A 228656-nucleotide genomic window follows, 5' to 3' on the forward strand; every position below is an offset into this window, starting at 1 on the left:
AACTACTTTGCAGCCGCGGCCTTAATGCCTCGCTCACGCTCTGTGGCGTTTTTACAAAACGCCAAAAAGGACCGCAACATTGCCATCGAAGACTTCCGCGATGCCTTTGGTGTTACCCACGAGGCAGCCGCGTTGCGCTTTACCAACCTGGCGACAGAACATCTTGGTTTACGCACACACTTCCTCAGAGTCAACCAGGGTGAAGGTATTTTCCGTGGTTACGAAAACGACGGCCTGCGGATTCCCGCCGACGTGAACGGATCCATCGAGGGCCAGGTTGTGTGCAGGAAGTGGCCGGCACGGATGGCATTCCAGCGCACCAACCGCACGAACGAGTTTTATCAATACACCGATACTCCTGGCGGAACTTTCTGGGACTCCACCCAAACAGGTACTGGAGAAAAGGAAGAATTCTCCATCAGCGTCGGCGTTCCATTCGACGACGCAAAGTGGTTCCGAGGTCGCGACACCGAACGCCGTGAAGTATCGACCTGCCCCAATGAGAACTGCTGCCGTGTTCCTAGTGACGAACTCGCCCAGCGCTGGTCCGGGAAAGCATGGCCCAGTGCGCGCATGCATGCTCATGTGCTCTCTCCCCTACCTTCGGGAACCTTCCCCGGTGTGGAGGAGACAGAACTGTTTGCGTTCTTGGAAAAGCACGCCAACGCAGGAGGCTAACGCCTCATTCACAGCCCGATAGTCTGAAATCATGGCCCGGGTAAGTATGAAGACAATCTTCAGATCAGAACGCTATGCCGCCATCTCTCTCGCTGGCGCTGCTGCACTGGGCTTATTTCTAGCCAATTCTGTGGCAGGCCCCGGGCTCATTGAACTCAGTCACTCTTACGTTGGCTTCCCTGCCATTGGGCTTGAGCTGAGTATCGCTCACTGGATTACTGATGCTTTGTTGGCAGTGTTCTTTTTCATCATTGCTGTTGAACTTCGTCATGAATTGACCGTGGGCGAACTGAGCTCATTCAAAAAAGCTCTCGCTCCAGGAATTGCGGCTCTCGGCGGTGTGATTGTTCCAGCGCTCGTTTATTTATCCATCGCTGGAGCAGATTATGCCCGAGGCTGGCCTATCCCCACCGCGACAGATATTGCTTTTGCCCTAGGGCTCATTGCACTTGTGGGTCGAGGTCTCCCCGGTCGATTGCGAGTCTTTCTACTTGCCTTAGCCGTCATCGATGATCTCATCGCGATCTTGATCATTGCCGTGTTCTTTACGGCCAGCATTGACTTCATTGCGTTAGGCATGGCTGTCATTGCCGTGTACTTGTTCCGGTTCATTAGTTGCCAAGGGCGAATGAATTCACAGCTTCAAGCAACTTTGTTGGTCGTTGTTGCGTTGTTTGCGTGGTATTTCACCTACCTTTCCGGCGTGCATGCCACCATCGCTGGAGTTGCCCTAGGTCTGGTTCTTCAACCTCGCTTGGCTGGTCAAGCTGCTCACGCCTTGCAGCCAACAACAAACGCAGTGATCCTGCCCCTCTTCGCCTTCGTCTCCGCGTTGGTTGTTATTCCTGATCTTGCACCCAGTGAGCTCAGTCCTGCCTTTTGGGGCATCGCTGTTGGTTTGCCATTGGGGAAGATTATTGGAATTACTCTCGCCGGCAGCATCGTGGCCGCAATCATTCACCGCGGTGAAGCAACCGAAACCATCGTCAAAGGGTGGGACTTATTCACGATCTCTGCCGTGGCCGGTATTGGTTTCACCGTCTCGCTGCTGATGAATGAGTTGGCTTTTGAAGGAAACTCGCTTATTCGAGACGAGGGTGTGCTGGGTGTGCTCATCGGCTCAGCCATCGCCATCGTGATCGGTGGAAGCTTGGTTATCTGGCGCTCTCGTCACTACCGGAAGAAGAACTAGCATCTGACTTCGCTGGAACGGGGAAGATAGCTTCGAGCAGATTCCCTGTCCAGGCAATCAAATCAACATCCTCAGGTAGAGGAACAGTCATCACCCGAGCAGCGGGAACATATTTTGCTCCTGGATACATCCTCGCCAATCTCACCTGCAGCGAGTCCGGAAGATCAACCGGGGTAATGCGCAGGTTGGAACCCATCACGACAACCTCACTCAAGCTGGACTGGTGAGCTCGGCGACGAAGCCTGGAAATAGCTATCAGGTTGTGAACTTGAGCTGGTGGTTCACCGTAGCGATCGGAGAGTTCTTCGAAGACCTGATCAATCTGTTCTTCACGTGAGAGGGGACCACTGGCAACCGACAGCTTTTGATACGCCTCAAGACGCAAACGCTCTGAATTGACATAATCATCAGGAATGCGGGCATCAACCGGCAGTTCCAGGCGAAGCTCAGTCTGGCCTTCTGCGACGTCGCCGCGGAAGGCAGAGACCGCTTCGCCAATCATGCGCAGGTAGAGGTCAAAGCCCACCCCGGCAATATGACCTGACTGTTCTCCGCCGAGAAGGTTACCGGCACCGCGAATTTCGAGGTCTTTGAGCGCAATCTGAATACCAGAGCCCAGTTCGTTATTGGCTGCGAGCGCGTTTAACCGGTCGTGGGCTGTTTCACTCAGGGGCGTTGTTTCGTCATAGAACAGATAGGCATAGGCACGTTCTCGGCCACGGCCAACACGACCACGCAACTGATGCAATTGGCTCAGGCCATATTTATCTGCTCGATCAACAATGAGCGTGTTGGCATTGGCGATATCTAGACCGGTCTCAATGATGGTGGTGGAGACCAAGACATCGAATTTGCGTTCCCAGAAGTCGATAATGACTTGTTCGAGTTGGTGTTCGGAGAGTTGACCGTGTGCAACACCCACGCGCGCTTCAGGAACAAGTTCTGCGATCTGCGCGGCAACCCGGTTGATGCTCGAGACACGGTTGTGCACAAAGAAGACTTGGCCTTCGCGCAAGATTTCTCGGCGGATTGCAGCCGCTGCTTGCTTCTCGGAGTAAGGGCCCACGAAGGTGAGAATAGGGTGACGATCCTCAGGTGGCGTGGCTAACGTCGACATTTCACGAATACCGGTCACAGCCATTTCTAGTGTGCGTGGGATGGGGGTCGCACTCATGGCAAGAATGTCAACGTTGGTCTTGAGTTTCTTCAGTGCATCCTTGTGCTCCACACCAAAGCGTTGCTCTTCGTCAATGATGACGAGGCCAAGGTCTTTGAAGGTGACGCCCTGCGCTAAGAGGCGGTGGGTTCCGATGACCACGTCCACGGTGCCATCGGCCATGCCAGCCAAGGTTTCCTTGGCTTCTTTATCTGTTTGGAAACGACTGAGTGCACGTAAGTGAACCGGGAATCCGGCAAAGCGTTCTTGGAAGGTCTCGAAGTGTTGCTTCACCAGCAGCGTGGTGGGCACCAAGATGGCAACTTGCTTGCCATCTTGGACAGCCTTGAACGCTGCGCGAACCGCGATTTCTGTTTTTCCGAATCCCACATCACCTGAGATAAGACGGTCCATGGGGATGGGCCGCTCCATATCTGCTTTGACTTCGTCGATGGTCGTGAGCTGATCAACGGTCTCGACATAGGGAAAGGCTTCTTCGAGTTCGCGCTGCCAAGGCGTATCGGGGCTGAAGGCAAAACCTTTGCTGGCCATGCGAGCGCTGTAGAGCTTGACGAGTTCGACCGCGATGTCGCGGACAGCTTTGCGTGCTTTGTTCTTGGCTTGACCCCAGTCGCTGCCACCCATCTTGGATAGCGCGGGAGACTCTCCGCCAACATAGCGAGTGAGTTGATCAAGCTGATCAGTAGGGACATACAGTTTGTCGCCGGGATAGCCACGTTTGCTGGGTGCGTACTCAATAACTAAGTACTCACGCATGGTCTTCACGGCGTTGCGTCCACCGGAGGAAACTTCACGCTGAACAAGCTCAAGGAACTTACCAATACCGTGAGTTTCGTGAACGACAATGTCGCCAGCTTCGAGTTTGAGCGGGTCAACCACGTTCTTGCGTCTGCTGGCGAGTTTGCGTGGTGCTCGGGCGTCATAGCTGGCAGCGCGGCCATAAAACTCAGATTCCGAAATAACGGCAAGCTTGGCTTCCTCGAGCTCAAACCCTGCCTCCACAGATGCTTGAACCAGGTATGCCACCGCAGGTTCGAGCTCGCCAGGAAGCTGCTCAACCATGCGGGCAGCAAGATTCCGTTCAGCCAGAACTTGCCCAGCACGCTCAACTAGGCCGTGACCTTCGGCCGCCACAATGACGGTCCAGTTGTTCTTGAGTAATGACTCCACGTGCTCAGCAGCACCATCAATGTTCCCAGCAAAGCTGGGGACAGCTTTAGCGTTAATTCGTACGGTCAGAATCTCATCAAGGTCGAGCTCTTCAGGCAGCGGTTCTGACGCATCAGGACCGTGTTGGAAGGCACTAAATGTCCACCATGGACCACCCGTGTAGTGTTCACGCAGTTGCGTGATGGTGAGGAAATCGCCGGCCGAAAGATCAATAGGAGCTTGTGCGCCAGCACTTGCTGCATTCCATGCCGCATCGAGGAATTCACGGTTTGTCTCGGTGAGGTTGATGGCACGAGTCGCGATGCGTTCTGGTGAGAGCAACGCGATAGCGGAACCCTTGGGCAGATAGTTGGTCATTGGAACAAGGTTGTCCACCAGTGCTGGAGTGAGAGACTCCATTCCCTCCACCGCGATACCCTCGGCAATCTTGGAGAGCATGTGGGAAATACCGGGGAACTCGTGTTCCATCTCCCGGGCACGTTGACGCACGGGTTCTGTCAGGAGAAGTTCACGGCTAGGCGGAAGCGCGACGGTATCCAGATCACCGTCGAGGGATCTTTGGTCAGCGACCGAGAAGGCCCGAATGCTGTCAATCTCATCACCGAAGAAGTCCACACGAATGGGGTGGTCGGCCACCGGCGGAAAAACATCCAAGATGCCGCCGCGCACAGCAAACTCACCTCGCCGGGTGACCATATCGACACGGACATAAGCCAAGTCCACTAAGCGTGAGGCAATCTCGAGCAGATCATTTCCGCGAGAGCCCACCTTGACGATGATGGGGTCCACCTCGGCAAGATTGTCGGCAATCGGTTGCAGCACACCTCTCACGGAGGTAATCATGACCAACGGTGTCTTGCCATCCCAATCCCGCAATTGGCGAATGGCATCAAAACGTCGCCCCACAATTTCTGGGCTGGGACTCAAGCGCTCATGAGGCAGGGTTTCCCAGGCAGGGAATTCAGCCACCGTCGCGTGAGGAAGCAAACTTCCTAAAGCGGCAGAAAGCCGTTCAGATTCACGTTGAGTTGCGGTGACAGCCAAGACCACAGGCGGCTCACCTTGCTCAATGCGGGTCTCAATCAAAGAGGTCAGCAGAGGAGCATTGAGACCTTCTACGAGAGAAAAATCCGCATCTTTGTTGGCGTATTCCAGAGCCTCAGAGATATTTCGGGTACGCGAAAGGGCGCGCGAAAGCCCGTGAAATACCATGCAAGCTAGTTTACGCAGGTCACCAGATAGCTGAGATTCGTGCGAGTTGGTCCGCAGTGCATGAAGTCGTGTATGCCCCGGTTGAATAGCCAAGTTTTCCGATCGTTGCGCAATCCGCCATGTATTCCACGGCACGCTTTGCAGCGTCTACTTGTTGCTGAGGTGTCGAACCTGCGGGGGCAGTGAATTGTGGGGCTTGAGCCAAGCTTTCATCAAGAATTCTTGAGCCGTAGGTCCACCACTGACGCGCGTGTGCTGCTTCATGAACCAACACAGAAATCCCGATTGTGTTGGCATAAATTTCGCGTTTTGCTGGATCAAGTCGAATTTCAACCGGGGTTGAATTGGTACCACCGACCCAGGCTTCACCGCAGGCGTAATACTGAATGCATAAGTCTGGGACCCAGGAAATATATGAATTTGGGGCCAATGCCGCTACATATGCCTCAACACTAAACGCAGCGGAAACCACTGGTGGTGGCGTTGATGGGGGCGCCGGTGCACTTGGTGCAGTTCCTCCACCGGATTCACTCAGAGTGCTTTTCGCCGCAGCATTACGAGCCGCGGCTCGGGCTGCTGCTGCCTGAGCCGCAGCTGCAGCGGCCTGCTCTGCCGCTACGCGCTCTTGCTCTGCTTGCCACGCGGCCTGTGTTGCCTGAACGGCTTGAATACCTTGGCCCAGGGCAATGACGTTATTGGCGAGGGCTTCAACATCTTTTTTATTTATCGTGATCGAGTTTTCTGCACGGTCACGCTTGAGCGTTGGAAGTAATTCTTCCCAGACATCCCTTGTGGAAAGCGATTTCAGTTGCGTCTTCAGCTTGGCCACAGTCTTTTTATTTGCCACAAGTGTCGCTTGGGCAGTTGAGATGCTCTTTTCTAGGACCTGCCGTGCATTCTCATCAAGAACTTTCCCACTGGAGTCATTGAGGATGGTTGTTGCATTGGAGATGGCAAGTTCCAAATCGGCAGAGCGTTCAGTGAGAGCGGTGATCTGCTCTTTGCCGGCAGAGATAACCTGCTGGGTTTGTTGCTGCGCAGAAGCACGGGTTTCAACATAAACCTGTGAACCCCAACTGGCAGTGGATCCAATCAGCACGGCACTTACTGCCAACGCGGCAATCATTCGAGTGCGGGCAGAAAAGGACATATTCATCAGGATAAAAGCTTAAGCTTTGTATCCGCTGAAAGCTTTAAGCAGGTGAATTAAAGCGCTGCTGCGCAGCAAGAATTCCCTCGGTAGCAATCATGTCCACCGCATCACAGACGTGCGCTAAAACGTGTGGCAACACCTCACGCTCAGAGGAGTTAAAGTTCGACAGCACAAAGTCGGCGGCATCCTGGCGTCCTGGCGGACGCCCTATGCCGATGCGGACGCGGTCAAATTCGTTTGTGCCGATGGCGGCAATAATGTCGCGCAGGCCATTGTGGCCTCCGTGACCGCCATTGCTTTTGAGTCGCACCACATCAAAGTCAATGTCGAGTTCGTCATGTAAGACGATGAGATTCAAAGGCTCAATGCCATAAAACTTGAGCAGGTTAGCAACGGGGCCACCTGAGAGGTTCATAAAGGTGTTGGGCTTGGCCAGAATCAGCTTGGGGCCTCCGGGGCGCACCCAACCTTCTGCAACAAGCGCGTTGGCTTTGTGGGACTTGAATGTTGCCCCAATGTCGCTGGCTAACTGCGACAGTGCCATCTGGCCCACGTTGTGGCGATGGCCGGCGTAGTCGGGCCCGGGGTTACCGAGCCCGACTACAAGCCAGGTATTACTCACTGGAGTAATTACTCAGCAGCCTCAGCTGCTGCAGCTGCACCAGAGAGCTCAGCGTCAGCAAGTGCTTCAGCCTTCTCTGCGTCGTGCTGCTCAGCGTGGATTTCTGCCTTGTGCTCAGCGTGAGCTGCTTCGTCAGCAAGTTCAGCTGCGAGCTCAGCACCGGTTTCACCGGAGTCCTTGGCCTTCGCTGCGTGGACGTGAACAACGAGCTGCTCTGATTCGCCGGCAACCTTGACGTCTGCAGGAAGCTTGAGATCTGCGAAGGTCACGCGGAATCCGGGAACAGCTCCGTCGATGTCGACCTCGATGAACTCAGGAATGTGAGTTGCTTCAGCCTCAAGTGGCACTGCCTTAGCGTCAAGCTCCAGGGTTGAACCAGACTGCTGAGTTCCCACGATGTGGATTGGAACGTCAACAACAACCTTCTCACCCTTGGTGACGACAACGAGGTCGATGTGCTCGATGATCTGACGTACGGGATCCTTCTGAGCATCCTTCACCAGGGCGAGCTGGCTCTTGCCATCGATCTGGAGGTCGAGAACTGCGTTCTTCTTACGAAGAAGCAGAGATACCTGACGTGCGGGAAGAGCGACGTGCAGAACCTCTGAGCCGTGACCGTATACAACGGCAGGAATCTGGCCAGCTGCACGCAGACGGCGAGCAAAACCCTTACCGAACTGAGTGCGGACCTCTGCGGGAACCTTGTTATCAATTTCAGCCATGATGGCCTCCTTCTTGTGAGGCCGTGGCCTCGTCTCGTGTTTTCAACTCGAACGCATGTCAGCGTGAGGAAACGGCAAGAGCCACATTCCACCGCGTCGATAACGGATATCCAAGAGATATCCCTCGCCGAAGTACGTCTTTACTGTACCGGGAAAGCCGTAACAGCGCGAAATCGAGGAAGGAGGCTAGCTCAACTCGGGTACGATTGAACACAGAGACTTTTTCAGTGAGACGACTTTTTCTCTACCTTTTCCCACCTTTTTCATTTCTCAAGCTAGGAGACGCATTCGTGAGCGCGAAGGCAAACATCGGAGTCGTAGGACTCGCCGTCATGGGTTCAAACTTGGCACGTAACCTTGCCAGCCGCGAAGGCAACACCGTTGCTGTCTACAACCGCTCCTATGCACGCACCGAGCAGCTCATCACCGAGCACCCCGAAGCAGGGTTCATTGCCTCTGAGACGATCGACGACTTTGTAGCTTCCTTGGCAAAGCCCCGCACCGCGATCATCATGGTTCAGGCTGGTGCTGGTACTGATGCTGTGATCAGCCAGCTCGCTGAACGTTTCGAGCCCGGTGACATCATCGTTGACGGTGGTAACGCACTCTTCACTGACACTCTTCGTCGCGAGGCAGCTATCTCCCCCACCGGCATTCACTTCGTCGGTGCTGGTATCTCCGGTGGTGAAGAGGGCGCGCTCAAGGGCCCCAGCATCATGCCTGGTGGTTCTGCAGAGTCCTACAAGACCCTCGGCCCCATTCTTTCTTCCATCGCAGCTGTTGCCGAAGGTGAGCCTTGTGTTACTCACGTCGGCACCGACGGTGCTGGTCACTTTGTGAAGATGATTCACAACGGTATTGAGTATGCAGATATGCAGCTCATCGCTGAGGCATATGACCTGCTGCGCAACATTGGTGGATTCACTCCAGCAGAGATCGCAGACATCTTCACCGAATGGAACAAGGGCGAGCTCGAGTCCTACCTCATTGAGATCACCGCTGAGGTTCTCAAGCAGGTTGATGCCAAGACCGGAAAGCCACTGGTTGACGTCATCCTCGACGAGGCAGGTTCCAAGGGCACCGGCGTCTGGACTGTTCAGACCTCTCTGAATTTGGGCGTTCCTGTTTCCGGTATTGCCGAGGCAGTATTCGCTCGTTCGCTTTCTTCGCAGCGCGCTCAACGTGATGCTGCCAACAACCTGCCTGCAGACACTGTCCCTTACAACGTTGCCGACAAAGCCGCGTTTGTCGAGGACGTTCGCCGCGCACTCTACGCATCCAAGATTGTTGCCTACGCTCAGGGCTTCGATGCGATTCGCGCCGGTGCCAAGGAATACAACTGGAACATTGACCTAGGTGCTGTGTCCAAGATCTGGCGCGGTGGTTGCATCATTCGTGCACAGTTCCTCAACCGCATCGCTGAGGCGTACGGCAAGGACGCAAACCTGCTGTCCCTCCTGCTTGATGGCTACTTCACTGACGCTGTTGCTAAGTCACTGGGTGCATGGCGTCGCATTGTGGCTGGCGCATCACTGGCTGGTTACCCCATCCCTGCTTTCGCTTCCTCGTTGTCCTACTACGACGGTCTGCGTGCTGAGCGTCTGCCTGCTTCGGTGGTTCAGGGTCAACGTGACTTCTTCGGTGCACACACCTACAAGCGCGTTGACATGCCTGGCACCTTCCACACTCTGTGGTCTGGTGATCGCTCTGAGATCGAAGCTGAGCCCAGCACCCACTAACTCCTAACGGGGCTTCCCTCCCCCACACTGTCGAAGGAGACATCGATGAGTGATCGCATTGTGGTCATCGGTGAGGCACTCATTGACCTCATCCAGCAAGTAGATGGCAGCTACCAGGCGAAGCCTGGTGGTGCACCAGCAAACGTATCTATCGCCCTTGCCCGCTTGGGTGCTCATGTCAGCTTTGCTGGCCGCATGAGCACTGACAAGTTTGGTGAAAAGTTGCACGGCTGGCTGAGCCCAGAAAACATTGATCTCTCACTCGTCGAGCGCACCAGTGACCCCACCTCACTTGCCGTTGCTTCATTAGATGAGCAGGGCAAGGCGAGTTACAGCTTCTATCTCAAGGGAACTGCCGACTGGGGATGGACTCTGGGGGCGTTCGTTCACCTCGAAGTCGAACCACCTGCAGCTTTGGTGATTGGTTCTGTCGCTACAGCAATTGAACCTGGCGCTTCGGTGATCGAGAACTTGGCAGGACATCTCCACTCCACCCAAGGCTCAACGGTGGTCATTGACCTCAACATTCGTCCAGGTCTCGGTTTCGAACGAGAAAATGAAACAGTTCGCGTAGAGCGCCAAATCAAACTCGCACACATCGTCAAGGCTTCAGATGATGATCTTGCGTGGCTCTTCCCAGACCGCTCACCTGTTGACACTGCACGGCACTGGGCAGCTGCAGGACACCACGTCATCATGACTCGCGGAGCTGACGGGGCAACATTGTTCACTCCAACAGGTGACACCGTCAGCGTGAAGGCTCCTGTGATTGAGCTGGTAGATACCGTGGGGGCTGGCGACTCGTTCCTGGGAGCAACACTGTATGGTTTGCAGCGCCGCGGTGCACTCGGAGCTAATGCTGAAGAGCTCTTGGCCAAAGTCACCTTGGATGACTGGATTGACCTGCTCACCCTGGCTGCAAAAGTCGGTGCGATTACCTGTTCACGTGCTGGATGTAATCCTCCCTCCCTCGCCGAACTAGGCTTGTAAAACTATGTTTGCTCAAATTCTGATCACCCAAGGCATTCTGCTTGCTTGCGTCCTGGTGGGTTGGTTTGTGGGCAGAGCAATCCACCGTTTTGCAGACAATCGATTCACCGAAGGCTCACTCCAAGGCCATGAGCTCGGTCGCCTCACCGACACTCTTGCCTTTGTCGGCGGTGCCGTTGGTATTTTGCTGGGTTTACTCCTGAGCTTTGGCGTCACCGAATTTGATGACACGAAGAGCAATATTCAGGCCGTTGCTCGCAGCAGCGTGGGAGTGTTCACTTCCTCAGAAACGCTCGAAGAATCGCAACGCTTCGAAATACGTCGTGACACAGTCTGCACACTGCGCTCTATCTCAACTGATGACTGGCAAGCCATAGGTAATGGCACGACTGGAGGTTCACAGTCCACTGAAAAGTGGTTGCTGAAACTCAATGCGGATGTGAGCACAGTCACCCTTGATACCAATCAGCAACAGGGTAGTTACCCAGTACTTCTCAGTAGCGTCTCGGACATGACTGATGCTCGCGAAGAACTCGTCATGGGAAACACTGCCATGATTCCTGAAGTGGTCTGGATGGTGATTTTCTTCGCCAGTTTCATCATGTCCGCATTGCTGGCAATGCACCTTGCGGACCGAAAGTGGCTTGCCCGCATCTCTGCCGCCATGGCCTGGGGGATGCTTGCAGTGATTCTTCTGGCTCTTACCGTGCTGGACTCACCACTGGCCCCAATTTTTGGAACACCCACGATTGAGCCCACCGCGATTACGCAAGCACTTTCGACAATTGAGGAGTCCTACCCGGGCTCAGCACTCATGTCTGTATGTCCGGAGGCTCCCGCAAGCTAAATTTGTTGAGCTCTGTGAGAGTGCTTAGGCAGCCCCATCAAACATCGAGGTAACAGAACCTTCTTCGAAGACCTCGTGGATTGCGCTAGCAAGAAGTGGCGCAATAGGCAGGATTGTGAGCTTGTCGAAGCGCTTTTCTTCTGGAACGGGAAGGGTGTCGGTGACGACAACCTCTGAGATGAACTCAGACTGCAAGATCTCACACGCTGGGTCAGAAAACACTGCGTGGGTAGCAGCAACAACAACACCAATAGCACCGTTAGCAACCAGTGCCTCAGCAGCTTTGACGATGGTGCGACCGGTATCAATCATGTCATCAACCAGCAAACAGACGCGGCCTTCAACTTCACCAACGATTTCGTGCACAGTCACCTGGTTGTGAACTTTAGGGTCACGACGCTTGTGAATAATCGCCAGTGGAGCACCCAGCTTCTCCGACCAAATATCTGCCACGCGAACACGGCCCATATCTGGAGAGACCACGGTCAGGGTTGCGGGATCCAGCTGTGCGCGGAAGTGTTCGAGGAGAACGGGCATCGCAAAAAGGTGATCCACGGGGCCATCGAAGAATCCCTGGATCTGAGCAGCGTGAAGATCCACGCTCATGATGCGGTCAGCACCGGCGGTTTTGAACAGGTCAGCAATCAGACGAGCGGAGATGGGCTCGCGGCCGCGACCCTTCTTGTCCTGTCGAGCGTAGGGATAGAACGGCGCAACCACAGTGATGCGCTTGGCAGAGGCGCGCTTGAGCGCGTCCACCATAATCAAGGTCTCCATCACCCATTCGTTGATGGGGGCGGTGTGTGACTGGACTACGAAGACATCCGCGCCACGAACACTGTCGTCGTAGCGGGCATAGATTTCCCCGTTAGCAAAGGTGCGCAGATCCGTGCCCGAGACATGTGTTTTGAGCTGAGCAGCAACCTCAGTGGCGAGCTGGGGGTGTGCTCGCCCACTCACCACAACAAGCTTCTTCTTTGTCGGCACGGAGAGTTCGGACATTGAAGGCCTTTCGGGTGAGGTTTCTCTGGTGAGAGGGAACTTATTTGGCCTCGTCCGCAGCTTTCGCTGCGGCGGTGCCGGGACGGTTGGCTTGAACCCAGCCGTCCATATTGCGCTGTGGAGCAACATTAATGGCGAGAGCTCCGGCTGGGACATCCTTACGGATGACCGCACCAGCGCCACTGTATGCTCCATCGCCAATACTAATTGGCGCAACGAATGTGTTGTGAGAACCAGTTCTCACGTGGGAACCCACGGTGGTGTGACTCTTGGTCACGCCGTCATAGTTCGCGAAGATCGTGCCGGCACCGATGTTACTGCCTTCACCGATGGTGGCATCGCCAACATAAGACAGGTGGGGAACTTTGCTTCCCTTGCCAATGCGTGCGTTCTTGGTCTCCACGAAGGTGCCGATCTTGCCGTCAGCTTCGAGGTAGGTTCCTGGACGCAAATAAGAGAACGGGCCAACGGAGGCGCCGGCACCAATGACAGAAAGTGTGGCATCGGTGCGCTTCACCACAGCACCTTCACCCACTTCTGTATCCAGCAAGGTTGTGTCGGGACCTATCACTGCCCCGGTTTCCACAACAGTTGCACCAAGAAGCTGTGTTCCAGGCTTAATTTCAACATCGGGAGCGAGCTGAACCTGGATATCAATCCAGGTGGTGGCAGGGTCTGTAATGGTCACTCCGGCTAGCTGCCAACCGCGAACAATCAAGCCGTTGAGCAATCCCGCTGCGCGCGAGAGTTGAGCGCGGTCATTGATTCCCTCAACTTTCCACGAATCCAGAATCTCGACAGCAGCCACTGTTGCACCTGCTTCACGCAGCAGGCCGATGACATCGGTGATGTATTTCTCGCCCTGCGCGTTATCGAGGGTGAGGTTACTGAGCTGTGCACGAAGTTCTGGAGCAGAGAACACATAAATTCCCGCGTTGATTTCATTGATGGCTAGTTCTTCAGCCGAAGCATCCTTGTGCTCAACGAGTTTTTCAAGGTTGCCATCTGCCGAGCGAACTACGCGGCCATAACCGGTGGCATCTTCTAAGACGGTTGAGAGGATTGTGGCTGCGGCTTGCGCCTGACGGTGCTGGTTGATCAGCCCCTGCAACGTTTCGGCATCCAAGAGTGGAACATCACCGTTAACAACGAGAACATCACCAGCAAAACCGGAAGGCAATGCTGCTACAGCCAGTTCAACAGCTCGACCGGTTCCAGGAATTTCATCCTGGTCAACGATGATGCTCTGAGGCAGATCAACCTCAATGACCTCAACTAAGCGGTCACGTTCGTGACGCACTACGGAAACAACGTGAGCTGCATCAAGCTGGCGTGCGGTAGCAAGAACATGGCTGACGACGGACACTCCACCAAGCTTGTGTAACAGCTTGGGAGTTGAGCTCTTCATTCGAGTTCCTTGGCCTGCCGCGAGAACAACGATTGCTAGCTGTGCGTCGGCCAAAGTTTCTCCAATGTTGTTATGGGGAGCTCCGCCACCAGGACTCGAACCTAGACCAACAGATCCAAAGACTGTTGTGCTGCCATTACACTATGGCGGAATTGTGAAATCCAGCACTGGATGTCACTAGTACAGTCTGCCAGATTCCAGAAGGGATAATGGTTTCATGGCACCAGAGAATGATGAAGTCGATCGCATTGTGCGTTCGTGGAAGCGCGAACGCCCCGATCTCGACTTTTCTCCACTCGAAGTTCTCTCGCGTGTTGGGCGTTTAGCGAAGCTTTTGGACCGGGCCCGTAAGGATGCTTTCCACAAGTCCAAGCTGGAATCATGGGAGTTTGATGTTCTTGCAGCGCTGCGCCGTGAAGGCGCCCCCTATCAACTGAGCCCGAAGGCTCTGCTGAAACAAACCCTGGTTTCCAGTGGAACTATGACGAACCGTATCGACCGCTTGGTTGAAAACGGCTTGGTGATTCGTCGGGAGGACCCCAATGATGGTCGTGGAGTCCTGGTGGAGATGACCGCAGCTGGACTCACCCGAGTCGATGCAGCAATCACGCGTCTAGTTGATGCGGAGGCTCTGCTTTTGGCGTCTCTTTCCCGCTCAGAACAGCACCGCTTGGCCGAATCTCTGCGCCGACTCAGCATTGATGTGGTTGAGCAGGACTCAACTGATTAGTTAGTAGCCCAGAAGCTCACTGAGCTCAAGCCACCGCATTTCCAAATCTGCAATAGTGCCTTCGCACTTACTGATTTCTTCCGCCAGTGCACCCAAGCCAACGTAGTCATTGGGGTCATGCTCTGCCATCTTGGCGTGGATTGCTTTCACATCCTCTTGTTGCTTGGCAATCTTGCGCTCAATGGACGCAAACTCTTTCTCTGCGTTGCGCAGCTCCGCACCACTGAGAGAACTTTGTGGCTTGGCAGGAGCTGACCCCTGCGTGGTCGTTGCAGCTGGTGCAGCCAGCTGTTTGGCGCGGATAGCCAAGTACTGGTCAACGCCATTGGGCAAGTGGGTGAAGTGCCCCTCGAGAACCGCGTATTGATTATCGGTGATGCGCTCGAGCAGATAGCGGTCGTGAGAAATCACGAGCAGAGTTCCAGGCCACGTATCAAGCAGGTCCTCCATGGCCACAAGCATGTCAGTGTCGAGGTCATTGGTGGGCTCATCCAAAATCAACACATTGGGCTCGTCCAGCAAAATCAACAGCAGCTGCAACCTCCGCTTTTGACCACCGGAAAGATCTCTCACGGGGGTTGCCAGCTGGGCAGAGGTGAAACCCAGACGCTCCAAGAGTTGCCCTGGGGTCATCTCCTTGCCGCCGACGGAGTAGGTCGTTTTCTTTTCCGCAACCACCGCGCTCACCCGCATGTCTTGAACAGCTGTGAGTTCATCCAGTTGCTGGGTGAGGGTGGCAATTTTGACGGTCTTTCCCTGCTTCACGCGTCCAGACGTTGGCTGAACGTGACCGGAAACCAATCCCAAGAGCGTTGATTTGCCGGCACCGTTGACACCAAGGATTCCGGTTCGCTCCCCCGGCGCAATACGCCAAGTCACATCCCTCAAAACGTGCTGATTGCCAAAGCTCACGCTGACGTTCTCCAGATCAACCACGTCTTTACCCAGTCGTTGCATGGCCATGGAAGCCAGCGAGACCGTGTCGCGAACAGGTGGCTCATCTGCGATGAGGGCATTGGCAGCCTCGATGCGGAACTTAGGCTTGGCTGTGCGGGCAGGAGCACCGCGACGCAACCAAGCCAGTTCCTTCTTCATCAAGTTTTGGCGTTTTGCTTCGCTGACCGCGGCCATGCGATCGCGTTCGACCCGTTGCAATACATATGCTGCATAGCCGCCCTCGAAGGGCTCCAAAATGCGGTCGTGAACTTCCCACGTGGCCGTGGAGACTTCATCTAAGAACCAGCGGTCGTGAGTGACGACAACAAGACCACCTTGTCCTGCAGGCCAGCGTTTCTTGAGGTGACTAGCAAGCCACGCGATACCTTCCACATCCAAGTGGTTGGTGGGCTCATCGAGGAAAATGACATCCCAGTCGCCGGTGAGCAGCGCGGCCAGTGCAACGCGGCGACGCTGACCACCCGAGAGATCTCCCACTTTCGCATCCCAGGGAATACCGGCGACAAGCCCTGCCAGCACATCACGAACTTTGGCGTCTCCAGCCCACACGTGTTCTTCGATACCGCCCACGATTGCTTCTCCCACCGTGAGGGAAGGGTCAACCTCGTCGGCTTGATCGAGCATTCCGAGGGTGATGCCTCCGCGGCGGGTGACACGGCCCTGATCTGGCTCTAGTCGTCCTGCCAGAATTTTCATCAGGGTAGATTTTCCGTCACCATTGCGACCGACAATGCCGATACGATCGCCATCGTTAATGCCGACTGTGACGCCCTCGAAGATGACGCGGGTGGGGAATTCGAGGTGGATGTTTTCTCCACCGAGAAGGTGTGCCATTAGTCGTTCACGAGTCTGGCACCGTGAACGGGACCAGTTACTCGAACAACCTTGTGACCGGCAGCGCTCAAGGTGACCTGCAGGTCAATAGCTGACTCAACGTCTTGCGCGAGGAAAGCCAGTGTGGGGCCAGAGCCAGAAACAATACCCGCGAGGGCCCCATTGCTTTCACCCAGTTCGAGAATGTCAACGAGTGCTGGTTGGAGGTGCAGTGCAGGTGCTTGCAGATCATTACTGAGGGAGTCTGCCAACATGACGGGATCACCTGCGCGCAGCGCCTGCAGAACGTGGGTGTCCACTGTGGGAGATTGCGGTGCGGGCTTGATGTCTGCAACGTGACGTTCACGGTGCGCATCAAGCTCACCATAGACGGCAGGAGTGCTCAGCCCATATTCAGCCAAGACAAGAACCCACTCAAAATGTTCGTGACTGGTCAGTACGGGACTAAGCCGATCGCCGCGACCAGTACCAATGGCGGTGCCACCCATCAACGCAAAGGGAACATCTGCTCCCAGCTGCGCAGCAAGTTCTAGGAGTGCATCCTTACCCAGGTTGGTTCCCCACAGTGCGTCACAGGCGACGAGTGCTCCGGCAGCATCTGCTGAGCCTCCACCCATACCGCCGGCGATAGGAACATTCTTCTGGATTTCGAGGCGAACCCCGCCGCGATACTTCGCAGTGCGGGCGAGCAGCTGAGCAGCCTTGATGGCCAGGTTGGAAGCATCTAATGGGATGCCACTGAGATCAAAGTCGCCGGTGAAGCTGACCGAGAAATCATCAGCGTGATAGGCACGAATGTCTTCGTAAAGTGAAACAGCCTGGTAGGTGGTTGCCACATCGTGGTAGCCATCTTCCATCACTGCGCCAACGGCGAGTGAGACATTGATCTTGCCGGGGGCTCGGACGTGAGCCATCTCGCGGACGCCAGTGTCGGTCATAATTCCAACCTAACTGGCGCGGGCGATAGATACGAATTCAGCGATGCCCAACTGCTCCCCACGCAAGGTGGGTTCAATGCCAGCGCGCTCAAGAAGTTCTGTTGCCTGGGCGCTGGAACCACACAATTCCGACAAAGCTTGGCGAAGCATTTTGCGACGCTGGCCAAAGGCGGCATCAATAATGTCGAATGTGCGGCGGCGAAGTGCCTCGTCACCGGGCTCTTCTGAATCGCGTTCAAAACCGACCAATACAGAATCCACGTTGGGTACTGGCCAGAACACTTGTCTGCTCACGGTTCCTGCAATACGCCATGCGCCATACCAGGCAGCTTTAGCGCTAGGGCCGCCGTACACCTTCGAGCCTGGCTCAGCAGCTAGGCGGTGCCCAACCTCTGCCTGCACCATAACAACTCCAGAGCGAATACTCGGGAAGTGCTCCAGGAAGTGAAGTAGCACAGGAACGGAAACGTTGTAGGGAAGGTTCGCAACCAGGCGCGTGGGCTCATCGGGGAGCTCCATGATCTTCATGGCATCTTCGTGGATTACGGTGAGCTTGGCGTCCGGAGCCATCTGTGTAAAGGTCGCCGGCAGCTGCGCTGCAAGACGACCATCAATCTCGACAGCAACAAGGGAGGCTCCTGCTTCCACGATGCCCAGACTGAGTGATCCCAGGCCTGGACCAATCTCCACCACCGAGTCCCCTGCTTCAACGTGGGCTACTTTGACAATCTTGCGCACCGTGTTGGCGTCGATGACGAAGTTCTGTCCCAGCTTTTTGGTCGGGGTGACATCCAGTAATTCTGCAAGGTCACGTATTTCGGCAGGACCGAGTAGCTTCACGCTCATTCAACAAGCCCGTCTTGCCAGGAGCCGTAAACCGTTTCGGTATTGAAGGCAATCTGCGCACACAAATCACCTAAGTCCACCTCGAGCACCTCTGCCATGGCACGCACCGTGTGCGGGGTCAAATAGGGTGCGTTAGGCCGACCCCGAAACGGAGTGGGGGTCAGAAATGGTGCATCTGTTTCCACGAGCACAAGTTCACGCGGAATGACTTTGAGCGCCTGGCGAAGTTCTTCATTCTTTTTGAACGTGATTGTTCCTGAGAAGGAGAGATACCAACCGTTATCGGCAGCGATGGCGGCCATGGCAGCATCCCCCGAGAAACAGTGGAACACGGTCTTCTCCGGCGCACCAACACGCAGCAGAGTTTCAATAACCTCATCGTGGGCATCACGATCGTGGATCTGCATGGCGATGTTGTGCTTTTTTGCAATCCCAATATGCGCTTCGAACGAGCGATGCTGGGCGGCAAGGCCTTCTGGTCCTGTCCGGAAAAAGTCCAGCCCTGTTTCGCCCACCGCGCGCGTGCGTGGCCATGCAGCTAGCTCATCAATGACCGCAAGGGCCTCGTCGAGAGTGCCAGCTGCTTCATAGTTCGGAGCTTCGTTGGGATGGATAGCAACTGCTGCCAACATGCGTGGTTCTGCTGCGGCGACAGTCGCTGACCATTTCGACGTCTCGACATCCCCGCCGACCTGGATTACGCCGACAATGCCAACCTCTGCAGCACGTTCGAGGTGTTCGCGGTAATCGATCGGTTGATCACCATCAGAGATCTCAAGGTGAGTGTGATTGTCATAGACCGCCACCGGAAGTGGTTCTGGCAGTGGTGGGTAAGACAAATCACGCTTCTGTCCGTGCTCCGAGGTGGTACCCCGGTGGCGAATATATGCCGATTCGGTCATACGTTGTCCTGAGGATTACTCAGCAGCCGACTCAATGCGTGGGAAGAGTGCCTCCAGAGTGCCCACGGTGGTTCCCACAGGAATCTGATTCCAGCTTCCAGCCTCACGAATGGGCTGTGCAGTCAACGCACCAAGGCTGCCTTCAACTCCGAGGGCATCCCATAGTTTCTGAGTTGCCTGAGGCATAAAGGGAGAAAGGAGGACAGCAAGGGCCCGCAAACCTTCGGTCGCAGTATTGAGCACCGTAGCCAAGCGTTCGGCCTGAGCAGGATCCTTGGCAAGCGCCCATGGCTCTTGCTCGGTGATGTAGCCGTTGAGTGCGTCAACGATAGCCCAGATCGAAGTTACGGCCTCGTGAATGGCAAGACGTTCGATTGCAGCGTCTGCTTCAGCGACGGAGGCAGCAACAACATCCACGATGGCTTTATCTGAAGGTGTGAGCTCACCTGCTCCAGGAACAACACCTTCGAAGTAGCGCGAGACCATGGCCAGTGTGCGCGAGGCGAGGTTACCAAAACCATTGGCAAGTTCTGCCTGGTAACGGGCAGAGAGGTCTTCCCAGCTGAAGGAACCATCCTGGCCAAAGCTAATGGCACTCATGAAGTAGTAGCGGAAAGCATCTGAACCGAAGGTGTCGGTGATGTCGTTCGGCGCAATACCGGTGAGCTTGGACTTGGACATCTTTTCGCCACCAACAAGCAGCCATCCGTGGCCATAGACCTGGTGAGGAACTTCCACACCGGCAGCCATCAACATTGCTGGCCAAATCACGGCGTGGAAACGAAGGATGTCTTTGCCCACAATGTGGGTGGCAGGCCAGAGAGAAGCAAGCTTCTCTTCGTCATAGCCATAGCCGGCTGCCGTGATGTAGTTCAGCAGAGCATCGAACCACACATAAACAACATGGGATTCATCCCAGGGAAGCTTGATACCCCAGTCGAAGCTCGAGCGTGAAATGGAAAGGTCATTCAGACCCTGCTTCACAAACTGCACAACCTCGTTGCGAGCAGACTCTGGCTGCACAAAGTTGGGGTTTGCTTCATACATGTCCAGCAAAGGCTGAGTGAAGTCACTCATACGGAAGAAATAGTTCTTCTCGTGCAGGTTTTCAACCGGCTTGGAGTGAATAGCGCAGACCTTCTCACCCGCGAATTCACCGGTGCCCTCAACGAGGTCTGAATCCTGCTTGTATTCTTCACAACCTACGCAGTAGGAACCTTCGTATTCACCGGTGTAGATAAACCCAGCGTCATAGAGATGCTGCAGGAACTTCTTGACGTTGTCCTCGTGGCGAGCGTCGGTGGTACGAATGAAGTCGTCATTGGAAATGTCGATGGTGTCCAGCAAAGGCTTCCAAGCAGACTCCACCAAGCGGTCAACCCACTCTTGAGGAGTTGCGCCATTTGCGGTTGCAGTCCGCAGGATCTTTTCACCGTGTTCGTCAGTACCGGTGAGCATCCAGGTACGGTCTCCGGCCTGACGGTGCCAGCGTGCGAGCACGTCAGCAGCAACCTCGGTGTAGGCGTGACCAATGTGGGGCACGTCGTTCACGTAGAAGATAGGCGTGGTTACATAAAAGCTTTTGCCGGCAGACATAGCTTCTATTCTATTTTGCTCAGCTCAGCCCTTGAACCACGCACAAGCCCTAGGTGGTGGGGTATGCCAGCACTGGCCCTGCCAGTGCCACACCAACCTCATCGCCGCGAGAGCGTATCTCTTGAGGCGCAACACGAACATCGAGCCTGTCCACGCCTCTCTGCAAGGTCAAGAGGGCGTCATGGCCGCAATATTCAATGGCGGTGACTTTCCAGTCCCCCGAGTCGGTAATGCGTAATGACTCAGGTCGAATTAACACGTCAAGCGTTTCCTGCTCCGAAGGTTCACCACTCCAGGTGAACGGTGTTGTTCCCAAAATTGTCTCCACCTCGTCACCGCGTCGGGTGCCCACCAGGTGGTTTGCTTCACCAAGGAACTGTGCCACCCATTTGCTTGCAGGAGTGTTGTAAACCACTGAAGGTGATCCAACCTGCTCAATACGTCCCTGGTTTAGTAGAGCAACTGTGTCTGCGATAGACAGCGCCTCTGTTTGGTCGTGGGTGACCAACAGTGCCGTTGTCGAACTGGATTTGAGGATGGCTTTAACCTCCGCGCGGAGGTCAGATCGCAAGACAGGATCTAGCCCGGCAAAAGGCTCATCCATCAACACCAGCTGGGGTTGTGCAGCCAGTGCACGAGCTAACGCAACACGTTGGGCTTGACCGCCAGAGAGTTCGCTAGGCATTCTGTTGCGCAACGACGTGAGGTTGATCAGTTCTAACAGTTCGTCCACACGGCCTGATTGGGCCTGCTTTTTCACTCCTCGAGGAGTTTTAGCTAGAGAGAACGCAATGTTCTCTGCCACTGTCAGCATGGGGAACAGTGCCGCATCTTGGGGAACCCATCCGATGTTGCGCTTTTCTGGAACCAAGTGGATTCCATGCATGGTGAGAATGCTGCGGCCCAGACGAATTGTTCCGCTTTGTGCACGCTCGAGGCCCAGGATTGTTCGAAGCAGGGTTGTCTTGCCGCATCCGCTGGGGCCAGCTATCGCAACAAAATCTCCCTGCTGGGCTGCAAGGTTGATGTCAAAAAGGACTTGAGTGTGCCCGTAGGAGACGTTGAGGTCTGTGATTTCTAGAAAAGCGCTCATGACTTCACCTCCTGGGTAGTTTCCGAACGCACCAACAACAGTGTGGGGATGGCTGCAATGATCACGAGCATAAGAGCATAGGGCGCTGCTGCGCCATATGAGGCAACATCTGTCTTAGCCCACAACTCTGTTGCCAAGGTGTTCATTCCGGTAGGACGCAACATCAAGGTGGCAGGCAGCTCTTTCATGGCGGTGACTCCAATCAATAGCCACGCCACAAGGAAACTCGTGCGGGTCAACGGTAAATACACCGACACCAAACGCTGCCTCGTGGAATATCCCAGGGAAGATGACACATCTACCAGGGACGTTGGAATAGCGCGCACAGATTGGCGAATAGTTCCCACCGCTTTAGGCATGAACAGCAAACCGTATGCGCAAGCCAACAAGAACGCCGTCTGATACAGCACCGGAACCGTCGACAATGCAAAAAAGACCAGAGCAAGGCCGACAACGATTCCTGGTAGTCCCAGTGGGAGATATCCCAGTGATTCGATGGTGCTCACAATTCTCGAGCGGTATCTTCCCGCCAATATTCCTATCGGCAGAGCTAACAACAGACCAATGGTTGCCCCACCGAAGCTCAACACAACCGTGTTGACGGTGGCAGAAGCGAGATTATCCCAGCGGACTTCCTGCAGCGCGTTGACATCAAACATGCGCACCACCATCACCCCAACAGGAATGACAGCACCAACCACGGGAGCAATTAACAAAACAATCCCAAGCCAGATGTTCTTGCCAGTTAATGGGTGCAGGCGTGAGCGTGCGCGAGTAGAGGTTTTCGAGGTAAAGAGTCTTCCTCGAGCACGGCGTTCAAAAAACACTGTGACAAGTGCCAGTGCAACCAGAATCATGCTCAGCAACGCGGCTAGGTTACGGTCATAGCTAGCGCCATAGGCCTGCTGTATTGCCGTGGTGAGGACGGGAAAACGAAACAGTGCCACGCCACCAAAATCAGCGATGGTGTAAAGGAACACGAGCAATCCACCGGCCAGTGTTGCTCCGCGAATTTGATGCCAGGTTCCGGGCAGGAGTGCTTTCCACCCGGGTGCTCCCAAGGTTCTGGAGAGGTCATCAAAATCTGTTGTTCCCGCGCGCAGTGCAGCAGTGACCGGGAGGGTTACATAGGGAGTGGTAACTGCAACGAGCACGAGCCACGAACCCCAAAAACCCTGCGTGGTGGGAAACGCAGCAAGCAACCCGTAGGCCGCGAGGTAGCTCGGCACCGCTAGCGGGATGGTGGCCATCACCAGCCACCATCTGCGCGCAGGAAGGTAAACGCGGGCTAGGAAATACGCACTAACTAAACCCAGAACAATCGCTGTGGCTGTAACGGCAACACCAAGTGACAGGGTGTTCCACAGCAATAAAGCCATGCGTGGCCTGTTGAGCAGTTCAACAACACTTTCCCAGCCGCCGCCAAACGCACGTTGCGAAAGATAGATCAAGGGAATCAGTGTCGTTAACGACGCGAGTGCGCCCGCCACTGTTAACCACAGTGGCGGGCGGACGACGTTAACGAGGGTGCTCACCTATAACAGCCCGTACTTGGCCAACAACGCTTGGGTTTCAGCTAATGAAGCAAGGTCTGCCAAATCGAGTTGGGTATTTGCGAGCTCTTCAAGAGCAGGCAGGCCTTCTGGGGAAGCAACCCCCGGCACCAGCGGGTATTCAAATGTTGTTGTGGCGAAATACTTCTGTGCTGATTCGCTGACAAGGTACTTCACAAAAGCTAGGGCATCTGCATCCGTTGCAGAATTCTTGAGAATTCCAGCACCGGTGACGTTCACAATTCCACCAGGGTCGCCGGGAAGGAACTTAATCTGAACTCTCATATTGTCCTGGCCCAGCTCAGCAGCGCGCTCGAACCAGTAGTAGTGGTTGATGAGGGCAAGGTCCAGCTGGCCGGCGTTAACCAGATCCAGGGTTGCTCCGTTTTTCTCTGTCAGAACAGGTGAGTTCTTGGCCATATCGGCAACCCACTGCTCTGCGACTTTTTCACCTTCAAGAACACGAAGAGCGGTGACAAAAGATTGGAAGCTTGCGTTCCCCGGCGGGAATCCCACAAGACCTGACCATCTGGGGTCAGTGAGTTCCAGGACGGAATCTGGAATCTCGGATTCTGTGTATTTTTCACTGTCGTAGGCAATGACACGGGCACGCCCGGTCACTCCAACCCAGGTGTCATCTGTGGAGGTGAATTCTGTAGGGACTGCATCTGTGATGTCCGCAGGTAGGGTGGCCAGCAATCCTGCATCAGAGAGTGCACCCAGTGCTCCTGCATCTTGGGAAAGGAATACGTTCGCGGGAGTTCTCTCTCCCTCCTCCAAAAGCAATGCCGAGAGTTCGGGAGTGGAGCCATAGCGAACATCAACATCGATTCCGGTTTCTTCTGTGAATTGCTCGATCAGTGGAGCAATCAGTGCTTCATCTCGTCCGGCATATACAACCACGGTGCCATCTGCAGTGGCCGCTGGTTCGGTGGCACAGGCGGATAAGCCAACTACCAGGGCGAGTGCAGTGCCGGCAGCAAGAAGCGAGGATTTCAGGGAGGAGATGTTCATGAGGTCTTTCAGAGCTAAATCGCACGATGTTCGCGCACAGTATTAGGTAAGGCTTACCTAACTAATTCTAGGTTAGGGTAGCCTAACCTCATCAGCAAGTGATTTCTTTCACCTAGTAGAAAGTGCGGCTTGATATAGCTCTCGCTTAGACAAGCCCGTTTCTTCTGCAACCTGGGTAGTCGCCTCTTTCAAGCGCATTCCGTCAGCAACAAGAACCTGAACCTGAGCAAGACCATCCTCCAACGTGAGAGTTGCTGCGGTTGCCCCGCCCACTACGAGAACAATCTCGCCGCGGACGCCTGCGGCAGCCCAGTCGGCGAGATCTGCCAGGGTCCCCCGCTTGACCTCTTCATACATTTTGGTGAGTTCTCGACAGACCGCCGCCGGGCGGTCAGCACCTAACTCATCACGGGCGTCCGAAAGTGATTCAGCAATGCGGTTGGGAGATTCGAAGAAAACCATCGTGCGAGATTCGCGAACAAGTTCCCGAAAGGCAGACTTACGCTCACCCTGCTTCCGCGGAAGAAAACCTTCAAAGGTAAAACGGTCTGTGGGAAGCCCCGCCACGGCGAGCGCGGTAATCACTGCACTTGGCCCCGGAATAACAGTGATGTGAATCCCTGCCGCCGCCGCCGCTTCAACAAGGTGAAAGCCAGGATCACTGACGGTGGGCATTCCTGCATCGGAGAGCACAAGGACGTCGTTTTCACGGGCAATCTCAATGATCTCTGGGCTCTTGGAGGTTTCGTTGTGGTCATGCAGGGCAATGAGCTTGGGGCGGTTCTCAATTCCTAAAGCACCCAAAAGCTTGGACGTGGTGCGGGTATCTTCACTGGCGATAACGGTTGCCTCACTAAGGGCCTCAATGAGCCTGCTCGAGGCATCACCGAGGTTGCCAATAGGGGTTGCCGCCAGAATGATCACTGTCCCAGTCTGGCAGGGTTCCTTGTCGGTAGGCTAAACGGGTGAAAAGGGTGTGGGCATCTATCGGCCACTGGGCGGGACCTTTAGTAGTTCTGTTGGTGGCTGCCGGGTTGCGCCTATGGAATCTGGGCAATCCCCACTCTCTCGTTTTTGATGAAACCTTCTATGTGAAGGATGCGTGGACGCTGTGGAATAACGGTTATGAATCCACGTGGGGAGAGAACCCTGACCCGCAATTCAATGCGGGAGTCACGGATGGGTTTACCGATGACCCTTCCTATGTGGTCCACCCACCCCTGGGTAAATGGCTGATTGCCCTGGGAATGGCCGCATTTGGGCCTGCGAACGCTTTCGGCTGGCGTGTGGGTGTGGCGGTGGCCGGCATCCTCATTGTTCTTCTGGTGATGCTGATTGCACAGAAGCTTTTCCACTCAACTGTGCTGACCATGGTTGCCGGAGGCCTGATGGCCATCGATGGCCACGCCATCGTGTTATCTCGGGTGAGCCTGTTGGATAACTTTGCGGCGCTGTTCACCTTGGCAGGATTCTTATTCATCCTGCTCGATCGACGGCAGAATCTTCCACGCCTGATGGCGTGGATTTCCAGTCGAAAAGCCCAAGCAGAAAACGCAGAGGGTCCTTCGTGGGGGCCAACGCTGTGGAATAGGCCCTATCTGATCCTTGCTGGTCTGGCTTTTGGTTTGGCCTGTGGCGTGAAGTGGTCAGGTCTCTACTTCTTGGCCGCCTTTGCCGTGTATGTCGTTGTGATGGATGCGCTGGATCGGCGTCGGGCTGGGTTGCACTTTTGGCTCTCTGCTGCCGCGCTCAAACAAGCTCCTGCAACTTTTGTCTTGATGGTTCCCATCGCCGCAGTGACCTATCTTGCGACGTGGGCGGGTTGGATTCTCACCTCCGGCGGGTATTACCGCGACCTTGTCACCACCAATCCCGGCTTGCGCTGGAGCGGACCCTTGGCGTGGGCACCAGATTGGTTCCAGAGTTTGTGGGCGTATCACGTCTCCGCCTACCAATTCCATGTGGGCCTGGTCACCCCACACTCCTACCAAGCCAACCCGTTGACCTGGCTGTTGATGATTCGCCCCACCAGCATGTACTACCAGGGCGCAAGTCCGGGAGAGAACGGGTGTGACTTTGACTCCTGCTCGTCAGTGATTACTGCCATCGCCAACCCGCTCATTTGGTGGGGTGGTGCAGCTGCGGTGGGGTACCTGGTTTACCGTTTCGTCCGCTACCGCGAATGGAAGGTTGGCATCATCCTGATGGGAATGGTTGCCGGCTACGTGCCCTGGTTGATGTATCTCAACCGCACCGTTTTCCAGTTCTACGGCATCATCTTTGAGCCCTACATGATCTTGGCTATCACCTTTGTGGTGGGGCTGATTCTGCGCACAAAAGATGACTACAATCGTTCCACCGGAATAGCCATCTTGACCGTGTTGGGCATCGTGGCCGTCCTGCTGAGTATCTTCTTCTATCCGCTGTGGACGGGTATGCAGATTCCTTATTGGTATTGGCAGATCCACATGTGGCTTCCCAGCTGGATTTAAGTTGTCCCACCTACCGGACAGGATGCTTCAGTAAATATGGCACTCACCTGCCCAAGCACTCTAGGCTCAAGCTTGTGACAGCGTACGTCTCAGCCTTTGACCTGTTCTCGATAGGTATCGGTCCCTCCAGTTCTCATACTGTGGGCCCGATGCGTGCTGCCCTGGACTTCGTTACCCAGCTCAGAGCGCAAGGTCTGATTGAGAAGGTAGTCTCCGTCAACTGCAGCCTGTACGGCTCACTCGGCTCCACCGGTATAGGTCACGGCACCCCCGGTGCTGTTGTTGCCGGTTTGACTGGTCTGGCACCAGAAACCTGCATGCCCGATGAGGTTCGTAACGCGTGGGGCAACCTCGAGACCGACCCCACACTCGATCTGGGCGGAAGCCACACCATTGCCTTCACCGCAGGCGACATCAGCTTTGAGCCCCGCACTCGCCTTCCAGGCCACCCCAACGCAATGACCATTCGCGCCTTCGGAGCAGATGGCGTCCCGCTTCTCGAACAGACCTACTACTCCGTCGGTGGTGGCTTCATTCGCCGGGATGGCGAAGAAACCAGCTCCATCACCACACAATGGCCACTGCCCTATGGAACCTCAGCAGCGCTGTTGGCACTGTGTGATGTGCAGAACATGACCATTGACCAGGTCGCCATGCAGAACGAGCTTTCTCAACACACTGAGGACGAAGTCAATGCACGCCTGGATGCCATCTGGGACACCATGCATTCCTGCGTGCAATCCGGACTCACCTCGGCTGGAACTTTGCCCGGTGGGTTGAGCGTGAAGCGTCGCGCAGCTGAACTGCGCGAACACCTCGTCACTGCTGATGCTGCCAATAGCCGTGACACCACCATTGAGTGGCTGCACGCTTTTGCATTGGCCGTCAACGAAGAAAACGCAGCCGGTGGCCGCGTTGTTACTGCTCCAACCAATGGTGCTGCTGGAATTGTTCCTGCTGTTGCCAGCTACTACCTCCGTTTTGTTCCAGGTGCGAACCAGGAAGGAATCCGGCGCTATCTTCTCACCGCGACTGCTATTGGATCCCTGTTCAAATCCAATGCTTCTATCTCCGGTGCGGAAGCTGGCTGCCAAGGCGAAGTAGGCCCCGCCTGCGCCATGGCCGCAGGTGGCCTCTGCGCCGTCCTGGGTGGAACACCACGCCAGGTTGAAAACGCTGCTGAAATCGCGATGGAACACCACCTCGGTCTCACCTGCGACCCTGTGGGAGGTCTAGTTCAGATTCCGTGTATCGAGCGCAACGCCATTGCCAGCTCCACCGCAGTCAGTGCAGCACGTCTGGCTCTCCACGGTGATGGCAACCACCTGGTCTCGCTCGACACGGTGATTGAGACCATGCGTCAAACAGGTCTCGACATGTCCACAAAGTACAAAGAAACCAGCGAAGGCGGCCTCGCCGTCAACGTGATTGAGTGCTAACTAGAGCGATGTTGCAAGCTGGCGAATATCGCCAGCATGTGTGCCACAGCAGCCACCAATCAGGCGGGCTCCCTGACTGATCCAGGTCGATGCATAGGCAACAAGAGCGTCCGCGTCAGCGTTCTCCCACACTCCACTTTCTGAATTCCAGGTTCCGCCACCGTTTGCATAAATCACCACAGGCAGTTCAGTAACCGTGCGAATCTCAGCAATGGCTGCAGAAACCAAGGCAGGGTCAACGCAGTTGACGCCAATGGCCGCAATCGCCGGAGATGACGCTGCTATCTGCGCTGCCTCCGCAAGGCTGTGGCCTGCCCATAACCTTCCATCAGGTCCGATGGTGAAACTCATCCAACCCAAAGCGCCAGGGAACTCTTCAAGCGCATCCACGAGTGCCTGTGCTTCGAGGGCATCAGGAATGGTTTCAATGGCAAGCAAGTCTGGTTCTGCCTCCTGCAAGACCGCTAAGCGTTCTGCGTGGAATGCTCGAAGCACCTTACTGCTCAGACCATAGTTGCCTCGATATTCGCTGCCGTCGTGCAAGATGGCACCATAGGGCCCCACCGATGCCGCGACGAGCGCAGTGCTTCCGGCAACTGCAGAGCGGGCCACGTCAACGCTGGCGCGCAGGGCGCGGTCAGCATCTGCTGCGCTCAACCCTACTTCTTCAAATCCCGCACGGGAGATTTGATAGCTGGACGTAATCACAACCTGCGCCCCGGCATCCACATAGGCTCGGTGGGCAGCCTGAATGACCTCTGGGTTATCGAGAAGTGCTTGTGCTGTCCAGAGTGAACCTTCCAGCCTGCAGCCTTGGTGCTCGAGCTCTGTGCTCATTCCCCCGTCGATCACGACGGGGGAAGAGACAAACTTCACAAACTCATCGTGTGTCAGCATGAGCCGAGCCTAGACAGTTTTCTAACTGAGAGCAGTGGAAGTTACCTAGTTGGTCAAACCAAGGTATTCCTCAACAGGAACAGATGCCTTCTTGTTCTTGAGGAGGAGATACATCGTGATACCAGCAAGGGCCACAACAACCGCGATGATGGAGATAGTGGAGACAAATGCCGTGGTGTAAATGCCGGCCAGATCAGACGTGCTTACAGCAGCAAGATCAGAGTTTGTTGTCTGACCTGTTGCCATGTAGGACGTAATGGCATCCCAGTTGGAAACACCAGCAACAGCACCCTTCGTTGCCGAGCTCACACCAGAAAGCGTGAACAGCGAAACCATAACGGTGCTACCGGTCAAACCAAGTGCATAACCGAACTGTCCCACAGCAAGCTTGCTGGAGGTAACAGGGCCGTAGAACTTGGCAGGAGCCAAGGTAATGAACAGGTTGCCCTGGCTGGTGGCGTTCATCATCCAACCCACAGCAGCAATGATCATTCCGGGAAGGAACATCAGGTAGCTCGAGGTGGGGCCAATGATGAGGTAGCTGGCAAAACCGACAACCATGAGAATGTAGCCGGCAAAAGCGGTGGTGCGAGGTACTGAACCCTTACCAAGCAGAGCACCAGCGATAACCGAGCCAACAATTCCAGCTGCGGACATGGGCAAGCTTGCCGCACCCAGAAGAGCAGCTGGGATGTGGGTGACGTACTGCCACATGTTGGGAAGCATCTGACTCATCGATGCAGTAGCCATGTTCCAGAAGATACCCATGACCACAGCACCCAAGAATGCAGGGTGGCTCAGTAGCTTGATGGGGAAGACAGGGGACTTCGTGCGGTTTTCACGAATACCAAATGCTGCGAGTGAAATCAGAGCAACAATGATGGGGACGTAGAACGAGGGGTGGCCAAAACCATTTGTTGCACCACTAATGCCGTAGAGCAAACCAGCGATACCAATGGCCACAAACAACATGCCCAGATAGTCGACCTTCGCAGGTGGCAATTTATCAATCTTGGGCAAAATCGGCTTGACCAAGAAGAAGCCAATGGCTGAGACCACAGGAAGAATGAGGTAAGCCAAACGCCAGCTGGTTGCAATCAAGACACCAGCCAAGACCATCGCAACCACGGGGATGATTCCGTTAACAATGTTGTAGGTGGCCATTGCTGGGCCTAAAGACTTGGCGCTGGAAACGTTGCGCAGCATGCCGTAGGAAGCACCAAATGTCACACCCAGTGCAACACCGGTGATGATGCGGCCCAGAAGATAAAAGAGCACCGCAGTGTCTGCCTTGGGGTCAATCAGACCCGCGCTTGCGGTCATCAGCTGACCTGCAGCAGCAACCAGTACCGAGAGGGCAAGCAGCAAGCGGCGGCCATAGCGGTCTGCGAGCATACCTCCGGGAATAGCGGTGGCTGCAAGAGCCAGGGTCGAAATACCAGCTGCAAGCGACTGGGTAGATGCCGAGAAGTTGAGTTCATCAGAGGCCTTAACCAGTGCCAACGAAGAAAGAATGGGGTCTGCTACCTGGATTGCTCCGAGCATTCCCAGCAAAATAACTGCAGAGCGGCGAAATCCTTGCTCTGGTGCAGTAGACGACGCAGCGGTTGACGACACATTTCCTCCTAGAAAGTGGACCTGTGTAAGTGTGTCACATTAGACGGCAGGTATAAACACCCCTCGCGTAGGCTGGATAAAGACCATGGACGCCGCACTCATCACCTACCCGCCTGACTTACCCGTCAGTGAACGGCGCGAGGAGATACTGGCAGCCATCCGCGAAAACCAAGTGGTCATTATTGCTGGGGCTACCGGCTCGGGAAAAACAACCCAAATCCCCAAGATGTGCTTGGAACTAGGCCGCACGAGCATTGCCCACACGCAACCCAGGCGTATTGCTGCTCGCGCTGTTGCAGAACGCATTGCTGAGGAGCTAGGTGTAAAACTCGGTGGCCTTGTCGGCTACCAAGTGCGCTTCACTGATCAAGCAAGTGCTGAGACCGAAGTTAAAGTCATGACCGACGGCATTTTGCTCAATGCCCTGCAACGCGATCGGCTTCTCAAAAACTACGACACCATCATCATCGATGAAGCGCATGAGCGCAGCCTCAATATTGACTTTCTCTTGGGCTATCTCAAACAGATACTCCCCCAGAGACCTGACCTCAAAGTCATCATTACTTCTGCCACCATTGACCCGGAAAGCTTTGCCGCACACTTCGGCAATGCTCCGGTTATTGAAGTCTCTGGCCGCACCTTCCCCATCGAGATTCGTTACCGCCCCCTCGTCCAAGACAAGGTCAGCAGTGACGACGTCGACGATGACGAACTCGCCGATGACAAAAACACAGCGACCGCGGTACCGGAACATTCAGCACGTGATTACCTCGACAGCATCATTGCTGCACTCAACGAGCTCGATAAAGAAGCGCCCGGAGATGTCTTGGTGTTCCTCTCGGGTGAGACAGAGATTCGGGATGCTCAAGAAGCCATAGAAGGCCACATCACTGCCGGCCGGATGAAGGCCGGCACCGAAGTGCTGCCACTATATGGCCGTCTCTCCGCAGCAGATCAGCACAAAGTCTTCGAACCAAGCAAAGTTCCGGGCTTAAGAAAACGCATCATTCTGGCCACGAACGTGGCCGAGACCAGCCTCACAGTTCCTGGGATCAAATACGTCATCGATGCCGGAACAGCACGCATCTCCAGATACTCCCCGAGAGCCAAGGTGCAGCGACTTCCCATTGAGGCCATCTCTCAAGCCAGCGCCAACCAGCGCTCTGGCCGATGTGGTCGAACCAGCGACGGTATAGCAATACGCCTCTACTCCGAAGAGGACTTCGAGCGCCGCCCAGAATTCACCGACCCCGAAATCTTGCGCACCAATCTCGCCTCGGTGATTCTGCAAGCGGCCTCACTAGGTTTGGGAGACATCTCCCAATTCCCCTTCCTGCAAACACCCGATTCTCGTGGCGTGAAGGACGGCCTCGATCTCCTCAAAGAACTCGGGGCCATCCAGAACACCCCCGGGGCAACCAAACTCACCAAGATTGGTCACGATTTAGCTCGCCTACCGATCGAGCCACGCTTTGCAAGGATGGTCCTCGAGTCTCGCCACCACGGGGTCACCAGAGAAGTCATGGCAATTGTGGCAGGGCTCACAATTCAAGATCCAAGAGAACGTCCCTTAGAAAAGCGACCACAAGCAGAGCTTTCCCATGCCCGGTTCACAGACCCCACCAGTGACTTCCTCACCCTCTTAAACCTGTGGAACTATCTGGAAGAGAAGCAAAAGGAACTGTCCTCGAGTGCTTTCCGCAGGATGTGTAAAGCAGAATTCCTCAACTACCTGAGAGTGCGTGAATGGAATGACGTCTATCGCCAACTTAGAACACTCACCAAACCTTTAGGCCTCACCTTGGGTGAACCCAAGATTGATCCAGACGGCATTCACAAGTCTCTGCTGGCAGGATTGCTCTCCCACATCGGTCTCAAGCAGGTCAGTGATAACAAACTCGCAGATAAGCGCGGTCCCAACTCAAACCCACGCAAACAGCAGCATGAATACCTGGGATCACGCAACCAGAAATTTGTCATCTTCCCCGGCTCTGCCCTAGCCAAGAAACCCCCTGCAGCTGTCATGAGTGCTGAGTTGGTAGAAACAAGCAGACTCTTTGCCAGAACCAACGCAGCAATAGATCTCAGCTGGGCAGAAAAGATTGCCGGTGACCTGTGTAAGCGAAGCTATAGCGAACCACACTGGGAGAAAAACCAAGGCGCTGTTGTTGCTTATGAGCGTGTGACGCTCTTTGGTGTCACGCTCGTTGCCCACCGCAGAATGCAATATTCACGCATCGACCCTGAGCTGTGCCGTGAACTGTTCATCCGCCATGCACTCGTCGATGGCGAATGGGATTCCAAACAAGCATTCGACAGAAGCAACCGTGCGCTCCGCAGGCAACTAGAAGAACTCGAAGAACGTTCACGAAGAAGAGACATCCTCGCTGACGACGAAGTCGTCTTTGCCTTCTATGACCAACGCATCCCTGCAGATGTCTTCTCCACCCGAACCTTTGAAGGCTGGTGGAAGAAAGAAAAGAACACCAACCCCGACCTGCTCACCATGCAGCGCTCTGACCTTCTGGAAGAAACAGAAGCGGAGCATGACGAGAATGAATTCCCCTCACAGTGGGTATACGGCGACCAAACACTCACCCTGAAATATCGCTTCGAGCCGGGCCGCGAAGATGACGGCGTGACCGTTGAAGTCCCACTGCCATTGCTCGCCCGATTAGATCCAGAGCCTTTTGAATGGCTCGTTCCAGGCTTGCGTCTAGAACTGATCACCGGGCTGATCAAGACACTGCCCAAGAACATCAGACGACAGGTCGTTCCTGCCGCAGACTGGGCCGCCAAGGCAGCTGCCACGCTGCCTGAGACACCGCAGGGCAACCTCCTCACAACAGTTGCGAAAGCACTGCAAAGTCTTAGCGGAGCTCTTGTCAGCGCAGCTGACTTTGATCCGCTGCGACTTCCCGATCACCTGCGCATGACCTACAGAGTGATCGGCAGCACCGGCAAAAAACTGGGCACAGATAAAAACCTAGAAAAACTTCAACGAGGACTAGCCGAGAAAACCAGAGACGCGGTTGCTGAAGTAGCCGAGCGTGTGACCTCACCTCTAGAACGTGACGGTCTCACGAGTTGGGACTTTGATGAGCTTCCTCGAACAGTGGATGCCCAGCACGGAGGCAACACCGTGCGTGCCTATCCTGCTCTGGTAGTCACGAACCCTGGAACAGCACGCCAAGAGGTCAACATCAGACTCATGGCCACCGAGGCTGACCAGCGCAGAGAACACCCATTGGGAACTAGAGCACTCACCATCGCGGCAATTCCTTCTCCAGCAAAGTATGTTCAAGAACATCTCACTGCTGCTGAGAAACTCATCCTCACCCAGAGCCCCTATCCCAGCCTTAATGCACTCATCGCTGACGCCATTGCAGCCAGCGTGGACAGCGTTCTCTACTCCATGCGCGAAGACGGAATGATCTTCCAAAAGGCAGAGTTTGAAACTCTGAGGGACCGCGTCCAAGGCGCCATCATGGACAACATCTTTGATGCCGTCTCCCAAACAGCTCGAATACTTTCCGCGGCCAAAGAAGCCCAGAAAGCTATGTCTCAGGCAAACCCCATGACATTCCTCGCCCAACTCACCGAAGAGAAGGCTCACCTCGAGAACCTGCTGCAACCAGGCTTCATCAGCGACGCGGGACTCGCACGACTACCTCGCATACTGATTTATGTCCGCGCCATCACAATGCGCATTCAACGCATGATCGAAGACTCAGGTCGAGACAGAACAGCTTCAGTTGAACTCACTCAAGCACTCACTCTCTATGAAGCAGCAGGAGGCAAGATTCCTCTTGCCCCACACTCCCCTGCACAGATTGTCAAAGCACGCTGGATGATTGAAGAATTTAGGGTTAGCCTGTTTGCCCAATCCCTGGGCACGGCAGAACCCATCTCACTCCAGCGCATCAAGAAAGTCTTGGGATAAACAAGAACACCCCGCTCCAATGAGCGGGGTGTTCTGTTGGGAAAACTACTAGTTGCTCTGCTTGCGTCGAGCAATCAGCACCAGTGCACCACCGGTGAGAGCAAGAGCCAAACCACCGAAGAGGTATGGTGCTGCGTCAAAACCGGTTGTAGCAAGAGTTGCTGTCCACTGCGCATACAACGTTGCATTGGCAGAGAAAGGGAAACTAGCGCCATCTGCGTATGAAGTACCAGAACCATCAGCAGCAGTGTTCCAACCCGCAAATGTGTAGCCAGAACGAGTAAACGCATTCGCACTCAGAGCAGTAGCAGTACTTGCCGACTGATCAGCCATCGCACCAGAACCACCATTTGAGTTAAAGGTGACAGTTTTTGAAGCTGAAGCTGTAGTTAGTGCAATAGTTGCAAGGGTTGTGGACCCTCCGCCACTGGAAGTTTGGTAGTACGCCTCAATTCTGTAGCCACCTGCTGGTGCGCTTGCATCAAAGAGGATTGATCCAGTGGCAAAGGAGAGGCTTGCTGTACCGGCTGGATCTACGTTGTTCGGCGTAGCGTAAAAGAATGCGCGGTTAACTGTCGAGTTCAATGCGACGCAAAATCCGGAAACGGATGCTCCTGCTTGAAAAGAGATTCCAGAAGTGGAGCATTGAGTGGGGCTAGAAGCGGAAACCGTAATTGCAGAGCCAGGTGCTCCAACTTGTGTGACGAAGGATCCACCGTAAATCCGAATTCCAAATGAATAGACACTGTTCGGAAGCGAATCTAAATTAACCGTGAAGCTGCTGGTGTTGTTTCCACCGGCAACAACGACGTCCGATGGCGTGACATTCGTGGCTGCGTTTGCGGGAATCGCGGCCCCGATGGCAATAAGGAATAAAGACAAAATTGAAACGGCAAGAGCCTTGAGCGATAACTTCTGCATAGCTCCATCCTAGACAAAAGTTTTATTTTCTTTTGGGCAGAAAGCAAGAACACCCCGCTCACAAGAGCGGGGTGTTCTGTTGGGATAACTACTAGTTGCTTTGCTTACGACGAGCAATCAGCATGAGTGCTCCACCTGTGAGAGCAAGGGCTAAACCACCGTAGAGGTAAGGCGCTGCGTCAAAACCGGTAGTAGCAAGAGTTGCAGTCCACTGCGCATACAACGTTGCGTTGGCAGAGAAAGGGAAACTATCGCCGTCTGCGTATGCAGTACCAGAACCATCAGCTGCGGTGTTCCAGCCGGCGAATGTGTAGCCAGAACGAGTAAATGCATTCGCACTCAGAGCAGTAGCAGAACTTGCCGACTGATCAGCCATCGCACCTGAGCCACCGTTTGAATTGAAGGTGACAGTGTAGCTGGATGATGCTGACGCAAGGGTGACTGTAACACTGTCCACGGCTGTTCCGCTGTTACTTGACGCTAGGACGAAATCACGTGCTGCAGCCGTGTTTAGTTTGCCAACGGCGAAAGTAACAGTTTTCGCACCCGTAGGAATAGGAGCCGAAGTATTTCCATCAGATCCGTACAGGGTAATTACATTTCCCGATACGTTACATCCCGTATTAGTGATATTGATGCCAGTAAGTGTGATTCCTCCGCAAGTTGGCCCACCGAAAAAAGTAGGCGTCCAACCTGTAGGTAAAGTAATCACAAACTGGCCTGTGGCGGTAATTGTTGTTGCCGCAACAGTAATTGGATATGCGTTGGTTCCAGAAGTTCCGATTGTTCCTGTGGAAGTTACTGAAGCGGAGGTAAGTGTTCCAGCATTTGCTGGCAAAGCAGCCCCAGCAACAACAAGACCCAGAGACAAAATGGCAGCGCCGAGAGCTTTGAGAGAAAACTTTTTCATACAAATATTCTAGACAAAACTTTTAGTCTTTTGTCACCTATCGGGGTACAGAAAAGGGCCCTCCTGTAATCAGGAAGGCCCTTAACTCTGTTCGAGTATTTAGGCGGTTGCGCCGTTGGACTCGTAGCTGGTGTTGGTCGACTCGAAGAAGTTGACCAGCTGCAGGGTGTCGTTGGCGGTTGCCATCCACTTTGCAGGGTTGGAGACCTTGTAGTGGGCCTCGAAACCGAGCTCCTCGAGACGACGGTCTGCCAGGTACTTCACGTACTGGTTGATGTAGTTCGAGTTCAGACCCAAGATGCCGTTGGGGAGGAGGTCACGGTTGTATTCCTCTTCCATCTCAACTGCGTTGAGGATCATGTTGCGGATTTCTTCTGCGAACTCTGGGGTCTGCAGGTCTGGGTTCTCTTCAAGAACGGTCAGAATCAGGTTGATTCCGAACTTGAGGTGAAGAGACTCGTCGCGGACGACCCAGTCCATGAGAGATCCGAAGTTACGCAGCAGGTTGCGCTGGCGGAAGCTCAAAGCAACCATGAAGCCCGAGTAGAACCAGATGCCCTCGAGGATGACGTTGTAGGCAACAAGGTTGCGAACGAAGTCCTTCTTGCCCTCGGTGGTGGTGATGTCGAGAGTCTGCTCGGTCATGCGCTTGATGAACTTGACCTCGAACTCTTCCTTGCGCGCCATGGAAGGCACCTTGACGTGAGAGCTGTAGGCAATCTCACGGTCAATGGGGAAGGTTTCGAGAACATACTCGAAGCTCATGCAGTGGTTTGCTTCTTCCCACATCTGCTTGGCGAGGTAGAGGTGAGCCTCGGGAGCCTTGACGTAGGGGTACACGCCGAAGGCGAGTGCCTTGTTCACGAGCAGCTCGTTGGGGTTGAAGTAGCTCATCAAGAAGGTGATGGCGTGACGTTCTTCATCCGTCATCTTCTTGAAGTCAGCGATGTCTTCACCGAGCTGAATTTCGTTGGGGAACCAGGTGTTTGCAACTGCCTGGTCGTAAAGGTCCATCGCCCACTTGTAGGTGACGGGCTTAAGCATGAGTCCATCCTGGACTCCGGTACCGAGAATACCCATGGTGTTTCTCCTTAGTTCGTCGTAAAAGTGTGGTGTTTCTGTAGTGTCCCGTTTTTCTAAAGCTGATGCTCTAGTGGGGTGCGGCGGGGTTGATACAGATGGTGCTGGTGTTGCAGGGGTGTCTGTGGATGGGAGCGATCTGCCTACTGGCAGGACTCGCACTGAAGTTCGTCCATCGGGTCGACGGGAACGAAGTACTCGTCTACGGGGGTTGTGTAGTTCATTAGTTTCCACCTCCCGCTGCGCCGAATCCGAAGCCTTTACGTGCAGGTGCTGCCACAGCAGGCTCTGCTTCTGCAACAGCCGAGACTGCGTGTGGTTCTGGGTTTGAACCGGAACCGCTACCAAAGCCAAAGCCCTTCTTAGGTCCACCACTGGCGTTGATGTCTTCTGCCTTGTTCACCTTGACGGTGGACTGCTCAGCCGTGTGACGTGGCTTCATGTGCAGGTAGTAGGTGGTCTTCACGCCACGGTTCCATGCTTCGGAGTAAATCTCCATCATGTCGCCGAGGTCACGAGTTTCCAGGTACATGTTGCGGCTGATGGCCTGGTCGATCCACTTCTGTGCACGTGCCGCAACCTCGAGGAAGGAGAAGGGCGAGAGCTGGAAGCTGGTCTTGTAGACAGCCTTGATGTGGTCTGGAATCTGCGGGAGGTTCTGAACGTCACCCTGGTTACGCAGCAGGTCTTCACGAACGGTCTCCCAGATTCCGAGCTTCTGGAGGTCAGCAACAAGGTTGCGGTTGACCTCAAGGAACTTACCGGAGCTGGTTGCACGGCTGAAGATCTGTGAGAACTGGGGGTCCAGACCTGGGGTGGTTCCGGCAACAAGACCGATGGATGCGGTGGGAGCGATAGCCATCAGAGTTGCATTGCGAACGCCGCCCTTGACCTTCTTGCGCAGTGCATCCCAGTCCAGGGTGGTGTTGCGGTTGACGGTGATGGGAACACCACGGTCTGCTTCGGTGAGGTCGATGCTGTCGAAAGGTACGAGACCCTGTGACCAGCGGCTTCCTTCGAAGTTCTTGTAGGCGCCACGCTCCTGTGCGAGCTCGACCGATGCTTCGATGGCTGCGTAGGAGATGTGCTCGGTGATGACGTCGATGAGGTCATAGGCCTCTTCGGACTCGTAGGAGTAACCCATACGCTCCACAATGTCGGTGAAGCCCATGAGACCCAGACCGATGGCACGGTTTTCCTTGTTGGAGAAGTCTGCTTCATCCACAGAAGAACGTGTGATGTCGATCAGGTTGTCGAGCTGACGAACAGCAAGCTTGGCGCTTTCGGCAAGCTTGGCGAAGTCAACGGTGTTCTCGTCGGTGAGATGACGAGACAGGTTAATTGATGCGAGGTTACATACCGAGACGTTGTCCTCGTCCTGAGGCAGCGTAATTTCGGTGCACAGGTTGGAGGAGTGGATGGTTCCAGTGTTGTTGTTGAGGGCACGCAGGTTGATGGTGTCCTTCCAGGTCAGCCAGGGGTGGCTGGTGGACTGGAGGGAGATCAGGATCTGCTTGAACTGCTCGCGAGCACCAATCTTCTTGTAAAGGTGCATACGTCCTGCTTCTGCCTCGGCTACATAGAAGTTGTAGCGCTCGGAGAATGCCTTGCCGTAAAGCTCGTTGAGGTCAGTGACCTCGAGTGGGTCGAAGAGGTACCAGTCGTCATCGTTCTGGACGCGCTTCATGAACTCGTCAGAGATCCACACAGCGGTGTTCGCGGTACGGGTACGACGGTAGGGGTCACCGGAGTTCTGACGCAGGTCAAGGAACTCGGGGAAGTCCATGTGCCAGTTCTCCATGTAGAAGCAGAGAGCACCGAACTTCTTACCACCGCGGCTCACAGCACGCAGGATGGAGTCAATGGTGTGCATGAAGGGGATAGGACCGGTCGAGGTGGTGTTGTTCGAGCGGATAGGTGAACCCTGTGCACGGAGCTTGGTCACGGACAGACCGATTCCACCGGTTCCCTTGGTAAGCCACATCACGTCGCGAGTGGTCTTCGCAATGTGCTCCATGTCGTCCTGCATTTCCAGAACGAAGCAGTTAGCAAGCTGTGGGTAGATGGTTCCGGCGTTGACCAGAGTAGATCCAGCTGCGAGGTACTCAAGCTGGCTCATCTTGTTGTAGAACTTGATGGCGTGCTCGGTGGGGTTCTTCTCGTTGAGAGACAGACCCATGGAGATACGCATCCAGAAGTACTGAGGAACCTCAAGTGGGTCACCGTTACGACCCTTAATGGCGTAACGGTTGTTGAGGGTGACAACACCGATGTACTTGAGCAGGTCATCGTGGCTGGGGTCAATCTCAGCTGCGAGTGCTTCGAGGTCGAACAGTTCGGTCAGTCGAGGGTCGAGCAGACCTTCCTCGACGCCGCGCTTCATGTTCTCTGCGAAGTGGTCGCGGTGCAGCTTCTTCAGCTGTTCGGGGGTCGAGAAGTCTCCGAGTACACGCTTGTAGATGGTCTTGAGCAGCAGACGGGCAGCAACAACGTCGAATGCAGGGTCATCTTTGACGTTCTGCAGAGCAACCTGGATGACTGCTTCGTCGAGTTGCTGGGTGGTGATGCCATCAAAGAGGGTGATTTCGAGTTCGGTGGCAATCTGGGTCACCCACGCAATGTTGTCGTGGAGGCCATGTGTTGCCTCTTCAATCGCCATGTTGATCTTGTTGGCGTCATACTGTTCGCGCTGTCCATTGCGCTTTACGACAGTGATTCCCACGTCTTTTGTCTCTTCCTCGTAAATTTTCTGCTCTAGGTGCTTGACCACTATATAAGGGGTTGGCTCGAAAATGAATCCCCTACATGTTGTGGGCGTGTCATCCCCAGTTGTGGATAACTTTTCCTCGTTTGTGCACATATTCACACCGTTTTTCGTTCATTTTTTACGTGAAATACATCTTCTGGCCACCCACGGACACTCTCGCGAGGATTTTGCGCTCATTCGCACCCTTATGACCCGGCGCATAGACTGGAGAAACTGTGAAAACATATGCGGAACTGCTCAAAGTACGCGGGGTCACCCGCGTTGTTTTGTCGCAGCTTCTTGCGCGTTTCCCCCACGGAATGCTCTCTATTGCATTTCTTATCCACGTGGAACGCATTCACAACTCGTATGCCGCGGCAGGTTTAGTAGTTGGTGCCATCAGTTTGGGCGAAGCTATTGCTGGGCCGATCAGTTCTCGCTTGATGTCGCGCTGGGGCATGCGCCCCCTCCTGAGTGTGATGGCCGTGGTCGCAGTTGTGCTGTTTTGCGCCATGGCGATTATTCCTTTCTCTGTTCCGGTCATGATTCTTCTGGGCTTTATTGCCGGATGCTCTTATCCGCCGATCCAACCGGCTGTGCGCACCATCTACCCCAAACTGGTTCCTAACCGTTTGCTCACTCCCCTGTTTTCTCTCGATGCCACCGCCCAAGAAATCATTTGGATTGTTGGTCCGGTACTCACCACCTTTGTGGCGGTTCAGTTTGGCAGCACCGAGGCAATTCTGACCGCGATGGCATTCCTTGCCGTGGGTGGGGCATGGTTCATTACTTCACCCTCAGTAGGTCAGGTTCGTATTCCACCGAGCAAGCGCCGTCTCGGAGGGGTACTCACTCGCTCACCCGTCATTATTTCCATGACGTTAGGGCTCACCCTGGTGGCAACATTCTCTGCTGTTGAGGCAGGAATTATTGGTCTATTCGGGAAAGAGGGCCCTGAGGCTGGCTGGATTCTGGCAATCTACGCCCTGGGTTCGCTGGTTGGCGGCCTCGCCTGGGGTCACCGGGAGATTGCGCCCTGGTCTCTAACTCGCAGACTCTTAGTCATCACTGGCGGGTTAGTCGCAGCAACTTTCGCAAGCGACTTTTGGTGGCTGTCGTTCACCCTGTTTATTTCTGGGCTTGGAGTTGCCCCCGCGCTCACGGTTCTGTTTACAAACATCAGCGCAACCATGAAATTCAGCGAGACAGCCGAATCATATGCATGGATTGGGACAGGTCAGCTCATTGGTGTTGGTGTGGGTGCGGCTGTAGCCGGTTTCTGCATAGACCATTTCGGAGCACCCTCTGCCATCATTGCTGCAACAGCTTTTGCCGTTATCACGGCACTCGGTGCCGTAGTCACCTATCGATGGAGCCCCGACCTCCGAGGCACGACGGGAGTTCCTCTGCCCGATACAGGCCCGGTCGAAACAATCAGCTAGCTCTGCTGGCTTAGAGGGCGAGTGAGGCTCTGCGAAATGCTTCAGTCAGAATCTCGGGGCTAGTTCCCATATTGACGCGGATGTGACCTTCGCCGCCGGGACCAAAAACGTGCCCGCTACTAAAGGCAACCTTGCCCTTTTCTAAGAACACCTGTCCTGGGTCATCACCGAGGCCCAGCGCACGGCAGTCCACCCACGCTAAGTAGGTTGCCTCCACGGGAGTGTATTTGGCGCCAGGAAGGAAGGTGGTCACCAGTTCCGTGACGAGGTGGCGGTTGCGATCGATGTCTTTATTCACATCGGCCAGCCACTGGTCTCCTCCGTTCAAAGCGGCAAAGTGAGCAATAGTGCCCAGATGGCTGGGGCCTTCCAAATACTTGGACTTCATGGAACGAACAAACTCAGACGAAGCCGGGTTGGTCACAATGAGCGCTGCCTTCAACCCGGCAAGGTTGTATGACTTGGAGGCGCTGGTTACCACAATGGCATCAGCTGCTTCAGGAATGTCCAAGATAGAAACGAAGGTGTACCCAGGCATAGTCAGCGGAGCGTGAATCTCATCCGAGAGAATACGAATGCCGTGCTTGGCAGCCAAGGTTGCCAGCATGGTGAGCTCTTCACGGGTGTGAACAGCACCACCCGGGTTGTGAGGGTTGCTGATCAGCACCATGCCACCCTTGCCCAGAGCTGCTGCTTCAGTAAATGCCTTCTCTAGGCTTTCTGCATCGAAACGACCTTCAGCGGTTAATGGAGCATTCACCACTGTTCTGCCCGTACCGCCGACAATCATGGCGAAGGGGTAATAGACAGGAGGAGTCAACACAATCGGCGCCCCCGGTTCTGTCAGTTCCAGAATGACCGAGGTCAAGCCACGAATGACATCAATAACAGGGAGGGTGTAGGCGGGATCTACGTTGAGGTCCCAGTGACGCTTCGAATACTCCGCGAAAGCTTCACCATAGGCATCTCCGTGGGCATAGCCGGTGTCGCCTTCGGTCAGTGCGGCATTGACTGCCTCGGCGACAGACGGCGCAATAGTGCTGTCCATCTCCGCCACCCACAGCGGCAACACATCCGGCCCGTATTGTCTCCACTTAGCGCTGGTGCGGGTGCGAAGCTGGTCGAGGGAATACGTGGTGAACGGAGTTGCCATGTCCTTCAGCCTAGGGCTGGAGGCGTGTTATCTGCCAGAGGCCATCTACAAGGTCGTATCGGATACGATCGTGGAATCTCATAGAACGTCCCTGCCAAAACTCAATGGCATGCGGCTCCACATGAAAAGCACCCCAGTGTTCTGGCCGGGGAACAGTCGTGCCTTCTGGATACTGCTTCTCGAGTTCAGCCAGCTGCGCATCAAGTTCTGCGCGCGAGGCAATCGGCTCAGACTGATTACTCGCAGCGGAGGCAAGCTGCGCGCCCTGTGGGCGCCTGTTCCACATTTCATCGCTCAGGGCATCACTGGCTTTGATCGCGGTGCCATAAACGATCACTTGGCGCTTGAGGCTATACCAGGGAAACAACAGGGAAATACTGGGGTTGGCCAGGAGCGCCTTGCCCTTACGTGAGGTGTAGTTGGTGACAAATTGGAAACCACTCTCGTCTAAACCTTTGAGCAAGACTGTGCGGGAACTCACGCTGCCATCGGGGTCAATCGTGCTGGCAACCATCGCGTTCGGTTCAAAAATATCTTCTGCTTCAGCCTGGGTGAGCCACTGCGCAAACTGCTCGAGAGGGTTTGCCAGGGCAATGTTCTCATCGAAGGGAACATTGCCATAGTCGGTGTGACGCGAAAGAGATTCCATGGTTAGGCCTTTGGTTTGAGTTCGCCACGAATGAGCTTGTGCTGTGCGGCTTGGGCAACGGGACGGATCGTAATCATGTCCATGTTCACGTGTCCTGGAAGCTCAAGTGCGTGCACGATAGCTTCGGCAACATCTTCGGCAACCAGTGGTGCTTCTACCCCTGCATAGAGTGCCTCAACTTTGCTGGTGTCACCTGCGAGACGGTTGAGTGCAAACTCGTCGGTCTTGACCATGCCCGGGGCAATCTCCATCACGCGGATGGGCTCACCGGCAAGCTCGAGGCGCAAGACTCCCACCACAGCGTGGGCAGCAAACTTGGCTGCGTTATATCCACCGCCACCCTCATAGGGAACAAAACCAGCTGTGGAGGTCACTGTCATAATGTCGGCGTGCCCACCAGCAGCCGCCTGGCGTAGCAGCGGCAGCAGGGCACTAGTCACCCGCTGCACACCCAACACATTCACATCAAACATCTTTTGCCAATCGGCAGGATCGCTTTCTTCCACGCTGGATGCGCCAAAAGCGCCACCGGCATTGTTCACCAGCGCGTGCACAGGACCGGAGTGAGCGAGGAAATCCCGGAGAGAGTCAACATCCTCTTGCTTGGTCACATCAGCAACGAAGGTGCTGATCCCAGCATCTGCTTCGAGTTCAGCGAGGCGGTCTGCACGGCGGGCAACACCCACCACATTCCAGCCGTGCTGGGCAAAAAGCCGGGCGGTAGCCTGGCCGATACCTGAACTAGCTCCAGTAATGACTACGCGACGAGTGCTCATAGAGCAAATGTACCGCGGAAGTCTGAGCGGATTTACTTAACCGGCGCGACGACGACGCAGAACTGCGTCCAGATCGAGCTCTGCAGATGCAGTGGTGTCCACCACACCCATACCAGCTAGGCGTGAAGCAACCTCTGGTGCAGGTGCTTCGGTACGAACAGGAGGAGTGGTTGCGGTACGTCGCAGCTGTTCAAGTCCAGCCTGATCCATGCTCATGCGCTCAACCAGTGCAGATTCTTGTGCAGATTGACGCATGCGCTCGGCAGCAATCTGTGATTGCACGACCGCCTGCGACAGCGTGCCCTCAGACAGGTGCAAGGGACGTGGCAGCGCAGTAGGAGTCCAGCTTCGTGACACCTGTGCAGGCTTGAAGTGGGACTGGTCAAAGAATTCAGAGGCGTAACGGTTCGACGCCGCAGGTGCTGCCTGAACGGTGGTCGAAGAAACGACAACTTCTTGGATAACCAAAGCAAGAGCGAACGCGAGGCACGAAATAGCGAGGGTTTCCCAGCTTCCGCCGGTTGCCAAGATGATGGACCCAGCAATGATGCCGACCACTGTTGCAGCTAGGAAAAGGGCACTGGCAAGACGGTTGCGGCGAGCGCGGCGAGCGGCAATGACGGCTTGCTCGTCATAGCCCACAGCACGTGCTGCTGCCTGGCGCATTTCTGCGCGGGCTGCTGCTTCGGCTTGTCGGAGGACACGCTTTTGTTCGATCACGGCGCGAGCTGAAGCTTCCACGCGAATCTCCTCAGGGACATCGGCAGTTTCTGCCAGAGCGCGGATGGTTTGCTGCATGCGCACGGCGTTGCGTTCGGTCGCATCGAAGTTCTTGCGACGTAAGTAGGTAGGGATGAGATACATAATCCACAGGGCGGCCGCGATTGCGAATACCAGCCCTCCGCCAAGAAAATCACCACTCATGACTTCTAAGGTACGAGTGAATCGAGCCGGAGTGCTTTAAGCCCGGGGTGTGTTGTCTGAGGTGGGTTAGCCCAGTAAGTCGTAGTCAGCTGCCGGAACGGTGCCGATTCCTTCGGGAACCATGCCGCTCTTCCATCTCTCGAGCACTCCACCGGGGACTTCTTCCTGGGTGAGGGCAAAAGCAAAGTGGTCGCGCCAGTCTCCGTTGATGTGGATATAGCGGCGGCGTAGACCTTCGTAGCGGAAGCCGAGTTTCTCCACGATTCGCAGCGAGGCGGTGTTTTCTGGACGGATGCAGATTTCCATCCGGTGGAGTCCGAGGTTGTGCAGGCAGTAGTCGGTGGCAAGTGCAACAGCAGTGGGGGTCACACCTTGGCCGGCAACGCGCTCGGCAACCCAATAACCCAGCTGTGCCGAGGAGAGCGAGCCATAGGCAATGGCGGAAACATTGAGCTGGCCCACCAATTCCCCGTCGTATTCAATGGCGAAAGGAATACCTGCCCCCACGCGTGCGTGGGCGAGCAGGTTGCGTATTCCTGCTTTGGTGTCGAAGCTAACAAAGCTTTGCGGAACAGTGGCTTCCCACTGGCGCAACCAGGCACGGTTGCGCATGAGTTCTTCTTCGAGCTTTTTGGCATCACGAGTTTTGATTCCCCGAATACTCACACGGCCTTCACGCAGTGTGGGAATGATGGCTGCCATGTCTCTAAGCCTAACCACAGGAGTGTGCTTCTTGGCTGGCCAATAGAATATGGATATGTCTGAGGATCTGGTTACTGCAAAGCAGGCTTTGCGCGCCGAGATTCGTGACCGTCGTCGCGTGATGCCTCAGCATGAACGTGATGAGGCCACCGCAAAGCTCACTGAACACCTCAAGAATCTTGTGGCCGCACGGGGCGTGAAACGCCTATCGTGCTATTTGGCAACACCGAGTGAACCCGAAACCAGGCCTTTTCTTTCCTGGGCTTATGACAACGGAATTGAAGTCCTTTTGCCAGTGAGCCGCGATGACGGTTTATTGGACTGGGCTATCGCCAATGACTCCCCCGATGAGAACGTAGGCCTATACGGAATTCCCGAACCCACCGGTGAACTCATTGGCCCCATCGCCATCAACGATGTTGACCTGATTATTGTTCCGGCTTCTGCCGTGGACAAAAAGGGTGTGCGCATGGGCTGGGGTCGCGGCTATTTCGATAAGACCCTGGGCTCGATGGGGAAACGCCCACCTGTTTATGCTCTTGTTTTCGACAGTGAATATGTTGATTCTCTGCCTCAGGAAGTACACGACCAACCGGTGACCGGTGTGGTTACCCCTTCCGCCCTGATTACCTTCTAACGCGACTCATTCGGAGATCTTGTGCCTACTTACTCTTACCGTTGCACGCAGTGCGATAACGCGTTCGATATTCAACAGTCCCTCAGCGAGGACAGCCTGACCGAATGTCCCAGCTGCACAGGAAAGCTGCGCAAACTGTTCAACATGGTCGGGGTGACCTTCAACGGTTCGGGTTTTTATCGAACCGATTCACGTCAAAGTTCAAGTGGTTCTTCCACTGGCAGCAGTGGAAGCAGTAGCTCCTCTGGTGGAAGTAGTTCTTCGACGAACTAACCCCAGTGGGGTGGCTTATCTCGTTTGAGCTGTTCGTCGTTGCTGAGCTGACGCTCTGCCCAATCTTCACCGGTCTCCTCGAGTGGAGAATCCACAAAAGCTGGGTCGACTGTGGCACCTTCTGGTTGCCACTGAACTCGGCGGTTGGTGCGCGAACGAGGCTTGGGCTCTTGTTCAGGCTGGGTAGGCATTATTTCTCGGGCAGATCAATCGGTGCCGTGATGGCATCAGGTTCACTGCCTGGTGCAGAGGTGACTTCCGTGATGGTGACATCTTCTTCGATGATGTCTTCAACCAGGACGGTGTCGCCCACCTGCTCAATGACGACCGTTTCGCGCAGCTCGATGGTGATCTCTTCTTCGACAACTTCGCTGTCGGCACTGTCCACAACGGTTTCTACCTGAGTTAAATCGATTGGACCAGTGAATTGGTCGTCTTCTGTTGGCTCCACGCCGATCAGTGCCGCAACGCGTGTGGCAACGGCTTCGGGGTCAGCGAAAAGTTCAAAAGCGTGAATACGGATGTAGTGCCATCCGAGACGACGCAGCATTTCTGGACGCAAACGCAATGATTCACGCAGTGAGCCCTTAGCGAGAACTGCATCGGTCTCCACTGCAACAGCTCGGCCTTGATAGGAGGCAGCCAGAGCAATCTCGCCGGCATGGTTGAGAGAGACGTGCAGCCCACGACGCTGCAAGCGCTGAGCCAAATCAATGAGCATGGGTTCTGGTGAGTCTGTGCCCAGCTCAGTGGTGTGAGGCTTTTCTGTCTCAGTGAGAACTTCAGCCAGGGCACGCATTCCGTCGGAGAGGCGACTTTCATCGATGTCACCGGGACGGAAGCAGGAAACAATCTCCATGGAGCGGCGAGCACGCGTCATACCCACGGCGAGCAAACGCTCACCGCCGGGAAGTGCAAGGGCACCAAAGTCAGACAGCAGTCGACCGTGTGGGGTGCGACCGTATCCAATAGAGAAGATCACTCGGTCACGGCTTTGTGCAACGGCCTGTTCAAGCGTCATCACGGCGAAGGATTCAGCACGGTCCTCAAGAATGAACTCGACTAAATCGGGACGACGAGCAAACGCCGAGAGCACAGACTGTTCAACGCGAACCGCATGCTTGGGGCTTGCGGTAATAACCATGAGAGATTCGGTGGGGCGCTCTGCAGCATGCTCAAGAACAAGCTCCACCACGCGTGAAACTTCCGCGTCCACACTTTCCACTGCACCGGTGGAAGAGTCCGGCATGCCTGTTCCGTCGGCGATGTAGTGCAGGCGCAGACTGGAGTGGCCCAGGAAGGTTCCGGCCCAGGGCAAAGAGGAAATCTTTCCACCATAGAAGCGGCGGTTAACAACATCGGCGAGGTCTTCACCACCGGCACGGTAACTCTTCGTGAGTGTGCGTGCTGGCAGAATGCCACTGAACTGTGCCAGAGCAGATTTACTGTGCCAGGCGTCGGCGTCGGTCACCGGCGGAAGAGGGTTTTCAAATTCCCCCATACCGGTTTCAAAACGGGACGGAGTCTGAGTAACAGGATCACCAAAGACCACAACGCTACTGCCGCGACGAATCGCCCCAGCGTTCTCGGCAACCGTGGTTGCACCGGCATCAACGAGGAACACGGCATCAAAACTGACAGTGTCAGGAATGAGGTGGGCCTCATAGGGTGAGCACAGCCACACTGGCGCAATCGACTTGGCCAAACGTGGAGCAAGTTCAACAAGTTCTTGTGGGCTGAGGTAGTCACCGCGCAAAGCCTGACGTAAACGCTCTGCTTCATCGGGAAGATCAACTAGGCCGATCTTCCACAGTTCAGCTAAACGTGCGGCAAGGAGTCCGCCGTTTGCGGATGCGTGAGCGTCGTCAACCAGGCGGAAGTCTGATTCGAGACGATCCAGAATGCTCGTGTTAGCACCGAGCAGTGCCTTATCGGAGGTGAGCATGCCCTCGAGCACAGACTGCCACCAGGCGAGTTCGAGTTCGTCTGCGACTTCTTCTTCGGGGACATGACGTGCAGAAAGGTCCGCGAGGAGAACATCCAGATCAAGCTCACGCAGGTGAGCCAAGAGCGCGGTGCGCTCTTGCAAGTTATTGAGAACTTCCGACTCTGCTGCCAAACCTGAAACCTTATTGGTTAGTGCAGCGATAGGAAGCTTGAGGAAAGACTGTTCTGTGCCGTTGAGTCCAAGTGCAATATCAAGAACTACAAGCTCGGCAACGACCTTGTCGTAGGCGCTTTGCAGATCTGCAATACCAACGGGAACCTCGGGAACAGCACCGGCCACAACATAGCGCTGCCAGAGCACGCGCTGCTGTTGAATCTCGATGAGCGCCTCGTGCATGTCAGGAACGTTTGCTCCAGGGCGCACATATTCGTAGGCAAGCTTTTTCAGGCGACGACGATCTCCACCGCTCATGCCACTACCGCGTCCAGAGGTCGCGGTGATGAGTTCTGTCAGTGGGCGGTCATAAACCGAGGGCAAGAACTTATCGAGCGTTTCGCGAATATCAACGAGCAAGGTGATGTAGGTACCGAGTTCTTCGAGGTTCTCGAAGGGACGCATCTTGGTGCGGCCAAAGACTTCCTCAGCACGCTCAAGCAATTTAGGAAGCTCAGTTTGGTGAAGACGCTTCGCCTGCTCGTGTGCTGCGGTGGTCTCCTCCGCAGTGGGGAAGTTTGCTCCGTACCATGGTGAGTCATCAGGGCCGTAACGGAATTCACCCAGGGCTGCCGCCTTGATGAGACTTGCTGCTGCTGCCGGCCTGGAGTTAGCTAGTCCTTCAATTGCGCGGCGAGGCAAGCGTGCAGTGGTGGAAGGCGGCGTGGGAAGCAAGCTCAGGTGCGAGAGTTGCTCGAGTGCATCCAATACCGAAACACCCAACACGTCGTCTTTGCGAGTGAGTGAGCCGCGGTAGTCCAGCAGAACCTTGCGCAAACGAAGCAGGGCGTCGTCCACGTCGGTGACGTTGGGACGTGTTGCTTTCTCATTGCGCAAGATGGCGTTGATGAGATCGCGACGCAGGGTTCGTGGTGAAACAGTGAGACCTTCGAGACCGACCTGTGCCAGGCGGTGCTGCACAGAATCCAAACTGGAGCGACGGGCACCCACCACCAGCACACGCTTGTGTGCAGCAGTGAGAACACCGATGGCGTTCACGATGGTCTGTGTTCCACCGGTTCCTGGAAGAGTTTTGACCACCATGGAATTACCGGCGGCAATTTCTGCCACGATGCTCTCTTGTTCTGAATCAGCATCAAGAAGGAGGGTGTCAGTTGCTGGGGGGCGCTCATCCTGACCGATAACCACAGCTTCTTTATGGCTTTCAGTCAAACGAGTGCGGGCGGTGATGTTGCCAGCCAGGGCATCCAAGATGGGGTGTGCCAGGTCACGAACGTCAGCAACCATCGCAGCAGAGAGATCAGCAAAGCTGGAGGCAACCAGTCGAGGCTCGACCTCGAAACTGGGGACATGTTGGGTCAGTCCGCGCAGGCGCTCCATCACCGGCAGCGGGTTGAACATGCCATCAAGGTTGGCCAGCGCCACGAAAGAGTCCGCATCTAAGGCAATACCCAATTGGCTCTCGAGAGCGCGAGCTAATTGTGGGTTGAGGAAAGGCTGGCCACTGAGTTTGAGTTCAAAATCTTTGCCATAGCGACGCAAGGTCATCGGGCGCAGCAGGACCGGGCCACAATACTCTCGGTCTTGGAACGTCCACTTGGCAATGCCAAGAGCCAAATAAACAGATTCGATACTGCGCATGGAACGCAGTTCGGTGCACTTAGCCGTCACGGCTGCCGCAGCCAATCTGGCATTGCGCAGAGCAAACTCTTCGCGAATCAAACTTGAGAGCAAGGTGGGCTTGCCAGAAATAAATGAGGGCAAACCGCCAGGGTGAATTGAGGTGAGTTCAATCCTGGTGCGGGGAGTGTCCACAAATTGAATCAGTGGTGAGGTACCACCAACCACGGAAAGTTCTTCACGCCACTGGTTCCACACTGGCTCTGCAACGTTGATGTTGGAGAGTGCGGAGTTGAGGCTGCCGGCCGTGGGAGCAAGCAGATCTACTGCTTCATCTTTCTCAGCAGAGAGCTCAGGAAATGGGTCGTCATCGAGAGAGATCTGCTCGCCAATATTCGAGGCAGTCTCTTCTGGTTCTAACGACTCGTCGTCAGAGCGTCGATTCCGTGGCCACACATCAAAAACACTATGTCTGCAGGGGGAAGAATCCCTGTAGTGACACCTATTTTTGGCACCTTTGGAGCGTTTAGTCAGCTGCCGCTAATTGTCCGCACGCACCATCAATTTCTTTACCTCGAGTGTCTCGAAGCGTGGTGGGAATACCACGCTCTTCAAGACGACGAACAAATTCACGCATAATCGACGGTTCTGACGAAGTCCAGATGGATCCCGGGGTGGGATTGAGCGGGATCGGGTTGACGTGAACCCACCCACGTCCGCGCGCATTGAGCTTCTCTGCGAGAAGATCGGCGCGCCAGGCGTGGTCGTTCATGTCTTTGATAAGTGCGTATTCGATGGAAACGCGACGACCTGTCTTTTCGTAATAGGCATAGGCAGCATCGAGGGCTTCATCGACTTTCCAGCGCGAGTTCACCGGGATGAGCTCATCACGCAGTTCGTCATCTGGTGCGTGCAAGGAGAGGGCAAACGTCAGTTGCAGACCTTCGTCTGCCAGCTTGTGAATTGCGGGGGCGAGTCCCACTGAAGAGACGGTGATGTGACGCGCTGACATACCCAAGCCCTCTGGTTGCGGTGCCAGCATGGTGCGCACCGCCGTCATGAGTCGGTTGTAATTGGCCAATGGCTCACCCATGCCCATAAACACAATGTTGCTCACGCGTTCAGGCTGGCCTTCGTCAGATCGGCGCTTACCACCAAGCTCACCAGCGGCAATCACAGCATTAGCGCGGACGACCTGGTCCACAATCTCTGCCGCAGACATGTTGCGAGTCAAACCCGCCTGGCCTGTTGCACAGAATGGGCAGTTCATGCCGCAACCTGCTTGGGAAGACACACACAGCGTGATGCGTCCGGGATAGCGCATGAGGACGGACTCAACGAGAGCTCCGTCAAACAATCGCCACAAAAACTTGATGGTGTCGCCGTTATCGGTGCTCAGTCGCTTGACCTCCGTCATCAGCGGAGGCAGCAGTGACTCCACTAACTCAGCACGTCCTGCCGCAGGCAGGTCGGTCATTTTTTCAGGATCACTGGTGTAGTGAGAGAAGTAGTGCGTACTGATCTGCTTGGCGCGGAAAGCAGGAAGACCTAGTTCGGTCACCTTAGCTTTGCGCTCCTCAAGTGTGAGGTCAGCTAAGTGAACAGGGGGTTTTGCACCGCGCTTGGGCGCTTCGAACTGAAGTGTGGGACGACCCTCAGCGTCAACGTTCTGGGTCCAGCCTTCGGGGGTGGGCCGAACCTGGGGTCGCTGCTGTGCGCGGTCGGTAAGGTTCCGTGCTCCACGCTTTTCAGTCATAGAACTAGTGTGGCATGAGCTATACCCCCGGGGGTATAATGAAGACAGAGTTTAAGGAGTTCCAGATGTGTAGAGAAGTCACCTGCCGTAAGTGCGGAAAAGCAACCTGGGCTGGCTGTGGCCAGCATGTAGATCAAGTGATGCGCGGCATCCCCAAGAACCAACGCTGCCAAGATCACGAAGCTGAACCTGGTTTCTTTGCCAAGTTATTTGGCGGCAAAAAGTAACAGAAAAAACACAAGCCCCGAAAGGGGCTTGTGTTGTGTGTGCCCCTGAAGAGACTCGAACTCCCAACCAACTCCTTAGGACGGAGGTGCTCTTCCATTGAGCTACAGAGGCGTGTATCTCATTCTACGACCCGCTGCAGTTAGGCAGCTGGGGCGAGGTAGTCATCCCATGCAGTGTCACGGTGCTCAAGCCCCATGGCAAACCAGCTTGGCCCAGCCGGCATTCGTGGAGTGATGCGCAAGCGCCACCCCATCTCTTGGGGGGTGCGATCAGACTTGATGTTGTTGCATTTGAAACAGCACGCCACGAGGTTTTCCCACGACTCTGCCCCACCGCGTGATTTGGGAATCACATGGTCAATGGTGTTGGCGCTCTTGCCGCAGTAGGCGCAGTGATGTCCGTCTCGCCGCAGCACTCCGCGCCTGGTCAGTGGAACCCTGCGGGAATAGGGAACACGAACATAGCGGGAGAGAACAATGACGGAAGGACGATCGAAGCGAGCCGTGATGGCTTCAACGGGGTGCTCGCTGTCTGCACGCAAGACGGTCGCTTTCTGACTCATGACCAGCATGAGCGCTCGACGGAAAGACACGATAGCAAGAGGTTCATATCCTGCGTTGAGTACCAGTGTTCGCATGTGGGGCCTTTTCGAGTTGGGGCCTGCATGGCGTGCAGGCTACTTGCCGAATGGTCGCATCAACCGTGGGTGGTCAAGAAACACAAAAGGGCACCGTCAATACAGACAATGCCCTAGCGAAGACGCGCTCGTATGAGCCCGCCTATTCGGTCGTGTAGTTGCATGTAACCCTCCGCGATTTCTCACGATGCTTGAGAGTTAGAGTATTCCTCTTCGAGAACACAGGCCAGTGCCACGCCGAAATGTTATTCAGCGTTCACGAAATGTTCTGGCGTTAGATACCGATGCGAATGATTCGGTAATCAGAGGTCCAGATCTTGCGCAGTTGCACAGTTCCACCAGGGACTGGAGCATCCAAAATCATTCCGGGGCCACCCCACAGACCAACGTGACCGGGCATCCAAACAATGTCGCCAGGCTGGGCGTCCGCTTCAGAAATGGGGGTTCCCATTGCTGCCTGGGACTGCGAGTTGTGGGGAAGAGAAACACCGAAGGTTCCATAGACGTACATCGTGAAACCGGAGCAGTCGAAACCAGCAGGAGAACTTCCGGCATAAACGTAGGGAGTTCCGATGTACTTCATGCCTTCAGCAAAGATGCCAGCAAGGCTGAAGTTAGGGTTAGGCGGATTAGCCATCACCGACGCATAGGAAGAACCACCAGAAACATTCGTTGCTGCACGTGATGCAGCCGTGATGGCGTAGCCATCACGGCCTGCTGTAATCGACGCGGCATCTGCCGAGACTTCAGCATCTTGCCCGGTGCTGCGCTGGTAGACCGTCGAGGCAGTGTTTTCGAGTAGTTCCTGATCACGAGTTTCAGGGTTGAACGCATAGGCAGGAATCGCAATTGTTGCAACGATTCCAGCAGCAACAGTCATGACGCCCGCGCGGAACAATCCAGAGTTGGAGAAAGAACGGCGCTCGCGTGGCTTAGTGCGATCCTGGCTAGGAGTTACCGCTTGAGATGCAACTGCCATGGCAGAGGTGGCAGATTCCTTGACGGACGAAAATGCGCTGCGAGCGCTTTTCTTAAAGCTTTTTTTGTTGGCGAGCTTGCGTGCTCGACGCGACATAATTTTGTCGTTACCTAATTCGGCCAAAGTTGAAACCTCCGGCGCCCCAACAAGCTAGGTTGCTTACCCCGTCACGATGCGAAATTCGCGTCATTGTTCATACCGAGAGACGGGGGTTGGGACGTCTCGTTATGAGTCTTCCGCACCTTAACTGTGGTGTGAAAGCTTCCCTAGACTACGCGAGGACGGCCTCAAAGTCACATCAGCGACACGACAAAGTCACGGATTGGTAACGCAGTGAATTACTACAGGCTGTGTTCGACGAAAACGTGAACCGCAACATCTAGGGGTAAATCGAGGGAACCGGAGTAACCATCAGCCCTGACGCGGACCCGATCACCGTCACGAGTGAAGAAGATTGTGGAGCCAGGAATCAACCCTGCTTCTGCGAAATCGTGCAGCAACTCTGGGTTGATTTGTGCAGGTTCACCCAAACGTCGAACCACACCGGTGCTTTCTTCTCCCGAGGCCTGCAGCAGATCCAACAGGTTAGCAACACCATCAAGGAAGCCTTCGGCAGGAGTCAGACCTAACTCATCCAAACCTGGGATGGGGTTGCCGTAGGGAGATTGGGTTGGGTTGCCCAGCATCTCGAGAATGCGGCGTTCCACCTTGTCGCTCATGACGTGTTCCCAGCGGCAGGCTTCGTCGTGAACGTATTCCCACTCCAAACCAATAATGTCACTGAGCAAACGTTCCGCTAGGCGGTGTTTGCGCATCACATGCACAGCCTTAGAGCGCCCCTCATCGGTGAGTTCAAGGTGGCGATCATCAGAGACGAGCACTAAACCGTCACGCTCCATGCGTGCCACGGTCTGAGACACGGTGGGGCCAGAATGGCCCACGCGCTCAGAGATGCGCGCGCGCATGGGAACAATGTTCTCTTCCTCGAGTTCGAGGATGGTGCGCAGATACATCTCGGTGGTGTCGATCAGATCCGTCATAGTCACTACTTTACCGAGCACGCTCCGCCGGAAAAATCGCCTTCGGCCAAACCCTAGAATTATGTAATGGCAGAGATCACCATCCCCAGCGAACTTCTTCCCGTTGACGGCCGTTTCGGCTGCGGACCATCCAAGGTTCGCCCTGAGCAGGTGGCAGCTCTTGCTGGCCGTGGTGCAGAGCTTCTGGGCACCAGCCACCGCCAAGCTCCCATCAAGAACATGGTTGGTCGCGTTCGTTCGGGACTGTCTGAACTGTTCAATCTGCCCGAGGGCTATGAAGTTCTGCTCGGTAATGGTGGTTCTACCGCGTTCTGGGATGCAGCTGCGTTTTCTCTCATCGAAAAGCAGAGCCAAAACATGGTCTGTGGTGAATTTGGCGGAAAGTTCGCGGCAGCAGCCAAAGCTCCGTGGCTAACCGCCCCACAGGTGATTGAAGCACCAGCAGGTTCACGTGCTGAACCACAAGCCACCGCAGGTATTGACCTTTACGCTTGGGCGCACAACGAAACCTCGACAGGTGTGATGTCTCCGGTGACTCGCGTTCACGGCGATGCGGGCGCACTCACTGTGGTCGATGCCACCAGCGCAGCCGGCGGCATCAAGATTGATGCAGCTGAAACAGATGTCTACTACTTTGCTCCGCAGAAAAACTTTGCTTCTGATGGCGGCCTCTGGTTTGCCCTGTTCTCCCCCGCCGCCATTGAACGGGTTGAGCGCATTGCTGCCAGCGACCGTTACATCCCTGAGTTTTTAAGCCTGAAGAACGCCATCGATAACTCACGGCTCGAGCAGACACTCAATACTCCTGCGGTTGCAACCTTGGTTTTGCTCGAAGAGCAAATCAACTGGATGAATGCTTCCGGTGGTTTGGACTGGGCAGATGCGCGCACCAAGGAATCTTCAAACCTGCTCTACAGCTGGGCAGACCGCGTCGACTACGCGACCCCCTTCGTTTCCAATCCTGAGCACCGTTCTCAGGTTGTTGTCACGATTGACTTCACCGATGGCGTTGACGCTGCAGCTATCGCCAAGATTCTTCGCGCTAACGGAATCGTTGACACCGAGCCGTATCGCAAGCTGGGCCGCAACCAATTGCGTGTGGCAACGTTCACAGCAATTGAACCCAGCGATGTCGCGGCCTTGATTAGCTCGATCGAATACGTCGTCGAGCGTCTCTAGTTTGAGCTAGTTTTCACCCTCAGCGCTGGCGCTGTCATCGAGGTCATCGATATCGACTCCGTCGATATCCCCACCATGGGTGGGAGCTGAGACGAGGTCTTCCTCGTCATCGTCTTCCTCGTCATCATCATCTTCGTCAAGGTCGTCCTCGTCGAGGTCATCATCGTCCTCTTCAAGTTCGTCATCCTCACCGTCATCACTGTCGTTGAGATCTTCCAGTTCGTCATCGAGGACGGTGCCATCAAGTGCACCCTCGGCAAGATCGAGCAGCCCTTCAGGGAGCTCTTCATCCAGCTCAATACCTGCAGCAGCTGCCTGCTTTTGTGCTTCCAAGAATTCAGCAAGGCGCACAGACCATGGAATCCACTCGGGGGCAACGAGTGCACCCTCGGCAGGCAAAAGCTCAGCTTCCATCACCGTGGGGTCTTCACCCTCGAGCGTGGCCAGGCTGACATTCCAACGCCAGTTGGGATAGCCATCAAGCTTGCAGGCGTATTGCAGCGTGGCTATGCCATCGTGGTCGATGGTTTCCACCTCAAGTTCGCCAATGCTTTCTGGGGTGGTGATTTCGTGCAGCGCGGCAAGAGCCAGGGTTTGGTGCAGCGCGGTGAGTTGAGGGAAAGCTTTAGACATCAAAGTCATCTGCTACGCGGCGCAGCAGCGCAGCAATCTTGGCGCTGTGGGCCTTGTCTGGGTAGTTTCCACGCTTGAGGTTGTTGCCAATGCCGTCCAGCAGCTTGACCAAATCTTCCACAATGATAGCCATGTCATCAGCTGGCTTGCGGTCCAGCTTCTCGCGACCTGCGGGTGCATCGAGAACACGAACGGACAGTGCCTGTGCACCGCGCTTGCCTTCAGCCACACCAAACTCGAGGCGGGTTCCGGGACGAACCTTCACACCTTCAGGCAGGGCGGAGACGTGCAGGAATACTTCCTGACCGTCGTCTGTTGAGATAAAGCCGAAGCCTTTTTCCTCGTCGTAAAACTTCACTTTGCCGGTTGGCATGGTTTCCTCCTGCGTTTGGTGCAAGCTCCAGTTTACTCAGGAGTAACAAGTGGCACCTATCCTTAGAAGTATGGCAACAGAAGACACCTACGAAGCAACCCGATTAGAACGCATCCTCGGCACCATGGTTGTGTCCATCGTCGCCGTCTCCGTATTGGCATTCCTCGCCATCATCACCGCAGGAATCACCCAACTTGATCTGACCAGCCCGGTCGGCGAATTCATCCTCGTGCTGCCGGGCATTGGCTTGCCCATTGCGTTCTTACTGTTGATGACCTTGATTATTGTGAACATCATTCGTCGCCGTCGTGACGCCTCCAAGAGTTCACGCTAAGCCGCGCACTCAGTGTCTTCTTCTCTCACTCTCTCCAAACGCCTGCGTGCGCTGGATGATCAGCAGCTTCAGCAATTACTGAGCTGGCGACTCAGTTCTGTTTCTGGGCTCAAGGATTACTTCGACGTTGCTGACGCACTGCTGGGCGACGAGTCGCTGCAGCGCGCTCTGCAACGCATCCCGGTGACGCTGTTGCAAGAACTTCGTGAGATATCTCACACCCCTCGCCCCGCTTCAGCAGAACTGTCTGCGTTGCTGAGCTCAGAACTTCTCGGCGATGAAGAAACGGTGGTGTATCCCGAGGTTGCTCAGGCTGTGAACAACCTTCCTGAAATTCCCACCACAGCTGTTCCAATCTCCCCCGTGCTGCAGGTCTCACCCGTGAAAGTTTCAGCAGCCATAGAGCAGTCACTGGCTATTGTGTCCTCGCTGGAGGATGTGATTGCCAGCGTGGAATCTCACCCCGTCAAGCAACTTGCTCGTGGTGGCCTCAGCGCACAGGATCAGCAGCGTCTGTCTTCGCTGCTTCCTCCGCAGGTGAGCAACCCCCTGTCTCTGCTTGCGCTGAGCAACAAGGCAGGACTTCTTGCCCTGGTCTCGAACATGTGGATTCCTGGTCACGCAGTGGCAGCATGGCAACAGGCCCCATTGGCAGGCAAATGGATCAGCATGGCCTCAGGCTGGTCAACATCTTTATCGCCTCAATTGCGTGAAGCACTTCACGCCAACAGTGATTGGGGACACCCTCTCACCAACTGGGTTACAGCAACGTATCCACTGGGTCATCAGTGGCTCGACAGCGAGATGCAGGCGGCTGTGGAGCATGCTCACCTGCTGGGCCTTGAGGTGCAGGGCATCGTCACCGAGATTGGTCGTGCCGTAGTGTCCGGTGGCTTTGCTGCCGCCGAGAAGGCGGTCACAGCGCTCATTCCTCCCTATGCCACACAGGTCTTCGTGCAGCATGACTTCACGGTGATTGCTCCCAGTCCCCTGACTCCTGAAGATGAGCAGTTCATGAGGCAGCTGTGTGTTGTGGAGTCGCGCGGCATCGCCAGCACCTACCGCATCACTTCTCACGGAGTGAATGCTCTACTTTCGCAGGGCTTCAGCGCTGCAGAGATTGTGAAGCGTCTTGGCGCCCTCGCCGCGACAGATATTCCTCAAGCCGTGAGCTACTTCATCACCGACCTCGGTGAGCGTTTTGGATCCATCACCGTAAGCCAGAGTGTTTCTGGCGCAGTCGTCACCGCAATCGATCCGTTGGTGCTGCGCACCATCGCAGCCGATCGCGCATTAACTGCGCTGTCATTGCGTCGCGGTGATGAGAACACGCTGGTGTGTACGCACTCTGCTGAGGTGGTGCTCAATGCTTTGCTGGAAGCTAAGTATTCGGCTCAACTGGTCGACAAGGCCGGAAACATTGTTTCCTCACGACCTGTGCGCACACCACCTGAAGTTCTGCCCGACGCCCCCTCTGCCACGACCTCATTGATTGAACGCCTTCGTGGAAGCCGCGAAGCTGGCACGACCGATGATGCCACCTGGATTGCGCGTCAGCTTGATCTTGCAGTGCGCAATAAGAGCATTCTGATTGTGAGTGTCAGCATGCCCGATGGCGAACGTGAGTTCACGATTGAGCCCAAGGGCTTCTCCAATGGGCGCCTGCGCTGTCTGGATCGAACCACCGAGGTGGAGAGAACACTTCCTGCAAGCCACATCACCTCTGTTCGCTTGGCCTAGGACGGTCAACTGGCTTGCTCCAACGGGAGTAACGTAGAGAGATGCCTGAAGGACCGCTCATTGTTCAAAGCGACCGTTCCGTTTTACTGGAAGTCGCTCACCCGCAGGCCGCAGATGCCCGCCATGACCTAGCTGTCTTTGCCGAGCTTGAACGTGCTCCCGAGCACATCCACACCTATCGCATAACCCGTTTGGGGTTGTGGAATGCGCGGGCTGCTGGACACACCGCAGAAGAAATCTTGGGCACGCTCGAGAAGTATTCGAAGTATGCAATCCCGGCCACTGTCTCGATTGATATCGAGGAAACTGTCAATCGTTATGGTCGGCTCACGATCGAGCGGGACGCTGAGGGTGTGCTCATTCTTCGTGGCACAGACAATGCCGTGCTGGCTGAAGTATCGCGATCGAAGAAGGTCTCCGACTTACTGGTGGGTCGCCGCGAGGATGGCAGCTACGAAGTAGCTGCCTGGGCTCGAGGACAACTCAAGCAGGAACTTCTCAAGCTGGGGTGGCCGGCAGAAGATAATGCCGGATACAAGCCCGGTGCACACCATGACATCGATCTCGCCACAGATGGGTGGGCACTGCGTCACTACCAAGAGAAGGCTGTGTCCAACTTCCTTGAGGGCGGTTCCGGTGTTGTCGTGCTTCCCTGTGGTGCGGGAAAGACCTTGGTTGGTGCCGGCGCGATGGCTGCCACAAAGACAGACACGTTGATTCTGGTCACCAATACTGTTTCTGCTCGTCAGTGGCGGGATGAACTTCTCAAGCGCACCTCACTGACGCCAGAGGAAATTGGCGAGTACTCCGGTGCAACCAAAGAGATCAAACCGGTCACCATCGCGACCTATCAAATCCTCACCGCTAAGCGCGGTGGAGAATTTGCGCACCTGGCTCTGCTGGATGCGCTCGACTGGGGTCTGGTGATCTATGACGAGGTTCACCTTCTGCCAGCGCCGGTGTTCAAGCTGACGGCGGAGCTGCAAGCTCGACGCCGTCTGGGCTTGACGGCGACGCTGGTGCGCGAGGACGGCCGTGAATCAGACGTTTTTAGCTTGATTGGTCCCAAACGTTTTGACGCGCCCTGGAAAGAAATTGAGCAAGAAGGTTTCATTTCTCCAGCCGAGTGTAAAGAGATCCGCATTGACCTCGATCCTGACGAGCGTTTGATCTATGCGGCGGCCAGTGATGCAGAGCGTTACCGCCTGGCCGCAACATCTCCGCGCAAGATTGAGATTGCGAAGAAACTCATTGCCGCCCACCCCGGTGAGCGTGTGCTCGTGATTGGTCAATATCTGGACCAGCTCGCTGAGCTTGGGGATGCCTTGGGGGTTCCCGAGATTTCTGGTTCAACTCCGGTTGATGAGCGTGAACGCCTATTCAATGCGTTCCGTGATGGCAGTGAGCCTGTGCTGGTGGTCAGCAAGGTGGCGAACTTCTCGGTGGACCTGCCGGAAGCCAGTGTTGCTATTCAAGTTTCTGGAGCCTTTGGCTCACGCCAAGAGGAAGCTCAACGCTTGGGTCGTCTGTTGCGCCCCAAGAAGAGTGGTTTCACCGCGACCTTCTACACCTTGGTTGCCAGAGACACGGTGGATCAGGATTACGCGCTGAACCGTCAACGTTTCTTGGCTGAGCAGGGGTATTCCTACGAAATTATTGACGGTCACACCATCTAGTTTCTGGCAATCTCCCGCCTCAGCACTGGGAATACGCCTGTCCACAGGTTGCGTACAGATACCTTCATAAAAACTCTCAGGTTACGTTCAGGAAACAGTCAGATACTAGAGGCATGGAAAATCCAAAAATCCTCATTGTTGATGACGAACCCAACATTCGCGACCTACTGACCACCAGCCTTCGCTTCTCCGGGTTCAACGTTCAGGCAGTCGGAAATGGTGCCGCAGCGATTTCTGCAGTTCTTGCAGAAGAACCTGACCTCATCGTCCTCGACGTCATGCTCCCAGACATGAACGGTTTCTCCGTGACCAAGCGCCTGCGCTCCTCCGGATATACCGCACCCATTCTTTTCCTCACCGCCAAAGATGACACCCAAGACAAGATCACTGGTCTGACCGTCGGCGGTGACGACTACGTCACAAAGCCATTTAGCCTCGACGAGATCGTGGCCCGTATCAAGGCGATTCTGCGTCGTACCATGCAAGCAGATGAAGAAGCACTCATTCGTGCCGGTGAGATCACCATGGATCAGGACACTCACGAAGTCGTTGTCAACGACAGCGTGGTAGAACTGAGCCCCACCGAGTTCAAGCTGCTGCGTTACCTCATGCTCAACCCCAACCGCGTGCTGAGCAAAGCACAGATCCTTGACCATGTGTGGGAATACGACTTCAACGGTGATGCAGGAATTGTGGAGTCTTATGTCTCCTACCTGCGCCGCAAGCTTGATGCCGTTTCCACCGAGCCACTGATTGCTACTAAGCGTGGCTTCGGTTACATGCTCAAGGTTGCCAAAGCTTCCTAACACAGCGCCTCCAACGCCATAAGAAAGGGCGAGACTCCCTCCCAGGGATCTCGCCCTTTCAGCATTTACACACCTCACCTGCTTAGATTGCTAGTGATGCCTTTCAATCTCACAGACACATGGAACGCCATCTCCTTGCGCACCAAGGTGACCGGCGTCACTGTGTTGTTGCTGACGATTGGATTGCTGGTTTCGGGCATCGGAACCATGGCCATGCTCAAGCCCGCCTTGATCGGTCAGCTCGATACCCAGCTCAAGGCTGTGGAGCAGGACCTTTCGAGTGTGTTGCAGTTGAGCAAAACTGGCACAACCCAGCAAACAGCCCCCACGGACTACTACTACGCGGTCTATAGCGCCAGCGGAATTCTGCTGGAGCAAAACTGGTCAGATAAGCCCGCTGCCAGCCGTCCGGATTTGCCCAACGGCATCACTGTTGCTCAGGCTGGAACTCTTGACGGTGCCATCTTCCCCATCAAGTCTGAAAACAATCGCACCCTTTTCCATGCGATTGCCGTGCCCGTCACCTTCGATGATTCCACCGGAACACTGGGCACCGTAGTAGTTGCGTTATCCACCGCTAGCGTGGACCGGCTGATGACCACCTACCTCTCCATCTTCTTAGGCCTCGGGATTGCCATCGTGATTGTGGGAGCGTTGCTGACACGCTTCTTGGTAACCACGACCTTTGCCCCACTGCGTCAAGTGGAAGAAACAGCTGTAGCGATTGCTGACGGAAACTTGAGCCTTCGTTTGCCTGCGAGTGCACCCACCAATACCGAAGTGGGGCGACTAAACCGCTCCCTCAACATCATGCTTGCGCGCATTGACCGCGCCTTTGCCGATCGTGCGCGCACGATTGATCAAATGCAACGCTTCGTTGGTGATGCAAGCCATGAGCTGCGCACTCCCCTGGTTTCTGTCCGCGGCTATGCCGAGCTTTATCGCATGGGTGCTCTCCAAACACCCGAGGATGTGGCTCAAGCCATGGACCGCATTGAGAAGGAAGCCATTCGCATGGGTGCCCTCGTTGAGGACCTCCTGGAGCTAGCTCGCATGGACGAGAGCCGTCCTCTCGAGATCAGCACCTTTGACCTCCTCACGGTTGCCCAGGATGCTGCGTTAGATGCCGGAGCTTTTGATCCTGAGCGCACCATCACCGTCAGTGGTGACTCGGTCGAGATTCAAGCCGAAGAAAACAAGATTCGTCAGGTTGTCACCAACCTGATGGGTAATGCTTTGCGATTTACTCCGGTGGGCTCACCCCTGGAACTTGTTGTCTCACACAACGACGGGGCAAAAAACGCCACTATCTCCATCGTTGATCACGGTGAAGGAATCCCCAAGCAACTGCGGGAGAAAATCTTTGAACGCTTCTATCGTGCCGATAATTCTCGTGCGCGCGAGACAGGCGGTAGTGGTCTGGGTCTAGCCATCGTGGCCTCCATCGTGAGGGCACACGGCGGAGACATCAAGGTCACCGCAACCAAGGGTGGCGGGGCAACCTTCTCTGTCAGTCTTCCTCTCGTCCACACCCCTACCGAGCTCTAACTCCTCCACAGAAGCAGCTCAGGCACCCTGACTGGATATTCTCGCGCTCTATCGTCAACACCAGAGCGCATCCGGTCCGCAGCACTCCCCCTCATGCTTAGGGATCGGATGCGCTCTTTCCATCACGAACATCCAGGAGGAGAAGCCATGCCTATGTTTCACGTCGACAGCGATGCTGTCAGTACCGCGAGCGCCCAAGCCCAACAATCCATAGCCCGCATTCAGTCCGAGGTCACAGCTTTGCACGCACAGCTCACCAACCTGCAAAGCTCCTGGAGCGGTTCTGCCGCGACCGCTTTTCAAGCTGTGGTGTCAGAGTGGCGATCAACCGCGGCACGGGTCGACGAGAACCTCAACTCCATCAATCACGCACTTTCCCTCGCTGCGCAGCACTATATGGACATTGAGCTCGCTACTGCGCGCATGTTTCGCGGCTAGCAGGATACAAACTAAGAACGCCTCCCCAATCGGCGGGGAGGCGTTCTTTAGTTGGTGTGTGACTTAGAAGTCCATTCCACCGGAGGGGTCACCCATAGGTGGAGCAGCCTTCTCTGGCTTCTCAGCGACTACTGCCTCAGTGGTGAGGAACAGTGCTGCGATAGATGCGGCGTTCTGCAGAGCAGAGCGGGTTACCTTCGCAGGGTCGATGATGCCAGCAGAGAGCAGGTCAACGTACTCGTCGGTTGCGGCGTTGAGGCCCCAGCCGATGTTGAGTGAGCGAACCTTGTCGACGACAACGCCGGGCTCGTGTCCTGCGTTGAGAGCAATCTGGCGAAGTGGTGCTTCGATAGCGACGCGAACAATGTTCGCACCGGTTGCTTCGTCACCGGTCAGTGAGAGCTTCTCGAAAGCAGTCTTGCCAGCCTGGATCAGTGCAACACCACCACCGGGGACAATACCCTCTTCAACAGCAGCCTTCGCGTTGCGGACAGCGTCCTCAATGCGGTGCTTGCGCTCCTTGAGTTCAACCTCGGTAGCAGCACCTGCCTTGATTACTGCAACACCACCGGCGAGCTTAGCCAGGCGCTCCTGGAGCTTCTCGCGGTCGTAGTCGGAATCGGTGTTGTCAATCTCGGCGCGGATCTGAGCTACGCGGCCAGCGATCTGGTCTGCGTCTCCAGCACCCTCAACGATGGTGGTCTCGTCCTTGGTGATAACAACCTTGCGAGCCTTACCCAACATGTCGAGTTCAACGTTCTCGAGCTTGAGGCCGACCTCTTCAGCGATAACCTGACCACCGGTGAGGATGGCGATGTCCTGAAGCATGGCCTTGCGGCGGTCACCAAAGCCTGGAGCCTTGACAGCTACAGACTTGAAGATGCCACGAATCTTGTTGACAACCAGAGTTGCCAATGCTTCACCGTCAACGTCTTCAGCGATGATGAGCAGCTGCTTACCAGTCTGAATAACCTTGTCCACGATGGGCAGCAGGTCCTTGATGTTGGAAACCTTGCTGTTGACAATCAGGATGTAAGGGTCTTCGAAGACTGCTTCCTGACGCTCTGGGTCGGTGACGAAGTATGCGGAGAGGTAACCCTTGTCGAAGCGCATACCTTCGGTGAGCTCGAGCTCGGTTCCGAAAGCGTTGGACTCCTCAACGGTGACCACACCTTCCTTACCAACCTTGTCGATAGCTTCAGCAATCAGTGCACCGATCTCGGGGTCAGCTGCAGAGATAGAAGCGGTAGCAGCGATCTCTTCCTTGGTCTCAACCTCTTTAGCGTTGTTGATTAGTTCCTCGGAAACAGCTGCAACAGCCTTCTCGATACCGCGCTTGAGCGAGATGGGGTCTGCGCCAGCAGCAACGTTGCGAAGTCCTTCGCGAACGAGTGCCTGAGCGAGAACGGTTGCGGTGGTGGTTCCGTCACCAGCAACGTCATCGGTCTTCTTAGCAACTTCCTTGACCAGCTCGGCGCCGATCTTTTCGAAGGGGTCGTCCAGTTCGATTTCCTTAGCGATGGACACACCATCGTTAGTAATCGTGGGGGCGCCCCACTTCTTCTCGAGGACGACATTGCGTCCACGTGGGCCAAGGGTGACCTTGACGGTGTCAGCGAGGATGTTCAGACCGCGCTCTAGACCGCGACGTGCCTCTTCATCAAAAGCAATTAGTTTTGCCATGGTTGTTTTTCGTCCCTCCCGGACGTAACGAATACTGCAAAGGATTAGCACTCAGTTCTTTCGAGTGCTAATTCAATATTGGCACTCTCTGCACCAGAGTGCAAGTGTGTACGCTCAGTGCGAAATAGATAACCCCCAGCATGTGCTGGGGGTTATCTGAAGAGAACTCTGAGTTCAGCTCTAGGGGTTGATGGTCACGCTTCCACCGGGAACGTAGGAATCGTTGGGAACCATTTCGATCCACGTGTTTCCAGGTGCCAGACGCACGGTCACACCGTTATCTCCCTTGAACACAATCGGCGCAGCAGTTGCAGCTTTGCTCCAGGTTCCGTGGACAGCCTTGCCGCCAGAGAGAACCCACATCTCGCCACTATCAACCATGCGGGTGCGAGGAACGCCGACGAATTCGTCCACGTTCACCTTCATGACAACTACGTTGCTGGTGCTCAGCTGAGCTCCGGTGAGGTCAAGGTCGGGACCTCCCCACTGGGTGCGCAGGTATTTGCCCGACGCAGCATCGTAGGTCCACATGTTGTCGGACTGGTTACTAAAGACCAACTGCACAGACGAAGCAGGGCTTCCGTCCAAAGCTGCAGTGGAGGTTGCCAGGGAGGAAGAGTACGCCCACTGTTGCGCCGGTGGGGCAAGACCAGGGTTCGCGGCAATAACCTCCTGAGCACGCAGCATCAGGTTGTAGGGAGCAACGTTGTAGTCGTTGCGGAACATCGCAGGATCATTCTCGGTGACGTTGACCAAACCGGTGTCGACGGCCAGGTCACGCGTTTCCTGTGCTCCATAACCGGAGTAGGCGATGATTCCGCCAAATGGTGCAGCAATGTCAGCATCCATGGGGCGCAGAGAACGAACAGGGCCAACAACCGCAGGAACGTTCGAGTTCCAAATCGCGACGTAGCGGGTGATGCCACCTTCGACGATTTCTTCAAAGACCACATCGGTCTGGTTGAGACCATCCTGTGGCTCACAGTTGTAGACGTTACAAATCTTGACAGACAGTGCGGGCCCCACCGTGGTGCCCTCGGGGAGGACAAGCCCGGTCAACGGAGCATAGGCAACGGGTGCTGGTGCTTTATAGGTGGATTTATAGCTGGGTGTGGATGGGGATGGAGATCCACCAGAACACGCAACCAGACCGAACGCTAAAGCGCTCAGCGCAGCTATACCGACAGCACGAGTGAGAGTACGCGAAGTTTTAGTCACGACCACAGACTAACGCCGCCCACATTTGTGGACGGCGTTAGCTCGGGCGTGCCCGAATATTACGAGACTTAAGCCAGTCGAACCGACTCAGCCTGAGGACCCTTGTTTCCGGTACCAACCTCGAACTCTACCTTTTGACCCTCTTCGAGGACCTTGTAGCCGTCCATGGTGATAGCGGAGTAGTGGACGAAAACGTCCTGCTCGTCGCCATCTACGGTGATGAAACCGTAGCCCTTTTCAGCGTTGAACCACTTAACGGTTCCAGTGGCCATGTGTAACTCCAATTGCAGTATCCCAACCGACACACACAAATCGCTTGTGCCGTTGCTCTCACACTACTGGTGAATTGGGAAGTTTGGTTAGCCTAACCTCACAATTAATGTCGCATTATGGCAACGATTTAGCCGGCGTAGTCAGCACCAATGACCAGCGTGATTGCTGCAGAACTCTCAATGTACTTGTCTGTGAGCTTGATAGTGCCGTATCCCAGCGACTGCGCAACACCTCGTGCTGCCCCCTCCAAGGAAGGGTTTCCGTAGTAAATGAAGGTCTCTTCTGTGGTTTCACTGGCGTTAGATTTCGCACCAATGGTCCAGCCTTCAGCAGCCAGCTGATCACCAACAGCAGTAGCGACACCGGTTGCACCGGTTGCATTGAGCACGTTCACGACAGAGGCGGGATCAATAGTGGGGGCTGCCGTGGGCTTGGGAGTTGCTGACGGTGCCGTGGTTGGCAGAGCAAAGATGCTCTCAAAATCTTTCATGCTGATGCTGTCGCTGGAAACGATCAACGTTCCAACACCACCGACGACAAGAACACCGGTAGCTAGCGCTGCCCAGGCAAACTTAATCCAGCCAGCACCGGGGCGCTTCGGAGCACGGTGAACACCGCGACGATCTGATGTGATCACCAGATCATCAAAAATGTCCTGCTCGTTCTTTTCAGCCATCTCAGTATTCTTTCAGTTCTTGCCTGAAGATTCAGGGTTAACGCGCCTTTGGCGTGAACGGTGACGTTCTTGCCTGACGCGTTGGAGCCTGTTGACCAGCTCGGGGTCATAGGCCAACGCATCTGCAGAGGCCATTATCGCGCCCAGAACTTGGTAGTAGCGAGCCGGAGACAAACCGAAGGTTTGTCTAATGGCATCCTCTTTGGCGCCTGCGCGTTCCCACCATTCACGTTCGAAATCGAGAATGGCACGATCACGCTCGTCTAACACGGGCCGACTATGGGACTCGAACCCACAACCCCCGCTTTACAAGAGCGGTGCGCTACCAATTGCGCCAAGTCGGCTTGTGTGAGGTGAAACTCACCTCACAACCCATTAATCCTAACCTGCGGCAGGAGTAGCGGGTGTCGTCGATGCAGAGTCACCGGCAACTTGGGTAATGAAAGCAAGGAATTCCTTGGGGTCCACGATGGATCCGGTGTAGACCTTGCCATTGACCAAGATGGTGGGTGTGCCCACACCGTTAGCACCTGACTGCTTTGCTGCATCAGCCATGGGGCCGTTCAGTGCGTAGTCAGTTGCCTGCTTAGCCCAGGGGATAAATGTCTTGTCAGCGATGCACTTATCAATCTTGGTTTGGTTCTCTGGCTTCTGCTGTGCAATCAAAGCCTTGATCTCGTCATCATTCCAGCCAGGAGTTCCTTCCTGAGGCTGGTTGATGTAGAAAGCCTGGTTGACTGCCCAGAAGGTGTTGGGTGAGTACTCGGCAACACAGGCTGCAGCTGCGGTTGCTCGCAGTGAGTACTGGGTTCCAGCCGAACGGCTTGCCAACATTCCAATGGGGTGAAGTTCAAGAGTTGCTGCGCCTGCTTCAACAAGTGTTTGGAGCTGCTGAGCATTTGCTTCATCAAATGCCTTACATGCAGGGCAGAGGTAGTCCTGGTAGACAACGATGTTCACGGTTGACGATCCAGGAGTTGGAGTGGTCGCAATAGGGTCTGAACCGGGAGAACCCGCGTCAGAAAGAATTGCACCCATACCGGAACCGCTGAGCACGATACCGTCGCTGGCCATGTTGGCAGGTCGTGGACCTTCCTTCGATCCCGAGGTTGCCAAAGTCACAATAAAGATAGTGGCGATGGCGATAATGCCCAGACCAATACCGCCCTGTAGGAACAAGCGGCGGCGCTTCTCTGTCTTGACCTGCTGTTCGCGAAGTACTTTAGCTTTTGCCCGAGCAGCTTCACGCTGCTGGTTTCGAGTGGGTCGGTTGCCGTGGGCTCCGGTGCTCATTCTCGTTACTCTCCAAAATGTGAGGGGACTCGTGGACAGTAAGTCACACGTGCTGGAACTACCTTAGAGGGGAACTCTGTGAAATTACTAAACGGCTGCTGAACGCAAACGTGCAATTTCATAGAGTGCAACGCTGGCAGCAATACCTGCGTTGAGTGATTCAGTGCTGGCGGAAATAGGAATCGAGACGATGGCGTCACAGTTGTCCGTGACAAGCTTCGACAGCCCCTTACCTTCATTGCCCACCACGATCAACAGTGGGCGGTCTGCAAGCTCAAGTCCAGGAAGCATGGTGTCTCCACCGCCGTCCAAACCAATCACGAAAACGCCCTGGTCCTTAAAGGATTTGATTGTTGCGGTGAGGTTCGCTGCCATGGAAACAGGCAGACGCGCTGCCGCGCCTGCGGAGGTTTTCCAGGCAGCAGCAGTGACACCCACCGAGCGACGCTGAGGCAAGATGATGCCGTTTCCACCGAAGGCAGCGGTCGAGCGAATGATTGCTCCGAGGTTGCGTGGATCGGTGATGCCATCGAGTGCCACAAACAACGGTGTCTTGTTTGCGTCAAACGCTGCTTCTAGAAGATCGTTGGGGTGAGCGTAGTTATAGGGCGGAACTTTGATGGCAACGCCCTGGTGGACGGAGTCATACCCACCCATACGATCAAGCTCAGGCTTCATCACTTCCATAATGGGGATACCGCGCCGGGTCGCAATGGCAAGCATTTCCTTAACGCGGTCATCCATCTCGATACGCGTGGCGATATATAAAGCTGTTGCCGGAATCTTGGCACGCAGTGCTTCAAGCACCGAGTTACGACCAGTAACGACCTCAGTATCGTCAGCAGCTTTGCTGCGCTTAGGCGCAGCCTTGCGCTGACCGTCCATGGTGTTGCGGTTGAGCTTGCCCATCGCGGCAAGCTTTTCGCGACGAATCTTTGCTTTTCCAGCGGGGTGCCACTCGCGGTCTTCAGCTTTTGGAGTGGGACCCTTGCCCTCGAGGGCACGACGACCTAAGCCACCGGTTCCCTTGGAGGGACCTTTACCTGATTTGCGGACTGCTCCAGCCCGAGGCTTACCTGCCATTGAAACTCCAATGTGCACCACTAGGGGTGTCTTCGATAGTGATTCCTGCTGCAGCTAAACGCTCACGCAGAAGATCTGCGGTTGCAAAATCTTTATTCGCTCTGGCCTCAGCCCGAGCTTCGAGTAGTTCGGTCATCAACAGCTCTAGAGCTGCATCACCTTGGCTTGAGTTTCCAACCCACTGTTCATCCAGTGGGTTCACACCCAATACATCCAGCATCACCACAACCTGTGCTGCATGTGAGGAAGCAGTGGCAACATCCCCCGCATCCAAGGCTGTGTTGCCGGAGCGAACCAGCTCAAACAGCACCGCGAGCGCAGCAGGAATGTTGAGGTCATCGTTCATGGCATCGCGGAAGCTGGCAGGAACATCGGCGGAGCCGATGTGTCCTGCCTCACGCTGTGTGCGCGAGAGGAATCCTTCGATGCGGTCGAAGGAAGCTTTTGCTTCCTCGATAGCGCCATCGTGAAGTTCGAGCGTGGAGCGATATTGGGCTGAACCTAAGAGGTAGCGCAAAACAACAGGCTTGGCCTGTTCGAGCAGGTCTTTGGCAAAGACGGAGTTGCCTAGAGACTTACTCATCTTTTGACCGCCAACGGAGACCAGGCCGTTGTGCAGCCAGTACTGGGCAAAACCATCACCGGCAGCACTGGACTGCGCGAGTTCGTTTTCGTGGTGAGGGAACCGCAGGTCGAGTCCACCACCGTGAATATCGAAGCTGCTACCGAGATATTTGGTCGACATAGCAGAGCATTCGATGTGCCAGCCAGGTCGTCCTGGTCCCCAGGGGGAAGACCAGGAGGCAGACTCGGGGTCGCCTTCTTTGTGGCCTTTCCAGAGTGCAAAGTCTTGTGGTGCCTTCTTGCCACGAGGATCTGCATCTGCGGCAGCTTCCATCTCGGCAGGCTTTTGGTTGGTGAGCTCACCATAGGCTGGCCAGCTGGCGGTGTCGAAGTACACGTCTCCGGAACCATCTGGTGCAGGGTAGGCGTGGCCACGTTCAATCAAGCGCTCGATGATGGCAATCATCTCGGGGATGCTTGCGGTAGCACGGGGCTCATAAGTAGGGCGTTGAATGCCAAGCAGGTCATAGGCGGCAGTAAACTCTGCCTCCATGCGGTAAGCCAAAGCCCACCATTGCTCCACCCCGGCGGCACGAGCGTTTTCTAAGACTTTGTCGTCAATGTCGGTGACATTGCGCACCAAAGTGACGTTGTATCCCTCGTGGGTGAGCCACCGGCGCAGTTGGTCATACACCAGCGCGCTGCGCAGGTGTCCTACGTGGGGACTGGACTGCACGGTGGGTCCACACACGTACATCCCGACCTCGCCGGCAACACGGGGAGTAAAGTCCCGAAGGCTTTGCTCCTTCGAGTCAAATAAACGCATGCTCACTCTTCAAGCCTATCGGCGCAGCGCCTCAGCGCTGGCGAACGAGGGCTGTTGCGATGGCGGCAATACCGTCGCCTCGACCGGTGAAGCCCAGACCATCAGTGGTGGTGGCAGAGACGGTGACAGGTGCACCAACCCAGCTGCTCAGCACGTTTTGTGCTTCCTCACGTCGCGGACTAAACCGTGGCTTGTTTCCTACGATCTGAACGGAAACATTGATGGGGTCAAAGCCGTTTTCTTCGAGCAGTGCGACGGTTCCGCGAATAAACACCTCTCCCGAGGCATTGGCATAGGCGGGGTCGTCGGTGCCAAAGCGGGAACCGATATCTCCCAATCCAGCCGCAGAAAGCAGTGCATCACAGATGGCGTGTGCCACGGCATCGCCATCGCTGTGTCCGGAAAGTTCCTTCTCACCTGGCCAGTGCAATCCTGCAAGCCAGAGGTTCTCGTTTTCTCCAAAGGCGTGCACGTCTATCCCTGTGCCCACGCGGTGACGATCGGGAATTCCACCGAGTACTTGATGAGCACGGTTGAGATCCCATGCTGTGGTGATTTTGAAGGCAACTTCATCGCCGGGAATGGTCGTCATGACTCCTCCGTTGGCGGCAAACACCGATGCGTCATCGGTGAAGTCAGCTGAACCAGCTGCCGCATAGGCTGCATCGAGTTCAGCACGTGGGAAACCCTGTGGAGTTTGAGCAATACGGAGTTGTTCGCGGTCGGCAATGCCCAGAATGCCGCCGGTGACATCCACCTGCTTGAGGGAATCCACGACGGGCAATGCTGGAATAACTCCGGCACCGGTTGCTTGTACAGCCATATCAACATCAGCAAAAACGCTTGTTGGAGTGAGTGCCCGTGCGGCGTCGTGAACCAACACGACCTGAACACCAGAATCAACAACAGCCAACCCGGCAGCAACAGAATCGTGACGGGTTGCCCCACCGGTCACCACAGAAACCAACGACTCCATACCTGGAGCAACCTTGTGCACAATGGCGTGGGCGTCCTCGATGAAGTCGGCAGGTGCCACAACAACAACCTGGACGGGGTAGGGCAGCAAGATGATGGAGCGCAAACTGCGCTCTAAGAGCGTCTGACCCGCGAGATCGACAAAAGCTTTCGGAAGCGCCGCACCTAAACGTGTGCCACTGCCGGCAGCAACAACAATGACTGCTGTGGAGACGTGCAGGTCACCAGACATGCTGAATTTGCCTGCCCTCTCGCGTGATTAGGACGCGAGAACTCCATCAAGGAATTCAGAAGCCTGCTCTTCGTCGGTCTTCTTAGCCAGAGCGAGCTCAGAAATAAGAATCTGACGAGCCTTAGCGAGCATGCGCTTTTCGCCAGCGGAGAGACCGCGGTCCTGGTCACGACGCCACAGGTCACGAACAACCTCAGAAACCTTGATCACGTCACCGGAAGCAAGCTTCTCGAGGTTCGCCTTGTAACGGCGAGACCAGTTGGTGGGCTCTTCAGTGAAAGGAGCACGCAGAACTTCGAAGACCTGCTCGAGTCCTTCTTTGCCAATAACGTCACGGACACCAACAAGGTCAACGTTTTCTGCGGGCACCTCAATGGTGAGATCGCCCTGAACAACGTGGAGCTTGAGATACAGTTTCTCGTCACCCTTGATAACGCGCTTTTTTACTTCGGTAATCTTTGCTGCGCCGTGGTGAGGATAAACAACTGTTTCGCCAACAATGAACTGCATAGGTGTGGGACTCCTTGTATTGAACCCCTAGTTTACCACGGGTATCTGACACTAAAATCTGCCCTCCGCTTCCCACTGAGCGGTGCTGCAACTTCGGTTCTCAATCGCGCCATACGCTAGAGTCAAATGGAAGAAATGGCGGGTAAACCTGTGCACAAGGGCCGCCTCAAAGCTCGGGAGGCTTACGCCGTGAAGGTTCGTGTTCTTGTCGCTGCTGCACTCGCAGTTTCCGTCGCGTTGGGTACCGCAGGATGTAACCTCATCCAGCACCAGGCAACCCGCATTCAATACACTCCCAGCGATGGTGTGAACGTTAACGTGGGCGGTCTTGACCTGCGTAACCTCATGATCATTAGCGACAACGGCAAGACCGGTAACTTCCTGCTCAACGCGGTGAACAGCTCGGGCAAGGACGTCAAGCTTCACATCTCTTTTATCTCAGACAACACCATCATTGATGGTCACGTTGACATTCCTAGCAACGCCAAGGTTCCCACCTCTTTTGGAACCAAGGATGAAGATCGCATCATCCTCGGTGGCATCAACACCATCCCTGGTGGACTGCTCGAGGTTGCATTCGAAGTTGACGGTGACATGAAGACTACTCTTGTCCCCGTTCTCACCTCTGGACAGCCTGAATACGAAGGCTTAGCTCCCAAGAACGTCATTACGATCTCGAAGTAACACACTTAAAAAAGTGACCAGGTACCCCTGGTCACTTTTTTTTGTTTAAGCGTTGGTGTTTTCGACCCGCTCAACAATCTTTTTGAGCGCTTCGATTTCTTTCTTGGTCAACTTGTCAGGATTCTTTTTTGACTTCTGAACAATGATGGACTCTGTCAAGGTGATGTCCACGACAGGTTCTGATTTCCTGAACCAACCAAATAGCTTCATGTTTTTCCTCAATTTCTGGTGATGTGGCGATCAACGGCACAAAGCCGCCTGGTATTGAAGAAAACTTCGGCGTTGAAGTTCTACTTTTTGTTTCCCTGTGCAGCAACGGCAGCAGCACCTGCTGCGGCAGCTTCTGGGTCGAGATACTCTGCTGGGCCAAGTGGACGGAAGTTCTCGTCCAGCTTGTACACCAGAGGAATACCGGTAGGAATGTTGAGTTCTGCGATGTCCTCATCGGAGATGCCATCAAGGTGCTTCACGAGGGCACGCAGAGAGTTACCGTGTGCAGTGACAAGAACGGTCTTGCCTGCGGCGAGGTCCTTGGTGATGTCGGACTCCCAGTAGGGAAGCATGCGCTCAATCACGTCTTTGAGGCACTCAGTTGCAGGAATCTCTCCATCAATGCCGACATAGCGTGGATCGTTGACCTGAGAGTACTTATTGTCATCCGCGATGGGTGGTGGGGGGACATCAAAGGAGCGGCGCCAGGTCTGGAATTGCTCAGGACCGTACTCTGCAAGAGTCTGTGCCTTGTCCTTACCCTGTAGTGCACCGTAGTGACGCTCGTTGAGGCGCCAGCTGCGCTTGACTGGAATCCAGAGACGGTCAGCGGTGTCCAGTGCAAGGTTTGCGGTCTGGATAGCACGGCTGAGAACAGAGGTGTAAAGAACGTCAGGAAGGACACCTGATTCTGCAAGAAGTTCACCCGCGCGCTTGGCTTCGCCAACGCCCTGTTCGCTGAGGCGAACATCTACCCAGCCGGTGAAGAGGTTCTTCTGGTTCCAGTCACTGTTTCCGTGTCTAAGCAAAATCAAAGTGTGCGTCATACCTCCAGTTTATTGGGTGGTTAACTGGTCACTATGCCCGTGGGAAACATCACGCGTGGGACAACCAACGCCAATCGCCTGCGCCGCGTCGACAGGTGGATTTCCACCTGGCCCGCGCTGCGCAGCACGAGCGACCCCCTCGTGGTTGACCTAGGTTATGGCGCCAGTGCGGCAACAACCACTGAATTGGCCAGCAGGCTCGCGAAAGTTCGCCCGGATGTGGAAGTACTCGGACTAGAAATTGACCCTGAACGTGTCACAATCGCGCGCGAGGAACTTGCCACATGGCACGCCACTGGTCTTGTTCCCAATGAGGTTGCTTCCTCCATTTCGTTCGCCCGCGGAGGTTTCGAAGTTCCTGTTGCCGGCAATAGAAAGCCGGTGATTATTCGAGCGTTTAATGTGTTGCGTCAATATGACGAGTCCGAGGTGCAGTCGGCCTGGGATCTCATGCTCTCCCGGCTGCAACCTGGCGGAGTCCTGGTGGAGGGCACCTGTGATGAGATTGGTCGCATCTCCAGTTGGATCGCTGTGACAGAGTCTGGACCACAAACCTTGAGCATTGCACTCAAACTGGATGCCATCGAAATGCCCTCGATCGTGGCGGAGCGTTTACCTAAATCTCTCATTCACCACAATGTTCCCGGGGAGCGCATCCACGACTTTCTGTCCGCCGTGGATAAGTTCTGGCTTACCCACTCCGCACTGAGTAGTTTTGGGGCCACGCAACGCTGGATTGCCACAGCACAGAGCATGAAAGATGCCGGTTGGCCGATCACTGGCGGCAAGACAAGGTGGCGTTTAGGTGAGTTGACGGTCGCCTATGACGCGGTGAGAGCAGGTTAGCTCTCGCGCTTGACTGCGCCCAGGCGCGGCAAACGTGGAACGTTTGCTGTGCGCCCTGCCTCAGGCGGAACAATCACGACCTGTGTTGCAGGAATTACCTCGCCTTGGGAGTGCACACTGAGCATCGCGTCGACGGAGGTGTTGCGTTTGAGGATGGCTAATGCAACCATGCCCTCCTCATAGTGGCGAGCTGCGGCAGTGATGTGGCCGACCTCGTTTTCGCCATCCATCACCGGGTCACCGGTTACAGGAAGCACTTCGGCAACACCGTCCAGGCTGAGGAACACTAAGCGGCGGGGTGGGTGGCCAAGGTTGTGGACTTTGGCCACGGTCTCTTGTCCGCGGTAGCAGCCTTTGTTGAGGTGAACAGCTGAGCGAAGCCAGTCGAATTCGTGTGGCAGGGCGTTCTCGTCTGCCTCGGTGGTGATGCGCGGACGCCATGCGGCAATGCGCAGGGCTTCGAGGGCGTCGGTCCCGGCAAGAATGACGTCACCGACTGCAGCCGCCTGGGCAAGAGTGGTGAGTGCTTCGCGGGGAATGACTGCTTCGGCATAGTTCCACTGGCTTGCTGGGTGGTCTGCGGAATATTGCCACCCGCCTTCGCTGACCTGGTTCCACGGGTCCTGCCACACCACGGGGGTTCCAGTGTGGTTGAGCACGAGTGGCTGGATTGGTTCAGGTATGGAGTCAGCGAAGTAGCCAATAGTGGCCAGTTCCTCAGAGCGATCCACGATCTCAACCTGCTTCATAAAGCGCATTTTGATCAGCCACGCTGTCAGTGCTGGAGCACGGTCTTCATCCACTAGCAGCCACGTGTTCTCGCCATCTTCGAGGATGCGCATGGCGTGCTGGAGGTGACCATGAGGATCCAGAAGCAAAGCTTCTGAACTCTGTCCTGCTTTGAGGCTGTCGAGGCGTTGGCTCAGCAGGGAGTCCAACCAACTCAACCGTTCAGGGCCCGACAGTTGGATAACACCGCGGTGTGAAAGATCCACTAGTGCTGTGCCGGCGGTGAGTGCACGCTGCTCACTAAATGTGTTGCCATAGGCGCGTGCAACGCCAGTGCTCCCAACGATGGCAGCAGGTAATTCAGCTAGGGGTGAGCTGGATGCCGACGATAATGCGTCAGCCATTGTCTGCGCTTAGCGCTGTCCCTTGAACAGCTTGTAAACGACGATGCCAGAAACCCACGCGATGGCCAGGCCTGCAAGAGCAAGGAGGCCAATGAAGAAGAGTTCAATTGCGAGAAGCATGTTCCCATCATATTCCGAGCAGGTACCTACAGCGGTAATACCGCATTCCACACTGAGGAAGTATGTAACCTAACTGAAACACAGCTCATTTACAATAAAACAACAAGCCGAAGCGAGGTGATGATCATGGCAAGCATCCTGATTCTCACTGCGCGCTCCAGCGTGGAAGTTCTTCCCGCTTTGGGTTTGCTATCCCACACGGTTAAAACCATTCCTGCGGAGCCTGCTCAACTTGTCTCAGCACCGCACTGCGATGTGGTTATGGTTGATGCCCGTGCTGATCTGGCCAATGCTAAGAGTCTGTGCAAGATTCTTACCGCCACCGGTTTGAGCTCTCCGCTGCTTCTGATCATCACCGAGGGTGGTCTGGCTGCAGTCACTGCAGACTGGGGCATTACTGATGTTGTTCTCGACACGGCAGGTCCTGCTGAAGTTGATGCTCGTATTCGTTTAGCTCTTGGTCGCGCTGAGCAGGAATCTCCCTCAGAAGCTCGTATTTCTGCCTCCGGCATCGTCATTGATGAAGCCTCTTACTCGGTCAAGGTTCACGACAAGCCGTTGGATCTGACCTATAAAGAGTTTGAACTTCTGCGCTTTTTGGCAACCCATCCCTCACGAGTGTTCACCCGGGAACAGTTGCTCAGTGAAGTGTGGGGATATGACTATTTCGGTGGTACCCGAACAGTGGACGTACACGTGCGTCGTCTGCGCGCCAAGCTGGGCGATATGGAGCAGGTTATTGGCACGGTGCGTAACGTGGGCTACCGCTTCAATGTGGCTGATGAGAGTCACGATCGCTCTTCGGTAACCTCCTAGTTTCTTTCCGGTCACCTGCGCGTGCCAATATGAATGTATGGCCCCGCACGAAATCGATTCGGACTCTGTCGACGTTGACAACGACTTCGACGAGTTCGTTGCTGTCGCAACCGGATCGTTGCCTTCTGATCGCTTCCTCGATCGGGAACTGAGTTGGCTTGCGTTCAATCAGCGAGTATTAGAACTAGCCGAGGATGCCAACCTTCCCCTGCTCGAGCGGGCAAACTTCTTGGCCATCTTTGCCAGCAACCTTGATGAGTTCTTTATGGTGCGCGTGGCAGGTCTCAAGCGCCGCATCATGACCGGCCTGGCAGTGCCCACCAACATTGGTCGGGCTCCAGCTGATGTGTTGGCAGATATCTCTGCCCGAGCCCACGAACTTCAGCTGCGTCATGCTGCGGTGTATCAAGACAGCGTCAAGCCTGCACTCTCTGAGGCGGGCATTCAGATCGTGACCTGGGATTCACTCGACGCTGCCGATCACGACATCTTGCACGACTACTTCACCGACCAGATCTTCCCCGTGTTGATGCCACTGGCAGTGGACCCCGCACACCCCTTCCCCTATATCTCTGGTTTGTCGTTGAACCTGGCTATTCGTGTGCGCAACAGCAAGACCGGAACCGAAGAGTTTGCACGTTTGAAAGTTCCCCAGATGTTGCCCCGCTTTGTTCGTGTGGACAGCCGTGAAGCTGTCACTAACGTGCGCTACATCGCTTTGGAAGATCTCATTGCAAACCAATTGCAAGACCTCTTCCCGGGCATGGAGATCTTGGAGCACCACACCTTCCGTGTGACGCGCAACGAGGATGTCCAAATCGATGAGGACGAAACCGAAGACCTCATCCAGGTTTTGGAAAAGGGTCTGCTCAAGCGCCGCTTTGGTCCCCCCATTCGTCTTGAAGTAGCTGAGCAGATGGACCCCACCACCTTGGATCTGCTCATCCGTGAACTCGATATCACCGAGCAAGAGGTCTATCGCCTGCCAGAACCACTGAACCTGGGCGGTCTGTTTGAAATTGCGGGAATCAAACGTCCCGAACTGCACTACGCACCCCACGTTCCCACCACAGCTGCTGGGCTCACCGCTGCAGACGCGAATGAGCCACGGAGTATTTTCTCCTCGATTCGCCGAGGGGATGTGCTGTTGCACCACCCCTACGAATCGTTCTCAACCAGCGTGCAGTCATTCTTGGAGCAAGCGGCTGCTGACCCCAACGTCTTGGCTATTAAGCAGACGCTCTATCGCACCAGTGGTGACAGCCCTATCGTGCAGGCACTTATTAATGCCGCCGAGGCCGGCAAGCAGGTTCTCGCCCTGGTAGAAATCAAGGCCCGCTTTGATGAGCAGGCCAACATCAGCTGGGCGCGCAAGCTAGAAAAAGCCGGCGTACACGTTGTCTATGGTTTGGTGGGACTGAAGACCCACTGCAAGCTTGCTTTGGTGATTCGCCAAGAAAAGGGTGAGCTCAAGCACTACAGCCACATTGGTACTGGAAACTACAACCCCAAGACCTCCAGGCTTTATGAAGACTTTGGTCTGCTCACCGCAGATCCTGTTGTGGGTAAAGACCTCACCCGTTTGTTCAACGAGCTCTCGGGTTATGCCATTGAAAAGAAGTTCAAGCGCCTGTTGGTTGCTCCCCTGCACCTGCGCAAGGGTCTGCTCAAACTCATCAACGCCGAAACCAAGAATGCCCAGGCAGGTTTACCTGCCCGCATTCGCATCAAGATCAACTCGATGGTGGATGAGAAAATCATTGACGCTCTCTACCTCGCCAGCCAAGCAGGCGTGAAAGTGGATGTGTGGGTGCGCGGTATTTGCTCCCTCAAGGCAGGGGTTCCTGGCCTGAGCGAGAACATTCGTGTGCGCTCTATTCTGGGTCGCTATCTCGAGCACTCTCGTGTGTTCATGTTTGAGAACAACGGTGACCCCCAGGTTTACATCGGTAGTGCCGACATGATGCACCGCAACCTCGACCGTCGCGTTGAAGCGTTGGTTCGTCTGTCTACTCCAGAACACATCACTGAACTTTCTGAGCTGTTTGACCTTGCCCTCGATGACACAACAAGCTCATGGTGGCTAGAGTCAGATGGTTCCTGGAAACGTCACGTTGCCGACGCGGCTGGAAACACCTTGGTGGATCTGCAAGATCTGCTCATGAAACAAATTAGTAAGCGTCGTCGCCCCGGAGGACATAGATGAGTTCCAAGCCTTCTGCCACGGTTTATGCGGCAGGCGCTGTCCTGTGGCGTCACATCGGTGACGATATTCATGTACTTGTTATTCACCGCACCGAACACAAGGATGTCTCACTGCCCAAGGGCAAGGTTGATCCGGGCGAAACACTTCCTCAAACGGCTGTTCGCGAGATTCGTGAAGAAACCGGCATCAAGGTTTCTCTCGGTGTTCCTCTTGGCGCAACTGAATACGTCATGCCCAATGGCAAGAACAAGTTTGTGCAGTATTGGGCTGCTGAAGTAACCACCAAAGCAATCCAGAAGTCTAAGTTTGTTCCCAACGGTGAAGTGGCTGCTTTGGAATGGCTCCCTCTTGCTACCGCCCGCGGTGAGCTCAGCTACGACCCGGATAAAGAAATCCTCGACAACTTTGCTGCCCTCGTGAAAGAAGGGGTTACCAAAACATTTGCTGTCGTAGTCTTGCGCCATGCCAAGGCCACCTCGCCGTCAGACTGGCGAGGAGAGGACTCCTCTCGCCCGCTGACCGAGCGAGGACTCACCCAAGCACACGGCATTGTCCGCACCATCACAGCTTGGAAGCCTAAGCGACTGGTATCGAGCACCGCAGTGCGCTGCAAGGAAACCATCACCCCCACCGCCAAAGCACTCGGTGAAGACGTGAAGTTCACGAAGAAAGTAAGCCAGGACGCCTACGAAAATGGCAGCTCCGATGTGCGCAGTGTTGTGGGAGATATCGTCCGCAAGCGCAAGAGTGCGATTGTCTGCACACACGGTCCGGTTGCCCCTGCCGTCATTCGTGAGATTGCCCTAGCAACAGGCACCCCTCGCACCTCGGCACTTGATGAGGCAGGCCTACTCGACACCGCAGCATTCAGCATCGTGCACCTCAGCTCAACGCACCCCTCCTCAGGCATCATTGCTGTGGAGACGCACTCGTCACTGCTGTAACTCACAGGCATGAAAATGCCGAACCGTAGTGAACGCCTCTCGGCGGAAGGCCGCTCGCAGCGGCGAAATATTGGAGCCCGGGGTTACTACGGTCCGGCACAACAAGAATAGCAATTAGTCCAGAGCGTGGTCACGCCACAACCGGGCACACACAGCCAATTCATGGGCAGTTTGTGTCAATCGTGCAGCTTGTTGAGTGAGTGTCCCAGCGCGCTCAGGATGAGTCAGATCGGAAAGGTTGGCAGTTGCGGTACAGCCGGCTGAAACGATTCGACAAAACGCTGCTGCACGATCGAGTGCTCCACTGAAATCTCCGGTGAATGCTCCGTGCAAAATCGTGTCGGCTAACGTCACCATCTCATCAGGACCTGCTGGGGTAGGGGCACCGGCAACAACAACATCGGCTGTGCTGAGCTGTTCAAGACCTTCACTAAAGAGCACACTCATCTGGGGTGCCTGGGCACGAATGAGGTCTCTAATTAAGTACATCCGCCACAGTGCACCGGGTAAGGAGTGTGCGCTTGAGCGGGACCACAGTTCCGCCAGAGTATCGATGCCGTTCTCATCGGCGAAAGTGACAACCCGCTGCACCACGTCTGCCGAGGCGCCCTCCTGCACACGAGATAACAATGCCCGCGCTGTGTCATGAGCAATGGCCGAAACTTCGGCTGGATCATCCCCGCCCTGAAATGCGCTGAACTCATGGCCAGCAAACAATGCTGGTTTTCGATAGGGCGCAGACATGTATTCATTCTGCCGGAGACTAGGGTGAATATATGGACACAATCGTCTTCGCCCTCATTCTGGCATCAGCACTTCTCATCATTTTTGTCAAAAAGCGTTGGGTCGTTGTTCTCGGCTTTGCAGTGGCATTTATTGCCACAGCATTCCTGTTTTCACACCACGTCACCAGCACCCTTGATTTGAGCTTCTAATGAGTGAGATTCACGTCTCTGCCTTGCAGACCGAAACCGGCAACACCACTGTTGTGGTTGGTGACACCCGCGTTGTTGTTCCCCCACCCACCAAGCCTCACCACATCCTCTTAGGCAAGCTGGGCTTCTGGGCACAGATCGGATTCATGCTTGCCTACATCGGAGTTCTCTCCGGTGCAATGTTCTACTTCCAATTCGGCTTGGGCGAATTCCCCTGCCCACTGTGTATCACCCAGCGCATGGGCATGATGCTCTCTTCACTGGGTGCGCTCTATGTCGTGGTGAACTCACTGCGAGGAACGCTCTCACCCTCTGGCTTCATGACTGGTTTGGGCTTTGCCATCTTGGGTGCACTCCTGGGTGCCACGATGTCGATTCGCCAAATCTTGCTGCACATCATGCCCGGTGACCCCGGCTACGGCGGAGCCGTGCTGGGTCTTCACCTCTACACTTGGGCACTGATCAGCTTCGTTGTGGTGTTGGTCTTCGCTGGTGTCCTGCTCACCTTCGGAACTGAATTCCTGCCTGTTCGCCCCAGCTCGAGCTTTGGTCGTGTGGTGGCATGGGTAGTAATCGGGATCTTCCTGTTCACCATCGTGGCCAACCTGATTGCGGTCTTCGCTCTTGAAGGCTTCAACTGGTACCTGCCAGATGACCCCACCAGCTATGAACTGTTCAACCAGCTGGGCTGGAGTAAATAGACACTTCTGGTCTGTTCTAGACTAGATACGTGCTTTTCAAGCACGGCGGGCCTCTAGCTCAGTTGGTTAGAGCATCGGACTTTTAATCCGAGGGTCGTGGGTTCGATCCCCACGGGGCCTACCAAATAAACAAAGGGAAGTAGCCGGATTGGTTACTTCCCTTTGTAGCATCTGGGACCCTATCTGGGACCCTATCTCACTCTTTTTAATGTCCGTGGGACCTTATACAGTTATGAGTGCCAATCAAGAGGCCATAACAAAAAGGGGGAAATAATGGCTGTTTTAGTCATTCCACTGAAAGATACTGAGTGGATTTCTGGGGTAGGTGAGACATACAGACTTGCCAACTGGAAGAAGCTAATTGGCAATATAAAGCCAGGGGTTGAGTATAAGCAGAAGCTAATGGTTCATCTCGTTCCAGAACCAACAAACAAATATGACAAAACTGCAGTAGCTCTCCACGTAAACAGTATTCATGTCGGATATTTGCCAAGTGATCTAGCTGCAAAACACTTCAACAAAATAAGCGCCGTCTACAAGCGGAAAGATTCCCTTGTTGCATATGGTTCAATATGGGCAGTGAAAAGAGGTAGCGACCTGAACGTCAACGTGTCAGTTAACCTGCCCGAGTCAATCGACCTAGCATCATTGACAAACCTAGAAGATGCCCCAAGCCAGCCGACTCGCTCTTCAGCCTCCGAGGTTTCTAACATTATTGAGCTGCCTTCTTCGCAAAAAGAAACTAAAGCTCCTACAACTACACTTCGTGAAAAAATTGCAGCAGATAAGAAAGCATCAGCTCTATTCCTGGTATTAATTATCCTTTTCAAGGTATTTGTTACCCTCTTTGTTGCAGCTGCAGCCCAGGGGATTTCTGGTACACCAGTTGCAGCACTAATTGTGTTTGTTGCCGGATTTGTCTGGATTGTCTTTGGCAAGAAAATCAAAGCAGCTCGAGACGCTAGGAAGAAGTAACCCATGAGGAAGATTCTTGGGATAGCTGCAGGAGCAATTACTGCAGTAGCTTTCACCATCTGGGGAGTGGCATCAGTCAACACAACACCCGAGCCTGTACAGACACAGCAAGTAGTCGTCCAGGATGCACCAATCTCAACAAGCATTGATGCAGTTCAAGCTCCAGCAGTCGACAACGCCACGCCAATACCTGAGCCGCCAAAGAAATGCCCTGAGGGAAGTCAAGCAAACTCAGGCGATGCCAGCGGGGACACATCTTGCTACTGGGAGATTTGTTTCCACCTGACCCTCCCAGACAGTACACATCCAGAATGTAGCTCCGACTTCAAACCATAAAGAAGAAGCCCCCACCCAGACCGAAATCTGAGTGGGGGTAATTCTTTATCTACTGGCAGGACTCACACTGGAACGCATCCATCGGATCTACGGGGATGACGTATTCACCAACGAAGTCAGAGCTTTTCTCTGTGCTCATAGCTTTGTAGAAGTGTTAGCTGCAGGCATCACGTTGAGCACTACAGTGACCAAACCAACAATTTGAGCGAGCTGTTCCTGAGTCAGGTAGCCATAGGCTGCCAGGAGAGCACCGACTGCAATCAGCACTCGGTAAATATAGGCACGCACTTCCTGCGTGAAAATTGACTTGAGCTTTTCCATAGTTCTCCTTTACTTAACAACCCACGTAGCAAACGCTGCAATGAAACCGAGCAAACCGATACCCATTGCAATCCAGTTAGTTATGTGGACTCGTGGTCCCTGGCGTTGCTTCAGAAGCTCAATCTCAACATCATGCTCAGCGAGCTTTTTCCAATGCCTGTCAGTCGTGTTTTCAAGACGATCTAACTTGTCGTTCACGGCTTTCACCATTTCTTCGAGTCGCCCTACGGCAACAAGTACGTCACTAAGCGATGGTTCAGGCATTACGAACTCATTCGTTTAGCAATTTCATCATTGACAGCCTTAGCAATTGCTTTACTGAATGCAGCTGTGTCAATGCCTGACATAGAAGAAGATCTGTTAGAAAAAGTGTCTTTGTACCATTCACGAAATGACTTGAACTCTGCTTCTTGAGCAAAATCCCATTGGTGCATTCCACTTTTTCTCAATACTCCCAGGCGGTAATCATCTGGAATGTGCGTAACAACATCAGTACCGAGGTTATACACGTACATGTTTCCCTCTGCGTTTGTGCGTGCAATAACAATCATGTTTTGTTCCTCTTCGTCAGTTGGGAAAATGTTTACTTTAGGCCGAAGAAAACCAAGGACATAGTCCATAGTTCTATTCAGTCTCTTCACGTATGACTTTCCTTCGGACCAGTAGCCTGTTTCCATGGTTCCGAAAGTTGACCCATCCCAGTCACGTTCAACAACACCAATGTGTCCATTTTCAGCCTGGTATGGTCCGTAGCGGCCAACAAAAATATCTCCCCTTTTCGGGTTCTCAGATACTTGAATGAAGAACTCAACCAGAGGCGGTTTAGCAGAGAACTCTGTCCACCATTGGAAGGCTGACTGAATGCCAGATGGAAGTGGGTATTGCAATGCTCCAGCTTCATACAAGTTAGCTAGTGCAACACATTGATCTGCGCCGTTATTGAATACGTTTGTCCCCGAGGGTATTGAGAAAAACTCCTCAATACTCATCGGGGATATGCCAACAATTCTCATTTTTCAAGAACTGCTAGTCGAGCTTCAATAGCACTCAAGCGTTGTGCTTGCTTTTGTAGTTGCGGAATGATTGCCACTGCAAGTCGCTCATAGTGGACACCTGCAGGGCTACCATCCTCATTGAAGTAGACAAACTTTTCCAAGCCGACTTCAAGAAGTTGTTCCGCAATTACACCAACCTCAATCGGCGCTTCTTTTCCTAAAGCTTCAACTGCATCGATGTACCTAAAATCAACAATTTCAGCATCAAGAATTGCGTCTGCATCAAGAGTTGTCGGTTCAATGTCTTGTTTGACGGTTCGACTTGAAGCTGTCTGCCCGAAAGTTCCGTCAACATTCACCCACACGGCACGATAGGCGCCGTAAGTTACTGAGGTGTTGTATACACCGGTTGACTTTACGCCACCCCAAACGTTTAAGTAACCGCCTGTGAGGTTATCTGAAGCGATTGTGAATGCCCCGTTATTCCAGTCGCCTTGCCCAAACTTTGAAGTAGGGATTGTGGGAATGCGGTTAAGGTTCAACGTTCCGGCAACAATTGCACCAGCATCGTGCGTGTGACTAGAAGCAGCATATGAACCTGCAGGCTGCTTGCTATCAAGTGCAGCCTGCAAATTAGTTACGTCACCAATTACGTGATAGTGAGAAACGTCTGCTGCACCAATGTTGCCAGGGGTAATACCCAGCGCACTTCGTGCCGAAGCAGCTGTTGATGAACCAGTGCCGCCACTAGCTACTGGAACAATTGGGAGTCTTGCTGAGTCAACTGTCCCTGAAGTTATGACAGAAGCATCAAGTGACGTAGGAGTTACAACCTCCCAAGTGCTTCCAGTGAAGGTTTCTAGCTTGCCAATAGTTGTGTTGAATCCAGTCAAGCCAAGGAATGCAGGTTTGCGATTTGCTGTCGTCCACACATTCTCAATAAAGGTGCGCTTGTCAGTTACATTTCCTGCACTAATAGTTGTTACAGATGCGCCGACAGCAACATTTGCTAACAACAATTCATAGATTGCGGTATCAGTTTGAGTCAACGAGGGGGCAGAAGGCGATGCTGCAGGAGTACCTGCAATAACTGCAAGCACAATCGAATTAGCTGATGGATCAAGACGCAAAACAATTGAATCAATTCGTGGAGATGATGCCGCAGCTGAAATTACCAAAGTCTCTTCAGCAGTTGATTGGTACATATGCCCACGGACAATTGCTTGTGATAATCCGCCAGCTACCTTGACTTTCACATTCATGCCTGAAGAGTCTGCATAAACCATCAGGTTGTTATCACCTGGTACACCGTTTACACCCTGACCTATGTTCCGCAGGAGTCGTGAATACTGTGTTTCAGTAGTGTCGACGCCTTCGAATGGCCAACTTGACTGGGTCATTGTTTCTCCTTAAATAAGAAAAGCCCCAAAGGGCCATAAATGTCTTGGGGTTTTCTTAGGTTTTGATGATGTAGTTCAAAACTATGTATGGCTGCAAGTTACTGTGCGCCTGTGATGCGTCTACGGCAGCAGCATTGTTTACAGTCAAACCAGTTGTGCTTGAGTTATTTGTTGCAGTTGTGTTTTGGTTAGTTGCAGTTTGGTTTTGTGTAGTCGAGTTCAGCGCATAACCACCGCCACCAGTTGACACATTTGCACTTGCATAACCACTTCCATTTGTTAGGAAGGCATTATTCGATGAACCAGCATGGTTATGTGCATTTTGAACATGTGTATGTGGATTCTGCGTGTGGTTGTGCCCAGGATCAGTAATACCGTGCCCATGTGAAGGTAACCCAGATTGAGCAGCAGTTAGTGTTACTGTTTCGGCGCCGCCAGTTGCTCCAAGTGCTCCAAATGTTCCAGAAGTACTCTTACCAACAGGAACACGAGTCTGCAAATCAGGCAAGTTGAAGCTTGCTCCAGAGCCACCGTAGGTGTACCCAATAACAGCAAACAACGATGCGTAAGTGGTCGTTGAAAGGGACTGCCCCTGAGCCATCAAGAACCCAGAAGGAGCTGACGTTCCTGCATATTGCAAGATTGCGCCAACAGGAGTTCCCACACCATCGTTACCAGCTGGCAAAGTCAAGTTCAAAGTTTGACTTGGTGCAGTGCCAGTGATGGTTGCAGCAGCTGCAGAACCTGCAGCACCTGTCGTAACTGTGCCGATAGAAAGCGAGTTTGCTGGACCAGCAGGACCCGTAGGACCAGCAGGACCTGTTGCACCTGTCGCACCTGTGGCTCCAGTTGCCCCCTGGGGAATAGTGAAATTGAATACTGCTGCAGAGCTAGTGCCCGAATTAGTTACAGACGCGCTAGAACCGGCAGACCCAGTAGTCGTTGTACCGACACTAATTGTTGCAGCAGAACCAGCAGGACCAGTCGCACCTGTAGGGCCTTGAGGTCCAGTCGGTCCGGCAGGGCCAGTTGCTCCCGTGGCACCAGTCGCACCAGTCGCGCCAGTCGCGCCGGTAGCTCCACGAGGAATAGTGAAGTCCAAAACAACATTCGTAGACGAACCAGAGTTCGTCACAGAAGCGTTAGAACCGGCCACGCCAGTCGTAGTAGAACCAACATTCACCGACACAGTAGCTAAGCCACCAGAACCAGACTCTTTACGCTCCAGTGCATTCACACGCTTAGTAGTCGTAACCTGCTTCTTGGCAACCAAAGCGTCATAATCGACACCCGTAGGCTGACCAACAGTCGCGCCTACACGGACGCCATCAGCCTCAACGCTCAAAGCCACCTGGGTGACAACAGCAGAAACCTCTTGACCACCGACAACGACAGTCACAGAGTCGCCCAAGTTCCAGTCGAGACCGTAACGCATAGTCGAATCAGACGAAGGAACAACATCAATAGATGTCACAGTCGCGCCAGACTCAGCCAAAGCCTCAAGCCCAGCCTGCTCCAGCTCAGCAGTAACAGCAGTATTGCGTTGATCTATAAACGTCTCGATGCGTCGACCCCACAAGGTTTCAGCAGCTAAAGATTCAGAAGTATCAACCTCAATAAAGGTACGGTCAGTACCTTCTCCCTGGCCTGCAACGATGGCGCGAGAAAGCTCCATGATGCCGTAACCATAAGCGGTAGAAGCCAGAGTGTTGTTCTGGACATCCATACGGATTTCACCAGTACGGTCTGCAGGAGCAAACACTGAGAACTCAAGCTCGAGGTCATTCTGTTTGATATCAAAACCAAGCCCGTCAACAACAGCAAGCTCAGTCAACAGCTCGCCCAGAATGTCAAAACGTGCCGACTTAGTAACCAGAGAACCAATCGCAGTATCTGGAGCCAAAGCCAAGTTAGAAATCGCGCGAGATGCAGGAGCTACACCAGGCAAAAGGTTACGTTCAACAAAGCCATACATGGCCGTTGAAGCAACCTCAGAAGTCACAGTGTCATAAGCAGAAGTTTGCGCAGTAACATCAGCAGTCGAAGGCGTAGGGTATGCCAGACGCTCACCCAAAATGACAGAATCATCCACACCACGAATAGTCATTACCCCGTGAGGGTCACCAGCCTCAGACACATTCTCAACAGCCGTCGTAGGGCCAGAAAGAATAACGCCAGCAGTCTGGTGAGTAACCAAAATACCTGCCCCAGGAGCAGCCAAAGCCAACCCAAGAACATGATCTGCAGGGAGAGTAATTTCCCACGAGCCAACATTGTTGAAACGCAGGACAGATTTCCAGCCAACAAGGTCAGTTGGAAGGAGCTGTCCAATACGATTCAATGATTCGTCGCGGACTTCGAATGTCAGCTCGTTGATGTTCATTAGTGAACTACTTCCTTACGTGGTTGGTAGTAGAGAGAAATCAGAGTGTTTGCGTCAGCACCCACAGCCTCAACAGTCACCGAAGAATTACCGGCAGGTAGAGTGAACAGTTTCGGAGCGACAGCAAGATTCGCATACTGATTCACGCCATCTTCATCTACGACAGTTCCTGCAGCAGTGTTCACCGTAATAGTTGAACCCGTAGCGATAGGAGCCGCGTACTCGAAAGACAACCCATTCTGAGACGTAACAGATACAGCATCTGCAGGCCCTTGGAAACTCCACACAGGGTAAGCCTCAACATCGCCCAAGTTCTCAATCTCAATCTCACCGATTGCCTGAGAACCAGTCACACGCAATTCAGCAAGGTCAGGAATCAGAGAACGGCCAGTCCCAGGGACAGCAACCGAGAACGATTCAGCCTGCTGACGAATCCAAAATGGGTTAGCGAACTGCATCGAAAGAACCCAGCGTGACCAGGCAACATTCGCATCCTCACCCTTAGTGGTTTCAGCACCAGCGACATAGTGTCCCTGAGTCAGCTCCCACACCTCACCAGTTGAGTATGAAGCGCGTAAAACAGTCCCACCAGACTTGTCATGCAACAAGTTAGAAAGACGCCTCAGATTTGATTCCACAGTCACACGGTCAGTTCCAAAAACAACAACCGGTAGATCCATTTCACGAATGCCACGCTTAGAGAAACGCCACACTCCACCATCAGAAGCAGAGTCGTCAATCCGGACTGAAGTCGACGGGATGCCCATTCCAGACAATCCAGTTGTCAGAACATAATCTCCAGCGTCAGTGAAAACAATTTCGTCACCGTTCGCTCCAACAAGCGAAAGAGTTACGTTTACCATCCAACGACCTTGGCCCTTCTCATAGCTGTAAACAGTGCCTGCTCCGCATCAAGCGAAGTATTGGGTGCAGCGTTGTAAACGATTGTCTGACCAGATGCTTTATCCAGGGGAACAACTGATGCACCCCTGTTGAGGTTCAAAAGTTCAGGACCCTTCTCACCAACAAGCACAGTTCCAGAACCAGTAATCGTTCCCCCGTTAGCAAGCAGAGGAATCTTGTTCAGCTTGAACCCGATAGAGCCACCGGTTGCTTTGCTGATGAAACTTCCAACACCGTTCAGAGCACCAATAACGCCATTGACCAGGTTCAGGATTGTGTTGATGTAAGACTTCACAAGCCACACAACACCGTTGAACACGTTGCCAATAACCTGCCCAATACCGTTGAACACGGCACTGAAAACGTCACCAATAGCTTTGATACCTGGAGTAATCCAGCCAACAAAACCAGCCCATACGGTACTAATCCACTTGACTACTGAATCCCAGTTCATGGCCAGCAGAATGATTGCACCAATCAAGGCCATAATTCCGATGATGATCCATGTGATTGGGTTAGCCAGCAGTGCAGTGTTCATCGCCCAAGTGGCAATAGTGACACCGACAAAAGCTGCCGCCAAGATTCCAAGCGCGATAGCGAGTGCTTGAACAACGACAGGGTTATCTGCCATCCAATTCATCAAGTCCGCACCAACAATGGCGAGCTTTTCAACAGCAGGCAAAACAAGTAACCCGAGAGTCTCTTGGAAGTTCGCAAACGACTGAGACATCTTGTCTGCGTTCGTTGCAGTAGCCTCAGCAGTTCCACCAACCTGAGTCTCAAGCTCCTTCATCATCAAAGCCTGAGCACCAGCCATGTCACCAGCGGTAACCATGGCCTCAATCATGGCTTTCTGTTCATCAGTGAACTGAACACCCATACGACCCAAAGACGCCATGCCCTGAATCGGGTCATTCAACGCCTTACCCAAAGCAACAGCGTTACCCTCAGCAGAACCAAAACCTGCAGCAGCCAAGTCCATGGCAGCCATAGTGGCGCGGTCAAACATTCCACCCATGTCGCCTGCAGTTGCTGCAAGCTCCTTGAACGTCAACAGTTTGGCCTGAGTGTTCTTGATAGCGTCCTCGTCAAGACCCTTGTTCAGAGCCTGTGCTTGAGCTAGATCAATGAGTCGCTGTGAAACTTCACCAGCGTTCTTACCGAACAGCCCCATCGAGGAAGCAATCTGGTTGATACGAGCGTTCTGCTCAACCTCAGCTTGAGCTGCACCAACGATGTCTTTAGTGAAGTTACCAATAGCGACACCACCAACGATGGCAGCCATAGGGCCAGCGAGAGACTTCAAACTTCCCATCATGCCCTGGCCCATTGATTGACCTACAGGGCCACCAATGTTTGAGAACTCATTCTCCAGTGCAGACTGTGCTCCCGTCATCGAGGGAACAATTTGAACGTATGCCTCCGCTATACGTGACGCCATCAGGACTCCTTTGGATTCATGCGTTCAAGATTGCGGAGAACATCCGCACGTGAATGAGTGGTCTTTCCAGACCGTTTGACGTTTGAGTCAGGCCACGGCCTTTGAAGAGGTTTGATTTTCTTCTTCGAATTGATCTGATGTGTCAGGTCAAACAGTTCAGCAATGAGCATCCACTCGTGAGTGACTGGATATTTCCAATCGTTGAGTGCTGCTTGAAGCCAAGAAGAAGGGTCGCGGAACAAGATTGATGTGAGGTGTAATGCTTCACGCCAAGAGATGCTCTCTCCGACCTCGTCCCAGGACAGGTTGTAACGACTCCGAAAGTCTGCGCGAATCTCTGAAGGATAAGACTCGGCAATCTCTAGGAGCCGGAAGATTCCCCCATTGTGACCCCGTTGGTCCAGGCTTTGATGATGTCGCCAACATCAGAAAGTGGCTTTTCATCGAGTGCTTTTAGTTCAGCTGAGTCCTCGCCAAGGGTTAGCTCGAGAACGAGGAACGCTGCATCAACATCGTTCTCTGCTTTGCGTGATTTACGCACAACACCCGAAGGGATGTTTTCAAACTTGGGGATGGCGAAGTCTTTGCCTTTGTGTTCGAAGTGGAACTTTTCTGCGGACATGATGTCTCCTTAGTGCGGTTTGTTAGGAAGTGCGGACGATGGGTAACCAGGGCCGGTGAGTCCGCACAACACCGGCCCTGGAGTTTGTTACTCGAACTCGCTAAAGAAAGCGTCCGAGGTGCGACCGTCAGTCGCGTAAGCGGTAACAGTTACGCCGTACATCAGAGCCTCACCGTTAGCGATGGTCTGAGCTTCAACAGCAAGAACTTCACCGGAAGGAATGTAGTGACGGATTACCTTTGCACCGTCAACAACGTCGATAACGAAAGACTTGCGTCCGCCAGTAGATGCTGGGTTGACTTCAATCTTTCCGCCGACCATGGTTGCACCGAAGTACAGTTCCAGAACTGCTTCGTTAGTTTCGAGCAGTGAGAAGGTGAAAGTCTCGGTTGCTTCAGTAACAACTTCACGGACGAGGTCAGCGTTCTGCCATCCACGGATTTGGTTGGTGGACTTGTCGAGAGCGTGAGCGATACCGTCAGCGGAAACGTATCCAAGCTCGGTGAAACCGGTGAGTACTGAGTCTGATGCGGTTGGTGCGGTTGCAGTGGTGGCACCGACGTAGCACTTGCCTGTAATTCCCACCACAACTGAATCGGCTGAGAGAGCCATGTTTTCTCCAAATGGTTAAACGAAAAACACCCTCGGTCGAGAGTGTTGAGGTGGGCAAAGCCCAATCTGAGTGCGGTCAGAAAATTAGACGTCTGAAGCTTTCACAACGAGTTCGAACGACATGTATCGCTGTTCCTCAGTAGCTTCGTTATCTACACGAACTGGAGACATCACAGTCTCCACAAGTTTGATGTCGCCCCAGTTATATGTCCGCATAAGAGACTCGACTAGACGAGCTAAATCACTAGCGTCAGCGTAAGTTCCTGCGAACACATTCACTCCAAGACGTTCAGTCTTAGTGATTCCACGAACACGCTGGCCTCCGCCATCTGCACGAACCATGACGATACGTGCAGGGTAAGGGGATACATCAGGAGCAGGCTTCTTGGTAGCAACAAAAACGTTAGAAGCGAATGGGAAAGTTGACGCGCTCAGTGAAGATTTCAAACGCGAAACAATCAGTTTTTCCACATCAGGAAACATGGTCGCCATTATTTCTCCAAACGTGAAATTGTTTGAGCAAGCCTGCCCGTAATTGATTCGCGAAACAGTGCACCAGGTCTAGTGTCAACAACGTTCGCCACATACTTAGTGCGACGCATCCAAGGCTGAGCTTCATAGCCAGAACCTGCACTTGCAGCAAAGACTTCAGCAGCCTCGTCAACAGCACTCACAATGCCGTCCTCGTGCATCAGAGCGATGATTCCCTGCTTGTCCAGCTTGATACGTGCCTTAGCCATCTCGACGCCTTAGAGCTACAACTACGCCTTTAGAGACGTTCAACATTGACGTCCACTCCTGCGAGAAACCATCCTTGACGTAACGGTTACCCCGAACAACAAAGATGTCTTCGTCCTGCACAGTAGAACCAGCAGGCATGTACAACATCATTTGAGTGTCAATGGGTGAACCCTCGACAGTGACCGGTTCATTAGTTGAACCCCAGCCGACCAGGCATCCAGGAACAGTCACTTCAGCAGTCGTGAAAGTAGGGTTTCCATAATCATCAACAGCACCAAGAGTGCGCCTGATGATAGTTACTGACTCGCCCATGTTCACCGTCCAAAGTGAGTAGCGTCACCACGGTAGTGAGTGAACTTGCCGTTACCCATCAGCGATGCAGTACCAATGTGCTTCTGTCGGTAAGAGTCAGCGACAGCCTGCTCAGCAGGAGAAAGCATGACCTGAGAACCAACAGCCCAAGACGCATACTCTTGCGAGAACGGCCCAGTTGTTTGCTTAGTGATACCGGAAGCAGCGTCAGGAGCAATCGACAAAGTACGAGCAACCATGCCAGCTACGACAGCCACCACAGGTTCAGGGATAGTTGCCGAACCATGCTCGTAAACAATCTTGAGAGGGGTAGATGTGTAGACGTCAAAGAGCGTCTGGAATCCATCCCAGGTGTAGTCAACGGGAACACCGTTGATGTCCTCGACAGAGATGATCTCGATGACGGGACGTTGAAGGAGACGCACGACGCCATCCTTCGGGAATACGCGAACTGTTGATTCGCCTACTTCAAATTGCTGTTCTGACCTGTTGACGAAAAGTGCGGACGCATCCTCAAGCCAGGCAGTCGCTTTTGCTTCTTCAGCAGTAGTGAGTTCACGACCGAGTCGTGCTTCAACATCTGCGATGGTTGCGAGAGCCATTCACGCGCCTTTCGTTCAAGGTAAAGAAAGTATTCAGTTATGTGGAAGGTGAGGGCCGACCGAAGTCGACCCCCACCTGTACGCGCCAGATTAGGCAGATACGTACTTGTAAACAGCGGTTGGGCGAGTAACCTTTGCGCCGTAAACGTTCAGACCACGAACGATGTCGCTGAACTTGCTTGGGTTACGCAGAGACTCAACCTTGTCAATCTGAGAAACGAAAGCAGCAGCTGCAGAGTGGTAACCAACTGCAACAGGCTTGGTAGCCTCAGCGAAAGCAGGAGTCTCGATAACGTCCATACCGAACAGGCGTGCAACCTGGCCGTTACGGAGTTCGTTAGATCCACCAGCAAGAGCTACGTCAGACAGTCCGCCAACGAGCAGGTCAGCGAAAGCAGGGTTTACTGCAACGAAACGGTCGCCAGTTGGAACCTTAGCCTTAGCCATGAGGGTACGAATCTTCTGCAGAGCAGCCTTAGCCTCAGCGAAGGTGTCAACAGCTACAGGAGTTGACTCCTGTGCAGAGGTAGCACCTGCAATGAGCTGAGCAATAACGTACTCTTCAGCATCTTCTGCAAGGCCCTTACCGGCTGCAGAAACCCAAGCGTCGAACGAACCTGCAGCCTGAACTGCGTCAACGTCGTCAACGTTTACAGAGAAGGCACGCTCCTGGTCAATGAGGAGAGTAACCTCAGTGTCAGCGAGAGCCTCGGGGTCGATAACGCGACCGGCACCAGCGTAGTCAACGATGGTTGGAGTGGTTGCGTTGATGATGTGAACAGTGTTGCCCTTGCGTGCATCGCCGGAGAACTGAGTGTTCAGGGTAGGGATAATGAGCTGGTTTGCGAAGAACGATTCCTGTACGCCTGCGCTCCAGATTTCTGGGATGAAGTTGTCGATAGCCATTAGCTATCTCCTTTCGATTATTGTTTTCCCATCAATGAATCAAGACGTCCGTCTTTACGGGCCGCCAAAATGTCTTGAGGAGTCATGGTTGCAAGCTCTTCACGAGAACGAATCTGTGCAGAGCCGGATAATGTTTTGCCTCTAACGCCCTGGCCCAAGTCTGGGAGTGGAGTTTCAGCAGGTTTGGTGTGCGCCTCGACCCATGCCTGGATGGCTTCGGTGTCGATGTCGCCTGAATCGTCGATGAACGCTGACTTGTTGAAGTCAAGAATGGCGTTACCCTCAAGGGTCTTACCGTTCAGAGCTGACTTCAGTTCTGCATCAACAAGCTTTCCTGCAAACTCAAGTCGCACTGCCCGTCGCGTCTCTTCACGAGTCGACTCAATAAGTCGCTCCTGATCCGACAAGGATGCTTTCTTGAGAGCTTCAAGTTCTTTAGCAGCTTCAGCATTAGCTTTAGCCTGAGCCTCAGTCTTACGACTCATGGCTTTCCACTTTTCAAGTTCAGCTTTCAAATCCTTTTCAGGAATCTCTGCATCTTGAACTTCAATAGCTTCTTCAGGTTCAGCAGTTTCGATGATTTCTTCTGACATGGGTCATTTCTCCGTTTCGGATAATGTGCGCTCATTGCGAGCTAATCGGCAGCGGTTGCCGAAATCTGAGTTACCCCCACGTGCGTGGAGGTGGAAGGTCGCTGGGTCCAGTGAAGTTCTGACCAGAGACAGTTAAGACAGGGCCAAGTTCGCCATGTTCGTGGATTGTTATCTTCGAGTAGTCAACGTTTCTGGCAGCTCTATCGCTAACCCCGAAACGTTCAGCAATCGATGCGTGAACAGCGTCCAAGCGTTCCTCGTCAATAACCTGTCCAACATCTGTCGTGCCATAGATGGGCATCTCGCCACAGTCACAGTTGTTGTGGATAGGTTGTAGATCACCGGAGTGGTATCTCTGCGTTGACGCGACATAACACAGTGCACAGTTCTCAGCTCCGGAGAGCACTCGAACATAGCCAACAATGTTGGAGTTACGGCCACGAGAGAGCAAACCGGCAGACCTGCGAGCCAACTGCACTTCCGTTCGCATGATGTCCTCAACGCGCAAAGCAGCTTCTTCAAGAGCTTGCGTCATGGACTTGTCTTGCGACAGTGCAGTTCGTAACGTCACGAACGGACGAGTGTAAACCTGCACCACATCAGCACCATTACGGAGCGCACCAGTGGTGAGCTGTTCTGGTTTGATAACTGGGGCCGTGAACTTCTCGCCCTCAAGCTTTGCAATTTCCCGATAGAAACCGGTTGCAAGTTTCGCTGCTTGAGCCTTCACCACAGTCATGTCCTGAATGGTTGCGTCGATGAACATTGGAACGTCATCGTCACGCCATGAACCAAGGTTGAGGAAGCGTTCTTTAGCCTGGTTACCTGCCGCATCAATAAGCCGTCCAGACAGCGTCTGGTAGGCGTCTGCGAGTTCTTTACGGCTGGGCAACCTGACCACCTAGCATCGCCTGCGTGAGGATAGCTTCGCCTGCGCGTTCAGCTTCCATCTCCGCAATCTCAGCAGGTGAGAACTGTCCAATCAAAGACATACGTGAGCGGAATGGAATGTCTTGGAACTTCGAGTTAGCGTCTCCGCGTTCAGCGAGAGAGTAACGCTCTGCAGGCTTCCAGATAGGTTCAAGGTCGAGCAGGTTAGCTCGCTCCTCGTCACCCATCCAACGGAACAACAGCGACATGACCTTGGACCAGGAAGCGGTCACTCGAGCCATACGATCTTCAGCTTTGAACACCAAGCCCTCACGTGCGAGAGCTGCACCTTCAGCAGATTGGTTTGCCCCATCTGGTGAGAGGTAGTGCATTGGTGTGCGAGTGAGTGCAGCGAAGTCTTGAATGTCAGCGCGAACTCCAGAGATGATTCCCTGAATGTCAGTCTGCTGTGACTCCCAAATGTCAGCTCCTTCTGGGAGCATCCACAAGGCACCAGGACCAGGCTGGAAAATGCCGTCGTAGTCGACCTCGTTACCGTCCATGTCGAACTGTGGAAGGTCACCCTTAATGGCACGCTGCTTGAACGCTTGAGTTGTGACAATGACTAGGCGTTGCAGAATCATGTGATTGATTCGGTCAATCAGGTCAAGGTATGGCTCAAACTCGCCCTTCTCGTTCAGGTTCTCAAACTTGACCACAGGGACTTCACCCAGTGGGTTATCGCTTGAGAGGTCCTCACGGTATACCCAGTTATCGAGCGAGAACAGAGAACCCTCTGCAGGCTTGACATAAACCTCAATACGAGTGGGGTAGTAAAAGTATGCGAAATCCATACCAGAGTCGTCATCACGGAAAACCTTTGCAGCTTCTGTAATCAGTCGAGGGTCAGACTCGTGATGCTTAGCTTCCAGCTCTCGAGGGTCCTCAACCGTGACGACAGGCATCCCACCAGGAACGATAGGAGGTCCCACGATGGCGTAGCACTCACCATACGTCAGCATCTTGTCGTGAATGTCAGCAGACAACACATCAAGGTTGTTAGCCTTCCACAGACGACGAGCCTGAATGTCGCCATTCTCATCACCATCAGCACCAGTGCGGAACCCACCAATGATCATGCGTTCACGAGTTGCAGCGACAGCAAGAGACGCAATGTTCATGCGTGCCTTCTTCTGGAAACGACGGTACGCCTTTGACGCACCTTCAGCTCCTTCAGGAAGTGGTGCATCCCCATCGACATAACGCTCAAGGAGGTTGAATCGTGCTTGGCCTCTGGCGATGTCACGGACTAGATACTGCTGGCGTGAGTCCAGTTCGGTCGCCATAAGTTCTCCTTAACGAATACGACGGGGCACGAATGTGCTCCGTGTTGCCTCCCCCTTTGAGAGGGCCTGCAGTCTCGCCTGATATGCGAGTGTTGCTGCAATAGCAGCGTCAATTTTGTTTCTTGAATCTGGATGCTCTTTCGCGATGGTCAAACCACTTCGACCAATACGACGACGAGCGTTGAGAATGTGCCTGGTCAAAGCGCGGTCACCATTGTGGGTAAGTTCCCCATCAACGACTGCGTTCTGGAATTGCTCCAAAGCACGCACAACCAGGTAAGACCTGTTACCGGTCATCCACCATTCGATGGGATGATTCAGCGTCGACTTCACTTTCAGCTTCTTACCGAAAGCAGCCTCCCACCCAGCGATGTAAGACTCCCACTTTGCAGGGTCAGCAAACATGCCAACAACGTTGAAATCTTCAAATGCTTTACGCACCTCGAAATCAACCTCTGCTGCAGGGACTTCCCAATCATCACCAGCAGGGCCGTCAGGTTGTTCCCACACTTTGATTTCAAACAGGTGGCCGTCAGATACACGGCAACCAATCAAAGCCGTCGCATCAGCAACACCCCTAGAACGCTTACGCGAACCATCGAAACCGAGAGTGATTTCATCACGCTTAGAAACCTCGGAAGGTTTCATGCATGCATTCCACTCCACAGCAGACAGCCACGCATCACGAGAAGAAGTTGGCTGGTTGAAGTAGTAGCGACGCGAATCCTGTGGATCGTTACGTGGGTCATAGATTTCCGAAATGATTCGGTCAATATCCATAACCTCAGCAAACGGCCCATACACATCCTGTAAACCGGCACGAACTTCATCCTCGTTAGTGAGGTCAATGTCCGCGTCAGCTTCACGATGGTCGAACAGAAGTCTTTGACGTTTGGTCTTACCCTCAGCAATAGCCTTAGCAAGTTCGTGAGTTTCCTCAGCGACACTCTTTTCACCAGGCATGTACATCGTGGAAGTCTCAAGCGACCATGGCTCAGACTGTTTACGCTTCGCAAGATTACGACGCACAGTCGAATACATGCGCTTAAGCTCAGGCCGAATGTACAAGTGAGTTTCATCAAAGACAACGAAGGTTTCTTTTCCACCATCTTTAGACGAGTTCGATGCAGTCGACGGCACAATCTCCCCACCACCAGGTAGGAACGTGCGAGTCAGACCAGCACCATCACGAGGCATACCGGCAGCTAAGGGACCCATCGTCAAATTGAAATGCACGTTGTCATACGTGTTACCGGCCTGACCTTCTTCGGTCGCCAGACAACGAATCACAGGCTCAACAACCATGTGACCTACAGGGTCGCCAGGTTCGTACTGAAACGTGAACTCACAGTTCGGCACCAAACACCCCTGCGAGGCACACGAATATGACTCGCCTTGTTCAGCCCAGTGGTCGAACCTAACGTTTGTGAGAGCCTCAGCCAAAACAATAAATCCGGCAAGTTCGCTCTTAGCTCGACCTTTAGGCCGTGACATAAACGCAGAGTCATAAAGACGACGGCCATCCTCACCGACCGCATAACAGTCCACGATGAAACCGGCAAACTCCGCATCAAGTTCAATAGGTAGACCGGCAACGTCACCAGGTCCATGAACACAATGATGTTCAATCCAGTCACAAATAAAGAAACCTAGAGAACAATCACGATCATGTTCAGTCGAGCGAATCAGCTCACGCATTATCCAGCAAGCGACGACGACGAGTTGAAATGTCAGTCACATCAGCCAACTCTGCAGCCACCTGCTCCACAACCTCGACAGGTTTCTTGTAAACCATACGAGCCTTGAAACGCGATTCAGCAGTTTTCAAAATCTCGCCAGCCTCACGCTGACGCTGCTCAGTCATAGCAGAAGCAATTCCACAATTCGCAGAATCAACCACATTCACAGCAGTATCAACCACAAAACCCCACATAGCCTCGTCCCAAGCAACAGCATGAGGAAGTCGCTTAACCTCCTCAAACCACCGGAACGTAGCATCCTGCAAAGGAACAGTGACCTGCCCATCCTTCGTCACAATCGTGCGATACGCAGGAAGCTCCAAAGGCCAAGGCCCCTCAAAAGGAACATCCAAAAACTCTCGAGTCTCAACACGAGACGGATGACGAGTAACAGACTTCTCACTCGGAGTACGACCAGGAACAGCCATGATATTGCCTCCCATTTCGGGTGAAAGAAACACACCCGTTTCGGGTGCATCGTAAGAAAACTATTCAGGCCCGAAGGGCCTCGCGCGTGACAAGGGTTTGGAAATTGCACACACAGCGAGCCACAGCATCTCCCCGATGATTTAGCTGGGGTGGGGAGGGGTTCCCTACCCTATCCAGCCTGGGTGAGACTCCTTTGGTCGTCTCTCTGTTATTGGGGTTCGTGCTTGGTTGCCTTCTGCTGAGGACTTCTTTTTGTGGTGCCAGGTGCAGAGGAGTCTGAGGTTGTCGAGTGAGTGGTTGTTTCCTCGTTCGATGTGGTCGACGTCTGTGCCGTGGTCTGGGCATCTTGTGCCGTCTCGCATGAGTTCGGTGCAGCGTCCTTGGTCTCGTTCTATGACGAGTTGTCGGAGTTGTGTCCAGTTGTGTGGGAGTTGTGAGCGTCTGTTGCTGTTTTCCCATTGTCCTGACATTTGGCTCCTTTGTGCTCCCCAAGGAATCGAACCTTGTACCTCCCCAGTGGTTTGGGTGCTCTGCCAGTGAGCTAGGGAGCGCAGGTCTCTTTCAACCTGCGAACGTGGGTGTTACCTGCCGCGGCATATCCGGTAACTCCCAAGAGCAGAGGTCTGACACATCTTCAAATGTGCTGGCATGCTCTCATTTCTTGAGTGGATCAACCGTCCGGATGTCTCTCAAGAAGCTATTCAAGTTCAGGTTGGAACACATCAAGTGCGAGGTTTAGTAACCCGTTGAGTGTGTAGGTGGTTGTTCTGGGTGAGTAGTCGATGCGGATGTCTGCGTCGATGTCGTTTGCTGGTGCGTTGATGTCGGTTACTCCGCAAACGAGTACCCAGTCTCTAGCGATTGTGTCCTCGCCGGTGATTGCTTGGATGTGTGCTTGTACTGCGTCTAGGAGTTGCAGGTAGGTCTGAGTTGAATCAGCCATGTGCTCTCCTGAAAGTTTGTGTGTGATCTAAGCCACCGGTCACACTCGGTGCAGATGCGCGGTCTGTCAGCTCTCACTATCGGTGGAGCCTTTGCCTGTCCCACAGGTTGTGTGGGAGGTTTGTGATGGCCGGTTAGTGTTCACCCATGCGTGCATGTTTATGAATCTGCCCTGGTGGGTAGTGAATGACTTTGTGTGCAAATGGTGTTGCTTCACCGGTCTTTGAGGTGGTGAAAGACGAGAAGCACCATCCTCTATATATGAGTGTCCGGCTTTTCCGGAATTAGTTCCAACTTATTTCTCTCGGCGTGTCGCAAATAAGACACTTACTGTTTTTCCCCCTGAATTGCCAACATTATGTCGCAAGTCCTGCATGCTGTTTTTGCACTGTGTGTCTTGCCGTAATGAACTGTCTCTTGATCCAAAATGTCTATTGCTCGCTGTCGTTCTGAAGCGCGAATCTGCTCAATCCAACGGTCAAAAGCTTCAGGAGCATGTGTCATAGCTATCCAGGTGCCACGTACCTCGTCAGTATTAGGTGTCCAAATGTTGCTCATGCGTCTTTCCCCCATCCTGTCCCCTTGAAACTAACGCCAGCCACCGACGGTCTGCGCGTCATCTCCTTCAAACACTCGTCACACACGATGCGGACAGTTGCCGTCATAGAGTGCAGCACCTCCGTGGACTCTCCACACTCACACTGGTAGATGTAAATCGGCATCAGATGACCGCCAAACTTTGTAAATCAAACCCGTCGTCGTTGATAGCGAACACAAGGAGTCCAGGGTCTGAGTCCTGACCTGCCTTGTTGCGGAACCAATCAGATCCGTTATCGATGGTTGGTGCTTGTAGCCACCACTTAGAACGGGCCGTGTATGGGTTTCGTCCTGTGGGGATGATGGTTAGCACGTGGTAGTGGCCTGAGAGCAGGATGTCAGCTGACCCGATGGGTTGCCCACCGTGTTGCTGTTTAGCCCAGTACAGTGGTGCTCCTCCTGGGCCGTATTGGTTTCCGTGGACTACACCGAGTGTTGTTCCCCGTACTGAGTGGATGATTGCTTCATCGTATGGAGCTGGATAGTGCCAGGTTGCATCCAATCCTGCAGCTTTGGCTATCTTCTCCACCTGCTGGTGAACGAACAGGCCGAGGTCGTCTTGTGGGTTTCCAAGGTTTTGTTTGCCGTTACGCCATGCAGTGTGGTTGCTGGGGACTGTCAGAACGTCGACATGTCCGAACCTGGTCATTAGTTTCACAAACTCGTAAACCTCTGTTGCAGCCATGTCCATCTGTTGTGCCAGTGATAGGTCGTTAGTGAACATAGGGTTTCCACCGGACTCGAAACCTTCGAACAGGTCTCCCACCTCTGCGAGAACTAACGATTCTGGTTTGTTGCTCTTCAGGTAGTGCTCAAGGCGTGAGCGAGTCTCGTGCAAGCGTTCCAGGAGTTCTGGAGTGCCCCCACGTGAGCCGGTTTTACCAATCTGCATGTCTGAGAGTGCAACCACGACAGTTTGCTCTTTGCGGTCACCTTTGACTTTGGGAAGTTTGCGTTTGGCTGCAGCCTGGTAGAGCGTGGGCAGGTCCAAACTGGTTTTCTTGGGTCGGTGCTTGAAGTAGTAGCTGACGCGCCATTCACCATTTGGGAGCTGTTTGCGCCACTGGTTGACTGTGCCAACAATTTCAATCTCGTCAGGGTCATAGCCGAACTGAATCAATAGATCGTTGTCTGTTGCTACTGGAGCGATTGGTCCTGTGACCATCTCGCCTTCGTCGCCACGGATGACATGGCGTGCACGCCACTCTTCAGGGAACTGGGCATATTGCAAGTTTTCTTCATGCTCACTAAACGCCATGGTGACGCTCCCTCCAGTTAGTCAAAGTGACGTAAGAGATTGGGTAACCCTCGTGTCTGAAAGTGTCCATGGCTTTCTTCTGTGAGGCGTTCAACAGAATCCTGATTGCTGCTTCCTTTTCTGGCTTGTCCAAAGTGTTCAGATAAGCATCAAGGCGTTCTGCAGCATCCTTACGCTGCGTAATGACCTTCTTTTCTTGCTCGACAAAGCTCACTTGTTTTCTCCGTTTCTTGATGCTGTCCCCCGCGGTCGACCGCGCTTCACGCTTGATTCGACTCTCAAAACCTCCTGAGACTGGACTTCAGTCACACCATTGACGCCAACCCTGGAAGGTAGTCGCCCAGATTTCACCCAGTCATACACACTGGTTTTCTTGCGTCCTACAAGGAACGCTGCTTGCTGGATTGTCAACCATTCACGCATTGACGGCCTTCTTCCCATCAAGCTCAGACACGATTTCAAACGAGGACTGATCTAGTTCGTAGTCGCATCCATCTGTCACACATTTGACCTGTACGTGGTCACCGATGTTCGCTGGCGGTATCCACAGCAGTGAGTTGTTATCACATCTGATGCAACGGAACCTGGTCACTCTGTGTGCTCGTTCTTCAATGGGATGTGACCGGAAAGCCACCTCAGCCATGCGAGTGAACATGATGGCGTCCTGTGCCCCGTCGACGCGCGAAACCCACTCGTCTGTGTTGCCCGTATATGACTTCAAGAACGATTCACACTCGTCAATTGACAAACGAGTTGCAGGGATAGGGATATACCCTTCAGCTGTCGTTCTGACACCTGCAGAGTCACGCTGGACGGCCCTATCAATGCCACCGATGATGTTGGCAAAGTGTGGCCACCTATTCAGCACAGAGAGTAGGTGCTCCCAGCAGTGCCAGCACAGCAATCCATGTTCTGCCGGTCTGGGGAGACAGCCGCGACATTCACGACTGCCCCTCCACCCGTCACAGTTCACTGAATGCTCACCAACAAAAGTGCAGGAACGAACCCCTGCCATGTTGTTTGTTATGCAGACAAGACTCACTTTGATTCCTTTGCTCCGTGGCAGCACACTCCAGCGATAGCTGAGTGGCCATAAGGTGTTTTACATTTGCCACAGCATGGACCCATCGAGGTGGATGCTGCAGTTGTAGCTGGCGCGTATCTCATGGCTTAGAACGGAGCGTCATCGTCAGCAGGGACATCAAGACCGACAGAGAGTGAAGCCTGTGGCCCCGTTGGTCCCTGGTTACGGTGCTTGACTGTTACAGATTCAACCCAGTCGGTCTGAATCGAACGTCCATCGGATCCATCGCGCTTCTTGAACTCTTTCTCCACGATGGTGGCAGTGACTTCAACAAGGTCACCCTGGCGAATGTCAGCAGCGGTCAAGTCTCCCCACAACGTCACGCGAATCTTGGAAACGTCACCTGTCTTGGAGTAGGTGTTGTTTTCCTTGTTCTTCTTTGCGTGGTTGACGTAGACAGGGAACTGAAGCTTTGATGTTCCGTTAGGTGTCTTGCCGTGTTCTGGTTCTGCAACTACTGAACCGGTGAACGTTGCCTTGATCTGACTCATTTTGTTTCCTTTGTTTGTATTTGGTGCTGTTGTTTGTTTGGTTTGAGGTGAAGTTCGCGTCGAAGTTCTGCGACTCGTCCTCGGCTTATCTGGAGCCGGAGAGACATTTCCCCGTCTGTTGCTCCGTTCCGGTGCAGAATGGCGATTCTGTCCCTGGTTGAGAGCTGTCTGGAGAACTGTGAGAGGACTGTTCCGCGTATCCACTGCTGCAATGTCATTCCTCGTGCTTCAGCTTTGGTTTCTAGGAACCAGACGTCTGCAGCTTCAAGGTCAAGAGTCACTTTCACTCTGTCCACTCCCCTTCTGGTGGGTGAACGGCAAAACCTCGTTCTGTTAGCCATTCACGCGCCTTGGTCATCTCTTGCCAACGTGACTGGTGATAAAGGAACCAGTGCTTTACGCAGACACCTGGCATGTCATAGAAATGAGGCTTTCCGTGGTTGGTTTCCCACAGGTACTGGTTTGGTGACCATTCGCCACAGTGCTCACACTGAACAGGCTGTGAAGCAATCTCACGCAGCCTCTGCTGTTCTGCAGCTTTCTCTGCCTCGATGCGTTCCTGTTCCTGGTCCAGCTCGTCAAAGATAGATAGCTGATTCATGCGGCGTACTGCCTTCCAAACAAGTTGGCTAGATCATTACGACCATGACGCCAACAAAGCTTGTACAACGCAGACTCAGAACGGCCCAAAATGTCTGCAATCAGCAAAGGATGAATCCCAGCATCAAGAAGCCACTCGACCTCAGCAATCACTTCCTCATAAGTCATGCGTGCCATTAGTCATCACCTCGAGCACAACGGTCACAAGGAAGTGGGTAGCCATAATGCTTGGAACACATCTGAGCCTCAAGTTGAGCCTTAGTAGGAGGCTGAGGAACGCCAGGAACAGTTCGCTGACCTGCAGGCGTCTTGATGTAGTCGCGACGCATCCACACCTTCCACGCTTTCTCCCAATCCAACTTGCGAGCATTAGCTCCACCAGCTGAATGCCAGTAGTCCATGAACTGTTCAGTCGCTGACTTGATGTCCATCCCTGGAACACTCCCCTGCGCCCATGCAGACATTTCTGGAGTAATTGAGAAATCTTCAGGGAGGCGTCGAGCACGTTTAGTGCTCTCAACACCTTTAGGTGTTGAGGGATGGGATGGGATGGGATGGGGAAGGCGAACTTCGTCCGAACTTCGGTCAATGTTCGCCCGAACATCTAGCGAACTAACACGCTTGTTTGCACGAACTCGAGCCATCCTGGAACGAGCAGCCTCACGCTCAGCCATCACAGATTCACGGGTTGGCTGATAGTCATGCCAGTCGTTGAACTCAAAGCCACCATCAACCTGATGCCATAAACCAGCATCAACAAGACGATGTGAAAGCTCACGGCCACCAAAAGCATGAATGATGCCATCAGGAACATGCCCGTCAGTCAGCTGTTGAGCGCACCAAGACAAAGACCTGATCCATAAACCCATAGCTTCATTACCGGCCTGCATAACCTTTGGGTGAAATGCCAGGTTGTCATCTACACGACCCCAAGCCATTACTCGCTCACCTCCCGATAGTCACGACCATCGACAACGATGAAAGAGCCTTCATCATTGAGCAGACGCCACTGGTCAAAGTGCTTGAAATGAACAGCTGTCCGGTATGGGTCCTCCCACTGCTGCAACTTCACTCCGAGGAGGCGTGCACGTTCCATGAGGTTGTCCTCAAACTGGCCATTGCACGTGTAGCAGGCAGTCAAGAAGTTAGCGAGGTGGTCACGCAGTTTAGATCCACCTGCCTGGCGGTTCTTGCGGTGGTGAACTGTCAGTCCGGATGTTGTTCCGCACCAAACACACTGCTCACCATCACGCTCAAAAGTCATGCGCTTTTGTTTCATCGAGACAGCCATCAGCTTTGCCCCCATTCCAAACGCATAATGGGAGAAAGAGAACGACCAATCTCAAGACGGTCACGCAAAGCCTTCAGCTTGTCCTTAGCCTCTTGCAAAGCAAGCTCTGCAGCTTTCCATTCAGCCTCAAGCTGTAACGTCTCCAGCTCGCACACAGCACGTCTGAGGTCAGCTGTCAATGGCTTACCGTCAGCGTCAGCTTTGTTGCTGAACATGGCAGTGTTGAAAGCACGCTTGTACTTCAAACGAGCCTCAACCTCAGCTTCACCGAGTGGACGCAAAGTCTCAGTCATGGTGTCAATCTCTTTACCGATGTTGGCAAGTGTTGACAGGACAGATGCAGGAGTGAGCTGGCTCATGCGTCACGCTCAATCTCGTCATTACCGAGGGCAACCTGCTGTTCAATGCCTTCCTGGACGTCAGCAGGAGCAACTTCAGTACCGACCAGTGTGGCTTTCACAAGTGCAGTCAGCTGACCCTTGTTGTACAGGCTCAAACCAAACTGGTCACCCAAAGCAATCGCTGCACGCTTGATGCTGAGCGAGATTGCAGACTTGTAAGCCAAATCGTGGCCACCAGCCCGAGTCTGATTCTGAGCATCACCAGTAGATCCGTTCTCAATCACACAAACGGGCTGACCTACCTCGTTACGGATGCTCAAACGAACCAAAGCTCTGTAACAGACATCCCAGCGACCAGTCAGCTCACCAGAGTCCTTGATTCGAGGCTCTTCAAAGACAAGCTCCACTTTGACAACTTCAATATCGAAGTTTCCAAACCCAAACATGCGACTGAAATGAGCCATGATGTCCTGCTGAGAGACATGTGAATGTCCCTGAGCCTGCAAAACACGCTTTGGGTTGATTGGTTTGAGGAGCTGTTCAACTTGCTTGGGAGAAAAGACTCCACGGTCATCAGAAAACATCGTTTCCCTCTTCCTTTGGTGCGGTTATACGAAGAAACGGCTTAGCCTGGGAAACCTTCACAAACTGTTTGAAAAGGTCAGGCTGTGCAGCCTTGAAACTTGCTGAGTCAAAACGCTCTGCAGGTTTCGGAGTAGACAGGGAGACACGTCCAAAAGGTGTGTCAATGGCAAACGAGTCACGTTCACCAATACGCAGACGGATAGCGTCCTCAACAAAAGCAAGCTCATTTCCTAGCTCGTTGATGCGAGACTTCAAACGAACATGCTCACGAACGAGTTCTGCATAGTCGTCAGGGTCGTCTAGGTAGCCAGTAGGAGCATCAAGTGCAGCCAAGAACTCGTCAGCAATAGCCACCAACTCATTGATTCGAGCCTGGTCACGCTTGATCCATTCCTTCTGTGCAGGCTTAGGCACAAAATCTTCATGCTGTTCCCACACGTAAAGGCATTCCATGCAGTCATCACCGACGACATACATTTGGAACTGCATCTGGTCGTAATAACCATTTGCGATGAACCCTGCAGAACCTGGAGCAAGCTCACCTTTGCCCGTCTTGATCTCACCAACGAGGACGATGCCATCAGAGAGATACAGAGCATCTGGAGTAGCTAGGTGACGCTTGTTCTCCTGTGCATGATACAAAACATCTGAGCCGAAGAATCCTTCAGGCTTGAGCATTGTTTCGACCAGGATAGGTTCACGCTCCAGACCCCATTCGGTGTACTTGTTTCCGAAGAAGTCACGCTTACCGGTGCGCTTTGACTCAATGAGCTTGTCGCGAACTGATGTGCCACCTTTTGCGAGGTCACGGACCTCGGTAGCAGTCACACCTGTGCGACGGGCCTCAAGCCATGATGACTCGTCGACGTTCTTATCTGCGATTGCACGCTCATAGATGGTGCTCATGCTTGTTCCTCAATCTCTAAGTGCATGAAAGCGACAGCGTCAGGGTCATAAACAATGACCGGCATGACCTTGTGCATCAGCTGTGGAGTGTCATCGGGGACAACTCCTGCATCAACAAGGCCGTCACACATTGCTTTGAGTGTTGGAACAAGGTTGTCTGCATCCCTGCGACGCTTATCGTTCACAACCCATGTCAAAGACACAGTGCATGCCTTCATGGCTGGAATGCCTTCAGCTTTGAATGCTGTGCGCTCACGAACCTCTTTAGTTAGTGCTGCACGTTGACGCCAATGGATCCGTTGGTTGGATGTCAGAGGTGGGCGTTCGTAGTCGAACTCGAGGCGATACATTATGCGCGACCTCGCAGAATCTTGACTGCTGAGAACGCCATGACAAGTGCACCCAAGAGAGTTGCCCCGTTGTTTACTCCGAGGAATACTGCTGGGACGCATGCCAGGACAAAACCTGCAATGAATGTGAGGCTCATTTCTGGCCTCCCCAAACAAGCTGAGTTGCCTTGAATGAAACTCGCTTGAGAAGTGGAAGCTTCTCGACATGCTCTGCAGACTTGCTCCAGCCGAGGTAGAACCCCTTCATGTAGGAGTCGTACTTTTCACGTTCAGCCTGAACTAGCAGCTCAATCTTCTGCTCTTCAAGCTTGGAGTCCAGCAGTGCCATGAAGTCACGGTCACGTTTTTGTTGTGCGGTTAGTTTTGCCATTAGAGAGTCACCACCAAAGCGAGGATTGTAAGAAAGAGGACGAGTACTGCGACGACACCACAGCCGATTGCGAGGCCGTTGTCGTCCTTGTAGTCGTTCATGCGAGGTCCCAAACTGCGAGAACGTGGTGACGGCTTGAGGGACGCTCTGAAGGCTTGTAGCCAACACGCTTGAGATTGAAACGCTTAGCAGCGTGCAAGATCACTGCACCGATTGCGTTCCCGTGGTGAGGAGGAGTGGACAAGTTAGCCCAAACATCATCAGAAGTGAATGGTCCCTTGTTTGCAAGAGTCTCAATCACTTGATATGCCTCTTCTTTCCATGAATCATCAGCCTTTTGGAGGACTAATGCGATACCCTCGTCACGAAGGGTTTTTCCGTTCTGCATGGTTTTCCTTTCAACTTCCCTCCAGTTCCAGCTGGAGGGTTTTTCTTTGTGCGGTTTAGGACCAGGGCCGGTGGAGGCACTCGGGGGAGAATGAGGACCGACCCTGGTGGCTTAGTTCTTCGACCCGTATGTTCGTGAGTCGATGAATGCTTGAAGGTCGTCTGCTCGGACTCGCTGTTTTGCGCGAGTGGAGCCAAGTTCTACGACGCGGATTTGGCCTGAGTTGATTAGCTCGTACATGAATGTGCGACCGATGCCCAGGACTTCAGCTGCTTTAGCTACTGGGTAAAGACGAACTGCCTCGTTCATGCGTTTACCTCCAGAGTGACTAGATCAGCGACTGAGGTTTCGAGAGCGTTAGCGACGCTGTACAGCTCTTCCAAGGTGAAAGAGGTGCGTCCCTGCACGCGACGGTTGAGTGTTGCCAGAGGGATGCTTGTCTGCTCTGCCAGCCACCGTTGTGAAAGTCCCTGGTCGTTGAGATGGGTCAGGATTCGCTGTGCGACCTGGCCTGATTTATTCCCGTTCTGTTCCATATGGAACACTTTAGTAGGAAACTCACAGCTTCTTGCACATCGCTTGTTTCGGCGTGTCGCCTATGAGACACTAAAGGTATGCCAACAGGTAGCAAGCCGGAACCAAGCAGCTTCACAAAGGCGATAGCAGTCCGCATCAACAAAGAGAAAACAGACCGAAAGATGACCAACATGGCCCTCTCAAAAGAGTCTGGAATCTCTCGTCCCCTCCTTGTAAACATGCTTCAGGGGACCAAACATTGGGACATTGACCAGCTCGATGCAGTGTGCGACGTCCTCAAGCTCAACATCGTGGAAGTAGTCTCGACAGCTGACAAAGAAACTAGGTATCTGAATGTCAGTCCCCTCCGGCAAAATCAAAACCTCGAGGCAATCGACCTCGACCAATACGAGAAAGCAGCAGACCACAACAACCACGATTCGGGGGAACCAGAAATACCATGACCAAACCTGGGGGATACAATCCGTTCGAGCACGCTGAACGGTTGGGGATACAAATCGTTTACAGGAGGCTAACTACGTCAAATGGCCTGTGGGTCCCAGACCTTCACGCCATCTTCTTACAGCCACGCATGAGAGCCGTCCACGAACGCTCAGTCCTCGCCCACGAACTTGGACATGCATGCCTAGGCCACAGACACTCCACCCCCAAACTTGAACGGCAAGCCGACCACTTCGCAGCACGCCACCTCATAGACCCACAACACCTCGACTACGTCCGCAGGACCAGCTCAGACCCAAACGTGTGGGCAAACGAAGTCGGAGTGACACTCAACCTCCTCGAAGTATTCCTCAAATCCGCATAAGGAAACCCAATGGCCAGAGCATCAAAAGGTGAAGGCTCCATCGTCCGCGATGGCGACGGCTGGCGTGCCCGAGTAACAGTCGACGGCAAACGCAAATCTGTCCGCGCCAGCACAAAAGCTGAAGCAGCACAAAAGCGCAGAGAGCTACTCCAGCGACGCGACGCCGGAACCCTCACATCAGGTTCATCACCAACATTCGAAGCCTGGTCAACACACTGGCTAGAAGCCATCGCAGAACTAGCACCAATGACACACCAGGGATACCGGTGGTACCTGAACCACTACATCAACCCAGTCATCGGATCAATAACTCTGGAAAAGCTCAAGCCAGAACACCTGGAAAAGCTCTACAACTCCATGCGAGACGGCACACACCAGAAACTCAAGAAGCCAGTCAGCCCAGCGACAGTCAGACAAGCTCACTCCATCATTCGACGAGCACTGAAAATCGCTACCCAGCGAGGCCACGCAGGACGAAATGTTGCACTTCTGGTCAGCATCCCAGCAGTACCAAAAGCACAAACAGAAGCACTCTCAATCGCTGACGCCCAAGCCATCCTCGCAGCTGCAGAAAACTCCCCCTACAGAGCACGATGGGTCATCGCACTTCTGCTCGGACTACGACCAGGAGAAGCACTCGGACTCACCTGGGACAACATCGACCTCGAGGCCGGTGAACTCCACGTTCGCCACCAGCTACAACACATCGCAGGACGCGGCCTAATCCTCAAAGACGCACCCAAGACAGATGCAGGTCACCGAACTGTGAAAATGCCTCAATTCCTCACACAGCTCCTTGTAGAGCATCGCGCACAACAGCTCCGCATCCGCGCTGAAGAAGGTGACGACTGGGTTGGATGGCAATACAACGGCAAACCAATTCCACTCGTATTCACACAACGCAACGGCATGCCAATCTCCACACGCCTCGACGATGACCACTGGCGCGAACTCGTATCACAAGCCGGACTGCCACACACCCGTCGATACACAGCACGCCACACAGCTGCCACCATCATGCTCGACCAGATTGGGGACGTTGCAGTCGTCGCTGCAACTCTCGGACACTCAGATCCATCGTTCACATATCGGGTGTACGTACACGCTCTGGAAGAAAAGAAAGTCACCCTGGCTGAACGCCTCAACGCCTTCGCTCCGAAGTAGTCTCTGGGACCCTATGTGGGACCCTATGAGCCGAATATCAGCGGATTTCAGCGAACAGTCAAAAAATAAATATGGCCCCTGAACAGGGAAAATATACGCAGGCGAACACTAGCGAAAACATTGAAACTACACTTTTAATCCGAGGGTCGTGGGTTCGATCCCCACGGGGCCTACAGCTGAATCCCTCACCAAACGGTGAGGGATTCTTTGCATTAACCCGGGTTGCCTCAGCTCACGTTGTGGTTGCGGTTTTTCAAAAACAGCCAAGAAAGGAATATCACGAGAGCTGGGTAGATCGCTTGGCTAGTTGTGACAACCCGTTCCCACAATCCTGCCGTGTGGATTTCAGGATTCGTCCACACGCTTAAGAACGCGAAAGCGATAGCTCCAAGAACGAGCGTCCCAACAATAGACGCAAGCGGTCGAACGATGGGGGGCCATTGGCGACCAAACCGCATGCCAAAGACTGGCCATATTGAAAAAATCACAAACGAAATGGTGGCAAAAACTCTGTGAGGCTCTGAGACGCCTACCAACGGGGTGGGGAAAATCGTGAGACCAATTGTTGCCAGCCCGCCCAGAAAAAACAACACGCGAGCAGGTTTGGCTATCACCTTGAACTGCAGAGCAACAATGATGTCGATTAGTGCACCCAGGAGAAAAAAGCTTGACTGGAGATATCTCACCGGAGATTCCGGTGATGCCAACTCACTAATTGTTTGGGTTATCGGGTCATAGCCAGGCCAGAGGGCAGCGGATAAGCTCCAGCCCAGTACTGACTGGACAGGCCCCAAGACGGCCAAGAAAAGCAGCAATCGACTGACCAGTTGCGGTTGCTTATCAGCTTGAGCCATGTTGCCCCTTTCGCATGAGAGCTTACGGGGCTATCTATGCACCTGCACAGGAAAGTTAGTGCCGGTGGTGGAATGGCTGAAGTGCGTCGTCAGGGATCTGACCAAAGCGCCCATAGTTGAAGTCTTCGAGGGCTTGAATTACTTCCTCTTTGGTGTTCATCACAAACGGTCCATAAGCAACGACTGTCTCCTTGATGGGCAAACCACCAAGCAGGAGAACATCCAGTGCTCCGTTACGAGCATCCTGAGTTTTATCTGCAGTGAGAACAACACGATCACCATCAACCATGACAGCGAGGCTTCCTGCGCTGATAGGTGCAGCACTTCCACCCAGCTCACCTTCACCCACGGATCCTTGACCAGCGAGGGTGTAGGCAAGGGCATTGAACTCTGGGTTCCACGGAATAGACACCGACGCTCCGGGAGCTAACGTGACGTGTGCAATAGTCATGGGAGTCTGTGACTTTCCAGGACCCACATGTCCGTCAATCTCACCTGCGATGACGCGAATGAGTGCGCCGCCATCTTGACTGGAAAGCAGCTCAACGTCACCACCGGCAAGGTTTTGGTAGTTCGGTGCTGTCATCTTCTTTTCTGCCGGCAGGTTGATCCACAACTGGATGCCGTGGAAGAAACCACCAGACATCACCAGCTCATCTGGTGGAGTTTCGATGTGCAGCACACCAGAACCAGCAGTCATGTACTGGGTCGCACCGTTTTCGATAATGCCACCACCGCCGTGGTTGTCTTGGTGCTGGAAAGTGCCATCGATCATGTACGTGAAGGTCTCAAAACCACGGTGGGGGTGCCATGAGGTGCCACGTGGTTCGTACGGTGCATATTCAACTTCACCCATCTGATCCATGTGAATGAAGGGATCAATGTCTTGGTAGGAGACTCCAGCGAAAGCACGGGTCACGGGAAAACCGTCACCCTCAAAAGCTTGAGGCCCTCGAGTTACCGACTTAATTGCACGTGCTCGGCCAACGGCAGGAGCCAGGTGGGGAAGCGTGAACGTATCAGCGGTGACTGCGGGCATTGTGTTCTCCTTAGTGAGATCCACTACTGATAAGTCGAATAGTTCTTCAAGTATTCCCTGTTAACGATCAATGGCACCCCGAAGGGTGCCATTGACTGAGTTAAGAAACCGAAGTTACTTTTTGACTGCTGGCTTAGCTGCAGGCTTTGCAGCTGGCTTAGCAGGAGCCTTCTTTGCAACGGGCTTCGCAGCAGGCTTGGTTGCAGGTGCCTTCTTGGCAGCTGGCTTAGCTACTGGCTTGGCAGGAGCCTTCTTTGCAGCAGGCTTCGCAGCAGCGGTTTTTGCAGCAGGCTTCGCAGCAGGCTTAGCAGGAGACTTTGCTGCAGGCTTTGCAGCTGGCTTAGCTGGAGCCTTCTTCGCAACAGGCTTCGCAGCAACCTTGGTGGCTGGCTTTGCAGCAGCAGTTTTAGCTACTGGCTTCTTTGCAGCGGGCTTCGCGGCTGGCTTGGCAGGAGCCTTCTTTGCAGCTGGCTTAGCAGCAGCGGTCTTTGCAGCAGGCTTAGCGGGAGCCTTCTTTGCTGCTGGCTTAGCAGCTGGCTTCTTTGCAGCAACAGTCTTCTTAACTGCTGCGGTGGTCTTTGCTGCGTCTTTCTTGATGGTGGCAGCGGCATCCTTGGATGCTGCGGTCACATCTGCTGCAACGTCTTCAACCTTGACAACAACTTCTGCTGCGGTTGCACCGGCCTGCTTTGCGCCGGAACGGAATGCCTTCTTGAGCGAGGCGAGGAAAGATGACTTAGCCATCAGGAGAACACTCTCTTTTCATATTGGGTGTGCGGGGGAAAATCCTGGTTAAGAGTAACTTGTGAGTTTCCTCGGAGCTTGCTGGCTAGTCGCGAGCCGTCACATTCGGCTTGTGAACGAACTAACATAGGCAGGTGAGTTTTTCCCTCCCTGCCTCGAACTACGTCAGCGTGACCTGGGGCGTTCGACCCGAATCAGGTGGGCTCACTGTCACTCTGTTACACCGCGCTGGAATCTTGAGCCAGGCCGGTGCTGGTCATGTGATTGTTCTGACCTTCGATAGCTATCCACACTATGACCAAATCGAAGAGCAGATGCGGCAGCTCGGTCGTCTCGATGGAGACGTCTCGATTGAGAACATCTGGGATTGGTTACGCACTGAACACATTCCCTCACGACCTACTGGACCTTCACCCAAGCTCAATGAAGCCTTTACACCCCTGGGTGACGGTGATGAGTTTGAGGAGCTTTACCGAGACGGTGTTCTCTACAGCCGCATCCGCTATGCCGCAGACGAGCTCACCATCTTGCAAACCGATCACTACCGCGCAGATGGAACGCTGATGCTCAGCGACCGCCGGGACTTCCGCGAGCGCGGAATCCGAGGCGGACGCCGCATCATTGTGTGTGACCACGCAGGTGAACCGTTCAAGCTGTGGAAGTTCCAGAATGATTTCTATCACTGGGTGCTTGATCGCAGATTTGGATCACAACAGACCACCTTCGTGATTGACAGCAAGACGGCAGTGGGAATGTTTGTGGGTTATCGTCGCCGCAATGCACTGACGGTGCACGTCATTCAGGGCGCACACATTGAGGGCACAACTTCTGATGGTCGCCCCATTCTTTCAGAAGTACGACACAAGAGCATTCGTGAGTTACCGGGATTCGATCTGGTTGCAGCTTTGACCAAACGTCAGCGCAAAGACATTACGGCCGTCATGGGGGCAAGCCCCAATCTGGTAGTGATTCCAAACTCGGTGCCATTGCCAGATCCTGCTTCGATTACGGTTGAGCGCCAAGTGAACCGGGGACTCGTTGTCGCTACCTTTATTCCTCGTAAGCGTGTGCATCTTGCGATTGAAGCAACTTCACGAGCACAGCTGATGGTGGGCTCTGGGTTGAGTCTGGATGTCTATGGCGATGGGGAGACGCGTCCCGAGGTCGAGGCAGCCCTGGCGGAGCACAACGCCGGTGAGTACACCACCTTGCACGGCTACAGCACCACGGCTCTGGAAGAAACAAAGACAGCTTCTTTTATTCTCATTACCTCTGAAACGGAAGGCACACCCCTTGTGTTGTTAGAGGGTATGGCAGCTGGGTGTATTCCGATTGCTTTTGATATTCGCTATGGCCCCAGTGATCTGATTACCCACGGTGTTAACGGCTTCCTCATTCCTGACGGGGATGTCACAGCAATGGCACAAGCCATTGCCACCTTGCAGCAGCTACCTGCTGAAAAAGTAACGGCCATGCGTGAGGCAGCCATCGCAACCGTGCAGGGTTTCAACGACGAGGCCGTGTTACAGCTGTGGGGCAAAGAGTTGACGAAGGCGTGGAAACATAAGTCTGCAGCCTGGTGGCGAACACTGCGTAAATGGCAGGCTTGGAATGCTGCCCGCCACTATGAAAAAACCAATCCTGAAATTGGGCCCAAACTTCCTCCGCCACCTCGGCGTTAACCTTCTAGGCTTGGGAGCATGACTTCTCCTGATGCCCAGATCATTTCTGTTCCCACCTATGGCACTCCGGTCGTTGATGACTCGTGCTACATCGCACCAGGCGGTCGCCTGGCCGGCGATGTCACGCTGCACGCCAACGTGGGTATCTGGTTCAACGCGGTGCTGCGTGGAGACTACGAACCAATCGTGATCGGTGAGGGCTCCAACATCCAAGACAACGTCAGTGGCCACGTCGACACTGGCTATCCCCTCACACTGGGTAAGAACGTGTCTGTGGGACACAACGCGGTTATTCACGGCTGCACTGTGGAAGATGATTGCCTCATTGGCATGCATGCCACCGTGATGAACGGTGCTGTGATTGGCAAGGGTTCTTTAGTTGCTGCCGGTGCGCTCGTTCTGGAGGGAACAATTGTTCCTCCGGGTTCACTGGTTGCGGGTGTGCCAGCGAAGGTGCGCCGCGAACTCACTCCAGAAGAGCAAGAGGCTGTGCGAAACAATGCGGCGAACTACCGTAAACGCCTGGAGATTTACAAAGCTGAAGCAACAGCGTAATTACTTTTCATTGATGGAAGTTATTCCGGGTTATGTAATAAGTCGGAAAAACTAGGCTCCATTTTCCGACTTACGCGCAAAGCCGGAAAACCTGATTCTTCATTCTTTTGAGAATTTAAGAAAGCGCCTGTTCCGCAGCCTTCACCACATTCGCCAAAAGCATGGCCCTGGTCATGGGACCAACTCCGCCGGGGTTTGGTGAGAAGTGGCCAGCAATCTCAGCAACCGCGGGATCAACATCACCGGTGAGCTGTGCTTTGCCCGTTTCTGCATTCTCAACACGAGTAATTCCCACGTCCAACACAGCAGCACCGGGCTTGACCCACTCAGGTTTGATGAAGTGAGGAACACCCACAGCGGCAACGACAACATCGGCGCGACGAATGTCGTCCTCGATGTTGACGGTGCGGGAGTGAGTGAGTGTCACCGTGGCATCTACGCCCTTGCGTGTTAGCAAGAGTCCTAGTGGGCGCCCCACGGTCAGCCCACGGCCCACCACAGTGACATGCTTGCCTGACAGTGGAACGTCATAGCGAGTGAGCAATTCCACAATCCCGGCAGGAGTGCACGGAAGTGGCGAAGCCAGCTCACCTTCAATACCCATAACCAAGCGCCCCAAGTTCATGGGATGCAGGCCATCAGCATCTTTCGCAGGGTCAATCAACTCAAGAGCAGCATGCTCATCGAGGCCCTTGGGCAATGGCAACTGCACGATGTAACCGGTGACAGCAGGGTCTTCGTTGAGCTGCTTAATGGCAGCTTCAACATCAGCCTGAGTGGCTGTTGCAGGCAAATCAATTCGAATCGAATTGATACCTACTTCAGCACAGTCGCGGTGTTTACCCGAGACATACGAATGCGATCCAGGGTCATCGCCAACCAGCAGCGTTCCCAAGCCAGGGGTAATGCCCTGGGCTTTGAGTGCTGCGATGCGTTGTGCGAGTTCACCCTTGACGGCAGAAGCGGTAGCTTTTCCGTCGAGAGTGACTGCTACCACTGCTCGAGGCCTGGGTACAGTGGGAACTTCTCGGTGAGAACCTTCACGCGAGCCTTGAGCGCAGACACATCTGCACCGGGCTTGAGTGCCTCAGCAATGATGTCTGCAACCTCGGTGAACTCAACGTCGCCGAAGCCACGAGTTGCCAATGCAGGAGTTCCAATACGCAAACCCGAGGTCACCATAGGTGGACGTGGGTCGAAGGGAACAGCGTTACGGTTCACGGTGATACCGGCAGCGTGCAGAACATCTTCTGCCTGCTGGCCATCCAGTGGAGAGTTACGCAGGTCAACGAGAACCAGGTGAACCTGGGTTCCACCGGTGAGGACGTCCACGCCGGCTTCCTTCATATCTGCCTGGGTGAGGCGCTCAGCAATGATCTGGGCACCACGAAGTGTGCGCTCGGTGCGGTCCTTGAATGCAGGTTCCATTGCCAGCTTGAAGGCGGTTGCCTTCGCTGCGATGACGTGCATGAGTGGTCCACCCTGCTGTCCAGGGAACACTGCAGAGTTGAGCTTCTTAGCCAGTTCTTCGTCACGGCTGAGGATCAAACCGGAGCGAGGACCTGCCAAGGTCTTGTGCACGGTGGTGGAAACAACGTCAGCGTAAGGAACGGGGTTGGGGTGCAAACCAGCAGCAACCAAACCAGCGAAGTGAGCCATGTCGACCCAGAGCTTGGCGCCGACCTCGTCGGCGATTGCACGGAATTCAGCAAAGTCGAGCTGACGTGGGTAAGCAGACCATCCCGCGATGATCACAGCAGGCTTGTGCTCGTGAGCGAGCTTGCGCACGACCTCCATGTCGACCAGGAACGTTTCAGGGTCAACACCGTACGCAACAGGGTTGTAGATGCGACCAGAAAAGTTGAGCTTCATGCCGTGGGTGAGGTGTCCACCGTGTGCAAGTTCAAGACCCAAGATGGTGTCACCAGGCTGAGCAATCGCGTGCAGTACAGCAGCGTTAGCGGTAGCACCGGAGTGTGGCTGAACGTTGGCGTAGGCAGCACCGAAGAGCTTCTTTGCGCGCTCAATTGCGAGGCTTTCAGCTACGTCAACAAATTCGCAACCACCGTAGTAGCGCTTGCCGGGGTAGCCTTCGGCGTACTTGTTGGTGAGGACAGAACCCTGAGATTCGAGCACTGCACGAGGAACGAAGTTCTCGGAGGCAATCATCTCGAGGAAGTCGCGCTGACGGCCGAGTTCATCCTGCAGGACTGCAGCAATCTCGGGGTCAACCTCGGAGAGCGGGGCGTTGAAGGTGTTATCTGAAGACACAGTTGGCTCCTAGGTGTAGACCGGGACAAACCCGGTAACAGGTTTTTTCGTTATGGCCCAGGCGTTCGGCCACATCCGATCCGTTAATCGCTCCCCGATGGAAACCCATCTCAACGCCAGTTGCGACCGTGTCAGTCTACCAAGCTTGAAGGCAATAATCTTGATACATGTCTGAAGCTACGCACTGGGTACTCACCTTTGTTTGTGCCGATAAACCCGGCATTGTTCACGCAGTATCCGGCGCCATTGTTGCAGCCAATGGAAATATCACCGAGAGCCAGCAATTCTCCAGCGATGACACTGGAACTTTCTTCATGCGCTTGCAGGTAGAGACCACAGCTAGCCGTGAAGAATTTGAGCTGGCACTGCAGCCAGTCACCAGCGCATATGACATGGACTGGCGCTTGGATGTGGTTGGTCGCCCCCTGCGCACCCTCGTGCTCGCCACCAAGGCAGCGCACTGCCTCAACGACCTCCTCTTCCGTCAGCGGGCAGGACAACTGCCTGTCGATATTCCTCTTGTGCTGAGTAACCACACTGACCTGGCAGATCTCGCCGGCTTCTATGGCATTCCCTTCGAATCCATGCCGGTGACCTCACCTGAGCAGAAAGCGGCATTCGAGAAGCGGCTGCTTGAGGTCGTGGAAGAACATGACATCGAATTAGTTGTGCTTGCCCGCTATATGCAAGTTCTCTCTCCCGAATTGTGTAACAAGCTCGAAGGCAAAATCATCAACATTCACCACAGCTTCTTGCCTGGCTTCAAGGGAGCAAACCCCTACAAGCAGGCTCACGCTCGCGGTGTGAAACTCATTGGTGCCACTGCCCACTTCGTCACCACAGACTTAGATGAAGGCCCCATCATTGAGCAAAACGTTGTCCGGGTGGATCACTCCCGCACGCCAGAAGAACTCGTCGCCATCGGTCAAGACGAAGAAAGTCGCACCCTCACCCAGGCTGTGAAGTGGTTTGCTGAAGACCGCGTGCTCCGCGACGGTCAACGCACCATCATCTTCAAATAGCAACATCTCTCGTTCACCAAAAGTTAAGACGTTAGTTTTCCATTCGCGGGAATAGTTTCGTCGCTGTCGGGTTAGCCCCACTGAGAGAACTCTCACGGATACCCCAACACGAAAGAAACATTCATGACTATTACTGCTGAAACCATTCCTGGCTACAAGGCTGGAACCTGGACCATCGACAAGACCCACTCCTCGGTCGGCTTCTCTGTTCGCCACCTCATGATCAGCAAGGTCAAGGGCACCTTCGAAGACTTCGATGCCACATTCGTAACCGGCGAGAACCCCCTCGACACCACGGTGTCTGCGGTTGCTCAGGTTGCCTCCATCAACACCAACGAAGAAAACCGTGACGGTCACTTGCGCACCAACGATTTCTTCGAAGCAGACACCTACCCCACCATCTCCTTCGTCTCCACTGGCGTGAAGGTTAAGGATGCCGAAGACGGTGAATTCATTGTTACCGGTGATCTCACCATCAAGGGCATCACCAAGAGCGTTGACTTTGAATTCGAACTCGGTGGCTTTGCTACCGACCCCTACGGCAACTACAAGGTCGCTGCTTCAGCTGAAACCGAGATCAACCGTGAAGACTTTGGTCTGACCTGGAATGCAGCATTGGAAACCGGTGGTGTTCTCGTCGGCGAGAAGGTCAAGATCACTCTCGACTTCCAGGCCGTGCTTCAGGCCTAGCTCAACCTGGTGTGGGGTGATGTCGTCTCCATCGCCCCACACCCCTTCGGGAATATTTCCTGCTCCCGTAACCTTATCTTCAACACAGCACCTCAAAGGACCACCATGAGCGAGAACACCACCACACAGCCCGTCCTGTTTATGAGCCATGGTGCGCCCATGCTGGTCGATGACCAGCGCTGGTCTGGTGAACTTGCTTCGTGGGGCCAAGAACTGGATAAACCCAAGCAAATCTTGATGGTCTCCGCGCACTGGGAAGAAGCTCCCCCCACCATCAGCTCAACCCAGGAGCACACTCCCCTGGTCTATGACTTTTATGGGTTCCCCAGCAAGTACTACGAGATGCAATATGACACTCCTGCAGCAGTAGAGCTAGCCACAGAAGTTCTTGGTGTGCTCGGCCCCCAGGTCCAGCAGGACCAGGGCCGAGGCCTCGACCACGGTGCCTATGTTCCACTCACCCAGATGTATCCCGATGCGGATGTTCCTGTGTTGCAGTTATCTTTGCCGAGTTTGAATCCGGTGGAACTTTTCGAGATGGGGCGCAAGCTTGCTCCGCTGCGTGATGCCGGAACAATGATTATTGGCTCGGGGTTCACAACCCACAACCTGCGCTGGTTCAACCCCGGTGCCGGTCCTGATGTGACACCACCCCAGGCCTCAGCCGAGTTCGATCACTGGGCAGCCGAAGCGTTAGAGAACAAAGACATTGATGCGTTACTGAACTTCTGGGATGACGCTCCAGCTGCCCATGAAGCACATCCCCGCATTGAGCACTGGGCTCCGCTTTATGTCGCACTGGGAGCTGCATTAGACAGCGGTTTAGATAACACCAGCACTATTGACGGCTTTTGGTACGGACTCTCTAAGCGGTCCTGGCAGTTTGCGTAAATATAGCTACAAACACTGCCACTAACTTTCATAAGTAATTCATAGGTTCCCCATAGGGTGCCTTCAGATAGGCCTGACAGGTTTATCTCATGACCTCAACAGCTCCACTGTCCGCTGCAGCAACATCGCGTGGAAAAAACGTGCCCACGGCACGTGAAAAGCAGATCAAACAGCGCTACACCGCTCGTCTGCGTCGCGGTGATCTGCTCGAGACGATCGTCTACTTCTCTGTTGCCATCGTTCTTGCACTTTTCCTCGCAGACGGCGGAGCAACATACTTCCTGAGCCTTAAAGATGTCACCACCGGTATCGGCATTGTCACCGGCCTGGTCGGCTCTGACCTCATGCTCATCATGCTCATCTTGGCTGCACGTATTCCTGTAATTGACCGCACATTCGGTCACGACAAGGCTTTGGTCGTGCACCGCAAACTGGGCAAGCCAGTGTTGTACCTGATCTTGGCTCACATGTTCTTGCTCATGATTGGCTACGGCATTGCTCAGGGCTTGAACCCGATTGCTGAAGCAATCGACATGATTGTGAACCAGCAAGATATGTCCATTGCGTTCATCGCGACTGGACTCTTGATTGCGGTAGTGGTTACTTCTTTGGTGATCGTGCGCCGCAGGCTCTCCTACGAGTTTTGGTACATCGTGCACCTGCTCAGCTACGGCGCAATCCTGCTCGCCCTTCCCCACCAGTTCACCCAGGGAATGATGTTCGCTGAAGGAACCTGGGCTCGCTGGTACTGGATGGCACTATATGTCGGCGCCCTGGCTTCCATCACCATCTTCCGTGTGATCATTCCTGTGGCCAGCTCGCTGCGCCACGACCTGCGCGTGAGCTCAGTAGATATTGAAGCGCCCGGTGTTGTCTCAGTCACCATGACTGGTCGCGACATTAATGCTCTGCGTGCACAGGGTGGACAGTTCTTCACCTGGCGCTTCTGGGCTCCCAACATGTGGTGGGATGCACACCCCTACTCCCTCTCAGCACATCCTGATGGTCGCTCGCTGCGCATCACGGTTCGTGACCTGGGTAAGGGAAGTGCACGTTTACTCTCGCTCAAGCCCGGAACTCGCGTGAGCTTCGAAGGTCCCTACGGAATCTTCACTGATGCGTCGAGAACCACGAAGGTGGCTGTCTTTGTTGGTGCTGGTATTGGTATCACCCCCATCCGCGCCATCTTGGAAAGCTCAGACCTGGACCCTCTCGAGGCAACCGTGATTCTCCGCGGAAGCGATGCACAGGACGTCTACCTGTGGCAAGAAACCTATGATCTGTGCGTAGAGAAGTCCGCATCGCTGCGCGTCCTGGTAGGTCACCGTCCAAAGGGTGTGAACACCTGGCTTTCCGCCGAGGCCTACAGCAAGGGTGAAAGCTTGCTCACCCTGGCCCCCCAGATCAAAAACTCCGATTTATACATTTGTGGCCCCACTCCCTGGACGGACCTCGTGGTCCGTGACGCAAAGCGTCTGGGTCTTCAGGATCACCAGATTCACGCAGAAAGGTTTGATTTCTAATGCGCGCACGTAGTGCTTTCTTCGCCGGAATGGGTTCGGCAGCCATCATTGCCGTTGGATGGCAGGCAGGAGTGGGAACTCTCGTTTCTGCTCTTCCTGAGAGCCAGGCTTCTGCCTCAGGAACCAGCAACTCTGTCTCCTCAGCAACAAGCTCTAACTCGTCCTCTAACTCGACGAGCACAACCGACACCAGTGCGGCAGCACCAGCTGCCACCACGGCACCGGTTGCCTCCGGTCCTGCCGATGGAACCTATGACGGTTCCCTCGTGAACACACGTTTTGGAACTGTTCAAGTTCAGGCAGTCATCTCCGGCGGAAAGATCACCGACGTCATCGCCGTGAAGCTCACGGATGCCGACCGGAAGTCCATTCAAATTAGCCAGCAGGTTGCCCCTATGGTTCGATCAGAAGTGTTGACTGCACAGTCCGCACACGTGGCCAACATCTCTGGTGGTACTTACACAACCCAGGCTTACTTGCAGTCCCTGCAGTCTGCACTGGATGCTGCGGGCTTCACCGGCTAAGTATCATGGCTGTCCACTCGTTTGAGACCATGGGAACCATGGTCAGCATCAGAATTGCTGATGCTGATTTGGGCACTACTGATGCCATCCCTGTTCTCAACGAAGTGGAGCACAACTTCGCCCAGCTCAATGAGACATTTAGTTTGTATCGGGAAGACTCAGAAGCCTCCCGCATCGCCTCCGGCGAGCTCGCTCTGGCAGATTCCAGTGAACTCATGCGTGACGAATACGCCCGGGCTCTGCAGTGGCGTGATCGCACCGGCGGTGCGTTCACCCCGCATCGCCCCGATGGCGTTATTGACCTTTCAGGAACCATCAAAGCTGTTGCCATCGATCAAGCTGCAGGGATACTCACTGAAGCTGGCTTTGCCAACTTCAGTGTGAATGTTGGTGGTGATCTCACCACTGCAGGTAACCAGGCAGAGGATATCCCTGGCTGGATTACCGGCATTGTCGAACCTTCAGACCGCAACACATTGCTGGCAGCTGTTCGCCTGACAGATGAATTTCCCGCGATGGCCACCTCCGGTTCGGCCGAGCGCGGGGAACACATCTGGTTGCGTCCAGAAACAACCAAAGAGTTTGTTCAGGCCACTGTGATTGCCCAGGACATCATTACTGCTGACGTGTTAGCAACCGCCATTATTTCTGGCGGCAGCGAGACGCTCAACCAAATCACACAAGACTTTTCTGTGGCTGTAGTGACGGTTGGCTTAGATGGAGCCGTGCAAGCAAACGCGAGGTTCCAAGAGCTCGTAGCGCGTTAAGAATTGTCACCACGTCAATAATTTCTTGGAATCCAGCACCCACCACGGCAGGAATGAATCCAAAGGTGGCCAAGACCATGAGCACCAAGCTCAGAGAGATTCCAATCCAAATGCTTTGGGTGGCAATGCGAATGGTTTGCTGACCTATTTCAATCGATCTGGCTACGCGGTGCAGATCATCTTTCATGATCACGACATCAGCCGATTCGCTGGCAGCAGTGGAGCCCCTAGCTCCCATGGCCACACCCACATCGGCCGCTGCGAGCACAGGTGCATCGTTGACACCATCGCCCACCATCATCACCGGACGGTTCGTCACTGCCTCCACTGCTCGAACTTTATCCAGCGGCAAGCATTCTGCTTGCACGTTGGTCACACCGAGTGCATCAGCCACGTGTTGAGCGGTGACCTTGCCATCGCCGGTGAGCATGAGGGTGTGCTTAATCCCTAAGGCAGAAAGCCACTGCAGGGTATCTGGCGCATCGCTGCGCAGTTCGTCACGGAGCAGTAATGCTCCGGCGAACTTTCCATCGATGGCGACATACACAGCTAGTTCACCGGCGGCAATCTCCGCCCGCACAGCATTGGGGTCATGCTCAGCAATGAAACTGTATTTGCCCACCACTACTGTTTTGCCATCGATGTTGGCAGTGAGTCCTGAAGCAGTGGTTTCTTTCACGTTCTCACACGGAGCAATCGTGATGTTGCGAGAGCGGGCCCCCTCGACAATCGAGTGGGCCAGAGTGTGTGCAGAGTATTGCTCAGCGATCGCAGCTAAACGGATGAGTTCGTTCTCGTCCACGCCTGGAACAGTGACGACGGAGCTCAACACGGGCTGACCGTGGGTGAGCGTACCTGTTTTGTCAAAGGCCACCGTTTTGATTCGGGCCAACTTTTCTAACGTTCCGCCGTTTTTCACGATGATGCCGTGGCGAGCTGCCCGGCTCATACCGGCAATAAAGGCAACCGGCGCCGCAATGATGAGCGGGCACGGTGTGGCCACAACCAACACCTCGGCGAAGCGGGTGGGGTTACCACTGAGCACCCAGGCAGTAATAGCCAGGACATAGGCAGCGATGGTGAACGGAATCGCATAGCGATCTGCCATGCGGATAAATGGTGCTTTACTTTCTGACGCTTCGGTCACCAACTGCACAATGCGCTGATATTGGCTATCTTCAGCGCGGGCTGTCACTTCCATTCGGATGGCGGCGGCACCATTGACCGCACCACTAATCAGTGCCTCACCGGTGACGCGCTCCACCGGAATGCTTTCACCGGTGAGTGAAGATTCATCGAGTGTGGCCTCGGGAGAAAGCAGTGTGCCATCTACGGGAATGAGTTCCCCGGGCTTAATCACGACAATGTTGCCCACGTTTAGATCGCCCACGGGGCAATCCTCGGTGGCAAAGAGCGCTCCGCGCTCGGCCCCCGCACTGGAATACACCTCACGGTGGGCAATCTGGGGAGACTTATCCAACAGTGCCGTGAGCTCTTGTTTGGCTCGGCGTTCGGCATAGTCTTCGAGTGCTTCACCACCGGTGAACATCAAGACGATGATGATGCTGGCCCAGTATTCCCCTACCAGCACGGTGGCAATAATGGCGGTGACCGCCAAAACATCCACACCCCAGTGGCCTTTGATAATCGAGCGAACCATGCCGACAGATTCTTTAGCTGCCACAATGAGCGCAAAGATACTCAAAAGCCATTGAGCAATCTCATTCGCGCCGGAGAGTGCGAATGCGGCACCAACGAGGGCAACAACCCCCGTGGCACTGAACAGGGGGTTCTTCCGCAAGAAGCTGACGACCGTGTTCATCTTTCCAGTCTGGCACTGAACACCATACGCGTGGTTAAACAATGCAGGGGCTCACAGAGCCCCTGCATAACGTTGATGTGTTTACTTCGTGCGGGTGGGACCGAGAAGCAAAGGCTTGCTGGTGTCCATGGTGAAGAAGTCATTACCCTTATCGTCGACGACGACGAAGGCAGGGAAGTTCTCTACCTCGATTTTGTAAACAGCTTCCATGCCCAGTTCGGGATAGTCGATGATTTCCATCGAGCGAATGCTGTCTTGAGCCAAACGGGCAGCAGGACCACCGACCGAACCCAGATAGAAACCACCGTAAGTGCCACAAGCCTTGGTCACGACAGAGGAGCGGTTACCCTTAGCCAGCATGATCATGGAGCCGCCAGCCTTCTGGAACTCTTCGACGTAGCTGTCCATGCGGCCTGCCGTGGTGGGCCCGAAGGAGCCGGTAGGCAGACCTTCGGGAGTCTTCGCAGGGCCTGCGTAGTAGATGGGGTGGTTCATCGCGTAGTCAGGCAGGCCTTCACCACGTTCTAAACGCTCACGCATACGAGCATGTGCAATGTCACGAGCCACAATCATGGTTCCGGTGAGCATCACACGAGTACCAATAGAGCAGGCAGAGAGTTCTTTGAGAATCTCAGGCATAGGCTGGTTCAAGTTGATGGGAACACCGGGTGATGCTTCCTCGATGGCCTCAAGACCTGTCTCGGGAATGAAACGGGCAGGGTCGTGTTCGAGCTCTTCAATAAAGACTCCATCTTTATTGATGGTTGCTAGCAACTGGCGGTCTGCCGAGCAGGACACTGCAATAGCAATCGGCAACGATGCACCGTGGCGAGGAAGACGAACAACACGGACATCGTGGCAGAAATACTTGCCACCGAACTGTGCACCAAACCCAATGGTTTGGGTCATTTCGAAGACCTTCTGCTCGAATGCTTCGTCACGGAAGGCTTGGCCTTCTTTGCCACCTTCGGTGGGCAGGGAGTCCAAGTAGTGAGTGGATGCGAGCTTGGCTGTCTTCACGGCGAAGTCTGCGGAAGTTCCACCGATCACAATGGCCAGGTGGTAGGGAGGGCAGGCAGCCGTTCCGAGGCTGGCAATCTTCTCTCGCAAGAATTCCAGCAGACGCTGCTCTTCGAGTACTGCCTTGGTCTCTTGGTAGAGGAAGGTCTTGTTGGCGCTACCGCCACCTTTAGCCATGAATAAGAATTCATAGCTGTCACCCTTGGTGAGGGAAATATCTACTTCGGCAGGAAGGTTGGTTCCGGTGTTCACCTCATCCCACAGGGTCACGGGAGACATCTGTGAGTAACGCAGGTTGAGGTCGTGATACGCCTTCGCAATACCGTTGGTGATGTATTCAGCATCGCGACCATCGGTCAAGATGCGGTGGCCACGCTTAGCCATGACCAGCGCAGTTCCAGTGTCCTGACACATGGGCAGCACACCACCGGAGGCAACGTTGGCGTTCTTGAGAAGATCCAGCGCAACATACTTATCGTTGCCGGAAGCTTCAGGGTCATCCAAGATCTTGCGCAGCTGTGCCAGGTGGGCTGGGCGCAGGAAGTAGTTGATCTCGCGGTAGGCGGTGTATGCCAGGTTCTCGAGGGCTTCAGGTGAAACCTGAGTAAAGGTGTGGTCACCTAAGGTGACCGATTCAACACCGTCCGTGCTGAGCAGCTTTGAGTCATAGTCAGATGACTGCCGGTGAATAATCTGATATTCGCCCTTGTTCATGTGTGCCTTATCTTTCTCAGGGAAGCAATAACAGTTTGCCGGTGGTTTTCCGGCCAGCCAAGTCGTCGTGAGCCTGTGCAGCTTGCGCTAGCGGGTATGTTCCGCCAATACGAACGTTGAGTTTGCCGGAAATGACGGCTTCTGTGAGCTCACTCCAGCGCCAAATGCGCTCTTCAGCAGTTAAGAGGTAATTCCACAGTGTGGGCCTAGTAATGAACAGTGAGCCACCAGAATTAAGCCGTTGCAGATCAAATTCGGGCACCGGTCCAGAAGCTGCACCAAAGAGGACCATCATTCCGCGAATAGCCAAAGACATCAGCGAGCGGTCAAAGGTGGCTTGACCAACGCCGTCGTAGACGACGTCTACGCCGCGGCCGTTGGTCAGCTCCCGGACGCGAACATCGAAACCGTCATAGGACAACACCTCATCCGCACCGGCTTCCCGGGCAAGTTCAGCTTTGAATTCGTCCGAAACCGTGGTGAACACGCGTGCCCCACGCATCTTGGCCAACTGAATCAACAGCAAACCCACACCACCAGCGCCGGCATGGATCAGTGCGGTGTGCTCTGGGCCGAGAGCAAAGGTGGAGGAAGACAGATAGTGCGCGGTGAGACCTTGCAACGGCAGCGCAGCTGCCGTGAGGTCATCCATGCCCTCAGGAATGAGCAAAGCTTTCTGGGCATCAACGAGGGCATGCTCGGCATAGGTCGAGATGCCATCGGTGAAGGCAACGCGCTGACCAACTTCGAGGTTGGTGACGCCCTCACCGAGGGCGTCAATGATTCCCATCCCTTCAGCCCCGAGAACAGTGGGCAGGGGTATCGAGTAAATGCCCTTGCGCTGATAAATCTCAATGAAGTTCACACCCGTGGCCCGCATCTTCACCAACACCTGACCAGGGGCAGGTGTGGGGGTGGGAACATCAGTGAAGTTCAGTACAGAGGAGTCTCCGAATTCAGAGATCACAATGGCGTTGGTCATAGCCATCATTCTCCCACCGAAGTTAGTTGCGTGAAGTGTGGTGAAGAGTGTTACTCAGTTCATCTATGACCTCGAAGAGCACGTCGACATCACTAGCTTCGGTGCGGAAGTTGGTGAAGCAGGGACGAAGCCACACTTCTCCGTTGATCACTGCAGGTGAGAGGAATACTCGGCCATCGTTTTCGATGGCCGTACACAACTTCGCGTTGTGTTCACTGATTTGCTGGGGGTCTGTCATGCCGTGAGGAATGTGCTGTAGCGGAACAATCGAAAGCTGGGGGCGGTGAGGCAAAACTCGGAAGGACGGATTCACACTCGCTCGCGAGTAGGTGAGCTCCGCCAAAGCAATGTTGTGCTCAATGGCTGCGCGGAAAGCTCCAGCACCGTGGGCTTTGAAACCCAGCCACAATTTCAACGCACGCAGTGGGCGCGAATACTCCAGGGTCACATCTACGGGGTTGGGCTCTTCACCTTCGTGCGGCATATAGGCCTCATTGTGACCGAAGGTGGCAGCAAGAGCTGCATAGTCTTTGACCAACACAATCGAACACGCTTTGGGCACAAAGAGCCACTTGTGCGCATCGATAGTGACCGAGTCAGCTAACTCGATACCATCAAAGAGCTCACGGGCAACATCTGTTCCTGCGGCAGGAGCACCATACGCACCGTCGACATGCATCCAGACGTTATAAGTCTGGGCAATGCGGGCAATTTCACGCAGGGTGTCCACAGCACCAGTGAGAGTGGTGCCTGCACTGGCAATAATGCACATCGGCTTCACACCGGCAGCGATATCTGCCTTGATCTGCTCTTCCAAGGCAGCAGGAATCAAGCGGTGCTGCTCATCGATGGCAATCGATCGAACAGCTCGTGTTCCCAGCCCCAACAATTCCACTGCACGCTTGTTGGAGTAGTGGGCTTCACTGGAAACATAGACCGCCATCGGGACGGTGTTACCAAACTCGCGGGATTCGGGAACAGCACGGTGGCGTGCTGCGGCGAGCGCCGTGATGTTGCTCACAGTTCCACCGGAGGTGAACAATCCTCGGGAGTTGGGGAAGCCAATGAACTCTCCAAGCCATTTACTGGTTTGAACTTCGAGCATGGATGCGGCTCGGGCGTCTACGGCGAGGTTGATGTCATAGGAGGCAGCCAAGAAGTCGGCAATAGCGCCGATTTCTAATCCGCTGGAGCCGATATAGGCCAGGAAGCGGGGGCGTGACTGGGCGAGGGATTGGTCGAGCACATCGACGGCCTCGTCGAGGGCGTCGACTTCGGTCATGCCCTGCTCGGGCAGGTGCTCGGAGAGCAGCTGCACCGTCTTTTGGGTGAGCTCGGGTTCTTCTTCTCGGGCTTTGTCGAATCCTTCCCACACCTGGGTAACTGTTTCCAAAGTGGAGTGCAGAATGTCTTTGCGCGCAGCGCCCAAACGAAGGTCGTGATCCATATAAGAAGGCTATGTCGTGGGGTTGAGCCTTTTCACGCGCTGAGTGCGAAAGTGTGTCCTGCCTGTCGGACAACCTAGTTTTCTTGAACCACCCAGAAAGAACTCACGTCGGAGTCGTGTGCTCCGCGCACATACCCTCCAGGGCCGGTGGCTATAGCCTGCAAGAACTCGACCACCTCTGTGGTGATGACTTCTCCGGGCATCACGTTCGGGATTCCTGGTGGGTAGGCCGCCAGGGAATCTGCACTGATGCGGCCGATGGCTTCCTTAGATGGAACGAGTTCGCGTGCGGCAAAGAATGCTGTTCGGGGAAGAACCTTCATCTCTCCTGGAGCAGGCAACGGAAGAACTTCGGCAGCTTCTGAGGAGGTGCCTTGAGGGGCGGCAAGCGAAACCAGTGCAGAGACAAAGAAGTCAGCATCAAATTCCATGCCTGGCCCGACCAGTGCCACGATGCAGCTGTGGGAGGCAATCTCGCAATAGATACCGAATTCGTCCATGAGTGCTTCGCGCAGATCTGGGCCACTACGTCCGAGGCGGTGAACATCAATCGAGACGTGCAGTGGGTCGTGGGTAACAATGTCAGGGAATTGATCAAACCCGTCACTGACCACTGACAACAGATCAGAAGCGCGAACGGCATCGCGTAAGCGATCTGCCGAGGCGATCGCGAGCGCGATGCGGTCGTGACCGTATTCCAACTCATCGCGGGCAATATCCAGTGAGGCCAGCAGGAGCGCACTTTCACTCGTGGACTGGTTGAGAGAGAAAGCGCTCTCGAGCAGTGGCTCGAGTTGGTCTGCGAATGGCCCTTTACCCAGATGGAGCATGGCCGATTGGGTCAGCGATCCGCCGAGTTTGTGGGTGCTGGAGACCAGCACATCTGCACCCAGTGCCAGAGGGTTTTCTGGCACATCAGGGTGGAAACCAAAGTGTGCACCCCACGCCCCATCAACAATGAGGGGCATTCCTGCTGCGTGAGCAATATCTGCCAACGCAGCAATATCTGCCACAGCTCCGAAATAGGAGGGACTAATGACATAAGCAGCTTTGGCATCGGGGTTCTCGGCAACCACCTGAGCAAAAACCTCAGGGGTAATGCCGTGGTTGATGCCGTGTTGGGTATCAATGGTGGGCTGAACGAAACGGGGTGAGATTCCGCCAAGAATAATGCCGTCAATAAAGCTCGAGTGTGCACTGCGCTGAGTAATCACCGGTTGTTCAGCAGAGCCAAACTGCGCCAAGGCAAGTGCGGCCATTCTGTTTCCTTGGGAGGCACCATTAGTGAGAAACCAGCTCCGCCGTGCACCCCACGCACGCGCTGCTGCCTGCACAGCACGATCGAAAGGATTGTTTTCTCCCTTGTCCAAGCCACTGAGCAATGGTTGGGCATCGAGCAGGAGAGCCTCAGGGCCAAAGAACGCGGCAAGAGCTTCGGAGGCCAGCTCTGACGCGTTGTGACCGGGGGTGTTCAGGCGCAGGGTCTCCCTGCGAGCGAACTCTCCGAGGGCATGAGCATAAGGGGTTCTCTCTGAAGCATCCATGGTCATACTCTGACTCTGTCACCTTCTTCCCCGTGAAGGAAATGAAAACTTTACGGCCCGCTCACATAGAGAGTAGGTTGAGGCGGGCTCCGGCATTTCTGCCGAGCCTTATCCGGAATAATTACAGGGTGCACAGACGTTACAGTCTGTGGGTTCGAGAGCTCACTTTTCTCTCCTGAACCATACAAAGCCCAGGCACTCGGGTGCCGGACTAGCTTTTTTCTTAGAAAGAATTCCCCGTGACCATACAAACTCAGCAGTTATCAACTGTGAAGAGTTTGTGGCGCGTGATTCCCTATGTGCAGGGTGCATTCCCCCGTCTGTTTCTGGGCGTCTTCATTGCACTCGCTGCTGCTGCAACAGCACTGACTATTCCCCTAGCTCTGCGCTGGTTGGTAGACAACCCCCTGTCCTCAGGGGATATTGCCCAGATCATTCCCGGCGTTGCCGTGATTTTCACCCTCGGCATGGCCGAGGTGATCTTCATCTACCTACGCCGCTGGCTCACCTTAGGCCCTGGTGTTCACCTCGAAGGCAAGATGCGTAATGCCATCTATATTCACCTGCAGCAATTGCCGGTGGCCTTCCACGACAAGTGGCAAAGTGGTCAGCTCCTCTCCCGCGCGATGGGAGATGTCAGCACGGTTCGCCGCTGGATCTCGTTTGCTTTTGTGCAGTTGATTACCAGCACCATCATGTTGGTGGCTGGTTTCACCATGCTCTTTACCTTCAGTGCGTTGCTCGGCGGAATCTTCTTAGCCTGTTCTCTTCCGCTCATTATTTTCAGCATTCGCTTCCAGCGACAGTTCTCTCAGTTAGCTCGCAGTTCTCAAGACCAACAAGGTGACCTCGCCACCACCATTGAAGAATCAGTTCACGGTATTCGTGTTCTGAAGTCCTTTGGTCGCGCCGGCGAAGCCCTCGATGATTTCCTGGACCAAGCCAATATCTTGCGGGGAACTGAGCTTGCCAAGGGCCGGGCCAACGGGCGCATGTGGTTCTGGATGTTGCTCATTCCTGACCTCGGTTTCGCGTTGACCTTGCTGCTGGGAATTGTGCAGGCAGAACGCGGCGTGGTCTCGGTGGGAACACTCGTGGCTTTCTTTGCTACCGCAGCCCTGCTCAAAGGACCCATGCAATCGATTGCTCCCATGCTGTCGATCTCGATTGAGGCAGCAAGCTCCCTCAATCGTTTCCACGAAGTCATGGATGCGCCGATAGAAATCCTGGACAAGCCCGGTGCACCCCAGGCCCCTGCGGGGCCCGGTGCACTGGTCTTCGAGGACGTTCACTTCCGTTATGAAGATTCCTCCTCAGAACACCCCGACCTACTCAATGGCATCAACCTGAGAATTCAGCCAGGGGAAACCATGGCACTGGTGGGCGCAACAGGATCTGGAAAGACCAGCCTCACCGCACTGACTACGCGCCTTTTTGATGTCACCTCCGGACGGATCCTTATCGACGGCGTCGATATTCGAGATGTCTCCATTGAAAGCCTGCGCACCCGCATTGCCATGGCCTTCGAGGACGCCACCTTGTTCTCTATCTCTGTTCGAGAGAACGTGCTCTTAGGCCGTGAAGAACTCAGCGATGCAAGAACCCCAGAGGAACAACAGCAGGCAGAAGCCCTGCTGAACCAGTCTTTAGATATTGCGCAGGCAGACTTCGCCCGCCATTTGCCCAACGGCGTTGAGAGCAAAATAGGCGAGGAAGGCCTGAGCCTCTCCGGTGGTCAACGCCAACGCTTAGCCTTAGCCAGAGCTATCGCCGTTCAGCCCAGCATCCTCGTCCTAGATGATCCCCTCTCTGCTCTGGATGTCACGACGGAGGCCGCTGTGGAGAAGGCGTTGCGCCACGTGCTCAACACCACCACGGCATTGATTGTGGCGCACCGCCCCTCAACAGTGATGCTGGCCGACCGCGTTGCTTTGCTGCACGAAGGAAAAATCTTGGATGTGGGCACCCACTCCGAGCTGCTGGCTCGCTGCCCCGAATACCGCAACGTGATTGCTTCACTGGATGAGGAGAAGCAATGAGCATTACCGGTGTTCGCGGAGAAGAACGCTCCGACTTCACAAAAGCAGAAGGCAAGCGCTTACGTCAGCGCTCCCTAGCGCTGCTGGGTTCCCTGCTGCACCCTGTGCGGGTGCGGGTGTATTGGACGCTGCTTGTTGTTGTGATCAGCACGGCTGCCCAGGTTGCCGGTCCTGCCCTACTTGCACTCGGTATTGACCAAGGGCTTACCCAGGTGGTGCAAAACCATAACTGGCTCCCTGCACAGCTCATTGTGGGCGCCTATGTCATCACCGCCATCACTGGTTCCACCATGATGGCGGTCTATATGCGCTCCTCCGCGGTGATTAGCCAGACGGTACTGATTGATCTGCGCGAGCGTGTGTTCCAGCACACCCAAAACTTGAGCATGAGCTTCCACGAGAACTACACCTCAGGCCGGGTTATTGCCCGCCAAACCAGCGATATTGAAGTGCTGCGCGAACTTCTTGACGGTGGCATCAGCAACCTCTTTAGAGGTGTGCTGCTGATGCTCTTCACCGCAGGTGCTCTGATTGCTCTGGATCCCTCCAGTGCAGTGCCGCTGCTGGTTGCGCTCATTCCTTGCTTCTACCTGACCAGGTGGTTCTCAGAAACCTCTAAAAAGCAGTTCCGTGAAGCGCGCAACTTCTCTGCCCGGTTGATTGTTCAATTCGTGGAGACCATGACTGGTATTCGTGCGGTCAAAGCTTTCCGCCGCGAAGAACGCAACGAACAAAGCTACGCCGTTGCCGTCGACGACTACCGCGAAGCAAACAGGAAAGTTATTCGCCTGTTTGGAACCTATGACCCAGGCCTCAAAGTTATTGGTGTCTTCACTCTCTCTGCCGTATTGATCTTGGGTTCGTTCCGTGTGGTCAACGGTGTCATGGATGTGGGTGTGCTCTTGGCTGCAGTTTTGTACACCCGCCGGTTCTTTGAGCCCATGGAAGAGTTGGCCATGTTCTACAACTCCTTCCAGAATGCCTCCTCAGCACTAGAGAAAGTCTCGGGCATGCTCGAAGAGCGTGCCACCGTGACCGAACCCGAAGACCCCATTGCTCTTGCCCACCCCCAAGGTGCGTTGGATTTCAACCACGTGCGCTTTGGCTACAACGAGCACACCGTGGTGTTGCCAGATCTGGACCTGCACATTCCTGCTGGCCAAACCATTGCTTTGGTGGGCACCACCGGTGCCGGTAAATCAACACTGGCCAAGCTGGTGGCCCGCTTCTATGACCCCACCTCAGGAACCGTCAGCTTGGACGGCATTGACTTACGTCGCCTGAGCAATGCAGACCTGCGCAATGCCGTAACCATGGTGACCCAAGAGTCGTATTTGTTCTCGGGAACCGTTGCCGAGAACATTGCCTTGGGTAAGCCCGGTGCCACCAGAGACGAGATCATTGCGGCCACCACTGCCGTCGGTGCCCATGATTTCATCATGCGACTGCCCGAAGGCTATGACACCGATGTGAATAAGCGCGGTGGTCGCCTCTCGGCAGGACAGCGCCAGTTGCTCTCCTTTGCCCGCGCATTTATTGCAGACCCCACCGTCTTGATCTTGGATGAGGCAACCGCTTCCTTGGATATCCCCAGCGAACGCTTGGTGCAGCGAGGCTTACAAACCTTGCTCTCTGATCGCACCGCCATCATCATTGCCCACCGCCTGTCGACGGTGGCCATTGCTGACCGAGTTCTTGTGATGGAACACGGTGAAATCATCGAAGATGGCACACCTCATGACCTCATTGAGGGTGAAGGTAAGTTCGCCAGCTTGCACACCGCTTGGCGGGATTCTCTGGCTTAGGCCACGCCTCCCACCACGACATAGTCTCCGACAACATCGTGGCCGGTGCGTGCCAGCACCACAATAAGCGAGCCATAACCTCCGCGCCATTCACTGTGCAGACGGGTGTGCTCTATCTCGGAAACGGTCGTTTCCACCACATATCCCTCGTCGGTGAGAACACCAGAGAGTGCAACACCATTGATGGTGATAGCAACCTCGGCTGCCGTGGTGTTGATCACCACACGAATGGGAACCACACCCCCGGTCACCTCACCTGCGGTGGCGGAGACCGCCAGGGTGGGGGTTCCCTCACCTGTGTTACCAGTTGCGTTCCAAGAAGCTTCCCCAAGTTCAGGTGTTCTCGGTGCTGCAATACGGCGGTTGCGCTGGTGGTCAAAAGCCCATGCAAAAGCTAAGAGGTTGCTGTCGTCATAACCGCGGCCAGCGAAGGTCAGACCCACGGGCATGCCAATATCTGCCATAACGCCTAGTGGAGCAGTCACGGTGGGAATTCCGAGGTGGCGAGGAACCAGGTTGCCGTTGGCAACCCAGGTTCCATTCCGCCATGCCAAGTCAGCAGATACCTCATTAACGTCAGCATCAGCGGGGCCCACATCCGCTACAGCAGGGAACACCACAGCATCGAGGCCAAGCTCGTCCATCCAGTCTTCAAGATCCAGCTTGCGTGCCTTTTCTAAACCTGGAATACCTTCGGCCATGTCGGGAATGTCTTCGAGCGCAGGAATACCATCGCGCTTGGCGCGCACCACATATTCTTCAAGGGGAACATCCTCAGGAGCAAAGCGGTGCAGGTGGTCGTCATAACGACCGGGTACCGACCCGGTGGGTACGGGGAAAATCTTGTCTCCGTCAACCTGCTCGAGAGCATTGAGGTGAGGGTCATTATTGGCGGCTAGGAAGTCATGCCATCCCCACATGGACAGTTCCCACAACTCATGCTCGGCAAAGGTTTCTGGAACCAAACCCCTGGCAACGAGGTTGGTGGCCCCTGGGCCTCTGCTTTCGTAGTTGGTCACGACGGGGAAATCTGTTTCGATAACCTCAGCACCTAATGCTTCTAAGTCAGCCTTGGCTTTATTCCACAGCTCCACAACGGAGTCACGAGTGTGAATACGGTCAATCTCCTCAAGCTCAATGGTCTCGGGATCCTTGTTGATATACATCCGCGGAATCGCGATGCGCTTTCCGCGCAGCGCCTCTGGGTTCTCTAACCCCACATACGAGTCAGGTCGCAGTTCCGAGCTCTTAGGGGTTGGAACCCAGGGCTGCATGCGCCAGAAATCTCCGCGGACTTCCCAGTCGTCATCCACGATGAGATCCAACAGTTCCAACATGTCATCCATGGTTCGGGTGTGAGGAACAACCACATCCATGGTGGGAACTAATGGCCAGTTACCTCGCGTAGAAATCACACCCCGAGAGGGCGTGTAAGCACACAGCCCATTATTTGATGCCGGAGCGCGACCTGAAGACCAGGTTTCTTCACCCAACCCAAAGGCAGCAAAGCTTGCCCCGGTTGCTGTTCCCGAACCATTAGATGAGCCAGACCCAAAAGCAGCGGTGAGGAAGTCGGCGTTATAGGGGCTTTCCGCGCGGCCATAGAGACCGCGCTGCATGCCCCCGTTAGCCATCGGAGGCATGTTTGTCAGGCCAATCAAAATGGCACCTGCTTTGCGTAGCTGCGCGATAGTAAAGGCATCATCGGTTGCAACGAGATCGGCGAATGCCGGAGACCCGGAAGCAACCGTCAAGCCTTTAACTTTGTAGCTGTTCTTAGCTGTGTAGGGGATGCCATCGAGAGGGCTGAGCACTTCTCCACGAGCGCGGCGCTCGTCAGCAGCGCGCGCTTCAGCAAACATGCTGGGGCTCAAGATAGGGACAGCGTTGAGAGTAATTCCGTGACGATCATAGAACGCAATGCGATCAAGATAGCGAGCTACCAGCTCCACACTTGTGACCACTCCAGCAGCCAAATCATGGCGCAGTTCACTCAAGGATTTCTCAACAACGTTGTAGGACATTACTCCAGCCTAATCGAGCAAAAAATGACTGCAATACGACCTAAATCACGTTTGTTGGAAACACTTTATTCAAGCAAGTTAGGGCCTTGAGAGCACCTGATTTGGTATCTCTATGCAGCGAGTAAAGGGATGTTCTTGAGAGTCGAAGTGATGTCCTTCAGCTCGTCTTCTGGCCAAGAAATTCCTGTGAGTATGAGCTCTCTGACTCCGCTGGAAACACTGGCTCCACTGTCACGAGCCGCAACAAGGGCATAGAAAATGGCATCCCGTGGATAACCCAGCTCCAAGGTAGAAGATGCTTTAGCCAAATCGGCTGCACTTACTGACTCACTGATGAGTTTGAGTATTCCGCGTGAAGTGGTCATCGGGTCGGTCATGAGAGCCATATTACTTTCCTTTCCTTGAATTGGGCTGGGGAAGATGAAACTGCTGGCCCAAGATGTTCTGAACAACACCTGCGCCATAAATCGGAAAAGCTGAATGCGGAATAAGCCCTGAGTTTGTGGCCCTGAGTACTAGTTCGATGTAAACGCCATCAACCTCTTTCTGCAAAATAATGCGTGGAAGATGAAAAGAGACAACGTGTGGCTGTCTGAGAACGCTTTTCAAGGCGAGAGTGATGTGCTCTTCGTCCCAACTAGGAGGAAATTCAGTTTTGTTTTCTCTCTTTCGGCCAAATAGATGGCCACCTTTTTCTGCGTCACTGTCTTCACCGAACAAAACATGAGCAATGAACTCCTCACTGAGCTCCACATGTGAATAATCCAGAAATGTCATACAGACAGCTTGTGGTGAACCACACTTCAGGAACCGACTCATTTCACCAGCTGTGGATTCAGGCTAAGAAATGTTCATGTGGAGAACATCTTTCATAAACTTGCACCATGACCACACTCGTCACCACGGCAGCACTCATCCAGGCACTGATTTCACTGGGCGTCGCAGGATTTCAAATAGCAGTTCTCTCAGGTGCTCCCTGGGGTGAATACACACTCGGTGGACAGAACCCCGGCAAGCTGCCGGGGCAGCTGCGCATCGCCGCAGCTGTCTCAGCTATCGTGATGCTTGCCCAGTGTGGGCACTACCTCGCCCAAGCGGGAATTCTCACCCCAGCACTGAGCCCCGGACAGAACGCCATTGTGAACTGGTTCTGGTTTGGCTTTGCCGTCTTAGGTCTCATTGTCAACAGCATTAGCAGGAGCAAGAAGGAACGAAACCTCTGGGTTCCAGTTCTCCTGGTTAGTGCTATCTGCACACTGATTGTTGCGCTCAACGTTTAGAAAAAGCATTGACCGCTGACGGACTACTTTTTCTAGGAGGCTAGTCGAAACCAGTCGGGCAGTTGTTGAGCCTGTTCCGCAAGCACTTCCCTGTCAAAGTCGTTCCAACTTGGTAAGTGAGTTATTTTCTCTATAAATAACGGCGGAAGCGCAATAGAAAGTTCTTGAGCAATCCCCATGCAGGTGGAAAGAGCTGAGTAGGGCTCTCCAGCGTTCATCGAAATTTCAATGAGCTGTAAATGAGAATCACCAATAAATGGCCTCATGTAGTCACGCATTGCGTGTGCTAACAAAGTGGCTTCATCCATAACGAGCATTTTACGCCTCCCAGCGGTAATTGTTGAGGGGAATTTCTTTGCGCAATCCCCTGCTAGTTCGCACAACTCCTGTTCCAGAATCAGGAAATGCCGTGGAGATTTTCACCCGGTTACCTAATCTCTTGAGCTTCACGATGACAATCACCTTCCCCACTTCTCTAGCTAGCAAAATGTCATTCCCCATGTGCACTACAAGCTGCGGCAAATTAAGCACGGATTCTATGGACATCTGCACCATTGCAAGATCCCACCATGGCGGAAACTCTGTCTTTCCTTCCCGCCCTAACCCGTAGCGATGTCCGCCCTGTGAGGGATCTTCTTCCCCCTCCCACACGTGCCGAAGGAGTTCCTCGGTAACAGGAACATGCGCAAAGGATTCGAAAACCATGCGCGCCAGATTAAGGAGCGGAGCAATTGCATGAGTGAGTTCGACATCAATATGTGGACAGCCCGCTTCACTGCCAACTGTGGAGGGCGGGCCCCATAAGCAGTGAGGGGTGATCAGTGACCACCCCTCACTGGTGACGGTTCCCCCGGCAGTTTCAGCAGAGCCCCCCGTGCCGATTCCCCGTCACAAAAAGTGAGCATCACAGCAGCCACGGACATTGCCAATCCACGCGGACAAACCACACTGTCCGTGGCTGGTCCTAAAGTGCTACTGATTGAGGGAGGAACACATGGAAACAATTGCGGGAGTACTACTCCTTGTGGGGCTGGGACTTATTGGGTGGGGCTTTATTGCCTTTATCCGGGGCATTGGAAAGCTCTTGAGCTCCCCCACACAAACCCCAACCAGATACACACCACCGGCATCAGACGACATTGATGGCATGAACAACGGGGACTACTACAACGGCCCCCATGGGTATTCACCAATGACGGGATATCCAGAGACCCAATACGGTTCAGGGTTTGATCCTGATGCCGAGTGGAACCACGAAGAGCGGGATTAGGAAGCGGCCTGCCAATAAGCGGGAAGAGCATCAAACTCTTGAAGAATTGCCTCATCCATGCCCATGGGGAGGACTCCTAATTCAATGATTTTCTCGCGAAAAATGGGAGGAAGCGCAATACCAAAGTGGCGAGCAATGCTAATTCCACTGAAAATTGCAGCATCTGCTTCACCACATTGAATTGAAGTGTCCAAGTGCTGGACTTCGTTCTCAGTTACGAGAGGTCGCAAATAATCCCGCAACGCCCGTGCAACGAATTCGCTGTTGTCCATAATCAACATTCTAAAACTCCAATTTTGATAAATCGAGAGGCACCGAAACAGCTTTGCCGTAGAAGTTTGTGACAACACCTTCACCACAAACTGGATAAACGGAGTGAATAAATAGGCCTTGGGCGTTTGATCTGAGAATAACTTTGACCATTACTTCTCTCACTACTCTGAGGCAACTGAGCTCGCTTCCTCTAACGCGGATGCTCTGTGGATGTTCCAATACTGCGTGTATGGCTTGTTCCACCATGGCAAGATCCCAATCCTGAGGAAACTCGGTTTTTCCTTCTCGCCCTAACCCAAAACGATGCCCACCTTTGGTGGGATCTACTTCCCCCTCCCACACGTGCCGAAGGAGTTCTTCCGTAACAGGAACATGCGCAAAGGATTCGAAAACCATGCGCGCCACTGTAAGAAGACAGTGGCGCAGAACAATGGCCCAATAACCAGGATGTGGACAAAGTCCTACTTACCGCTTTGTGGAGAGAAGCAACTACCTCATCACAAAGAATGCTTATTGCTTATCTGCAGCTTTCCTGCGGGATGCAATAAGTAAGCCGAGACCAGCAATGAATGAGAGAACGACACCGGCACCCAGCCCGAGATATCCCACAGCATCAATATCTGTGCCCGTTGCAGGTAACGATGCAGGTGAGGTGGTTGAAGTTGGTGATGGGGTTGGTGTCGGGGTTGGCGAAGGAGCCGTGCAAGGGTTCACTGGTGTTATTGCAGTGAGATAAAAACCGACAGGGTTAACCTGAGCACATTCTCCCCATGCGTTTAATGGCGCAAGTACTGTACGAGCTTGCACAGCACTGAAATATCCATTTCCCACAGCTGTATTCGTGGTTGTGAATGGCTGTGAGTTTGCACCCACAATAGGTCCATCTACTGAATAAGCATTCACAACTTGGCCGGTTAATGAATCACCCGCCACGATTCCAGCACCAGTGCCACTAACGATTCCAGCGGCATAAACATTTGTAACCGTTACCGAGGCCGCGGTCCGACCGATAATTCCTCCAGCGTTTGAGCTAATTGAACCCAAGGAATATGAGGAATTCACGACTGCCATGAAGCTATTTGAGCCAACTATTCCTCCAGCAGAATCGAGAATGTCGCCCGTGGAATATGAGTTAGTGACTGTAGAGGTAGTAGACAAAGCACCGAGAATGCCCCCGCCAAGAAAACCGATTTGGCCCGTTGAAAACGACTTATTAATCGTTGACCCATTAGCAACCCCAACAATTCCACCCCCATTAGTCGAGATGGCACCTGTTGAACTGAGGTTAGTAAATGTGCTGTTGACGTCTTGCCAGACAAACCAGCCTTTGCCATTGGCAAGGGTGGAGTTGTTCGAATGGATTGTAAGGTTTTTGATTTCATCACTGTTGGTGTTGAAAAAGAGCCCACCGAAGTTAGTAACTCCATCAATAGTAATGGAGTGCCCCTGGCCGTCGTAGTGAAAGTTCCGTGCACCGCCAGAGCCTGGATCAATCTGCAGAATTGAATCTCTCGTAAAGTCTGCGGTTTGAACTAAGTAAGCGTCACCACCACCGGCAGGAACTCTGCTCGACCCTTGCGCGAAACATTCAAGTTGGCTATTGGTGGCGATTTGCCAGGGATTGTTCTGAGAACCATCGCCGAGGTAGGTAGTCGTGCAAGTTACTGCTGCAGCAGGCGCAGCAAATCCAACGACGCCAAAGCCAGCCAAAGTAAAGGCGCTCACAACCAGAGCAAAAAGTTTCATCGATCGAACAGACTTCATTAGTGATTTCCCATGTGGCTCGGTCGACAAGAAAAGTCAGCTTCAATGCTGACTGACATTTAATCTACTTGTTTATTGGACTATGACACCAGTACGAATAAGGCAGAGTAAAACATTCACATGAAGTGTTCTTGATTTATACGCAATTCCCACTACAAAGATGAAACGATACCAACTGAAAACAAAGGATTTTTCACCACAGCTGAAGCTTGCCTGTAAACCCCGGGGTGTTGAAGCACCTCTACTGATTGAATTTCTTGAGCAGTCTTGGTGATACCAGGACGAGTGTGCCCAAGATAACCAGGAGCCATGCGAACACAGAGTATCCGTTTACCGGAGAACCCGTTTGAGCAAGCTCTGCAGCGGCAGCACCAGAAGAACCAGAGTTGTTTTGGTTGTTGTTCTGATTGTTATTTGTCGGGCAGGAAATGGTTGGCGCAACATCTGAAATAGTCCAGTTGTTCGGACTTGCTAATAATGTGGCTCGGGCATTCACTGCGTCACAAGTGACCGCTTGGGTCGAGACTGCACCAAGATTCACATTCGGCATCACACTCTGCGAACCCCATCCAACGAGTGTGCTGGAGTAGTTCTCATTCGACATTGAATAGAACCCAACCTTTTTGAACATGTCAGTCATATTTGTGACGTTTGAAATGTTCCAAGTAGCAAGTGACCTATTGAAGCTCACAGCGGACTCAAACATGTGTGACATGTTGGTGACGTTGCTGGTGTTCCATCCGCTGATGTCCTGGTTGAATCCATTTGCATATGAAAATGCATTACTGAGATCCGTCACCGTGGCAGGAAGAGTTGCCGGAACTTGTCTGAGTTCACTGCGGTGATCAAAACCACAGCGCAAACTCGTCATGCCAAAGTCTCCCCAGCTCAATACTTTTGTCAGGGTTGTGTCGGAACCACCGAGGCATTTACCAAAACGTTCCAACTTTGTTGCTGTGATTGTGACTACAAAAGTTCCGTCATAAAGAGGAGATTGGGTGAGGGTGATATCTCCAGAACCAGGACCTTGATCAGTCACATTTTGAATAACGTCAGGACTGGATGGATCTGCATCTAAATCACCCCAGTTGATAACGACGTTTGTTAGCTCTCCTCCGAGATAAACACTGATGTTTTCATTCCATTGGGTTGTTTGAAACTCGAGCTGCATCTGATTCGCAGGAGCGGCATGAGCTGGAACAACCCCACCAAAAACCACAACAAATAATGCAGAGAATAATGCTGCCCCCACAGCACATAAACGTCTAAAACCACGAGGACTCATATTCGAAGTCTAGGTGTTTTTCCCTGTTCGACTGTTGGGCTTAAAGTACAAAGTCACGCCGTTTGGTTGCAACGTACGGCACCCACCCCAAACCTCAAATGTCTGCGGCTCGTGTCATACTCGGTACAACGTTCCAGAGCGATAGCGCCAAGTACCTAGCTAGCTATCCGGCAACCCCCCAACCATTGAGTGGGGTGCCCTAGGGGAAGAACAGATATAAGCGTATCCGCGCTCATATAAGTCAATGGAGTGCAGCAACCACTGCCTCCACAACACCAAGGAGGCACCTATGTCTGCACCAGAAAAAATCCCCAGCACCACCTGGCATGAGAAAGAGCCCATTAGCCGAGAGCTTCGCCTCTTGCGGGAAGAACTCTGGGGACCAATCCCCCCACGTGAACGCATTCAGTGGAGTAACGCTCTGCTGGATAACCCACCCACTGAACTGAGCATCATGGGCAAGCTCCAGAACACTCAGCTTCTTCACCGAGATGGCATCGTCATGAATAGGCAGTGGGTTGCTGTTGCCCGATATTGGGATGACCTGGGTATCACTGCCTATGAATGGCTCCTCCAGAAGGGCACACTCGCCAGTAACACCCCAGAGAACACCACACCCGAAGAAGACCCCTGGGGTGACTGCACAGAAGAAGAACGCAGAGCGTGGACTGCAGCAACGCTGCGGTTCCCACCCATGTTCTTAGGTGCCACGGTCATGGGTCTACATGACAAGCACGCTAAGCAAACAGGAATTACCAATAGCAAGGGCTGGATTGATCTTGCACTCGAGTTCAGAGATGCGGGATTCACACCAGAAGAGTTCATTGAACTCAACACTCAAGTGAGGAAGTTCCGCAAGCGTGGCCAGCGAAACACCATGATCACTACAACCTGGGGCAATCTCAACAAAGAATATGTCCGGCTGAAAGCCCAGCAGTGGACGAATTGGTTAGAGCGATATCGGGCAGGAGACGAGCCACTAGCTCTCACTGAAGAACTACTCTCTCCTCACTGGATCTCCCAGTGAGGAGAGGCACCACCCGCTGAAATGTCAGTGGGTGGTGCCATGGTGAAAGTAGGAGGAGTTGAGGGGAGCAAAGAAATGCCTGCGTTGGGAACAGCACTTGTAGTGAAAGACAGCAAGCAAAAAACTCTCTTCTCCACCGAGCTCTGGTGGTGGACTCCGCGAAACCTCACGGGACATGCTCTCTTCAATCGTGTAGATGTTCCTAGTTACACCGACTGGGTGGCAGATCTCACATTGATGCAGTTTGTTGATCTCAACCGACAACAGATCCAGAGCTACGGCTTAGAGCTCTGGAAATTCAAGGAAGATATCGAAGCCATGACGGCACAAATACGAAATGGCGCGTTGGAAACGGATCAGGGGAAGGTATTCCCAATTAGAAAAATTTAATCCAAATTCAATTTGCTTCCGCATTCGGAGCAAAAAGATGCGGTTGATTGCACAAACTTTTTGCCACAATTAGGGCAAAAAATAAAGTTGGAAATTTGTTGATTTTCCGACTCGACTGGGTAAAGCCAATCTGAAACTGTGCAGATTTCGTCAATTACTTCTACATTGTTTTCTGCAGTGAAAGTTACATAGCCCATTTCTGCAGCGTCAAGTAATTGTTCATTCGTGTAATGATCTTCCACATCTATATACGCCGATATTTCAAATTCTTGTTTGAAAGCTTTGAGCTGGAAGCCGGGTCGATTGTGGCTACCATAATCGGACTGTAAGCCATCTAAATCAATGAAGTGGCCTAGCTCAAAGATGATGGTTTCATCTCTCCAATCCGATGCGAATGAAATATCCAAGTTCTCGGTTTTTGCAGAAATCTGAATCTGATCTTCGGAAATACCCTCCGGGATTAACAAGATAAAAACGTTGTCTTGAAGAGTGTGAACATATTTGAGTGTTCTCAACTTTTTACTCCAATATTTCAGAGAGCTCTTCAAATCCCTCATCTTCTTTGTGGAGGATATCAAGCAACAAAGTAAATGAGTCTTCTATGTAATTCTGAACCTGCGGGTTTATTTCAATAATGCCCGTAGACACGGCATAGGCCAGTGGAAGACCCAAGTCGTTGTAATCTATGTAGTCCTTAAATCCTTCAGCATCTTTGTACTCAGTCCATAGCTCGCCGAGTATTGATGACTTGTTTTCGACTGTGGTTGGAATAGAAGCTTTAGGAGATATCGGATTCGACTCTTTAATGGCAGCCCCACATTGAGTGCAGAATGCACCACCCGAACTTGCTGTTCCACATTGCCCGCAATAAGCCATCACTACTTACCTCCCCGAAGGGTCTCCCCCGTCATTTCGCTAATTATTTCAATGAACACTGCTGAGTTCTCTTTTGTATTTGAGAGAAATTTGTTAGTTCCTCGCTCCTCATGTTTGAAGAACCAAAAAGTTCCTATCCTTGTGACATGTTTTCTCGGTTACGAGTTATCTACTTCTTTTCAATAACTTAGTCATGTACTCGGAAGGTTTCAGCAGTTATAAATCGGTTACCGGATGTCAGTGGTTCCCTGCATTCTTAACATATGGCTGTTGCGATTCCAATTGCGTTGTACCTCATTCTTGTTTTTGGCATGGTCGGTTTTTTCATCGTGATTGCAGTCGCCGGCTTAATTTCGCTAGTCATCGCAGCGATAAGTGCTCGGGGCAAAGAAGAAGCTCCTTTACCCCCGCCACCGTTCGAGCCATACATGATTTACATACCTCGCCCTGGTTGCGGGGGGTGTGGCATGGCGTTTCTTACTGATGAGGAATACTTCTGCAGATGGTGCGGAACACAACGCGAGTACCAAGAAATCGAAATTGCTTACAAGGGAAATCTGAAAAGAATCAATAGAAAATACTGAAGTTCAATGAGTTTTGATGATCAAAACAATCACAGAATTGTTCAAAGCAACTAATTATTTATCTATCTCTTGATTAGTTTCTCGGAATAAATCCGCGAGGTTATCAAATCCGATATCTTTTTCAAGCCCGCAAACATTCAAATATGTATCGAAAGTTTGATCAATGAGTTGTCTCATCTTTTCGGACTCCACAATGATTCCATTCGCAAATGCATACGCAAGTGTCAAACCCAGATCATTGAAACTAATAAAATCTTCAAATTCCACATCAAACTTGTACTCTTCCCATAACTCGCCAAGTATTTGACATCTAACCAAAAAAGAGGTTTCAGACATTGGTTTCCCTTCTCATTGATTTGTAAGAGTAATAAACCTGCTTAGCAACTTGAGATCTCGTACGTTAGTGGGGAGAAATTCAGTGAGCTCTGGTGAGTAAACCAAATATGCAGCCCACTTCGCACGTGAGATTGCTACATTCAGACGGTTCTGCATGAGTAAGAACTCAATTCCGCGTGGGACATCTACTGCAGATGAGGCGGCCAGGGAAACAATAGCGATAGCTGCCTCTTGCCCTTGAAACTTATCTACAGTCCCCACTCGAATGTCATTTAGGCCAAGAGCATCAAGCTTGTTCCTGATTAGGTTTACCTGGGCGTTGTAGGGAGCAACAACAATGACGTTCTCATTTGCCTCTTTAAGCGGCATTGACTTCTTGCCGTCATTCCAGATCTTGGATAGTAGTGACTGAACAAGTTCAACAACTACATCTGCTTCCTCCAGTGAATCGGTGGAATTATTCATGTGGAATACAGGCGTGGGGTAGAAACCGGGCTTTACCCCCTCAAGGTGCCTATCACTTGGATGGGAAGTCAGCTTTCCGTCATAGGAGAGCTCAGACACTACAGAACAGACGTTGCTGTGCATTCTCCAACTTGTATCAAGGAAGTAACCCAGTTCTGATGGAATGACTTCAGCTTCCCCCGTAAGCCAGCCAAGAGCGGAACCATCAATAGGTTCAGGGTGAGTCCCCTGCGTTACTTGGGGTAGCTGCTGTGGATCGCCTAACAAGAGCAACCGCTTTGCAGAAACTGATGCTGCAATTGTGTTTGCTAAGGAGTACTGACCTGCTTCATCAATGACGAGCAGGTCAAGTTGCCCACGCATGACTCTGGATTCATTGGCGAAGTCCCACGCGGTTCCTCCGATAACACCGCCGCCAGGTTGGGCAAGGAAATCCGCAAATTTCTCTTTCTCGAGTGGCGTCCAAGTTGTGTCAGGAAGTGCGGCAACCTCATGGGTCTTCACACCTGTGCGTGGGGCTTTGGCAATTAATCCCGATGGCACACCTGCTTTATTGACACTTCGAAGAAGATTTTCAACAGTGGCGTGAGATTGACCGACAACACCCACCTTCCAACCGTGAAGATTGACTAAGTCAGCTATAACAAGCCCACCGTTAAATGACTTCCCAGCTCCGGGAGGCCCTTGAACCGCAACATATGAGTTCTTTTGGGCAAGAAGGCTGTCACGGATTGCTTGATATGTTTCACCGTTCTGGATTGGCGTAAGTTCAGGCCCTCGAGGAGAAATTCTGCGCAGAATATCCATGGATGCGTTTTCTGGCATGCGCGGATAGGACTCAAGAAGCTCAGCACCCCACTCTGTAATTGCGGTAGCTAACCTTGTCGTGTCCGGAGGAGTGCCAGGAGTAAGTGCGAGTGGTGTGTGATCGTGGTTAGGTTCACCCTCACGCTGGGTTTCTTCCACAATGAACTCTGATTCACTCAGCACCTCAAGAACTTTTAATTGAACGGTGCGCATTGCAGCAGGGTTGGATGATTCAGGGATGGCGAGTGCATCAGAGGGGTACACCATGAAAACCATTGCATTTTCGGTGAGTTTGCTTCCTGGACCGGGTGTAGTGCGAAGGAGTAAATGTCTCCGTTGTTTCTTTTGTCGTGGTGAAGTAGTGTGCCAGTCAGTAATTACCTCATGGCTGTCAATGATGAAAACATCACGTGTATCTTCCCAGTCTTCAACAGGGGTTTCGAGACGGTTGTAGTGGGCCCACCAGAACGACTTGTTCTCTCGTCTATGAAAATCAATGGCGGCAGCAGTGAGTGCTACAGCAGTGTGGTCAGGTGTTCTTTCCGAGAGCGGGATGTCTTGAATGAGACCCATCAATGAGTCGTAGAGCGGATCCGTTGATTCTTGAGCTTCTTTGAGTTCAATTGACTTGGGAGGAATGGGGGTAACCCCTTTTTCTTGGGCTATCCCCCATAACCAATTTCGTAGGGCTAAAGTCGAACGGCAGTCGTAGGCGTTGTATCTACCGATATCGTCGAGCTTGGCTTGCGCCTCTGCCATGTGACCTTCTGCGACAAGCTGACAATAATTGGCGTACTCAATGACGGAGTCGGCTGCGGTGGCAACGCCATCTCGTTCGTCGTCCTTCATATATAAAGGTTCAAGTTTCTTCAGTGAATAGCTGTAGCTACCCACCCGCATAGATCTCTTCACAATGGGAAACAGATCTACCAAGACGTGGTCGACTAAAAGCTCATCGACGAAGGCTTCACCCACGCCGTAGCGAGCCGCCAGCATCAGAAGATGGGTGCGCTCATATGCCGCATAGTGATAGATGTGCATGTCAGGGTATTGCTTGCGACGTTCGCGGACAATGTCAAGGAAGCGGATGAGAGCCTCCTTCTCTTGGGCATGGTTATGCGCCCAGAGCGGAACAAATGCATTCTTGTCATCAACAAATCCAAAGAGATAATCGAGGTTCCAAAGGTTGCCTTCTTGATAAAGAGGGTCCCCTTCAAAGTCAAAAAAGATATCCCCTGGGCTTGGCTTGGGAAGTGCCGAAAGCGCCGAAGAATCATAAATTCGATAAATCGGCATCTCTGGAGTGGCTGACTCTCTCGTTTCAACCTGCAACTGCGCTTGTGCTTTGAGCCCAGCAAAAGTTCGGTCGGAGATTCCAGGGACTTGATGAATTGAGGTCGATGCAAGTTCTGTCATCGTCTCGATTCCAGCTGCACGAAGCTTGGCCCGCTGCGACATACGGAGGCCAGCAACCTGGAGTACATCATCGAACAACTTCACATTGGGTTCACATACGGCACAACTTCCACATGCCGAGTAAAGCGGATCGTTCCAGGGTGAGGCTTCCCCGCCCTGTTGGCGATGAACACGACGTTCCTCAATCATGTCAAGCAGATGATCGCGACGCTTAAGGAAAACGGGGAGGATATCCCTAAGGTCATGAGTACTTGTCTTGCCGTCTCCTAATAAAAGGTGAACCTTGTTCGAAGTTGCAATACCGTTTTTACGCAACTGATCTGCATAGGCTGCAAGCTGAATCAATGCAGTGATCTTTGCTTTTCGAGCAAGTTTGGTGTCATTGACCTCATATTCATTCGCAGAGTTCAGAATAAGAAAGTCTGCAAAGCCCTGGAAGTTGCCGTCGAAAAACGCCCCTTGAAAAACAACAGGAGTCTTTGAACGCAGTGCCTCAAGAGTTGCCTCGCTTACCGCTTGCATCTGCTCTAGCCATGGGTTTTCGGGATCGTTGTAACTGGGTCGCTCGAAGCTCGCTACCCCTGAGGGGAACTGCTCTATCAATGAGTCGAGCATCTTTTGCTCGTGAACATCTCCGAGTTTTCCCGCACGCTTCATCATGGGGTCGTCAGACTCTGGCACCACTATGTCGTGACCAAGCAACTTGTCGAGCTTACGAACAAGCCCCCACTCACACTCTGCAGCAGAAGTCAGATCACTTGCCGAAAAAATAATTCGGCCGTCTTCGAGTTGTTGCATGATGCCCCCAGTCCGTTGTTCTCAGAATAGCTTTAGCTACGGACAGAGTGGATAAGTCAGGAACTGGTCTTGAGATTATTCAAAAACCCGTTCCACATTCAGAGCAGAATTTTGCTGTCACGGGTTCTCTCTTAGCTCCACATTCAGAACAGAATTTGGCGCCAGTTTGTGAGCCGGTTTTCATCACACTTCCCGTGGGATTAAGGGCTGTTTCGCAAAAATGCTCGAGATCTTTTTGTGAAGAAATGACTTGAGGAAAGTTAGTTTCAACATAGAAAAACTGTGTCCCAATCATGTCGCAACCAGAACAGCCCTCTGAATCAACATCAGACGGATCGAGGACGCCATGACCCCAACATCTCTGGCATCTTCTGAATATTGATGTTGAGAGCGTAGAAAAGCGTTGAGCTGTCGAGCAAGGATTCTGGATCACTACATAACCGTTTGCATTCTTAATAAACCTTGAGAAAGACATGCCCCGTATTCGTCTTTTTCTTCAGACCAAATTCGGTCTTCAGAAATGCCCTCGGGGATATTTTCTAAACCAAAATCTATGTAGGCCAACGAATTCAAAATAACGCTTCATTCAAATTTCCTTCTGTCAGAGATAACTATTTGACACAAGCGATAAATTGATAATGAAACTTTCCCGAATCGCCTTAGTTAGAAAAAGATTTCTTAACTACAAATTTTCAAGGGCTTCAATCAAAGGCTCCCACTTTGATTCCATGGCGAGTTTACGCAGGGACTGATTGTTGCTGAGAAGTTCAAAAGTCTCTTCAGAAAATTCTGGGTCTAGTCCTTCGTTCGCTTCGAACTCTTCAATGAATTCTGGTATCCACAAGAATTCTGAAGTGAGATCTTCCTGGTTTTTTCTGATCTCCTGCAGAAGGATTTTCCAGAACTCCGCGGAAGGTTCGCAATTGTATGAGGCTTGTTCAAAAGCGTATTGCCATTCTGGCCAGAACCAACCATCGGATTTTAAAAGCGTTGCAACAAGCCAACCAGAGGAATCGATCTGGCCCAATACATCCATAATCTGGTCACGTTCAAGTGCATTAGATACCGCTGCAATCGAGCGAACTGGATCAAGATTTGACCGTTTGACTGCATACATCACGTTCTCTGAAGATACCGATGGGTTTGAAACAACTCCAAGGTCATAAAAGTTTATTGCTGCACAAGAACTTAGATCTTTGCTGAACGTGAAGAAAGATTCATCAGAGTTATTAACGCCAATAACCGTGGCAGCAACGGCCAAATCAGATGGTTCACTGTAGTAACCATCGCCACGTGTGTAATCGGGCCAAGTTACCTCTAATGCTGCGGAGAGCAAAAGTAATGACCTGCGGTCATCCTCATATTTGTTTGTCAAAGAGTAGGCCTGTTTTGCCCATGAACTGCGAATGTCATCATCTGATTCAGAGCCCTTGAAGAAAGCCGTCAGTTGAGCCTGAACTTGGGTTATATTTGAATCCTTTGCGGCGTCAAGGAGCGATTCAACCGTTGTTTCAAATTCAGACACACTTTCCCCCAAGCTTCCGCACGAGGTGCAGAACTTAGGGGCAGATGAGGTGCTTGAGTTAGACGAATGTGAGAATGACTGTGCCAACTCGTTGAGTTTTTGTTCATTCAAATCTGGGTTGATTTCGTCAATACTCTCTGTTTCTTGCATTTCCTCATCGAGGTTGACTGGTCCAGGGCGCGCGCTTTCTGCCTTTTCCCCGACGACAAACTGAATAGCGTCGCTACATGCCCGAACAATGACTTCACGGTCAATATCTATACCTGCCTCATGAAGCCCATTGTCTATTCCATTAACTAAGCCGTATATTGCTGCCGCTGGACTTTGCCGAAACGGTTCTTCAATAGAAGACCAAGTGTCCTGCTCAACAAATAACTTAATGAGACGAAGGTAGAGATCTTGGGGCTTTTCTTTTCCCCTAATGGGTTTCGAAATGTCTACCTTTTTCCATTTCTCCGAGTACTCCCAATTGACTCTGGTATCGAGTGGACGTGTTTCTCCTGAGTCGATGAGTTCGATGTATTCCTCTGCTTCATCCACAGGGCCCATATCCGCATCGATGATTGCTTGAAAATATTCTCGTGCAAGAGCAGTGTGTCCGCTTTCAAACTCAACAATGCCTAGGTTAGAACGCGCGTTCCAGGATTCGTATCCAGTATCCAGACGGATTAGGTCCTTGCACCACAGTCGTGCTTCGGCAAACCTTCTGGCCGGGATTAGGTGACTGAAGACCAGAGTGTTTGTGCACGCCCAACTTGTAGAGCCAAGTTCTGGCTGCTCAGCTAGTTCGACAAGAGATTCCTCTGCTGCTGAAATGTATGTTGCTGGCAATTTCTATCCCTCGTCCATTTCTTCAATAAATTCCTCAAGAGAACTAAATCTGGTACCACGGGGAAATCCACCGCCGGAGATAAATTCACCAAACGTCATTTCAATCAAATTCAATTGAGAAGCTGTAACAGCACTTGTTGGATTGTCATTGAGTGCACGTGCCACTTCAAGTGCATCAGGAATTTCTTCAAGGAATTCTTCAAAATCCTCAGACCAGTGATCCTTAACGTAAATAAGAATCTGAGCAATCACTACCTGCTCTTCTGAAGCTTGAACAGTTTGAGGAACAGACGAAGAGGGTGCCCCACATTGGGAACAAAAGGCACCGCTTATTTGGGTTCCGCAATTACTGCAAAACAATGAATTCCCCCAAGACTTCAAAGTGTTTTAGAGCAAGCATATCCAAGCTACGGCTGTCTGAAAATGGCTTTGAGGAATTCCTACTTAATGGCCTCATCTTCGTGGCGCGATTTTTGAATCCCTGGATCGAAGAAAAGAACTATTCCATAACGTGAATTTTGTTTTTGAACTTATGCTTGATACAGGATTAAGGCGGGGGAGTAATGGCGAGCATGTCATTTGATAAGTGGCTTCTCAATCAAGGACATCTTGGTAGTTGGACGCTCAAGCACAAGTTAGGCAGTGGCGCTTTCGGTGTCGTTTTCAAAGCTGAGAAAAACGACATCAATAACACCAAGCGCATAGCCGCCATTAAGGTCATGTCACCAGAAACACATGGCAAAAAAGACCTGGAAGCAACTTTCAAACACGAGTTCAATGTCCTCAGTAAACTCAACAGCCCCTACGTCCCCTCCGTTTTAGACAGCGGTGTTGCCCTGTTCAACAATGGTGAAACACCGGTTGAACTGATGTGGTTTGCTATGGAGTTCATTGAGGGTGGAAACCTTCAAGATGAACTCAACCAGCACGGTGCTTTGAATGACACGGAATGGTTGGAGCTTTCTCACGATCTTTTGTCGGCCCTTCAGGCAATTCACGAGAAAGAGATCATTCACCGAGACGTCAAGCCAGGAAATATTGCGCGCTTCTCCAGACGAACCATCCTTGTGGACTTCGGATTAGCGTCTTTTGTCGATATTGATGATCCGGGAGATGAACTGTTTGCATCAACTCCGGCATATGGTGCTCCTGAGCAACAGGACGGCAGTGACCCATCTCTTCTTCAATATCCTGTGGATCTATTTGCAGCTGGAGTTACGCTTGCATTTGCTGCTACACAAAAACTTCCCTGGGAAGCACCGACCAAAACGGAAGTTGAAAACTTCGTTAAGGCTAACCCCCAGCTAGCGAAGCAAGTACCACCAGAGAGAATATTTCATGTTGCCTGGCTAGCAAAGAAAATGTCGGAGGCACCCAGGCTTGAGGGGCTTACTCCCCTGCAAAAGTCGATAATCGAACCGATGTTAGCTGTGAACCCTGCTCTACGAGGCACTGCAGCACAGCACTTGGCCACTGTGCAGCGCCACTTGCCACAAGGATCCTCGCGAAAAGGCACAGCTCCTGCAAACTTCAGAGTTCCCGGAAAAGCAAAAGCAGAGAAGGTCAAACGAAACGTTGAAGGTGTTGCCTCACAGGTCAACGCAATAAATGACTACGTCGCGAAGACTCCCCCAGCGCAACGTAACTTCATCACCGTATGGGCATTTGCGATGTTCCTTGGTTTCTTTGGAGTAGACCGTTTTTATCTAGGAAAGATCTGGACGGGAGTCCTGAAACTCCTTACGTTCGGTGGATATGGAATTTGGGTACTCGTCGATGTGATTATGTTGATGCTCAACAAGACCAGAGATAAGTGGGATAGGGAACTTCTCGACTATGAAAAGCACAGCAAGTTTGTGAAAATCTGGAGTGTTCCTATCCTGGTTGGTTTGTGGATTGCCTTGAACGTGTTCTCCCAGGTTTCTCCGAGGAGCTAAACCGCAGAACGTCTTTTCGAAGTATTGAAAATACGCAGAATCCTATTGGACTGCAAAAGGGAATTAGCTCAGAAATACGCAACAAAATCGGCAATAGGTAGCGCCGAAATGGTTCAAGTGAAACTAAATTATTTTCATCCTATAGCGTGAATCTAGCTAGGGCTCTTTCGACTAACACATTGGTACGTGTATCAATCTGCTCCTTGGACCAGCTTGAAACTTCAAGTAGATCTGCGTTCAAAGCGAGGCCATTTCGATAACCGACTGGCCTGCCTGCCTGATCTTTTCGCTCTTTCTTTTCTTCGAAAGATTTGTTTCCCAGAGTTCCGTTGAAACCAGTGATGGTTAAGTTACCCAGATTGTGGACACAACTTCGTTGAATTGAAGCTGCCTCTTCTTTGCCCCCAAGCATCGCTATCCAAGATTTAGGAAGATTCTCGCCTTGAGGAAGGATGTGCTCGATAGTCCAGACGAATTGTTCTTTGTTTTGGCCAACGGCCTCTTTTGCCCATAGATCGACCAAAGATTCTTTGGTCATGGATTCTTTAGCTAGAGCTACGAGAACGAAACGAGTCGCTGCAGAGTTGTCGTCATAAACAGGGCCCCTCAATTGAGTAGCGAAAACATCATCTGAAGCAGATACAGCTTTCAACTCTTCTCTAATCGTTGAGAGGACTTCAACAGAAGTTTCGAGGTTTGACACTCGGTCGATGATCGACATGAAGATACGATCTAAATCATAGGTAGGCGGAGTGTTTGTGAGATTTCTTCGAACAGAAAAATTGGTCAATAACTTAGTTATTTCTTCCAAGTCATTCGTGGAAAGACCCAGCCGTGCGTCGTTCACAAGCAAAAACAGCAACAACATATGTGCTGGTGCGCCCTGAGCTCGCGAAAGATCCAAAAGCAAATCATCGAGAGCTTGAGGCTTTTTTCCTTCTTCTCTATTTCCTAGAATTCGACCATACGCAGAAGTTGCAATTTCCATCCTGGAAATGAATTGCTTTAGATCGCCTTTGAGTAGCTCTTCATAAACCCTGATGAGCTTAGACCTAGTAGCAATTGAGACTCCTTGAACAGCGAGGTCCCAATCATTTTTGAAGGCGTTGTAGAACTGTCTAAAGAATCGTTCCTGGCTTCCATAATCATCTCCAAGTGCTTCAAGCCAGCCGGACCATGCCTCATAGGCGTTTTCCACTGAAATATCTGAGCCTTTATCAGCCACAGAAAGCAAAGATGTCTTGATGAGGTCAATAGGAGTAAGTGGCAAACCACGATTGTTCAGAGATTCAAATAACACGAAAGCATCAGAGTGGTTCTCGACTTCAAGTTTGACCAAAATGGAACGCTTTACTCTCCCGTATAGAGAAAGTAACTCTGAAACTTCACTACCTGGTGTTGCCTCGAGATGAGACCCAATTCGTTTGCCGAAGTGGACGAGAGCTTTGGATATCCTTCTGACTCCAACATAGGTAACTTTTGGTTTCTGAAGCTCAAAACCTGCCTCGACCAAGAGTGAAACGTAATCATCGGAATTACAGTTTTGTTTTTGTAGTTGAAGTCTTTGACGAGTTGGATCCTTTAGGCACAACATCCTTCTAAGATTTGTAAGATCAGATTTTTGATCTTCATCTAAAAGTTCATTTCGAGCAGAAAGTTCCTTGTAGAGAGCTAGCAGGAACAGGGACAAAGTAGTCATTCGTTGCTGGCCATCAACCAATTCAAGAACTGTCTGGGCGGCAGCATCCTGCGTTTTATTTACGCAAATAATCGTCCCGAGAAAGTGGCCAGAATCTGAATCCTCTTCGAGTAAGTCATCAAAAAGAGCGTCCCATTGATCTTTTCCCCACGAATACTCTCTTTGGTAAGGGGGGATGTCATAAATGATGTTGTTATCGGCACTCAACAGCGCATACAAAGGAGTTTGTGACACAGATTTGATCATTTGAATTGCCTCCTGGCCTAGCTCGGTGGATTGACCACCTTCTCGGAGCGACCTTTTCAAAGATCTATTCCCCAAAACTAATCTAACTGTGAAATTAGGAAGTCAGCATATGTAATGGGTGGATATTTTGGGGCGCAGATCAGAATGTCCGTGGCTCTAAGTAAGTTGATGTCACAACATCAACCGGAGGGGAATCTAGATGAATATTCGTCACATCAACACAGCAAATCGCGAACTACACCTCATCGATATTGAAAATGAGCTCGGCACAGGTCAGGTCAAATCTGCAGATATTTCTCGCTTTTGCACCTTCTATCTTGAAGCGAACAATGTTCCTGCAGATGCACACATTGTTGTCGCATCAAGCAGTTCCCAGAACCTGCTTGAGTCAGCGTTCGGTTGGCCAGGCGCTCGCACGGTTTGGCTACCAGGACAGGACGGTGCTGACAGGGCATTACTTCAGATTGCCTACGAAGAAAATGTCGAGAAGCGCTATGACAAAGTTGTCATCGCTTCTGGCGACCACATTTTTGCCGAGGCAGCAGAAGCACTGCAAAACTTGGGTGTAAAGGTCAAGGTCTTTGCACGTGCAGTATTTGTGAGCGTGCTTCTTCAATCTGCTTGCAATGATATTGAGCTTTACTCGGCTGAAGACTTCAGTTTGGCAGCATAGAAATTTCTTTCAATTAACACTTAGAAGGACTGTCAAGTAGTCAGTATTGTGAAATACACGCGGGGGGACTGTGGATCTTTATCAGTGGGAAGATATTGGCCGAAATGGCGATTATGTAGGCCCTGAGCTACGCCAGTGGCAAAAGGAAGCACTTTGGCATTGGGAAGAAAACAATAACCATGGTGTTATCGAAGCAATTACTGGCACTGGCAAATCTCTCGTTGGGGTTGCCGCAATCAGGCAAGTTCTTGCAGAAGGCGGTTGCGCACTAGTTTTAGTTCCCACTTCAGCACTTCTAGAACAATGGCATCGTAATTTGGAAAAGGCTCTTCCGAGGGCCCGAATCGGCAAACTCACAGGTGGCAGGCATGACGATTTCAACTCCTACAACGTTCTCGTAAGTACAGTTCAAACTGCCTGCAAGAATCAGCCAAAACCAAAAAGCTTGGCATTACTTGTTGCGGATGAAGCACATAGGTATGGATCGTCCCAGTTCAAAAATGCGCTAAGTAGCAGCTACAACCGCAAACTTGCGCTGTCGGGAACTTATGAAAGACAACAAGATGATGGTGTTGAGCAATACTTGAACCCCTTTTTTGATGGGGTCATCTACACCTATGGCTACGGTCCCGCACTTCGAGACGACGTTGTTGCGCCTTTCAATCTGGCATTAGTAGCTACAGAATTCACACCACATGAACAACATGAATATGACCTTGAAACAGAAAAATGTCGTAAGGCAAAGCGCTATCTCGTTAAGAATTGCTTCTATCCAGCTGAATGGCCAGAGTTCTTTGCGCAGGTGCAAACAAAGATTAAAGACCACTCACGTGACACAGAGTCTTATTACTGCCGTCAGTATGTTGAAGGATTCGCACATCGTCGAAGCATTATGGCTGAGGCATCTGGTAAAGAAGAGCTCCTTGCAGGTATCAGAGATTCCCTCAATGAATCGAGTGGCACTTTGATTTTCACTGAAACAAAAGAGAGTGCCCGAAGGCTGGCATGGATTGCTGCACAAGCAACCACAGCAATGCCTTTGACAGGTGATGATAAGCAACAAGATAGAGAAGCTCGTCTCAAGGAATTTGGTTCCGGAAAGCTGAAAGTCATTTGCACTCCTCGAATACTTGATGAGGGTATCGATGTTCCGGAAGCTGAACTAGCAATCGTGATTGCCGCAAGCAAAAGCAAACGCCAAATGATCCAGCGCATGGGTCGTGTGATTAGGAAGAAGTCTCCACCTAGAGCTGCCAAGATTCTCATAACCTATGTCAAGGGAACTTCAGAAGACCCCATTGACGGTGGTGGGCATGAGGGATTCTTAGCTGAAGTTGAAGAGCATGCCAAACATGTTGAGTATTTGATGGGGAATAACACTGAACTAATTAAGAAATGGATAGAAACAGATTCAACTCTGGAGTTATAAAAGACTGGTTCAGTTAGACCACTGCACCCAGCAATTCAGAGGGGTATCCCTGCCAGCTAATTACCAACTCATCACGGGCTCTGCTTGCTGCCACATACAGCAGTGAGCGTTCGCGGAGTAAAAAGTCATCCAAGTCTTCTGGCGCCGTATTTTGTAGCCCAACCGGGTTTGGAATTGAACCGGCGGACACATCAAAAAGAATGACCCTTGAGAATTCCATTCCCTTCGATTTATACATCGTCATCAAGACAGGTTTCTTAGCGGCAGACTCACCAGGTTCGAGAACGACAGTAGGAACTCCACGATCATTTAGTTGGGCCCGTAATTGATCTCGTTTAGTGTTGGACCGGCACAGCACAGCTATATCTTGCTGCGGAACTCCTCCATCAATCCACGTTTTAATGAGGGCAGCAATTTGCTCGAATTGATCAACTTCTGTTTGTGAAGCAAGGAGCTCTGGAGTGGGTCCGCGTCGAGAAGATTTATATCCGTGCGTTGTCTCTTCAGCCTCTTCACTGTCTAAATACTGGACACCCTCGAGAACCCCGAGTGCAAAGTGAAGGTTCTGTTGGGTTGTTCTGTAGTTGAGAGTGAGACGCTTCGATCGTCCAGTAATCCGGATTCCAAAACGAGAGAGAACTACCTTCTGCCCATAAATTCTCTGATGAGAATCTTCGGCGATGAATAGATCATCCTGCCCTTCGGGGGCGAGTGCCCTTAACAGCTGCCAATGAATTGGGGAAAGGTCTTGGGCCTCATCAACGAGAACTGAATCAGCAACGGAAACTGCTGATCCATTCTGAAGAACTGAAACAGCTACTGCGGAAACTTCGGCAAAATTTATCCTGCCTAGGTGCGACGAAGCCTTCCTGTGAGACTCGATTATTTTCCAAACAAGAGTCCGTTTAGTTCTGTCTAAAGCTACTCCGCGACCCGGCCGGCGAACCTGCAAATACTCATCGAGCTTTGTAATTCGAGCCGGCAGAACTACTTGGAGATACTCGGTTTCATAGAAAGTTGGGCTCTGTAGCTCTGCAGGAAGAACTGTGTCCGAGTCCTCGATCGCTTCTCTCCAGCCCGTTTCGTTTGAAACTAACTTTGACCGAGGCTCCGTGGCTGCTCCAAAAACGTTCTCTGCTGATTTCCAGAAGAGTTCAGGGTTCGAGTCGCGAATTTCAGCGGCTAACTGATCTATACCGCGAACAAGTACCCCTTCTTTACCCAAGGAACTCGCGAGAGAGACGGTTGGGTCAAGGCGCTCTAAATCACGTGTGAGTGCACTTGCAAGAGCCTTAGTGAAGGTCGTCAGAATTATTCTCTTTTTGAAATCGCGGTGATGAAGATTCCGTGCTCTGTGGAGGAGCACAACTGTTTTACCCGTGCCAGCACCGCCAGTGAGACGGAATGGGCCGTTATATGACTTCTCAGCGTAGGAGCGTTGTTCAGGATGAAGGAACACTCTCCATGCTCCGAAATCTCCGCCTTCAATAATGTTTTTGAGTTCCTGATCGTTATCAATGAAAGTGAACTGCATCTTGGAAGCAGGGTGCTCAAATGCAGCAACAAAAGCATCATCACCCGGTTCGGGCTTCTCTCCGATCGCGAGATCTTCACGAATCTTGTCGATCGGTTCGCCAACTGCCAGAGCAAGTGCTGCGTTTACTTGCCACTCGTTCTCAAAAGATTCAGCTAAGGAAAGTAATTCATCCTCACTCGTGGCATGGAGCAATGCTTCAGCAGCAGAGGCATCAAAGCCAAGTGATTCTGTGAGATCCGCATGACTGAAGCCAAATTGCTTCAAGAAAGGCTGGAGAGGCACATCAGAAGTTGGATCTTCAACAATTGGCGTTACGGTTTGAGGGACATAGGAAGGAATACCGGTAGGCGCCGACTCAACAAATTCAGGTATTCCATTAATTGGGTTGACCTGGAGGACAAGCGTTTGAGCGCGACGAATTGCTTCGTCATGTGCCCATGTACCGGCGTAAACATATAGACGCTCTTCACCTGCGCGGTCAATCCGATACAGGACAGCACGAAGTGACTGATCTACTCGACCCGTCCTAGCCTTGGGATCTGCCTGTTGTTGCATCTTTTCAATGTGCAACCCAGGAGTTGTGTCGTCTTCCGCGAGCTTTTGAAGAAAAGTGAGAATTTTTGCCCGCACTGGCCCTTCATGATTCTGGTTTTTAAGCTTGCTCAGCTGAATGTTAGGCATTACTTTTCACTTCCTGCAGAGAGAGCATCCAAAATGTCTTCAGCGTTTGGGCTAACAACCCGCCAACCCAAAGATTGTAAATCTGAAACATCATCAGCAAGTGGCTCGAGGAGAACTGCCACCTTAAATTCGGACCATGCAAGATTGACAGGTATTCCGTCACCGATCTCGAGACCTAATTCAGGAAGGGGAATACCCGCCAACGCTGATAGCTCCACTAACAACGTCTTTTCTGCACTTGATGCATTTTCAAAAAGAGGCGCCCATTGGTTCGGAATATTTTCGCTGGTCGCAGGAAGGGTTATTGGTGAAGTTTTAGGAGAAGTTCCTGAGTCGCTCAACGCAAGAATGTGAGCACCATCTGAAAGTTCACGTGGACTTAATAAGTTTCCAAACTTCAACCATTGCTGCCATGCATCTTTGAAATGCGGAGCAGAAACAGCCTTGATCCGATCATCAAGTATGAGGGCTACTTCGGTTGCAGTGCTACCAGCTTCAGGCCTGTGACGTGACACTACGACGAGTGGTCCGTTGAGTATTGCCCAAGTACTTTTCTCTTCTGATACTTCAACTCCGTCTTTATCGATAAACGATATTGCCTTCGCGATGAGTTCTTCAGTAGATGAAACTGCGGCAAAGTAGTTGGGTTTAGCAACGGTGAGGAAGAAGGGTATCGCAGCGGCGACGCTCTTCCACTTATCCAACGCACTATTGGGATCAGAGATCCAATCCATAAGTTGATCAATTGGATTCGCAACTACATGATCAAGCGCAGCCGGGGAGAGACCTAATAGAGGGACAAAGGGTGCAACCGCAGCGCGATTGAACCAATCAAGAGCTGGCTCTTTTTCACCCTCACTTGCACGGCGAAGATCATCCCAAGTAAGTACGAGAACTTCATAATCCTCGCCCTTGAGATATCTGCGTTTTTTTGCGTCATCAGCAATTCTGTTGATGGCTGGTGAGGCGTGATAGGCATAGCCATCTGTGTATATTGCAAGTGGCTTGACCCCGCCGTTTTGGCTTCGAAGAATAAAGTCAGGACGGGTGATACCGACGTGAACTTGGGGTGCTAGCTCCCAAACAAATTTGTTACCGGGAATTGTGAATTGAATCTTGTTTCCCCAGGGACCAGGAATTTCTTTGAGTGCAGCTCCAAGTTTGGTGATGCGCTCTTTGAAAACTTTCCTGAACCACTGTTCCAGCATGGATTCAGGATCTTGATTACCAGGATCCGTCTCAGTGATTTCCCATTCAGGAAGCTCACCTGATTCGGTAACTCCTAATAGCTTGGCTAAGTGACGCTCTGCCACAGCGCGTGAGACAGAATCTACGCTTCCGCCAGGGGCGAAAGGCAGCAGGCAACGATGGCACGAAGAACGCCCTTCAAATTTGCAGGCGCAATCACGAACAACCTTCCATGCCCTAGAAAGCACGTCGTGGATTTGTTCGGGGCTTGCTAGGTCAGTGAGATAACCTGTGCCGCCAGGCACGGCATCGTGAATCAGAATTGCTGTGTTGTTTTCGCTGCCGTCGGTAAAGACGGGTTCAACGATCGTTGCGAGCCTGAGGTGATCAGGATTACCACCAATGAGTTCCCGGAGCCCGAGTTGTATTGCTGCAGACAAGCTTGGGATTGCGAGTCCATCACCCAGGACAACAGATGGTGGCAACCTCAATACCAGCCCCTGCGTCTTGAGCGTACGAGTCAACGCAAGCTGGACAGTGTGCTCTTCAGCAGCCTCGCGGTTAATGCACCAGGCACGGTGTTCTTTGTAAGAATTGACGTTACCCTTTTGATCCAGCTTTCCGCAGACTTCACAGACTCTAAAAAGAGGTGCACTGTATTCGCCGCCGGAAACAAATCGTGGTGAGCCAAAACCTGCAGTTTTCCCGAGGTTAACCCATCTGATCGTCATATCGTTCAGAAGTTTCGCCCCGAAAGAGGTGCCCTCAACAAACCACTGACGTTCGATTTTGGATTGATCAACATCAGCAGCTATCTGAACGTCAAAATACTCTTTGTGGCGTTCATCTCGGCCGTCACTAATCGCTGATTCTTCCTTGCGGACTTCTGCGGAAACAGTTTCAAGCTCCAAGACATCGAGGATTTGGTTCGCATCAGTAATCCCCTTGCTTCCACATCGAGGACAGTTGGTTTGTAACGCAGCAGCATCTACGGCGACATCTCTAGCAAAACCACATGAGGGACAGAAGTTCCACTTCTGAACCTTGGCTCCACCGTTGCCCAAATCAACCGCATCGATTTCAATCTCGACACCTTGGGCATAGAAAGTTGCGCCAGGTGCGAGTTCGCGAATAGCAATGCCTGCAGAACGGTCATAGGAAGTGTTGCTATAGACCGTTTCATTGGTGTCAGGATCAGTCCAGCTCAAACCAACATCTAAGCGGACATTGTCGTCAAGAAGCGTGTAGTTGGGCAGAACACCAAAGCGCTCCAATGAACTGATCCAGAATTCAGAGTTCAGAACATCTTGTTGGTGAACTACCAGTTTGTAGGAAGCGTTTGCGCTCTTTAATGCTGATTTATCGTCATCAGTTGCTAGGGGGTGCTCTGCCTTGACTTTGAGTTCATCTAATGAATCACTAATGATCTTTTTGCGAATCTTGAGGGTTTCTCCCTCTGCCGTCCAATGTTGAGAAGCAGAAATAAGTGAGATTGCCAACTGACTTGACTGAGTTCCAGCAGTCGGCTCTGCCCATGCGATAAGGGAATCCTTAGATTCTTCTGAAAGCCCATCAAAACCATCGAGGAAAGCTTGGACAGTACCCTCGACATCGGACTCAACAGTGTCAATCACCAACCCAATAAATGAGTCGGATTCTGTACTCGCCAGAACATCTCGAGCCTCTTGGAACTTGTCGTTCTTTCCCTCGAAGGCCATTCGGTCGACTACGGATGCAATGAATTGTCGCTGAAGGATCTCATTTGCGTTGATGTAGGTAGCCGGTGGGCGAACTTCGCCGTTAATGACAGAGAGAGGATCCCCAAGCTTGGGCAACTGTTCCCCGCGGCCAAGAACATATGCCAGAGAAAGTGAGTTACCTGTCAAACGTCCTGCACGACCCACGCGTTGGAGGTATGAAGAAACATTCTTAGGCAATCCAGCCAAAAAGACCGTGGAGAGGTCACCGATATCAATACCCATTTCGAGGGTGGGTGTAGCAACCAGAACGTTCGGCGCATCAGGTGACTCGATCGATTGCTTAAAGCCGTTTTCATATTCAAGGCGCAGTTTGTCTTCTAAAAGACCCGTGTGTTCTCGCGCGACAACGCGGCGAATCTGTCCATCGTTATACAGGGTCCGGTAATAGTTATCTGGCTCACCTGGTGCGCGCAGAAGAGTTCCGGTACAACGCACACTCGTGCAGGGTGAGTTTTCTAATTCATCTACAACCTGCTCAGTTCCAGGTACTGGACTCTGACAGGTGTCACACACAAGTAGGTTTTTACCGGCTAGTAAAGCCTGGTCAGAAATCTCTCTGACTACCACACGGCTAGGGCTGATTTGATATGTGATCGCTCCTGCATTCCCAGCAGCACCAATCGTGACGGATGATATGACGTCACGCTTTTCTAGTTCCTCAAGCAATTGACGTGTGAGCTTTGCTCCATCAGCTGGAGTCACCCCAAGATTCTTGGAAGCCCATTTCGCATACCAACCCTTAGAAGAACCAGCAGGGTCAAGGCCTGACTCCCGAGAGCCAGCAGGGGCAGAACCAAATCGTGGGTTACCCGGTGCATCACGACCAAACGGGAATGCAGGCATCCCGACTGATCGTGGCCGACCTCCGGAAATCCACCAGCGTTCACCATTATTGGAAAGGTATTTGTTGAACCATTCGTGTTCAATGGAACCTCGAACGCGCATGTGTTCTAAAACACCGCGGACCCAGTGGACGAGAACATCAGCATCAACCTTGCCATCCGAACCAAGATGTCCGGCAGTTTCAAAGTCCTTTACAGCTGCCCGGCCAAATGATTCCAAGCTTGATTTAGCGCCGGCATCTACCTGAGCTGCAGCACTACCTGTGAGTTCAAGCGTTCTACCAAGTCTGGATTGCAGGCCGAACTCCATGGCCAAATCAAACTGGATACGGCGCTTAACTCTGCGAAGAACAGGGGCAGGAACTGGCTTCCCTGTTTTGGTTTCCCAATAAGGTTTGAATTCAGGCCGCTCAACGATTTCGGGAGCAAGCAAACGATATCTACGGAATGGATCGTTGGCGTTAGCAAGAATGACTTCTGCCAAATCTTCAATGGAGATCTCGCCGCGAGGGATAGCTTCGCGTATCGCGTTTCTCAGACTGAAAACATGTGAACGACTCTGAATGAAACCCGCTCGGTGAGCTGCGTCCTGAACACTATCGGTGAAGACAAGAGCCTTCTTTTCCTCGCTGTTCAAGTTCGGATCAGAGAATATTGTCGTAGTGCTTACGGAGAGCATGGTGGCAATTGCACTACCGAGGAATCTAATGCCGTCTGATTGCTGACAGTTGGGGCACAGATCCTTCTGTGACTGGTCGTCAGCATCTTGACCAGCCAGGGTAAGGACAGGAAGTGAACCATCTTCCAGGCCTTCTACAGTGTCAAATGTCAGTGCTTGAATACTGCGCTGTGCAACATTGAATAAATGCATTCCCTCAGTCGGAGGTTTGCCGGATGCTAAGTCCTGTTTGTGGCGATCAAACTCAATGGGGGCATAAATAAGTGCTCTGAAACGGCCTTCTTTAGTTGCTTTATGGCGGCGAATATCAGTGTCTGAATTATCGAGGTCGAATCCCGCAGGAGCGAGTTGAATTCCCCAACCGCTGCGACCACAGTGGCGGCAATAAATAGCAGGGAAGGTTGCCGCATTGAGGGCTTCTCCTTCTTCTGCATCACCGCTGAAAGAGATTCCCCCATCATCAGCCCAACGAAATGTGACTTCAGAAGTTGCAGTTCTATCTATTCGGTTGAGCGCCCTCACCCAAAGATGGAAATCAACGGTGATCGCTTCTCTACCCTTGATTGCTCGGATGTGGCTCATTGCAGCTAGTACTGAGACCAAGAATGTCATGCGAAGCGCATCACGTTGCTCATAACTCTGGTCCACAGCGAGACCTGCAGGGAACAACCCTTCTGCTAAATCAGTCAAGCTGACGGCTTCTTCAGCGCGCAGAATGAGCTGCTGAATGAACGGGTGCGCTTTGGCAAGCAAGAGAAGGGTTGAAGGAGCACCGGACGTCACAAGTTCGACAACTTCTGGTGTGTTCCCATACAAGGCAGAAAGAACGATGCTGGTCAGTTCTTCTGAATCTCTAATCTGGCCGAAAGGGCCAGCCACAGCCTCAGTCAATATGCGGATGAGTGAGGCGTCTACCAACTGCGGCGTAACGCCTAATTCACTGACGCTTTGGAGGGCTTCCCCCACCCAGTCCTCAAGTGATTCACGGGTCTCCGTGATCACGCTTTCGGAATCAAAAGTTTCACCAAAAACAGTCTCCGCGAAAGAGATCATGACCGAAGGGTCACCCTTGTCACCCAGGGTTGCAGAAGTAGCAACAGGGGTAATCATTCCAAGTGGACGAGCCCGCATCTCTTCGGTGATGAGATCAGACTCGTCTGGCCAATAGCGCTTGAGTGCTAGACCAAGGCGACGCAGCAGCATTGCCACGTCAGTACCTTGAGCACCGTCATACGAGTGGAATTCATCCACGACGAGGTATTGAAGGCTCGTTGCACTTTGCTTCCAGATCTTTTGATCAGCAGGGCGCAGCAACATCCGGTCTAACATTTTGTAGTTGGTGAGGAGAATATCTGGTGGATCGACTCGGATTGCATCACGATCTGTGATCAAACCATCTGCGGTGACCTTGGTGCGATTTGCACCCTTCTCACCGATAAATACACCAGCACGAACCCCACCTAGTTCTTTAGAGTTCGTAATCAGCTCAGAAAGACGACGTGACTGGTCATTGACCAGAGCATTCATGGGGTACAAAATCAGGGCTTTGACTCCCCCAACACCTGCTTTCTTGGCACGTAAGACGTGATCAAGAATGGGGTAAAGAAAGGCTTCAGTCTTACCTGAACCAGTACCGGTGGTTACAAGGGTGGGCAGAGGTCTAGTTTTATCTTCACTCAAATTGTGGCTGCTGAGACGCTTGAAGGCCTCAGCTTGGTGCCCATATGGAGGGAAACCTTCGTACCAGTCGAGAGTGTCTCTCCAACCGGTTTCGGCTGCTTTAAACGGAAGGCGAAGTCGGACATAGGGTCCTTTGAAAATACCATCGGTTGGATTCTTTAGGAAAGAATCCAGGGCTTCACGGGCATCAGGGTCTGCTAGTGCGAAAGTTGTTGAAAGGTAGTCAACAAGACCATCTCGGATGTCAATTGACTGGAGTGACGGAATAAGTTCACTCAAGATTATTGCCCTAACCTGAGAGCGAATTCGTCCCAAACAGCTTGAAAATCCTCAATTCGGTTGAAATTGATAAACGGAAGTTCAAAAGTTTGACTCGTGTTTCCTACTTGTTGATTTAGTGAAATCTGATCGATCTTATCTCCGCGATCACGCCATTCAGAAAGAAGGGAGTTAGGGACAAGTCGTCCATTTAGGTCGTAAAAGTATGTATTTCGGTCATAGTTGGATAGAACCGGGAACTGCGTTCGATAAATAGCACAAAGTTCGTCGCAACTAAGACCGAATAACATTGCCGTCAATACATCTATCTCTAGTAAAAGTTGTCTTCTGTCTGAAGATCTTCTGATTGCAGAGTCTCGTGTCCATTCCGATGAAACTTCTGCGAGTCGAGGGCGGTTGAAATAATCAAGTCCTCCCGCCCATGAATCTGCCAGGTATGCGTCGTCAAAAGCCTCTTCCCAAAGAGGTTTATAGGCACTTGTCAAACAATTTAACCTCAGAACTCTTAGTTGGATTAATTTATTTATTGGGTGGTCAAGCCTGACTGGTAGCCGAGACGCCGTGCCAGAGAGAATGTTTGATTTCGGAACCGAACGGACAAAGAAGTCCGCGATGAGAGTACTCATCTGCCCGGCAACAGCAAGCAAATCAGATAACGGAAACTTTGGAAGCCCCATCGAATAAACGGATAAGACATGTGTCGCTCCAGGCGGAATGATTGCTGGAATTAAGGTCCTTTCCCCCATATTCGCAGCCATATTTCGCCATGCAATTCTGAAATAATTCTGGGAAGGAACACCATCCCAAGTTGGATAGTGCGATTCAAAGGCTTCTTTTGATACCTGTCGTTTATACGAAGTAATAGGAAGCTCTTCTGAATCCAAGTTTTCTAGGTTATTGAGGGACCAATCCTGTTTATTTTTCATACTTGGATTAGGGAACTTATAAAAAGGATTCATTCCGAATAGATGCGGTCCATGGAGTATCGCTTCATCCCAGCTCTCCACTCGCCCCCACGAAACATCAAAGATCCCAGCTTTCTTGTCCGTTGTCTCATTCCAACCTCTACAGAACTGGGCATTTAGACTTGAAATTCGGGGAGTTGCTGCCAACTTTGAAAGGACTTCTGAAATCGAATTGGTGACAGCGTTTACAATCTTCACTTGGGTTGCTGGCTCATCGGTTCCAAGAATTGATTTCCATATGCCAAGAGTCGATTCGTCAACCCTCTGAATCCTCGAAGCATGCGGCCTCAAATCCCATTTGCCTTCATCATTCTTAAGCCCCGGTTCTGGACCAGAACCATCGTGAACCAGTGACCTAACAACTGTCTCTGGGTGGTACAACGAAACAGCATGGAGAAACTCAATTTCAGGCTTTGCTGTCCCGTATACGTGCACCCCGTAAGCTCGCGTAACCCCGATCTCAAAAAGTCCCAAAGCGTTTTCGAACTGCCAATGTCGACGTAATCGTCGGTAAGTATTTTTTCTTAAGAAGCCCCCGTTGTCATCTGTAAAATGTGTGTCTGGGTGGATCAGTGCAACAATCCCAGTTTGGGCAGAGTGCTCCCAAGTTCTTTGCATAAAACAGCGATATAGATCCGGTGTTAAGCCGGATAAAAGTTCATAGTTGGCAGCTGCTGAAAGAAAGGATGCAGTGCAAAATTGATCTTGAATTCCAGAGCTGACCAACTCGAAAACCGACGGTATAGCTAAACAATATTGTCGCCGAATGGTTTCTTCAGCTTTTGTCGATTTAGCTTTCAACTGCCACCATGGGTCACCTTCTGCAAGGAGCGCCTCAATATCTATCTGGGGACGCACCCAAGGCGGATTACCAATTTGTAAATCGAAGCCGCCCTGAACCATTATGTTTGCGAAATCTAAATCCCAGTGAAAAAATCCCTGTGCCTCAGAGATAGATATAGCCCTAAAAAGCCATTTGTGCCTAGCTAGGAGCTCTGCTCGGTCAACTGCACCAGCAAACGAGAGGTTCAATTCTTCGCGAAGGTTTAAGTCACTCCATGACGCCGCACTAGTGATTTCTTCCTGCTGTTTATTGGCATGTTGCTTTCTTGGCGAGTTTGACTTCCCAAGTACATCGGTCAAGAAGGAAATCCATTCCTCGATATCAGGTGGGAAATCATCAACAGTGTCCGTAGCTTCTAATGGCCAAAACCAGAGCGAACACCAAGCGTCCATAACTAATCGAAGACGTTGATAGGCGCCATCCAAATAATTCAGACGGTCTTGTATTTCGGCCCTGGTAAGGCTTGAAATTTCGTCGTTTGAGTAATTCCCCCAAATTGGAATTGTTCTTCTTACCTGGGTTTCAGCAATATCAAGTCGTAGCACTGTGAATGAATACAGCTCTTTGGTGCGGATTGACAACTGTTGTAAGGAAGTCAATTGAGAAGCAGTCAACTTCGAAGTGATTCGCCTTCTCCACGTCCGCATTTTTGAAATATTCTCGACAACGTCTAGATCGAAATCTTTTATTTCAGCAGAGCTACCCCATCCTGTGGCGGGGAGCAGAAACTGGAAAATACCAGTATCAGAAAAAAGCGCATCGCTGTCAAAAGAATATTCGTATTTACTTGGAGATTTTTGTTTTGATCTATCCTTTACTTCCGCCGTCGAAAAGGTTTGCATGCGCGCCCCTACTAAAGAATTCCCCCGCCGGAGATGCAACCCAAACCAAGGTGCATCAAGGCCATCTGACATGGTCTCTAACCACAGGGTGATCTCAGCAAGCTCGACTGCAGTTGCGTTGAGATCCACACCATAAACATTGTGGAGAGCTATATATGCCTTCACTTTTTGGAGTTCTTGAGGGTAGTCCTCAGGAGCGATCCGCTCTCCAAGTTCATCTTGTCTGCGTCGCAAGTATTCTTCGGCAAGCTGACGGACAGCTTCAATGGCGAACGCACCTGAACCAAGTGCAGGCTCACAGACGGTGAGCTTGAGAATCTCTTCTGCAGTTGTGGTCGTACCGTCCTGATCAAGAAGTTCTTCAAGTGCCTGCGAAACAGTAAAGCGGGTGAGGACTTCTGGCGTGTAATAGGAAGCTGATTGCTGTCGTTCACGCCCAGCGAGGCGGAATACAAAGCTGCCTTGTTCATGGATAACAGGCTGCACTTCACCCGTGATGGGGTTGGTGCGCTTGACGAAGTCCTTAGGGTCAAGACCTTGTGCTCTGTCCGTGGGAACTACCCATGAACCCTTGGAAGCATCACCATCTTTGGCAACTTCATAGAGCGGGGTCTCAGCAAAGAAGCCGGTGTAGGACATGAGGCCTTCATATACGGCACCGAGTTGGTTGATTCCAAGGTCTGCGTAGCTAATGAAGCCGCGGTCTTTACCCTTTTGCTCTTTGGACAGCAGCAAGTGCGTGAGTACCTGCTGGAGTGCTGAGTCGCTGAGCATGACTTCATCAATGAGCAATGTGGCTTTGGGCAGGAAAAGATCTGCTTTGAGCCCGTTGAACACTAAACCTTCAGGTAGTACAGATTCTTCCTCCGAGCTAGGTGCTCCGTGTCCCTTGTCAACCAGGTTGAAAAGCACAGCGAGGGATTGATAGAAGTGTGTTCCGTTTTCAGCCGTCTCCGTTACCAAGGGAACGAGAGTGAGTTCACGAAGACGGTCAAGACTGTAGCCCTCTTCATATTCAGAAGCACCAACTGGAAGAACCTTGAGCTCTGGTGAAGCTTCCGCGAAGAGCAAGAAGAGAATGCGATAGAGGAATCGAAGTGATTGCTTAGCAAGGTTCTGTGCTTCATCGCCAGGCAAGGGGGTTAGACCCGCGCGACGACGGCGCTGAACTACATCGTTGGCGATGATTTCAATCGAAAGACGAACACCTTCACGAAGATCCTGTGACACACCAACAGTGTGCTTGATTGCTTCTTCAAGAACACTGTTCCACCAGATATCACCCTCAGCGTCTGGTCCCAGTGAATCTGAAGAAATGCATGTGAGTGCTCGGTCTACTTCTCCTGCTTTTTTCTGATCATTACGTTGGGCAACAAGCTGAAGATCTACTGCGAGATAACGTCCTTCAGGCCAACGTTCCTTTTCAGCAATGAGCATCCACTTACCAGCGAAGACGAGGGCATAACTTGGTCCCTCTTCTTCGATGAATAGCGTGGAGAGAAGACGTGCAACTGAGTGAATATCGTGATTGTCATTTTCATCTAATGAGAATGGGACAAGAAGAGTCGGCTCATCCTTAAGGAGAAGATCCTCGAGGGCATCAACTGGGCGTGCATCGATAAGAACTAGTGGGGCGCCGTCAACAATTCCTGGAGTGGAAACTCGAGTGACAGGTCCTGTCTTTTCGAGCGTGAATGAACCCCCTACAAACCCCAGCACTTCACGCAAAGGCTGATAAAGCGTTTCTTCGATCTCAAGATCTGAGCTTCCCGGTTGGAGCTCTGCGAGTTGCCCCTCAAGTTGTGCTCGGAACGCACTAAAACGTGAACGAGCTGTGCCGTGGCCATCTGTTTCTAATTCATCCCACTCTTTGCGACGTGCAGCAACGAGTGCCTGAAAAGACTGAGATTTTGCATCTGTCGTGAAGAAATGCTCGCTGAGCCAACCTTCACCAACAATAAAAGCGTCAGAAGCCATGTCTACTCCCCCTGTACTTTCGTCGCTGTTGGCCAGTTCTCGGGAACGACCATAAGAAGTGGCCTCACTAATGTTCGGTGAGGTTTCATTTGTTCAGCTATTTCGCGTTCTTTTTCCACAGTCACACGTCGAGTTTTGAGATCTACTCGTTGGGTAAGGGCATCGGCGCTCTTCTCCCAGTCTGAAACACGAGATGACCACTGTTCAATGTGAGCTTCGATGACGGCACCTGAGGCGTCTTGCAGAGTTGCAGCATTTGATTGGGCGATTGCAACAGCTGGTGCAATCAAAGATTGAAGTGACTCGACTTCTACTGCTCCGCTGTTAATGCTTTTCTTTGAGGTTAATCCCATCGAAGCTAGCGCTTCGCGAGCTGAGGTGTGAACCTCGATCATGCTCATCTTGGTGTCATCAATGTTGGGGAATTCAACAGTCGAATATGCGCTTGCTACTACCTGTCCGCGTTTGTTCGTCAGTGAGGACAAAAGCAGAACAGTTGGCGCCTCAACATTTCCTCGAATGGCAAAGACCTGGTTACGACCCAAGCTGACTAGTGCGCGATCACTCGCCCATTCAAGAATGGGGTGGAGTGGCCCGAGGTAATGAGCTTCTGGCCACAGTGATGTGCTGGCCTTATTGTCACGAGCATCTTTGAGTAACGCTTCACCACGAGTGAAATTAGTTGCCATCTTGAACGTATCAATGACGTTACGTTCCTTGAGGTAGGACTGTGGAAGTACTTCTAAGCGGTGAACAAGATCACGGGAAGGACTCAGTTCAACGATCCCTTGCGCTTCATACTCACGCCAATTCACACCGTTTGCTTCAAGTGAGGCAGCCGGCGTTTCATATGCTTCGAGTAATGCTTCTTTCAGGAAAGCAGCATCAGACTCGAATAAGCCGCTGCCTTCATAGCCATCTAGTTCACCTACATGTGCAGAAGCAACGTCTGGACTTGATTCAACACCGGCTCCTGCAGCAATACTTGCAAGAAGAGCAGTGATGGCATCCTCACTTGCCACGACGTCTTCTACAGACTTCACCACAGAATCTAACTCGGCTTCACCGGCTAATACCTTACGGATTGCCTCTTCTTCAGCCTTGGCATCAAACTTGCCCATGAGAGAAGCAACATCACCGAGTGCTCGGTGTGCTTGTTCTTCGCGTTCCAACAGACGTTCAAGAACCCGAATATCTCCAGCAAATGCTTCATTAGAAGGATCCAGGATCAACGTTGTGATTCGAGGTGGCTTTGATTGGCCGTATCGGTCTATACGACCATTTCTCTGTTCAATTCGAATCAAACTCCACGGAATATCAAAGTGAATGAGCTCGTGACATTGAGAATGAAGGTTGACACCTTCAGAAGCAACGTCACCGGTTACCAAAACCCGAATCGGGGAAGAGGATTGTTTAAAGCTTTCGACCACAGCTTGCTGCTCAACGTCGGTGAGACCACCATGGAGAACTTCGATCTGGTCAGTTTTGAGCTTGAGGTCTTTAGCTATCTTCTCTTTGAGCCAGAGAAGTGTGGGAACACGTTCCGAGAAGATCACTGCCCGCTCGGTGCTGTTTGGGCCGATGCCAATCTGACCTAGATGTTCAATGAGTCGCTCGTATTTTGCAGAGGGCTGTTCCAACGAAGTCAGAGTAAGTGACTCAAGTCGGTGAAGAGCATCCAGCTCATTCTTTTCTGTTGCAACTGAAGAATTCAGCTTCTTTATGCGTTCCCGAACTGAAGCCAAGAGTGCTGCTGGCGACGAGAGGAATGCTTTAGCAAGCGTCCATGGGAATAGCGCCGAATTCGCTCCAGAGTAAGGGGAGTTACCTGCCTTGGGGTGAAGCCAATAATCTGACAGCTCATTAGCTACTGCATCTTCAGCAGCAGAAGGTGTAATTAGGACGTTCAAAGGCTCTTGTCGTTCTGCCCAGTCAGCGCCAACTTCTTGTGCAACTTCAGCACTATGGCGATGGCGACGAATAATCAGTCTCTTTACTTCAGATTCAATGACATCCCCATCGGGGGTAACCGCAGTTGGTTCTAGAAGTCGAATCATTTCGGCGAAAGAAGCCGGATCACCATTGTGGGGTGTTGCACTCGCAAGAATCAAAGCTTCTGTGTTCGCTGCAAGTACACGAGCAAGTTTGTTATTAAGTGTTGCCCCAGTGATGTTGTGTGATTCATCAATAACGACTGCATCCCACTTATGTTTTGCCAGGTAGGAACGGTATTTATCTTGCTTGAGAGTATCGATCGAGATAATTGCACGTTTAAAAAGGCTGAAAGGATTCCTCGTTGCAGGCAGCTTCTGTCGAACTCTCTGTATGCCCACTGAATCAAGACGCACAAAGGGCAATGCAAAACGTGTCCACATTTCATGCTGCATCTGTTCAAGCACATGCTTTGGTGTGACAATCAGAATTCGCTCGCCCCGACCTCGGCGAACTAACTCCGACAAGATCATGCCAATTTCGATGGTCTTACCAAGACCCACTGCGTCAGCGATGAGAATTCGTGGTCGAAGATTTTCAGGGTTGAAAGCTTTTCGCACAGCGCTTCGCTGGTACTGCAATGTGTTTGCCAGCATCTTTGTAGACACCGTTAGTTCGGGGGCACTCAGTGGGATAGGGGCCTTACGAAGAGTCGCTTCAAGCCATAAACGCGCAACATTGTAATTAGATGAAGAGTCGCCAACCACGGTTGCCTGAGAAGGGTCCAACGGAACGATTTCATCAAGATCTTCGTAAAAGGTAGCTGTGGTGTCACGCACAAGTTCTGAAAGTCCTTGAACACGAACTAAAGTTCCAGAAGTCGTCGCTTCTGTGCTTGTCACAAGCCACTCGGCATCGCGCACGACCACTATAGAACCGGGAGCAACGTTCAATGACTTGCTTCTCACCGACTCTGTCATTTAATCCCCACTGATTTCATACAAGTAAACAAAACAACCGCAGACTTGTCATTTTCAAGCCTAATCTGTGACACAGATATTTATTCCCAGAATGGCAGCCGCTACTGACATCCTCACTAATAATTCTTAATTGAGTAAGAAGCCCACTCTGCGACTCTCCACGTAGTGGTTGCTGGGGTGAACTTGAAAGAGTCCGCGAACTCGACTGGGTGCTCTATTTCAAAGGCTTTTCGGTCGAAGTTTTTTGATTCAGTAGTTTTCCACGCCAAGATTCCTTCGATACCTTCAGCTTCGCTTGCTTCGGTCAACAGTTTGGCTTCAAGGAGTTCTTGTTCCCAACCCAATCGCGCATCAATAGACCAATGAGCAAGGTTTGCCTGGTGAAGTCCGATGATATCGTCGCCAATTTTTTCAGGTTCCGTGAGGCCAAATTCTGCATAAATTGAATCAGCTTCAAACTCTGTTGCCTTGACAGTGAATCGTTTGGTCACTGACACCTTAGCTATGCGCTGATATTCCTCATAGAGGGCCTTGTATTTCTTTTTGAGGACAGCAACGTTGAAAGTATTTTTCTCTGCATAGCTTCGACGCTCGAAGAGGTGTTCCCATTTTGGATCACCTTGAGCAAGCTCCTTGAGTTTGGTATCAACAATCTTCTTGTAGTTGGCGACTACTGCTGCTTGTCCAAGTACGTCAGAAAGACGTTGGCTCACTGCAAGTAATTCTTCTGTGGGGGTAAATGCTGGCTTTGAGCCAGGCCCAGAAACTAACTTTGCTGCCTTGAGGATCTCGATCTCTGATTCCAGCTCAGCATTGAGTTCTTCGGCGAGTGCGATTACCTGACTAAGGAGATCACCGGGGAGGTAAAACCACTCACCTGATGAGACGCGGTGGCGAGCGAACTCGTTGTGAAGTCGTGTCTCTAGCTTCTGGACTGCAGGGCTCAGGATGTCTTTGACCGAGGATATTTGGCGCGGGTTACCAGTGCTGTGTTCTTTCTCACGGGCAGCGACATCCTTCTCACCGCGAACAATGCCGATCTTGTAGTAGTCGAACTTCTCGCCGGAGAGGTAGTCCGTCTCCTGCATGATGTAGAGGGTGCCTGGCACATAAGCCTCTTTGGCTTGCTCTACGCCCTCTTCGTTTTCTTCACTCATTGGTAAGTCTCCCCCCTTTTTGTTTCTTCATTCTTCCAGTTAGTCATTGTTTACAACCCCTTCAATACGGAATAAAACTCTTCGTTGTGTTGTGGGTTAGGAAGCGCGGAACGCACTTCTACCCATGCCTGGTCAAAACCAATGCCTTTGTGCAGGATCGAATAGGCAATCGCTGCGGCAGGTGTGCGATTGTGTGCTGCTACGCAGTGCACAACCACTTTCTTTCCTTCAGCTCTGAGTTCAGCAATAGTGTTTGCTACATCGGTGAGGACATAAGCCGTGTCGACATTCTCGCCAGGCTGATCAATGAGCCAGAACTCAATGACTTCCTTACCAGGCACCTGGTCAGTGCCTACCCGACACATCGAGACAACAGCATCAATATCTTCTGGAATAGTCTCCAGCCCAGTGAGTGACGCCATCCACACACCTTCATCGTGAGGGTGCTGAACCCATACGTTCTCTGGAGTGCCTTTCATTACTTCGCTCACAGGCCAACCCGTGATCTCTGAAATGGGTGTGCGATTGACTCGGGCCATGGTCAAGTTGAGAAGGTCTCGGTAGCCAAGCCCAGGCCAGCCATGGACGACCCTGCGCCACTTCGCAGGAATCCGAGAAACTCCAAGATAAGCACCCGCTAGTGAGCCTGCAATCGCAGCTACCGTGTCGGTATCACCGCCACCACGAACAGCGCGCTCCACAATTCCCTCGAAACCTTCACCGGCTTCGATGCCGTGGTAAATCGCTGACCAAGCTCCTTGAAACGCAGAGACAACCCAACCGTTGCTTGTATAGAAGTCCTCGGGTTGTTTCAGCTCAGCTTCCTCGATCCGTGCGCGCCACTTTTCCTTGGCTTTGTCATTGAGCTCTTGGATACCAATACGGATATTCAGTTTGTTAGTCACAATGGCATGGCTAATCGCGTGGGACCACAAGATGCATGCTTCTGCAGCATCTTCTTCCCAGTGGGTGAGCTGAGCTATGCGACGTGCGGTGATGGTCACTGCATGAGGATTGGTTAGGTATGCGTAACCAATCGGTGCGGTTCGCATGAGCGCACCATTTCCGCCACTTCGGTTGCTGCGGTTGTGGTGGGCTTCAGAAGCAGCTCTGGCTGCTTCTTCCGTGGTTTCATTCAAGCTTGAGAGAACCGCACGCGTCTGTGACCCGACATCCTTGGCAGTGGAGGCCCAGGTCTTCCATGCAGCAACTATTCGGCCCAGAGTTTCTTCGTCTCGCAGATCCGCACCATTGGCAATTTCCTGCGCAAGAGGGATAGCCATGCTGGTGTCATCAGTCCATTCACCTGGCTCCCAGTTGAATGGACCGCCACCAACCATGCCAATGGCTGTCTCTTTCGAGATGGGCCCTCCAAATTCATAGGCGGCCCCCAGGGCATCACCACAGGCGAGGCCTACTAGGGTGCCAACGGCACGGTCTGCATGTCCAACAGGGAACTTAATTCCATTCATCGTTTCTCCTTAATGTGTGCCAGTAGTCGGGACCTGGGCTAATTTCGCCAACATTCAACATCCGTCTGGAGGAGCCAGCGTTCAAAGGTGCTGTTGCATAGCGCCGCGTTTCCTCGCTGGGAGCGAATGAGCTGGATCGCATCAGCGGCGGTGTATCCCTCACGAATTAGAACGAGTGCCATGACTAGACCTGAACGGTTTAGTCCTGCCTGGCACCGAACCAATACTCTGTTGCCTGATTTCCACTGGCTATGAGTAATGCGAACAATGTCTCGTAGCGCTTCTACTTCGAAGTCGTTCATGTCGTGATCGTAGAAACCAAATCGCATTTCGTGAACGAACCAGTCCACGGGATTAGCAGAGGCATACAGCGTTGCGACAAAGTCGAAATCTTTTTTTGTTACGCCGCTGTTGCCATTGCCGTAACGGACAACATCAAAATCCTCTGTTCCGCCTTGCCACAGCCCCGGAAGAATTTCACTCCAGAGGGTGGTGGGGTAGTAGACCTCATATGTTGGTGCTTCAAGATGTGCATTGTTCATGATGACTCCTGAGGTTTCGTATTCTTTTCACTTCAGTTGTGGACCGTTTTGGGGTTTGCGTGGGGTTCGGCATCCCCCAACAGTGCCGAACCCCGTGCTGGAATTACACTCCGGCGAGCGCTGGGTGCGCACCGTTGAAGACGGTGGCGTGGACGAGACCCAGCGCAATGCTGAAACTTGATAACGCCAGAGGTCCCACAGGGGTATTGAACTCTTCAGGCTGAGCAAGCTCCTCACCAAATGGAGTGAGCTCGAGGGATCGAGCAAAGTCACGAGCTGCCCAACCTGGTGTGCGTCGATGTGGCGCAGCCATTGATTCGTATCGAGCCGCAGTCACAAGAGCATCCCAGCGTGAGGTGAGACCATCTTCATGGCCGAAGAATTCAGCAGTAGCGATGTAGCCTCCTATGCCAATAATGACTCCACGCTGTCCAGGCAGTGAGCGCAGAGATTCTCCACTTTCCTCGTTGAGGAATTGAGATTCCATGCGATCCATGGATTCAATCAGCGAGTGGCCGGAGACAGGACCCATCTGTTGTTCATGCTGGCGAATGCGATCCCACACATGTCCTTGGACACGTGTGCCAGCATCCCAGCCGGAATAGTCCATCGAGTTCAATCGAGAGTATGTGCGGGTCATGCCGTAGCGAACTCCGATCGGTGCGCGGCGACGGCCACCAACGTGTGCCCCTGCTCCGCTCCAGCGTCCTTCTTCAACACACGCAACTGGAACCTCTCTGCTCTCACCGTGGGCGAGTACCAAGCTTCTGGTGAGTACACGGTTCTGGCGACCACCTTCGAAGATGTCGCCCTCAAGAACAAAGTGTGGGCGGCTTCCGGTGTTGCGGACGGTAAGTGCGTTGACGACCCCGTCTTCGTTGAGTTCGGATACAGCAATGTGCTTGGGCTTCCAGCAATAACCGGAAATAGGAGCTGACTCTAGCCACACAGGAAAGATGGTCATTCCGTGACCGTCATAGAGGCCCTGGCCTACGTGAATTCGTTCGTTCATGGTTCTCTCATTTCTCTCAAAGTTTGGATAATTTGTATTAGCTCACTTGTGCGTAAATTAGATTAGCTCACATTCGCGATAATTGCAAGACCAATATATAAAAGGGCACGGACATTCTGCGCAAAAGTGCGTAAATTCAAGTAAGTTGGTTATATGAATGAATTTGTGGACTCTTCTGGTCGCGCGCTTTCGGACTATGCGCGTCCGTCCGTCACTGTTGACACAGCAGTCCTCACAGTCATCCCCTATACCAACGAGTTATGCGTGGCGCTAGTAACCAACTCCGATGACCAGCCATGCCTACCCGGAACATTCATCCACGAAAACGAGACGCTGGAACAAGCAGCTAAACGTGCACTCCGCGAAAAGGTGGGAGACTTTGACGTCTCCCCCATACAACTCCATGTGTTTGACGGACAGGGCCGCGACCCTCGTGGGTGGGTTATCTCCGTTGCTCACATCGCCGTTGTTCGCTTTGAAGATGCACCAGGAATTGAATTCACAGCAATCAGTGACGCTGAGGGACTTGCTTATGACCACGATGAAATGTTGGCAAAGGCAGTAGAGAAACTTCGCTCGGACTACTCAGAGCAACCGGACCCATGGAATCTGCTCGAGCGATTTACACTTCGTGAGCTTCGTGAAGTTCATGAAGCCATTGACCCAAACACTCCACTACGCGATTCCTTCCGCAGACTCATGCAGCCCATGGTTGTGGATACGGGAGAAATCAGTTCTGGTTCAGTAGGAAAGCCTTCACGTATTTGGAGGAAAGAAACCGAAGCGGAGAGGCTAGAGCGTATTTATGCGAAATACGAACGACCAGTATCAATGCGTACCTCACGGTCAAACAATGCCAGATCGCGCTCACAGCAGATAGGAAACCTAGAATCTTTGAGCCTAGAGAGCTCGCTGATGGGAAGTTCCTCTTCCTCGTCAGAAAAAACTGACCGCAATTTTGTCTTTGAAATTCAGTGGTACTCAGGAACAACAACTCATCATGAGGGCCTCACGCTCAATCAAGCGCAGCTACGTTTACAAGAGTTTGAAAAAGAAGTGCGCTCTGCTTGGTCTTCACTCTCAGGCTCACAACAACCGCGTTTTGCGAGGATCGTCAACAACTGGGGCGACGTTCTAGAGGAGATCTCTTTTTAGATATTTCTTTTCCACGAGCGTCGTGATTAAGCGGGTCTGGATGAACGAAAATCCAGAATGTCAGTGGCTGTCTGTATGGTTCCTTTCACCGAGGGGAGCTATACAGTGAACAAACACAAAACGCAGAAGTACCGAATTTCAATTACAACCACAACAGTCGAAGATCTTGAAAAGCTTCGCTATGCCTTCGAAGGCAACATGGCTCATGGTGAACACCAAGACTGTAGTGATGATGTGCTGGTTGCCGCCCTTTTGGGCTGGCACTTCAGGCAGATTCAAGTGGGGGGACATTGGTTTGCTAAGTCACTGCTTCACGAATTCAATATCCGACAGCAACTGCTCCTAGATCCGGCAAAGTCGTGGGTTGACGAAGAACTGCGCCGTGAGCGGGATTTCTTTCGAGGATCACCTAGTACACCAGGAAATATTCTGACGCTTGATGGCATAGACCTCTACACCCTCCAACGTGTTGAAGCACGTGTTCAGGCGGTGAAAATGATGGTGAATAAACTCAACGAAGATCATGGGCACGATGCTCACCGCAGGCTCAGGTACTACAGCGACCAGGCAATTATTGACCTAGGTTTGTGGTGGACACTTACGCAGACCCATTTCGGCGAAGTCGAGGTCGAAGACTTTCCCTTCTGGGTAAAGGACGAAATCGTTGCTCGTGCACAAGCACGTCAAGACGTTGAGGGAGGAACCCTCGTTCCTGACGCAATGGAGCTTCCACCACTTTCTCCAAGTGAAAGGGTCACGTTCTTCAGAAGCCGCAGAATTTCCAACAGAGATAGATTCTGGACTGATGATCGAATTCGAGCAGCAATGGAGATGGGGTTGTGATCACACCCGAACAAAGCGAGCTGTTCATCACAATCTGGAAAGAAAGAATTCCAGAGGTGGTGAACTGGAGTGATGAGCAAATCGATCTATCTATGCTTCATGGTGCCTAGAATGCCCAAGCGACACGTCCAATCCTTAATTGGTCTGCACAAAATCTAGATGGTAGTTAGTTACTCTCCTACATACATCACAGGGTTTGCATTTCCTTGCTTGTAGAGATGCGCTACCGACTTCCAGAGATATCTTTTTCTGAGTTCCTCTGGCGCTACTTTTCCAACGAATTCAATACGACCTTCGGTTTTGTATTCTTCGATCGGTTTCCACAATCGACTGGTCTCTGAATACATCGTTGAGTTCGCAGGGAGCCACTGGGTCACATCATAAACCTCTCTAATGACACCGCCGTAAACCGCGAAGACATAGCGAGCTCTTTCCTGGGCCTGGTCAATGCTCATTTTCCACATTCCCCGCGTGGCATCATAAAGCTCTTGATCGGTACGTGAAGCAGAGTCAGGGAAGCTGTCTGTGATTTTAATAAGGACACCGGGCACATCAAAGTATTCGATCTTTTCGGTTTGTAGTCGCGCCTGAACTTCTTCAACAGTCATGCGGCCTGCTTTTCGGGAACCGTGACCAACGACTTTATTGGTCAGGTTCTCAAAGCCAATAAGATCAATAGCTGCTGCTTCCATTTTGAAAGCAGTTTGCTCATCAAGTCCAAAAGCTAAAAGCTCAATGACCGGCTCAAGCCCTGCTTCCTTGAGCTGTTGAATTCTCTCCACCTTGGGGCTCTCTGATGTATCAGTCAGATGCGCAAAGGCTCTGTTACCTGTTCCCTTGCCGACATAAAAAGGTTTGTTGTCCCGAGGGTCAACATAGAGATAGACATAGAAACCTAGCTTTTCGGTGTCTAAAGTGAATTTCTTCATTGTGTCTCCTGCGACTTCCTCTTGAAAACCTTATTCGCACTTCGGCATAAAAACACTTCACCCCCGCATCTCTGCGGGGGTGAAGTTATGTGTCTATTGACTACTTCTTCTCGTCAACATCCTTAGCCAAGGTACCGAGGTAAAGCTCGATGACCTTGGGGTCATCGGCTAGCTCGCGACCGGTGCCGGTGTAGGCATCGCGTCCCTGGTCTAGAACATAACCGCGGTCAGCAATCTGGAGACAACGACGAGCGTTCTGCTCCACCATGATCACCGAGACACCGGCTTTGTTGATTCGACGTGTACGAATGAAGGTCTCATCCTGACGAACAGGAGACAGACCAGCCGATGGCTCGTCCAGAAGAAGGACCTTAGGGTCCATCATCAGGGCGCGAGCCATCGCGACGGACTGACGCTCACCACCAGAGAGCGACCCTGCACTTTGAGAACGACGGTCTCGGAGCACGGGGAAGATGTCAAAGATGGCGTCCAGACGTTCGTTCAAACGCTTGGGTTGCAAGAAGATACCCATCTGAAGGTTTTCTTCAATGGTCAGGCTGGGGAAGACGTTGTTGGTCTGTGGCACGAAGCCCACACCCATCTGAACCAGCTTGTTGGTCTTGAAACCGGTGATGTCTTCACCGTTGAGGACGACATTGCCCTCACGAATCTTGACCAGACCGAAGAGTGCCTTGAGCAGGGTGGACTTACCGGCACCGTTAGGGCCGATAATTCCAATGAGCTCACCAGGGTAGGCCTCGATGGAACATCCGTTGAGGATGTTCACACCGGGGAGGTAACCGGCAACAAGGTTGTCGGCGCGCAGTACTGGCTCAACACCAGGCTTGATGTCATTTGCCATTACTTCTTCTCCTTTGCAGCTGGAGCGTCCATGGCACCGTCTTCGAGCAATGAGTCATCGCCGAGGTCGGTGTCGTGGTGGGCTCCCAGGTAGGCGTCAATGACGGCCTGGTCACTCATGACGGTGTCCGCTGGACCTTCCGCCACGACGCGACCTTCTGCCATCACGACAACCCAGTCTGAAATGTGGCGAACCATGTGCATGTCGTGCTCCACGAAGAGCACGGTCATGCCCTCGTCGCGCAGGGACTGGATGTGGCCCAGCAATGACTGTGTCAGTGCGGGGTTCACACCAGCCATGGGCTCATCGAGCATGATCATGACGGGGTCGCTCATCAGAGCGCGGGCCATTTCGAGTAGTTTCTTCTGACCACCAGAGAGGCTACCGGCGAGGTCATCTTTCTTCTCGAGCAGCTTGAAGCGCTCGAGAAGGGCGAGAGCCTTCTCGGTGTTTTCCTTCTCCTGGGCTGCCCAGAGAGGCTTCACAAAGGCAGCGAGGAAGTTTTCTCCGCGCTGGTCCTTTGCCCCCAAGAGAACGTTCTGGAGAACGGTCAGACGTGACAGTGCCTTGGTGAGCTGGAAGGTACGGACCATACCGCTCTTTGCTACCGAAGCAGCAGCGGTGTTTCCGAGGTACTTTCCGTTGAAGGTCCACTTCGCAGCCTTGTCAGCGGAGGGTCCACCAAACATCTTCTTTGCAGAAGTTGGCTGGTCGAATCCGGTGATGAGGTTGAAGAAGGTGGTCTTACCGGCACCGTTAGGTCCGATCAGTGCGGTGATGACACCGCGCTGAACTTCGAGGTGGTCTACATCGACAGCACGGTTACCACCGAACTCACGAACGACGTTGTCGACGGTGAGGATGGCATCGGGCTTGGATGAGCCAGGAGTGTGGGCAACGCTCTTGAGCTCGGCACGAGCTTCAGCAGCGGTCTTGTTTGTGGTGCTAGACATTGAAGTTCAGCTCCTTCTTGTTACCCAAAATTCCTTGCGGTCTGAATATGACCAGAAGCATCAGTGCGACACCGACCATGATCCAGGAGAACTGCTCGGTCTGCTGCGTGTTCAAGACGGCATCGGGGACAAGGATGTCCACGGTGCCCTGGATGAAGATACGCAGAGCGAAGAACAGGATGGAACCAAGGACGGGACCCCAGATGGTGGCAGCACCACCGAGGAGCATCGCGGTCCAGATGAGGAAGGTCATGTTACGACCGAGCGCATCTGGCTGCACCGAGGTGGGGAGGACGTAGAACATACCTCCGATAGCACCGAGGACACCACCGATGATCAGTGACTGCATCTTGAAGGCGAAGACGTTCTTGCCGAGGCTGCGAACTGCGTCTTCGTCTTCACGGATGCCCTTGATCACACGACCCCAGGGGCTGCGCATGAGCAGCCAGACCAAGATGGCAAAGATGACTACCAGTGACCAGGCAACGATTCGGACGAACCACCCGTTCACACCAGTGTTGTCGAAGGTGAACCACAAGATGGTGGTCTGGCCGTCGGGGAATGGTGAGAGGGCACTGAAGTCGTTACGGTAACGCTCACCAGCAAGACCGTTAGAACCACCGGTGATGTCATTGAGCACCGAGGCACGACCGACCATACGGACAATTTCCGCGGCGGCAATGGTCACGATAGCCAGATAGTCACCACGCAGTTTCAGGGTTGGGATACCCAGAAGCAACGCGAAGATAGTTCCACCGGCGAGGGTGGCCAGCACGGCTGCCCAGAAAGGCCAGCCCATGATGGTGGTGACGGAGAAGGCGTAGGCACCAACAAGCATGAAGCCTGCCTGACCCATGTTGAGCAGTCCGGTGAAACCGAAGTGCACATTCAAACCAATTGCTGCGATAGCAAAGGCTGCGGTGGTCGGCAGAATAGCGTTCGCCGACATGTCATAGAAGACTTTGATCCACATATCCATGACTGTCCTCCTTAACCGATCCGCTCTTTGCGACCGAAGATACCCTGCGGACGAACCAGCAGGACAACAATCAGAAGCACAAGGGCTGTTGCGTACTTGAAGTCACCGGGGACGACCAGGTTGGCAAGCTCAACGGTCATACCGATAATGAGCGAACCAACGAGGGCACCGAAGGCAGTACCGAGACCACCCAAGGTGACTGCGGCGAACATGAGGAGCAGAAGCTGCATACCTGTCTGCCAGTTAATACCGTTGAGAACAAGACCGAGCATGACACCGGAGAGACCAGCGAGCGCGGTAGCGAGTACCCAAACGAGGCGGATGATGCGGTCTACGTCGATACCTGATGCTGCAGCAAGTGCTGGGTTGTCAGATACGGCGCGAGTCGCACGACCGGTACGAGTCTTGAGCAGGAACAGACCTACCAAGATGAGGACCACGATGGACAATCCCATGGCCCACAGTGACTCGAAGGTCAAGGTGACGGGGCCGATGGTGAAGGTGTCGGGGTTCTTCATCAGGATGCGGACGGTGGATGCACCGTAGAACATCTGGAAGGTGTACTGCAGGGCCAGGGCCAGACCGATGGTCACAATGATCATCTGGGTGAGGCTCAGGCCCTTCTTACGCAGAGGCTTCCAGATCACCGCGTCTTGGATGTAACCGGTGGCACCGGTGAGCACAACCACGATGAGGACGGTGAGGAAGATGTTCAGGCCGAGAACGTTTGCGAAGGTGTAACCCAGCAAACCACCCAAGGTGACCTGTTCAGCGTGAGAGAAGCTGGAGAGACCAGTGGTTCCGTAGATGAGGGACAGACCGATCGAGGCCAAAGCAAGGAGCAGACCCAGGCGCAAACCGGAGACGACTTGCTGTGCAAGACGGTCCCAGTCAAAGCCAGTGGCTGCGGCATCTGCGTTGGAGCCACCACCGTTGTCTGCGCCTCCATTGTCACCGCCGGCGACTTTGAAGATTGCACCCTTGGCGAATCCCAGCGTGATGTCACGCTCTTGGCTTGCTTCACCCTCCAGGGTGACGCCAGCGGGAAGGGTGGCCTCATCGAGTGTGATGACGTAGACGCCAGCAGCAGTAACTGCAGCGCTCCACTTTCCGTCCTTGTCCGTGACAGCTACGACGTTTTGATCGTTACCTACCACGGTGATTTCGACGCCTTCACCAGCACCCTTGATGGTTCCGTTAAAGCACGCAGTCGCCGCGTCAGGAACACAAGGTTCGCTGGTGGCGGCGTGGGCGGAAATTCCCTGCCCGAGCGTGAAAGTCAGAACCAACAGTCCCATGAGTACACCGAAGAGCACTCGTAGGTTTTTAGGGCTGGTACGGCGCGCTAAAGCTGTGTTTACCACTGCACCTCCATAGGGAGGACATCCGAACTGTTGGTCACGCAATGCCCTCCGTTTTGCTTCTCGAATGTCGACTTTGACAGACGATACCTGTTGATTATGTCGCACTAATTACATGAGCGCGATATTGCCAACAAAGGAAAACTTTAGTACGGGAATATGTGCTCTGTGCAACCCGTTAAGCTGGATGTCAAAGGGTTTACTGTAACGGCGCGGAAAAATGCCCGAAATTTCGGACAAATAGATTAAGAAATTGAGGAATCAATGGTCGAGAACGATCCATTTGGTTTTGTTGGACTCACCTACGACGACGTGTTGCTTCTTCCTGGCCACACGGATGTTATTCCCAGTGAAGCAAACACCTCGAGCCGCTTCACTCGCCGCATTACGCTGTCGAAGCCTTTGATCTCTAGTGCCATGGACACCGTGACCGAGGCACGCATGGCTATCGCCATGGCCCGCCAAGGCGGTATTGGCATCTTGCACCGCAACCTTTCTATTGAGGACCAGGCTGACCAGGTAGATAAGGTCAAGCGTTCTGAGTCCGGCATGATTACTAACCCCGTCACCACTACCGCAGACGCCACCGTTGCTGAGGTGGACCGTCTGTGTGGTCAATTCCGTGTGAGCGGTCTTCCTGTGGTCGATGCCGAAGGAACGCTCGTTGGCATTATTACCAACCGCGATATGCGCTTTGTCTCTGAAGCAGATAAGCAAAAGCTCACCGTCAAAGAGATCATGACCCCCATGCCGTTGGTCACCGCTCAGGTGGGTGTCTCTGCCGATGACGCTATTGCTCTGCTGGCCAAGCACAAGATTGAGAAGCTGCCCATTGTTGATGGTGCTGGCAAGCTCACCGGGTTGATCACCACCAAAGACTTTGACAAGTCCGAGAAGTATCCCGACGCCACCAAAGATGAAGCAGGACGCTTGCGCGTCGGTGCCGCTATTGGTTTCTTTGGTGACGCCTGGCAGCGCGCAGAAGCACTGCGCGATGCAGGCGTCGATGTTCTCGTTGTGGACACCGCTAACGGTGACTCTGCTGGCGTGCTGGAGATTATTAAGAAGCTCAAGGCTGACCCTTCTTTTGCACACATCGATGTTGTTGGTGGCAACGTGGCAACACGTTCGGGCGCACAGGCACTCGTTGATGCCGGCGCTGACGGCATCAAGGTGGGTGTGGGCCCCGGCTCTATTTGCACGACGCGTGTTGTTGCGGGTGTGGGTGTTCCTCAGGTCACGGCCATCTGGGAGGCCTACCAGGCTGCTGGTCCTGCCGGTGTTCCCGTGATTGCTGATGGTGGCCTGCAGTACTCCGGTGACATTGCTAAGGCACTGGTTGCCGGAGCTGAGTCCGTCATGCTGGGCTCTCTCTTCGCAGGATGCGACGAGAGCCCCGGAGATCTTGTCTTTGATAACGGTAAGCAGTACAAGAGCTACCGCGGCATGGGATCTTTGGGTGCCCTCCAGACTCGCGGCGAGCGCACCTCTTACTCGAAGGACCGTTACTTCCAATCTGACGTCCCCAGCGATGACAAGCTCATTGCTGAAGGTATTGAAGGCCGCGTGGCCTACCGCGGGCCTTTGGCCGCGGTGGCACACCAGCTGGTGGGTGGTTTGCGACAGTCCATGTTCTATGTGGGTGCTCGCAGCATTGCTGAGCTGCGTGCCAAAGGAAAGTTTGTGCGCATTACTGCTGCCGGCTTGAAAGAGTCCCACCCTCACGACATCCAGATGGTTGTCGAAGCACCGAACTACCGTAAGTAACGAAAGACGTCTGGGGAACTACCGTGACTGAAATTGAAATTGGGCGTTCAAAGCGCGCACGCCGGGCGTTCGCCTTTGACGACATTGCTGTCGTTCCCTCGCGCCGCACACGTGACCCCCAGGACGTGTCGGTGTCCTGGAGCATTGATGCCTACCAGTTTGAGATTCCTATCTTGGCTGCTCCCATGGACTCTGTGGTCTCCCCCGAGACCGCTATTGCCATGGGCAAGCACGGTGGTGTGGGTGTACTCAACCTCGAGGGTGTGTGGACTCGCTATGAGAACCCTCTACCTGTTCTTTCCGAGATTCGCTCTCTCCCTGCAGCAACCGCAACCAAGCGTATGCAGGAGATTTATGCCGAGCCCATTAAGGCAGAGCTGATTACTGCACGCCTTGCTGAAATTCGTGCAGCTGGTGTGACCGTTGCTGCAGCACTATCCCCGCAGCGCACACAAGAGTTTTACCAAACCGTGGTTAATGCCGGTGTTGACCTGTTTGTGATCCGTGGCAACACGGTCTCGGCAGAGCACGTCTCAAAAGAAACCGAAGCTCTGAATCTCAAGAAGTTCATTTATGAACTGGATGTTCCTGTCATTGTTGGTGGCGCAGCCACCTACACCGCAGCCCTGCACTTGATGCGCACCGGTGCCGCCGGTGTCTTGGTCGGCTTCGGTGGCGGTGCTGCTACGACCACACGTGCAACTCTAGGTATTCACGCACCGATGGCTACTGCCCTGGCAGATATTGCCGGTGCACGCCGTGACTACATGGATGAATCTGGTGGCCGTTACGTCCACGTCATCGCAGATGGTGGCTTAGGCACCTCTGGTGACGTGGTCAAGGCCATTGCCTGTGGCGCCGACGCTGTCATGCTCGGTTCTGCATTGGCTCGTGCCACGGAAGCGCCTGGTGGTGGATGGCACTGGGGTCAGGAAGCACACCACGGTGAGCTTCCTCGCGGTAACCGAGTTCACGTGGGCCAGGTAGCACCGTTAGAAGAACTTCTCTACGGTCCTGCCACCGTCGCTGACGGTAGCGCCAACATCGTTGGCGCTCTGCGTCGCTCGATGGCCACCACAGGTTACTCGGACCTCAAAGAGTTCCAGCGGGTTGAGGTTGTTGTTTCTCCCTACAACCCTGCGGCACACGGTGCCACAACGATTTCTTCGGCAGATCCGGTTCTCTAATGTCTCAGTCAGCTTCAGCTTCGGGTGTTCACGGAATTCTCAATGCACACACCCGCGCTGAAGCCTTGGCTGCCATGCAGTCGCAGGAGCTAGATGTTCTTGTTATTGGTGGCGGCATTGTGGGCTCAGGGTGTGCCCTTGATGCGGCAACCCGTGGATTGAATGTTGGTGTTGTTGAAGCTCAAGACTGGGCGGCAGGAACCTCTAGTCGCTCCTCCAAGTTGGTGCACGGTGGTATTCGCTACTTAGAACAGTTGGACTTCCACCTTGTTCGTGAGGCACTCACCGAACGTGGCCTGTTGTTGCAGCAGATTGCTCCCCACCTGGTCAAGCCCATTCGTTTTCTCTACCCCGTGGAACACCCCGTCTGGGAGCGTGCGTATGTGGGGGCAGGCATGCTGCTCTATGACGCGTTCTCCTGGATGGGTGGACGCCGCCCTGGTGTTCGACACCACCGTCACCTCAGCAAACGACAAATTGCTCTAGCAGCTCCCAGCTTGCGCTCCTCCGGCATCATCGGCGGCATGAGCTACTACGACGGTCGCGTCGATGATGCACGCTATGTGGCGAACCTGGTTCGCACTGCGGTCGCCAACGGCGCCTACGCGGCGAACCGCACCAAGGTAATTGGTTTCATCCAAGAACAAGGTCGTGTCGTTGGTGTGACCGTGCGAGATGTGGAAACCGGAAACGAATTCCCTATCCGTGCCAAGCAGATCATTAACTCCACCGGAGTGTGGACAGGGGAAACCCAAGAGCTCGTGCACGATGGTGGCACGCTGCGCGTGCGAGCATCGAAGGGAATACACATTGTGGTTCCCCGGGACCGCTTCAAGTCCGTCATGGGCTTGATCATACGCACCGAGAAGAGTGTGCTCTTTGTTATTCCCTGGGGACGCCACTGGATTATTGGAACCACGGATACGGACTGGCACTACGACAAGGTCCACCCCTCTGCCACAGCAGAAGATATTCAATACCTCCTTGACCACGTGAACTCCGTGCTCGAAGACCCCATCACCCACGATGACATTGAGGGTGTGTATGTGGGACTTCGTCCACTGCTGGCAGGTAACTCTGAATCCACCGCCAAGCTCAGCCGTGAACACGTGGTGGTGAAGCCCAAGCCGGGCCTTGTGCTCATTGCCGGAGGCAAGTGGACCACCTATCGTGTGATGGCTCAAGATGCCGTCAATGCCGCTGTGGAAGAGCTCAACGCTGGTGATCCTGCGTGGAATATTCCTGGCAGCATCACCTCTGCTGTTCCCCTGCTGGGCGCTGCCGGATACAAGGGTGCCTGGAATCGCCGTGCTCGCATTGCACGCGATAGCGGGCTCACCGTTGCCCAGGTGGAACACCTGCTCAACCGCTACGGCTCGATGGCCGATGAGGTGCTGGAGATCATTGCTCAGGATGCTGCCCAAGCACAGACTCTGCCGGGTAACCCTGACTACCTGCTCGCTGAGGTGACCTATGCGGTGACGCACGAAGGCGCTTTGCACATCGAAGATGTGCTCACCCGTCGTACCCGCGTCAACATTGAAACCCGCGACCGCGGCGTTGCCGCGGCACCGCTCGTGGCCAAGATTTTAGGCAAGCACTTGGGTTGGAGTGCAGCACAGGAAAAGACCGAAGTGAAGAACTACCGCCTAGCCATCGAGGCAGAGTTTGCTGCCGAGCAGCAAACCACTGACGAGGCAGCGAACGCGATTCGCACAGCCGTGCCCAACATTGTTGAGGCTCCGGCCTAATGCTCAAGACCGCGCTGAAACCTCAGTGGATTGCCTTTCTCATTTTCGTGATGGCAGCCGCTGCTGTCTTTGCCTGGGCCGGAAAGTGGCAGTTAGAACGCGCCATCTTGTCGTCTCAGCCTGTGAACACCGAGTCGGAGATTATGGTTCCGCTCGAGGAACTGCAGGTTCCTGGTGTTGCTATTTCTGAAATAGCTGGTGGGCACATGACAGAGGTGACAGGTTATCTCGCTGCCGAGTCCTACACGCTGCTCACTGGCCGTCTCAACTATGGCGAGTCTGGTTATTGGTTGGTTGGCCGCCTGATCACTCCGGTGGGATCTCTTCCTGTTGCCCTGGGCTGGACTCCGGATGAGGACATAGCACTGGCTGCCCTGGCAGAATTCAACGCTGCACCTGCCGGGGTAGAAAAGCTCTACACCGGACGCTTTATGCCCACCGAGGCACCGGATGTTCCAGACCCCGGCATGGACCCACTCAGTGAGAACACGCTTTCTGTTGCCTCGCTGGTGAACATCTGGCCCGACTTCGCCGGGCCTGTCTATGAGGGCTACCTCATAGACAGTGAAGCTCCCCCTGGTTTTGACGTTATTGAGTCCATTCCGCCTATGAATGAGGGGGCAGTTAACTGGCTCAACATCTTCTATGCACTCGAGTGGATTATCTTTGCTGGTTTTGCATTCTTCATCTGGTGGCGCCTGGTTAAAGATGCCTATGAGCGCGAACTTGAGGAACAAGAGCAAGCACAGGGACAAGTAAACTAGAGCCATGCCTTTAGCCCCTCGCGCCGCTGATATCCCACGAATTCCTGGGGCTCTGAAGTTCTATAAGGTGATGTCCTTCATCACTGGTGGCTTCCTGTTGCTGTTGTGTGCAGAGATGATCTTGAAGTACTGCATCGATATCCGCACCAACTCTTTTGTGTGGCCTGGTGGAATGACCAATCCTGAAACCGGAGAGTTTGTCTTCTTTGAACCTGGCTACGAAATTGAAGCCTTTGGGCCCAATGGTTTCCTTGCACTCGTGCCTTCTGACACCGTGGAAGCTATCAACCTGTCTCTGGGTATCTTGATTATCCACGGCTGGCTGTATGTGATCTATCTCTTCGCAGGCTTCCGCATCTGGTCCAAGATGCGCTGGGACTTTGGCAAGCTTTTCTTCATTGCCCTTGGTGGAATCATCCCCGGTCTTTCTTTCTACGTTGAAGCTAAATACGCCAAGCTGGTCGATGCTTTTCTGGAAACACAGAACCCCGCAGCCGCTACCAAAGGAGAGGCCGCGTGAGCCAGCCCCAGCCCGTTCTCGTCGTTGACTTCGGAGCACAATACGCTCAGCTCATTGCTCGCCGTGTGCGCGAAGCAGGTGTGTATTCCGAGATTGTTCCTCACTCGATTACTGCCGCTGAAGTAAGTGCCAAGAACCCTGTCGGTATTGTGCTCTCGGGTGGACCCTCCAGCGTCTATGAGCCTGGCTCCCCCACGCTCGACCCAGCCATCTTGGAACTGGGTATTCCCGTTTTTGGTATTTGCTACGGCTTCCAGGTCATGGCTCAGGCTCTGGGTGGAACGGTTGCACAAACCGGTGGGCGTGAATACGGTGCCACCGATGTGGCCATCACGGCAGATCACGCCCTCGTGGGCGGTCAGCCTGTCACCCAGACCGTGTGGATGAGTCACGGTGACCAGGTTGCCACTGCACCGGCTGGCTTCACTGTCGTTGCCTCGACGGACGCAACCCCGGTTGCGGCCTTCGCCAACGACGAGCGCAAACTCTATGGAGTGCAATGGCACCCAGAGGTCAAGCACTCTGAATGCGGTCAGGACCTACTGGAGAACTTCCTGCACAAGTGTGCCGGGCTTCCTGCGGACTGGAACAGCGAGAATGTCATTGAGACTCAGGTTGCTGCTATCCGCGCTCAGGTGGGCTCAGGACGCGTGATCTGTGGTCTTTCTGGAGGTGTGGACTCCGCTGTTGCCGCAGCCATTGTTCACAAGGCTGTGGGCGACCAGCTGGTGTGTGTTTTTGTAGACCACGGGCTGCTGCGTCAGGATGAGCGCCGCCAGGTTGAAGAAGACTACGTCAAGGCCACCGGTATTCGCCTGGTCACCGTTGATGCACGCGAACAGTTCCTCACCGCACTTGCGGGCGTGAGTGATCCAGAAACCAAACGCAAGATTATTGGCCGCGAATTTATTCGCACCTTTGAGCAGGCAGAACGCGACCTCATGGCCGAAGCTGAGGCAGATGGGGAACCCATCAAGTTCTTGGTTCAGGGAACGCTCTACCCCGACGTCGTGGAATCTGGTGGCGGCAGTGGAACTGCCAACATCAAGAGCCACCACAACGTCGGTGGTCTTCCCGAAGACCTCCAGTTTGAACTCGTGGAGCCTCTGCGCACCCTGTTCAAGGATGAGGTGCGCGCCATTGGTCGCGAGCTGGGTCTTCCTCACGAGATCGTGGGACGCCAGCCTTTCCCTGGTCCTGGACTGGGTATTCGCATCGTGGGTGAGGTCACGCAAGAGCGTCTCGACCTGCTGCGCGAAGCAGATGCAATTGTTCGTCTCGAACTCAGCGCAGCTGGTCTGGACGATGAGATTTGGCAGTGCCCTGTTGTTCTGCTGGCGGATGTGCGCTCAGTAGGCGTCATGGGTGATGGTCGCACCTACGGACACCCCATTGTGTTGCGCCCTGTCTCCTCAGAGGACGCTATGACAGCAGACTGGACTCGTCTGCCCTATGACCTCCTAGCCAAGATCTCTAACCGCATTACCAATGAGGTGGCAGGGGTCAACCGCGTCGTGCTGGATGTCACCAGCAAGCCACCAGGAACTATTGAGTGGGAGTAAGTTCCCCCCCCCCCCCAACACAAAGATGCTCCGAGAATTTCTTCTCGGAGCATCTTTTGTTCAGACCAAGCGATCACCAAAACGCTTGGACGTGGTTGTTAGGACTTACCCTCAACAGCTGTTGCCCAGATGGGAACGTTCTTGTTGTTGAACTGGTAAATACCAACGAATGCGGAGGATGGGTCGTTCAGTTCGTTGAAGGGACCAATCGAAGATGGACCCTGGTACTGAATTTCCTTACCAGCCTTGATCAGGTCAACACAGGCTGCGAAGGTGGTGCACTTCTCGCCGCCGTTAGCACCAGAAACTGCAGCCAGGTTAGCCTGGATGGTTGCTGGGGTGTTGTCGCCACCCTTGGTTGCCGCGAGAGCTGCAAGCATGGTTGCGTCGTAGGATTCTGCTGCGTAGATGAAGTCAGTGAGTTCTTCACCCTGAACGTCAGACCAGTACTTGGTCAGCAGAGCCTTGAGCTCGTCTGAAGGAGCTGCACCAGGGATGGTTCCCTGAGCACCCTCAAGTGTGCCGGCTTCGAAGTCTGCTTCGAATGAGCTGGTGTTACCGTCAACGAAGTAGGTGTTAGCCATGTCCCAGCCCTGAGCAACAAGCTCGGGGATGATTGCCTTGGTCTCATCGAATGCGATCACAACGAGTGCATCTGGGTTTGCAGACAGAGCTGCGGTGACCTCAGAAGAGAAGGTGGTCTGAGAAGGAGGGAATTCCTGACCCTTGCCCTGACCGCCGTAAACAACTTCTCCACCTGCTTCATTGATAGCTGCTTCGGTCGAGTCACGAAGACCGGTTCCGTAGGAGTCGTTGAAGACGAGGAATGCAACGCTGGAGTTTCCGTCACCGGTGATGAGCTGACCGAGAGCGTTACCCTGAACGGTGTCTGGTGGTGCAACACGGAAGTAGAAGGGGCTGTAGCCAGACAGTGCTGCTGCAGTGTTTGCAGGAGAGATCTGAACGATGCCTGCTTCGGTGATGGCGTCAACAACGTTAAGAGACACACTCGAGGATGCAGCACCAAGAACGAAGGACACCTTCTGCTGAATGAGGTCTTCTGCAGATGCAGTAGATACAGACATGTCGCTGGAGTCACCAGAGTCGGTGTTGTAAACACATGCGTCGGTACCGTTGACGCCACCAGCAGCGTTGATGTCTGCTACTGCGAGACCAACACCAGCAATTTCAGGTGGGCCGAGGAACGCTAGGTTACCGGTGGTGGGAAGCAAAGTTCCGACCTTGAAGGTGTTGTCGCTGGTGCTGTCTGCAGCACAATCAGCAGCGGCGTATGTCGCGCCAGATGCGTTGTCAGAAGATCCGCTTGCACAACCAGCCAGCACGAGTGCTGACGTTGCTGCGAGAGCTAGACCACTGAGCGCACGTGTGCGGAGTGAAAGTTCACGCATAATGCTCCTCTTTGATTAGGGGCCTGCAGAGAGCAAACCCACCTCACGGTAATACGAAGGAGATTAATCGTTTTTCATTTATCTGAATCGTTCGGAGCCACACGACACAACATCCCTGCTAAGTCGGGGAAATGACGGAAAGACGTTCTCCGCAATATTCCATGGGGTGAAAGAACAGCACCCCCGGTCCGAAGACCGGGGGTGCTGTTTACTGTGCAATTACTGCTTAGGACTTACCCTCAACAGCAGATGCCCATACTGGAACGTTGACATCGTTGTACTTGTAGATACCGATGAACGCGGAGGATGGGTCATTCTTGTCGTTGAAAGGACCAACCGAAGATGGACCCTGGTACTGAATGTCCTTGCCAGCCTTGATCAGGTCGACACAAGCGGTGTAAGTGGTGCACTTTTCGCCGCCGTTAGCACCAGAAACTGCAGCCAGGTTAGCCTGGATGGTTGCTGGGCTGTTGTCGCCACCCAAGGTTGCAGCGAGAGCTGCAAGCATGGTCGAGTCGTAGGACTCGGCAGCGTAGCTGAAGTCAGTGAGCTCTTCGCCCTGAACGTCAGACCAGTACTTGCCGAGGAGTGCCTTGAGCTCGTCCGAAGGAGCTGCACCAGGAATGGTTCCCTGAGCACCTTCGAGGGTACCTGCTTCAAAGTCCTTTTCGAAGGATCCGGTGTTTCCATCGGTGAAGTAGGTGTTAGCCATGTCCCAGCCCTGAGCTACGAGCTCGGGGATGATTGCCTTGGTCTCATCGAATGCGATGACAACAAGAGCATCTGGGTTAGCTGCAAGAGCTGCAGTTACTTCGGAGGAGAAGGTGGTCTGAGCAGGAGGGAACTCCTGGCCCTTACCGGTTCCACCGTAAACAACGCTTCCGCCACCTTCAACGATTGCAGCTTCGGTCGAGTCACGAAGACCGGTTCCGTAGGAGTCGTTGAATACGAGGAATGCAACTGTTGAGTTTCCGTCACCGACGATCAGCTGACCGAGAGCAGAACCCTGAACGGTGTCTGGTGGTGCAGTACGGAAGTAGAAGGGGCTGTAGCCAGAAAGAGCTGCAGAGGTGTTAGCAGGAGAGATCTGCACAATGCCAGCCTCGGTGAACGAGTCAACAACGTTGAGAGAAACACTCGAAGATGCTGCACCAATGACAACAGAAACCTTCTGCTTGATGAGGTCTTCAGCTGAAGCGGTAGAAACAGACATGTCGCTAGAGTCACCAGAGTCAGTCTGGTAGAGGCAAGCGTCCATACCGTTTACGCCGCCAGCAGCGTTGATGTCAGCTACTGCAAGGCCAACACCAGCAATTTCCGGTGGGCCGAGGAACGCAAGCGAACCGGTTACGGGGAGGATAGTTCCTACCTTGAAGGTGTTTTCGCTAGTGCTGTCAGCGGCACACTCAGCTGCGGTGTACGCAGCCTCGCTTGAGCCACCGTCGGAAGATCCAGACGCACAACCTGCCAGCACCAATGCTGACGAAGCTGCGAGAGCCAGACCACCGAGTGCACGAGTGCGGAGAGAAATTTCTCGCATGGTACTCCTTGGTGATTTATATGAGTCGAAGCGCGCAGGACGCACTTCGTTGTATTACCAAACTAGGCGAGACATGTTTCCTGAAACAACATTTCCGGGTTACAACTCGGTAACAAACTGTTAGACACCGAAAGAAATTGTCATATTGCGCAAATTAGGCGCACAAATTGTGCAAATGGCGCCTGAATTGTGCGCCGAAGACTACTTTTTCTTCTTCTCTACGACGATGGTCTTGCCAAAGTAGGCAACGCCGGTTTCAGTGTCGTAGTTAATCTGGCCTGCAGGCCCCACGTAGTTGATGGCTTGTTTGTCGTTGACAGCTGAGACACACATGCCGTAGCTGGTGCACTTGAAGCCTGCCTGATTGGTCACAGCAATGAGGCCCTGAGTAATTGAGGCGCCACCGTCATCCTTGGACACAGTTGCTGCCAGAGCAGACGCAATAGTGAGGTCATAAGACTCAGCACCATAGCCGTATTCGGACACGGAAGGGTCAGAGCTCTTCAGGCGTGCAACGAAAGCGTCATCTGCTTTCACGGCAGTGACCGTCGCACCCTTGGGTGCGTTGTCCTTGGTTGCGATAGAGACGATGGCCACGTTGGCGTCATTCTTTGCCACCAGCTCGGCCAGGGTTTCAGCAACACCCGTGGAGGCAGGAGCAATGATGACGTCTACGCCTCGAGAGACCAGATCGTTGAAGCTGGCTTCAGTTGCTGCCGCATCGCCGTCACCGGCGTTGCGGTGCAGGACCTCGACAGGAACCTTGTTGTAGCCACCCTGTTCGTTGATTTCACGAATAGCAAGTTCAATACCGGCAGCTTGAGAAGCAGAGTAGGCAGCGAGGTCGCCGGTGACAGGAGTCATGTCACCGATGCGCAGCACACCATCGCCCGAGGGCTTCACGGGAGTCGGGGTAGCAGTGGGTGTGACCTCACCGCCGGAGCATCCAGCCAACGTGAGTGCAAGCGCACCTGCAACGATTGTGGCGGCAATCTTATTCAGACCCACGATGTACCCATTTCTGTGAACGACTAACTACCGCCTCCACAGTACCGAGCACTATGCAGGTTCGCTTTGATGGCACGCGCTCTATTCGATAGTGAGTTCTTCTGCAGCACGAGCAAGGCGGTTCGCCTTGCCATGGCGCAGCATGTCTGTGGTGAGCACAATCAGTGCCACCCAGATGATGAAGAAGCCCACCCAGCGCACCGGCGGCATGGGCTCATGCAGCACGAAGACGGCCATCAAGAACGAGAACACAGGTGTGGAGTATTGAATCAAACCAATAGCGGTCAGGGGCAGTCGGCGAGCACCAGCACCAAACATGATGAGTGGCACCGCGGTGACCACACCAGCTGAGGCAAGCAACAGAGTGTGCGTGAAACCATAACCAAAGAAGGAGAGCCCAACCAGGTTAGAAACGATCATGAGCTGAATGATCGCCACCGGCGTCATCCACATGGTCTCAATAGTGAGACCACTGATGGCATCGACCGAGACGCCGGTGCGCTTCTTGATCAGACCATACAAACCAAAGGACGCTGCCAAGGTGAGCGAGATCCACGGAATTGCTCCATAGCTCACGGTCAACACGATGACGGCAACAAAGCTGATGCCGACGGCAACCCACTGCATGGTGCGCAGTTTCTCGCGCAGCACGATCACACCCAAGACAACTGTCACGATGGGGTTGATGAAGTAGCCCAGTGACGACTCGACAATCTGGTTGCTGAGCACCGCCAGGATGAAGACCTGCCAGTTGATATAAATCAGCACTGCTGCCACACCCAAGGTGAGCATGAGTTTGCGCTGTTTCAAAATGACAACAAGTTGTCGCCATTTCCTCGAGACGGCAATCAAGAACGTGCAGAAGATGAGAGAGAACAGGATGCGATAGCCGACCACTTCAAAGGGCGTCGCAGGTTCCAAGGTGAGGAAGTAGAGCGGGAACAAGCCCCACAGCCCATATGCACCAAAGGCATAGAGCAAACCGGAACGGGAGAGCTTCTCGGGTGCAGGAGCAGCTGGAGAAGTCATTATTCGAGACTACTCCTGTGAATAGCCTAAGAGGTTAAACAGTGAGGGCCCCGGAAAACCGGGGCCCTCACTAGTGAGATTGTGTTAGCGAACGACGATCGCGAGAACGTCACGAGCGGAGAGTACGAGGTACTCTTCACCGGCGTACTTGACTTCGGTTCCGCCGTACTTGGAGTAGATAACCTTGTCACCTTCGGCGATGTCCAGAGGAACACGGTTACCGTTGTCGTCGATGCGGCCGGGGCCTACAGCAACGACAACGCCCTCCTGGGGCTTTTCCTTAGCAGTGTCAGGAATGACGAGACCGGAAGCAGTGGTCTGCTCGGCTTCTACCTGCTTGATAACAATGCGATCTTCGAGCGGCTTAATGGCGACCGACACGGTTGACCTCTTTCTTGAACGGGAAGTAAGTAATGGAGTACACATTCAGTTCGTGTACTGAGGTCAAGTCTAGACGGCAATTAGCACTCGCGCAATGTGAGTGCCAATTCATCCCTTGGTAGGTTTACTCTCATGGAGAGTGCTGAACTACGCGAACTGCTCACCCCTGAGGGGCTCGCTCTCCTGAATTCTTTGCCCGAGTATTCCTCCGCGACAGACGTACTCAAGATCGTCTCAGAGTTACGCAAAGCCGGAAATTCCGCGTCATTAGTGGCTTCGGTGCTCACCCAAGCCAAGTTGCGCGCTAAAGCACAATCAAAGTTCGGTGACTTTGCCTCCACGATGTTGTTCACCGAGGCAGGCCTCGAACAGGCAACCAGGCTGCCGGTGGCGGCACTTCATGCCGGTCGTTTTGTTCGCGCAGGGCTCACTCGCGTTGCTGATCTGGGATGTGGAATTGGGGCAGATGCATTGGCTATTGCCGGGGCTGGACTGAGCGTCCATGCAGTGGAGGCCGATGAAGTGACCGCTGCCATTGCCGTGATGAACCTCAGCGCCTTCCCCGAAGCAACTGTTTCTCACGGCACAGCCGAAGAAGCAGACCTCACCGGCATCGAGGGTGTTTATCTCGATCCTGCCCGGAGGACCTCCGGACACAACAACACCAGTCGCCTGACCAAGTCTGAAGACTATTTGCCATCTCTCGATTTTGCCTTCGGTCTCGCAGCGCAACTGCCGACCGGAATCAAACTAGGTCCTGGCTTTGATCGTGAGCTCATTCCAGATAACTGTGAAGCACAGTGGGTTTCTGTTGGTGGAGATGTTGTGGAACTGGGGCTGTGGTTTGGCCCACTTGCTAGGGAGGGTATTGCCCGCTCCGCCTTGATCATGACACCAGAAGGAATGCATGAGCTCACCGGAGCTGCAGACTCTGCTGATGCTGAAGTGGGACCTCTGGGCAGATACCTCTACGAACCTGACGGTGCTGTTATTCGAGCACGCCTGATCGGTGACCTTGCTCGCTCACTCGGTGCTCACATGCTCGATGAACACATTGCCTATATGAGCAGTGAGACGTTAGTCCACTCCCCCTTTGCAGCTGCCTTCGAAGTTCACGAGCAGTTCCCATTAGATGTGAAACAACTTGCTGCTGAACTGAGCAAGCGCAACATCGGCACTTTGGAAATCAAGAAACGTGGTGTTGATATTGACCCGGCAGAGTTCCGCAAGAAACTCAAACTCTCTGGGCCGGAATCTGCAACGTTGTTCCTCACTCGCATTGGCGAGCGCAGAGCCGCACTTCTCGCTCAGCGGGCTTAACGAACTCACGCCATCAACCGAGGATGATGGCGTGAGTGCTCTCGAGTGGATTAGTAGTAGTAATTTCCCATTCCCGAGGCGATCACAACGCCCAGGAAGGCAAAGAGCAGGGAGATGACGAGCACAGCAAGGCCGATGCCGACATAGCCCATGATGAGGCCTGCTAGAGCAAGACCGCCGCCTTGTTCACCCGTGCGGCGAACTTCGGCGCGGGCCATGTGGCCGGTGACGACAGCAACGATGCTGGCAAGGAAGGGAATGAAGGTGAGGCCGACAATTCCGGCAACGAGCGCAACAATCGAGAGAGTGTTGGTCTTCTCCGAAGAGACCACGGTCACGGTTGGTGCGGCAGGAGCTGCTGCCTCCGCTGCAGCAGGCTTTGCCACTGCTGCTTTGGTTGCAGGCTTGGAAGTCTTTGGTGCTTTTTCTGTCATGACTTAATTCTAATGAACGTGGATGTCTGTAACTGGGAGTGTGCTGTCAGCTCCAAAACTTAGCGAGGAGGGCTGAGCGCCTTCCATAATGAGCTCTGACGCGAGCGCCGCAATCATGGCACCGTTATCGGTGCACAGAGAGAATGCAGGAATTCTCAACTCAACACCGGCAGCTTCAGCCCGCTGGCTGGCAACTTCACGCAGGCGAGCATTAGCGACAACTCCGCCGCCAAGTAACAGCCGGGGAACACCATAGTCTTGGCAGGCTGCAATAGCTTTGGCCGTCAACACGTCCACTACTGCTTCGCGGAAGCTCGCTGCCACATCGGCTACGGGTATTTCTTCACCGGCATCCCGGCGCACTTCCACCCACCTGGCCACTGCTGTTTTCAAGCCGGAGAAGGAGAAGTCATAGCGGTGCTTGTCCATGTCCTTAGGCAGAGTGAGCCCTCGGGGGAAACGGATTGCTTTCGGGTCTCCGTCGGCCGCAACGCGGTCGATGTGGGGACCGCCGGGATAGGGGAGGCCAAGGATTCGTGCGACCTTGTCAAAAGCTTCACCAGCAGCATCATCGATTGTTTCACCGAGCATCACCACATCCGAGGTGAGGTCTTTGACCAGAAGCAACGAGGTGTGACCACCGGAGACAAGAAGCGCGATGGTGGGATATTCCAGGGGGCCGTCTTCGCCCAGAACATCTGCTCCCACGTGACCAACCAAGTGGTTGACGGCATACAACGGCTTATCCAGCGAAAGTGCCAAAGCTTTAGCTGCACCGACTCCCACCATGAGAGCACCGGCAAGGCCTGGGCCACTCGTGACGGCGACTGCATCGAGATCTGCAAGCTCGATGCCTGCCGTGGCAACTGCCTCGGTGAGGGCGGGGCGTAAAGCTTCCAAGTGTGCACGAGCAGCAACCTCGGGAACCACGCCACCATAGCGAGCATGTTCATTCATCGAGGAGGCAATAACGTTCGCCAACAATTCACGGCCACGAACAATACCGATACCGGTCTCATCACAGCTGGTCTCAATACCCAGCACGAGGGGTGCTTCTCTATTTATCACAGATCTGCCCCCTTCTTCATGATGACCGCATCCACACCTTCGGGTTGGTAATAACCGGGGCGCACAGCAATTTCTTCAAACCCTAAAGAGGAATACAAGGCAATGGCGTGAGGATTATCTGCACGCACTTCTAAGAAGATGCGGCGCGCATGGCGCGCTTCTGCTTCTTCCAACAGTGCTTCCATCAACCGGCGGCCAAGACCGTGGCTGCGGAAGTCTGGATGAACAGCAATGGTTTGGATATCACCATCGCCAGAACCTTTCGGAGCGAGCAGGCCTGCGTAACCCACGACGAGCGGGTCTCCACCTAACGCATCGGTGTGTGCTTCAGCGATGAGATAGAAACAGTTGTGATCGGCAACATCGCGAGCCATGGCTTCAACAGACCAGGCCTCCCCGCCGAACACAGGAGTTTCGATCTCCATAATTGCGGGCACATCTTCGATGCCCGCTTGGCGCAAGACAATGCTGTTGATCATTTCTGACCCCCACGCATTTCTTGAACAACTCTCTTGGGGCCGTTGCTCATGGTCACATCAGGTGAGCGTAAATACACTGCCGTCGCGGGAGGGAACTCTTTTCCTTGGATCAGCATTGCCTCAGCAACGAGACCCAACCACTCGGCGTGAACTTCACGAGCATCCAACCGGATACCTTCTGCTTGAGGAACTTCATCTGCTTTCGCAAGAGCTGGGCCTTCGACTCGAGCAGGTATTCCGTCCGTGATCTGGGAGTACGCGCTCCAGAACAATTCCTTCCGCCGCGCATCGGTAACCACGTGAACAGGCTGCGAGCTCGCGGCGAAATGTTCAGCAGCAACAGCGTCATGGCTCACCATGGGCAACAGGATTGCCCCGGCGCCGAATGCGAATGCATCGGCGGCAGCAATCCCCACACGCAAACCCGTGAACGGGCCAGGTCCCATCCCTGCAGCTACGTAGGTAACGTTCTCTGCCTTCACTGCAGCCTCGGTGAGGACCTCCTGAATGAAGGGCCCCACCACTTCGGCATGACGCATGGTGTCGGGGGTGGAGCGTGAAGCGAGAACACGCCCCTCATTCACCAGGGCAACGCTTGTTCCCGCAGAGGTATCAATGGCAAGAATGATGGTGGTCATGATTGCTCCCACCGTGACCCGTGCCCGGTAAGGGTGACATGACGTGGCTCGACGAGTTCCTCACCGAGCTCACCAGCTTGGCCGCCCTCGGGGCGCTCAATAACAACATCGAGCCAAGAGTCCACGATGCCATCAAGCATGCCGGCACCCCACTCAACAACAACGACCGAGTTGGCGAAGTCAATATCGAGATCATCGAGTTCAACGGCGCTATTCAAACGATAGGCATCGACGTGCACCAACGGTGCACCGCCGATCAGGCTGGGGTGGGTTCTGGCAAGAACGAAAGTGGGAGAGGTAACGGGTCCACGAACCTGCAAGCCTTCACCAATACCGCGTGTGAGTGTGGTCTTGCCCGCGCCTAGGGGCCCAGTCAACACAAGAACGTCTCCGGCACGAAGCTCACGGCCAATATCGAGACCTAGCTCATGCATCTCTTCCGGAGTGGAAATGGTGCGTGTGCCCAGCATTAGACCTGGCCTTCGTAGATGTATTCCAGGCGCGTAGGAATCAGCCTGGTCACTATCTCATAGCCAATAGATCCGGCGGCCGCTGCCCAGTCATGCACGGAAGGGTGCCCGAGCTCAGGGTTGCCAAAGAGCACCACGTGGTCTCCCACCGCAACAGGGTCATCCCCCACATTCACCAGGAACTGATCCATCGCAATACGGCCCGCCACTGGATAGGTGGAGCCGTTGAGCAGGACAGGGCCATTCAAGGATGCATCGCGGTTGATGCCGTCACCATAGCCAAACGGAATCAACGCCAGGGTGCTCTCGTGTGGTGTGCGGTGCAGGTAGCCATAGCTCACACCTGTGTTCTCGGGAACGCGACGAACAGCCACCACACGCCCCTCAAGCGTCATCGCAGGGGTAAGACCAAACTGTTCTGGACGGTGTTCCTCTGTGGGACCAATGCCGTAGGCAGCAATCCCTGAACGAACCATATTGAATCGCGTCTCAGGCAGCGTCAGCGCTGCCAGCGACGCAGCTAAGTGAACATAGGGAGGTTCAATCCCTGCATCTGCCAGTTCAGAGATCCCCACCAGAAACACCTTGAGCTGTTCGAGGTCATCTTCTGGGGTGGTGTTGGAGAGGTGACTCATCACACCTTCAACAACAAGATCTCCCGAGGCATGCAGTTCGGCAGCGGTGCGGAAGAACGCATCCCACTGATTTGGGCTGGCGCCATTACGACTCAGCCCAGTGTCCAATTTGAGGTGAACGCGAGGGGTTTTGTGCACTCGGTGTCCAGCCGCCGCGATGGCGTTCAGCTGTGCAACCGAGACGGCACCTAAAGTGATGTCTACCCCAACTGCTTCATCGAAAGTTTCATCTGGGGCATGAATCCAACACAGCACCGGCGCTGTGATTCCTGCCTCGCGGAGGGTAAGTGCCTCGGAAATATCTGCTGTGCCCAACCAAGTTGCTCCACCGGCTAGCGCAGCGCGGGCAGCCGGAACCATGCCATGGCCGTAGGCATTAGCTTTGACCACAATCAAAACATCGTCCACGCCGGTGATCTCCCGGATGCGTCGAACGTTGCCAGCTATGGCATCGGTGTTGACGCGGGCAATGCGAAACGGTGTGTGGCTCATGCGGCAGCGCCTTCGGCAACCACGAACGCAACAGCAGCATCGGCGTCATGCGAAATAGACAGGTGCACCGAGGTTATTCCCCGTTCGTGTGCCATCTGGGCAGCTGCCCCACTCAAGTCAAAAGAAGGCTTGCCCAGCTGGTCTTTGATAACAACCATGTCGTGGAAGGTCATCGAACCTGAGCCGCCGAAAGCTTTAATGAGAGCTTCCTTGGCTGCGAACCGGCCCGCTAAAGAGTGTGCGGGAAGTTCACGTTCCGATTCAACAAAGAGTCGTTCAGCGAGTTTGGGGGTGCGCTCAAGCGCCCGCTCAAAGCGAGCGATGTCGACGATGTCGACGCCCACTCCCATGATCATGAGCGTCTATTCGACCGTGACCGACTTGGCCAGGTTACGTGGCTGGTCCACATCCAAGCCCTTAGCATCTGCCAGTTCCATGGCGAAGATCTGCAGTGGAACAACAGCAAGGATGGGTTCAAACATGGGGTCTGCCAGAGGAATCTGAATGACCTCATCGGCATAGGGAAGAACAGCAGCATCGCCCTGCTCCGCAATAGCAATCACCCGAGCACCACGTGCACGAATCTCTTGGATGTTGGAAACAACCTTGGAGTGAATCAGTGCTGAACCGCGGGGGCTAGGCACAATGACGAACACCGGCTGACCGTGATCAATGAGGGCAATAGGGCCGTGCTTGAGCTCACCGGCAGCGAAACCTTCAGCGTGGATGTAGGCAAGCTCCTTGAGCTTGAGCGCACCCTCCAACGCGATGGGGTATCCCACGTGGCGACCGAGGAACAACACCGAAGGGGTGTCACTCATCCACTTAGCGAGCTGAGCAATATTTTCGCCAGTTTCTAACACCTTGGTGACCTTCGCAGGCAAGGCCTGGAGGTCAGCAGCCAAACGGCGCAGTTCCTTCTCATCCACGGTGTTCTTCGAGCGCGCAATGTGCAAGCCGATTAAGTACAGCGCAGTGATCTGTGCGACGAAAGCCTTGGTGGAGGCAACAGCAACCTCGGGACCAGCGTGGGTGTAGACGACCGCATCAGATTCGCGAGGAATAGTTGCACCCTGGGTGTTACACACCGAAATGGTGCGGGCACCCTGTTCGCGGGCATATTTGACCGCCATCAGGGTGTCCATGGTTTCACCAGACTGGCTAATCGAAATGATGAGCGTCTCTGGGGTGATCACGGGGTCGCGGTAACGGAACTCATGGGAGAGCTGAACTTCGACCGGAATGCGTGCCCACTGCTCGATGGCATAAGCGCCGACCATACCGGCATAAGAAGCAGTGCCACAGGCAACCAGAATGATGCGGTTGATGCCGTTCAAGACATCATCACCGAGTTCGGTGAGCTCGGGAACCTCAACGAGTCCGTCCACGACGCGTCCGCGAACGGTGTTCGCTACCGCGTCGGGGTTCTCGGTGATTTCTTTAGCCATGAAGGACGACCAGCCACCCTTATCGGAAGCCGAGGCATCCCAGGCAATCTCGTACTCTTCGATCGCAACAGGGTTACCGTCGAAGTCGATGACCTCCACAGCGTGGGGGGTAATTCTGACAACCTGGTTCTGACCGACCGCGGCAGCGCGATGGGTGTATTCAACGAAGGCAGCCACGTCAGAGCCAAGGAAGTTTTCTCCCTCACCCAACCCAATCACCAGAGGTGAGTTGTGGCGGGCAGCAACAATCTGGTGCGGAGCATCAGTGTGCACAGCCAGCAGAGTAAATGCACCCTCGAGACGGTTGACTACCAAGCGCATAGCTTCGCGCAAGTCACCCACCTCGCGGTAAACATCTCCGAGCAAAACAGCCGCAACAGCGGTGTCAGTTTCTGAGACAAACTCATAGCCCTTAGCCAGGAGCTCGACTTTGATCTCAGCAAAGTTTTCAATGATGCCGTTGTGAATGAGGGCAAGGTTGCCACCGTCACCTAGGTGTGGGTGTGCGTTTATATCGGTGGGTCCACCGTGGGTCGCCCAGCGGGTGTGACCAATACCGGTGTGGCCAGGTGAGACAGGGCTGGTTTCTAACAGGTCAACCAGTGCCTGCAGCTTTCCTGCCTTCTTAGCCGTTTCGATTGCCCCCGATTCGGTGAGCACAGCAATACCGGCAGAGTCATATCCGCGGTACTCCTGACGCTTCAGACCGCCCAAAAGAACGGCAAGAGTGTCTTGCTGACCGACGTAACCCACGATTCCACACATAAGAGTTCTAGTTTAGTTCACGAGCGGCATTTGCCTGGTTTAGGGCAGAATAGGCAGGTGAGGCTAGAGCACACCGGCGCAATCAATACGCACACCACTCCCTTTGTGGAAATCTCCCGGGCAGAGTGGGCAGAGTTGGCGCCCACGACCAAATCTCCCCTCACCGAAGCAGATATTGAAAGCCTGCGTGGACTGGGAGATCGCCTCGATCTCAAAGAAGTTGAAGATGTTTATCTTCCGCTGAGCAGGTTGCTCTCGATCTATGCCACCGGGGCACGCAAACTGCACCGGGACACCACCGATTTCCTCGGCGAGCGCGCCACGACGACTCCGTTTGTCATTGGTGTGGCCGGCTCGGTCGCCGTGGGGAAATCGACGGTGGCACGCCTGCTGCAAATGCTCATGGCTCGCTGGGAGGACACTCCTCGGGTAGAACTGGTCACCACCGATGGTTTCCTTTACCCCAATGCGGAACTGTTCCGCCGCGGCATCCTGGATCGCAAGGGTTTCCCCGAAAGCTATGACCGCCGTGCTCTGCTACGTTTTGTGAGCAAAATCAAAAGCGGTGCAGAAGAAGCCACCGCTCCGGTGTATTCCCACCTGAGCTATGACATCCTCCCAGATGAAGAGATTGTGGTGCGCCAGCCAGACGTTCTTATTGTGGAGGGCCTCAACGTATTGCAGCCTCCCACTCGAGGTGGTTTAGCGGTGAGTGACCTCTTCGACTTCACGATCTATGTTGATGCCCGCACGGCAGATATTGCCTCCTGGTATCAGGAAAGATTTCTCAGCCTGCAACGTGGAGCCTTCACTGACCCAGACTCCTACTTCCACCGCTACTCACAGCTGACCGAAGAAGAAGCTCGGGCAACAGCCCAAGATTTCTGGGAGCGCATTAACCTTCCCAACTTGGAAGAAAACATTCGCCCCACGCGCTCACGGGCAACGTTGGTGCTACGCAAGTCAGCAAACCACGCAGTCTCTACCGTCTTGCTGCGCAAGATCTAAGACGAAGCGGTTGAAAGTTAGAGCGAAAGCTCTGCCTTGACCACATCAGCGAGGCTGTGTGCCAGGCGGTCAGCAGTTGCCTGATCGGCTGCTTCGACCATGACGCGAACCATAGGTTCGGTTCCGGAAGGGCGCAGCAAAACCCGACCGGTGTCGGCCAGCTCTGCTTCAGCAGCCTTCACTGCGTCGTCGATGACCGTGTTGCCAGCAAGAGCGCGGTGGTCAACTCCGCGCACGTTCACGAGAATCTGAGGGTAGACAGTCATCACTGAGGCGAGGTCAGCAATGGTCTTGCCAGTGCGGGCCATTTCTGCAACGAGGTGCAAACCGGTCAAAATTCCGTCACCAGTGGTGGCGTGTTCGGTCATGATGACATGGCCAGACTGTTCGCCACCTAAGGAAGCATCGTGTTCGGCAAGGCCCTCGAGAACGTAGCGGTCTCCCACAGCAGTCTGGATGACTTTGATGCCGTGCTTCTCCATGGCTTTGTGTAGGCCAAGGTTACTCATCACCGTGGCAACGAGGGTGTCGTTTTTGAGGTGACCACGTTCTTTCATGGACACCGCGAGGATCGCCATGATCTGGTCGCCATCAACAACGTTGCCCTGAGCATCGACAGCCAGGCAGCGATCGGCGTCACCATCGTGTGCAATACCAATATCGGCACCGTGAGCAACCACGGCAGCAGCGACCACGTCAAGGTGGGTGGAGCCCACACCGTCGTTGATGTTCAATCCATCGGGGTCTGCCGCGATGACGGTGACCTTGGCACCGGCATCGGTGAAGACCTCGGGAGAGATTGCCGAAGCTGCACCGTGAGCGCAGTCCAACACCACGTGTAGACCATTGAGTTTGTTGGGCAGCGTGCCCAGCAGGTGAATAACGTAACGGTCTTCAGCATCTGCGAAGCGACGAATACGACCAACCTCACCACCGGTGGGCAGCAGGTGATCGGCGTCTAACGCAGCTTCAATGCGGTCTTCGACCTCATCAGGAAGCTTCGTTCCGCCGAAAGCAAAGAACTTGATGCCGTTATCTGGTGCGGGGTTGTGTGAGGCAGAAACCATCACACCAAAGTCCGCACCGATTGAGCTGACTAGGTAAGCAGCTGCGGGGGTTGGGATAACACCCGCATCGAGCACGTCAATACCTGAGCTCGCTAACCCGGCAGATAACGCCGCGGTGAGGAATTCACCCGAGATACGAGGGTCACGTGCAATGACCGCTGTAGCACGACGTCCCTCAGCTCGTCTGGCCTCGGCTCTGCGACCGCTGGTGAGAACCACCGCAGCCGACTGGGCCAGTGCCAAGGTTAGATCTGCCGTGAGTTCACGGTTTGCTAAGCCTCGGACACCGTCCGTGCCGAATAGACGTGCCAAGGGACAGTCGTTCAGTACAGAAGCGAGATTAACGCTTCGAGAACTGTGAAGCCTTACGAGCCTTCTTCAGACCAGCCTTCTTGCGCTCGATGACGCGTGCGTCACGAGTCAAGAAGCCCGCCTTCTTGAGGGTCGCGCGGTTGTTGTCGCGGTCAATCTCGTTCAATGCGCGAGCAATAGCAAGACGCAGTGCGCCAGCCTGACCGGAAGGGCCACCACCGGTGATGCGTGCGACTACGTCGTATGCGCCACCAAGCTCAAGCACGGTGAAGGGGTCGTTGATGAGCTGCTGGTGCAGCTTGTTGGGGAAGTAGTTAGCAAGCTCACGGCCGTTGACCGTGATGGTGCCGGAACCGGGTACGAGGCGTACGCGAGCAATAGCCTGCTTGCGACGACCTACAGCTGCACCTGGAACGTTGAGAACTGCGCGAGGAGCCTTAGGAGCTGCTGCAACAGGAGTTTCGGTTGAGTACTCGGTGACCTCTACGGCCTCGGTCTCGATTTCTGCGTTGTCCGCCATGATTTTTCTAATCCTTTATCTAAATCTTCGAGGCTCTACTGAGCTACCTGAGTGAGGGTGTATACCTTGGGCTGCTGTGCAGCGTGAGGGTGCTCTGCGCCACGGTAGACCTTGAGCTTGCGGAACTGGTCACGTCCCAAAGAAGTCTTGGGGAGCATGCCACGGATAGCCTTCTCGACTGCGCGCTCAGGGTTCTTCTCGAGCAGATCGGTGTAGGTAGTAGCGGTCAAACCACCTGGGTAACCAGAGTGGCGGTAAGCCTTCTTCTGTGCAGCCTTGTTGCCGGTGAGGACAACCTTGTCTGCGTTGATGATGATGACGAAGTCACCCATGTCCATGTGAGGAGTGTAGGTGGGCTTGTTCTTGCCACGCAGGATGGTTGCTGCGTGAGAGGCGAGGCGTCCAAGAACAACGTCGGTTGCGTCAATGATGACCCAGCCGCGTGTAACTTCTCCAGCCTTAGGCGTAAAGGTACGAGTCACAGTAATACTGCTTTCTTGTCGAAATGAGTGGTCCGTGTATCCCGCTCAGTCGTCGCGTTCTGAAAGCAGTATCTCGCTTGCAGAACCCGTCAGTCGAGGGCTCAACTTCGGCGGCCTGTCCATAGAGAACAAGCACCAAGGGTCTAATTTACGCTATGGGAGCGTCGTCGGTCAATTCGCGACGGCTGCGGGTAAGGTCTGCCCGCTGGCCCACCTCATCATCTGGGGGATAAATAATCTGGGTCAAGGTCAAACCGTGAGCAGGCATGACCTTAAACACGCTCGTGCGATCACCCTTATCGCGCAAATCCTCGATGGCATCAAGAGAGTGTGTCCCCGACCCTGCCGCCACACACGCCCCGACGAGGGACCTCACCATGGAGTGACAGAACGCATCTGCTTGCAACTGTGCCACGATCACACCATGCTCATCGCGTTCCCAATGGAACTCCTGCAATTCACGAATCGTGGTGGCGCCAGGGCGGGGGCGACAAAACGCACTGAAATTGCGCAGCCCCAGCATCATCTCGGCGGCTTCGTTCAGGGCATCCACATCAAGCGGATAGAAGTGGAAGGCTGTTCTGCGGCGGTCAATCGGATTCACGTGCTCAAGGCCATCAGCCAAACGATATTCATACCGTCTGGCCAGAGGAGAAAAGCGGGCATCAAAACCTGCAGGCGCGACCGTGACCTTATTGATCACCACATCCGCATTGCGTCCCATTGATCCGTCCACGCGGCGCATCAAGGCATGCAGCATGGAGTGGGGAACCTGCGGCAGGCCATCCACGAAGGGAATGCCGCCTTGCTCTTGGAGTTCACGGCGTTCAACTCGGGAGAAAGAGACCCGAATGAGCTGCTCGAGGGGAACATCAATGTGAGCAACCTGGCCAGCAGCATGAACACCAGCATCGGTGCGACCGGCAACCACAATGCGTGGGGAAACATCCATGCGCAACACCTGCGCAAAGGCATGCTCCATGGTTTCTTCCACCGTGCGCAAACCTGGCTGTTTAGCCCAGCCAGCAAAATCTGTGCCGTCATAGCCGAAGTCCAGGCGGAGCCGAACAACACCATCAACGGGAATGAGGTCAGAAAAGTCGTCCTCTAGGACGTCGTTCTGCGTTACTTCCTCATTCACGTCTATGAGTCTAAAGTCTTCAACACAGCAGAGTTAACGTTCGAAGCCCCGGCGATCAACACCGGGGCTTCGAACATGTTCTGTGTGAAGACTACTTAGCTTCCTCTTCAGGAGCCTCGTCAGCTGCAGGAGCTTCCTCTGCGGCAGGTGCTTCTTCAACAACCTCTGCAACGGTCTCTTCAACAACGGTTTCAACTTCTGCTTCACCGGCAGTGTCAACTGCGACCTCTTCGGTCACCTCGTCAACAACAACCTCTTCAACAACCTCAGCTGCAGGAGCTGCTGCCTTAGGAGCCTCAGCCTTAGCAGGCTTTGCCTTGGCAGGCTTCTTGTTGACTGGCTCGAGCACGAGCTCGATCTGTGCCAGAGGAGCGTTGTCACCCTTGCGGTAACCGAGCTTGGTGATGCGGGTGTAACCGCCCTCACGCTCAGCAACCAGTGGAGCGATTTCAGCGAAAAGGATGTGAACAGCTTCCTTGTTACGCAAGATCGACAGCGCGCGGCGACGTGCGTGAAGGTCTCCACGCTTTGCAAACGTGATGAGACGCTCAGCCACGGGACGCAGGCGCTTGGCCTTGGTCTCGGTGGTCTTGATCGACTTGTGGGTGAACAAGGAAACGGACATGTTCGCGAGCATCAAGCGCTCGTGTGCAGGACCGCCTCCGAGGCGTGGACCCTTAGTTGGGGTTGGCATTTTCTATATCTCCGTAAATCAATACTGTGACGTGTCTAAAAGAGACGTCGCTTAGATGTTCTCGTCGTCGTCGAAGCCACCGTAGAAGTGTGCTCCGTCGAATCCGGGGACAGAATCCTTGAGAGACAGACCCATCTCGATGAGCTTGTCGCGAACCTCGTCGACCGACTTCTGACCGAAGTTGCGGATGTTCATCAACTGAGTTTCAGACAGAGCTACGAGCTCAGAAACGGTGTTGATGCCTTCGCGCTTGAGGCAGTTGTAGGAACGAACAGAGAGGTCGAGGTCTTCAACAGGAATCGACAGCTCAGAGCTGAGGACTGCGTCTACTGGTGCAGGACCGATCTCGATACCTTCAGCAGCAGTGTTGAGCTCGCGTGCCAGACCGAACAGCTCGGTCAGGGTACGACCAGCAGAAGCCATAGCGTCACGAGGAGTGATAGCTGGCTTGGTCTCCACGTCAACAACCAGACGGTCGAAGTCAGTGCGCTCACCGGCACGAGTTGCCTCGACGCGGTAGGTCACCTTGAGTACGGGAGAGTAGATCGAGTCAACAGGAATCTGACCTGCCTCGGAGAACTCTGAACGGTTCTGAGCGCTGGAGACGTATCCACGTCCACGCTCAATGGTCAGTTCGAGTTCGAACTTTGCCTTGTCGTTAAGGGTTGCGATCACGAGCTCAGGGTTGTGGATCTCAACACCAGCAGGTGCGGAGATGTCTGCAGCGGTGACAACACCAGAACCCTGCTTACGCAAGTAAGCGGTAATGGGCTCGTCGTGCTCGCTGGAAACAACCAGAGACTTGATGTTCAGGATGATTTCAGTTGCGTCTTCTTTAACACCGGGGATGGTGGAGAACTCGTGGAGTACGCCATCAAGACGGATGCTGGTTACTGCTGCACCAGGAATGCTGGAGAGCAGGGTACGACGTAAAGAGTTACCGAGGGTGTAACCGAAACCTGGTTCAAGCGGTTCAATGATGAAACGTGAACGGTATTCGGAGATGTTCTCTTCGGAAAGCGTGGGGCGCTGTGCAATGAGCACTATGTATTCCTTTCGGCTAAGTGTCCGATATATGACACTTGCGTGAGCGATGAATTATTGAGTTATGAAAGAGGGGGAAAACTAAACGCGACGACGCTTAGGTGGACGGCATCCGTTGTGAGCCTGTGGGGTCACATCGGAGATCGATCCAACCTCGAGGCCTGCGGCCTGAAGCGAACGGATTGCGGTTTCACGTCCAGAGCCGGGGCCCTTGACGAAGACGTCTACCTTCTTCATGCCGTGCTCTTGTGCCTGGCGTGCTGCAGACTCTGCTGCAAGCTGAGCGGCAAACGGGGTTGACTTACGTGAACCCTTGAAGCCAACTCCACCGGACGATGCCCAGCTGATTACGGCACCAGTGGTGTCAGTGATTGACACGATGGTGTTGTTGAACGTGCTCTTGATGTGAGCCTGGCCCACAGCTACGTTCTTCTTGTCCTTTTTGCGCGGCTTGCGAACTGCCGACTTAGGTGCTGCCATGATTTCTCCTAAAACCTTATGGGGCTAGTACCCGCCTACGCGGATTACTTAGCCTTCTTCTTGCCGGCGACGGTACGCTTTGGTCCCTTGCGGGTACGAGCGTTGGTCTTGGTGCGCTGACCGCGAACCGGCAGACCCTTACGGTGGCGAAGACCTTCGTAGCTACCGATCTCAACCTTGCGGCGGATGTCAGCCTGAACTTCACGGCGGAGGTCACCCTCTACGCGGAAGTTGCCTTCGATGTAGTCACGCAGAGCGACCAGCTGGTCGTCGGTGAGGTCCTTGACGCGGATGTCTCCGCTGATTTTGGTGTCGGCGAGAGTCTTAAGAGCTCGCGTACGGCCAACACCGTAGATGTATGTCAGTGCAACTTCCACGCGCTTTTCGCGTGGAATGTCTACTCCGGCAAGACGTGCCATGGTGGCATCTCCTTGTGTGTAGTGGAGGTGTGGAGCATTCCCGGTGCCACGGCCTCCAACCGTAGGTGTCCTCTCAATTTCTTGAGATTCATGGGAGTGCTTTTTTTCAGTTGTTGCGGTGAAACCGCGTCTCTCACTCTTGCGAGTGAAAATCTGTGGGGGTGTTACTAGCCCTGGCGCTGCTTGTGACGTGGGTTTTCGCAGATCACCATGACGTTTCCGTGGCGGCGAATAACCTTGCACTTGTCGCAGATGGGCTTAACGCTGGGGTTAACCTTCATTTTTCTTACCTATTTCGCTGTCTTCGTACCTGCAGGCAGGCCGTTACTTCTCAGGAATCCTTATTTGTAGCGGTAAACGATACGGCCACGAGTGAGGTCGTATGGGCTCAGCTCTACGATGACCTTGTCCTCGGGGAGGATTCGGATGTAGTGCTGGCGCATCTTGCCCGAAATGTGGGCAAGTACCTTGTGTCCGTTGGTTAGCTCAACGCGGAACATGGCATTTGGCAACGCTTCTGTGATCGTTCCTTCGATCTCAATGACGCCGTCTTTTTTCGCCATATACTCACTTATCGCTTAATTGGGGATTACTGGTCTTGCGGTTGCAATATGGTTTCTGACGACACGCCAAAGGCATGGCAACAGACACCAAAGTACAAGCTTATGCGATATCCGGGCAGAAAGCCAACTCGGATTTAGGCTATCGGGGTTGGAACAACACCGAAGGGCGCTAAACCTGCTGCCCCTCCATCATGCGCGGTGAGAACCCAGATGCCATCCTTGTGCACAGCAACCGAGTGTTCCCAGTGCGAGGCCATGCCTCCGTCTTCGGTGATGACGGTCCAGTCATCCTCGGCAACGTAGGTGTCAATCTTGCCGGTGACCACCATGGGTTCGATAGCAACAACCAAACCCGGCTTAACTTCTGGCCCTTTTTGCTTCACGCGGTAGTTGAACACTGGAGGCGCTTCATGCATGTCGCGGCCGATACCGTGTCCAATGTAATCGGTGAGGATGCCGTAGCGGTGGCCAACCTTCATACCCTCAAGTTCGATATAGCCCTGGATGGCATCTCCCACCTCATTAAGGTGCTTAGCCTTGGCCAACCGAGCAATACCTGCCCAAAGTGATCCCTCAGTGATACGGGAGAGCTGTTCGCGCTCGGCAACAACCTCAGGACGGCTGGGGTCAGGAACAACCACGGTAATAGCGGAGTCGCCATTCCATTCTTGATACTGCGCACCGGCATCGATGGAGACGATATCTCCGGGTTCAAGGATGCGACCACCTGGGATGCCGTGAACGACTTCGTCGTTCACCGAGGCACACACGGTGTGACGATATCCAGGAACTAACTTGAAGTTGGGTTCGCCGCCACGGTCACGAATCGCTTTCTCGGCTGCGGCATCAATTTCGAGTGTGGAGACTCCAGCACGAATGAGAGGACGTGCAGCATCGAGCGCGGCAGCGGTGATGAGTCCAGGTTCAACCATGAGCCTCAGCTGTGCTGGGGACTTATAAATGTTGGTGCGGAAACCCATCTGAGGTTCTAGGCCTGAACGCCGGCAGCAGCGAGAGCGTCAACGATGCGACCGGTCACTTCTTCGACTGCACCAAGACCGTCAACGGTGACAACAATGCCGCGAGCAGAGTAGGTGTCGATCAGTGGTGCGGTCTGCTCTTCATAGACAGACATGCGGTGACGGATGACCTCTTCAGTGTCGTCCGCGCGACCTTCAATTTCAGCACGCTTGAGCAAGCGCCCCACCACAACATCAGTGTCTGCGGTAATCAGAACAACAGCATCGAGAGCCTTCCCGTCAGCGGAAAGCATCCGGTCGAGCTCATTCACCTGGTCAATGGTGCGAGGGTACCCGTCAAGGAGAAAACCATTCGCAGCGTCTGCTTCGTGCAGGCGGTCTTCGACGATGGAGTTCGTCAGCGAATCTGGAACGTACTCACCGCGAGCCAAGATGGCCTTCACCTCAAGACCCAACGGAGTCTCGTTCTTGACGTTGGCGCGGAAGATATCTCCCGTAGAAATAGCGGGAATACCGTATGTTTCGGCGAGGATTGCTGCCTGAGTACCCTTACCTGCTCCGGGTGGTCCAATCAGCAGCAGGCGAGTACCAGTCATTATCGCAATAGCCCTTCATAGTGGCGCTGTTGTAACTGTGAATCAATCTGCTTCACGGTCTCCAGCCCGACACCTACAACGATAAGTATAGATGTTCCACCAAAAGTGAAGGAGGTGCTGGCGCCTGCCAGAGCGAGCACGATAAGGGGCAAAATCGCGACGAGACCCAGGTAGAGCGAACCAGGCAAGGTGATGCGAGTGAGCACGTAGTCGAGGTATTCGGCAGTGGGGCGACCGGCACGAATACCGGGGATGAAGCCACCGTATTGCTTCATGTTGTCGGCGACCTCAACAGGGTTGAAGGTGATGGCGACATAGAAGTACGTGAAGCCCACAATCAGCAGGAAGAACATGAGCATGTAGACCGGGTGGTCACCCTGCGTGAGGTAGGTAGAAATCCAGGTCACCCATGCCGCAGGCTGCTGACCAGCTGCAGGCTGGTTGAACTGTGCAATCAGTGCGGGCAGGTACAACAGTGAGGAAGCGAAGATCACGGGGACCACACCAGCCATGTTCACCTTGATGGGGATGTACGTGTTGTTACCACCGTAGGTGCGACGTCCCACAACACGCTTGGCGTACTGAACAGGAATACGACGCTGAGACTGCTCCACGAAGACAACCGCGATGATGACCACCAAGATCAGTGCCAGAACAATCAGCAGAGTGTTCAGACCGCGTGCGCTGTAGACGTTTCCGAGAGAGCGAGGGAAACCAGCTGCGATAGAGGTGAAGATCAGCAAAGACATACCGTTACCGATACCGCGCTCGGTGACCAGTTCAGCCATCCACATGATCAGACCGGTACCAGCGGTAAGGGTGATGACCATGAGCAGGATTGCGTACCATGCGTCGTTGGTGAGCAACTGAGAACATTCAGGAGTCGAGTTGGTTCCAAAGAGTGCGCCCGAGCGAGCAACAGTGATCAGTGTGGTCGACTGGAGGACACCAAGTGCAATGGTGAGGTAACGGGTGTACTGAGTCAGCTTGGACTGGCCAGCCTGACCTTCCTTGTACAACGTTTCAAAGTGAGGGATAACCACGCGCAGCAGCTGCACGATAATCGACGCCGTGATGTAGGGCATGATGCCCAGAGCAAAGATGCTCAACTGGAGGAGAGCTCCACCAGAGAAGAGGTTGACGAGCTCATAGAGGCCCGAGGTGTTTTGGTTGGCATTCAAACATGCCTGAACGTTGCCAAAATCAACGTAAGGTCCGGGGATGAACGATCCCAAACGGAACAGGGTGATAATTCCCAGCGTGAAGCCAATCTTGCGGCGCAAGTCTGGAGTGCGGAAAATTCGCACAATTGCACTAATCACAAATGACTCCTGTAAATCTTGGGGGTTGTAACGCGTACTGGCTCCCCCTGCGGGGAGCCAGTAACGCTACGTTTGCGCAACCAGCAGGTGGTTACTTGATCGAACCGCCTGCAGCCACGATCTTCTGCTCTGCTGAGCTCGAGACCTTGTCAACTGCAATGTTCAGCTTAACAGCGATGTCGCCGTTACCAAGAACCTTGACCTTTTCGTTCTTGCGAACCGCGCCCTTGGCTACGAGGTCAGCTACTGTGACATCTCCACCGTTGGGGTACAGCTCAGCGAGAGCATCCAGGTTCACAACCTGGTACTCAACACGGAAGGGGTTCTTGAAGCCGCGGAGCTTGGGGGTACGCATGTGCAGAGGCATCTGTCCACCCTCGAAGCCGATCTTGACCTGGTAACGAGCCTTCGTTCCCTTGGTACCACGACCTGCAGTCTTACCCTTAGAACCTTCACCACGACCTACGCGGGTGCGAGCCTTCTTCGCGCCCTCAGCGGGACGAAGGTGGTGCACCTTAAGGACGTGCTCACGAGGTTCAGCAGCAGCCTTCTTCGCAGCAGGCTTCTTTGCGGCAGCAGCCTTGGGAGCCTCAGCCTGAGCTTCGGTCTTCTCAGCAGCTGGCTTAGCGGCAGCCTTGGGAGCAGCCTTTGCAGCAGGGGCCTTTTCTGCAGCTGGCTTTGCAGCAGCCTTAGGTGCAGCAGCTTTGGCAGCAGGTGCCTTCGCGGCGGCAGCCTTAGGAGCAGCAGCCTTTGCAGCTGGAGCCTTCTTTGCGGCTTCCTTCTTCTCTTCAGCCATTAGTCAATCTCCTCGACCTTGACGAGGTGAGCCACGGTGCGAACGTATCCGCGAGTTACCGGGCTGTCCTCTTTGACGACGATGTCGCCAATGCGCTTGAGACCCAGGCTACGAAGAGTGTCGCGCTGGTTCTGCTTTTCGCTAATTACGGACTTGATCTGTGTGACCTTTAGACGAGCAGCCATTAGGCACCTGCCTTTGCAGCCTCAGCTTCTGCGCGCACGAGGCGTGCAGGAGCAACCTGGTCAAAGTCCAGACCACGACGTGCAGCAACGGCGCGAGGCTCTTCGAGCTGCTTCAGTGCTTCCACGGTGGCGTGAACAATGTTGATGGTGTTGGACGAACCGAGAGACTTGCTCAGTACGTCGTGGATACCTGCGCACTCGAGTACGGCACGCACTGGACCACCGGCGATAACACCGGTACCTGCAGCAGCGGGACGAAGGAGTACAACACCGGCAGCTGCCTCGCCCTGAACGGGGTGAGGAATGGTGTTACCGGTGCGTGGTACGCGGAAGAAAGCCTTCTTAGCTTCTTCAACACCCTTGGAGATAGCGAGGGGAACTTCCTTCGCCTTACCGTAGCCAACGCCAACCATACCGTTACCGTCACCCACGACGACGAGAGCGGTGAAGCTAAAGCGACGACCACCCTTGACCACCTTGGATACACGGTTGATGGTAACGACGCGCTCGAGGAACTGGCTCTTCTCAGCGTCGCGATCGCGGTTGCGATCCTTGTTGGGGTTGCGCTCACGGCCACCACGGCGAGCCTCACGAGGCTCGTTGGTGGTGTCTACGAGTGCAGTCTCCACAGCTGCTGCTTCTGCAACAACTTCAGTTTCGTTAACAGTGTTCTCGCTCACAGGCTCAATCCACCCTCTCGAGCTCCATCGGCGATCGCGGCAACGCGACCGGCGTACTTGTTTCCACCGCGGTCAAAGACAACAGCTTCAATTCCAACCTTCTTTGCACGCTCAGCGACGAGTTCGCCAACCTTGCGAGCCTTAGCGGTCTTGTCACCAGCGAATGTGCGCATGTCGGACTCGAGGGTCGATGCCGAAGCAACGGTGACACCCTGTGAGTCGTCGACGAGCTGAACAAATACGTGGCGTGCGGAACGGGTGACGACCAGACGTGGACGTGCAGCAGTTCCTTCGATCTTCTTGCGAAGACGTGCGTGACGGCGGTCGCGTGCGGCCGACTTGGACTTTCCTCGGGTTCCGAGTGCCATGGCTACTTACCAGCCTTTCCAGCCTTGCGGCGAACAACTTCGCCGGCGTAACGCACACCCTTGCCCTTGTATGGCTCTGGCTTGCGCAGCTTACGAATGTTGGCAGCAACTTCACCGACGGCTTGCTTGTCGATGCCGCTCACGATGAGCTTGTTGTTGCCCTCAACAGTGAAGGTGATGCCTGCAGGAGGCTCCACGGTGATGGGGTGCGAGTAGCCGAGTGCGAACTCAACACCAGCGCCCTTAGAAGCAACACGGTAACCGGTACCGACTACTTCGAGGCCCTTTTCGTAGCCCTGGGTTACGCCAACAATCTGGTTAGCGATGAGGGTACGGGTCAAACCGTGCAGCGAACGCGAGTTGCGCTCGTCATCGGGACGGCTCACAACTACCTGGTTCTCCTCAATCACAGCAGTGATTGGAGCAGAAATGGTGAGCTTGAGTTCGCCCTTAGGACCCTTGGTAGTAACGTCCTGACCATCAATGGTCACGGTTACACCACCAGGGATGTCAATAGGAAGACGACCAATACGTGACATTCTCGGTTACCACACGTAGGCGAGGACTTCCCCACCTACGCCCTTCTTCTCAGCCTGACGGTCAGTGAGAAGACCGCTAGAGGTGGACAGAATGGCGATACCGAGGCCACCGAGGACCTTGGGGATTTCGTTCGACTTTGCGTAGACACGAAGACCAGGCTTCGATACACGCTTGATACCGACGATAGAAGCGTGGCGGTCTGCACTGTACTTGAGGTTCAGTGTCAGGGTCTTGCCTACGCGTGCATCTGCAACTTCCCAACCAGCGATGTAACCCTCAGATTTGAGGATTTCGGCAATGCCGGTCTTGAGCTTGCTGTTCGGCATGGACACGGAGTCGTGGTGTGCCGAGTTAGCGTTGCGCAGTCTGGTCAGCATATCTGCGACCGGATCTGTCATTGTCATGTGTTTATCCTTTTTTCACCAGGTTTCGCCATCCGTTACGCGGGTGGCGACCTGTGGTGCTTAGTTGGTAGAGGTGTCTACCGACTTGAATGGGAAGCCCAGTGCACGAAGCAATGCGCGTCCCTCGGTGTCGTTCTTGGCAGTCGTCACAACAGTGATGTCCATACCGCGAGGACGGTCGATTTTGTCCTGGTTGATCTCGTGGAACATTGTCTGCTCGGTGAGACCAAAGGTGTAGTTTCCGTGTCCGTCGAACTGGCGGTCGGAAAGACCACGGAAGTCACGGATACGAGGAAGAGCCAGCGACAGTGTGCGGTCCAGGAATTCCCACATGCGGTCACCACGGAGGGTAACGTGTGCACCAATGGGCTGACCTTCACGCAGCTTGAACTGTGCGATTGACTTGCGAGCCTTGGTAACCGAAGGCTTCTGGCCAGTGATAGCGGTCAGGTCAGCGACGGCGAAGTCGATGAGCTTTCCATCCTTGGCTGCTTCACCAACACCCATGTTCACCACGATCTTGGTGAGGGTTGGGATCTCGTGAACGTTCTTCAGGCCGAGTTCAGTGGCCAGAGCCTGCTGAAGTTCTGCCTTGTACTTTGCCTTGAGACGTGGCTGGATTTTGCCAGCTACTGCGGTGTTCGTCATTACAGGTCCTTACCTGACTTCTTGGCGTAACGGACGCGCACGGTCTTGCTTGCGCCGTTCTTGGTGACAGTCTCGGTGCGGAAACCAACGCGAGTTGGCTTCTTGGTCGAGGGGTCAACAATTGCCACGTTTGAAATGTGGATCGAAGCCTCAACGGTCTCGATACCACCGGTCTTGGTGCCGCGGTCGGACTGACCAACGCGGCTGTGCTTGGTTACGTAGTTGACACCCTCAACGATGACGCGGTTGCGATCGGTGAGAACCTCAATTACCTTGCCCTGCTTGCCACGGTCTCCGCCGCGAGCCTGGCTACGACCAGTGATGACCTGTACGAGGTCACCCTTCTTGATGTTTGCCATGACTAGATAACCTCCGGAGCCAATGAAACAATCTTCATGAACTTCTTGTCGCGCAGTTCGCGACCGACAGGACCGAAGATACGAGTACCGCGAGGCTCGCCATCCGACTTGAGGATGACAGCTGCGTTCTCATCGAACTTGATGTAGGAACCGTCGGGACGACGGGTCGACTTGACGGTACGAACGACGACAGCCTTAACGACGTCACCCTTCTTCACGTTTCCGCCGGGGATAGCGTCCTTGACGGTTGCCACGATAACGTCACCGAGACCGGCGTAACGACGACCGGAACCACCGAGAACACGAATCGTGAGCAGCTCCTTGGCGCCGGTGTTGTCGGCAACCTTGACGCGTGATTCTTGCTGAAGCACTTCTAACTCCTTTTACGAAGTAGGCCAGGGCCTACTTAGCCTTCTCGACGATTTCGACCAGGCGCCAGCGCTTGGAAGCGCTGAGCGGACGGGTCTCGCTGATAACAACCAGGTCACCGATGCCGGCAGTGTTGAGCTCATCGTGAGCCTTCACCTTCGAGCTGCGGCGAATAACCTTGCCGTAGAGAGGGTGCTTCACGCGGTCTTCAACCTCAACAACGATGGTCTTGTCCATCTTGTCGCTGGTGACGTAGCCACGACGAACCTTGCGGTAACCGCGAACGATTGCCTCAGTCTCTTCGGCCTTCTTAGCCTTTGCGGTAGCCATTATTCGGTCTCCTCCGCGGTCTCGGCCTTAGCGGCCTTGGTCTTCTTCTCAGCCTTAGCTGGAGCAGCAGCTACAGCAGGCGTTGCACGAATACCGAGCTCGCGCTCACGGAGAACCGTGTAGATGCGTGCGATATCGCGCTTGACAGCACGGAGGCGTCCGTGGCTCTCGAGCTGACCGGTAGCAGACTGGAAGCGCAGGTTGAACAGCTCTTCCTTTGCCTTACGGAGCTCTTCTACGAGGCGCTCGTTGTCAAAAGTGTCGAGTTCGTTGGGACGAAGCTCCTTGGATCCGACAGCCATTATGCGTCTCCCTCCTCGCGCTTGATGATGCGTGCCTTGAGGGGCAGCTTGTGGATTGCACGAGTCATTGCTTCACGAGCAATGGTCTCGTTCACACCGCTGAGCTCAAAGAGGACGCGGCCTGGCTTGACGTTAGCCACCCACCACTCTGGTGAACCCTTACCGGAACCCATACGAGTTTCAGCTGGCTTCTTGGTCAGAGGACGGTCAGGGTAGATGTTGATCCAAACCTTTCCACCACGCTTGATGTGACGGGTCATCGCGATACGAGCAGACTCGATCTGACGGTTGGTCACATACGCGGGGGTCAGTGCCTGGATACCGAATTCACCGAAGGAAACCTTGGTGCCACCAGTTGCCTGGCCGGAACGGCCGGGGTGGTGCTGCTTACGGTGCTTTACACGACGTGGAATCAACATGGTTATGCCTCAACTCCTGCTGGAACCGCTGCAGCCTCTGCCTTAGGGGCACGGCGTGGACGGTCGCTACGCTCGGGACGGACACTCTTCTGGTTTGCCTGCTCGCGAGCAAGCTCCTTGTTGGTGATGTCGCCCTTGTAAATCCATACCTTCACACCAATGCGGCCGAAGGTGGTCTTGGCCTCGTAGAAGCCGTAGTCGATGTTCGCGCGGAGGGTGTGCAGTGGCACACGGCCTTCACGGTAGAACTCGGAGCGGCTCATTTCAGCGCCACCCAGACGACCGGACACCTGGATACGAATACCCTTGGCGCCAGCGCGCTGAGCGCCCTGAAGGCCCTTACGCATTGCGCGACGGAAAGCCACACGACCTGCAAGCTGCTCAGCAATACCCTGAGCTACCAGCTGAGCTTCAGCCTCAGGGTTCTTCACCTCGAGAATGTTGAGCTGGATCTGCTTACCAGTGAGCTTTTCGAGGTCAGCGCGAATGCGCTCTGCCTCGGCGCCACGGCGACCGATCACAATGCCGGGACGGGCAGTGTGAATGTCGACGCGTACGCGGTCACGGGTGCGCTCGATCTCGATACGTGCAACACCTGCACGGTCGAGGGTCTCGCTGAGCATGTGACGGATCTTGACATCCTCAGTCACGAAGTCGGCGTAACGCTGACCCTTCTTCGTGCTGTCGGAGAACCAACGTGACACGTGGTCAGTGGTGATTCCCAGACGGAAGCCGTAGGGGTTTACTTTTTGGCCCATTACTTGGCCTCCTTCTTCGCAGCCTTGCCAGCAACCTCGAGCTCGTCGGGGGTAGCAAGTACGACAGTGATGTGGCTGGTGCGCTTCAAGATCTTGAATGCGCGACCCTGTGCACGGGGACGGAAACGCTTCAGGGTTGCACCCTCGTCAACAAAAGCTGCTGAAACGAAGAGGTCCTGCTCGTCGAGGAATGCGTTAGACGCATCTGCCTTGACGCGAGCGTTAGCGATTGCCGAAGCAACAAGCTTGTATACGGGCTCGGAAGCGGTCTGAGGTGCGAACCTCAGAATCGCGAGAGCTTCGTGAGCCTGCTTTCCACGGATGAGGTTAACAACGCGTCGGGCCTTCATCGGGGTAACGCGGATGTGACGCACGCGTGCGACTGACTCCACCATTTTCTACTCCTTCTCGTCACCGCGATTAACGGCGACGGCCCTTCTTGTCATCCTTCACGTGGCCACGGAAGGTACGAGTTGGTGCAAATTCACCAAGCTTGTGGCCGACCATGGTTTCGGTAACGAACACAGGAATGTGCTTGCGACCGTCGTGAACTGCAATCGTGTGACCGAGCATCGCGGGGATGATCATCGATCGACGCGACCAGGTCTTGATTACGTTCTTTGTGTTGGCCTCGTTCTGGCGAACAACCTTGCGAAGCAGGTGCTCGTCAACGAAGGGGCCCTTCTTAAGACTGCGTGGCATCTTCTTAAACTCCTACTAGCGCTTCTTGCCGACGGTACGACGACGGACGATGAGCTTGTCGCTTTCCTGGTTAGGACGGCGTGTGCGGCCTTCCTTCTGACCCCAGGGGCTGACAGGGTGACGACCACCGGAGGTCTTACCCTCACCACCACCGTGTGGGTGGTCGACTGGGTTCATAGCAACACCACGAACGGTTGGGCGAACGCCCTTCCAACGCATACGTCCTGCTTTACCCCAGTTGATGTTGGACTGCTCTGCGTTACCAACTTCACCAATGGTGGCGCGGCAACGAGCATCAACGTTGCGGATTTCTCCCGAAGGCAGACGAAGCTGCGCGTAGGGGCCATCCTTAGCAACGAGACGAACAGATGCACCAGCCGAACGCGCCATCTTTGCGCCGCCACCGGGCTTGAGCTCGATCGCGTGGATAACGGTACCGGTAGGGATGTTCTTCAAAGGCAGGTTGTTACCTGGCTTGATGTCGGCGCTGGGGCCGGACTCAACGAAGTCACCCTGGCTCAGCTTGTTGGGAGCCAAGATGTAGCGCTTGGTGCCGTCAACGAAGTGGAGCAGTGCAATACGTGCGGTGCGGTTGGGGTCGTACTCAATGTGAGCGACCTTGGCCAATACGCCGTCCTTGTCGTTACGACGGAAGTCGATAACGCGGTACTGGCGCTTGTGGCCACCACCGATGTGACGGGTAGTGATGCGACCCTGGTTGTTACGGCCACCGGTCTTGGACAGGGGGCGAAGCAACGACTTTTCAGGAGTCGAACGGGTAATTTCAGCGAAGTCCGCAACGCTCGAGCCACGACGGCCCGGGGTTGTGGGCTTGTACTTACGAATAGCCATGATTAATCCTCTTTATCCGTTCCGCTTAGCCAACGGCCGTAAAGATGTCGATGGAACCGGACTTCAGAGTGACAATGGCGCGCTTGGTGTCCTTGCGCTTACCCATTCCAAACTTGGTACGGCGGGTCTTACCCTGACGGTTCAGGGTGTTGATCGAAGCAACCTCAACCGAGAAGATCTTCTCGATAGCGAGCTTGATCTCGGTCTTGTTGGAGCGAGGGTCAACCAGGAAGGTGTACTTACCTTCGTCGATCAGACCGTAGCTCTTTTCGGAGACAACCGGAGCGATGACAACATCGCGTGGGTCTTTGTTCCAAGCTGCGTTAGTCATTACTTGGCCTCTTCCTTCTTCTTGCTGTTCACGAAGGAAGTAATTGCTTCCTGAGTGAACACGATGTCGTCAGAGACGAGCACGTCGTAAGCGTTCAGCTGGTCTGAGTTCAGAACGTGAACGTTAGGCAGGTTGCGAACGCTCTTGAGCGACAGGTCATCGTTGCGGTCAAGAACGATGAGTACGTTCTTGCTCGAAGCGATGGTGTTCAAGAACTCAGCAGCGACCTTGGTGGAAGGAGCCTTCTCACCGAATGCGGTCACAGCGTGAATACGTCCACCGCGAGCGCGGTCAGAGAGAGCACCGAGCAGAGCTGCAGCGATCATCTTCTTGGGGGTGCGCTGTGCGTAGCTACGTGGCACGGGTCCGTGCACGATGCCACCACCGGTCATGTGAGGAGCACGGATTGAACCCTGACGAGCGCGACCGGTTCCCTTCTGCTTGAAAGGCTTGCGACCTGCACCAGAAACTTCGCCACGGCCCTTGACCTTGTGCGTACCCTGACGGGCGGCAGCAAGCTGAGCGACGACAACCTGGTGGATCAGTGGGACGTTGACAGTGACATCGAACAGCTCGGCAGGAAGCTCAACAGAGCCTGCCTTCTTGCCCTTGAGGTCAACGACGTCGAGAGTGGTAACGGTAGCCATGGACTACGCCCCCTTCACTGCGTTGCGAACGAATACGAGGCGGCCACGTGCACCAGGAACAGCTCCCTTGACGAGCAAGAGACCCTTCTCTGCGTCTACTGCGTGAACCTTGAGGTTGAGCACGGTGACGCGCTCTCCACCCATACGACCGGCCATGCGCATGCCCTTGAAAACACGGCTGGGGGTCGAAGAAGCACCGATAGAACCGGGCTTACGGTGGTTACGGTGTGCACCGTGAGATGCAGATACACCCTTGAAGTTGTGACGCTTCATAACACCGGCGAAACCCTTACCCTTGCTGGTTCCGACGACGTCGACCTTCTGGCCGGCTTCGAAGGTGGAGTCAACGGTGAGTTCCTGACCTACGGAGTAGGAGGATGCGTCGGGGGTGCGAACTTCAGTCACGTGACGGCGAGGAGTAACTCCAGCCTTCTCAAAGTGACCGGTTGCAGGCTTGTTAACCTTGCGTGGGTCAATAGCGCCACCGGCGATCTGAACAGCTTCGTAGCCGTCCTTCTCAGTGGTGCGCAGCTGAGTAACCACGTTAGGGGTGATTTCGATAACGGTGACAGGAACAAGCTTGTTGTTCTCGTCCCATACCTGGGTCATGCCAAGCTTCTTGCCCAGCAGACCTTTAACAGTCTTAGTTGCGTTTGCCATGTCGTCCCCTAGAGCTTGATCTCAATGTTGACGTCAGCAGGAAGGTCAAGGCGCATGAGCGAGTCAACAGCCTTGGGCGTGGGGTCGACGATGTCGATCAAACGCTTGTGGGTGCGCATCTCAAAGTGCTCGCGGCTGTCCTTGTACTTGTGAGGAGAACGGATTACACAAACTACGTTCTTCTCGGTAGGAAGGGGCACAGGGCCGACAACAGTTGCACCCGCACGGGTTACTGTGTCAACAATCTTGCGCGCCGAGGAGTCAATGACCTCGTGGTCATATGACTTAAGTCGAATGCGGATCTTTTGTCCCGCCATGTGACTCTCTCTTTCATTCAGTGCGTCGTACAGCCTCGGGACCGCATTGGACGCATCGCGTTAAAACGCTGGCACTCTACTTTTAGGTGTCGCACCACTGTTTACATGTCAATGTGCTTGGGCTCTCTCCCGCGCGAACACGGCAAAGTCTGGGTTACCCCAGGCTCAGCTGAGAGCTTTGGCGATGTTCTCTACCTGCGGCCTAACGTGATCGGAATCTCTCCGCCGTTATGCACTGCCAGGGTAGTGATTTCTGCACAAAGGCAGAAAATGTCGAACTTGAAGAGTCTGCCACACTTTATAACCGGAGTGCAACCCGGGCGTGTCGAGCAGTTTGCCCACTAAAGACGCCACAGTTGCCTCAACTAAAGAAGGGCCGTGGACGACCTTCCGCCGCAGCAGCATCTTCGCGTGTTATATGCGAACGAGCGTGGGCGATAGCAAGCTCTAAATTATCAAAGAGATGGTTGGGGTGGCGCAGCTCTCCCAGCACACCCACGCGAGTAATCAGCTCACGGTGTTGCTGTGGAATTCCCTTGATAATCGCTGTTTTACCGTCACGTTCGAGTTGAGTAACGATCTCTGCCAATATCTGTGCACCGGTGGCATCAAGGAACTGCACGCCCGAGAGCTGAATAATCACCACGGTCACGTCAGGAAGAGAAGTGACTTCCTCATGAATCTTCTCGGCAACCCCAAAGAAGAGGGCTCCCTCAATCCGAAACAAAGCGATGCGCTCATCTGAGGGCTGTGCCGATCCCGGCAAAGCCACGCGGTGCACTTTTCCGCGCATGAACAGAGCGCGAACTGAAAACAGCACCGTCACCAGGATGCCCACCACCACTGCTTCCACCAGATCTAGGGTGACGGTGATCACCGCGGTGATGACAAAAATGAGCGCATCATGTTTGGTGCTGCGCAGAATCCTCCACGCGGCACGGCTGGGAACCATCCGCACCGCGGTGACCATGAGCACCCCGGCAAGCGCCGCAAGCGGAATCCTGGAAACGGGACCGGTCGCGATGTAGACCACGGCTAACAACACCACCGAGTGCACGATGGCTGCCATGCGTGTCTGCGCACCTGAACGAACATTCACGGCGGTGCGAGCAATCGCTCCGGTGGCAGGCATGCCACCAAAGAGCGCTGACCCGACCGAGGCTAAGCCTTGACCGATGAGTTCCCGGTTGGGATTAAAGAGTCCGGTATTCGCCATCGAGGCAGCTACGCGTGCAGAGAGCAAAGACTCTATTGCCGCTAGAGCTGCCACGGCGAGCGCAGGAACAATCAACTCCCCC

234 protein-coding genes, 4 tRNA genes, 1 pseudogene and 2 riboswitches (2 of these 241 only partly in view) are annotated in these 228656 nt (G+C 53.6%); of the genes and pseudogenes, 61 read left to right on the forward strand and 178 right to left on the reverse strand.

The features are described 5' to 3' along the window. Positions 1-678, forward strand: partial view of a helix-turn-helix domain-containing protein gene (locus AUMI_RS05075; protein ID WP_096382040.1) — the final stretch only. It extends 762 nt beyond the left edge of the window; 678 of the gene's 1440 nt are visible here — the last part of the coding sequence; its start codon lies off the left edge, out of view; it ends in the stop codon at positions 676-678. A 31-nt stretch (positions 679-709) separates the two neighbouring features. Continuing rightward, entirely contained in the window at positions 710-1870 is a 1161-nt protein-coding gene (locus AUMI_RS05080; RefSeq protein ID WP_231951709.1) for a Na+/H+ antiporter NhaA, read from the forward strand. On the opposite strand, the gene mfd is transcribed toward AUMI_RS05080, so the two are convergent. The 4 genes from mfd to AUMI_RS05100 are packed head-to-tail and all read right to left on the reverse strand — an operon-like array spanning position 1833 to position 7926. Further along, positions 1833-5429, reverse strand: a complete 3597-nt coding sequence (gene mfd / locus AUMI_RS05085; RefSeq protein ID WP_096382045.1) for a transcription-repair coupling factor — start codon at positions 5427-5429, stop codon at positions 1833-1835. The two genes, AUMI_RS05080 and mfd, sit on opposite strands and share 38 nt — an antisense overlap. A gap of 19 nt (positions 5430-5448) precedes the next feature. Then, the gene (locus AUMI_RS05090; protein WP_096382046.1) at positions 5449-6579 is read right to left on the reverse strand and encodes a hypothetical protein; all 1131 of its coding nucleotides are present in this window, start codon (positions 6577-6579) and stop codon (positions 5449-5451) included. Between the two features lie 43 nt (positions 6580-6622). Continuing rightward, the gene (gene pth / locus AUMI_RS05095; protein WP_096382049.1) at positions 6623-7204 is read right to left on the reverse strand and encodes an aminoacyl-tRNA hydrolase; all 582 of its coding nucleotides are present in this window, start codon (positions 7202-7204) and stop codon (positions 6623-6625) included. A gap of 8 nt (positions 7205-7212) precedes the next feature. Next, positions 7213-7926, reverse strand: coding sequence for a 50S ribosomal protein L25/general stress protein Ctc (locus AUMI_RS05100; RefSeq protein ID WP_172418260.1), 714 nt, complete (start codon positions 7924-7926; stop codon positions 7213-7215). A gap of 332 nt (positions 7927-8258) precedes the next feature. Here AUMI_RS05100 and gndA point away from each other — a divergent pair, with 332 nt between their 5' ends. The 3 genes from gndA to AUMI_RS05115 are packed head-to-tail and all read left to right on the forward strand — an operon-like array spanning position 8259 to position 11502. Beyond that, on the forward strand, positions 8259-9665 hold the full coding sequence (gene gndA / locus AUMI_RS05105; protein WP_231951876.1) for an NADP-dependent phosphogluconate dehydrogenase: 1407 nt from the start codon (positions 8259-8261) through the stop codon (positions 9663-9665). Between the two features lie 45 nt (positions 9666-9710). Beyond that, positions 9711-10655, forward strand: a complete 945-nt coding sequence (locus tag AUMI_RS05110) for a carbohydrate kinase family protein (protein ID WP_096382055.1) — start codon at positions 9711-9713, stop codon at positions 10653-10655. Between the two features lie 4 nt (positions 10656-10659). Next, positions 10660-11502: a bestrophin-like domain gene (locus AUMI_RS05115; RefSeq protein ID WP_096382058.1), complete on the forward strand. Its 843-nt coding sequence runs from the start codon at positions 10660-10662 to the stop codon at positions 11500-11502. 24 nt (positions 11503-11526) lie between these two features. On the opposite strand, the gene AUMI_RS05120 is transcribed toward AUMI_RS05115, so the two are convergent. From AUMI_RS05120 to AUMI_RS05130, 3 genes are all read right to left on the reverse strand, one after another. Further along, the gene (locus tag AUMI_RS05120; RefSeq protein ID WP_096382060.1) at positions 11527-12504 is read right to left on the reverse strand and encodes a ribose-phosphate diphosphokinase; all 978 of its coding nucleotides are present in this window, start codon (positions 12502-12504) and stop codon (positions 11527-11529) included. Positions 12505-12544: 40 nt separating this feature from the next. After that, positions 12545-13966: a bifunctional UDP-N-acetylglucosamine diphosphorylase/glucosamine-1-phosphate N-acetyltransferase GlmU gene (gene glmU / locus AUMI_RS05125; protein ID WP_096382063.1), complete on the reverse strand. Its 1422-nt coding sequence runs from the start codon at positions 13964-13966 to the stop codon at positions 12545-12547. A gap of 26 nt (positions 13967-13992) precedes the next feature. After that, positions 13993-14063, reverse strand: a tRNA-Gln gene (locus tag AUMI_RS05130). Positions 14064-14129: 66 nt separating this feature from the next. Here AUMI_RS05130 and AUMI_RS05135 point away from each other — a divergent pair. Next, positions 14130-14642, forward strand: a complete 513-nt coding sequence (locus AUMI_RS05135; protein ID WP_096382065.1) for a MarR family winged helix-turn-helix transcriptional regulator — start codon at positions 14130-14132, stop codon at positions 14640-14642. Here AUMI_RS05135 and AUMI_RS05140 read toward each other — a convergent pair whose 3' ends face one another. From AUMI_RS05140 to rsmI, 9 genes are all read right to left on the reverse strand, one after another. Next, a complete protein-coding gene (locus tag AUMI_RS05140; RefSeq protein WP_096382068.1) occupies positions 14643-16433 on the reverse strand; it encodes an ABC-F family ATP-binding cassette domain-containing protein in 1791 nt (596 codons plus the stop codon). After that, positions 16433-17371 carry a 4-(cytidine 5'-diphospho)-2-C-methyl-D-erythritol kinase gene (locus AUMI_RS05145; protein WP_096382071.1) on the reverse strand — a complete coding sequence of 313 codons (939 nt, stop codon included), beginning with the start codon at positions 17369-17371 and terminating at the stop codon, positions 16433-16435. Before AUMI_RS05145 ends, AUMI_RS05140 begins: the two co-directional genes overlap by 1 nt. Positions 17372-17380: 9 nt before the next feature. Beyond that, positions 17381-18217 (reverse strand): 16S rRNA (adenine(1518)-N(6)/adenine(1519)-N(6))-dimethyltransferase RsmA, encoded by an 837-nt coding sequence (gene rsmA, locus AUMI_RS05150; protein ID WP_096382073.1) that lies wholly within the window; start codon positions 18215-18217, stop codon positions 17381-17383. After that, entirely contained in the window at positions 18214-19119 is a 906-nt protein-coding gene (locus tag AUMI_RS05155) for a TatD family hydrolase (protein WP_096382075.1), read from the reverse strand. Before AUMI_RS05155 ends, rsmA begins: the two co-directional genes overlap by 4 nt. Positions 19120-19134: 15 nt before the next feature. Further along, positions 19135-20715 (reverse strand): methionine--tRNA ligase, encoded by a 1581-nt coding sequence (metG, locus tag AUMI_RS05160; RefSeq protein ID WP_096382077.1) that lies wholly within the window; start codon positions 20713-20715, stop codon positions 19135-19137. Between the two features lie 49 nt (positions 20716-20764). Next, positions 20765-21808 carry an ABC transporter ATP-binding protein gene (locus AUMI_RS05165; RefSeq protein WP_096382079.1) on the reverse strand — a complete coding sequence of 348 codons (1044 nt, stop codon included), beginning with the start codon at positions 21806-21808 and terminating at the stop codon, positions 20765-20767. Then, positions 21805-23343, reverse strand: a complete 1539-nt coding sequence (locus AUMI_RS05170; protein WP_096382082.1) for an ABC transporter permease — start codon at positions 23341-23343, stop codon at positions 21805-21807. The genes AUMI_RS05165 and AUMI_RS05170 overlap by 4 nt, the downstream gene beginning before the upstream one ends. Further along, a complete protein-coding gene (locus tag AUMI_RS05175; RefSeq protein ID WP_096382084.1) occupies positions 23344-24375 on the reverse strand; it encodes an iron ABC transporter substrate-binding protein in 1032 nt (343 codons plus the stop codon). Between the two features lie 108 nt (positions 24376-24483). Then, positions 24484-25299, reverse strand: coding sequence for a 16S rRNA (cytidine(1402)-2'-O)-methyltransferase (gene rsmI, locus AUMI_RS05180; RefSeq protein ID WP_096382087.1), 816 nt, complete (start codon positions 25297-25299; stop codon positions 24484-24486). Positions 25300-25340: 41 nt separating this feature from the next. Between rsmI and AUMI_RS05185 the strand changes: the two genes are divergently transcribed. Continuing rightward, positions 25341-26867 carry a dolichyl-phosphate-mannose--protein mannosyltransferase gene (locus AUMI_RS05185; RefSeq protein ID WP_096382090.1) on the forward strand — a complete coding sequence of 509 codons (1527 nt, stop codon included), beginning with the start codon at positions 25341-25343 and terminating at the stop codon, positions 26865-26867. 74 nt (positions 26868-26941) lie between these two features. Beyond that, complete coding sequence (locus tag AUMI_RS05190; protein WP_096382092.1) at positions 26942-28306, forward strand: L-serine ammonia-lyase; 1365 nt, start codon at positions 26942-26944, stop codon at positions 28304-28306. Here the strand turns inward: AUMI_RS05190 and mmuM are convergent, their stop codons facing one another. Both mmuM and AUMI_RS05200 read right to left on the reverse strand, forming a co-directional pair. Continuing rightward, positions 28307-29203 (reverse strand): homocysteine S-methyltransferase, encoded by an 897-nt coding sequence (gene mmuM, locus AUMI_RS05195; RefSeq protein WP_096382095.1) that lies wholly within the window; start codon positions 29201-29203, stop codon positions 28307-28309. Between the two features lie 45 nt (positions 29204-29248). After that, the gene (locus AUMI_RS05200; RefSeq protein ID WP_096382097.1) at positions 29249-30820 is read right to left on the reverse strand and encodes an MFS transporter; all 1572 of its coding nucleotides are present in this window, start codon (positions 30818-30820) and stop codon (positions 29249-29251) included. 85 nt (positions 30821-30905) lie between these two features. Between AUMI_RS05200 and hrpA the strand changes: the two genes are divergently transcribed. Further along, complete coding sequence (gene hrpA, locus AUMI_RS05205) at positions 30906-34763, forward strand: ATP-dependent RNA helicase HrpA (protein ID WP_096382100.1); 3858 nt, start codon at positions 30906-30908, stop codon at positions 34761-34763. A gap of 48 nt (positions 34764-34811) precedes the next feature. Here hrpA and AUMI_RS05210 read toward each other — a convergent pair whose 3' ends face one another. From AUMI_RS05210 to AUMI_RS05225, 4 genes are all read right to left on the reverse strand, one after another. Then, entirely contained in the window at positions 34812-35684 is an 873-nt protein-coding gene (locus tag AUMI_RS05210) for an InlB B-repeat-containing protein (protein ID WP_096382104.1), read from the reverse strand. Between the two features lie 91 nt (positions 35685-35775). Further along, entirely contained in the window at positions 35776-36594 is an 819-nt protein-coding gene (locus AUMI_RS05215) for an InlB B-repeat-containing protein (RefSeq protein ID WP_096382106.1), read from the reverse strand. 99 nt (positions 36595-36693) lie between these two features. Next, positions 36694-37674, reverse strand: a complete 981-nt coding sequence (locus AUMI_RS05220) for a ribonucleotide-diphosphate reductase subunit beta (RefSeq protein WP_096382109.1) — start codon at positions 37672-37674, stop codon at positions 36694-36696. Between the two features lie 223 nt (positions 37675-37897). After that, a complete protein-coding gene (locus AUMI_RS05225) occupies positions 37898-40396 on the reverse strand; it encodes a ribonucleoside-diphosphate reductase subunit alpha (RefSeq protein ID WP_148664054.1) in 2499 nt (832 codons plus the stop codon). 260 nt (positions 40397-40656) lie between these two features. Between AUMI_RS05225 and AUMI_RS05230 the strand changes: the two genes are divergently transcribed. Beyond that, on the forward strand, positions 40657-41862 hold the full coding sequence (locus tag AUMI_RS05230) for an MFS transporter (RefSeq protein ID WP_096382114.1): 1206 nt from the start codon (positions 40657-40659) through the stop codon (positions 41860-41862). Positions 41863-41872: 10 nt separating this feature from the next. On the opposite strand, the gene AUMI_RS05235 is transcribed toward AUMI_RS05230, so the two are convergent. The 5 genes from AUMI_RS05235 to AUMI_RS05255 form a co-directional block, all read right to left on the reverse strand. Further along, entirely contained in the window at positions 41873-43015 is a 1143-nt protein-coding gene (locus tag AUMI_RS05235) for a MalY/PatB family protein (RefSeq protein WP_096382116.1), read from the reverse strand. 10 nt (positions 43016-43025) lie between these two features. Continuing rightward, complete coding sequence (gene pdxH, locus AUMI_RS05240; RefSeq protein ID WP_096382119.1) at positions 43026-43664, reverse strand: pyridoxamine 5'-phosphate oxidase; 639 nt, start codon at positions 43662-43664, stop codon at positions 43026-43028. Positions 43665-43666: 2 nt separating this feature from the next. After that, positions 43667-44440 (reverse strand): SDR family oxidoreductase, encoded by a 774-nt coding sequence (locus AUMI_RS05245; protein WP_096382121.1) that lies wholly within the window; start codon positions 44438-44440, stop codon positions 43667-43669. Between the two features lie 36 nt (positions 44441-44476). Then, positions 44477-45364 (reverse strand): hypothetical protein, encoded by an 888-nt coding sequence (locus AUMI_RS05250; RefSeq protein WP_096382124.1) that lies wholly within the window; start codon positions 45362-45364, stop codon positions 44477-44479. A 66-nt stretch (positions 45365-45430) separates the two neighbouring features. After that, positions 45431-46066 carry a GNAT family N-acetyltransferase gene (locus tag AUMI_RS05255; protein ID WP_096382126.1) on the reverse strand — a complete coding sequence of 212 codons (636 nt, stop codon included), beginning with the start codon at positions 46064-46066 and terminating at the stop codon, positions 45431-45433. Positions 46067-46121: 55 nt separating this feature from the next. Here AUMI_RS05255 and AUMI_RS05260 point away from each other — a divergent pair, with 55 nt between their 5' ends. Beyond that, positions 46122-46703 (forward strand): 5-formyltetrahydrofolate cyclo-ligase, encoded by a 582-nt coding sequence (locus AUMI_RS05260; protein ID WP_096382129.1) that lies wholly within the window; start codon positions 46122-46124, stop codon positions 46701-46703. Positions 46704-46724: 21 nt separating this feature from the next. Further along, a complete protein-coding gene (locus tag AUMI_RS05265; protein WP_096382131.1) occupies positions 46725-46976 on the forward strand; it encodes an FmdB family zinc ribbon protein in 252 nt (83 codons plus the stop codon). Here the strand turns inward: AUMI_RS05265 and AUMI_RS05270 are convergent. The 3 genes from AUMI_RS05270 to rlmN form a co-directional block, all read right to left on the reverse strand. Continuing rightward, positions 46973-47167, reverse strand: a complete 195-nt coding sequence (locus AUMI_RS05270) for a hypothetical protein (protein WP_096382134.1) — start codon at positions 47165-47167, stop codon at positions 46973-46975. The two genes, AUMI_RS05265 and AUMI_RS05270, sit on opposite strands and share 4 nt — an antisense overlap. Further along, the gene (locus tag AUMI_RS05275; protein WP_197702052.1) at positions 47167-51174 is read right to left on the reverse strand and encodes an AAA family ATPase; all 4008 of its coding nucleotides are present in this window, start codon (positions 51172-51174) and stop codon (positions 47167-47169) included. Before AUMI_RS05275 ends, AUMI_RS05270 begins: the two co-directional genes overlap by 1 nt. A gap of 70 nt (positions 51175-51244) precedes the next feature. Next, complete coding sequence (rlmN, locus tag AUMI_RS05280; RefSeq protein WP_096382136.1) at positions 51245-52474, reverse strand: dual-specificity RNA methyltransferase RlmN; 1230 nt, start codon at positions 52472-52474, stop codon at positions 51245-51247. A gap of 65 nt (positions 52475-52539) precedes the next feature. Between rlmN and AUMI_RS05285 the strand changes: the two genes are divergently transcribed. Continuing rightward, positions 52540-52701: a hypothetical protein gene (locus AUMI_RS05285; RefSeq protein WP_096383486.1), complete on the forward strand. Its 162-nt coding sequence runs from the start codon at positions 52540-52542 to the stop codon at positions 52699-52701. A 40-nt stretch (positions 52702-52741) separates the two neighbouring features. Here AUMI_RS05285 and AUMI_RS05290 read toward each other — a convergent pair. The 4 genes from AUMI_RS05290 to AUMI_RS05305 all read right to left on the reverse strand — a co-directional run bounded on the left by AUMI_RS05290 (position 52742) and on the right by AUMI_RS05305 (position 55358). Further along, positions 52742-52813, reverse strand: a tRNA-Arg gene (locus tag AUMI_RS05290). A 28-nt stretch (positions 52814-52841) separates the two neighbouring features. Beyond that, a complete protein-coding gene (locus AUMI_RS05295; RefSeq protein ID WP_096382139.1) occupies positions 52842-53339 on the reverse strand; it encodes an HNH endonuclease in 498 nt (165 codons plus the stop codon). Positions 53340-53613: 274 nt separating this feature from the next. Further along, a complete protein-coding gene (locus AUMI_RS05300; protein ID WP_096382142.1) occupies positions 53614-54414 on the reverse strand; it encodes a C40 family peptidase in 801 nt (266 codons plus the stop codon). A gap of 245 nt (positions 54415-54659) precedes the next feature. After that, complete coding sequence (locus AUMI_RS05305) at positions 54660-55358, reverse strand: iron-dependent transcriptional repressor DtxR (protein ID WP_096382144.1); 699 nt, start codon at positions 55356-55358, stop codon at positions 54660-54662. A 66-nt stretch (positions 55359-55424) separates the two neighbouring features. Between AUMI_RS05305 and serC the strand changes: the two genes are divergently transcribed. Then, a complete protein-coding gene (serC, locus tag AUMI_RS05310; protein WP_096382147.1) occupies positions 55425-56537 on the forward strand; it encodes a phosphoserine transaminase in 1113 nt (370 codons plus the stop codon). A gap of 6 nt (positions 56538-56543) precedes the next feature. Here serC and AUMI_RS05315 read toward each other — a convergent pair whose 3' ends face one another. Beyond that, positions 56544-57170: a DUF3027 domain-containing protein gene (locus AUMI_RS05315; protein ID WP_096382148.1), complete on the reverse strand. Its 627-nt coding sequence runs from the start codon at positions 57168-57170 to the stop codon at positions 56544-56546. Next, positions 57163-57543, reverse strand: coding sequence for a cold-shock protein (locus AUMI_RS05320; protein ID WP_096382151.1), 381 nt, complete (start codon positions 57541-57543; stop codon positions 57163-57165). The genes AUMI_RS05315 and AUMI_RS05320 overlap by 8 nt, the downstream gene beginning before the upstream one ends. A gap of 70 nt (positions 57544-57613) precedes the next feature. Between AUMI_RS05320 and AUMI_RS05325 the strand changes: the two genes are divergently transcribed. The 6 genes from AUMI_RS05325 to AUMI_RS05350 all read left to right on the forward strand — a co-directional run bounded on the left by AUMI_RS05325 (position 57614) and on the right by AUMI_RS05350 (position 64085). Then, positions 57614-57877 (forward strand): hypothetical protein, encoded by a 264-nt coding sequence (locus tag AUMI_RS05325; protein WP_096382153.1) that lies wholly within the window; start codon positions 57614-57616, stop codon positions 57875-57877. Between the two features lie 12 nt (positions 57878-57889). Beyond that, entirely contained in the window at positions 57890-59617 is a 1728-nt protein-coding gene (locus tag AUMI_RS05330) for a helicase-associated domain-containing protein (protein ID WP_096382156.1), read from the forward strand. A 41-nt stretch (positions 59618-59658) separates the two neighbouring features. Beyond that, the gene (locus tag AUMI_RS05335; RefSeq protein WP_096382158.1) at positions 59659-61293 is read left to right on the forward strand and encodes a DNA repair helicase XPB; all 1635 of its coding nucleotides are present in this window, start codon (positions 59659-59661) and stop codon (positions 61291-61293) included. 113 nt (positions 61294-61406) lie between these two features. After that, complete coding sequence (locus AUMI_RS05340) at positions 61407-62099, forward strand: response regulator transcription factor (RefSeq protein ID WP_096382161.1); 693 nt, start codon at positions 61407-61409, stop codon at positions 62097-62099. Positions 62100-62195: 96 nt separating this feature from the next. After that, positions 62196-63647 (forward strand): sensor histidine kinase, encoded by a 1452-nt coding sequence (locus AUMI_RS05345; protein ID WP_096382163.1) that lies wholly within the window; start codon positions 62196-62198, stop codon positions 63645-63647. A gap of 147 nt (positions 63648-63794) precedes the next feature. Next, entirely contained in the window at positions 63795-64085 is a 291-nt protein-coding gene (locus AUMI_RS05350; protein WP_096382166.1) for a WXG100 family type VII secretion target, read from the forward strand. Positions 64086-64148: 63 nt separating this feature from the next. Here the strand turns inward: AUMI_RS05350 and groL are convergent, their stop codons facing one another. The 11 genes from groL to AUMI_RS05405 all read right to left on the reverse strand — a co-directional run bounded on the left by groL (position 64149) and on the right by AUMI_RS05405 (position 73418). Beyond that, positions 64149-65768, reverse strand: a complete 1620-nt coding sequence (gene groL, locus AUMI_RS05355; RefSeq protein ID WP_096382168.1) for a chaperonin GroEL — start codon at positions 65766-65768, stop codon at positions 64149-64151. A 180-nt stretch (positions 65769-65948) separates the two neighbouring features. Next, positions 65949-66986, reverse strand: a complete 1038-nt coding sequence (locus tag AUMI_RS05360; protein WP_172418262.1) for a DUF3048 domain-containing protein — start codon at positions 66984-66986, stop codon at positions 65949-65951. 68 nt (positions 66987-67054) lie between these two features. Continuing rightward, positions 67055-67258 carry a cold-shock protein gene (locus tag AUMI_RS05365; RefSeq protein ID WP_096382174.1) on the reverse strand — a complete coding sequence of 68 codons (204 nt, stop codon included), beginning with the start codon at positions 67256-67258 and terminating at the stop codon, positions 67055-67057. Between the two features lie 128 nt (positions 67259-67386). Continuing rightward, positions 67387-67935: a LytR C-terminal domain-containing protein gene (locus AUMI_RS05370; RefSeq protein ID WP_096382176.1), complete on the reverse strand. Its 549-nt coding sequence runs from the start codon at positions 67933-67935 to the stop codon at positions 67387-67389. A gap of 12 nt (positions 67936-67947) precedes the next feature. Continuing rightward, entirely contained in the window at positions 67948-68205 is a 258-nt protein-coding gene (locus AUMI_RS05375; protein WP_096382178.1) for a DUF3263 domain-containing protein, read from the reverse strand. 1 nt (position 68206) lies between these two features. Beyond that, a tRNA-Thr gene (locus tag AUMI_RS05380) sits at positions 68207-68279 on the reverse strand. A 37-nt stretch (positions 68280-68316) separates the two neighbouring features. Beyond that, entirely contained in the window at positions 68317-69228 is a 912-nt protein-coding gene (locus tag AUMI_RS05385) for a DsbA family protein (protein ID WP_096382180.1), read from the reverse strand. 87 nt (positions 69229-69315) lie between these two features. Continuing rightward, positions 69316-70311 carry a 23S rRNA (guanosine(2251)-2'-O)-methyltransferase RlmB gene (rlmB, locus tag AUMI_RS05390; protein ID WP_096382183.1) on the reverse strand — a complete coding sequence of 332 codons (996 nt, stop codon included), beginning with the start codon at positions 70309-70311 and terminating at the stop codon, positions 69316-69318. Next, a complete protein-coding gene (cysS, locus tag AUMI_RS05395; RefSeq protein ID WP_096382185.1) occupies positions 70301-71707 on the reverse strand; it encodes a cysteine--tRNA ligase in 1407 nt (468 codons plus the stop codon). Before cysS ends, rlmB begins: the two co-directional genes overlap by 11 nt. Positions 71708-71732: 25 nt before the next feature. Beyond that, complete coding sequence (gene ispD, locus AUMI_RS05400) at positions 71733-72908, reverse strand: 2-C-methyl-D-erythritol 4-phosphate cytidylyltransferase (RefSeq protein WP_096382187.1); 1176 nt, start codon at positions 72906-72908, stop codon at positions 71733-71735. Between the two features lie 27 nt (positions 72909-72935). Further along, a complete protein-coding gene (locus tag AUMI_RS05405; protein ID WP_096382189.1) occupies positions 72936-73418 on the reverse strand; it encodes a CarD family transcriptional regulator in 483 nt (160 codons plus the stop codon). A 135-nt stretch (positions 73419-73553) separates the two neighbouring features. Between AUMI_RS05405 and AUMI_RS05410 the strand changes: the two genes are divergently transcribed. Further along, positions 73554-74102, forward strand: a complete 549-nt coding sequence (locus AUMI_RS05410; RefSeq protein WP_096382192.1) for a hypothetical protein — start codon at positions 73554-73556, stop codon at positions 74100-74102. Positions 74103-74147: 45 nt separating this feature from the next. On the opposite strand, the gene AUMI_RS08170 is transcribed toward AUMI_RS05410, so the two are convergent. Further along, positions 74148-74312 carry a hypothetical protein gene (locus AUMI_RS08170; protein WP_172418264.1) on the reverse strand — a complete coding sequence of 55 codons (165 nt, stop codon included), beginning with the start codon at positions 74310-74312 and terminating at the stop codon, positions 74148-74150. Positions 74313-74392: 80 nt separating this feature from the next. Beyond that, positions 74393-75139 carry a phosphoglyceromutase gene (locus AUMI_RS05415; protein ID WP_096382194.1) on the reverse strand — a complete coding sequence of 249 codons (747 nt, stop codon included), beginning with the start codon at positions 75137-75139 and terminating at the stop codon, positions 74393-74395. 33 nt (positions 75140-75172) lie between these two features. On the opposite strand from AUMI_RS05415, the gene AUMI_RS05420 reads away from it, so the two are divergent. Next, complete coding sequence (locus AUMI_RS05420; protein ID WP_172418265.1) at positions 75173-75985, forward strand: class I SAM-dependent methyltransferase; 813 nt, start codon at positions 75173-75175, stop codon at positions 75983-75985. Here the strand turns inward: AUMI_RS05420 and ygfZ are convergent. Continuing rightward, the gene (gene ygfZ, locus AUMI_RS05425) at positions 75982-77118 is read right to left on the reverse strand and encodes a CAF17-like 4Fe-4S cluster assembly/insertion protein YgfZ (RefSeq protein ID WP_096382198.1); all 1137 of its coding nucleotides are present in this window, start codon (positions 77116-77118) and stop codon (positions 75982-75984) included. The two genes, AUMI_RS05420 and ygfZ, sit on opposite strands and share 4 nt — an antisense overlap. 246 nt (positions 77119-77364) lie before the next feature. Here ygfZ and AUMI_RS05430 point away from each other — a divergent pair, with 246 nt between their 5' ends. Genes AUMI_RS05430 through AUMI_RS05440 form a run of 3 tightly spaced genes read left to right on the forward strand, consistent with a single transcriptional unit; the run spans position 77365 to position 81204 of the window. Beyond that, the gene (locus AUMI_RS05430; protein ID WP_096383489.1) at positions 77365-78054 is read left to right on the forward strand and encodes a winged helix-turn-helix transcriptional regulator; all 690 of its coding nucleotides are present in this window, start codon (positions 77365-77367) and stop codon (positions 78052-78054) included. Positions 78055-78091: 37 nt separating this feature from the next. Further along, the gene (locus tag AUMI_RS05435; RefSeq protein WP_096382201.1) at positions 78092-80260 is read left to right on the forward strand and encodes an RNA degradosome polyphosphate kinase; all 2169 of its coding nucleotides are present in this window, start codon (positions 78092-78094) and stop codon (positions 80258-80260) included. Then, a complete protein-coding gene (locus AUMI_RS05440; protein ID WP_096382203.1) occupies positions 80257-81204 on the forward strand; it encodes an NUDIX hydrolase in 948 nt (315 codons plus the stop codon). Before AUMI_RS05435 ends, AUMI_RS05440 begins: the two co-directional genes overlap by 4 nt. Before the next feature lie 114 nt (positions 81205-81318). On the opposite strand, the gene AUMI_RS05445 is transcribed toward AUMI_RS05440, so the two are convergent. Further along, complete coding sequence (locus tag AUMI_RS05445; RefSeq protein WP_096382206.1) at positions 81319-81948, reverse strand: DNA-directed RNA polymerase subunit beta; 630 nt, start codon at positions 81946-81948, stop codon at positions 81319-81321. Between the two features lie 32 nt (positions 81949-81980). Between AUMI_RS05445 and AUMI_RS08175 the strand changes: the two genes are divergently transcribed. From AUMI_RS08175 to AUMI_RS08110, 5 genes are all read left to right on the forward strand, one after another. Next, positions 81981-82139, forward strand: coding sequence for a DUF5993 family protein (locus tag AUMI_RS08175; protein WP_162784024.1), 159 nt, complete (start codon positions 81981-81983; stop codon positions 82137-82139). Further along, positions 82139-82840 carry a disulfide bond formation protein B gene (locus AUMI_RS05450; RefSeq protein WP_096382209.1) on the forward strand — a complete coding sequence of 234 codons (702 nt, stop codon included), beginning with the start codon at positions 82139-82141 and terminating at the stop codon, positions 82838-82840. The genes AUMI_RS08175 and AUMI_RS05450 overlap by 1 nt, the downstream gene beginning before the upstream one ends. Before the next feature lie 47 nt (positions 82841-82887). Next, positions 82888-82964: transfer RNA gene (locus tag AUMI_RS05455), tRNA-Lys, on the forward strand. 149 nt (positions 82965-83113) lie between these two features. Beyond that, the gene (locus AUMI_RS05460) at positions 83114-83815 is read left to right on the forward strand and encodes an HIRAN domain-containing protein (RefSeq protein WP_096382211.1); all 702 of its coding nucleotides are present in this window, start codon (positions 83114-83116) and stop codon (positions 83813-83815) included. A gap of 3 nt (positions 83816-83818) precedes the next feature. Continuing rightward, the gene (locus tag AUMI_RS08110) at positions 83819-84151 is read left to right on the forward strand and encodes a hypothetical protein (protein WP_148664055.1); all 333 of its coding nucleotides are present in this window, start codon (positions 83819-83821) and stop codon (positions 84149-84151) included. A 49-nt stretch (positions 84152-84200) separates the two neighbouring features. On the opposite strand, the gene AUMI_RS08115 is transcribed toward AUMI_RS08110, so the two are convergent. From AUMI_RS08115 to AUMI_RS05670, 41 genes are all read right to left on the reverse strand, one after another. Beyond that, entirely contained in the window at positions 84201-84290 is a 90-nt protein-coding gene (locus AUMI_RS08115; protein ID WP_148664056.1) for a ribonucleotide-diphosphate reductase subunit beta, read from the reverse strand. Then, the gene (locus AUMI_RS05465; protein WP_096382214.1) at positions 84287-84472 is read right to left on the reverse strand and encodes a phage holin; all 186 of its coding nucleotides are present in this window, start codon (positions 84470-84472) and stop codon (positions 84287-84289) included. The genes AUMI_RS08115 and AUMI_RS05465 overlap by 4 nt, the downstream gene beginning before the upstream one ends. A 9-nt stretch (positions 84473-84481) precedes the next feature. Then, positions 84482-84736: a hypothetical protein gene (locus AUMI_RS05470; protein ID WP_096382216.1), complete on the reverse strand. Its 255-nt coding sequence runs from the start codon at positions 84734-84736 to the stop codon at positions 84482-84484. Beyond that, on the reverse strand, positions 84736-85461 hold the full coding sequence (locus AUMI_RS05475; protein ID WP_172418266.1) for a CHAP domain-containing protein: 726 nt from the start codon (positions 85459-85461) through the stop codon (positions 84736-84738). The genes AUMI_RS05470 and AUMI_RS05475 overlap by 1 nt, the downstream gene beginning before the upstream one ends. Positions 85462-85481: 20 nt before the next feature. Further along, positions 85482-86867, reverse strand: a complete 1386-nt coding sequence (locus AUMI_RS05480) for a tail fiber domain-containing protein (protein WP_096382221.1) — start codon at positions 86865-86867, stop codon at positions 85482-85484. A 55-nt stretch (positions 86868-86922) separates the two neighbouring features. After that, positions 86923-89250 (reverse strand): Gp37-like protein, encoded by a 2328-nt coding sequence (locus tag AUMI_RS05485; protein WP_096382224.1) that lies wholly within the window; start codon positions 89248-89250, stop codon positions 86923-86925. Beyond that, on the reverse strand, positions 89250-90113 hold the full coding sequence (locus AUMI_RS05490; protein WP_096382226.1) for a phage tail family protein: 864 nt from the start codon (positions 90111-90113) through the stop codon (positions 89250-89252). Before AUMI_RS05490 ends, AUMI_RS05485 begins: the two co-directional genes overlap by 1 nt. Next, on the reverse strand, positions 90107-91594 hold the full coding sequence (locus tag AUMI_RS05495) for a phage tail tape measure protein (RefSeq protein WP_096382229.1): 1488 nt from the start codon (positions 91592-91594) through the stop codon (positions 90107-90109). The genes AUMI_RS05490 and AUMI_RS05495 overlap by 7 nt, the downstream gene beginning before the upstream one ends. 361 nt (positions 91595-91955) lie before the next feature. Further along, positions 91956-92216, reverse strand: a complete 261-nt coding sequence (locus AUMI_RS05505) for a hypothetical protein (RefSeq protein ID WP_096382234.1) — start codon at positions 92214-92216, stop codon at positions 91956-91958. 87 nt (positions 92217-92303) lie between these two features. Next, positions 92304-92828, reverse strand: coding sequence for a phage tail tube protein (locus AUMI_RS05510; RefSeq protein ID WP_096382236.1), 525 nt, complete (start codon positions 92826-92828; stop codon positions 92304-92306). Between the two features lie 84 nt (positions 92829-92912). Next, entirely contained in the window at positions 92913-93320 is a 408-nt protein-coding gene (locus AUMI_RS05515; protein WP_096382239.1) for a hypothetical protein, read from the reverse strand. Continuing rightward, positions 93320-93568 carry a hypothetical protein gene (locus AUMI_RS05520; protein WP_096382242.1) on the reverse strand — a complete coding sequence of 83 codons (249 nt, stop codon included), beginning with the start codon at positions 93566-93568 and terminating at the stop codon, positions 93320-93322. The genes AUMI_RS05515 and AUMI_RS05520 overlap by 1 nt, the downstream gene beginning before the upstream one ends. After that, positions 93561-93881, reverse strand: a complete 321-nt coding sequence (locus tag AUMI_RS05525; protein ID WP_096382244.1) for a hypothetical protein — start codon at positions 93879-93881, stop codon at positions 93561-93563. The genes AUMI_RS05520 and AUMI_RS05525 overlap by 8 nt, the downstream gene beginning before the upstream one ends. A gap of 2 nt (positions 93882-93883) precedes the next feature. Continuing rightward, positions 93884-94483, reverse strand: coding sequence for a hypothetical protein (locus tag AUMI_RS05530; protein ID WP_096382246.1), 600 nt, complete (start codon positions 94481-94483; stop codon positions 93884-93886). A gap of 90 nt (positions 94484-94573) precedes the next feature. Then, on the reverse strand, positions 94574-95389 hold the full coding sequence (locus tag AUMI_RS05535) for a hypothetical protein (RefSeq protein ID WP_096382249.1): 816 nt from the start codon (positions 95387-95389) through the stop codon (positions 94574-94576). Between the two features lie 17 nt (positions 95390-95406). Then, positions 95407-95982, reverse strand: a complete 576-nt coding sequence (locus AUMI_RS05540; RefSeq protein WP_096382252.1) for a hypothetical protein — start codon at positions 95980-95982, stop codon at positions 95407-95409. 70 nt (positions 95983-96052) lie between these two features. Next, a complete protein-coding gene (locus tag AUMI_RS05545; RefSeq protein ID WP_096382254.1) occupies positions 96053-96874 on the reverse strand; it encodes a VG15 protein in 822 nt (273 codons plus the stop codon). Then, positions 96861-98198, reverse strand: a complete 1338-nt coding sequence (locus tag AUMI_RS05550) for a phage portal protein (protein WP_096382257.1) — start codon at positions 98196-98198, stop codon at positions 96861-96863. The genes AUMI_RS05545 and AUMI_RS05550 overlap by 14 nt, the downstream gene beginning before the upstream one ends. Before the next feature lie 9 nt (positions 98199-98207). Beyond that, positions 98208-99896: a Terminase gene (locus AUMI_RS05555; protein WP_096382259.1), complete on the reverse strand. Its 1689-nt coding sequence runs from the start codon at positions 99894-99896 to the stop codon at positions 98208-98210. Next, complete coding sequence (locus AUMI_RS05560) at positions 99889-100365, reverse strand: hypothetical protein (RefSeq protein ID WP_096382262.1); 477 nt, start codon at positions 100363-100365, stop codon at positions 99889-99891. The genes AUMI_RS05555 and AUMI_RS05560 overlap by 8 nt, the downstream gene beginning before the upstream one ends. Positions 100366-101063: 698 nt before the next feature. Beyond that, positions 101064-101309, reverse strand: coding sequence for a hypothetical protein (locus AUMI_RS05570; protein ID WP_096382267.1), 246 nt, complete (start codon positions 101307-101309; stop codon positions 101064-101066). Between the two features lie 326 nt (positions 101310-101635). Continuing rightward, positions 101636-101866 (reverse strand): hypothetical protein, encoded by a 231-nt coding sequence (locus AUMI_RS05575; RefSeq protein ID WP_096382269.1) that lies wholly within the window; start codon positions 101864-101866, stop codon positions 101636-101638. After that, positions 101863-102030 carry an FmdB family zinc ribbon protein gene (locus tag AUMI_RS08280; RefSeq protein ID WP_096382272.1) on the reverse strand — a complete coding sequence of 56 codons (168 nt, stop codon included), beginning with the start codon at positions 102028-102030 and terminating at the stop codon, positions 101863-101865. Before AUMI_RS08280 ends, AUMI_RS05575 begins: the two co-directional genes overlap by 4 nt. After that, positions 102030-103163, reverse strand: a complete 1134-nt coding sequence (locus tag AUMI_RS05585) for a metallophosphoesterase family protein (protein ID WP_096382274.1) — start codon at positions 103161-103163, stop codon at positions 102030-102032. The genes AUMI_RS08280 and AUMI_RS05585 overlap by 1 nt, the downstream gene beginning before the upstream one ends. Further along, positions 103153-103377, reverse strand: coding sequence for a hypothetical protein (locus AUMI_RS05590; protein WP_096382277.1), 225 nt, complete (start codon positions 103375-103377; stop codon positions 103153-103155). The genes AUMI_RS05585 and AUMI_RS05590 overlap by 11 nt, the downstream gene beginning before the upstream one ends. Next, positions 103374-103604: a helix-turn-helix domain-containing protein gene (locus AUMI_RS08285; RefSeq protein ID WP_425338915.1), complete on the reverse strand. Its 231-nt coding sequence runs from the start codon at positions 103602-103604 to the stop codon at positions 103374-103376. Before AUMI_RS08285 ends, AUMI_RS05590 begins: the two co-directional genes overlap by 4 nt. Continuing rightward, positions 103579-104031 carry a hypothetical protein gene (locus tag AUMI_RS05600; protein ID WP_096382281.1) on the reverse strand — a complete coding sequence of 151 codons (453 nt, stop codon included), beginning with the start codon at positions 104029-104031 and terminating at the stop codon, positions 103579-103581. The genes AUMI_RS08285 and AUMI_RS05600 overlap by 26 nt, the downstream gene beginning before the upstream one ends. A 302-nt stretch (positions 104032-104333) precedes the next feature. Beyond that, positions 104334-104738 carry a single-stranded DNA-binding protein gene (locus AUMI_RS05605; RefSeq protein WP_096382283.1) on the reverse strand — a complete coding sequence of 135 codons (405 nt, stop codon included), beginning with the start codon at positions 104736-104738 and terminating at the stop codon, positions 104334-104336. 283 nt (positions 104739-105021) lie between these two features. Next, the gene (locus AUMI_RS05615) at positions 105022-105339 is read right to left on the reverse strand and encodes a hypothetical protein (protein WP_096382288.1); all 318 of its coding nucleotides are present in this window, start codon (positions 105337-105339) and stop codon (positions 105022-105024) included. Further along, entirely contained in the window at positions 105336-105515 is a 180-nt protein-coding gene (locus AUMI_RS05620) for a protein-tyrosine phosphatase family protein (protein WP_096382290.1), read from the reverse strand. The genes AUMI_RS05615 and AUMI_RS05620 overlap by 4 nt, the downstream gene beginning before the upstream one ends. Continuing rightward, on the reverse strand, positions 105515-106276 hold the full coding sequence (locus tag AUMI_RS05625) for a hypothetical protein (protein WP_096382293.1): 762 nt from the start codon (positions 106274-106276) through the stop codon (positions 105515-105517). The genes AUMI_RS05620 and AUMI_RS05625 overlap by 1 nt, the downstream gene beginning before the upstream one ends. Continuing rightward, positions 106276-106617, reverse strand: coding sequence for an HNH endonuclease (locus AUMI_RS05630; protein ID WP_148664057.1), 342 nt, complete (start codon positions 106615-106617; stop codon positions 106276-106278). Before AUMI_RS05630 ends, AUMI_RS05625 begins: the two co-directional genes overlap by 1 nt. Before the next feature lie 11 nt (positions 106618-106628). Further along, positions 106629-106988, reverse strand: coding sequence for a hypothetical protein (locus AUMI_RS05635; RefSeq protein ID WP_096382298.1), 360 nt, complete (start codon positions 106986-106988; stop codon positions 106629-106631). Beyond that, the gene (locus tag AUMI_RS05640) at positions 106985-107554 is read right to left on the reverse strand and encodes a Rad52/Rad22 family DNA repair protein (RefSeq protein WP_096382299.1); all 570 of its coding nucleotides are present in this window, start codon (positions 107552-107554) and stop codon (positions 106985-106987) included. The genes AUMI_RS05635 and AUMI_RS05640 overlap by 4 nt, the downstream gene beginning before the upstream one ends. Then, on the reverse strand, positions 107544-108461 hold the full coding sequence (locus AUMI_RS05645) for a YqaJ viral recombinase family protein (RefSeq protein WP_096382302.1): 918 nt from the start codon (positions 108459-108461) through the stop codon (positions 107544-107546). The genes AUMI_RS05640 and AUMI_RS05645 overlap by 11 nt, the downstream gene beginning before the upstream one ends. After that, positions 108458-108811 (reverse strand): RusA family crossover junction endodeoxyribonuclease, encoded by a 354-nt coding sequence (locus tag AUMI_RS05650; RefSeq protein WP_096382304.1) that lies wholly within the window; start codon positions 108809-108811, stop codon positions 108458-108460. The genes AUMI_RS05645 and AUMI_RS05650 overlap by 4 nt, the downstream gene beginning before the upstream one ends. After that, positions 108811-108948, reverse strand: a complete 138-nt coding sequence (locus tag AUMI_RS08180; protein ID WP_172418267.1) for a hypothetical protein — start codon at positions 108946-108948, stop codon at positions 108811-108813. The genes AUMI_RS05650 and AUMI_RS08180 overlap by 1 nt, the downstream gene beginning before the upstream one ends. Then, on the reverse strand, positions 108945-109181 hold the full coding sequence (locus AUMI_RS05655) for a hypothetical protein (protein ID WP_096382307.1): 237 nt from the start codon (positions 109179-109181) through the stop codon (positions 108945-108947). Before AUMI_RS05655 ends, AUMI_RS08180 begins: the two co-directional genes overlap by 4 nt. Before the next feature lie 97 nt (positions 109182-109278). Next, the gene (locus AUMI_RS05660) at positions 109279-109569 is read right to left on the reverse strand and encodes a hypothetical protein (protein WP_096382308.1); all 291 of its coding nucleotides are present in this window, start codon (positions 109567-109569) and stop codon (positions 109279-109281) included. 111 nt (positions 109570-109680) lie between these two features. Further along, positions 109681-109878 carry a helix-turn-helix domain-containing protein gene (locus tag AUMI_RS05665; RefSeq protein ID WP_096382311.1) on the reverse strand — a complete coding sequence of 66 codons (198 nt, stop codon included), beginning with the start codon at positions 109876-109878 and terminating at the stop codon, positions 109681-109683. Next, a complete protein-coding gene (locus AUMI_RS05670) occupies positions 109875-110105 on the reverse strand; it encodes a helix-turn-helix domain-containing protein (RefSeq protein ID WP_096382313.1) in 231 nt (76 codons plus the stop codon). Before AUMI_RS05670 ends, AUMI_RS05665 begins: the two co-directional genes overlap by 4 nt. Positions 110106-110183: 78 nt before the next feature. Between AUMI_RS05670 and AUMI_RS05675 the strand changes: the two genes are divergently transcribed. Genes AUMI_RS05675 through AUMI_RS05685 form a run of 3 tightly spaced genes read left to right on the forward strand, consistent with a single transcriptional unit; the run spans position 110184 to position 112075 of the window. Further along, positions 110184-110549, forward strand: coding sequence for a helix-turn-helix domain-containing protein (locus AUMI_RS05675; RefSeq protein WP_096382316.1), 366 nt, complete (start codon positions 110184-110186; stop codon positions 110547-110549). Then, positions 110546-110911: an ImmA/IrrE family metallo-endopeptidase gene (locus AUMI_RS05680; RefSeq protein WP_096382319.1), complete on the forward strand. Its 366-nt coding sequence runs from the start codon at positions 110546-110548 to the stop codon at positions 110909-110911. The genes AUMI_RS05675 and AUMI_RS05680 overlap by 4 nt, the downstream gene beginning before the upstream one ends. A 9-nt stretch (positions 110912-110920) precedes the next feature. Next, positions 110921-112075 carry a tyrosine-type recombinase/integrase gene (locus tag AUMI_RS05685; RefSeq protein ID WP_096382320.1) on the forward strand — a complete coding sequence of 385 codons (1155 nt, stop codon included), beginning with the start codon at positions 110921-110923 and terminating at the stop codon, positions 112073-112075. A 227-nt stretch (positions 112076-112302) separates the two neighbouring features. On the opposite strand, the gene AUMI_RS05690 is transcribed toward AUMI_RS05685, so the two are convergent. From AUMI_RS05690 to AUMI_RS05700, 3 genes are all read right to left on the reverse strand, one after another. Then, the gene (locus tag AUMI_RS05690) at positions 112303-112929 is read right to left on the reverse strand and encodes a DUF998 domain-containing protein (protein ID WP_096382323.1); all 627 of its coding nucleotides are present in this window, start codon (positions 112927-112929) and stop codon (positions 112303-112305) included. Positions 112930-112984: 55 nt separating this feature from the next. After that, positions 112985-113968, reverse strand: a complete 984-nt coding sequence (locus AUMI_RS05695; protein ID WP_096382325.1) for a pirin family protein — start codon at positions 113966-113968, stop codon at positions 112985-112987. Positions 113969-114082: 114 nt separating this feature from the next. Then, complete coding sequence (locus AUMI_RS05700) at positions 114083-114712, reverse strand: hypothetical protein (protein WP_197702053.1); 630 nt, start codon at positions 114710-114712, stop codon at positions 114083-114085. A gap of 134 nt (positions 114713-114846) precedes the next feature. Between AUMI_RS05700 and AUMI_RS05705 the strand changes: the two genes are divergently transcribed. Continuing rightward, the gene (locus tag AUMI_RS05705; RefSeq protein ID WP_096382328.1) at positions 114847-116394 is read left to right on the forward strand and encodes a glycosyltransferase; all 1548 of its coding nucleotides are present in this window, start codon (positions 114847-114849) and stop codon (positions 116392-116394) included. Between the two features lie 18 nt (positions 116395-116412). Beyond that, complete coding sequence (locus AUMI_RS05710) at positions 116413-116949, forward strand: gamma carbonic anhydrase family protein (protein WP_096382330.1); 537 nt, start codon at positions 116413-116415, stop codon at positions 116947-116949. A gap of 115 nt (positions 116950-117064) precedes the next feature. On the opposite strand, the gene AUMI_RS05715 is transcribed toward AUMI_RS05710, so the two are convergent. Then, positions 117065-117946, reverse strand: coding sequence for a bifunctional methylenetetrahydrofolate dehydrogenase/methenyltetrahydrofolate cyclohydrolase (locus tag AUMI_RS05715; protein ID WP_096382334.1), 882 nt, complete (start codon positions 117944-117946; stop codon positions 117065-117067). Continuing rightward, positions 117940-119220, reverse strand: coding sequence for a serine hydroxymethyltransferase (gene glyA / locus AUMI_RS05720; RefSeq protein WP_096382336.1), 1281 nt, complete (start codon positions 119218-119220; stop codon positions 117940-117942). The genes AUMI_RS05715 and glyA overlap by 7 nt, the downstream gene beginning before the upstream one ends. A 48-nt stretch (positions 119221-119268) precedes the next feature. Next, a riboswitch (ZMP/ZTP riboswitch) is annotated at positions 119269-119354 on the reverse strand. Positions 119355-119387: 33 nt separating this feature from the next. On the opposite strand from glyA, the gene purU reads away from it, so the two are divergent. The 6 genes from purU to AUMI_RS05750 all read left to right on the forward strand — a co-directional run bounded on the left by purU (position 119388) and on the right by AUMI_RS05750 (position 124637). Beyond that, entirely contained in the window at positions 119388-120242 is an 855-nt protein-coding gene (purU, locus tag AUMI_RS05725) for a formyltetrahydrofolate deformylase (RefSeq protein WP_096382339.1), read from the forward strand. 123 nt (positions 120243-120365) lie between these two features. Continuing rightward, entirely contained in the window at positions 120366-120932 is a 567-nt protein-coding gene (locus AUMI_RS05730) for a YceI family protein (protein ID WP_096382340.1), read from the forward strand. A gap of 105 nt (positions 120933-121037) precedes the next feature. Beyond that, positions 121038-121823 (forward strand): dioxygenase family protein, encoded by a 786-nt coding sequence (locus tag AUMI_RS05735; RefSeq protein WP_096382343.1) that lies wholly within the window; start codon positions 121038-121040, stop codon positions 121821-121823. An 89-nt stretch (positions 121824-121912) separates the two neighbouring features. Next, positions 121913-123346: a ferredoxin reductase family protein gene (locus tag AUMI_RS05740; protein ID WP_231951713.1), complete on the forward strand. Its 1434-nt coding sequence runs from the start codon at positions 121913-121915 to the stop codon at positions 123344-123346. Further along, entirely contained in the window at positions 123346-123870 is a 525-nt protein-coding gene (locus AUMI_RS05745; RefSeq protein WP_197702054.1) for an FMN-binding protein, read from the forward strand. Before AUMI_RS05740 ends, AUMI_RS05745 begins: the two co-directional genes overlap by 1 nt. A 5-nt stretch (positions 123871-123875) precedes the next feature. Further along, entirely contained in the window at positions 123876-124637 is a 762-nt protein-coding gene (locus AUMI_RS05750; RefSeq protein WP_231951715.1) for an FAD:protein FMN transferase, read from the forward strand. Here AUMI_RS05750 and AUMI_RS05755 read toward each other — a convergent pair. The 5 genes from AUMI_RS05755 to AUMI_RS08270 form a co-directional block, all read right to left on the reverse strand. Further along, positions 124546-126459, reverse strand: a complete 1914-nt coding sequence (locus tag AUMI_RS05755; protein ID WP_096382344.1) for a heavy metal translocating P-type ATPase — start codon at positions 126457-126459, stop codon at positions 124546-124548. The two genes, AUMI_RS05750 and AUMI_RS05755, sit on opposite strands and share 92 nt — an antisense overlap. A gap of 81 nt (positions 126460-126540) precedes the next feature. Beyond that, a complete protein-coding gene (locus tag AUMI_RS05760) occupies positions 126541-128193 on the reverse strand; it encodes a FumA C-terminus/TtdB family hydratase beta subunit (protein ID WP_096382347.1) in 1653 nt (550 codons plus the stop codon). A 16-nt stretch (positions 128194-128209) separates the two neighbouring features. Then, positions 128210-129175: a quinone oxidoreductase family protein gene (locus AUMI_RS05765; protein WP_096383495.1), complete on the reverse strand. Its 966-nt coding sequence runs from the start codon at positions 129173-129175 to the stop codon at positions 128210-128212. A 22-nt stretch (positions 129176-129197) separates the two neighbouring features. After that, the gene (locus tag AUMI_RS05770; protein WP_096382348.1) at positions 129198-130622 is read right to left on the reverse strand and encodes a pyridoxal phosphate-dependent decarboxylase family protein; all 1425 of its coding nucleotides are present in this window, start codon (positions 130620-130622) and stop codon (positions 129198-129200) included. Positions 130623-130696: 74 nt separating this feature from the next. Beyond that, complete coding sequence (locus tag AUMI_RS08270; RefSeq protein WP_269457056.1) at positions 130697-132166, reverse strand: aminotransferase class I/II-fold pyridoxal phosphate-dependent enzyme; 1470 nt, start codon at positions 132164-132166, stop codon at positions 130697-130699. Positions 132167-132405: 239 nt separating this feature from the next. On the opposite strand from AUMI_RS08270, the gene AUMI_RS05780 reads away from it, so the two are divergent. Next, positions 132406-134205, forward strand: coding sequence for an ABC transporter ATP-binding protein (locus AUMI_RS05780; protein WP_231951717.1), 1800 nt, complete (start codon positions 132406-132408; stop codon positions 134203-134205). Further along, positions 134202-136010 carry an ABC transporter ATP-binding protein gene (locus tag AUMI_RS05785; protein WP_096382353.1) on the forward strand — a complete coding sequence of 603 codons (1809 nt, stop codon included), beginning with the start codon at positions 134202-134204 and terminating at the stop codon, positions 136008-136010. The genes AUMI_RS05780 and AUMI_RS05785 overlap by 4 nt, the downstream gene beginning before the upstream one ends. 326 nt (positions 136011-136336) lie before the next feature. Here AUMI_RS05785 and AUMI_RS05790 read toward each other — a convergent pair. The 3 genes and pseudogenes from AUMI_RS05790 to AUMI_RS05800 all read right to left on the reverse strand — a co-directional run. After that, positions 136337-138034: pseudogene (locus AUMI_RS05790) on the reverse strand (amidase); the annotation flags it as partial. A 110-nt stretch (positions 138035-138144) separates the two neighbouring features. Beyond that, positions 138145-138420: a hypothetical protein gene (locus tag AUMI_RS05795; protein ID WP_096382359.1), complete on the reverse strand. Its 276-nt coding sequence runs from the start codon at positions 138418-138420 to the stop codon at positions 138145-138147. A 1-nt stretch (position 138421) separates the two neighbouring features. Beyond that, positions 138422-138811: an EndoU domain-containing protein gene (locus AUMI_RS05800; RefSeq protein WP_172418268.1), complete on the reverse strand. Its 390-nt coding sequence runs from the start codon at positions 138809-138811 to the stop codon at positions 138422-138424. Positions 138812-138918: 107 nt separating this feature from the next. Between AUMI_RS05800 and AUMI_RS05805 the strand changes: the two genes are divergently transcribed. Further along, a complete protein-coding gene (locus tag AUMI_RS05805; RefSeq protein WP_096382364.1) occupies positions 138919-139314 on the forward strand; it encodes a hypothetical protein in 396 nt (131 codons plus the stop codon). 32 nt (positions 139315-139346) lie between these two features. On the opposite strand, the gene AUMI_RS05810 is transcribed toward AUMI_RS05805, so the two are convergent. Further along, entirely contained in the window at positions 139347-139622 is a 276-nt protein-coding gene (locus tag AUMI_RS05810) for a hypothetical protein (RefSeq protein ID WP_148664058.1), read from the reverse strand. A 10-nt stretch (positions 139623-139632) separates the two neighbouring features. Then, positions 139633-140019: an EndoU domain-containing protein gene (locus tag AUMI_RS05815; RefSeq protein ID WP_096382369.1), complete on the reverse strand. Its 387-nt coding sequence runs from the start codon at positions 140017-140019 to the stop codon at positions 139633-139635. Positions 140020-140308: 289 nt separating this feature from the next. Between AUMI_RS05815 and AUMI_RS05820 the strand changes: the two genes are divergently transcribed. Further along, positions 140309-140584 carry a hypothetical protein gene (locus AUMI_RS05820; protein WP_096382370.1) on the forward strand — a complete coding sequence of 92 codons (276 nt, stop codon included), beginning with the start codon at positions 140309-140311 and terminating at the stop codon, positions 140582-140584. Here the strand turns inward: AUMI_RS05820 and AUMI_RS05825 are convergent. The 4 genes from AUMI_RS05825 to AUMI_RS05840 all read right to left on the reverse strand — a co-directional run bounded on the left by AUMI_RS05825 (position 140581) and on the right by AUMI_RS05840 (position 143906). After that, on the reverse strand, positions 140581-140856 hold the full coding sequence (locus tag AUMI_RS05825) for a hypothetical protein (protein ID WP_148664059.1): 276 nt from the start codon (positions 140854-140856) through the stop codon (positions 140581-140583). The two genes, AUMI_RS05820 and AUMI_RS05825, sit on opposite strands and share 4 nt — an antisense overlap. Positions 140857-140866: 10 nt before the next feature. Next, entirely contained in the window at positions 140867-141253 is a 387-nt protein-coding gene (locus AUMI_RS05830) for an EndoU domain-containing protein (protein ID WP_096382375.1), read from the reverse strand. Positions 141254-141367: 114 nt separating this feature from the next. Continuing rightward, on the reverse strand, positions 141368-142621 hold the full coding sequence (locus tag AUMI_RS05835) for an LPXTG cell wall anchor domain-containing protein (protein WP_096382377.1): 1254 nt from the start codon (positions 142619-142621) through the stop codon (positions 141368-141370). A 241-nt stretch (positions 142622-142862) separates the two neighbouring features. Continuing rightward, the gene (locus AUMI_RS05840; RefSeq protein WP_197702055.1) at positions 142863-143906 is read right to left on the reverse strand and encodes a BspA family leucine-rich repeat surface protein; all 1044 of its coding nucleotides are present in this window, start codon (positions 143904-143906) and stop codon (positions 142863-142865) included. A gap of 130 nt (positions 143907-144036) precedes the next feature. Then, positions 144037-144155: riboswitch (SAM riboswitch) on the forward strand. Between the two features lie 40 nt (positions 144156-144195). Here AUMI_RS05840 and AUMI_RS05845 point away from each other — a divergent pair. Both AUMI_RS05845 and AUMI_RS05850 read left to right on the forward strand, forming a co-directional pair. Continuing rightward, positions 144196-144933 (forward strand): hypothetical protein, encoded by a 738-nt coding sequence (locus tag AUMI_RS05845; protein WP_096382379.1) that lies wholly within the window; start codon positions 144196-144198, stop codon positions 144931-144933. 39 nt (positions 144934-144972) lie between these two features. Continuing rightward, complete coding sequence (locus AUMI_RS05850) at positions 144973-145323, forward strand: hypothetical protein (RefSeq protein WP_148664060.1); 351 nt, start codon at positions 144973-144975, stop codon at positions 145321-145323. On the opposite strand, the gene AUMI_RS05855 is transcribed toward AUMI_RS05850, so the two are convergent. Together AUMI_RS05855 and AUMI_RS05860 are read right to left on the reverse strand one after the other, a co-directional pair. Beyond that, the gene (locus AUMI_RS05855) at positions 145320-145838 is read right to left on the reverse strand and encodes a zinc ribbon domain-containing protein (protein ID WP_172418269.1); all 519 of its coding nucleotides are present in this window, start codon (positions 145836-145838) and stop codon (positions 145320-145322) included. The two genes, AUMI_RS05850 and AUMI_RS05855, sit on opposite strands and share 4 nt — an antisense overlap. Before the next feature lie 4 nt (positions 145839-145842). Continuing rightward, positions 145843-146199, reverse strand: coding sequence for a hypothetical protein (locus tag AUMI_RS05860; RefSeq protein ID WP_096382387.1), 357 nt, complete (start codon positions 146197-146199; stop codon positions 145843-145845). Positions 146200-146462: 263 nt separating this feature from the next. On the opposite strand from AUMI_RS05860, the gene AUMI_RS05865 reads away from it, so the two are divergent. After that, positions 146463-146783 carry a hypothetical protein gene (locus AUMI_RS05865; RefSeq protein ID WP_096382389.1) on the forward strand — a complete coding sequence of 107 codons (321 nt, stop codon included), beginning with the start codon at positions 146463-146465 and terminating at the stop codon, positions 146781-146783. Positions 146784-146837: 54 nt separating this feature from the next. Here the strand turns inward: AUMI_RS05865 and AUMI_RS05870 are convergent, their stop codons facing one another. The 4 genes from AUMI_RS05870 to AUMI_RS05885 all read right to left on the reverse strand — a co-directional run bounded on the left by AUMI_RS05870 (position 146838) and on the right by AUMI_RS05885 (position 153213). Further along, positions 146838-147119 (reverse strand): hypothetical protein, encoded by a 282-nt coding sequence (locus tag AUMI_RS05870; protein WP_096382391.1) that lies wholly within the window; start codon positions 147117-147119, stop codon positions 146838-146840. Between the two features lie 12 nt (positions 147120-147131). Next, positions 147132-150605, reverse strand: a complete 3474-nt coding sequence (locus AUMI_RS05875) for a TM0106 family RecB-like putative nuclease (protein WP_096382393.1) — start codon at positions 150603-150605, stop codon at positions 147132-147134. A gap of 682 nt (positions 150606-151287) precedes the next feature. Then, positions 151288-152670: a hypothetical protein gene (locus AUMI_RS05880; RefSeq protein WP_148664061.1), complete on the reverse strand. Its 1383-nt coding sequence runs from the start codon at positions 152668-152670 to the stop codon at positions 151288-151290. 294 nt (positions 152671-152964) lie between these two features. Beyond that, a complete protein-coding gene (locus AUMI_RS05885; RefSeq protein WP_096382398.1) occupies positions 152965-153213 on the reverse strand; it encodes a hypothetical protein in 249 nt (82 codons plus the stop codon). A gap of 311 nt (positions 153214-153524) precedes the next feature. On the opposite strand from AUMI_RS05885, the gene AUMI_RS08265 reads away from it, so the two are divergent. After that, positions 153525-154898: a protein kinase domain-containing protein gene (locus AUMI_RS08265; RefSeq protein ID WP_096382401.1), complete on the forward strand. Its 1374-nt coding sequence runs from the start codon at positions 153525-153527 to the stop codon at positions 154896-154898. Between the two features lie 139 nt (positions 154899-155037). Here AUMI_RS08265 and AUMI_RS05895 read toward each other — a convergent pair whose 3' ends face one another. After that, positions 155038-156843 carry a DUF262 domain-containing protein gene (locus AUMI_RS05895; protein ID WP_096382403.1) on the reverse strand — a complete coding sequence of 602 codons (1806 nt, stop codon included), beginning with the start codon at positions 156841-156843 and terminating at the stop codon, positions 155038-155040. 199 nt (positions 156844-157042) lie between these two features. On the opposite strand from AUMI_RS05895, the gene AUMI_RS05900 reads away from it, so the two are divergent. Both AUMI_RS05900 and AUMI_RS05905 read left to right on the forward strand, forming a co-directional pair. Then, positions 157043-157516, forward strand: a complete 474-nt coding sequence (locus tag AUMI_RS05900) for an NYN domain-containing protein (RefSeq protein ID WP_096382406.1) — start codon at positions 157043-157045, stop codon at positions 157514-157516. A gap of 70 nt (positions 157517-157586) precedes the next feature. Further along, positions 157587-158945: a DEAD/DEAH box helicase gene (locus AUMI_RS05905; protein WP_096382408.1), complete on the forward strand. Its 1359-nt coding sequence runs from the start codon at positions 157587-157589 to the stop codon at positions 158943-158945. A gap of 13 nt (positions 158946-158958) precedes the next feature. Here the strand turns inward: AUMI_RS05905 and AUMI_RS05910 are convergent, their stop codons facing one another. From AUMI_RS05910 to AUMI_RS05945, 8 genes are all read right to left on the reverse strand, one after another. Continuing rightward, positions 158959-161163, reverse strand: coding sequence for a 3'-5' exonuclease (locus AUMI_RS05910; RefSeq protein WP_096382411.1), 2205 nt, complete (start codon positions 161161-161163; stop codon positions 158959-158961). Further along, the gene (locus AUMI_RS05915) at positions 161163-167591 is read right to left on the reverse strand and encodes a DEAD/DEAH box helicase (protein WP_096382413.1); all 6429 of its coding nucleotides are present in this window, start codon (positions 167589-167591) and stop codon (positions 161163-161165) included. Before AUMI_RS05915 ends, AUMI_RS05910 begins: the two co-directional genes overlap by 1 nt. Positions 167592-167593: 2 nt before the next feature. Beyond that, the gene (locus AUMI_RS05920) at positions 167594-172219 is read right to left on the reverse strand and encodes an Eco57I restriction-modification methylase domain-containing protein (protein ID WP_096382416.1); all 4626 of its coding nucleotides are present in this window, start codon (positions 172217-172219) and stop codon (positions 167594-167596) included. Positions 172220-172221: 2 nt separating this feature from the next. Then, positions 172222-175131 carry a helicase-related protein gene (locus tag AUMI_RS05925; RefSeq protein WP_096382419.1) on the reverse strand — a complete coding sequence of 970 codons (2910 nt, stop codon included), beginning with the start codon at positions 175129-175131 and terminating at the stop codon, positions 172222-172224. A 116-nt stretch (positions 175132-175247) separates the two neighbouring features. Further along, positions 175248-176288: a GIY-YIG nuclease family protein gene (locus AUMI_RS05930; protein ID WP_096382421.1), complete on the reverse strand. Its 1041-nt coding sequence runs from the start codon at positions 176286-176288 to the stop codon at positions 175248-175250. A gap of 50 nt (positions 176289-176338) precedes the next feature. Continuing rightward, a complete protein-coding gene (locus AUMI_RS05935; RefSeq protein WP_096382423.1) occupies positions 176339-177760 on the reverse strand; it encodes an ADP-ribosylglycohydrolase family protein in 1422 nt (473 codons plus the stop codon). 38 nt (positions 177761-177798) lie between these two features. Then, positions 177799-178302: a protein-tyrosine phosphatase family protein gene (locus AUMI_RS05940; RefSeq protein ID WP_096382426.1), complete on the reverse strand. Its 504-nt coding sequence runs from the start codon at positions 178300-178302 to the stop codon at positions 177799-177801. Between the two features lie 103 nt (positions 178303-178405). Beyond that, positions 178406-179314 carry an ARPP-1 family domain-containing protein gene (locus tag AUMI_RS05945; protein WP_096382428.1) on the reverse strand — a complete coding sequence of 303 codons (909 nt, stop codon included), beginning with the start codon at positions 179312-179314 and terminating at the stop codon, positions 178406-178408. 153 nt (positions 179315-179467) lie between these two features. Between AUMI_RS05945 and AUMI_RS08220 the strand changes: the two genes are divergently transcribed. Together AUMI_RS08220 and AUMI_RS05955 are read left to right on the forward strand one after the other, a co-directional pair. Then, a complete protein-coding gene (locus tag AUMI_RS08220; protein WP_197702056.1) occupies positions 179468-180469 on the forward strand; it encodes an NUDIX hydrolase in 1002 nt (333 codons plus the stop codon). Positions 180470-180574: 105 nt separating this feature from the next. Beyond that, a complete protein-coding gene (locus AUMI_RS05955; RefSeq protein ID WP_148664062.1) occupies positions 180575-181312 on the forward strand; it encodes a hypothetical protein in 738 nt (245 codons plus the stop codon). Positions 181313-181482: 170 nt separating this feature from the next. On the opposite strand, the gene AUMI_RS05960 is transcribed toward AUMI_RS05955, so the two are convergent. The 5 genes from AUMI_RS05960 to AUMI_RS05980 form a co-directional block, all read right to left on the reverse strand. Next, on the reverse strand, positions 181483-182241 hold the full coding sequence (locus AUMI_RS05960) for an LEM-3-like GIY-YIG domain-containing protein (protein ID WP_096382433.1): 759 nt from the start codon (positions 182239-182241) through the stop codon (positions 181483-181485). Positions 182242-182341: 100 nt separating this feature from the next. Further along, complete coding sequence (locus tag AUMI_RS05965; RefSeq protein ID WP_096382436.1) at positions 182342-183103, reverse strand: ABC transporter ATP-binding protein; 762 nt, start codon at positions 183101-183103, stop codon at positions 182342-182344. Next, positions 183103-184056: an ABC transporter ATP-binding protein gene (locus tag AUMI_RS05970; RefSeq protein ID WP_096382438.1), complete on the reverse strand. Its 954-nt coding sequence runs from the start codon at positions 184054-184056 to the stop codon at positions 183103-183105. Before AUMI_RS05970 ends, AUMI_RS05965 begins: the two co-directional genes overlap by 1 nt. After that, the gene (locus tag AUMI_RS05975; RefSeq protein ID WP_096382441.1) at positions 184049-185035 is read right to left on the reverse strand and encodes a branched-chain amino acid ABC transporter permease; all 987 of its coding nucleotides are present in this window, start codon (positions 185033-185035) and stop codon (positions 184049-184051) included. The genes AUMI_RS05970 and AUMI_RS05975 overlap by 8 nt, the downstream gene beginning before the upstream one ends. 11 nt (positions 185036-185046) lie before the next feature. Then, positions 185047-186399 carry a branched-chain amino acid ABC transporter permease gene (locus AUMI_RS05980; protein ID WP_231951719.1) on the reverse strand — a complete coding sequence of 451 codons (1353 nt, stop codon included), beginning with the start codon at positions 186397-186399 and terminating at the stop codon, positions 185047-185049. 261 nt (positions 186400-186660) lie between these two features. On the opposite strand from AUMI_RS05980, the gene guaB reads away from it, so the two are divergent. The 6 genes from guaB to guaA are packed head-to-tail and all read left to right on the forward strand — an operon-like array spanning position 186661 to position 193947. Beyond that, the gene (gene guaB, locus AUMI_RS05985) at positions 186661-188163 is read left to right on the forward strand and encodes an IMP dehydrogenase (protein ID WP_096382442.1); all 1503 of its coding nucleotides are present in this window, start codon (positions 186661-186663) and stop codon (positions 188161-188163) included. Positions 188164-188186: 23 nt separating this feature from the next. Beyond that, on the forward strand, positions 188187-189350 hold the full coding sequence (locus AUMI_RS05990) for a GuaB3 family IMP dehydrogenase-related protein (protein WP_096382445.1): 1164 nt from the start codon (positions 188187-188189) through the stop codon (positions 189348-189350). After that, entirely contained in the window at positions 189350-191101 is a 1752-nt protein-coding gene (locus AUMI_RS05995) for a glycerol-3-phosphate dehydrogenase/oxidase (protein WP_096382447.1), read from the forward strand. The genes AUMI_RS05990 and AUMI_RS05995 overlap by 1 nt, the downstream gene beginning before the upstream one ends. Then, positions 191101-191865, forward strand: a complete 765-nt coding sequence (locus AUMI_RS06000; RefSeq protein ID WP_096382450.1) for an SURF1 family cytochrome oxidase biogenesis protein — start codon at positions 191101-191103, stop codon at positions 191863-191865. Before AUMI_RS05995 ends, AUMI_RS06000 begins: the two co-directional genes overlap by 1 nt. 4 nt (positions 191866-191869) lie before the next feature. After that, on the forward strand, positions 191870-192385 hold the full coding sequence (locus tag AUMI_RS06005; RefSeq protein ID WP_096382452.1) for a DUF3817 domain-containing protein: 516 nt from the start codon (positions 191870-191872) through the stop codon (positions 192383-192385). Beyond that, positions 192382-193947 carry a glutamine-hydrolyzing GMP synthase gene (guaA, locus tag AUMI_RS06010; protein WP_096382455.1) on the forward strand — a complete coding sequence of 522 codons (1566 nt, stop codon included), beginning with the start codon at positions 192382-192384 and terminating at the stop codon, positions 193945-193947. The genes AUMI_RS06005 and guaA overlap by 4 nt, the downstream gene beginning before the upstream one ends. A 98-nt stretch (positions 193948-194045) precedes the next feature. Here the strand turns inward: guaA and AUMI_RS06015 are convergent, their stop codons facing one another. The 5 genes from AUMI_RS06015 to groES all read right to left on the reverse strand — a co-directional run bounded on the left by AUMI_RS06015 (position 194046) and on the right by groES (position 199314). Continuing rightward, a complete protein-coding gene (locus tag AUMI_RS06015) occupies positions 194046-195356 on the reverse strand; it encodes an ABC transporter substrate-binding protein (protein WP_096382457.1) in 1311 nt (436 codons plus the stop codon). A 226-nt stretch (positions 195357-195582) separates the two neighbouring features. Continuing rightward, entirely contained in the window at positions 195583-196896 is a 1314-nt protein-coding gene (locus AUMI_RS06020) for an ABC transporter substrate-binding protein (RefSeq protein ID WP_096382460.1), read from the reverse strand. Positions 196897-197097: 201 nt separating this feature from the next. Continuing rightward, a complete protein-coding gene (locus AUMI_RS06025; protein ID WP_096382463.1) occupies positions 197098-197904 on the reverse strand; it encodes an ABC transporter substrate-binding protein in 807 nt (268 codons plus the stop codon). A gap of 81 nt (positions 197905-197985) precedes the next feature. Next, entirely contained in the window at positions 197986-198933 is a 948-nt protein-coding gene (gene rarD / locus AUMI_RS06030; RefSeq protein WP_096382467.1) for an EamA family transporter RarD, read from the reverse strand. 84 nt (positions 198934-199017) lie between these two features. Further along, positions 199018-199314, reverse strand: a complete 297-nt coding sequence (groES, locus tag AUMI_RS06035; protein ID WP_096382469.1) for a co-chaperone GroES — start codon at positions 199312-199314, stop codon at positions 199018-199020. Between the two features lie 132 nt (positions 199315-199446). Between groES and AUMI_RS06040 the strand changes: the two genes are divergently transcribed. Then, positions 199447-200634, forward strand: coding sequence for a class I SAM-dependent methyltransferase (locus tag AUMI_RS06040; RefSeq protein WP_096382471.1), 1188 nt, complete (start codon positions 199447-199449; stop codon positions 200632-200634). Positions 200635-200684: 50 nt separating this feature from the next. Here AUMI_RS06040 and AUMI_RS06045 read toward each other — a convergent pair whose 3' ends face one another. From AUMI_RS06045 to glmS, 8 genes are read right to left on the reverse strand one after another with little or no spacing between them, the layout of a single operon-like run. Continuing rightward, on the reverse strand, positions 200685-201068 hold the full coding sequence (locus tag AUMI_RS06045) for a DUF4190 domain-containing protein (RefSeq protein ID WP_096382473.1): 384 nt from the start codon (positions 201066-201068) through the stop codon (positions 200685-200687). A gap of 9 nt (positions 201069-201077) precedes the next feature. Then, positions 201078-202136, reverse strand: coding sequence for a tRNA (adenosine(37)-N6)-threonylcarbamoyltransferase complex transferase subunit TsaD (tsaD, locus tag AUMI_RS06050; RefSeq protein ID WP_096382476.1), 1059 nt, complete (start codon positions 202134-202136; stop codon positions 201078-201080). Then, positions 202133-202615, reverse strand: coding sequence for a ribosomal protein S18-alanine N-acetyltransferase (gene rimI / locus AUMI_RS06055; RefSeq protein WP_096382478.1), 483 nt, complete (start codon positions 202613-202615; stop codon positions 202133-202135). Before rimI ends, tsaD begins: the two co-directional genes overlap by 4 nt. Continuing rightward, positions 202612-203253 carry a tRNA (adenosine(37)-N6)-threonylcarbamoyltransferase complex dimerization subunit type 1 TsaB gene (gene tsaB / locus AUMI_RS06060; RefSeq protein WP_342411383.1) on the reverse strand — a complete coding sequence of 214 codons (642 nt, stop codon included), beginning with the start codon at positions 203251-203253 and terminating at the stop codon, positions 202612-202614. The genes rimI and tsaB overlap by 4 nt, the downstream gene beginning before the upstream one ends. Next, positions 203250-203723 carry a tRNA (adenosine(37)-N6)-threonylcarbamoyltransferase complex ATPase subunit type 1 TsaE gene (gene tsaE / locus AUMI_RS06065; RefSeq protein ID WP_197702057.1) on the reverse strand — a complete coding sequence of 158 codons (474 nt, stop codon included), beginning with the start codon at positions 203721-203723 and terminating at the stop codon, positions 203250-203252. The genes tsaB and tsaE overlap by 4 nt, the downstream gene beginning before the upstream one ends. Continuing rightward, positions 203723-204850, reverse strand: a complete 1128-nt coding sequence (gene alr, locus AUMI_RS06070) for an alanine racemase (protein ID WP_096382481.1) — start codon at positions 204848-204850, stop codon at positions 203723-203725. The genes tsaE and alr overlap by 1 nt, the downstream gene beginning before the upstream one ends. Beyond that, positions 204847-205206 carry a holo-ACP synthase gene (locus AUMI_RS06075; RefSeq protein WP_096382483.1) on the reverse strand — a complete coding sequence of 120 codons (360 nt, stop codon included), beginning with the start codon at positions 205204-205206 and terminating at the stop codon, positions 204847-204849. Before AUMI_RS06075 ends, alr begins: the two co-directional genes overlap by 4 nt. A 6-nt stretch (positions 205207-205212) precedes the next feature. Next, the gene (gene glmS, locus AUMI_RS06080) at positions 205213-207063 is read right to left on the reverse strand and encodes a glutamine--fructose-6-phosphate transaminase (isomerizing) (RefSeq protein WP_096382486.1); all 1851 of its coding nucleotides are present in this window, start codon (positions 207061-207063) and stop codon (positions 205213-205215) included. A gap of 57 nt (positions 207064-207120) precedes the next feature. Between glmS and coaA the strand changes: the two genes are divergently transcribed. Beyond that, positions 207121-208071: a type I pantothenate kinase gene (gene coaA, locus AUMI_RS06085; RefSeq protein WP_096382488.1), complete on the forward strand. Its 951-nt coding sequence runs from the start codon at positions 207121-207123 to the stop codon at positions 208069-208071. Between the two features lie 17 nt (positions 208072-208088). On the opposite strand, the gene glmM is transcribed toward coaA, so the two are convergent. From glmM to AUMI_RS06255, 34 genes are all read right to left on the reverse strand, one after another. Further along, positions 208089-209450 (reverse strand): phosphoglucosamine mutase, encoded by a 1362-nt coding sequence (gene glmM, locus AUMI_RS06090; RefSeq protein WP_096382491.1) that lies wholly within the window; start codon positions 209448-209450, stop codon positions 208089-208091. A gap of 28 nt (positions 209451-209478) precedes the next feature. Further along, positions 209479-209970, reverse strand: coding sequence for a 30S ribosomal protein S9 (rpsI, locus tag AUMI_RS06095; protein WP_096382494.1), 492 nt, complete (start codon positions 209968-209970; stop codon positions 209479-209481). A gap of 35 nt (positions 209971-210005) precedes the next feature. Next, positions 210006-210452: a 50S ribosomal protein L13 gene (gene rplM / locus AUMI_RS06100; RefSeq protein WP_096382496.1), complete on the reverse strand. Its 447-nt coding sequence runs from the start codon at positions 210450-210452 to the stop codon at positions 210006-210008. A gap of 148 nt (positions 210453-210600) precedes the next feature. Then, positions 210601-211593: a tRNA pseudouridine(38-40) synthase TruA gene (gene truA, locus AUMI_RS06105; RefSeq protein WP_342411384.1), complete on the reverse strand. Its 993-nt coding sequence runs from the start codon at positions 211591-211593 to the stop codon at positions 210601-210603. Between the two features lie 91 nt (positions 211594-211684). After that, complete coding sequence (rplQ, locus tag AUMI_RS06110) at positions 211685-212287, reverse strand: 50S ribosomal protein L17 (protein WP_096382499.1); 603 nt, start codon at positions 212285-212287, stop codon at positions 211685-211687. 51 nt (positions 212288-212338) lie between these two features. Further along, complete coding sequence (locus tag AUMI_RS06115) at positions 212339-213331, reverse strand: DNA-directed RNA polymerase subunit alpha (protein ID WP_096382500.1); 993 nt, start codon at positions 213329-213331, stop codon at positions 212339-212341. An 81-nt stretch (positions 213332-213412) separates the two neighbouring features. Further along, the gene (rpsK, locus tag AUMI_RS06120; protein ID WP_096382503.1) at positions 213413-213811 is read right to left on the reverse strand and encodes a 30S ribosomal protein S11; all 399 of its coding nucleotides are present in this window, start codon (positions 213809-213811) and stop codon (positions 213413-213415) included. 44 nt (positions 213812-213855) lie between these two features. Continuing rightward, the gene (gene rpsM, locus AUMI_RS06125) at positions 213856-214230 is read right to left on the reverse strand and encodes a 30S ribosomal protein S13 (protein WP_096382505.1); all 375 of its coding nucleotides are present in this window, start codon (positions 214228-214230) and stop codon (positions 213856-213858) included. Between the two features lie 167 nt (positions 214231-214397). Beyond that, the gene (rpmJ, locus tag AUMI_RS06130; RefSeq protein ID WP_047561540.1) at positions 214398-214511 is read right to left on the reverse strand and encodes a 50S ribosomal protein L36; all 114 of its coding nucleotides are present in this window, start codon (positions 214509-214511) and stop codon (positions 214398-214400) included. Positions 214512-214571: 60 nt separating this feature from the next. Next, the gene (infA, locus tag AUMI_RS06135) at positions 214572-214793 is read right to left on the reverse strand and encodes a translation initiation factor IF-1 (protein WP_096382508.1); all 222 of its coding nucleotides are present in this window, start codon (positions 214791-214793) and stop codon (positions 214572-214574) included. Between the two features lie 134 nt (positions 214794-214927). Then, the gene (gene map / locus AUMI_RS06140) at positions 214928-215773 is read right to left on the reverse strand and encodes a type I methionyl aminopeptidase (RefSeq protein ID WP_096382509.1); all 846 of its coding nucleotides are present in this window, start codon (positions 215771-215773) and stop codon (positions 214928-214930) included. Positions 215774-215781: 8 nt separating this feature from the next. Next, the gene (locus tag AUMI_RS06145) at positions 215782-216369 is read right to left on the reverse strand and encodes an adenylate kinase (RefSeq protein WP_172418270.1); all 588 of its coding nucleotides are present in this window, start codon (positions 216367-216369) and stop codon (positions 215782-215784) included. Then, a complete protein-coding gene (gene secY / locus AUMI_RS06150; RefSeq protein WP_096382511.1) occupies positions 216369-217691 on the reverse strand; it encodes a preprotein translocase subunit SecY in 1323 nt (440 codons plus the stop codon). Before secY ends, AUMI_RS06145 begins: the two co-directional genes overlap by 1 nt. A gap of 91 nt (positions 217692-217782) precedes the next feature. Beyond that, complete coding sequence (rplO, locus tag AUMI_RS06155; protein WP_096382513.1) at positions 217783-218487, reverse strand: 50S ribosomal protein L15; 705 nt, start codon at positions 218485-218487, stop codon at positions 217783-217785. Further along, the gene (rpmD, locus tag AUMI_RS06160; RefSeq protein WP_096382516.1) at positions 218487-218672 is read right to left on the reverse strand and encodes a 50S ribosomal protein L30; all 186 of its coding nucleotides are present in this window, start codon (positions 218670-218672) and stop codon (positions 218487-218489) included. Before rpmD ends, rplO begins: the two co-directional genes overlap by 1 nt. Continuing rightward, positions 218672-219352, reverse strand: coding sequence for a 30S ribosomal protein S5 (rpsE, locus tag AUMI_RS06165; RefSeq protein ID WP_096382518.1), 681 nt, complete (start codon positions 219350-219352; stop codon positions 218672-218674). The genes rpmD and rpsE overlap by 1 nt, the downstream gene beginning before the upstream one ends. Next, entirely contained in the window at positions 219349-219720 is a 372-nt protein-coding gene (gene rplR / locus AUMI_RS06170; protein WP_096382520.1) for a 50S ribosomal protein L18, read from the reverse strand. The genes rpsE and rplR overlap by 4 nt, the downstream gene beginning before the upstream one ends. 2 nt (positions 219721-219722) lie before the next feature. Then, positions 219723-220259 (reverse strand): 50S ribosomal protein L6, encoded by a 537-nt coding sequence (gene rplF / locus AUMI_RS06175; RefSeq protein ID WP_096382523.1) that lies wholly within the window; start codon positions 220257-220259, stop codon positions 219723-219725. 6 nt (positions 220260-220265) lie between these two features. Continuing rightward, the gene (gene rpsH, locus AUMI_RS06180) at positions 220266-220664 is read right to left on the reverse strand and encodes a 30S ribosomal protein S8 (RefSeq protein ID WP_096382524.1); all 399 of its coding nucleotides are present in this window, start codon (positions 220662-220664) and stop codon (positions 220266-220268) included. 60 nt (positions 220665-220724) lie between these two features. After that, the gene (gene rplE, locus AUMI_RS06185; RefSeq protein ID WP_096382527.1) at positions 220725-221312 is read right to left on the reverse strand and encodes a 50S ribosomal protein L5; all 588 of its coding nucleotides are present in this window, start codon (positions 221310-221312) and stop codon (positions 220725-220727) included. Beyond that, positions 221312-221671 carry a 50S ribosomal protein L24 gene (gene rplX / locus AUMI_RS06190; protein WP_096382530.1) on the reverse strand — a complete coding sequence of 120 codons (360 nt, stop codon included), beginning with the start codon at positions 221669-221671 and terminating at the stop codon, positions 221312-221314. The genes rplE and rplX overlap by 1 nt, the downstream gene beginning before the upstream one ends. Before the next feature lie 2 nt (positions 221672-221673). Then, positions 221674-222042, reverse strand: coding sequence for a 50S ribosomal protein L14 (gene rplN / locus AUMI_RS06195; RefSeq protein WP_096382532.1), 369 nt, complete (start codon positions 222040-222042; stop codon positions 221674-221676). Between the two features lie 31 nt (positions 222043-222073). Then, positions 222074-222370, reverse strand: coding sequence for a 30S ribosomal protein S17 (gene rpsQ, locus AUMI_RS06200; protein ID WP_096382535.1), 297 nt, complete (start codon positions 222368-222370; stop codon positions 222074-222076). Then, positions 222370-222672, reverse strand: a complete 303-nt coding sequence (gene rpmC, locus AUMI_RS06205; RefSeq protein WP_096382536.1) for a 50S ribosomal protein L29 — start codon at positions 222670-222672, stop codon at positions 222370-222372. The genes rpsQ and rpmC overlap by 1 nt, the downstream gene beginning before the upstream one ends. After that, a complete protein-coding gene (gene rplP / locus AUMI_RS06210; RefSeq protein ID WP_096382539.1) occupies positions 222672-223091 on the reverse strand; it encodes a 50S ribosomal protein L16 in 420 nt (139 codons plus the stop codon). Before rplP ends, rpmC begins: the two co-directional genes overlap by 1 nt. A gap of 2 nt (positions 223092-223093) precedes the next feature. After that, positions 223094-223849: a 30S ribosomal protein S3 gene (gene rpsC / locus AUMI_RS06215; RefSeq protein WP_096382541.1), complete on the reverse strand. Its 756-nt coding sequence runs from the start codon at positions 223847-223849 to the stop codon at positions 223094-223096. Continuing rightward, positions 223849-224244 (reverse strand): 50S ribosomal protein L22, encoded by a 396-nt coding sequence (gene rplV / locus AUMI_RS06220; RefSeq protein WP_096382543.1) that lies wholly within the window; start codon positions 224242-224244, stop codon positions 223849-223851. The genes rpsC and rplV overlap by 1 nt, the downstream gene beginning before the upstream one ends. A 25-nt stretch (positions 224245-224269) precedes the next feature. Beyond that, on the reverse strand, positions 224270-224551 hold the full coding sequence (gene rpsS / locus AUMI_RS06225) for a 30S ribosomal protein S19 (RefSeq protein ID WP_096382546.1): 282 nt from the start codon (positions 224549-224551) through the stop codon (positions 224270-224272). Between the two features lie 15 nt (positions 224552-224566). Continuing rightward, a complete protein-coding gene (gene rplB / locus AUMI_RS06230; RefSeq protein ID WP_096382548.1) occupies positions 224567-225403 on the reverse strand; it encodes a 50S ribosomal protein L2 in 837 nt (278 codons plus the stop codon). 25 nt (positions 225404-225428) lie between these two features. Next, the gene (gene rplW / locus AUMI_RS06235; protein WP_096382550.1) at positions 225429-225734 is read right to left on the reverse strand and encodes a 50S ribosomal protein L23; all 306 of its coding nucleotides are present in this window, start codon (positions 225732-225734) and stop codon (positions 225429-225431) included. Further along, a complete protein-coding gene (gene rplD / locus AUMI_RS06240) occupies positions 225734-226381 on the reverse strand; it encodes a 50S ribosomal protein L4 (protein ID WP_096382552.1) in 648 nt (215 codons plus the stop codon). The genes rplW and rplD overlap by 1 nt, the downstream gene beginning before the upstream one ends. A gap of 3 nt (positions 226382-226384) precedes the next feature. Further along, a complete protein-coding gene (gene rplC, locus AUMI_RS06245; RefSeq protein ID WP_096382555.1) occupies positions 226385-227041 on the reverse strand; it encodes a 50S ribosomal protein L3 in 657 nt (218 codons plus the stop codon). Positions 227042-227049: 8 nt separating this feature from the next. Further along, positions 227050-227358, reverse strand: a complete 309-nt coding sequence (rpsJ, locus tag AUMI_RS06250; RefSeq protein WP_030147986.1) for a 30S ribosomal protein S10 — start codon at positions 227356-227358, stop codon at positions 227050-227052. A 361-nt stretch (positions 227359-227719) separates the two neighbouring features. Then, on the reverse strand, positions 227720-228656 hold the 3' portion of the coding sequence (locus AUMI_RS06255) for a SulP family inorganic anion transporter (RefSeq protein WP_096382557.1). 731 nt of this gene lie beyond the right edge of the window; the window shows 937 of its 1668 coding nt (coding positions 732-1668); its start codon lies off the right edge, out of view; the stop codon is at positions 227720-227722.

Origin of the sequence: Aurantimicrobium minutum (genome assembly GCF_002355535.1) — a bacterium.
GTDB classification, from domain to species: domain Bacteria; phylum Actinomycetota; class Actinomycetes; order Actinomycetales; family Microbacteriaceae; genus Aurantimicrobium; species Aurantimicrobium minutum.

Bases quoted from the DNA above. Each gene is read 5' to 3' on its own strand.
- AUMI_RS05080 (WP_231951709.1), top strand. From the start codon at position 710: ATGGCCCGGGTAAGTATGAAGACAATCTTCAGATCAGAACGCTATGCC.
- mfd (WP_096382045.1), bottom strand. From the start codon at position 5,429: ATGGTATTTCACGGGCTTTCGCGCGCCCTTTCGCGTACCCGAAATATC.
- AUMI_RS05090 (WP_096382046.1), bottom strand. From the start codon at position 6,579: ATGTCCTTTTCTGCCCGCACTCGAATGATTGCCGCGTTGGCAGTAAGT.
- AUMI_RS05100 (WP_172418260.1), bottom strand. From the start codon at position 7,926: ATGGCTGAAATTGATAACAAGGTTCCCGCAGAGGTCCGCACTCAGTTC.
- gndA (WP_231951876.1), top strand. From the start codon at position 8,259: ATGGGTTCAAACTTGGCACGTAACCTTGCCAGCCGCGAAGGCAACACC.
- AUMI_RS05110 (WP_096382055.1), top strand. From the start codon at position 9,711: ATGAGTGATCGCATTGTGGTCATCGGTGAGGCACTCATTGACCTCATC.
- AUMI_RS05115 (WP_096382058.1), top strand. From the start codon at position 10,660: ATGTTTGCTCAAATTCTGATCACCCAAGGCATTCTGCTTGCTTGCGTC.
- AUMI_RS05120 (WP_096382060.1), bottom strand. From the start codon at position 12,504: ATGTCCGAACTCTCCGTGCCGACAAAGAAGAAGCTTGTTGTGGTGAGT.
- AUMI_RS05135 (WP_096382065.1), top strand. From the start codon at position 14,130: ATGGCACCAGAGAATGATGAAGTCGATCGCATTGTGCGTTCGTGGAAG.
- AUMI_RS05140 (WP_096382068.1), bottom strand. From the start codon at position 16,433: ATGGCACACCTTCTCGGTGGAGAAAACATCCACCTCGAATTCCCCACC.
- AUMI_RS05145 (WP_096382071.1), bottom strand. From the start codon at position 17,371: ATGACCGACACTGGCGTCCGCGAGATGGCTCACGTCCGAGCCCCCGGC.
- rsmA (WP_096382073.1), bottom strand. From the start codon at position 18,217: ATGAGCGTGAAGCTACTCGGTCCTGCCGAAATACGTGACCTTGCAGAA.
- AUMI_RS05155 (WP_096382075.1), bottom strand. From the start codon at position 19,119: ATGACCGAATCGGCATATATTCGCCACCGGGGTACCACCTCGGAGCAC.
- metG (WP_096382077.1), bottom strand. From the start codon at position 20,715: ATGTCTGCCGGCAAAAGCTTTTATGTAACCACGCCTATCTTCTACGTG.
- AUMI_RS05165 (WP_096382079.1), bottom strand. From the start codon at position 21,808: ATGAGCGCTTTTCTAGAAATCACAGACCTCAACGTCTCCTACGGGCAC.
- AUMI_RS05175 (WP_096382084.1), bottom strand. From the start codon at position 24,375: ATGAACATCTCCTCCCTGAAATCCTCGCTTCTTGCTGCCGGCACTGCA.
- mmuM (WP_096382095.1), bottom strand. From the start codon at position 29,203: ATGCTGACACACGATGAGTTTGTGAAGTTTGTCTCTTCCCCCGTCGTG.
- hrpA (WP_096382100.1), top strand. From the start codon at position 30,906: ATGGACGCCGCACTCATCACCTACCCGCCTGACTTACCCGTCAGTGAA.
- AUMI_RS05210 (WP_096382104.1), bottom strand. From the start codon at position 35,684: ATGCAGAAGTTATCGCTCAAGGCTCTTGCCGTTTCAATTTTGTCTTTA.
- AUMI_RS05215 (WP_096382106.1), bottom strand. From the start codon at position 36,594: ATGAAAAAGTTTTCTCTCAAAGCTCTCGGCGCTGCCATTTTGTCTCTG.
- AUMI_RS05220 (WP_096382109.1), bottom strand. From the start codon at position 37,674: ATGGGTATTCTCGGTACCGGAGTCCAGGATGGACTCATGCTTAAGCCC.
- AUMI_RS05235 (WP_096382116.1), bottom strand. From the start codon at position 43,015: ATGGCAACTCCGTTCACCACGTATTCCCTCGACCAGCTTCGCACCCGC.
- pdxH (WP_096382119.1), bottom strand. From the start codon at position 43,664: ATGGAATCTCTTTCGCGTCACACCGACTATGGCAATGTTCCCTTCGAT.
- AUMI_RS05245 (WP_096382121.1), bottom strand. From the start codon at position 44,440: ATGAGCACTCGTCGCGTAGTCATTACTGGAGCTAGTTCAGGTATCGGC.
- AUMI_RS05250 (WP_096382124.1), bottom strand. From the start codon at position 45,364: ATGAGTGGTGATTTTCTTGGCGGAGGGCTGGTATTCGCAATCGCGGCC.
- AUMI_RS05255 (WP_096382126.1), bottom strand. From the start codon at position 46,066: ATGGCAGCCATCATTCCCACACTGCGTGAAGGCCGTGTGAGTATTCGG.
- AUMI_RS05260 (WP_096382129.1), top strand. From the start codon at position 46,122: ATGTCTGAGGATCTGGTTACTGCAAAGCAGGCTTTGCGCGCCGAGATT.
- AUMI_RS05270 (WP_096382134.1), bottom strand. From the start codon at position 47,167: ATGCCTACCCAGCCTGAACAAGAGCCCAAGCCTCGTTCGCGCACCAAC.
- rlmN (WP_096382136.1), bottom strand. From the start codon at position 52,474: ATGACTGAAAAGCGTGGAGCACGGAACCTTACCGACCGCGCACAGCAG.
- AUMI_RS05285 (WP_096383486.1), top strand. From the start codon at position 52,540: ATGTGTAGAGAAGTCACCTGCCGTAAGTGCGGAAAAGCAACCTGGGCT.
- AUMI_RS05295 (WP_096382139.1), bottom strand. From the start codon at position 53,339: ATGCGAACACTGGTACTCAACGCAGGATATGAACCTCTTGCTATCGTG.
- AUMI_RS05300 (WP_096382142.1), bottom strand. From the start codon at position 54,414: ATGTCGCGTCGAGCACGCAAGCTCGCCAACAAAAAAAGCTTTAAGAAA.
- AUMI_RS05305 (WP_096382144.1), bottom strand. From the start codon at position 55,358: ATGACGGATCTGATCGACACCACCGAGATGTATCTGCGCACCATCCTC.
- serC (WP_096382147.1), top strand. From the start codon at position 55,425: ATGGCAGAGATCACCATCCCCAGCGAACTTCTTCCCGTTGACGGCCGT.
- AUMI_RS05315 (WP_096382148.1), bottom strand. From the start codon at position 57,170: ATGTCTAAAGCTTTCCCTCAACTCACCGCGCTGCACCAAACCCTGGCT.
- AUMI_RS05320 (WP_096382151.1), bottom strand. From the start codon at position 57,543: ATGCCAACCGGCAAAGTGAAGTTTTACGACGAGGAAAAAGGCTTCGGC.
- AUMI_RS05325 (WP_096382153.1), top strand. From the start codon at position 57,614: ATGGCAACAGAAGACACCTACGAAGCAACCCGATTAGAACGCATCCTC.
- AUMI_RS05335 (WP_096382158.1), top strand. From the start codon at position 59,659: ATGCCTGAAGGACCGCTCATTGTTCAAAGCGACCGTTCCGTTTTACTG.
- AUMI_RS05340 (WP_096382161.1), top strand. From the start codon at position 61,407: ATGGAAAATCCAAAAATCCTCATTGTTGATGACGAACCCAACATTCGC.
- AUMI_RS05345 (WP_096382163.1), top strand. From the start codon at position 62,196: ATGCCTTTCAATCTCACAGACACATGGAACGCCATCTCCTTGCGCACC.
- AUMI_RS05350 (WP_096382166.1), top strand. From the start codon at position 63,795: ATGCCTATGTTTCACGTCGACAGCGATGCTGTCAGTACCGCGAGCGCC.
- groL (WP_096382168.1), bottom strand. From the start codon at position 65,768: ATGGCAAAACTAATTGCTTTTGATGAAGAGGCACGTCGCGGTCTAGAG.
- AUMI_RS05365 (WP_096382174.1), bottom strand. From the start codon at position 67,258: ATGGCCACTGGAACCGTTAAGTGGTTCAACGCTGAAAAGGGCTACGGT.
- AUMI_RS05370 (WP_096382176.1), bottom strand. From the start codon at position 67,935: ATGGCTGAAAAGAACGAGCAGGACATTTTTGATGATCTGGTGATCACA.
- AUMI_RS05385 (WP_096382180.1), bottom strand. From the start codon at position 69,228: ATGAGCACCGGAGCCCACGGCAACCGACCCACTCGAAACCAGCAGCGT.
- rlmB (WP_096382183.1), bottom strand. From the start codon at position 70,311: ATGGCAGGTAAGCCTCGGGCTGGAGCAGTCCGCAAATCAGGTAAAGGT.
- ispD (WP_096382187.1), bottom strand. From the start codon at position 72,908: ATGTCTGGTGACCTGCACGTCTCCACAGCAGTCATTGTTGTTGCTGCC.
- AUMI_RS05405 (WP_096382189.1), bottom strand. From the start codon at position 73,418: ATGCAGTTCATTGTTGGCGAAACAGTTGTTTATCCTCACCACGGCGCA.
- AUMI_RS05410 (WP_096382192.1), top strand. From the start codon at position 73,554: ATGGCGGGTAAACCTGTGCACAAGGGCCGCCTCAAAGCTCGGGAGGCT.
- AUMI_RS08170 (WP_172418264.1), bottom strand. From the start codon at position 74,312: ATGAAGCTATTTGGTTGGTTCAGGAAATCAGAACCTGTCGTGGACATC.
- AUMI_RS05415 (WP_096382194.1), bottom strand. From the start codon at position 75,139: ATGACGCACACTTTGATTTTGCTTAGACACGGAAACAGTGACTGGAAC.
- AUMI_RS05420 (WP_172418265.1), top strand. From the start codon at position 75,173: ATGCCCGTGGGAAACATCACGCGTGGGACAACCAACGCCAATCGCCTG.
- ygfZ (WP_096382198.1), bottom strand. From the start codon at position 77,118: ATGGCTGACGCATTATCGTCGGCATCCAGCTCACCCCTAGCTGAATTA.
- AUMI_RS05430 (WP_096383489.1), top strand. From the start codon at position 77,365: ATGGCAAGCATCCTGATTCTCACTGCGCGCTCCAGCGTGGAAGTTCTT.
- AUMI_RS05435 (WP_096382201.1), top strand. From the start codon at position 78,092: ATGGCCCCGCACGAAATCGATTCGGACTCTGTCGACGTTGACAACGAC.
- AUMI_RS05440 (WP_096382203.1), top strand. From the start codon at position 80,257: ATGAGTTCCAAGCCTTCTGCCACGGTTTATGCGGCAGGCGCTGTCCTG.
- AUMI_RS05445 (WP_096382206.1), bottom strand. From the start codon at position 81,948: ATGTCTGCGCCCTATCGAAAACCAGCATTGTTTGCTGGCCATGAGTTC.
- AUMI_RS08175 (WP_162784024.1), top strand. From the start codon at position 81,981: ATGGACACAATCGTCTTCGCCCTCATTCTGGCATCAGCACTTCTCATC.
- AUMI_RS05450 (WP_096382209.1), top strand. From the start codon at position 82,139: ATGAGTGAGATTCACGTCTCTGCCTTGCAGACCGAAACCGGCAACACC.
- AUMI_RS05460 (WP_096382211.1), top strand. From the start codon at position 83,114: ATGGCTGTTTTAGTCATTCCACTGAAAGATACTGAGTGGATTTCTGGG.
- AUMI_RS08110 (WP_148664055.1), top strand. From the start codon at position 83,819: ATGAGGAAGATTCTTGGGATAGCTGCAGGAGCAATTACTGCAGTAGCT.
- AUMI_RS08115 (WP_148664056.1), bottom strand. From the start codon at position 84,290: ATGAGCACAGAGAAAAGCTCTGACTTCGTTGGTGAATACGTCATCCCC.
- AUMI_RS05465 (WP_096382214.1), bottom strand. From the start codon at position 84,472: ATGGAAAAGCTCAAGTCAATTTTCACGCAGGAAGTGCGTGCCTATATT.
- AUMI_RS05470 (WP_096382216.1), bottom strand. From the start codon at position 84,736: ATGCCTGAACCATCGCTTAGTGACGTACTTGTTGCCGTAGGGCGACTC.
- AUMI_RS05475 (WP_172418266.1), bottom strand. From the start codon at position 85,461: ATGAGTATTGAGGAGTTTTTCTCAATACCCTCGGGGACAAACGTATTC.
- AUMI_RS05480 (WP_096382221.1), bottom strand. From the start codon at position 86,867: ATGACCCAGTCAAGTTGGCCATTCGAAGGCGTCGACACTACTGAAACA.
- AUMI_RS05485 (WP_096382224.1), bottom strand. From the start codon at position 89,250: ATGAACATCAACGAGCTGACATTCGAAGTCCGCGACGAATCATTGAAT.
- AUMI_RS05490 (WP_096382226.1), bottom strand. From the start codon at position 90,113: ATGGTAAACGTAACTCTTTCGCTTGTTGGAGCGAACGGTGACGAAATT.
- AUMI_RS05495 (WP_096382229.1), bottom strand. From the start codon at position 91,594: ATGGCGTCACGTATAGCGGAGGCATACGTTCAAATTGTTCCCTCGATG.
- AUMI_RS05505 (WP_096382234.1), bottom strand. From the start codon at position 92,216: ATGTCCGCAGAAAAGTTCCACTTCGAACACAAAGGCAAAGACTTCGCC.
- AUMI_RS05510 (WP_096382236.1), bottom strand. From the start codon at position 92,828: ATGGCTCTCTCAGCCGATTCAGTTGTGGTGGGAATTACAGGCAAGTGC.
- AUMI_RS05515 (WP_096382239.1), bottom strand. From the start codon at position 93,320: ATGGCGACCATGTTTCCTGATGTGGAAAAACTGATTGTTTCGCGTTTG.
- AUMI_RS05520 (WP_096382242.1), bottom strand. From the start codon at position 93,568: ATGGCTAAGGCACGTATCAAGCTGGACAAGCAGGGAATCATCGCTCTG.
- AUMI_RS05525 (WP_096382244.1), bottom strand. From the start codon at position 93,881: ATGGGCGAGTCAGTAACTATCATCAGGCGCACTCTTGGTGCTGTTGAT.
- AUMI_RS05530 (WP_096382246.1), bottom strand. From the start codon at position 94,483: ATGGCTCTCGCAACCATCGCAGATGTTGAAGCACGACTCGGTCGTGAA.
- AUMI_RS05535 (WP_096382249.1), bottom strand. From the start codon at position 95,389: ATGGCTATCGACAACTTCATCCCAGAAATCTGGAGCGCAGGCGTACAG.
- AUMI_RS05540 (WP_096382252.1), bottom strand. From the start codon at position 95,982: ATGTCAGAAGAAATCATCGAAACTGCTGAACCTGAAGAAGCTATTGAA.
- AUMI_RS05550 (WP_096382257.1), bottom strand. From the start codon at position 98,198: ATGGCGACCGAACTGGACTCACGCCAGCAGTATCTAGTCCGTGACATC.
- AUMI_RS05555 (WP_096382259.1), bottom strand. From the start codon at position 99,896: ATGCGTGAGCTGATTCGCTCGACTGAACATGATCGTGATTGTTCTCTA.
- AUMI_RS05560 (WP_096382262.1), bottom strand. From the start codon at position 100,365: ATGGCTGTTCCTGGTCGTACTCCGAGTGAGAAGTCTGTTACTCGTCAT.
- AUMI_RS05570 (WP_096382267.1), bottom strand. From the start codon at position 101,309: ATGGCTGATTCAACTCAGACCTACCTGCAACTCCTAGACGCAGTACAA.
- AUMI_RS05575 (WP_096382269.1), bottom strand. From the start codon at position 101,866: ATGAGCAACATTTGGACACCTAATACTGACGAGGTACGTGGCACCTGG.
- AUMI_RS08280 (WP_096382272.1), bottom strand. From the start codon at position 102,030: ATGCCGATTTACATCTACCAGTGTGAGTGTGGAGAGTCCACGGAGGTG.
- AUMI_RS05585 (WP_096382274.1), bottom strand. From the start codon at position 103,163: ATGGCGTTTAGTGAGCATGAAGAAAACTTGCAATATGCCCAGTTCCCT.
- AUMI_RS08285 (WP_425338915.1), bottom strand. From the start codon at position 103,604: ATGGGAAGAAGGCCGTCAATGCGTGAATGGTTGACAATCCAGCAAGCA.
- AUMI_RS05605 (WP_096382283.1), bottom strand. From the start codon at position 104,738: ATGAGTCAGATCAAGGCAACGTTCACCGGTTCAGTAGTTGCAGAACCA.
- AUMI_RS05615 (WP_096382288.1), bottom strand. From the start codon at position 105,339: ATGAATCAGCTATCTATCTTTGACGAGCTGGACCAGGAACAGGAACGC.
- AUMI_RS05620 (WP_096382290.1), bottom strand. From the start codon at position 105,515: ATGGCACGCATGACTTATGAGGAAGTGATTGCTGAGGTCGAGTGGCTT.
- AUMI_RS05625 (WP_096382293.1), bottom strand. From the start codon at position 106,276: ATGGCTTGGGGTCGTGTAGATGACAACCTGGCATTTCACCCAAAGGTT.
- AUMI_RS05630 (WP_148664057.1), bottom strand. From the start codon at position 106,617: ATGAAACAAAAGCGCATGACTTTTGAGCGTGATGGTGAGCAGTGTGTT.
- AUMI_RS05635 (WP_096382298.1), bottom strand. From the start codon at position 106,988: ATGAGCCAGCTCACTCCTGCATCTGTCCTGTCAACACTTGCCAACATC.
- AUMI_RS05640 (WP_096382299.1), bottom strand. From the start codon at position 107,554: ATGTTTTCTGATGACCGTGGAGTCTTTTCTCCCAAGCAAGTTGAACAG.
- AUMI_RS05645 (WP_096382302.1), bottom strand. From the start codon at position 108,461: ATGAGCACCATCTATGAGCGTGCAATCGCAGATAAGAACGTCGACGAG.
- AUMI_RS05650 (WP_096382304.1), bottom strand. From the start codon at position 108,811: ATGTATCGCCTCGAGTTCGACTACGAACGCCCACCTCTGACATCCAAC.
- AUMI_RS08180 (WP_172418267.1), bottom strand. From the start codon at position 108,948: ATGAGCCTCACATTCATTGCAGGTTTTGTCCTGGCATGCGTCCCAGCA.
- AUMI_RS05655 (WP_096382307.1), bottom strand. From the start codon at position 109,181: ATGGCAAAACTAACCGCACAACAAAAACGTGACCGTGACTTCATGGCA.
- AUMI_RS05660 (WP_096382308.1), bottom strand. From the start codon at position 109,569: ATGCAGAACGGAAAAACCCTTCGTGACGAGGGTATCGCATTAGTCCTC.
- AUMI_RS05665 (WP_096382311.1), bottom strand. From the start codon at position 109,878: ATGAACGAGGCAGTTCGTCTTTACCCAGTAGCTAAAGCAGCTGAAGTC.
- AUMI_RS05670 (WP_096382313.1), bottom strand. From the start codon at position 110,105: ATGGAACAGAACGGGAATAAATCAGGCCAGGTCGCACAGCGAATCCTG.
- AUMI_RS05675 (WP_096382316.1), top strand. From the start codon at position 110,184: ATGCCAACAGGTAGCAAGCCGGAACCAAGCAGCTTCACAAAGGCGATA.
- AUMI_RS05680 (WP_096382319.1), top strand. From the start codon at position 110,546: ATGACCAAACCTGGGGGATACAATCCGTTCGAGCACGCTGAACGGTTG.
- AUMI_RS05685 (WP_096382320.1), top strand. From the start codon at position 110,921: ATGGCCAGAGCATCAAAAGGTGAAGGCTCCATCGTCCGCGATGGCGAC.
- AUMI_RS05690 (WP_096382323.1), bottom strand. From the start codon at position 112,929: ATGGCTCAAGCTGATAAGCAACCGCAACTGGTCAGTCGATTGCTGCTT.
- AUMI_RS05695 (WP_096382325.1), bottom strand. From the start codon at position 113,968: ATGCCCGCAGTCACCGCTGATACGTTCACGCTTCCCCACCTGGCTCCT.
- AUMI_RS05700 (WP_197702053.1), bottom strand. From the start codon at position 114,712: ATGGCTAAGTCATCTTTCCTCGCCTCGCTCAAGAAGGCATTCCGTTCC.
- AUMI_RS05710 (WP_096382330.1), top strand. From the start codon at position 116,413: ATGACTTCTCCTGATGCCCAGATCATTTCTGTTCCCACCTATGGCACT.
- purU (WP_096382339.1), top strand. From the start codon at position 119,388: ATGTCTGAAGCTACGCACTGGGTACTCACCTTTGTTTGTGCCGATAAA.
- AUMI_RS05730 (WP_096382340.1), top strand. From the start codon at position 120,366: ATGACTATTACTGCTGAAACCATTCCTGGCTACAAGGCTGGAACCTGG.
- AUMI_RS05735 (WP_096382343.1), top strand. From the start codon at position 121,038: ATGAGCGAGAACACCACCACACAGCCCGTCCTGTTTATGAGCCATGGT.
- AUMI_RS05740 (WP_231951713.1), top strand. From the start codon at position 121,913: ATGACCTCAACAGCTCCACTGTCCGCTGCAGCAACATCGCGTGGAAAA.
- AUMI_RS05745 (WP_197702054.1), top strand. From the start codon at position 123,346: ATGCGCGCACGTAGTGCTTTCTTCGCCGGAATGGGTTCGGCAGCCATC.
- AUMI_RS05750 (WP_231951715.1), top strand. From the start codon at position 123,876: ATGGCTGTCCACTCGTTTGAGACCATGGGAACCATGGTCAGCATCAGA.
- AUMI_RS05755 (WP_096382344.1), bottom strand. From the start codon at position 126,459: ATGAACACGGTCGTCAGCTTCTTGCGGAAGAACCCCCTGTTCAGTGCC.
- AUMI_RS05760 (WP_096382347.1), bottom strand. From the start codon at position 128,193: ATGAACAAGGGCGAATATCAGATTATTCACCGGCAGTCATCTGACTAT.
- AUMI_RS05765 (WP_096383495.1), bottom strand. From the start codon at position 129,175: ATGACCAACGCCATTGTGATCTCTGAATTCGGAGACTCCTCTGTACTG.
- AUMI_RS05770 (WP_096382348.1), bottom strand. From the start codon at position 130,622: ATGGATCACGACCTTCGTTTGGGCGCTGCGCGCAAAGACATTCTGCAC.
- AUMI_RS08270 (WP_269457056.1), bottom strand. From the start codon at position 132,166: ATGGATGCTTCAGAGAGAACCCCTTATGCTCATGCCCTCGGAGAGTTC.
- AUMI_RS05785 (WP_096382353.1), top strand. From the start codon at position 134,202: ATGAGCATTACCGGTGTTCGCGGAGAAGAACGCTCCGACTTCACAAAA.
- AUMI_RS05795 (WP_096382359.1), bottom strand. From the start codon at position 138,420: ATGGCTCTCATGACCGACCCGATGACCACTTCACGCGGAATACTCAAA.
- AUMI_RS05800 (WP_172418268.1), bottom strand. From the start codon at position 138,811: ATGACATTTCTGGATTATTCACATGTGGAGCTCAGTGAGGAGTTCATT.
- AUMI_RS05805 (WP_096382364.1), top strand. From the start codon at position 138,919: ATGACCACACTCGTCACCACGGCAGCACTCATCCAGGCACTGATTTCA.
- AUMI_RS05810 (WP_148664058.1), bottom strand. From the start codon at position 139,622: ATGGATGAAGCCACTTTGTTAGCACACGCAATGCGTGACTACATGAGG.
- AUMI_RS05815 (WP_096382369.1), bottom strand. From the start codon at position 140,019: ATGGTTTTCGAATCCTTTGCGCATGTTCCTGTTACCGAGGAACTCCTT.
- AUMI_RS05820 (WP_096382370.1), top strand. From the start codon at position 140,309: ATGGAAACAATTGCGGGAGTACTACTCCTTGTGGGGCTGGGACTTATT.
- AUMI_RS05825 (WP_148664059.1), bottom strand. From the start codon at position 140,856: ATGGACAACAGCGAATTCGTTGCACGGGCGTTGCGGGATTATTTGCGA.
- AUMI_RS05830 (WP_096382375.1), bottom strand. From the start codon at position 141,253: ATGGTTTTCGAATCCTTTGCGCATGTTCCTGTTACGGAAGAACTCCTT.
- AUMI_RS05835 (WP_096382377.1), bottom strand. From the start codon at position 142,621: ATGAAGTCTGTTCGATCGATGAAACTTTTTGCTCTGGTTGTGAGCGCC.
- AUMI_RS05840 (WP_197702055.1), bottom strand. From the start codon at position 143,906: ATGAGTCCTCGTGGTTTTAGACGTTTATGTGCTGTGGGGGCAGCATTA.
- AUMI_RS05845 (WP_096382379.1), top strand. From the start codon at position 144,196: ATGTCTGCACCAGAAAAAATCCCCAGCACCACCTGGCATGAGAAAGAG.
- AUMI_RS05850 (WP_148664060.1), top strand. From the start codon at position 144,973: ATGGTGAAAGTAGGAGGAGTTGAGGGGAGCAAAGAAATGCCTGCGTTG.
- AUMI_RS05860 (WP_096382387.1), bottom strand. From the start codon at position 146,199: ATGGCTTATTGCGGGCAATGTGGAACAGCAAGTTCGGGTGGTGCATTC.
- AUMI_RS05865 (WP_096382389.1), top strand. From the start codon at position 146,463: ATGGCTGTTGCGATTCCAATTGCGTTGTACCTCATTCTTGTTTTTGGC.
- AUMI_RS05870 (WP_096382391.1), bottom strand. From the start codon at position 147,119: ATGTCTGAAACCTCTTTTTTGGTTAGATGTCAAATACTTGGCGAGTTA.
- AUMI_RS05875 (WP_096382393.1), bottom strand. From the start codon at position 150,605: ATGCAACAACTCGAAGACGGCCGAATTATTTTTTCGGCAAGTGATCTG.
- AUMI_RS08265 (WP_096382401.1), top strand. From the start codon at position 153,525: ATGGCGAGCATGTCATTTGATAAGTGGCTTCTCAATCAAGGACATCTT.
- AUMI_RS05895 (WP_096382403.1), bottom strand. From the start codon at position 156,843: ATGATCAAATCTGTGTCACAAACTCCTTTGTATGCGCTGTTGAGTGCC.
- AUMI_RS05900 (WP_096382406.1), top strand. From the start codon at position 157,043: ATGAATATTCGTCACATCAACACAGCAAATCGCGAACTACACCTCATC.
- AUMI_RS05910 (WP_096382411.1), bottom strand. From the start codon at position 161,163: ATGCCTAACATTCAGCTGAGCAAGCTTAAAAACCAGAATCATGAAGGG.
- AUMI_RS05920 (WP_096382416.1), bottom strand. From the start codon at position 172,219: ATGGCTTCTGACGCTTTTATTGTTGGTGAAGGTTGGCTCAGCGAGCAT.
- AUMI_RS05925 (WP_096382419.1), bottom strand. From the start codon at position 175,131: ATGACAGAGTCGGTGAGAAGCAAGTCATTGAACGTTGCTCCCGGTTCT.
- AUMI_RS05930 (WP_096382421.1), bottom strand. From the start codon at position 176,288: ATGAGTGAAGAAAACGAAGAGGGCGTAGAGCAAGCCAAAGAGGCTTAT.
- AUMI_RS05935 (WP_096382423.1), bottom strand. From the start codon at position 177,760: ATGAATGGAATTAAGTTCCCTGTTGGACATGCAGACCGTGCCGTTGGC.
- AUMI_RS05940 (WP_096382426.1), bottom strand. From the start codon at position 178,302: ATGAACAATGCACATCTTGAAGCACCAACATATGAGGTCTACTACCCC.
- AUMI_RS05945 (WP_096382428.1), bottom strand. From the start codon at position 179,314: ATGAACGAACGAATTCACGTAGGCCAGGGCCTCTATGACGGTCACGGA.
- AUMI_RS08220 (WP_197702056.1), top strand. From the start codon at position 179,468: ATGAATGAATTTGTGGACTCTTCTGGTCGCGCGCTTTCGGACTATGCG.
- AUMI_RS05960 (WP_096382433.1), bottom strand. From the start codon at position 182,241: ATGAAGAAATTCACTTTAGACACCGAAAAGCTAGGTTTCTATGTCTAT.
- AUMI_RS05965 (WP_096382436.1), bottom strand. From the start codon at position 183,103: ATGGCAAATGACATCAAGCCTGGTGTTGAGCCAGTACTGCGCGCCGAC.
- AUMI_RS05970 (WP_096382438.1), bottom strand. From the start codon at position 184,056: ATGTCTAGCACCACAAACAAGACCGCTGCTGAAGCTCGTGCCGAGCTC.
- AUMI_RS05975 (WP_096382441.1), bottom strand. From the start codon at position 185,035: ATGGATATGTGGATCAAAGTCTTCTATGACATGTCGGCGAACGCTATT.
- guaB (WP_096382442.1), top strand. From the start codon at position 186,661: ATGGTCGAGAACGATCCATTTGGTTTTGTTGGACTCACCTACGACGAC.
- AUMI_RS05995 (WP_096382447.1), top strand. From the start codon at position 189,350: ATGTCTCAGTCAGCTTCAGCTTCGGGTGTTCACGGAATTCTCAATGCA.
- AUMI_RS06000 (WP_096382450.1), top strand. From the start codon at position 191,101: ATGCTCAAGACCGCGCTGAAACCTCAGTGGATTGCCTTTCTCATTTTC.
- AUMI_RS06005 (WP_096382452.1), top strand. From the start codon at position 191,870: ATGCCTTTAGCCCCTCGCGCCGCTGATATCCCACGAATTCCTGGGGCT.
- AUMI_RS06015 (WP_096382457.1), bottom strand. From the start codon at position 195,356: ATGCGTGAACTTTCACTCCGCACACGTGCGCTCAGTGGTCTAGCTCTC.
- AUMI_RS06020 (WP_096382460.1), bottom strand. From the start codon at position 196,896: ATGCGAGAAATTTCTCTCCGCACTCGTGCACTCGGTGGTCTGGCTCTC.
- rarD (WP_096382467.1), bottom strand. From the start codon at position 198,933: ATGACTTCTCCAGCTGCTCCTGCACCCGAGAAGCTCTCCCGTTCCGGT.
- AUMI_RS06040 (WP_096382471.1), top strand. From the start codon at position 199,447: ATGGAGAGTGCTGAACTACGCGAACTGCTCACCCCTGAGGGGCTCGCT.
- AUMI_RS06045 (WP_096382473.1), bottom strand. From the start codon at position 201,068: ATGACAGAAAAAGCACCAAAGACTTCCAAGCCTGCAACCAAAGCAGCA.
- rimI (WP_096382478.1), bottom strand. From the start codon at position 202,615: ATGATCAACAGCATTGTCTTGCGCCAAGCGGGCATCGAAGATGTGCCC.
- tsaB (WP_342411383.1), bottom strand. From the start codon at position 203,253: ATGACCACCATCATTCTTGCCATTGATACCTCTGCGGGAACAAGCGTT.
- tsaE (WP_197702057.1), bottom strand. From the start codon at position 203,723: ATGCTGGGCACACGCACCATTTCCACTCCGGAAGAGATGCATGAGCTA.
- alr (WP_096382481.1), bottom strand. From the start codon at position 204,850: ATGAGCCACACACCGTTTCGCATTGCCCGCGTCAACACCGATGCCATA.
- AUMI_RS06075 (WP_096382483.1), bottom strand. From the start codon at position 205,206: ATGATCATGGGAGTGGGCGTCGACATCGTCGACATCGCTCGCTTTGAG.
- glmS (WP_096382486.1), bottom strand. From the start codon at position 207,063: ATGTGTGGAATCGTGGGTTACGTCGGTCAGCAAGACACTCTTGCCGTT.
- rpsI (WP_096382494.1), bottom strand. From the start codon at position 209,970: ATGGCGGACAACGCAGAAATCGAGACCGAGGCCGTAGAGGTCACCGAG.
- rplQ (WP_096382499.1), bottom strand. From the start codon at position 212,287: ATGCCAACCCCAACTAAGGGTCCACGCCTCGGAGGCGGTCCTGCACAC.
- rpsK (WP_096382503.1), bottom strand. From the start codon at position 213,811: ATGGCAGCACCTAAGTCGGCAGTTCGCAAGCCGCGCAAAAAGGACAAG.
- rpsM (WP_096382505.1), bottom strand. From the start codon at position 214,230: ATGGCACGTCTTGCCGGAGTAGACATTCCACGCGAAAAGCGCGTGGAA.
- rpmJ (WP_047561540.1), bottom strand. From the start codon at position 214,511: ATGAAGGTTAACCCCAGCGTTAAGCCCATCTGCGACAAGTGCAAGGTT.
- infA (WP_096382508.1), bottom strand. From the start codon at position 214,793: ATGGCGAAAAAAGACGGCGTCATTGAGATCGAAGGAACGATCACAGAA.
- map (WP_096382509.1), bottom strand. From the start codon at position 215,773: ATGGGTTTCCGCACCAACATTTATAAGTCCCCAGCACAGCTGAGGCTC.
- AUMI_RS06145 (WP_172418270.1), bottom strand. From the start codon at position 216,369: ATGACTGGTACTCGCCTGCTGCTGATTGGACCACCCGGAGCAGGTAAG.
- rplO (WP_096382513.1), bottom strand. From the start codon at position 218,487: ATGGCTGAAGAGAAGAAGGAAGCCGCAAAGAAGGCTCCAGCTGCAAAG.
- rpmD (WP_096382516.1), bottom strand. From the start codon at position 218,672: ATGGCTGCTCGTCTAAAGGTCACACAGATCAAGTCCGTAATTAGCGAA.
- rplR (WP_096382520.1), bottom strand. From the start codon at position 219,720: ATGGCACTCGGAACCCGAGGAAAGTCCAAGTCGGCCGCACGCGACCGC.
- rplF (WP_096382523.1), bottom strand. From the start codon at position 220,259: ATGTCACGTATTGGTCGTCTTCCTATTGACATCCCTGGTGGTGTAACC.
- rpsH (WP_096382524.1), bottom strand. From the start codon at position 220,664: ATGACAATGACAGATCCGGTCGCAGATATGCTGACCAGACTGCGCAAC.
- rplE (WP_096382527.1), bottom strand. From the start codon at position 221,312: ATGACGAACACCGCAGTAGCTGGCAAAATCCAGCCACGTCTCAAGGCA.
- rplX (WP_096382530.1), bottom strand. From the start codon at position 221,671: ATGGCAAACATCAAGAAGGGTGACCTCGTACAGGTCATCACTGGTCGT.
- rpsQ (WP_096382535.1), bottom strand. From the start codon at position 222,370: ATGGCTACCGCAAAGGCTAAGAAGGCCGAAGAGACTGAGGCAATCGTT.
- rpmC (WP_096382536.1), bottom strand. From the start codon at position 222,672: ATGGCTGTCGGATCCAAGGAGCTTCGTCCCAACGAACTCGACACTTTT.
- rplP (WP_096382539.1), bottom strand. From the start codon at position 223,091: ATGTTGATTCCACGTCGTGTAAAGCACCGTAAGCAGCACCACCCCGGC.
- rpsC (WP_096382541.1), bottom strand. From the start codon at position 223,849: ATGGGCCAAAAAGTAAACCCCTACGGCTTCCGTCTGGGAATCACCACT.
- rplV (WP_096382543.1), bottom strand. From the start codon at position 224,244: ATGGTGGAGTCAGTCGCACGCGTGCGTCACATCCGCGTTACCCCGATG.
- rpsS (WP_096382546.1), bottom strand. From the start codon at position 224,551: ATGCCACGCAGTCTTAAGAAGGGCCCCTTCGTTGACGAGCACCTGCTT.
- rplB (WP_096382548.1), bottom strand. From the start codon at position 225,403: ATGGCTATTCGTAAGTACAAGCCCACAACCCCGGGCCGTCGTGGCTCG.
- rplW (WP_096382550.1), bottom strand. From the start codon at position 225,734: ATGACTAACGCAGCTTGGAACAAAGACCCACGCGATGTTGTCATCGCT.
- rplD (WP_096382552.1), bottom strand. From the start codon at position 226,381: ATGGCTACCGTTACCACTCTCGACGTCGTTGACCTCAAGGGCAAGAAG.
- rplC (WP_096382555.1), bottom strand. From the start codon at position 227,041: ATGGCAAACGCAACTAAGACTGTTAAAGGTCTGCTGGGCAAGAAGCTT.
- rpsJ (WP_030147986.1), bottom strand. From the start codon at position 227,358: ATGGCGGGACAAAAGATCCGCATTCGACTTAAGTCATATGACCACGAG.